At 66.4% G+C, this 228240-nt stretch carries 233 protein-coding genes and 1 tRNA gene (1 of these 234 only partly in view); 89 read left to right on the top strand and 145 right to left on the bottom strand.

The features are described from left to right. Positions 1-2260, bottom strand: the 5' end (the start) of a protein-coding gene (locus tag CEX88_RS03775) for a type I polyketide synthase (protein WP_094292455.1). 6992 nt of this gene lie to the left of the window's left edge; the window shows 2260 of its 9252 coding nt (coding positions 1-2260); it begins with the start codon at positions 2258-2260; its stop codon lies off the left edge, out of view. A 525-nt stretch (positions 2261-2785) separates the two neighbouring features. After that, the gene (locus tag CEX88_RS03770) at positions 2786-3511 is read right to left on the bottom strand and encodes a DUF1906 domain-containing protein (RefSeq protein WP_238381937.1); all 726 of its coding nucleotides are present in this window, start codon (positions 3509-3511) and stop codon (positions 2786-2788) included. A gap of 164 nt (positions 3512-3675) precedes the next feature. On the opposite strand from CEX88_RS03770, the gene CEX88_RS03765 reads away from it, so the two are divergent. Beyond that, on the top strand, positions 3676-4884 hold the full coding sequence (locus tag CEX88_RS03765; protein WP_094292453.1) for an ABC transporter substrate-binding protein: 1209 nt from the start codon (positions 3676-3678) through the stop codon (positions 4882-4884). On the opposite strand, the gene CEX88_RS03760 is transcribed toward CEX88_RS03765, so the two are convergent. After that, positions 4874-5704 (bottom strand): MerR family transcriptional regulator, encoded by an 831-nt coding sequence (locus CEX88_RS03760; protein WP_238381936.1) that lies wholly within the window; start codon positions 5702-5704, stop codon positions 4874-4876. The genes CEX88_RS03765 and CEX88_RS03760 overlap by 11 nt on opposite strands. Positions 5705-5966: 262 nt before the next feature. On the opposite strand from CEX88_RS03760, the gene CEX88_RS03755 reads away from it, so the two are divergent. Beyond that, positions 5967-7253, top strand: coding sequence for an MFS transporter (locus CEX88_RS03755; RefSeq protein ID WP_066840759.1), 1287 nt, complete (start codon positions 5967-5969; stop codon positions 7251-7253). Between the two features lie 13 nt (positions 7254-7266). Here the strand turns inward: CEX88_RS03755 and CEX88_RS03750 are convergent, their stop codons facing one another. Next, positions 7267-7686: a ChaB family protein gene (locus CEX88_RS03750; protein WP_066840761.1), complete on the bottom strand. Its 420-nt coding sequence runs from the start codon at positions 7684-7686 to the stop codon at positions 7267-7269. A 57-nt stretch (positions 7687-7743) separates the two neighbouring features. Here CEX88_RS03750 and CEX88_RS03745 point away from each other — a divergent pair, with 57 nt between their 5' ends. Beyond that, complete coding sequence (locus CEX88_RS03745; RefSeq protein ID WP_231987568.1) at positions 7744-8478, top strand: IspD/TarI family cytidylyltransferase; 735 nt, start codon at positions 7744-7746, stop codon at positions 8476-8478. On the opposite strand, the gene CEX88_RS03740 is transcribed toward CEX88_RS03745, so the two are convergent. From CEX88_RS03740 to CEX88_RS03715, 6 genes are all read right to left on the bottom strand, one after another. Beyond that, the gene (locus CEX88_RS03740; RefSeq protein ID WP_094292451.1) at positions 8453-9145 is read right to left on the bottom strand and encodes an IspD/TarI family cytidylyltransferase; all 693 of its coding nucleotides are present in this window, start codon (positions 9143-9145) and stop codon (positions 8453-8455) included. The two genes, CEX88_RS03745 and CEX88_RS03740, sit on opposite strands and share 26 nt — an antisense overlap. 10 nt (positions 9146-9155) lie before the next feature. Then, positions 9156-9821 carry a hypothetical protein gene (locus tag CEX88_RS03735; protein ID WP_094292450.1) on the bottom strand — a complete coding sequence of 222 codons (666 nt, stop codon included), beginning with the start codon at positions 9819-9821 and terminating at the stop codon, positions 9156-9158. Then, positions 9818-10729 carry a hypothetical protein gene (locus CEX88_RS03730; RefSeq protein WP_094292449.1) on the bottom strand — a complete coding sequence of 304 codons (912 nt, stop codon included), beginning with the start codon at positions 10727-10729 and terminating at the stop codon, positions 9818-9820. The genes CEX88_RS03735 and CEX88_RS03730 overlap by 4 nt, the downstream gene beginning before the upstream one ends. 139 nt (positions 10730-10868) lie before the next feature. Then, positions 10869-12341 carry a FadD3 family acyl-CoA ligase gene (locus CEX88_RS03725; RefSeq protein ID WP_094292448.1) on the bottom strand — a complete coding sequence of 491 codons (1473 nt, stop codon included), beginning with the start codon at positions 12339-12341 and terminating at the stop codon, positions 10869-10871. Positions 12342-12387: 46 nt separating this feature from the next. After that, positions 12388-13578, bottom strand: coding sequence for an amidohydrolase family protein (locus CEX88_RS03720; RefSeq protein ID WP_064396980.1), 1191 nt, complete (start codon positions 13576-13578; stop codon positions 12388-12390). Between the two features lie 81 nt (positions 13579-13659). Next, a complete protein-coding gene (locus tag CEX88_RS03715; RefSeq protein WP_094292447.1) occupies positions 13660-15240 on the bottom strand; it encodes an AMP-binding protein in 1581 nt (526 codons plus the stop codon). 90 nt (positions 15241-15330) lie between these two features. Here CEX88_RS03715 and CEX88_RS03710 point away from each other — a divergent pair, with 90 nt between their 5' ends. After that, positions 15331-16047, top strand: coding sequence for an enoyl-CoA hydratase/isomerase family protein (locus tag CEX88_RS03710; RefSeq protein WP_094292446.1), 717 nt, complete (start codon positions 15331-15333; stop codon positions 16045-16047). 90 nt (positions 16048-16137) lie between these two features. Here CEX88_RS03710 and CEX88_RS03705 read toward each other — a convergent pair whose 3' ends face one another. Genes CEX88_RS03705 through CEX88_RS03690 form a run of 4 tightly spaced genes read right to left on the bottom strand, consistent with a single transcriptional unit; the run spans position 16138 to position 18908 of the window. Beyond that, complete coding sequence (locus tag CEX88_RS03705) at positions 16138-16668, bottom strand: VOC family protein (protein ID WP_094292445.1); 531 nt, start codon at positions 16666-16668, stop codon at positions 16138-16140. Further along, complete coding sequence (locus CEX88_RS03700) at positions 16665-17687, bottom strand: zinc-binding dehydrogenase (protein WP_202931361.1); 1023 nt, start codon at positions 17685-17687, stop codon at positions 16665-16667. Before CEX88_RS03700 ends, CEX88_RS03705 begins: the two co-directional genes overlap by 4 nt. A gap of 1 nt (position 17688) precedes the next feature. Continuing rightward, the gene (locus CEX88_RS03695; RefSeq protein WP_202931360.1) at positions 17689-18492 is read right to left on the bottom strand and encodes an SDR family NAD(P)-dependent oxidoreductase; all 804 of its coding nucleotides are present in this window, start codon (positions 18490-18492) and stop codon (positions 17689-17691) included. Continuing rightward, positions 18489-18908, bottom strand: a complete 420-nt coding sequence (locus tag CEX88_RS03690; RefSeq protein ID WP_094292443.1) for a nuclear transport factor 2 family protein — start codon at positions 18906-18908, stop codon at positions 18489-18491. The genes CEX88_RS03695 and CEX88_RS03690 overlap by 4 nt, the downstream gene beginning before the upstream one ends. Before the next feature lie 84 nt (positions 18909-18992). On the opposite strand from CEX88_RS03690, the gene CEX88_RS03685 reads away from it, so the two are divergent. The 3 genes from CEX88_RS03685 to CEX88_RS03675 are packed head-to-tail and all read left to right on the top strand — an operon-like array spanning position 18993 to position 21088. Further along, the gene (locus CEX88_RS03685; RefSeq protein ID WP_094292442.1) at positions 18993-19415 is read left to right on the top strand and encodes a Zn-ribbon domain-containing OB-fold protein; all 423 of its coding nucleotides are present in this window, start codon (positions 18993-18995) and stop codon (positions 19413-19415) included. A gap of 16 nt (positions 19416-19431) precedes the next feature. Next, on the top strand, positions 19432-20577 hold the full coding sequence (locus CEX88_RS03680; RefSeq protein ID WP_094292441.1) for a thiolase family protein: 1146 nt from the start codon (positions 19432-19434) through the stop codon (positions 20575-20577). Between the two features lie 52 nt (positions 20578-20629). After that, the gene (locus tag CEX88_RS03675) at positions 20630-21088 is read left to right on the top strand and encodes a hypothetical protein (protein WP_094292440.1); all 459 of its coding nucleotides are present in this window, start codon (positions 20630-20632) and stop codon (positions 21086-21088) included. A gap of 37 nt (positions 21089-21125) precedes the next feature. Here CEX88_RS03675 and CEX88_RS03670 read toward each other — a convergent pair whose 3' ends face one another. Continuing rightward, positions 21126-21734, bottom strand: a complete 609-nt coding sequence (locus CEX88_RS03670) for a TetR/AcrR family transcriptional regulator (RefSeq protein ID WP_094292439.1) — start codon at positions 21732-21734, stop codon at positions 21126-21128. Between the two features lie 181 nt (positions 21735-21915). Between CEX88_RS03670 and CEX88_RS03665 the strand changes: the two genes are divergently transcribed. After that, positions 21916-23211 (top strand): cytochrome P450, encoded by a 1296-nt coding sequence (locus tag CEX88_RS03665; protein WP_094292438.1) that lies wholly within the window; start codon positions 21916-21918, stop codon positions 23209-23211. 87 nt (positions 23212-23298) lie between these two features. Here CEX88_RS03665 and CEX88_RS03660 read toward each other — a convergent pair whose 3' ends face one another. After that, the gene (locus tag CEX88_RS03660) at positions 23299-23706 is read right to left on the bottom strand and encodes a hypothetical protein (RefSeq protein ID WP_094292437.1); all 408 of its coding nucleotides are present in this window, start codon (positions 23704-23706) and stop codon (positions 23299-23301) included. 93 nt (positions 23707-23799) lie between these two features. On the opposite strand from CEX88_RS03660, the gene CEX88_RS03655 reads away from it, so the two are divergent. Beyond that, positions 23800-24324, top strand: coding sequence for an Rv2253/PknI dimerization domain-containing protein (locus tag CEX88_RS03655; protein ID WP_476638864.1), 525 nt, complete (start codon positions 23800-23802; stop codon positions 24322-24324). Between the two features lie 15 nt (positions 24325-24339). On the opposite strand, the gene CEX88_RS03650 is transcribed toward CEX88_RS03655, so the two are convergent. The 12 genes from CEX88_RS03650 to CEX88_RS03595 are packed head-to-tail and all read right to left on the bottom strand — an operon-like array spanning position 24340 to position 38885. Then, the gene (locus CEX88_RS03650; RefSeq protein WP_094292435.1) at positions 24340-26034 is read right to left on the bottom strand and encodes an MCE family protein; all 1695 of its coding nucleotides are present in this window, start codon (positions 26032-26034) and stop codon (positions 24340-24342) included. After that, complete coding sequence (locus CEX88_RS03645) at positions 26034-27365, bottom strand: MCE family protein (protein WP_094292434.1); 1332 nt, start codon at positions 27363-27365, stop codon at positions 26034-26036. The genes CEX88_RS03650 and CEX88_RS03645 overlap by 1 nt, the downstream gene beginning before the upstream one ends. After that, positions 27362-28834 carry an MCE family protein gene (locus CEX88_RS03640; protein ID WP_094292433.1) on the bottom strand — a complete coding sequence of 491 codons (1473 nt, stop codon included), beginning with the start codon at positions 28832-28834 and terminating at the stop codon, positions 27362-27364. The genes CEX88_RS03645 and CEX88_RS03640 overlap by 4 nt, the downstream gene beginning before the upstream one ends. Then, positions 28818-29927 carry an MCE family protein gene (locus tag CEX88_RS03635; RefSeq protein WP_094292432.1) on the bottom strand — a complete coding sequence of 370 codons (1110 nt, stop codon included), beginning with the start codon at positions 29925-29927 and terminating at the stop codon, positions 28818-28820. The genes CEX88_RS03640 and CEX88_RS03635 overlap by 17 nt, the downstream gene beginning before the upstream one ends. After that, a complete protein-coding gene (locus CEX88_RS03630) occupies positions 29928-30953 on the bottom strand; it encodes an MCE family protein (RefSeq protein WP_094292431.1) in 1026 nt (341 codons plus the stop codon). After that, on the bottom strand, positions 30950-32146 hold the full coding sequence (locus CEX88_RS03625) for an MCE family protein (protein ID WP_094292430.1): 1197 nt from the start codon (positions 32144-32146) through the stop codon (positions 30950-30952). Before CEX88_RS03625 ends, CEX88_RS03630 begins: the two co-directional genes overlap by 4 nt. A gap of 8 nt (positions 32147-32154) precedes the next feature. Continuing rightward, on the bottom strand, positions 32155-33012 hold the full coding sequence (locus tag CEX88_RS03620) for an MlaE family ABC transporter permease (RefSeq protein WP_064397019.1): 858 nt from the start codon (positions 33010-33012) through the stop codon (positions 32155-32157). A 13-nt stretch (positions 33013-33025) separates the two neighbouring features. Beyond that, a complete protein-coding gene (locus tag CEX88_RS03615) occupies positions 33026-33838 on the bottom strand; it encodes an MlaE family ABC transporter permease (RefSeq protein WP_059101923.1) in 813 nt (270 codons plus the stop codon). Continuing rightward, positions 33825-34994, bottom strand: a complete 1170-nt coding sequence (locus tag CEX88_RS03610) for a thiolase C-terminal domain-containing protein (protein ID WP_094292429.1) — start codon at positions 34992-34994, stop codon at positions 33825-33827. The genes CEX88_RS03615 and CEX88_RS03610 overlap by 14 nt, the downstream gene beginning before the upstream one ends. Then, the gene (locus CEX88_RS03605) at positions 34991-36166 is read right to left on the bottom strand and encodes an OB-fold domain-containing protein (protein ID WP_094292428.1); all 1176 of its coding nucleotides are present in this window, start codon (positions 36164-36166) and stop codon (positions 34991-34993) included. The genes CEX88_RS03610 and CEX88_RS03605 overlap by 4 nt, the downstream gene beginning before the upstream one ends. A gap of 17 nt (positions 36167-36183) precedes the next feature. Beyond that, positions 36184-37392 (bottom strand): CaiB/BaiF CoA transferase family protein, encoded by a 1209-nt coding sequence (locus tag CEX88_RS03600; RefSeq protein ID WP_094292427.1) that lies wholly within the window; start codon positions 37390-37392, stop codon positions 36184-36186. After that, the gene (locus CEX88_RS03595) at positions 37389-38885 is read right to left on the bottom strand and encodes an aldehyde dehydrogenase family protein (protein ID WP_094292556.1); all 1497 of its coding nucleotides are present in this window, start codon (positions 38883-38885) and stop codon (positions 37389-37391) included. Before CEX88_RS03595 ends, CEX88_RS03600 begins: the two co-directional genes overlap by 4 nt. A 289-nt stretch (positions 38886-39174) precedes the next feature. Here CEX88_RS03595 and CEX88_RS03590 point away from each other — a divergent pair, with 289 nt between their 5' ends. The 5 genes from CEX88_RS03590 to CEX88_RS03570 all read left to right on the top strand — a co-directional run bounded on the left by CEX88_RS03590 (position 39175) and on the right by CEX88_RS03570 (position 42910). Further along, positions 39175-39873 (top strand): SDR family NAD(P)-dependent oxidoreductase, encoded by a 699-nt coding sequence (locus CEX88_RS03590; RefSeq protein ID WP_064397027.1) that lies wholly within the window; start codon positions 39175-39177, stop codon positions 39871-39873. Positions 39874-39903: 30 nt separating this feature from the next. Then, positions 39904-40764, top strand: coding sequence for a mycofactocin-coupled SDR family oxidoreductase (locus CEX88_RS03585; protein ID WP_064397029.1), 861 nt, complete (start codon positions 39904-39906; stop codon positions 40762-40764). A gap of 18 nt (positions 40765-40782) precedes the next feature. Further along, complete coding sequence (locus CEX88_RS03580; protein ID WP_064397030.1) at positions 40783-40974, top strand: ferredoxin; 192 nt, start codon at positions 40783-40785, stop codon at positions 40972-40974. A gap of 42 nt (positions 40975-41016) precedes the next feature. Next, on the top strand, positions 41017-42405 hold the full coding sequence (locus CEX88_RS03575; protein ID WP_238381935.1) for a cytochrome P450: 1389 nt from the start codon (positions 41017-41019) through the stop codon (positions 42403-42405). A gap of 103 nt (positions 42406-42508) precedes the next feature. Next, positions 42509-42910, top strand: coding sequence for a hypothetical protein (locus CEX88_RS03570; RefSeq protein ID WP_174522787.1), 402 nt, complete (start codon positions 42509-42511; stop codon positions 42908-42910). 9 nt (positions 42911-42919) lie between these two features. Here CEX88_RS03570 and CEX88_RS03565 read toward each other — a convergent pair whose 3' ends face one another. The 10 genes from CEX88_RS03565 to CEX88_RS03520 form a co-directional block, all read right to left on the bottom strand. Next, the gene (locus CEX88_RS03565) at positions 42920-44128 is read right to left on the bottom strand and encodes a DUF1214 domain-containing protein (protein WP_094292426.1); all 1209 of its coding nucleotides are present in this window, start codon (positions 44126-44128) and stop codon (positions 42920-42922) included. 9 nt (positions 44129-44137) lie between these two features. Further along, complete coding sequence (locus tag CEX88_RS03560; protein WP_094292425.1) at positions 44138-44905, bottom strand: sugar phosphate isomerase/epimerase family protein; 768 nt, start codon at positions 44903-44905, stop codon at positions 44138-44140. A gap of 1 nt (position 44906) precedes the next feature. Continuing rightward, entirely contained in the window at positions 44907-46049 is a 1143-nt protein-coding gene (locus tag CEX88_RS03555; RefSeq protein WP_420799183.1) for a sulfotransferase family protein, read from the bottom strand. Positions 46050-46072: 23 nt separating this feature from the next. After that, positions 46073-47200, bottom strand: a complete 1128-nt coding sequence (locus tag CEX88_RS03550) for an LLM class flavin-dependent oxidoreductase (protein WP_094292423.1) — start codon at positions 47198-47200, stop codon at positions 46073-46075. Between the two features lie 85 nt (positions 47201-47285). Further along, the gene (locus CEX88_RS03545; RefSeq protein ID WP_094292422.1) at positions 47286-48062 is read right to left on the bottom strand and encodes an SDR family NAD(P)-dependent oxidoreductase; all 777 of its coding nucleotides are present in this window, start codon (positions 48060-48062) and stop codon (positions 47286-47288) included. Between the two features lie 18 nt (positions 48063-48080). Next, positions 48081-49379 carry an acyl-CoA dehydrogenase family protein gene (locus CEX88_RS03540; protein WP_094292421.1) on the bottom strand — a complete coding sequence of 433 codons (1299 nt, stop codon included), beginning with the start codon at positions 49377-49379 and terminating at the stop codon, positions 48081-48083. A gap of 22 nt (positions 49380-49401) precedes the next feature. Continuing rightward, positions 49402-50181 (bottom strand): enoyl-CoA hydratase/isomerase family protein, encoded by a 780-nt coding sequence (locus CEX88_RS03535; protein ID WP_094292420.1) that lies wholly within the window; start codon positions 50179-50181, stop codon positions 49402-49404. Between the two features lies 1 nt (position 50182). After that, positions 50183-51409, bottom strand: a complete 1227-nt coding sequence (locus tag CEX88_RS03530) for an acetyl-CoA C-acetyltransferase (RefSeq protein WP_094292419.1) — start codon at positions 51407-51409, stop codon at positions 50183-50185. A gap of 1 nt (position 51410) precedes the next feature. Next, positions 51411-52586: an acyl-CoA dehydrogenase family protein gene (locus CEX88_RS03525; RefSeq protein ID WP_094292418.1), complete on the bottom strand. Its 1176-nt coding sequence runs from the start codon at positions 52584-52586 to the stop codon at positions 51411-51413. Next, complete coding sequence (locus CEX88_RS03520; RefSeq protein WP_066845460.1) at positions 52586-53578, bottom strand: acyl-CoA dehydrogenase family protein; 993 nt, start codon at positions 53576-53578, stop codon at positions 52586-52588. Before CEX88_RS03520 ends, CEX88_RS03525 begins: the two co-directional genes overlap by 1 nt. A gap of 281 nt (positions 53579-53859) precedes the next feature. Between CEX88_RS03520 and CEX88_RS03515 the strand changes: the two genes are divergently transcribed. The 4 genes from CEX88_RS03515 (at position 53860) to CEX88_RS03500 (ending at position 57528) form a co-directional block, all read left to right on the top strand. Then, the gene (locus CEX88_RS03515; protein ID WP_094292417.1) at positions 53860-54954 is read left to right on the top strand and encodes an amidohydrolase family protein; all 1095 of its coding nucleotides are present in this window, start codon (positions 53860-53862) and stop codon (positions 54952-54954) included. A gap of 37 nt (positions 54955-54991) precedes the next feature. Beyond that, entirely contained in the window at positions 54992-56134 is a 1143-nt protein-coding gene (locus CEX88_RS03510; protein WP_064426250.1) for an amidohydrolase family protein, read from the top strand. Position 56135: 1 nt separating this feature from the next. Next, positions 56136-56528: a Rieske (2Fe-2S) protein gene (locus CEX88_RS03505; RefSeq protein WP_066845395.1), complete on the top strand. Its 393-nt coding sequence runs from the start codon at positions 56136-56138 to the stop codon at positions 56526-56528. A gap of 91 nt (positions 56529-56619) precedes the next feature. Beyond that, complete coding sequence (locus CEX88_RS03500) at positions 56620-57528, top strand: alpha/beta fold hydrolase (RefSeq protein ID WP_094292416.1); 909 nt, start codon at positions 56620-56622, stop codon at positions 57526-57528. Between the two features lie 109 nt (positions 57529-57637). Here the strand turns inward: CEX88_RS03500 and CEX88_RS03495 are convergent, their stop codons facing one another. After that, positions 57638-58111, bottom strand: coding sequence for a hypothetical protein (locus CEX88_RS03495; protein ID WP_066845389.1), 474 nt, complete (start codon positions 58109-58111; stop codon positions 57638-57640). A 36-nt stretch (positions 58112-58147) separates the two neighbouring features. Here CEX88_RS03495 and CEX88_RS03490 point away from each other — a divergent pair, with 36 nt between their 5' ends. The 10 genes from CEX88_RS03490 to CEX88_RS03445 all read left to right on the top strand — a co-directional run bounded on the left by CEX88_RS03490 (position 58148) and on the right by CEX88_RS03445 (position 67409). Then, positions 58148-59449, top strand: a complete 1302-nt coding sequence (locus CEX88_RS03490; protein WP_066845386.1) for an NADH-ubiquinone oxidoreductase-F iron-sulfur binding region domain-containing protein — start codon at positions 58148-58150, stop codon at positions 59447-59449. Between the two features lie 8 nt (positions 59450-59457). Continuing rightward, the gene (locus CEX88_RS03485; RefSeq protein ID WP_231987792.1) at positions 59458-59757 is read left to right on the top strand and encodes a ferredoxin; all 300 of its coding nucleotides are present in this window, start codon (positions 59458-59460) and stop codon (positions 59755-59757) included. After that, positions 59754-61409 carry a thiolase C-terminal domain-containing protein gene (locus CEX88_RS03480; RefSeq protein ID WP_094292415.1) on the top strand — a complete coding sequence of 552 codons (1656 nt, stop codon included), beginning with the start codon at positions 59754-59756 and terminating at the stop codon, positions 61407-61409. Before CEX88_RS03485 ends, CEX88_RS03480 begins: the two co-directional genes overlap by 4 nt. A gap of 38 nt (positions 61410-61447) precedes the next feature. Beyond that, a complete protein-coding gene (locus CEX88_RS03475; protein WP_094292554.1) occupies positions 61448-62305 on the top strand; it encodes an alpha/beta hydrolase in 858 nt (285 codons plus the stop codon). Next, on the top strand, positions 62305-63123 hold the full coding sequence (locus CEX88_RS03470; protein WP_066845371.1) for an NAD(P)-dependent oxidoreductase: 819 nt from the start codon (positions 62305-62307) through the stop codon (positions 63121-63123). The genes CEX88_RS03475 and CEX88_RS03470 overlap by 1 nt, the downstream gene beginning before the upstream one ends. Next, positions 63120-63962 (top strand): NAD(P)-dependent oxidoreductase, encoded by an 843-nt coding sequence (locus CEX88_RS03465; RefSeq protein WP_066845369.1) that lies wholly within the window; start codon positions 63120-63122, stop codon positions 63960-63962. The genes CEX88_RS03470 and CEX88_RS03465 overlap by 4 nt, the downstream gene beginning before the upstream one ends. 66 nt (positions 63963-64028) lie before the next feature. Next, positions 64029-65231 (top strand): cytochrome P450, encoded by a 1203-nt coding sequence (locus CEX88_RS03460; RefSeq protein WP_066845367.1) that lies wholly within the window; start codon positions 64029-64031, stop codon positions 65229-65231. Beyond that, a complete protein-coding gene (locus tag CEX88_RS03455; protein ID WP_064397072.1) occupies positions 65228-65428 on the top strand; it encodes a ferredoxin in 201 nt (66 codons plus the stop codon). Before CEX88_RS03460 ends, CEX88_RS03455 begins: the two co-directional genes overlap by 4 nt. Continuing rightward, positions 65425-66630 (top strand): cytochrome P450, encoded by a 1206-nt coding sequence (locus CEX88_RS03450; RefSeq protein WP_094292414.1) that lies wholly within the window; start codon positions 65425-65427, stop codon positions 66628-66630. Before CEX88_RS03455 ends, CEX88_RS03450 begins: the two co-directional genes overlap by 4 nt. Further along, positions 66630-67409, top strand: coding sequence for an alpha/beta fold hydrolase (locus CEX88_RS03445; protein WP_094292413.1), 780 nt, complete (start codon positions 66630-66632; stop codon positions 67407-67409). The genes CEX88_RS03450 and CEX88_RS03445 overlap by 1 nt, the downstream gene beginning before the upstream one ends. A 77-nt stretch (positions 67410-67486) precedes the next feature. Here the strand turns inward: CEX88_RS03445 and CEX88_RS03440 are convergent, their stop codons facing one another. From CEX88_RS03440 to CEX88_RS03405, 8 genes are all read right to left on the bottom strand, one after another. Beyond that, positions 67487-67774 carry a DUF1330 domain-containing protein gene (locus tag CEX88_RS03440; protein WP_068200963.1) on the bottom strand — a complete coding sequence of 96 codons (288 nt, stop codon included), beginning with the start codon at positions 67772-67774 and terminating at the stop codon, positions 67487-67489. Positions 67775-67820: 46 nt separating this feature from the next. After that, entirely contained in the window at positions 67821-68012 is a 192-nt protein-coding gene (locus CEX88_RS03435; protein WP_064397080.1) for a ferredoxin, read from the bottom strand. Then, positions 68009-69298: a cytochrome P450 gene (locus tag CEX88_RS03430; RefSeq protein WP_066845358.1), complete on the bottom strand. Its 1290-nt coding sequence runs from the start codon at positions 69296-69298 to the stop codon at positions 68009-68011. The genes CEX88_RS03435 and CEX88_RS03430 overlap by 4 nt, the downstream gene beginning before the upstream one ends. 137 nt (positions 69299-69435) lie before the next feature. Next, positions 69436-70281, bottom strand: coding sequence for a TauD/TfdA dioxygenase family protein (locus CEX88_RS03425; RefSeq protein WP_064397085.1), 846 nt, complete (start codon positions 70279-70281; stop codon positions 69436-69438). A 13-nt stretch (positions 70282-70294) separates the two neighbouring features. Continuing rightward, positions 70295-70624, bottom strand: a complete 330-nt coding sequence (locus tag CEX88_RS03420; RefSeq protein WP_066845356.1) for a hypothetical protein — start codon at positions 70622-70624, stop codon at positions 70295-70297. A gap of 2 nt (positions 70625-70626) precedes the next feature. Continuing rightward, complete coding sequence (locus CEX88_RS03415; protein WP_094292412.1) at positions 70627-71898, bottom strand: aromatic ring-hydroxylating oxygenase subunit alpha; 1272 nt, start codon at positions 71896-71898, stop codon at positions 70627-70629. A 45-nt stretch (positions 71899-71943) separates the two neighbouring features. After that, entirely contained in the window at positions 71944-72687 is a 744-nt protein-coding gene (locus CEX88_RS03410) for an SDR family NAD(P)-dependent oxidoreductase (protein WP_066845353.1), read from the bottom strand. A gap of 30 nt (positions 72688-72717) precedes the next feature. Further along, a complete protein-coding gene (locus CEX88_RS03405; protein WP_094292553.1) occupies positions 72718-73731 on the bottom strand; it encodes a ferredoxin--NADP reductase in 1014 nt (337 codons plus the stop codon). An 80-nt stretch (positions 73732-73811) separates the two neighbouring features. Here CEX88_RS03405 and CEX88_RS03400 point away from each other — a divergent pair, with 80 nt between their 5' ends. Next, complete coding sequence (locus tag CEX88_RS03400) at positions 73812-74882, top strand: NAD(P)H-dependent amine dehydrogenase family protein (RefSeq protein WP_094292411.1); 1071 nt, start codon at positions 73812-73814, stop codon at positions 74880-74882. A 5-nt stretch (positions 74883-74887) separates the two neighbouring features. Here the strand turns inward: CEX88_RS03400 and CEX88_RS03395 are convergent, their stop codons facing one another. Genes CEX88_RS03395 through CEX88_RS03380 form a run of 4 tightly spaced genes read right to left on the bottom strand, consistent with a single transcriptional unit; the run spans position 74888 to position 78227 of the window. Further along, positions 74888-75340, bottom strand: a complete 453-nt coding sequence (locus CEX88_RS03395; RefSeq protein WP_066845347.1) for a MarR family winged helix-turn-helix transcriptional regulator — start codon at positions 75338-75340, stop codon at positions 74888-74890. A gap of 22 nt (positions 75341-75362) precedes the next feature. Continuing rightward, on the bottom strand, positions 75363-76631 hold the full coding sequence (locus tag CEX88_RS03390) for a metal-dependent hydrolase family protein (protein ID WP_238381934.1): 1269 nt from the start codon (positions 76629-76631) through the stop codon (positions 75363-75365). Next, complete coding sequence (locus tag CEX88_RS03385) at positions 76628-76960, bottom strand: hypothetical protein (protein ID WP_066808221.1); 333 nt, start codon at positions 76958-76960, stop codon at positions 76628-76630. The genes CEX88_RS03390 and CEX88_RS03385 overlap by 4 nt, the downstream gene beginning before the upstream one ends. Position 76961: 1 nt before the next feature. After that, a complete protein-coding gene (locus CEX88_RS03380; protein WP_094292410.1) occupies positions 76962-78227 on the bottom strand; it encodes an aromatic ring-hydroxylating oxygenase subunit alpha in 1266 nt (421 codons plus the stop codon). Between the two features lie 195 nt (positions 78228-78422). Between CEX88_RS03380 and CEX88_RS03375 the strand changes: the two genes are divergently transcribed. After that, the gene (locus tag CEX88_RS03375) at positions 78423-79868 is read left to right on the top strand and encodes an aldehyde dehydrogenase (RefSeq protein ID WP_094292409.1); all 1446 of its coding nucleotides are present in this window, start codon (positions 78423-78425) and stop codon (positions 79866-79868) included. A gap of 26 nt (positions 79869-79894) precedes the next feature. On the opposite strand, the gene CEX88_RS03370 is transcribed toward CEX88_RS03375, so the two are convergent. After that, positions 79895-80497, bottom strand: coding sequence for a TetR/AcrR family transcriptional regulator (locus tag CEX88_RS03370; RefSeq protein ID WP_094292408.1), 603 nt, complete (start codon positions 80495-80497; stop codon positions 79895-79897). A 103-nt stretch (positions 80498-80600) separates the two neighbouring features. On the opposite strand from CEX88_RS03370, the gene CEX88_RS03365 reads away from it, so the two are divergent. Genes CEX88_RS03365 through CEX88_RS03355 form a run of 3 tightly spaced genes read left to right on the top strand, consistent with a single transcriptional unit; the run spans position 80601 to position 84272 of the window. After that, positions 80601-81761 carry a spirocyclase AveC family protein gene (locus tag CEX88_RS03365; RefSeq protein ID WP_068200979.1) on the top strand — a complete coding sequence of 387 codons (1161 nt, stop codon included), beginning with the start codon at positions 80601-80603 and terminating at the stop codon, positions 81759-81761. Position 81762: 1 nt separating this feature from the next. Further along, positions 81763-82584: a CbbQ/NirQ/NorQ/GpvN family protein gene (locus CEX88_RS03360; RefSeq protein WP_094292407.1), complete on the top strand. Its 822-nt coding sequence runs from the start codon at positions 81763-81765 to the stop codon at positions 82582-82584. Next, positions 82581-84272 carry a nitric oxide reductase activation protein NorD gene (locus CEX88_RS03355; RefSeq protein ID WP_094292406.1) on the top strand — a complete coding sequence of 564 codons (1692 nt, stop codon included), beginning with the start codon at positions 82581-82583 and terminating at the stop codon, positions 84270-84272. Before CEX88_RS03360 ends, CEX88_RS03355 begins: the two co-directional genes overlap by 4 nt. Before the next feature lie 24 nt (positions 84273-84296). Here CEX88_RS03355 and CEX88_RS03350 read toward each other — a convergent pair whose 3' ends face one another. Continuing rightward, positions 84297-85472, bottom strand: a complete 1176-nt coding sequence (locus CEX88_RS03350) for an acyl-CoA dehydrogenase family protein (protein WP_094292405.1) — start codon at positions 85470-85472, stop codon at positions 84297-84299. A 56-nt stretch (positions 85473-85528) separates the two neighbouring features. Here CEX88_RS03350 and CEX88_RS03345 point away from each other — a divergent pair, with 56 nt between their 5' ends. The 3 genes from CEX88_RS03345 to CEX88_RS03335 are packed head-to-tail and all read left to right on the top strand — an operon-like array spanning position 85529 to position 88179. Continuing rightward, the gene (locus tag CEX88_RS03345) at positions 85529-86443 is read left to right on the top strand and encodes an NAD-dependent epimerase/dehydratase family protein (RefSeq protein WP_094292404.1); all 915 of its coding nucleotides are present in this window, start codon (positions 85529-85531) and stop codon (positions 86441-86443) included. 11 nt (positions 86444-86454) lie between these two features. Then, positions 86455-87198 carry a hypothetical protein gene (locus CEX88_RS03340; protein WP_094292403.1) on the top strand — a complete coding sequence of 248 codons (744 nt, stop codon included), beginning with the start codon at positions 86455-86457 and terminating at the stop codon, positions 87196-87198. A 12-nt stretch (positions 87199-87210) separates the two neighbouring features. Further along, positions 87211-88179: an LLM class F420-dependent oxidoreductase gene (locus tag CEX88_RS03335; protein WP_094292402.1), complete on the top strand. Its 969-nt coding sequence runs from the start codon at positions 87211-87213 to the stop codon at positions 88177-88179. Here the strand turns inward: CEX88_RS03335 and CEX88_RS03330 are convergent. Both CEX88_RS03330 and CEX88_RS03325 read right to left on the bottom strand, forming a co-directional pair. Further along, complete coding sequence (locus tag CEX88_RS03330; RefSeq protein WP_094292401.1) at positions 88131-88577, bottom strand: VOC family protein; 447 nt, start codon at positions 88575-88577, stop codon at positions 88131-88133. The two genes, CEX88_RS03335 and CEX88_RS03330, sit on opposite strands and share 49 nt — an antisense overlap. An 18-nt stretch (positions 88578-88595) precedes the next feature. Then, the gene (locus tag CEX88_RS03325) at positions 88596-89348 is read right to left on the bottom strand and encodes an SDR family NAD(P)-dependent oxidoreductase (RefSeq protein WP_094292551.1); all 753 of its coding nucleotides are present in this window, start codon (positions 89346-89348) and stop codon (positions 88596-88598) included. A 168-nt stretch (positions 89349-89516) separates the two neighbouring features. Between CEX88_RS03325 and CEX88_RS03320 the strand changes: the two genes are divergently transcribed. From CEX88_RS03320 to CEX88_RS03310, 3 genes are read left to right on the top strand one after another with little or no spacing between them, the layout of a single operon-like run. Beyond that, complete coding sequence (locus CEX88_RS03320) at positions 89517-90089, top strand: TetR/AcrR family transcriptional regulator (RefSeq protein ID WP_094292400.1); 573 nt, start codon at positions 89517-89519, stop codon at positions 90087-90089. Positions 90090-90111: 22 nt separating this feature from the next. Further along, on the top strand, positions 90112-91413 hold the full coding sequence (locus CEX88_RS03315; protein WP_094292399.1) for an acyl-CoA dehydrogenase family protein: 1302 nt from the start codon (positions 90112-90114) through the stop codon (positions 91411-91413). Between the two features lie 38 nt (positions 91414-91451). Further along, on the top strand, positions 91452-92444 hold the full coding sequence (locus CEX88_RS03310; RefSeq protein ID WP_202931369.1) for a phosphotransferase family protein: 993 nt from the start codon (positions 91452-91454) through the stop codon (positions 92442-92444). A gap of 21 nt (positions 92445-92465) precedes the next feature. On the opposite strand, the gene CEX88_RS03305 is transcribed toward CEX88_RS03310, so the two are convergent. From CEX88_RS03305 to CEX88_RS03295, 3 genes are all read right to left on the bottom strand, one after another. Continuing rightward, the gene (locus CEX88_RS03305; protein ID WP_066845303.1) at positions 92466-92969 is read right to left on the bottom strand and encodes a hypothetical protein; all 504 of its coding nucleotides are present in this window, start codon (positions 92967-92969) and stop codon (positions 92466-92468) included. Further along, positions 92966-93583, bottom strand: a complete 618-nt coding sequence (locus CEX88_RS03300) for a TetR/AcrR family transcriptional regulator (protein WP_064397130.1) — start codon at positions 93581-93583, stop codon at positions 92966-92968. The genes CEX88_RS03305 and CEX88_RS03300 overlap by 4 nt, the downstream gene beginning before the upstream one ends. Before the next feature lie 151 nt (positions 93584-93734). Further along, positions 93735-95024: a cytochrome P450 gene (locus CEX88_RS03295; RefSeq protein ID WP_094292397.1), complete on the bottom strand. Its 1290-nt coding sequence runs from the start codon at positions 95022-95024 to the stop codon at positions 93735-93737. A gap of 123 nt (positions 95025-95147) precedes the next feature. On the opposite strand from CEX88_RS03295, the gene CEX88_RS03290 reads away from it, so the two are divergent. The 3 genes from CEX88_RS03290 (at position 95148) to CEX88_RS03280 (ending at position 97724) form a co-directional block, all read left to right on the top strand. Further along, on the top strand, positions 95148-95762 hold the full coding sequence (locus tag CEX88_RS03290; protein WP_094292396.1) for a TetR/AcrR family transcriptional regulator: 615 nt from the start codon (positions 95148-95150) through the stop codon (positions 95760-95762). Between the two features lie 127 nt (positions 95763-95889). Then, on the top strand, positions 95890-96729 hold the full coding sequence (locus tag CEX88_RS03285) for a mycofactocin-coupled SDR family oxidoreductase (RefSeq protein ID WP_068201008.1): 840 nt from the start codon (positions 95890-95892) through the stop codon (positions 96727-96729). A gap of 74 nt (positions 96730-96803) precedes the next feature. After that, positions 96804-97724 (top strand): TIGR03619 family F420-dependent LLM class oxidoreductase, encoded by a 921-nt coding sequence (locus tag CEX88_RS03280; protein ID WP_202931358.1) that lies wholly within the window; start codon positions 96804-96806, stop codon positions 97722-97724. Between the two features lie 51 nt (positions 97725-97775). Here CEX88_RS03280 and CEX88_RS03275 read toward each other — a convergent pair whose 3' ends face one another. The 7 genes from CEX88_RS03275 to CEX88_RS03245 all read right to left on the bottom strand — a co-directional run bounded on the left by CEX88_RS03275 (position 97776) and on the right by CEX88_RS03245 (position 105543). Further along, complete coding sequence (locus tag CEX88_RS03275; protein WP_094292395.1) at positions 97776-98924, bottom strand: acyl-CoA dehydrogenase family protein; 1149 nt, start codon at positions 98922-98924, stop codon at positions 97776-97778. A gap of 82 nt (positions 98925-99006) precedes the next feature. Further along, positions 99007-100152 (bottom strand): thiolase family protein, encoded by a 1146-nt coding sequence (locus CEX88_RS03270; protein WP_068201015.1) that lies wholly within the window; start codon positions 100150-100152, stop codon positions 99007-99009. Continuing rightward, positions 100145-100939, bottom strand: a complete 795-nt coding sequence (locus CEX88_RS03265) for an enoyl-CoA hydratase/isomerase family protein (RefSeq protein WP_094292549.1) — start codon at positions 100937-100939, stop codon at positions 100145-100147. The genes CEX88_RS03270 and CEX88_RS03265 overlap by 8 nt, the downstream gene beginning before the upstream one ends. Before the next feature lie 8 nt (positions 100940-100947). After that, complete coding sequence (locus CEX88_RS03260; RefSeq protein ID WP_094292394.1) at positions 100948-102168, bottom strand: CaiB/BaiF CoA transferase family protein; 1221 nt, start codon at positions 102166-102168, stop codon at positions 100948-100950. Then, on the bottom strand, positions 102165-102923 hold the full coding sequence (locus tag CEX88_RS03255; RefSeq protein WP_094292393.1) for an SDR family NAD(P)-dependent oxidoreductase: 759 nt from the start codon (positions 102921-102923) through the stop codon (positions 102165-102167). Before CEX88_RS03255 ends, CEX88_RS03260 begins: the two co-directional genes overlap by 4 nt. A gap of 17 nt (positions 102924-102940) precedes the next feature. Then, positions 102941-104107 carry an acyl-CoA dehydrogenase family protein gene (locus CEX88_RS03250; protein ID WP_066845275.1) on the bottom strand — a complete coding sequence of 389 codons (1167 nt, stop codon included), beginning with the start codon at positions 104105-104107 and terminating at the stop codon, positions 102941-102943. A 140-nt stretch (positions 104108-104247) separates the two neighbouring features. Further along, positions 104248-105543: an amidohydrolase family protein gene (locus CEX88_RS03245; protein ID WP_094292392.1), complete on the bottom strand. Its 1296-nt coding sequence runs from the start codon at positions 105541-105543 to the stop codon at positions 104248-104250. A gap of 260 nt (positions 105544-105803) precedes the next feature. Between CEX88_RS03245 and CEX88_RS03240 the strand changes: the two genes are divergently transcribed. The 8 genes from CEX88_RS03240 to CEX88_RS03205 all read left to right on the top strand — a co-directional run bounded on the left by CEX88_RS03240 (position 105804) and on the right by CEX88_RS03205 (position 112694). Beyond that, positions 105804-106343 (top strand): carboxymuconolactone decarboxylase family protein, encoded by a 540-nt coding sequence (locus CEX88_RS03240; RefSeq protein ID WP_094292548.1) that lies wholly within the window; start codon positions 105804-105806, stop codon positions 106341-106343. A 5-nt stretch (positions 106344-106348) separates the two neighbouring features. Then, positions 106349-107677 carry an aromatic ring-hydroxylating oxygenase subunit alpha gene (locus tag CEX88_RS03235; protein WP_068201024.1) on the top strand — a complete coding sequence of 443 codons (1329 nt, stop codon included), beginning with the start codon at positions 106349-106351 and terminating at the stop codon, positions 107675-107677. After that, on the top strand, positions 107670-107999 hold the full coding sequence (locus CEX88_RS03230; protein WP_066845268.1) for a hypothetical protein: 330 nt from the start codon (positions 107670-107672) through the stop codon (positions 107997-107999). The genes CEX88_RS03235 and CEX88_RS03230 overlap by 8 nt, the downstream gene beginning before the upstream one ends. Positions 108000-108033: 34 nt before the next feature. Then, complete coding sequence (locus CEX88_RS03225; protein WP_094292391.1) at positions 108034-109305, top strand: metal-dependent hydrolase family protein; 1272 nt, start codon at positions 108034-108036, stop codon at positions 109303-109305. Then, positions 109292-109720, top strand: coding sequence for a nuclear transport factor 2 family protein (locus CEX88_RS03220; protein WP_064417397.1), 429 nt, complete (start codon positions 109292-109294; stop codon positions 109718-109720). Before CEX88_RS03225 ends, CEX88_RS03220 begins: the two co-directional genes overlap by 14 nt. Then, positions 109717-110841: an acyl-CoA dehydrogenase family protein gene (locus CEX88_RS03215; protein WP_094292390.1), complete on the top strand. Its 1125-nt coding sequence runs from the start codon at positions 109717-109719 to the stop codon at positions 110839-110841. The genes CEX88_RS03220 and CEX88_RS03215 overlap by 4 nt, the downstream gene beginning before the upstream one ends. Positions 110842-110877: 36 nt before the next feature. Beyond that, entirely contained in the window at positions 110878-111645 is a 768-nt protein-coding gene (locus tag CEX88_RS03210; RefSeq protein ID WP_202931368.1) for an acyl-CoA dehydrogenase family protein, read from the top strand. A 161-nt stretch (positions 111646-111806) separates the two neighbouring features. After that, positions 111807-112694, top strand: a complete 888-nt coding sequence (locus CEX88_RS03205; protein ID WP_094292389.1) for a hypothetical protein — start codon at positions 111807-111809, stop codon at positions 112692-112694. Between the two features lie 67 nt (positions 112695-112761). Here the strand turns inward: CEX88_RS03205 and CEX88_RS03200 are convergent, their stop codons facing one another. Continuing rightward, positions 112762-113544 (bottom strand): enoyl-CoA hydratase, encoded by a 783-nt coding sequence (locus tag CEX88_RS03200; RefSeq protein ID WP_068201034.1) that lies wholly within the window; start codon positions 113542-113544, stop codon positions 112762-112764. 12 nt (positions 113545-113556) lie between these two features. Further along, positions 113557-114732: an acyl-CoA dehydrogenase family protein gene (locus tag CEX88_RS03195; RefSeq protein ID WP_094292388.1), complete on the bottom strand. Its 1176-nt coding sequence runs from the start codon at positions 114730-114732 to the stop codon at positions 113557-113559. Between the two features lie 122 nt (positions 114733-114854). Here CEX88_RS03195 and CEX88_RS03190 point away from each other — a divergent pair, with 122 nt between their 5' ends. The 4 genes from CEX88_RS03190 (at position 114855) to CEX88_RS03175 (ending at position 118977) form a co-directional block, all read left to right on the top strand. Continuing rightward, positions 114855-115571: a TetR/AcrR family transcriptional regulator gene (locus CEX88_RS03190; RefSeq protein WP_082961723.1), complete on the top strand. Its 717-nt coding sequence runs from the start codon at positions 114855-114857 to the stop codon at positions 115569-115571. A 310-nt stretch (positions 115572-115881) separates the two neighbouring features. Further along, positions 115882-117012 carry a cytochrome P450 gene (locus tag CEX88_RS03185; RefSeq protein ID WP_231984719.1) on the top strand — a complete coding sequence of 377 codons (1131 nt, stop codon included), beginning with the start codon at positions 115882-115884 and terminating at the stop codon, positions 117010-117012. 40 nt (positions 117013-117052) lie between these two features. Next, positions 117053-117889 (top strand): mycofactocin-coupled SDR family oxidoreductase, encoded by an 837-nt coding sequence (locus CEX88_RS03180; protein ID WP_094292387.1) that lies wholly within the window; start codon positions 117053-117055, stop codon positions 117887-117889. An 8-nt stretch (positions 117890-117897) separates the two neighbouring features. Further along, positions 117898-118977: a phosphotransferase gene (locus CEX88_RS03175; protein ID WP_094292386.1), complete on the top strand. Its 1080-nt coding sequence runs from the start codon at positions 117898-117900 to the stop codon at positions 118975-118977. Positions 118978-118986: 9 nt separating this feature from the next. Here CEX88_RS03175 and CEX88_RS03170 read toward each other — a convergent pair whose 3' ends face one another. Then, entirely contained in the window at positions 118987-119958 is a 972-nt protein-coding gene (locus tag CEX88_RS03170; protein ID WP_094292385.1) for an NADPH:quinone oxidoreductase family protein, read from the bottom strand. Between the two features lie 139 nt (positions 119959-120097). Here CEX88_RS03170 and CEX88_RS03165 point away from each other — a divergent pair, with 139 nt between their 5' ends. Then, positions 120098-121531 carry a WS/DGAT/MGAT family O-acyltransferase gene (locus CEX88_RS03165; protein ID WP_094292384.1) on the top strand — a complete coding sequence of 478 codons (1434 nt, stop codon included), beginning with the start codon at positions 120098-120100 and terminating at the stop codon, positions 121529-121531. Here CEX88_RS03165 and fadD12 read toward each other — a convergent pair. Continuing rightward, positions 121528-123135: an acyl-CoA ligase FadD12 gene (fadD12, locus tag CEX88_RS03160; RefSeq protein WP_068201047.1), complete on the bottom strand. Its 1608-nt coding sequence runs from the start codon at positions 123133-123135 to the stop codon at positions 121528-121530. The two genes, CEX88_RS03165 and fadD12, sit on opposite strands and share 4 nt — an antisense overlap. A 3-nt stretch (positions 123136-123138) precedes the next feature. Beyond that, entirely contained in the window at positions 123139-123945 is an 807-nt protein-coding gene (locus CEX88_RS03155) for a lysophospholipid acyltransferase family protein (protein ID WP_094292383.1), read from the bottom strand. Positions 123946-124038: 93 nt separating this feature from the next. Between CEX88_RS03155 and CEX88_RS03150 the strand changes: the two genes are divergently transcribed. Together CEX88_RS03150 and CEX88_RS03145 are read left to right on the top strand one after the other, a co-directional pair. After that, positions 124039-125124 carry an NAD-dependent epimerase/dehydratase family protein gene (locus tag CEX88_RS03150; protein WP_094292382.1) on the top strand — a complete coding sequence of 362 codons (1086 nt, stop codon included), beginning with the start codon at positions 124039-124041 and terminating at the stop codon, positions 125122-125124. 18 nt (positions 125125-125142) lie between these two features. After that, positions 125143-125985 (top strand): SDR family NAD(P)-dependent oxidoreductase, encoded by an 843-nt coding sequence (locus tag CEX88_RS03145; RefSeq protein ID WP_094292381.1) that lies wholly within the window; start codon positions 125143-125145, stop codon positions 125983-125985. A gap of 81 nt (positions 125986-126066) precedes the next feature. Here CEX88_RS03145 and CEX88_RS03140 read toward each other — a convergent pair whose 3' ends face one another. The 19 genes from CEX88_RS03140 to CEX88_RS03050 form a co-directional block, all read right to left on the bottom strand. After that, complete coding sequence (locus CEX88_RS03140; RefSeq protein ID WP_094292380.1) at positions 126067-126873, bottom strand: SDR family NAD(P)-dependent oxidoreductase; 807 nt, start codon at positions 126871-126873, stop codon at positions 126067-126069. A gap of 116 nt (positions 126874-126989) precedes the next feature. Next, positions 126990-129398, bottom strand: coding sequence for a CaiB/BaiF CoA-transferase family protein (locus CEX88_RS03135; RefSeq protein ID WP_094292379.1), 2409 nt, complete (start codon positions 129396-129398; stop codon positions 126990-126992). Then, positions 129398-130348: an enoyl-CoA hydratase/isomerase family protein gene (locus CEX88_RS03130; RefSeq protein WP_094292378.1), complete on the bottom strand. Its 951-nt coding sequence runs from the start codon at positions 130346-130348 to the stop codon at positions 129398-129400. Before CEX88_RS03130 ends, CEX88_RS03135 begins: the two co-directional genes overlap by 1 nt. Before the next feature lie 6 nt (positions 130349-130354). After that, complete coding sequence (locus CEX88_RS03125) at positions 130355-131497, bottom strand: M24 family metallopeptidase (RefSeq protein ID WP_094292377.1); 1143 nt, start codon at positions 131495-131497, stop codon at positions 130355-130357. Next, positions 131498-132673, bottom strand: coding sequence for a M24 family metallopeptidase (locus CEX88_RS03120; RefSeq protein WP_202931367.1), 1176 nt, complete (start codon positions 132671-132673; stop codon positions 131498-131500). Between the two features lie 59 nt (positions 132674-132732). Continuing rightward, positions 132733-133917 (bottom strand): amidohydrolase family protein, encoded by a 1185-nt coding sequence (locus tag CEX88_RS03115; RefSeq protein ID WP_094292375.1) that lies wholly within the window; start codon positions 133915-133917, stop codon positions 132733-132735. Between the two features lie 36 nt (positions 133918-133953). After that, a complete protein-coding gene (locus CEX88_RS03110) occupies positions 133954-135186 on the bottom strand; it encodes a cytochrome P450 (RefSeq protein ID WP_094292374.1) in 1233 nt (410 codons plus the stop codon). Between the two features lie 10 nt (positions 135187-135196). Then, positions 135197-135391 (bottom strand): ferredoxin, encoded by a 195-nt coding sequence (locus CEX88_RS03105; protein ID WP_068201262.1) that lies wholly within the window; start codon positions 135389-135391, stop codon positions 135197-135199. Continuing rightward, positions 135388-136104 carry a TetR/AcrR family transcriptional regulator gene (locus CEX88_RS03100; RefSeq protein WP_094292373.1) on the bottom strand — a complete coding sequence of 239 codons (717 nt, stop codon included), beginning with the start codon at positions 136102-136104 and terminating at the stop codon, positions 135388-135390. Before CEX88_RS03100 ends, CEX88_RS03105 begins: the two co-directional genes overlap by 4 nt. Further along, entirely contained in the window at positions 136101-136910 is an 810-nt protein-coding gene (locus CEX88_RS03095; RefSeq protein WP_094292372.1) for an SDR family NAD(P)-dependent oxidoreductase, read from the bottom strand. The genes CEX88_RS03100 and CEX88_RS03095 overlap by 4 nt, the downstream gene beginning before the upstream one ends. Then, on the bottom strand, positions 136907-137713 hold the full coding sequence (locus CEX88_RS03090) for an alpha/beta fold hydrolase (protein WP_094292546.1): 807 nt from the start codon (positions 137711-137713) through the stop codon (positions 136907-136909). The genes CEX88_RS03095 and CEX88_RS03090 overlap by 4 nt, the downstream gene beginning before the upstream one ends. 35 nt (positions 137714-137748) lie before the next feature. Next, complete coding sequence (locus tag CEX88_RS03085; protein WP_068201070.1) at positions 137749-138339, bottom strand: NADPH-dependent FMN reductase; 591 nt, start codon at positions 138337-138339, stop codon at positions 137749-137751. An 11-nt stretch (positions 138340-138350) separates the two neighbouring features. Continuing rightward, positions 138351-139346, bottom strand: a complete 996-nt coding sequence (locus CEX88_RS03080) for a cyclase family protein (RefSeq protein ID WP_202931357.1) — start codon at positions 139344-139346, stop codon at positions 138351-138353. Positions 139347-139376: 30 nt separating this feature from the next. After that, positions 139377-140195 (bottom strand): coniferyl-alcohol dehydrogenase, encoded by an 819-nt coding sequence (locus CEX88_RS03075; protein ID WP_094292371.1) that lies wholly within the window; start codon positions 140193-140195, stop codon positions 139377-139379. A gap of 23 nt (positions 140196-140218) precedes the next feature. Further along, a complete protein-coding gene (locus CEX88_RS03070; protein WP_066808152.1) occupies positions 140219-141559 on the bottom strand; it encodes an LLM class flavin-dependent oxidoreductase in 1341 nt (446 codons plus the stop codon). Continuing rightward, on the bottom strand, positions 141556-143328 hold the full coding sequence (locus CEX88_RS03065) for an FAD-binding protein (protein WP_094292370.1): 1773 nt from the start codon (positions 143326-143328) through the stop codon (positions 141556-141558). The genes CEX88_RS03070 and CEX88_RS03065 overlap by 4 nt, the downstream gene beginning before the upstream one ends. Further along, positions 143321-144241 (bottom strand): 3-carboxyethylcatechol 2,3-dioxygenase, encoded by a 921-nt coding sequence (locus tag CEX88_RS03060; protein WP_238381933.1) that lies wholly within the window; start codon positions 144239-144241, stop codon positions 143321-143323. The genes CEX88_RS03065 and CEX88_RS03060 overlap by 8 nt, the downstream gene beginning before the upstream one ends. Then, entirely contained in the window at positions 144189-145889 is a 1701-nt protein-coding gene (locus tag CEX88_RS03055; protein WP_094292369.1) for a bifunctional 3-(3-hydroxy-phenyl)propionate/3-hydroxycinnamic acid hydroxylase, read from the bottom strand. Before CEX88_RS03055 ends, CEX88_RS03060 begins: the two co-directional genes overlap by 53 nt. After that, positions 145886-146803, bottom strand: a complete 918-nt coding sequence (locus tag CEX88_RS03050) for an alpha/beta fold hydrolase (RefSeq protein ID WP_238381932.1) — start codon at positions 146801-146803, stop codon at positions 145886-145888. Before CEX88_RS03050 ends, CEX88_RS03055 begins: the two co-directional genes overlap by 4 nt. A gap of 141 nt (positions 146804-146944) precedes the next feature. On the opposite strand from CEX88_RS03050, the gene CEX88_RS03045 reads away from it, so the two are divergent. Both CEX88_RS03045 and CEX88_RS03040 read left to right on the top strand, forming a co-directional pair. Next, complete coding sequence (locus tag CEX88_RS03045) at positions 146945-147775, top strand: IclR family transcriptional regulator (protein WP_094292368.1); 831 nt, start codon at positions 146945-146947, stop codon at positions 147773-147775. 29 nt (positions 147776-147804) lie between these two features. Beyond that, positions 147805-149409 (top strand): FAD-dependent oxidoreductase, encoded by a 1605-nt coding sequence (locus tag CEX88_RS03040; protein ID WP_094292367.1) that lies wholly within the window; start codon positions 147805-147807, stop codon positions 149407-149409. A 98-nt stretch (positions 149410-149507) separates the two neighbouring features. Here the strand turns inward: CEX88_RS03040 and CEX88_RS03035 are convergent, their stop codons facing one another. Genes CEX88_RS03035 through CEX88_RS03020 form a run of 4 tightly spaced genes read right to left on the bottom strand, consistent with a single transcriptional unit; the run spans position 149508 to position 151940 of the window. Then, positions 149508-149789: a cytochrome C oxidase subunit IV family protein gene (locus CEX88_RS03035; protein ID WP_094292542.1), complete on the bottom strand. Its 282-nt coding sequence runs from the start codon at positions 149787-149789 to the stop codon at positions 149508-149510. Positions 149790-149803: 14 nt separating this feature from the next. Beyond that, positions 149804-150400, bottom strand: a complete 597-nt coding sequence (locus CEX88_RS03030) for a cytochrome c oxidase subunit 3 (RefSeq protein WP_094292366.1) — start codon at positions 150398-150400, stop codon at positions 149804-149806. After that, positions 150397-151236 carry a hypothetical protein gene (locus CEX88_RS03025; protein ID WP_238381931.1) on the bottom strand — a complete coding sequence of 280 codons (840 nt, stop codon included), beginning with the start codon at positions 151234-151236 and terminating at the stop codon, positions 150397-150399. Before CEX88_RS03025 ends, CEX88_RS03030 begins: the two co-directional genes overlap by 4 nt. After that, positions 151233-151940, bottom strand: coding sequence for a hypothetical protein (locus tag CEX88_RS03020; RefSeq protein ID WP_094292365.1), 708 nt, complete (start codon positions 151938-151940; stop codon positions 151233-151235). The genes CEX88_RS03025 and CEX88_RS03020 overlap by 4 nt, the downstream gene beginning before the upstream one ends. 88 nt (positions 151941-152028) lie before the next feature. On the opposite strand from CEX88_RS03020, the gene CEX88_RS03015 reads away from it, so the two are divergent. Further along, positions 152029-152655 (top strand): TetR/AcrR family transcriptional regulator, encoded by a 627-nt coding sequence (locus CEX88_RS03015; protein WP_094292364.1) that lies wholly within the window; start codon positions 152029-152031, stop codon positions 152653-152655. Here the strand turns inward: CEX88_RS03015 and CEX88_RS03010 are convergent. Both CEX88_RS03010 and CEX88_RS03005 read right to left on the bottom strand, forming a co-directional pair. Beyond that, a complete protein-coding gene (locus CEX88_RS03010; protein ID WP_066843616.1) occupies positions 152610-153497 on the bottom strand; it encodes an ArgK/MeaB family GTPase in 888 nt (295 codons plus the stop codon). The genes CEX88_RS03015 and CEX88_RS03010 overlap by 46 nt on opposite strands. 47 nt (positions 153498-153544) lie before the next feature. Then, the gene (locus CEX88_RS03005) at positions 153545-154690 is read right to left on the bottom strand and encodes a thiolase family protein (RefSeq protein WP_094292363.1); all 1146 of its coding nucleotides are present in this window, start codon (positions 154688-154690) and stop codon (positions 153545-153547) included. 74 nt (positions 154691-154764) lie between these two features. On the opposite strand from CEX88_RS03005, the gene CEX88_RS03000 reads away from it, so the two are divergent. Beyond that, positions 154765-155529, top strand: a complete 765-nt coding sequence (locus CEX88_RS03000) for an SDR family NAD(P)-dependent oxidoreductase (RefSeq protein ID WP_094292362.1) — start codon at positions 154765-154767, stop codon at positions 155527-155529. A 226-nt stretch (positions 155530-155755) separates the two neighbouring features. Here the strand turns inward: CEX88_RS03000 and CEX88_RS02995 are convergent, their stop codons facing one another. The 4 genes from CEX88_RS02995 to CEX88_RS02980 are packed head-to-tail and all read right to left on the bottom strand — an operon-like array spanning position 155756 to position 159794. Continuing rightward, complete coding sequence (locus tag CEX88_RS02995; RefSeq protein WP_066843610.1) at positions 155756-156523, bottom strand: enoyl-CoA hydratase/isomerase family protein; 768 nt, start codon at positions 156521-156523, stop codon at positions 155756-155758. Between the two features lies 1 nt (position 156524). Beyond that, positions 156525-157613, bottom strand: coding sequence for an acyl-CoA dehydrogenase family protein (locus tag CEX88_RS02990; RefSeq protein ID WP_094292361.1), 1089 nt, complete (start codon positions 157611-157613; stop codon positions 156525-156527). After that, entirely contained in the window at positions 157600-158412 is an 813-nt protein-coding gene (locus CEX88_RS02985; RefSeq protein ID WP_094292360.1) for an acyl-CoA dehydrogenase family protein, read from the bottom strand. The genes CEX88_RS02990 and CEX88_RS02985 overlap by 14 nt, the downstream gene beginning before the upstream one ends. Then, positions 158397-159794, bottom strand: coding sequence for a class I adenylate-forming enzyme family protein (locus tag CEX88_RS02980; RefSeq protein ID WP_094292359.1), 1398 nt, complete (start codon positions 159792-159794; stop codon positions 158397-158399). Before CEX88_RS02980 ends, CEX88_RS02985 begins: the two co-directional genes overlap by 16 nt. A 112-nt stretch (positions 159795-159906) precedes the next feature. Here CEX88_RS02980 and CEX88_RS02975 point away from each other — a divergent pair, with 112 nt between their 5' ends. Beyond that, on the top strand, positions 159907-160209 hold the full coding sequence (locus CEX88_RS02975; protein WP_094292358.1) for a 2Fe-2S iron-sulfur cluster-binding protein: 303 nt from the start codon (positions 159907-159909) through the stop codon (positions 160207-160209). Here CEX88_RS02975 and CEX88_RS02970 read toward each other — a convergent pair. The 4 genes from CEX88_RS02970 to CEX88_RS02955 are packed head-to-tail and all read right to left on the bottom strand — an operon-like array spanning position 160197 to position 164232. Next, positions 160197-161249 (bottom strand): CaiB/BaiF CoA transferase family protein, encoded by a 1053-nt coding sequence (locus tag CEX88_RS02970; protein WP_094292357.1) that lies wholly within the window; start codon positions 161247-161249, stop codon positions 160197-160199. The two genes, CEX88_RS02975 and CEX88_RS02970, sit on opposite strands and share 13 nt — an antisense overlap. Then, entirely contained in the window at positions 161246-162202 is a 957-nt protein-coding gene (locus CEX88_RS02965; protein ID WP_094292356.1) for an LLM class F420-dependent oxidoreductase, read from the bottom strand. The genes CEX88_RS02970 and CEX88_RS02965 overlap by 4 nt, the downstream gene beginning before the upstream one ends. A gap of 36 nt (positions 162203-162238) precedes the next feature. Next, positions 162239-162655 carry a cobalamin B12-binding domain-containing protein gene (locus tag CEX88_RS02960; RefSeq protein WP_066843594.1) on the bottom strand — a complete coding sequence of 139 codons (417 nt, stop codon included), beginning with the start codon at positions 162653-162655 and terminating at the stop codon, positions 162239-162241. Next, complete coding sequence (locus CEX88_RS02955) at positions 162655-164232, bottom strand: methylmalonyl-CoA mutase family protein (RefSeq protein ID WP_068201104.1); 1578 nt, start codon at positions 164230-164232, stop codon at positions 162655-162657. Before CEX88_RS02955 ends, CEX88_RS02960 begins: the two co-directional genes overlap by 1 nt. Before the next feature lie 209 nt (positions 164233-164441). Between CEX88_RS02955 and CEX88_RS02950 the strand changes: the two genes are divergently transcribed. From CEX88_RS02950 to CEX88_RS02925, 6 genes are all read left to right on the top strand, one after another. Next, positions 164442-165305 carry an SDR family oxidoreductase gene (locus CEX88_RS02950; protein ID WP_068201106.1) on the top strand — a complete coding sequence of 288 codons (864 nt, stop codon included), beginning with the start codon at positions 164442-164444 and terminating at the stop codon, positions 165303-165305. Continuing rightward, a complete protein-coding gene (locus tag CEX88_RS02945; protein ID WP_094292355.1) occupies positions 165302-166801 on the top strand; it encodes a class I adenylate-forming enzyme family protein in 1500 nt (499 codons plus the stop codon). The genes CEX88_RS02950 and CEX88_RS02945 overlap by 4 nt, the downstream gene beginning before the upstream one ends. A gap of 13 nt (positions 166802-166814) precedes the next feature. After that, positions 166815-167117: a hypothetical protein gene (locus CEX88_RS02940; protein ID WP_066843583.1), complete on the top strand. Its 303-nt coding sequence runs from the start codon at positions 166815-166817 to the stop codon at positions 167115-167117. A 13-nt stretch (positions 167118-167130) separates the two neighbouring features. Further along, positions 167131-168597 carry an adenylate/guanylate cyclase domain-containing protein gene (locus CEX88_RS02935; RefSeq protein WP_094292354.1) on the top strand — a complete coding sequence of 489 codons (1467 nt, stop codon included), beginning with the start codon at positions 167131-167133 and terminating at the stop codon, positions 168595-168597. A gap of 29 nt (positions 168598-168626) precedes the next feature. Next, on the top strand, positions 168627-169925 hold the full coding sequence (locus tag CEX88_RS02930) for an MFS transporter (protein ID WP_094292353.1): 1299 nt from the start codon (positions 168627-168629) through the stop codon (positions 169923-169925). Positions 169926-170011: 86 nt separating this feature from the next. Then, entirely contained in the window at positions 170012-171346 is a 1335-nt protein-coding gene (locus CEX88_RS02925) for an MFS transporter (protein ID WP_094292352.1), read from the top strand. Here CEX88_RS02925 and CEX88_RS02920 read toward each other — a convergent pair. The 14 genes from CEX88_RS02920 to CEX88_RS02860 all read right to left on the bottom strand — a co-directional run bounded on the left by CEX88_RS02920 (position 171263) and on the right by CEX88_RS02860 (position 182176). After that, on the bottom strand, positions 171263-171838 hold the full coding sequence (locus tag CEX88_RS02920; protein ID WP_094292351.1) for an isomerase: 576 nt from the start codon (positions 171836-171838) through the stop codon (positions 171263-171265). The two genes, CEX88_RS02925 and CEX88_RS02920, sit on opposite strands and share 84 nt — an antisense overlap. Next, entirely contained in the window at positions 171838-173064 is a 1227-nt protein-coding gene (locus CEX88_RS02915; RefSeq protein ID WP_094292350.1) for a cytochrome P450, read from the bottom strand. The genes CEX88_RS02920 and CEX88_RS02915 overlap by 1 nt, the downstream gene beginning before the upstream one ends. Then, a complete protein-coding gene (locus CEX88_RS02910; protein WP_094292349.1) occupies positions 173061-174230 on the bottom strand; it encodes a cytochrome P450 in 1170 nt (389 codons plus the stop codon). The genes CEX88_RS02915 and CEX88_RS02910 overlap by 4 nt, the downstream gene beginning before the upstream one ends. After that, on the bottom strand, positions 174227-174649 hold the full coding sequence (locus tag CEX88_RS02905; RefSeq protein WP_066843569.1) for a hypothetical protein: 423 nt from the start codon (positions 174647-174649) through the stop codon (positions 174227-174229). Before CEX88_RS02905 ends, CEX88_RS02910 begins: the two co-directional genes overlap by 4 nt. Then, the gene (locus CEX88_RS02900) at positions 174646-175701 is read right to left on the bottom strand and encodes an NAD(P)H-dependent amine dehydrogenase family protein (protein WP_094292348.1); all 1056 of its coding nucleotides are present in this window, start codon (positions 175699-175701) and stop codon (positions 174646-174648) included. The genes CEX88_RS02905 and CEX88_RS02900 overlap by 4 nt, the downstream gene beginning before the upstream one ends. Then, positions 175694-176743 (bottom strand): NAD(P)H-dependent amine dehydrogenase family protein, encoded by a 1050-nt coding sequence (locus CEX88_RS02895; protein WP_094292347.1) that lies wholly within the window; start codon positions 176741-176743, stop codon positions 175694-175696. The genes CEX88_RS02900 and CEX88_RS02895 overlap by 8 nt, the downstream gene beginning before the upstream one ends. A 70-nt stretch (positions 176744-176813) precedes the next feature. Beyond that, positions 176814-177254, bottom strand: coding sequence for a hypothetical protein (locus CEX88_RS02890; RefSeq protein ID WP_094292346.1), 441 nt, complete (start codon positions 177252-177254; stop codon positions 176814-176816). Positions 177255-177275: 21 nt separating this feature from the next. After that, the gene (locus CEX88_RS02885; protein ID WP_202931356.1) at positions 177276-177998 is read right to left on the bottom strand and encodes a hypothetical protein; all 723 of its coding nucleotides are present in this window, start codon (positions 177996-177998) and stop codon (positions 177276-177278) included. After that, positions 177995-178123, bottom strand: a complete 129-nt coding sequence (locus CEX88_RS26485) for a hypothetical protein (RefSeq protein WP_256364342.1) — start codon at positions 178121-178123, stop codon at positions 177995-177997. Before CEX88_RS26485 ends, CEX88_RS02885 begins: the two co-directional genes overlap by 4 nt. A 16-nt stretch (positions 178124-178139) precedes the next feature. Then, the gene (locus tag CEX88_RS02880) at positions 178140-178961 is read right to left on the bottom strand and encodes a CbbQ/NirQ/NorQ/GpvN family protein (protein WP_094292345.1); all 822 of its coding nucleotides are present in this window, start codon (positions 178959-178961) and stop codon (positions 178140-178142) included. After that, positions 178958-180487, bottom strand: a complete 1530-nt coding sequence (locus CEX88_RS02875) for a nitric oxide reductase activation protein NorD (protein WP_094292344.1) — start codon at positions 180485-180487, stop codon at positions 178958-178960. The genes CEX88_RS02880 and CEX88_RS02875 overlap by 4 nt, the downstream gene beginning before the upstream one ends. A 15-nt stretch (positions 180488-180502) precedes the next feature. Further along, entirely contained in the window at positions 180503-180685 is a 183-nt protein-coding gene (locus tag CEX88_RS02870; RefSeq protein ID WP_094292343.1) for a hypothetical protein, read from the bottom strand. A gap of 131 nt (positions 180686-180816) precedes the next feature. Beyond that, positions 180817-181497, bottom strand: a complete 681-nt coding sequence (locus CEX88_RS02865) for a hypothetical protein (protein WP_094292539.1) — start codon at positions 181495-181497, stop codon at positions 180817-180819. Positions 181498-181576: 79 nt separating this feature from the next. Beyond that, the gene (locus tag CEX88_RS02860) at positions 181577-182176 is read right to left on the bottom strand and encodes a TetR family transcriptional regulator (RefSeq protein ID WP_094292342.1); all 600 of its coding nucleotides are present in this window, start codon (positions 182174-182176) and stop codon (positions 181577-181579) included. 74 nt (positions 182177-182250) lie between these two features. Here CEX88_RS02860 and CEX88_RS02855 point away from each other — a divergent pair, with 74 nt between their 5' ends. From CEX88_RS02855 to CEX88_RS02845, 3 genes are read left to right on the top strand one after another with little or no spacing between them, the layout of a single operon-like run. Continuing rightward, positions 182251-183039, top strand: coding sequence for an SDR family NAD(P)-dependent oxidoreductase (locus CEX88_RS02855; RefSeq protein WP_094292341.1), 789 nt, complete (start codon positions 182251-182253; stop codon positions 183037-183039). A 12-nt stretch (positions 183040-183051) separates the two neighbouring features. After that, the gene (locus CEX88_RS02850; RefSeq protein WP_066843538.1) at positions 183052-184125 is read left to right on the top strand and encodes an NAD(P)H-dependent amine dehydrogenase family protein; all 1074 of its coding nucleotides are present in this window, start codon (positions 183052-183054) and stop codon (positions 184123-184125) included. Next, on the top strand, positions 184122-184352 hold the full coding sequence (locus CEX88_RS02845; RefSeq protein ID WP_066843535.1) for a hypothetical protein: 231 nt from the start codon (positions 184122-184124) through the stop codon (positions 184350-184352). Before CEX88_RS02850 ends, CEX88_RS02845 begins: the two co-directional genes overlap by 4 nt. 33 nt (positions 184353-184385) lie before the next feature. Here CEX88_RS02845 and CEX88_RS02840 read toward each other — a convergent pair whose 3' ends face one another. Further along, on the bottom strand, positions 184386-185648 hold the full coding sequence (locus tag CEX88_RS02840; protein ID WP_068201135.1) for an amidohydrolase family protein: 1263 nt from the start codon (positions 185646-185648) through the stop codon (positions 184386-184388). A gap of 24 nt (positions 185649-185672) precedes the next feature. Here CEX88_RS02840 and CEX88_RS02835 point away from each other — a divergent pair, with 24 nt between their 5' ends. Then, on the top strand, positions 185673-186536 hold the full coding sequence (locus CEX88_RS02835; RefSeq protein WP_094292340.1) for an AraC family transcriptional regulator: 864 nt from the start codon (positions 185673-185675) through the stop codon (positions 186534-186536). Between the two features lie 7 nt (positions 186537-186543). On the opposite strand, the gene CEX88_RS02830 is transcribed toward CEX88_RS02835, so the two are convergent. Continuing rightward, entirely contained in the window at positions 186544-187173 is a 630-nt protein-coding gene (locus tag CEX88_RS02830) for a TetR/AcrR family transcriptional regulator (RefSeq protein ID WP_094292339.1), read from the bottom strand. Positions 187174-187297: 124 nt separating this feature from the next. Here CEX88_RS02830 and CEX88_RS02825 point away from each other — a divergent pair, with 124 nt between their 5' ends. The 3 genes from CEX88_RS02825 to CEX88_RS02815 all read left to right on the top strand — a co-directional run bounded on the left by CEX88_RS02825 (position 187298) and on the right by CEX88_RS02815 (position 188445). Next, positions 187298-187612: a WhiB family transcriptional regulator gene (locus CEX88_RS02825; protein WP_126315836.1), complete on the top strand. Its 315-nt coding sequence runs from the start codon at positions 187298-187300 to the stop codon at positions 187610-187612. Between the two features lie 87 nt (positions 187613-187699). Continuing rightward, positions 187700-187918, top strand: coding sequence for a hypothetical protein (locus CEX88_RS02820; RefSeq protein WP_068201275.1), 219 nt, complete (start codon positions 187700-187702; stop codon positions 187916-187918). A 35-nt stretch (positions 187919-187953) separates the two neighbouring features. Further along, positions 187954-188445, top strand: coding sequence for an SRPBCC family protein (locus tag CEX88_RS02815; protein ID WP_066843522.1), 492 nt, complete (start codon positions 187954-187956; stop codon positions 188443-188445). Positions 188446-188450: 5 nt separating this feature from the next. Here CEX88_RS02815 and CEX88_RS02810 read toward each other — a convergent pair. Beyond that, positions 188451-188534 (bottom strand) — tRNA-Leu (locus tag CEX88_RS02810). Between the two features lie 83 nt (positions 188535-188617). On the opposite strand from CEX88_RS02810, the gene CEX88_RS02805 reads away from it, so the two are divergent. Together CEX88_RS02805 and CEX88_RS02800 are read left to right on the top strand one after the other, a co-directional pair. After that, a complete protein-coding gene (locus CEX88_RS02805; RefSeq protein ID WP_094292338.1) occupies positions 188618-188995 on the top strand; it encodes a hypothetical protein in 378 nt (125 codons plus the stop codon). Further along, positions 188992-189324 carry a DUF3817 domain-containing protein gene (locus tag CEX88_RS02800; protein ID WP_064397303.1) on the top strand — a complete coding sequence of 111 codons (333 nt, stop codon included), beginning with the start codon at positions 188992-188994 and terminating at the stop codon, positions 189322-189324. The genes CEX88_RS02805 and CEX88_RS02800 overlap by 4 nt, the downstream gene beginning before the upstream one ends. On the opposite strand, the gene CEX88_RS02795 is transcribed toward CEX88_RS02800, so the two are convergent. From CEX88_RS02795 to clpS, 12 genes are all read right to left on the bottom strand, one after another. Further along, complete coding sequence (locus CEX88_RS02795; protein WP_274381072.1) at positions 189302-190762, bottom strand: MFS transporter; 1461 nt, start codon at positions 190760-190762, stop codon at positions 189302-189304. The genes CEX88_RS02800 and CEX88_RS02795 overlap by 23 nt on opposite strands. An 89-nt stretch (positions 190763-190851) precedes the next feature. Then, on the bottom strand, positions 190852-191460 hold the full coding sequence (gene rdgB, locus CEX88_RS02790) for an RdgB/HAM1 family non-canonical purine NTP pyrophosphatase (RefSeq protein ID WP_094292337.1): 609 nt from the start codon (positions 191458-191460) through the stop codon (positions 190852-190854). Beyond that, positions 191457-192239 (bottom strand): ribonuclease PH, encoded by a 783-nt coding sequence (gene rph, locus CEX88_RS02785; protein WP_064397309.1) that lies wholly within the window; start codon positions 192237-192239, stop codon positions 191457-191459. The genes rdgB and rph overlap by 4 nt, the downstream gene beginning before the upstream one ends. 44 nt (positions 192240-192283) lie before the next feature. Beyond that, positions 192284-193063 (bottom strand): cyclic nucleotide-degrading phosphodiesterase, encoded by a 780-nt coding sequence (locus CEX88_RS02780; protein ID WP_066843506.1) that lies wholly within the window; start codon positions 193061-193063, stop codon positions 192284-192286. A 58-nt stretch (positions 193064-193121) separates the two neighbouring features. Beyond that, entirely contained in the window at positions 193122-193943 is an 822-nt protein-coding gene (gene murI, locus CEX88_RS02775) for a glutamate racemase (protein ID WP_094292536.1), read from the bottom strand. 8 nt (positions 193944-193951) lie between these two features. After that, the gene (locus tag CEX88_RS02770) at positions 193952-194635 is read right to left on the bottom strand and encodes a rhomboid family intramembrane serine protease (RefSeq protein WP_068201151.1); all 684 of its coding nucleotides are present in this window, start codon (positions 194633-194635) and stop codon (positions 193952-193954) included. Then, a complete protein-coding gene (locus CEX88_RS02765; protein ID WP_094292336.1) occupies positions 194626-195588 on the bottom strand; it encodes a cysteine synthase in 963 nt (320 codons plus the stop codon). Before CEX88_RS02765 ends, CEX88_RS02770 begins: the two co-directional genes overlap by 10 nt. A gap of 10 nt (positions 195589-195598) precedes the next feature. After that, positions 195599-195880: a MoaD/ThiS family protein gene (locus tag CEX88_RS02760; protein ID WP_094292335.1), complete on the bottom strand. Its 282-nt coding sequence runs from the start codon at positions 195878-195880 to the stop codon at positions 195599-195601. A gap of 13 nt (positions 195881-195893) precedes the next feature. Then, positions 195894-196328 carry a M67 family metallopeptidase gene (locus CEX88_RS02755; protein WP_255361543.1) on the bottom strand — a complete coding sequence of 145 codons (435 nt, stop codon included), beginning with the start codon at positions 196326-196328 and terminating at the stop codon, positions 195894-195896. A gap of 59 nt (positions 196329-196387) precedes the next feature. Continuing rightward, positions 196388-197407, bottom strand: coding sequence for a P1 family peptidase (locus CEX88_RS02750; protein ID WP_094292334.1), 1020 nt, complete (start codon positions 197405-197407; stop codon positions 196388-196390). Further along, positions 197404-197988 carry an oxidative stress transcriptional regulator AosR gene (gene aosR / locus CEX88_RS02745; RefSeq protein ID WP_066843493.1) on the bottom strand — a complete coding sequence of 195 codons (585 nt, stop codon included), beginning with the start codon at positions 197986-197988 and terminating at the stop codon, positions 197404-197406. The genes CEX88_RS02750 and aosR overlap by 4 nt, the downstream gene beginning before the upstream one ends. 7 nt (positions 197989-197995) lie before the next feature. After that, positions 197996-198310 carry an ATP-dependent Clp protease adapter ClpS gene (clpS, locus tag CEX88_RS02740; protein WP_064397324.1) on the bottom strand — a complete coding sequence of 105 codons (315 nt, stop codon included), beginning with the start codon at positions 198308-198310 and terminating at the stop codon, positions 197996-197998. 54 nt (positions 198311-198364) lie between these two features. On the opposite strand from clpS, the gene CEX88_RS02735 reads away from it, so the two are divergent. The 3 genes from CEX88_RS02735 (at position 198365) to CEX88_RS02725 (ending at position 203165) form a co-directional block, all read left to right on the top strand. Next, a complete protein-coding gene (locus CEX88_RS02735) occupies positions 198365-199672 on the top strand; it encodes a nicotinate phosphoribosyltransferase (RefSeq protein WP_094292333.1) in 1308 nt (435 codons plus the stop codon). Positions 199673-199690: 18 nt separating this feature from the next. After that, the gene (locus tag CEX88_RS02730; RefSeq protein WP_094292332.1) at positions 199691-201658 is read left to right on the top strand and encodes an ATP-dependent DNA helicase; all 1968 of its coding nucleotides are present in this window, start codon (positions 199691-199693) and stop codon (positions 201656-201658) included. Positions 201659-201725: 67 nt separating this feature from the next. Beyond that, on the top strand, positions 201726-203165 hold the full coding sequence (locus CEX88_RS02725) for a neutral zinc metallopeptidase (RefSeq protein WP_094292331.1): 1440 nt from the start codon (positions 201726-201728) through the stop codon (positions 203163-203165). Here CEX88_RS02725 and CEX88_RS02720 read toward each other — a convergent pair whose 3' ends face one another. The 3 genes from CEX88_RS02720 to CEX88_RS02710 all read right to left on the bottom strand — a co-directional run bounded on the left by CEX88_RS02720 (position 203166) and on the right by CEX88_RS02710 (position 207474). Then, positions 203166-203900 (bottom strand): MspA family porin, encoded by a 735-nt coding sequence (locus tag CEX88_RS02720; RefSeq protein ID WP_369816255.1) that lies wholly within the window; start codon positions 203898-203900, stop codon positions 203166-203168. 104 nt (positions 203901-204004) lie between these two features. Beyond that, the gene (locus CEX88_RS02715) at positions 204005-204853 is read right to left on the bottom strand and encodes a virginiamycin B lyase family protein (protein WP_094292330.1); all 849 of its coding nucleotides are present in this window, start codon (positions 204851-204853) and stop codon (positions 204005-204007) included. Further along, entirely contained in the window at positions 204850-207474 is a 2625-nt protein-coding gene (locus CEX88_RS02710) for a glycosyltransferase family 1 protein (RefSeq protein WP_066843477.1), read from the bottom strand. Before CEX88_RS02710 ends, CEX88_RS02715 begins: the two co-directional genes overlap by 4 nt. A gap of 220 nt (positions 207475-207694) precedes the next feature. Between CEX88_RS02710 and CEX88_RS02705 the strand changes: the two genes are divergently transcribed. Then, a complete protein-coding gene (locus tag CEX88_RS02705) occupies positions 207695-209779 on the top strand; it encodes an alpha-1,4-glucan--maltose-1-phosphate maltosyltransferase (protein ID WP_094292329.1) in 2085 nt (694 codons plus the stop codon). Between the two features lie 4 nt (positions 209780-209783). After that, positions 209784-211997, top strand: coding sequence for a 1,4-alpha-glucan branching protein GlgB (gene glgB / locus CEX88_RS02700; protein WP_094292328.1), 2214 nt, complete (start codon positions 209784-209786; stop codon positions 211995-211997). Between the two features lie 91 nt (positions 211998-212088). Here glgB and CEX88_RS02695 read toward each other — a convergent pair whose 3' ends face one another. The 3 genes from CEX88_RS02695 to CEX88_RS02685 are packed head-to-tail and all read right to left on the bottom strand — an operon-like array spanning position 212089 to position 214626. Continuing rightward, positions 212089-212982 (bottom strand): tetratricopeptide repeat protein, encoded by an 894-nt coding sequence (locus tag CEX88_RS02695; protein WP_202931355.1) that lies wholly within the window; start codon positions 212980-212982, stop codon positions 212089-212091. A 13-nt stretch (positions 212983-212995) separates the two neighbouring features. Next, positions 212996-213379 (bottom strand): DUF3817 domain-containing protein, encoded by a 384-nt coding sequence (locus CEX88_RS02690; RefSeq protein ID WP_094292326.1) that lies wholly within the window; start codon positions 213377-213379, stop codon positions 212996-212998. A gap of 44 nt (positions 213380-213423) precedes the next feature. Beyond that, positions 213424-214626: an acetyl-CoA C-acetyltransferase gene (locus CEX88_RS02685; RefSeq protein WP_094292325.1), complete on the bottom strand. Its 1203-nt coding sequence runs from the start codon at positions 214624-214626 to the stop codon at positions 213424-213426. Between the two features lie 83 nt (positions 214627-214709). On the opposite strand from CEX88_RS02685, the gene mce reads away from it, so the two are divergent. Further along, complete coding sequence (gene mce / locus CEX88_RS02680) at positions 214710-215186, top strand: methylmalonyl-CoA epimerase (protein ID WP_066843463.1); 477 nt, start codon at positions 214710-214712, stop codon at positions 215184-215186. Here mce and CEX88_RS26250 read toward each other — a convergent pair. Both CEX88_RS26250 and nucS read right to left on the bottom strand, forming a co-directional pair. Next, a complete protein-coding gene (locus tag CEX88_RS26250; protein ID WP_082961674.1) occupies positions 215183-215479 on the bottom strand; it encodes a hypothetical protein in 297 nt (98 codons plus the stop codon). The two genes, mce and CEX88_RS26250, sit on opposite strands and share 4 nt — an antisense overlap. Then, the gene (nucS, locus tag CEX88_RS02670) at positions 215479-216150 is read right to left on the bottom strand and encodes an endonuclease NucS (RefSeq protein WP_066843461.1); all 672 of its coding nucleotides are present in this window, start codon (positions 216148-216150) and stop codon (positions 215479-215481) included. Before nucS ends, CEX88_RS26250 begins: the two co-directional genes overlap by 1 nt. Before the next feature lie 45 nt (positions 216151-216195). Between nucS and CEX88_RS02665 the strand changes: the two genes are divergently transcribed. After that, positions 216196-217800, top strand: a complete 1605-nt coding sequence (locus tag CEX88_RS02665; protein ID WP_094292324.1) for an adenylate/guanylate cyclase domain-containing protein — start codon at positions 216196-216198, stop codon at positions 217798-217800. On the opposite strand, the gene glsA is transcribed toward CEX88_RS02665, so the two are convergent. Together glsA and CEX88_RS02655 are read right to left on the bottom strand one after the other, a co-directional pair. Beyond that, entirely contained in the window at positions 217789-219081 is a 1293-nt protein-coding gene (gene glsA / locus CEX88_RS02660; protein ID WP_094292323.1) for a glutaminase A, read from the bottom strand. The two genes, CEX88_RS02665 and glsA, sit on opposite strands and share 12 nt — an antisense overlap. 9 nt (positions 219082-219090) lie before the next feature. Further along, entirely contained in the window at positions 219091-220524 is a 1434-nt protein-coding gene (locus CEX88_RS02655; RefSeq protein ID WP_094292322.1) for a carotenoid oxygenase family protein, read from the bottom strand. Positions 220525-220589: 65 nt separating this feature from the next. Between CEX88_RS02655 and CEX88_RS02650 the strand changes: the two genes are divergently transcribed. After that, on the top strand, positions 220590-221246 hold the full coding sequence (locus tag CEX88_RS02650) for a TetR/AcrR family transcriptional regulator (RefSeq protein ID WP_231984711.1): 657 nt from the start codon (positions 220590-220592) through the stop codon (positions 221244-221246). Positions 221247-221284: 38 nt separating this feature from the next. On the opposite strand, the gene CEX88_RS02645 is transcribed toward CEX88_RS02650, so the two are convergent. Continuing rightward, the gene (locus tag CEX88_RS02645) at positions 221285-222736 is read right to left on the bottom strand and encodes a cytochrome P450 (protein WP_231984712.1); all 1452 of its coding nucleotides are present in this window, start codon (positions 222734-222736) and stop codon (positions 221285-221287) included. Between the two features lie 82 nt (positions 222737-222818). Here CEX88_RS02645 and CEX88_RS02640 point away from each other — a divergent pair, with 82 nt between their 5' ends. Continuing rightward, positions 222819-223526 (top strand): TetR/AcrR family transcriptional regulator, encoded by a 708-nt coding sequence (locus CEX88_RS02640; protein ID WP_068201185.1) that lies wholly within the window; start codon positions 222819-222821, stop codon positions 223524-223526. A gap of 15 nt (positions 223527-223541) precedes the next feature. On the opposite strand, the gene CEX88_RS02635 is transcribed toward CEX88_RS02640, so the two are convergent. Further along, on the bottom strand, positions 223542-224072 hold the full coding sequence (locus CEX88_RS02635; RefSeq protein ID WP_064397358.1) for a hypothetical protein: 531 nt from the start codon (positions 224070-224072) through the stop codon (positions 223542-223544). Between the two features lie 85 nt (positions 224073-224157). Continuing rightward, the gene (locus CEX88_RS02630; protein ID WP_094292321.1) at positions 224158-225366 is read right to left on the bottom strand and encodes a cytochrome P450; all 1209 of its coding nucleotides are present in this window, start codon (positions 225364-225366) and stop codon (positions 224158-224160) included. A 111-nt stretch (positions 225367-225477) separates the two neighbouring features. Here CEX88_RS02630 and CEX88_RS02625 point away from each other — a divergent pair, with 111 nt between their 5' ends. From CEX88_RS02625 to CEX88_RS02615, 3 genes are all read left to right on the top strand, one after another. Further along, entirely contained in the window at positions 225478-226674 is a 1197-nt protein-coding gene (locus tag CEX88_RS02625) for a thiolase C-terminal domain-containing protein (protein WP_094292320.1), read from the top strand. Between the two features lie 8 nt (positions 226675-226682). Further along, positions 226683-227102: a Zn-ribbon domain-containing OB-fold protein gene (locus CEX88_RS02620; protein ID WP_094292319.1), complete on the top strand. Its 420-nt coding sequence runs from the start codon at positions 226683-226685 to the stop codon at positions 227100-227102. 1 nt (position 227103) lies between these two features. After that, the coding region (locus tag CEX88_RS02615; RefSeq protein WP_094292318.1) for a CaiB/BaiF CoA transferase family protein at positions 227104-228240 on the top strand (1137 nt) is incomplete at its 3' end.

The following is a 228240-nucleotide window of genomic DNA, read 5'->3' as shown; positions in this document are numbered from 1 at the left end:
TGTCGTCGTTGCCGATCGCCAACTCGACGTAGCGCTGCAGCCACTGCAGGTAGGTCATCTCCCCGATGTCGCCGAAGTACGGCTTGCAGGTGGTGGCCATCGCCGCGATGATCTCGTCGCGCCGCTCGGCCACGGCCTCGGCGTCACCGGCGACCTCGTCGAGCAGCCGACCGCACCGCGATGCGGCGTTGTCGATCTCGTGGATGTCCGCACCGAGCTGGCTGCGGCTGGATGCCATGCCGCCCTGGGCTTTTCCGGCGCTGATCCAGTGATCGGTTCCGGTGGTCTCGACCAGCATCTGCTTGACGGCCGGAGACGTGGTGGCCTCCAGCGTCGCCATCGCCGCGGTCCCGACGAGGATGCCGTCGACCGGCATGGCCGGGAAGCCGTACTCGGTGGCCCAGCGTCCGGACAGGTACTCGGCCGCGCGCTCGGGGGTGCCGATGCCGCCACCGACGCAGACGGTGATGTTCGACAGCTTGCGCAGTTCGCCGTAGGTGCTCAGGAGCAGGTCGTCGAGGTCCTCCCACGAGTGGTGCCCCCCGGCGCGGCCACCCTCGATGTGGACGATGACGTCCTTGTTCGGCACCTCGGCGGCGATCTTGATGACCGATTTGATCTGGTCGACCGTGCCGGGCTTGAACACCACGTGCTTGATGCCGACGGTGTTCAGTTCGTCGATCAGCTCGACGGCTTCCTCGAGCTCGGGGATGCCCGCGGAGACGACGACACCGTCGATGGGCGCGCCCGACTGACGGGCCCGCTGCACCAGGCGCTTGCCCCCCAGCTGCAGTTTCCACAGGTAGGGATCGAGGAACAGCGAGTTGAACTGCACGGCGCGGCCGGGCTCGAGCAGCGTGGTCAGCTCGGCGATGCGGTCGGTGAAGATCTCCTCGGTGACCTGCCCGCCGCCGGCGAGCTCGGCCCAGTGCCCGGCATTGGCCGCGGCCGCGACGATCTTGGCGTCGACGGTCGTAGGGGTCATGCCCGCGAGCAGGATCGGCGAGCGACCGGTGAGGCGGGTGAACTTCGTCGAGAGCTTCACCGAACCGTCGGGCAGCTGCACGGTGGACGGCGCATAGCTCGACCACGCCGGCGGAACCTCGGGTTCAGCGCCGACCGTGAACAGGTTGCGCTGCCCCACCCGGGTGGCGGCGGGAACGATGCCCACGCCCAGCCCGCGGATGATCGGGGCGGTCAGCCGGGTCACGGTGTCGCTGGGGCCGAGGTCGACGATCCACTTCGCGCCCGCCTCGTGCAGCCGCTCGACCTCGGCGACCCAGTCGATCGGGCGAACGAAGATCGCCTCGGTCATCTCGTGGGCGAGATCGGGGTCGATGCCGCACTTGGCGGCCCACCCGTCGACCACCTCGACACCGTCTGCCAGCCGCGGCGTGTGGAAGCCGACCTCGACCTGTACGCCGTGGAAGACCGGGCTGAAGATGGCGCCACCGCGAACCTTGTTCTTGCGCTCGGCTTCTTCCTTCTCGGTGATCTTGGAGCAGTAGAGCTCGAAGCGCCCAAGCTGCTCGGGGGTGCCGGTGATGACGACCGAACGCCTGCCGTTGCGGATCGAGAGCACCGGCGGCAGCACCGTGCGCACATCCTGGGAGAACTCTTCGAGCAGTTCGGCGATGCGGTCGGGATCGACGTTGGTCACCGACACCATCGGCGACTTGTCGCCGCGGCCCACCATGCCGCGCCGACGGGACACCAGCGACCCGGCCGCGCCGACCAGCTGCAGCAGCGCCAGGAGTTCGGCGTCTTTGGCGCCGCGCGACCGCAGGGACTCGCAGGCCATGATCCCCTGCGAGTGCCCGGCCATCGCGACCGGCGGGGCGTCGTACAGATCCAGGCCCTGGCGGACGGCGGCGCGGATCGCGGCCATCTGCGCGAGCAGGATGCCCGGTCCGGAGATGGCCGCGGTGATGAGTTGCTTCGTCGCGGGCAGGGGCTCGTCGGCGGCCAGCGCGCGCACCCACTGCAGCGGCTCGAAACCGATTGGGCGCACCACGACCAGTTCGCGTGCGACGGGCTCGAGCAACAGCGCCGCCTCACCGACCACCTCGCTGAGTTCGGACTCGATGCCGGCCGAGCTGACCAACTCCTCGAGGTTCTCCAGCCACGAGCCGCCTTGACCGCCGAAGGCCACGGCATAGGGCTCGCCGGAGTTCAGCCGATCGACGAGGGCCTGATTACCGGAATGGGCCGCTCCCGCAGTGCGGTCGGTGGTCACCCGGTGCTGCTCGTTGATCGTCACGTCTCGTTATCTCCCTCTTGTCCCGCGTCATGCTCGTCGTCGGCTGTCGTCTCAGAAGCTCCGATGGCTCCCGGCTTCCTGCCGCGGCGCCACGCGATTCGGCGTCGAATCCGCTGGTCCGGTCGGGCGGTTCCGAGGCCTTCCGAGGTTGTGTCGTGACCTCGCCGAACCGCCTTCCGTGCACTCCAGCCGTACTAAGAGTGTCATAAGAAGCGCGCTTGATTTCGCACCCGAAATGGTTACTGACGGGTTCTACGCTCGGGTAACCAGCGGTTGGATAACGTGCACTTCGACACCGGCCGAAGGCATTCGGGACAAACGTCCTGCATGAAGGTGGTTACGGTCGAGTAGGCAGAAGTGCCCTGATCACGGCGGTTTCGTTATCAAATCGTTATAAAGAAATTTTCGACGTGTCTCACCAGCGGCGTCGCCGAGCTCAGACGAGACAGACGGGTCCGATCTGTCTTCTCGGAGCCGTCGGCCACCGAGAAAAGTTTGCTGAACGTACTTACCGATCGGTAAGGTTTAGTCCCACTGCCCAAATTGGGGCTTGAGGATGTGGTTGATGTCCACGCCGACGCCCGCGATTGATCGGCTGTCGATCTCGACCTGGTGCAGATGGGCGGCCGCGTGCGCGACCTTCCCCGGCGATCCCCAGTTGTGCTGCCAGTAGTACGTTCCGATGCCGTCCTGGAGCGCCCACTCGATGGTCTTCGAGTTGGCATAGACACCGACGCGCTGCTTGCCCAGCACCGCTTCCCAGCCACGCAGGTACGGGGCCACCTGCTGTTTGTACTGCGCGTAGGTCGGATTGTCGTCGATCGATGCATAGATCGGCGCGCCCTGAGGGCCGCCGGCGGCGACGTGCAGCTCCCAGCCGCGTTTCGCGTGGGCCACCCCGGCGTTCTGGCCGCCGAGCCAGTCGGCGGTGTCCTTCTTGCCGTACTGATAGCAGGACGCGATTTTCAACCCGGCCTGGTACAGGTCGCGCGCCTCGGCCAGTTGGATCGGCTTCCCCAACATCCATGCGCCGCCGGGTCGTCGGTCGGAGACGTAGCGAATCGCCCCCAGGGCGCCCGCTGCTCGGATGTCGCTGGCCTTGAGCACACCCGCGGCGTAGTCGAGGAGAATCCCGTGCGGCGCCGCTGACGCGGGTGCGGCGTGCACACCGGCACCGAAAACGAGCGCCGCAGGCGCAGCCACCGCGCCCCTGAGGACGGTCCGCCGCGATATCGGCCACGATGCTGACACGTGCCACAGAATACGACAGCCGTCACAGCAATCACGCGGATGCCATTGGCAACATCTGCACCAATCTTCGCTCTCTCGGCGCGGCGTTGCCGAGCTAAGCCGAAACGCGAAATCATCGGGTAGCACGGTTCGACGATCCGCTGACCAACCGAGGAGTGACACCCATGGCGCGCAGGCCGCCCACCGCCGCGCGAACCGGCTCGATCGTCATCTCCTGTGCTGTTCTGGTGTTCGCGCTGACGTCCGGATGCTCACCCGGGCAACAGTCCCCCGCAGGGCAGCAGCCACCGAACATCGAACCGCTCAGCTCGGTCGGCGAGGGCGAGGGCCGACTCAACCTGATCGCCTGGGCCGGATATGTCGAAGACGGCTCCAACGACGCGCAAGCCGACTGGGTGACGCCGTTCGAACAGCAGACTGGATGCCAGACCGAGGTGACGCTGGGCAACACATCCGACGAGATGGTCGGATTGATGCGCAGCGGGCGATACGACGGGGTGTCGGCCTCCGGGGACGCGACGCTTCGGCTCATCTACGCGGGCGACGTGGCTCCCGTGAACACCGCACTGGTCCCCCACTACGAATCGATCTCGCCGTTCCTCAAGAACCAACCCTGGAATTCGGTCGACGGTCAGATGTACGGCATCCCGCACGGGTGGGGCGCCAACCTGCTGATGTACAACATCGCGGTCGTGCGGGACGCGCCGAACTCCTGGGCGGCGGTCTTCGACGACGCCGACAGGTACCGCGGCAAGGTCACCGCGTACGACTCACCCATCTACATCGCCGACGCAGCGCTGTACCTGTCCAAGAAGAGGCCCGAACTGGGCATCGAGGACCCGTACTCGCTCGATGACCGGCAACTCGATGCCGCGGTGCAACTGCTCGAAGAGCAGCGCCAGAACATCGGCGTGTACTGGTCGGACTATCTCAAGGAGGTGGAGGCGTTCGAGTCCGGCGCCTCCGTCATCGGCACCACCTGGCAGGTGATCGCCAACACGATCGGGGCGCGCAACAGGGTTCCGGTCAACACGGTGCTGCCCAAAGAGGGGTCCACCGGTTGGTCGGACACGTGGATGATCTCGACGAAGGCCGCCCACCCGAACTGCATGTACAAGTGGCTGAACTGGATCTCCTCACCGGAGGTCAACGCCGAGGCCGCCGAGTTCTTCGGCGAGGCGCCCGCCAACGCCAAGGCCTGCGAGTTCACCACCGAGCGCGACTTCTGCGACATCTACCACGCCACCGACGCGAGCTTCGCCGCCAAGATCCACTACTGGACCACACCGCAGAAGAAATGCGTCGACGGCGGCGGTGACGACTGCACCGACTACGACGAATGGGTCGAACGATGGCGGCAGATCACCGAGTGAGCGGCCCGCGCTGAGGGGGTCCCGCCTGTCCGCCGGGTAAACCGCCCCCGCTGTATCTCGCGTCTGCAATGTGGCGGTGAAGCGCCTCGTCCAGCCGACTGAACACGACGCTGGTCCACAGGTTCCGGTACTCGCCCACCGTCCGCATGAGCTCATCACCGCCTGCCCGGGTCGACGCGTGCTCCGCGCCCAACCGCGCGGTCACGAAGTCTTCGAGGGCGTCGACGAACTGAGCCGCCAACGCGTCGACCGCACCATCGGTGGCCTCGACGATGTGCGACAGCACCTGGACGGATACGAGTGGATCTGCCGACTGCGCCACCGCCCGTCGCACCGCGGTGTCGATCAACACCACGAAGCCGTCGACCACCTCCGCGAATCCGTACTCGACCAACCGCCGCACCTCGTCGCTGTCGGGGCCGATCGCAAGCCCGTCCCCGTTCGCCTCTGCCGCCACGGACGCTTCCCGGGCGTCTGCTTCGGATCCGGGACCCAGCACGGCCCGCTGGATGCCGAGGATGTCGGCAAGGTCGGCGCCCTCACGCAGGCTGGCGAAGAACTCGGCGATGTGGGCGGAGTTGAAGCCGCGGCGGTGCAGCTGGTTGATGGTGCGCAACTGTGACAGGTGGTAGTCGTCGTAGAACGCCGACCGGCCGACGCGGCGCGGCGGATCCAGCAATCCACGCTCGCGATACGCACGAATGTTGCGGGCGCTGACGCCGGAGATCTGGGCCAGCTCGTTGAGGCGATACTCAGCCAACGTCGCGAACCCCGGCGGGAGCGCGTGCCGGCTGAGCCACGCGACGATCCATGCGATCACTGTAATGGCGCCGACGGTTGCGAGCAAACTATCGACCCGCTGACTCCTATCATCCGACGAGCCGATTGCAACGCTTCTATCAGCGTCAATTTAGTAGTCTCATTTCACAGCTTGCGCAACAGCTCCGTTGCTAGCCAACTCGGCGCCGCGGTCCGATCAGGTCGGTGAGCGAACTCACCGACGCGGAATTGGCGCTGCCGCACAGCCGTGCGGAACCATGGAAAAGTCAGACTTATCAACCGCCGGCGAGAAAGGGTTCGGTGTGCGTCCCTGGATCGTCTGGGTCACCGGCCTGTTTGCGTACATCGTCGCCGTTCTCGACCGCACCACATTGGGCGTGTCCGGACTCCATGCCGCCGAACGGTTCCACGCCAGCCCGAGCGTGCTTTCGACGTTCGTCGTGCTGCAGGTCATCGTCTACGCCGCAGCGCAGGTGCCTGCCGGGGTTCTGCTGGACCGCTTCGGCTCCAAGACGCTGATCCTGACGGGCGCCGCGCTGATGTCCGGCGGCCAACTCACGCTCGCGTTCACCGAGTCGCTGCCCACCGCCATCGGGGCACGAGCGGTGGTGGGTCTCGGCGACGCGTTCACGTTCATCTCGGTGCTGCGACTCGTGCCGCACTGGTTCACCCCCCGCCAGGTTCCGCTGGTCACGCAGTTGACCGGTATCTGCGGCCAGCTCGGCCAGGTGTTGTCGGCGGTACCGTTCTTCGCCGTCCTCAACGCATGGGGCTGGACGACGGCCTACGTTTCGGTGGCCGCGGTCGGCGTCTTGTCGATGGCGCTGACTGCTGCGCTGGTGAAGAACACCCCGCACGGCAACGCGGTGGCGATCCACACCGTCTCCGTGCGTGAGACGCTGGCCAGCGTCAAGACGGTCTGGCTGCGACCGGGCACGCGACTCGGGTTCTTCACCCATATGGGCACCCAGTTCTCGGTGACGGTGTTCGCGCTGATGTGGGGCGTTCCCTACCTGACCAACGCGCAGGGCCTTTCGGCCGGCGTAGCCGGGTTGATGCTGACGGTCTCAGTGGTGGCCGCCATATCGGCGGGGGTGCTGATCGGCATCTTCACCGGGCGTCGGCCACACCGCCGCTCTCGTCTGGTTCTGGCGATCATCGCCAGCAACGCGTTGATATGGACCATTGTGTTGGCGTTACCCGGCAGGGCGCCGCTGTGGCTGCTCGTGTTGCTGATCGTCGTGATCTCGGTCGGCGGACCCGGTTCGATGGTCGGCTTCGACTTCGCGCGCACGTTCAACCCGAGCGCCACGCTGGGCACCGCTTCCGGTCTGGTCAACATGGGCGGGTTCATCGCCTCGTTGCTGGTGATGCAGGCGATGGGCGCGATCCTCGACGCGACGGGCGGATTCTCCTCCGACTCGTTCCGGCTGGCCTGGACCGTGCAGTACGCGATCTGGACGTTCGCGGTCGTCGGCATTCTCATCACCCGGGGCAAGGCACGCCGGGTGATGAGGGTCGAACAGGAGCGGATGTTGCTGGAGGGGCTCGACACCCACACCGGCCGAGACACCGGCGCAGGTGACTGAGTGAACCGATCCGTCAGCGGTTGCGGGCGGTCTCGCGGCGGTTGGCCTTCTTGATCGCCGAGACCAGCTCGTCCTTGTTCATCGACGACCGACCCGAAATGTCAAGGCGCCGCGCGATTTCCATGAGGTGCTTCTTGGAGGAGTTGGCGTTCACGCCCTCGGCAGTATCGCCCTTGGCGTTCGGGCCGCCGCTGCGTGCACGCTCATCGGACGGACCCTTCTCGTCCTTCGCCTCCCAGTGGTCGCCGACCTTCTCGTAGCTGTGCTTGAGCGCGCTGTAGGCGACGCGGTGTGCGCGTTCACCCTCGCCGTACTCTTCGGCAGCGGCGTCATGGGCCTTGGCGAAGGTCCGCTGGGCCTTGGCGTCCGACTTCTGCAGTGTGCTGGGCAGTTCGCTCTTCCGGGCGCTGCCGCTCTTGGATGTCTTCGGCATGCAAAATTGCGTACCCGGGCCGTGAGGTGCCGAAACGGTCGGTGCCAAGATACGGGGGTGACCGTCGAGGAGCCCGAAACACCGCCGTGCGCCGTGGCGGTCGTGCTCGCGGCAGGCCTGGGCACCAGGGTCGGCGCCGACGGCAACAAGGCCTACCTCCCTGTCGCGGGTCGACCGATGGCGGCGTGGTCGCTGGAGACCCTCACGACGGTGTCCGACATCGACCGCATCGTGCTGGTGCACCGGAAGGGCGAGCTGGCTCTGGCACGGGACATGGTTGCACGCGAATTGCCCACCGCCGACGTGGAACTCGTTGAGGGCGGCGACACCCGGCACGGTTCCGAACTCAACGTCCTACGCCATCTGCAAACCGACATCGAATCCGGGCGCATCGACGTCGTGCTCATCCACGACGCCGCGCGACCGATGGCCGGCGCGGAGATGTTCACCCGCGCGCTCGCGCTCGCCCGCGAATCCGGTGGCGCGATACCGGCGTTGCCCCTTCGCGACGTGGTGACCACCGCCCTGCGGCGGCCGGCCGACGGGTCCGCGCTGGTTCGGGTGCAGACACCGCAGGCCTTCCGTGCCGCACAACTGCTTGCCGCGTACCGTAGCTCGGAACGTCACCGCTTCGAGGGCACCGATACGTCGTCGTGCGTCGAGGCGTTCACCGACGTTGCGGTGCAGACCTTTCCGGGTGAACCGCACAACATCAAGGTGACGTACGCAGGCGACATCGCGACCGCCGAACGTCTGCTCACGACACTCAGCGGGCGCCGCGGCTCGCGATGATGGCCTCGAGGAGCAGACTGTGGTGCGGGAGGTCGACCGCAACGGCCTCGGCGTCACCGTCGACTGTCACAACCGGCACTACCGATCGGATCGCCTCCACGGCCTCGTCGAACTCCCCGACGGATTCGGCGATCAGCCGGCCGAGGTGGTCGGCGGCGAAACCGCGGGGATATTGCACGGTCTGAAGCGTCGACCGATCCAGTGAGGCGGTGACGACACCACGCTCGTCGACGACCTTCACGCTGTCGGTGACCGGCAGGACAGGTAGCACGACGGAAGCTCCCTGCCTCAAGTGCTCGATGACCCGAGCCTGCAGCTGCGCCGGGGTCAGAGGCTGGTTGACGTTGTAGACGAGTACGTGTGATGCCGAAACGGGCTCGGCCACAACCTTTTCGAGTGCAACAGCCAGGCACTGCGCCCGTGTGGCAGTCCCGGCGACCGCGACGAGCCCGACGGCCGACCCGTCGCGGGCGAGTAGGGCGCCTACGTCGTCTGTGAACTGTTCGGCGACCGCCACCACGACCCTGGCGGGATCGGCGACCGCTTCCAGACAGGCGTGCACGACACGCGACAGGGGCGATCGACCCGCCACCGGTTCGAGCGCAGCGGCTTCGGCGGCAGGCACCGTCACGACCGCCGCGAGGGATTGGCCGGGGAGCGCCGTCACGGCGGCGACGCTACACGGGGTCGAACTTGTTGATCAGCCAGCGGCCGTCGGACTTGGTCAAGCCGACCTTGACCGCGCTTGCCGCGAAGGCCCCGTCCGGGTTCTCCTTGCTGACCGTCGTCTGATTGACGAAGACCAACACCACGGCGGTGTCGGGCTGCATCTCGGCCACGCCGGCCTCCACCACAGCAGCGCTGGTCTTGACCTGCTTCTCCTGAACCGCCGGGGTCACGATCTGCTCGGTGAACTGCGTGTAGTAGTTCAGGAAGTCCCCCGTCAGGTGCGACTTCGCGTTCGTGAAGTCCTGCTCCATCGAATCAGGGGCATACGACAACAGCGCCACGGTGCCCGACTTCGCCGCCTCCAGTGCGACCCGTTGGGCGTCGGGGTTGGTCTCCTGGTCGGCCCGGAACTGGAAGAAGTAAAGCCAGGCCGCGACACCTGCCGAGACCACCAGCAGAATTGTCAGCAGAATCGCGCCGAGATACCTCCGCACGGCACTGCGGGGTTTCGGCCGGCTCTTCTCGGCCGCTTCCGAGTCCTCGGACGCTTGCGTCTCCTCGGCCGCTTGCGTCTCCTCGGCCGCCGTCGACTCCGGTTCGACGGCTGTCGATTCCGGCTCGTCGGAGGCCGCGGTCTTCACGTCGGCCTCGTCGGGTTTGGTTTCGGCGCTCACGGTACGAACTCGACTTTCGACATCTTGATCTGATCACCCTCGCGGACCAGATCCACCTTCAGCCGCCATGAGCGAGGCTCCTGATTGGCACCTGCGGTGTTGGTGACCCTCGAGGTGGCCGAGACCAGCGCGGTGGCGTTGGTGTCGGTCATCGACGTCAGTGCCGCAGTGTTCACGGTGACCTCGGTGACCACCTTGGAATCCTTGGCGACCTGGGTGAAGTCCTCGGCCTGGGCCTCGAAGTCATCCCTGAACTGACCCGTCGAGTTGTCGATGATGCGCTGCACGTCTTCCTGGGCCCTGTTGAAGTCCAACGACATCAGGGTCACCACGCTCTGCCGCGCGGCCGCGGTGAATTCGGCGGTGCGCTGCTGCTCCTCTTGGGCCAGCCGGTGCTGCCACACCATGTACGCGCTCGCGGCCCCGAACGCCAGGATCAGGACGACAGCCACCACCGCAGCGACGATCTTCCACCTGATCCGCGGCATCCGCAGGCGGCGGGACCGCGTCGTCGCCTCGGCCTTGTCGGGCTCCGCTGAGTCCTCGACGTCGGTGTCGGCCGCTTCGTCGGTTTCGGTTGCCTCGCCGGCTTCCGGTTGGGCGGCGTCGTCGGCCACGGTGTCGGTGGTCTTCGCCCCGGGCGCCGTCTCCTCGACCGGCTCGAGAACCTCGTCGACCTCCGGGTCCGGCGCCTTGGTTTCAGCAGCCTGCCTGCGCAACCGGATGGCCTTCGCGCGAGCGCGCGCGGCGGCGGCGAGCGCCTCCGCCTCGGCCGCTTCGGCCTCCGCCTCCTCGGCGAGGCGAAGCGCCTCGTCCGAGTCCGCCGACCGCTGCTCAGGGTCATCCCGCGGCGGTTTGTCGACGCGGTCCGCGTCGATCACCGACTCGCGGCGCCTGAATGACGGCACAGCGCCCTCCTTGTCTGCTTCACCACTAGTGAGAATGCCATTATCGATTTTTGAGTATCGCCGCGACGATACCTGCGCAGGCACCGCCCGGCAAACACCGTCTTCCTGCGGAAATGCTATTTACGCGCTACGCATATGCTCAGCGGCGATTGTCCAGAAGGCGGTCCTTCATCACCTTGCCGGTGGCGTTCAACGGCAGGCTGTCGAGGAACTCTACAGAGCGTGGCACCTTGAAACCCGCCATTCGTTCCCGGCTCCACGAAATGAGGTCCTCACCCGTGACGCGGTCGTGACCCGCACTGCGCACCACGAACGCCTTGCCCACCTGGCCCAACCTCTCGTCGGGAACCCCGATAACGGCTGCCTGAGCCACCGCGGGGTGTTCGAGCAGAAAGCCTTCGATCTCAGCGGGATAGGCGTTGAATCCGCCGACGATGAACATGTCCTTCTTGCGCCCGACGATCCGCAGTCGGCCCGACTCGGTGAACTCGCCGAGATCGCCGGTGTGCAGGAAGCCTTCGGAGTCGATCGCGTCGGCGGTCGCAGCGGGGTCGTCGAGATAGCCCTGCATCACGTTGTAGCCGCGCACCAACACCTCGCCGTCGTCGGCGATGCGAACCTCGACGTCCTCGCACGGCAGACCCGCGGTCGTCGCGACATCCTCGGGGGTGTCCCCCGGCCGCGACAACGTCACGTTGCCGGCTTCGGTTAGGCCGTAGCCGGTCATCAGGCTTTCGAACGGCAACTCGTCGCGGATGCGGCGGATCAACTCCACCGGGATGTCGGCCGCGCCGGTCACGCCGGCCCGCAGGGAGGCGAGCCGGTCTGTGTCGGCCACGGTCAGCAGCGAGTGGTACAGCGTGGGCGGACCGGGCAACATCGTGATGCGCTCGCGCTCGATGAGATCGACCACCGTATCGACGTCGAAAGCGGCCACCGGAAGCATCGTGGCGCCCCGTAGGAACGAGGCGATGAGTCCGGCCTTGAGGCCGAACGTGTGGAAGTACGGGTTGATCATCAGGTAGCGATCACCCTCGCGGAGGTCGGCGAGCGTCGCCCACTCCTCGTATGCACGCAGCGTCTGGAGGTGATTCATCATCGCGCCCTTGGGCCGACCCGTGGTGCCCGAGGTGAAGATGACGTCGGCGACGTCGGTACCCCTCAGGTCGCCGACGCGATCGTCGAACGGAGCGCCGGCGGACAGGAACCCCGAACCGAGGTCGATCACCGGCACGTCGGTGCTCACCGAATAGTCCAGGCCGAGGAAGTCCTTTTGTACCAGCACGGCCTTCGCACCGCTGCGGCCGATGACGTCGGCGGCCTCCTCCGGTTTGAACCGGGTGTTGACCGGAACCAGCACACCACCGGCGACCAGCAGGCCGAACGCGGCGACAATCCAGTCGGCGGAGTTCGGTGCCCAGATCGCCAGCCGATCGCCTTTGACAATCCCGAAGTCGGCGAACGCGCCTGCCGCGCAACGTATCCGCCCGATCAGCTCGCTGAAGGACAAGCGCAACGGACCGTCGACGACCGCTTCCGCGTCGCCGAAACGGTCCGCTGCGCTCAAGACCATCTCGGGGATGGTCTCCCAAGTGACGGCGCTACTCCTCATCGGGCGCGGGACGCCCTTGATCGTCGTAGCGCGGCGTTTCGGTACGTCACACGGTGACGAGGCGACCCAGGTTGCCGCCCATGATCTTCGCCTGATCCTCGACCGAAAGGTGTTCGAGCGCGGTGACGTAGTGCGTCGGTTCGGCCAGGCCCTCAGGGTGCGGCCAGTCCGAGCCGTAGAGCACCTGATCCACGCCGATCAGGTTGATCAGGTCGTCGATGCCCTCCTCGTAGAACGGGCTGACGAAGATGCGGTTCTTGATCTCCTCGATCGGGTTGCCCAGGAAGGCTTCTGGCGCCTTCTTGTACACCTCGGCCATCGAGTCCAGCAGCGGGAACATCCACTTCGAACCGGCTTCGACGATGCCGACCTTGAGCTTCGGGTGCCGGAACAGCGCACCGTGGATGACCCACGACGCCACCGCGTCCTGGATCGGGCGCCACTCGTTGAGGATCGACATCGCATTGGTCTGGAACGGCAGCATCTCCTGCGCGACGCCGTCCCACTCCGAGGTGTAGCGCGAGTAGCCGCTGTCCGAGGAGTGCATGCCGACGAAGATGTCGTGATGGACGACGCGCTCCCAGAACGGGTCGAACTCGGGCAGCGCGAACGACCGCGGGCCGCGGAAACCGGGGACCGGCGCCGGACGGATCAGAATGGCGCGAGCGCCACGCTCGACCGCCCACTCCAGTTCCTCGATCGCCTTCTCGACGATGGGCAGAGTGATCACCGGCGTGACGAAGATGCGGTTCTGGTAGTTGAAGCCCCACACCTCGTCCAGCCACTGGTTCAGCGAATGGATGATCACGTGGATGGCGACCGGATCGTCGCGCAGCCGCTCCTCGATCAGGCTGGCCAGCGTCGGGAACATCAGCGAGCGGTCCACGCCCAGTTCGTTCATCAGCTCCAGCCGCGGAGCGGGTTCGAAGAACGCCGGGATGGAGCGCATCGGCTCACCGAACAGTTCGCGCTTGCTCTTGCCGTCCGGGTTGCCGAACTTGAAGTACTCCTCCCACGCGCCGGGCTTGGCGACGTGCGAGAAGGTCGGGTTCGGGATGTAGTTGCTGATCTGGCCCTTGATCGCGATCTTCGTGCGGCCGTTGACCTCGACGTACTGAACGATGTCCTTGTACTCCTTGGGGAGGTACTTGGTCATCGCCTCGGGGGGCTCGTAGAGATGGTTGTCCGCATCGAACAGCGGAAACGGGATGTCGACCCGGTGTGAAAGTTGTCCCATGGAACACTCCTTTTCTTCTCGGGAGAATCCTATTCTCATTGGTGTCCGGTTCGCAATGTGCTGACGGTCGTACCGCCTGAGTTACCCCCGCGCTTTGGCTCGCACCTGCTCCCGCAGGACGAACTTCTGAACCTTTCCGCTAGCCGTGCGCGGATAGTCCTCGCCCTCGGGCACCTCGTGCAGTTCCTCGGGCCACTTCTGGACCGCGACACCCGCATGCTTGAAGTGGTCGCGTACCTCTTCGAGCGACGGCATGGTGCTGCCCGGCCGGATGCGCAGCACCGCTGCCGTCCGCTCACCGAGCCGGTCGTCGGGCGCGGCGACCACGACGGCTTCGGCCACACCGGGCATACCGAGCAGCACTTCCTCGACTTCGAGCGCGGAAATGTTCTCTCCCCCACGGATGATCACGTCGGCCTTGCGGTCGGTGATGGTGAGGTAGCCGTCCTCGTCGAGCACTCCGACGTCGCCGGTGTGGTACCAACCGTCGTCGTCGAACGCCCGCTCGGTCATCTCGTCGTCGGTGTAGCCCAGGCACAAATCCGGCCCCCGCGAGAGGATTTCACCGTCCTCGGTGAGCTTGATCTCCACGCCGGGGCGCGGGTCGCCGTCGGTGTAGAGCCGTTTGTCCTCCGGCGCACTGGGCCGCGAGCCCGTGATGGACGGATGCTCGGTGCTGCCGTAGGAACGGAATACGAAGAACCCCATGTCGGCGAGCCGGCGCGTCACCGCCGCGGGGACGGTCGACCCGCCGAGGCCGACGGTGGTGAACCGGGAACGGTGCGCGTCGGTGCAGTCCGGATGGTCGAGCAGGCTGGTGACGAAGTACGGCGGCCCGCCGCCGACCGACATCCCCTCGGTCTCCATGAGTTTGAGCACCTTGCCGGGATCCCACACGTCGCACAGATCGATCGGGGCGCCCTCGAGCACCGGGATCAGAAACGCACCGACCATGCCGATGAAGTGACCGATCGGCGTCGCGGTCAACTGGCGGCCGCGGTCCTTGGGATAGTTCTCGAGCAGCTGACGGGTTTCGAAGCCCAGCGTCTGATGGCTGTGGACAACGCCTTTCGGGTTGCTGGTCGTCCCCGAGGTGAATGCGATCAGCGCCGGGCCCGCCGGATCGGTGGCCAGTGTGCCCGCCATCGGGTCGTCGTCGAGGAGCTCGTCCAAACTGCAGACACGCTCCTCGCGCAAGCGCTCCTCGGCGCCCACCAGCGCCACGATCGGGACGTCGGCGGCCAGGTCGGGCGCAAATGTCATCCGGCCGAATTCGCGTGCGGTGATGAAGACCTTCGGCCGCGCGGTGGACAGGATGTGGGCAAGTTCCTTGCGACCGTAGAAGTGCACGATCGGCACCACGACCGCACCCAGGAAGGTGGACGCCCAGAACGCGACCGCGGCCTCCATCCAGTTGGGCAACTGCAGCGCGACCACGTCTCCGGGCCCGACCCCGCGCTTGTGCAGGCCGGCCGCGAGGCGACGGGCCCGCAGTTCCACGTCGGCGAATGTGCCTGTGTACGGGCGCACATCGGAGTGCACGCAGAAGCCGGTGTCCGGGTGGGCGGCCAGGTGGCGGGCCAACAGCTCACCGAGCGTGTCCGGAGTCCACCAGCCTTCCTCTTCGTAGCGTTTGGTCAGCTCGACCGGAATTTTGCGCATGGACTCCCCACACTCAGGCGGCTGCTCCGACTCGACGCGATGCTATTCTCTCAAACCGAGAATGCCAATATCGCAAATGGAGAACGATCGATGGTAGACCTCGAGTTGGAGGACGGCTTGGCGGTCGTCACCATCGACCGGCCGCAGGCGCGCAACGCGATCGCGCCGGAGACCATGGAGCAGCTCGACGCCGCGCTCGACGGAGCCGAAGGCGCGACCGCGCTCGTGGTCAAGGGCGCAGGCGACCGGGCGTTCGTGTCCGGCGGTGACCTCAAACAGCTGGCCGCGCTGCGCACCGAGGCCGACGCGGCGGCCATGGCCAGGCGGATGCGCGCGGTGTGTGATCGCATCGCGTCCTCCCCCGGCGTCACCATCGCCGTGCTCAACGGCCATGCGCTCGGCGGCGGTGCCGAGTTCGCGGTCTCGACCGACATCCGGCTGGCCGCCTCCGACATCAGGATCGGCTTCAACCAGGTGGCGCTGGAGATCATGCCCGCCTGGGGCGGCGCCGAGCGGTTGGTCGACATCGTCGGTTACAGCAAGGCGCTGCTGCTGGCAGGCACCGGCACCATCCTCTCGGCCGAGGAGGCCGAACGCGTGGGCCTGGTCGATCAGGTGCTGGCGCGAGAGTCGTTCGACGACGACTGGCGCGCGATCGCCCGCAAGCTGGCCCACCGGCCGGCCGGCGAGATCAAGCGCGTGATGAAGGGCGCCTCGACCGACGAGGCCGTCGACGCGTTCGCGCGGTTGTGGGTCTCCGACGAGCACTGGGCCGCCGCCGACAAGGCGATGAACCGCACCAAGTAACTTCTGCGCGCCCACCTCCGCGAAATTGCGTTCCAGCAGGCCCGTACTCGACCTTCCGCTGCTGGAATGCAATTTCGCGCCCGACGAGAGCTACCCGCCCAGTACCCGAATCGGGTCGCTGCCGTCCCAGTTCGCGGCGGCGTCGCGGACGAACGCCGCCATACCGCTGGTGATCTCGGTGAGTTCCATGATCTCGATGACCTGTGCGATATGGCCGGGGCCGCCCGGCGGTTCGACGTAGGCGAAGCGGGTGCCGACGTCCCCGCCGCCCGACCACACGACCGGCCAGCCGGCCGCCTCGACGGCCTCCATCGTGGCGTCGAAATCGTCTGCCCAGTAGGCGAACTGGTGAAATCCCTCGCCGTGGGCGTCGAGGAACTCGGTGAAGGCGCTGGGCGCCTCGCTGTGCTGTTGGATCAGCTCCATCTGCATATCGCCGCTGTTGCTCAGCGCCAGCGACTGGGTGACCTCACACGGCTCGCCGCGGTAGCGGGCGCTCAGCGTCAGATTCCGCATGACGAACCAGGGCCCGACCCCGAGCTCCAGCCAGCTCGCGATCGCCCGGTCGATATCGGTGACGACATAGCCGATCTGACGGATCGGCCCCGGCAGGATCGTCACGACGCCCCTGGATGGACGACGATGCGCGGCGGGCCTGCACCCCTGCGCACCTGATCGATCGCGTCGGGTACCTCGTCGAGACCGATCGTCGCCCCGATGCTCGGCGACGGATCGAGGCGACCATCGGCGACCGCGTCGAGCGTGCCGTACCAGTCCTGCGGGTGAGGCCCACCGCCGAACTGGATCGTCATGCCCTTGTGCGTGGCAGCGGTGCAGTCGATGGTGCCCGCGTCGTACCAGCCGCCCGCGGCATGCACTCGCGCCAGAAACTCGCACGAGTCGACGATGGTCTGCATCAAGCCCTTGGCGCCCACGCATTCGAAGATCACCTGCGTGGTCTGGAACCCGTTGGCGCGAAACGTTTCCCGCCACACCTCGTAGGGGTCGCGCTTCGCCGGGTTTACGAGCACGTCGGCGCCGAATTCGGCGGCGTAGCGCAGACGATCGTCGCTGTACTCCGACACCACGATCGGGGCGACGCCGCGCGCCTTCAACGCGGCGACGGTCGACAGGCCGATGGCGCCCGCGCCGATGACCAGCGGAAGGTCGTCCGACCCCACACCCGAGCACCGCACGTAGTACTCCCCCACGGCGAACGCGTCCACCAGCGCGACAGCGTCGTTCGGCGCCGCATCGGGCACGCGTCGCGACATCATCTCCGACACCACCATCAGTTCGCCGAACGCACCGTGGGCATCGGGATGATGGCCGATCACCAGTGGCTCCTGACCCGCGCGGATCAGGATCGGCATGCTCGTGACCCGCGTGCCCATCGGAAAGTCGCCCGAGCAGTCCGGCCCGTGGCCGACCACCTCGCCGACGAACTCGTGGCCCATCACGGTGTCGCGGTCCGGATCCCATCCGAACCGGGGCGAGGAGTTCGGATGGTCCATGTAGTGCACGTCCGAAGCGCAGATCGCCGCCGACAGCGGTCTGATCAGCAGCTCACCGGGGCCGGGTTGCGGATCGGCCGTCTCGCGGACGTCGAGCCTTCCGTCCCGCAGCACCACCGCTCGCATCTCAGCCCTTCCTCTTGGCGGCGAAATCGGTTGAGGCGGCGCTGATCATCTCGACCAGCGTGCGCCGGTCGATTGTCCACACCTGAGATGCCATGGCGCGGTTGTTCTCACCGACGACGTAGGTGGGGCCGTTGCCGATGTTCGCGATGATCTCGGCGGCGACGTCCTCCGAGCGCATCTGCGTCTGCGGGTCGTATTCGACACCCATCCGGGCCAGCGCCGGGGTGTAGGTCATGCCGAGCGGCGTGCAGCAGACGTCCACGCCGTGGGGACCAAGCTCGGCCCACAGTCCCTCGGCGAACGTGTGTTGGAACGCCTTCACCGCGGAATACACCGCGAGCGTGGCCGACCCGGCCAGACAGGCCAGCGACGCGACGATCACGACGCCGCCGCGACCGCGCTCGACCATCGCGGGCCCGAAGTGACGGGCCAGCGCCATCGGCCCGATGCAGTCGAGCGCGACCTGCTTGAGCGAGTAGTCGAGGTCGTTCTCCAGAAACGTCGTCGTGCGATCGGAGGCGCCGGCGTTGTAGACGACCAGCCCCACCTCGAGACCCTCCGTGGCGGTAGCCACCGTGGCGACGATGTCGGGGGCGGTCAAGTCCTGCACAAGTACGTGCACCTGCACGCCGTGCCGATCCCGCGCCGCGGCGGCGACCTGGTCGAGCAGAGCGCCGTTGCGCGCGATCACGACGAGATTGAGCCCGCGTGAGGCCAATTGGTCCGCCATCTCAGCGCCGATGCCCTCCGACGCCCCCGCGATGACGGCCCACGGGCCGTACCGCGTGGCGAACCCGGTGCTCACTGCGCCACGCCGGCCGCGCTCATCACCCGCGCGATGTTGGTGGTGCGCTTGACGATCCGCCATCCGTCCGCAGTTCGGGCGAGCTCGTCGTCGTAGTGGCCGAGCGCGTCGATCCAGCTTCCGTCGTCGTCCGGCACGGCCTTCAGCACGGCATGCACGTAGGACCGCGCCGTGGCCCGGTCGGCGCTCACGTCGACAACGATGTTGGAGATGCGGTGATACGTCTGCCCCATGCCGCCGTGGATCTGCTCCATCAGCGTGGTGAAGGCGTCGGCGTCGGTGAACGTGCCCAGGTCGCCGTAGTCGATGTCGACGTCGTCGGCCCAGCACGTGCGGAACAGCTTCCAGTCTTTGAAGTCGATTCCGGTCGCGTAACGGATCAAGACCTCGGCGATCTGCGCTTTATCGGCGTCCACATCCGGGAGGCTAGCAGCGAGTCGACCGCTTGACGACCCTGGTTCTCTCTAGACGAGAACGTCATTTCCGGTTATCGTCGGCGCGTGCCGACACAGCAAGTGGCGCTCGCGCCCGAAATCTCGACCTGGCCCGATGACAATCCGCAGCTGATTGGCAGCCGCTGCGGCGCATGCGGCGCCACCGCCTTCCCGGTTCAGCAGCGCTGCCCGAAGTGCAGCGCCGGCGACATGTCCGAGCTCAAGCTGCCCCGGCGAGGCACGCTGGTCGCCTGGACGACGCAGGGGTTCCCACCCGGTGCGCCGTACAAGGGCCCCACGGGCAACGACTTCGTGCCGTTCGGCGTCGGGTTGGTCCAACTCGAGGACGTCGTCCGCGTTGAGGGCCGCCTCACCGAGAACGACCCCGCCAAGCTCGAGTTCGGCATGGAGGTCGAGCTGACGATGGTGCCGTTCACCACCGACGACGACGGCAACGAGGTCGTCACCTTCGCCTTCAAGCCCGTCTAGACACAGGAGCACCGAGATGACAAACGACGTGGCGATCATCGGCGTGGGTTTGCACCCGTTCGGCCGATTCCCGAAGACCGCGATGGAGATGGGCGCCGAGGCGATCCAGTCCGCACTCACCGACGCCGGCGTGGACTGGAAGGACATCCAGTTCGGCTTCGGCGGCAGCTACGAGGTGTCCAACCCCGACGCGGTGACCCGGCTCGTCGGGTTGACGGGCATCACGTTCACCAACGTCTTCAACGCGTGTGCCACCGCCGCCAGTGCGATCCAGCAGACCGCTGACACCATCCGGCTCGGCAAGTACGACATCGGGATCGCGATCGGACTGGACAAGCACCCGCGCGGTGCGTTCACCGACGACCCGGCGAAACTGGCGCTACCGCAGTGGTATGCCGAGAACGGTCAGTTCGTCACCACCAAGTTCTTCGGGATGAAGGCCAACCATTACATCCACAAGCACGGCATCTCGCAGGCCACTCTGGCGAAGGTGGCGGCCAAGAACTTCCGCAACGGTGCCCTGAACCCGAACGCGTTCCGGCGCAAGGCGATCCCCGAAGAGGAGATTCTCAACTCGACGGTGCTGAACTACCCGCTGACGCAATACATGTTCTGCGCGCCCGACGAGGGCGCCGCGGCGGTGATCATGTGCCGCGGCGACATCGCGCATCGCTTCACCAAGAAGCCGGTCTACGTGCGCGCCACCGAGATTCGCACCCGCCGCTTCGGCGCCTACGAGGTGCACGCGACGTCGGCGCCGCTCGACGAGGATTCCTCGCCGACCGTATATGCCGCCAAGGCGGCGTATGAGGCGGCGGGATTGGGGCCGGAGGACGTCGACGTCGCGCAGCTTCAGGACACCGACGCCGGCGCCGAGGTCATCCACATGGCGGAGACAGGCCTGTGCGCCGACGGTGAGCAGGAGAAGCTACTGGCCGACGGCGCCACCGAGATCCACGGGTCGATACCGATCAACACCGACGGCGGTCTCATCGCCAACGGCGAACCGATCGGGGCCTCCGGGTTGCGGCAGGTGCACGAACTCGTCCGCCAGCTGCGCGGCGAGGCCGGCGACCGTCAGGTCCCCGGCGAGCCCAAAGTCGGCCTGGCTCAGGTGTACGGCGCTCCCGGCACCGCTTCGGCGACGATCCTGTCGGTCTGATGCGGTTCGCGATTCGCGACCTGGCCCGCGAACATCGTTTTAAGATCCGGAAATGATCTTCGCGCGCAGCGTCCGTCGCCCGGCCCGAACCACTTTGCCGGCTTTCCTCGCGGCAACCGTGGTGACTGCCGGTGGTGTGCTGACGGTCAGTGCGCCCGCGGTGGCGCAGGATCCCCCACCGCCGGTGCTGCACAACGTCAAGTACTCGGTGTTCTCCGAGCAACCGTTCTACGTCGACATCTATTACCGCGACGTCGATCCGCCGAACTGGGCCGCCTACAGCCACAACCCGTACCAGTTCAGCCCGAAGGTCGAGGCGCAGATCGGCCCGGACCAGCAGTGGAACCTGGACGTACAGCTGGCCAACCCCGATGACTGGGCGATGGTCACGGCGACCAGCGGACCTGGCGAGGCGAAACCCAATATTCACTGCGTCCTCGCGGTCGACGGGGTGGTAGTGAAGACGCATCAAGGCCCGAAGGGCGCGCTCTGCTCCATTCGGAGCTGGTGAGCGCCCGCTGGAGCTGGTGAGCGCGCCGCGCCTCGTTCTATCCCGTCGTGAGCGGTTCGCCTTCCAGCCGGCGAATCCAGTTCTCGCAGAACGCGAATGTCTCCGCATGCCCGGTGGTCATGCCGAGCGCCCGCTCAACCACCAGGGCCTGGGACACGCTCGTTGCGAATACCGTCCACACCACCGGCGGAACTTCTTGCGCCTGCGCGCCGTAGCTCTCGAGTACGGCCGCGATGGCCCTGTTCTGCTCCTCACGGAAGCGTTCGGCGTAGTAGATGATCTCGGCCCGTAGCGCCTTGCGGTGATTGGCCAGGCCCATGAACTCCATCGTGAGGCGGGTGGCCTCCGGCTGCGTGCTGAACCGCCACAGCGCCCACAGTGGCTGGGGCGAGGCGAGGGCTTCGGTGAGCGCCTTCAGACCCGCCTCGGCCATGCGCCGGAAGACGGCCAGGAACAGGTCTTCCATGGTCCGGAAGTAGTAATGCACCAGCTGGGGTTTCAGACCCGCCTTATCGGCGACGCGTCGCGATGTGACCGCCGCGTAGCCCTCCTCGAGCAGCAGTTGCTCGGCAGCATCCAGCAGCACGCCACGATTTTTCGCGTCCGGCGCCCCAATCCGTCGCGTCGGCCCAGAAACGCCAGTCATCCGATCACTTCTCTTCCCGCCCTTCCGACACGCCGATCGTAGTGGCGCCCCGCCGTCCGATCTTGACCACGACCTTAACCCCATGCTAAGCAAGTGCTCAGCATATTCAGCCAATTCATGAGCGGCCGCGTCCGCTCACCATCACGCGGGCCAGCGTCGACCCCCTGGAGGGCTCACACATATGACCACTGATTCCGGGACCACTGATTTCGATTCGGTTGACTACTTCACCGATCCCTCCCTCATCCCCGACCCGCACCCGTACTACGACCACATTCGCTCCAAGGATCCCGTCTGTTGTCCGATCAACAACGGCGTGCTCGCCGTCACCGGGTGGGAGGCGGCCAACAGCGTCTACAAGGACAGCGAGAACTACTCGTCCTGTGTCGCGGTCATGGGTCCGTTCACGCCGATACCGTTCACGCCCGAGGGCGACGACATCTGCGAACAACTCGAGAAGCACCGCACCGAGATCCCGTTGTTCGAGCACATGGTCACGATGGACCCGCCGCAGCACACGGATGCGCGTTCGATCCTGGCCCGCCTGCTGACCCCCAAGCGCCTCAAGGAGAACGAGGACTTCATGTGGCGGCTGGCCGATCGTCACATCGACGAGTTCATCGCCGACGGCAAGTGTGAATTCCTCGCCGCGTACGCAAAGCCGTTCTCGCTGTTGGTCGTTGCCGACCTGCTCGGTGTCCCCGAAGAGGACCACGAGGACTTTCGCGAGGCGTTCGGCGCCGAGCGTCCTGGTACGAACATCGGCGGTCTCGACCACGAGGTGATCGCCACCAATCCTCTTGAGTGGGCTGATGAGAAGTTCGCGCGGTACATCGAGGAACGTCGTGAGAACCCACGCGACGATGTGCTGACCTCGATCGCCGTCGCGAAGTACCCGGACGGCTCCACGCCCGAAGTGGTCGACGTGGTGCGCACGGCAACCTTCCTGTTCGCCGCCGGTCAGGAGACCACCGCGAAACTGCTCGGCGCCGCGATGCGGGTGCTCAGCGACCGTCCCGACATCCAACAGCAGTTGCGCGACGACCGCAGCCTGATCCCGGTGTTCATCGAGGAGTGCCTGCGGATGGACAGCCCGGTCAAGAGCGTGTTTCGGATGGCTCGTAAGACAACGATTCTCGGCGATACCCCGGTGCCCGCAGGTACCACGGTGATGGTCAGCCCGGGTGCGGCCAATCGCGACCCGAACCGCTTCGATGACCCGCACGAATTCCAGTTGGACCGCAAGAACGTGCGCGAGCACATCGCATTCAGCCGCGGTATCCATTCCTGTCCGGGCGCACCGCTTGCTCGTGTGGAGGGCCGTGTTTCGATCGAACGGCTGCTGGACCGGCTGGGCGACATCACAGTCAGCGAGGAGAAGCACGGGCCGATCGACGCTCGCCGCTACGTCTACGAGCCGACGTTCATCCTGCGCGGGCTCACCGAGATCAACATCGAGTTCAAGCCGCTCGGCTGAGCGTCACCACGGTCGCCGAAACTGCGGAGAGACCACACAAACCGCAGTTTCGGCGATCTGCGCGCGGTCTCGACGGGGCAACGGCCGCTACAGGTCGCCGCGCTCCCAATACGAGCGGCCGTCCTTGGCTACGCAGGTGAGGAACAGCCCATCTGGCGCTTGGGCCACCTCGCCCACGTACAGCGGACACAGGTCGAATTCGTTTTTCACGCCGTGCATTTCGGGTGAACGGAACCAGCGTGGCTCGTACCGCCGCGGCGATCCGCAGAACACCAATCGGCCCCATGATGTGACGCCGAAGGCATAGTAGGTCGTGTTGTTGCAGTATGACCCGAGGATGACACCCGGCCTGATGCCCGGCGTGCACGTGGGGTTGTCGCACTCGGCACCCGGCGGGGGTAGTGGCGGCAACGGCGGCTGAGCGGCGACTGGCGGGGCTGCGGTGAGCGCCGCGAAGGACAGCAGGGCAGCGAACACTGCGACGGGGGACCGCATTCAGACATTCTCACATAACGACGAAACGAAATTCTCCCTATTGAACAGGAGAACTACTATGCGCGATAGGCTTTCCGCATGCGCAGTGCTGATTTGGCCGCGGGCGTCGCGGCGATCGCCTTCGTGGCGAGCATGGGAACCGCAACGCCGGCGTACGCCGATGATTTCGGCGTCGCGCTGAACGGCACCTTCCTGGTGATGTCGGACGGTGAATGGGCGAAAAAGAGTATCGGCCCCCATGGCGCAGGTGGCGCTGACGTCTTCCGCGACGATGTGACCGTCGTCCAAACCTGGACTGTCAGCACAGATTGCGTGAGCCCGATCGAATGCACCGGAACGGTGAGTAGCGACCGCGGCTGGACCGCCCCCATCCGGCTCGACGACTTCTGGTACGTCGATCGCGACATTCCGAATTGGATGCCCTGCCCCAATGGGACATTCGCCCCCGGACACCAGAAGTTCATGTTGTGGGGAATGGATCCTTCTCGGAACGAACGCCTCACGAAGAATCTCACCTTTTTGGCCGGCCGCGACATGACCAAGACCGCGAGCGGTGCTTGTGGCAGGAACCAGACCACCTCCGTCGAGATGCCGGTGAAGATGCAGAAGCTGTCCTGACCGCCCAGAGCACGGTCAGGACGGCAAGAGGTCCTTCCACGACTTAGAGTTCTTGCCGGGCAGTGTCTCCTGCTGCAGGAAGCCGTCCGGACTCAGATACTTCCCCGTCCTGGGGTCGTATGTCGCCACGGCCACCGATGGACCGCCCGTTGAGGCCTCGGCGACGTGAGCGGCCGGCGCTGCGGGAACGGCTCCCGGCGCCGGCGGAAGCGGCGCCCCGTTGAGCGAGTTGCCCGGCGGCGGCGGGGGTGCGATGGGTCCCGGCGGTGGCGGGGGCGCGAATGGTGGCGGCGGCACAGCCGTCGGCGTCGGCTGCGGTGACAACACCTCCGGTGCGGGGAACGGTGGCGAGTCGGATGCCGATGGGCCGGGTGGCGCTCCCGCGGGAACGGCGCCCGGCGGCAGCGGCGTACCTTGCACCGGCGCGTAGATCCGGTCTTGGAAGTCGACCCTGTCGTCGGGCGATATTCCCTGAGAGATGAGGTTCGGGTCGAACGGTTCCGGCCCCAGCGTGTGCTGGCGCATGGCGAGCGGAACGTAACCCCTTGGGTCGTTGCAGAGCTCGACCGTCGGCGCCCGTTTGCCCGGATGTTCGATACAGGGGTAGTTGCGGGCTCCACGTACGCTGATCGGTGAGTCCTGCGGCAATTTGCAGTACAGCCCGTCAGGCGTGTCGATCGTGGTCTGGTCCTCCGGGGAGCGCCACTGCGTCGACGGAAGGAATCCCACGGTGCACGCCGGCGGGTCGCTGATGGTGAGCGCGAAATCGCCGGTGGGCCACCCGGTGGGGTTGTTACCCGGGAGGCCGAACGATTGCTGGGCGGCGATGATGCCCGGGAAGATGACCAGCAGCTGCTCGAGGGCCGGGTTGTAGGTGAGCAGGACCTGCGTGACGGTGGTGAGGTTGGCCAGCAGGATCGGTAGCGTGGGCTTGACGTCGTTGAGCAGCTGGGACACTTCCTGCGCGAAACCGGGCCCCTGCTGCAATATCGTCCGGATCTCCGGATCGTTTTGTTCAAGCTGGCCGGTGACGCCTGCCAGGCTCCGCGCCCAGGTACGGATCTGCTCGGTGGTCTCGGCCTGCGATTCCAGCAGCGGCCTGCTGTCGTCGATCAAGCCGCGGGTCTGGTCGGAGACGGCGCTGGCCTCATCGGTCACCTTGGAGGCCGAGTCGAGCAGGGACTGGAAGTCCGGACCGGCTCCGTTGAACGCCTTGAACGATTCGTCGAGCAGGTCGGCGATCCGGTCGCCGGGGATGCTGTCCACCAGCGCGCTCAGCCGGTCCAGCATCGGACCCACCTCCTGCGGAAGCGTGGCCCGCGAGGCCGGAATGCGTTGTCCGCTCTCGAGATACGGACCCGAATCGGTGCGGGGACGCAAATCCACGTACTGCTCACCGACAGCGGAAACGCTGCGCACCTCGGCCTGCAGGTCTGCTGGGATCTTCGGTGAGGTGTCGAGTGACAAGTGTGCCTCAGCACCGTTCTCCGTCAACGTCACCGACGTCACCTCGCCGATCTGCACCCCGCGGTAGGTCACGTTGCTGAAGCGATAGAGACCGCCCGCGGCGGGTAGCTCCAGCGTGACCTTCAGGCGGCCGATACCGAGCAGTGTGGGCAGTTGCATGTAGGTGAAGATCATCACGGTGACACCGAGGATCGACGCAATCGTGAAGATGATCAACTGATTTCGGACAAAGCGAGTCAGCATCAGCCACCGCCTCCCGGTATCGGTTCAGCCGGCGGAACAGGTGCCGGTGGCGCCGACGGCCCGTAGGGTCCCGCGAATATCTGCGACGACGTGATCGCCTGGGTCTGAGGGAGCCATGGCGCCGCCGGCGGCGGGGGCGCGACCGGCAGCAGCGGCCCGCTTACCGGTGGCAATGCCGGACCGGGCGGCGCCCCGGGTGCCGGCGGCAGCCCCTGCGGCGGCGGCGCGACGCCGAGCGCCATCGGACTGTAGGAGTAATTCATGTAGTACGGGTCGCCGGGCGCCGGAATGAGTTTGGCATTCTCGTCGCCCCACCGCGTACCGAGCAGCAGCGTCTTCTTCAGACGCGGATAGGTGAGGTCGAAGCTGGCGAACAGGTTGATGTAGTCGCCCCGGGTGATGCGATCGGCGAATGTCGGCCCGTATGGAAACGCGGTGGCCCACAACAGCGCAAGGTTCAGATCCGGCCCGATGTCGGCGAGTGCACCGAACACCGGACCCAGATTCTCGATGTCCTTCACCAGGTCGTCACCGGCGTCGTCGACCAACTGATCGGCGGTGTCGCTGAATTTTCCCAGCTTCTGCAACGCGGTGGTCAGCCGCGGCCGCTCGCGGATCAGCACATCGAGCGCCGGTGGGATCTCCTTGAGCGCCCGGTCGAGCACGTCGCGCTGCGAGGCGAACGTACCCGCGACCCGGTTCAACTGCTGAATCGAGGCGATGATGTTGTCGCGCTGGCGATCGAGCACCCCGACGAAATTGTCGAGCCGAGTGAGCAATTCGCGAATCTGAGGTTCCCGCCCGTTCAACGCGACGTTGAAGTTGGAGATGATGTCACCGATCTGCCCGAGCCCGCCCCCGTTCGCGACGGTGGACAACGCGGACAGCGTCCGCTCGGTGGACGGATACGTCGACGAGTCACCCAACGGGATCGTCGCGCCCGGTTGCAGCCGACCCCTCGGCTCTTCGCCCAGTGGCGGATTGAGCGCCAGGTGCATCGAGCCGAGCAGGCTGGTCTGCCCGACCGTTGCCACGGCGTTGGCGGGCACCTCCACATCGGGTTTGACCGAGATTTGCACATTGGCGTGCCAGTCTTCCACCGTCATCTCGCCGACGCTGCCGACGACAACGTCGTTGATGAGAACCGGTGAATTGGATTCCAGCGTCGCCACATTCGCGACCTCGACTTGGTAGGTCACCGAGTCGGGTCCGCGGCCCACCGCGCCGGGCAGCGGCAGCGAGTTCAGGCCCTGGAATGAACAGCCGGTCAGCGTCAGCGCCGCGCACGCCCCGGCGATCGTCAATCGCTTCACATCGCTCCTGCAAATCATCGCGGGGCCTCCGCGGGCAAGGGCGGCCCCGGGGGGCCGGCGGGCGTGGGCGGCAGCAACATGCCCTCCACCGTCGTCGGGCCCGCAGGGATGTTGCTCAGCACCCGCGGCGGTCCGGGGATCGGCGCGCCGGGGAACAGCGGCGGCGACGGAGTCGCCGGTGCGTCCGCGTCTGGGGTATACAGCCCGGGCGGACCCGGGGGCATGTTCCAGCCCGGCGGCGGCGGGACATCGCCGTTGCCGAGGTAGGCGGACACATCCGGGAAGGGTTCGGGCGGATCCCCCGGCCCCGCACCCCCCGGGGCGAGCTTCGGGTCGGTATAGATCAACCGCTCCGGGCTGATAGCTGGCCGCAGGTAGGCGTTGATCGGCAACGGGACGTTGTTGACGTTGAGCAGGCGCAGCGCCGGACCGAGGTACTGCGCGCACAGCTTTGCGGTCTCGGGGGCGGTGACGTTCGCGACGGCGCCGATCATGCTGCAGATGAACAGAACCGGGTTCGAGAAGTTGTTCAGCGAGAAAGCCCCGGTCACCGAACCGCCGTTGGGATAGTAGATATTTGCGAAGTTGGCGATCGCATTCGGCGTGATGTGCAGCACGTTCTCCAGAGCCAACTTGTTGTCGACCAGAACTTGGGTGACGTTGGCCAGGCGCTGGAACTGCTCGGAGGTCTGATTCCGGATGCCGCCCACGAACCGCTGGACCTCGCCCAGCGCCACCGACAGGTCGGTCAGCGCCGCGTCGAGGTCGGACCTGTTGTCGTTCAGGACGCTGCTGAGGGTGGCCAACCGGTTCTCGAACATCACGATCTGCTGCTTGCTGTCGCGCAGCGCACCGACGAAGACCTGCAGGTTCTTGATGATGTCGACGATGTTGCCGCTGCCTTCGGCGAAGATTCTCGCTGCACCCGACAACTGGGCCAGCGTCTGCCGGAGCTTCTCGCCGTTGCCTCCCATAGCGTTCGCGGCGCTGTCGATGAACCGGGAAACCGACGTGTCCGACACCCCGGTGTCCGGCCCCAGTTCCGTTGCCAGCCGCATCAATTGCGTCTTGACCTCGTCCCACTCGACAGGAACGGCGGTACGGTCCATGGGGATCACCGCACCGTCTTGCATCTTCGGTCCGTCGCCGTTGCGGTAGGCGGGCGTGAGCTGGACATAGCGGGCCGCGATCAGGTTCTGCGCGACGACGACCGCTTTGGCATCGGCCGGAATCGGCACACCGCTGTCGACCTTGAGGACCATCTTGGTCTGGGTGCCCTCAGGTGTGATGGACTCGATCGTGCCCACCTGCACACCGGATACGCGCACCTCGTCACCCGGATAGATGGCTGTCGCGGTCGGGAAGTAGGCCGTGATGGTGCTCGGCCCGAAGAACACCTGACGCACGAGGAACGCTGCGCCGGCCACCAATCCGATGGCCAGCAGGACCGCCGTGGCGGTCACCAAGCGCTTACGGGGTGCCGTCATCGGGAAGATCTCCTGGCTGCGGAATGGCGTTGACGGGGAACGGTAGTTCCGCCCGTGGTCCGGCATTGTCGGGCGGTTGGCCCGCGTCCATGCCGCGGCGGAAGCCGAAGGCGTAGTCCATGAACGGCTGGAGTATTGCGGGCGGCAATGGGATCACGTTCGGAACCAACGCGTTGTAGTACGCACCGTTTGACACGATCTCGCCTTGTGTCAGATAGTATTTCGCCGCTCCTGGCAGCATTTTGGCCAGGTTGTCCCTGTTCTTTTCCAGCACCGCCACCACCTCGTTGAGCTTGTCGAGCGTAGGCGCGAGCTCCTGCTCGTTCTCGGCAACCACGCCGGTGAGCTCCTGCGAAACCGCGGAGGCGGCGTTCAGCAGGCTCACGATCGCATGCCGACGTTCGTTGAGCACCGCCAGCAGGTCATTGGCGTTGAGGATGAGCGAGTTCACCTGATTGCTACGTTCGGCGAAGATCCCGGTGACATCGCCGGCGGTCTTCAGCAACTCGGCGAGGCTCTGGTTGCGGTTGTTGAGCGACTGCGACAGCCGAGACAGTCCGTCGAACGTCGGACCGAGTTGCGGCGCAACCTGATCGAGCGTCGCGGCCAGCGTGTCCAGCGACTGGTTCAGCGTGTCGGTGTTGGTGGCCGCGGCGTTGGCGGTGAGATCGCTGATTGCATCGGTCAGCGAGTACGGCGACGATGTCCGCGACGTCGGGATGGGCTTGCTGCGGTCGAGCGTGCCGCTGCCCGCCGACTCGAGTGCCAACACCCGCTCACCGAGCAACGTCCCGGTGCGGATCTGTGCGGTGGAGTCCGAGCCGAGCGCGTACTTGCTCTGGATAGTGAAATCAACCAGCGCATCGCCGTTGACGAGTTCGATCGACGAGACCGAGCCGACCTTGATCCCGGACAACGTGACGTCGTTACCTCCCGCGAGGCCGCCGGCTTCGGTGAACAGTGCCTGATACCGCAGCCCGGTGGCATACGACATCAGCCGCTCCGGCTGCAACCCGACGGTGATCACAAGGATCACCAGCACGACGCCGATGACGCCGGCCCTGATGAGACGGGAGCCCCTGTACTTGTCCATCTACTCTTCAGCGCACCTTCCCGTTTCTTGCTTGACCCAGGGGAACACCACGGTTCGGCCTTCCAGGTCGCTGGCGCGGAACGTGATGCCGCAGATGTAGTACGGGAAGAACGCCCCATAAGAGCCGACGCGGGCGAGCTTGCGGTAGATCTCGGGAAGACGCTGCAGGGTCGCGTCCAAGCGCGGCAGATCGTTTCCGACCAGAGGCGCGAGCCGGTGCAACTCGTTGACCGTATGGTCCAGCGGCTGACGGGTACGTCCGAGCAGGTCGGCCAGCGACGACGTGCCGTTGTCCAGTTGTTCGATGGCCTCGCCGATTGGGTCGCGGTCCGCGGACAGCCCTTCGACCAGTCGGTGCAACCGGTCGATCGTGCCGGAGAACTCCTCGCCGTCTTTGGACAATGTGTCGAGCACCGTCCGCAGTTCATCGATCAACTGCTCGATCACCTGGTTGTTGTCGGCCAGCGAGTTGGTGAACGAGGACGACTTCGACAGCAGCGACTCCAAGGTGCCGCCCTGGCCCTGCAGGATCTGGATCAGCGACGAGGTCAATCCGTTCACATCTTCCGGATTCAGGCCTTGGATCACCGGCTTCAGCCCGCCGAGCAGCAGGTCCAGGTCGAGCGCCGGCGCTGTCCGGTCGGCGGGAATCGTGGCGCCCTTGGGCAGGATCCGGGTGGAGTCCGGTGTGTCGAGCAGTTCCAGGTAACGATCCCCGGTGAGGTTGAGATACCGGATGGCAGCCCGTGTGCCGGTGGTCAGCTTGGTGCTCTTGTCCGCGTCGAACTCGACGAGGACATTTCGGTCCGGCTGCAGCGACACGCTCTGCACGGTGCCGACCCGGATCCCCGCGATTCGCACGCTGTCGCCCGTCTTGAGACGGGAGGCATCGGTGAACACCGCCTTGTACCCCTCGGTGTCACCGCCTCTCGAATCACTGAAGATCAAGAACAGGAAGGCCGTCAGGACCGTCATGATGACTCCGAAGACGGCGAACTTGATGAGAGTGCCCGTTGATCCCGTCATCCCGGCATTCCGATCTGCGCAGTGTTACGCGGCGGCCCATCGAGCGGCCCGAACAACCAGTTCTTGAGGCCCTCGGAGTTCAGCAGAATTCCCGCGTTTCCGTACTGCGCCGGATTGGAGCCGACGTCCCCGACGAGCGCGGGCGGCACGAACTCTGGCGGCAATTCGGGTAGGCCGAGTTCTTGGCAGTAGTCGCGTCCCCCGCTCTTGGCGGCGACCTTGGGCAGGTCTCCCGGAAAGCGGTATCGCTCGACGCCGAGGGTCAGACCGGCATTCACCAATACGCCCGAGAACTGCGGGGGTGACTTCGCGAAGGGCACCAGCCCGCCGATGCCACACCACAGCGACTTGCGGTAGAGGTTGAGCAACTCAGCGGTGGGGACCAGGTTTTCCAGCACATCGCCGAGCGCCTCACGGTTTCCGCCGATCACGTCGTTGCCGATGTCTGCCAACCCGATTGCGCTGACCAGGAAAGTATCGAGATTTTGCTCCTGGTCGACGATGGAGTTGCTCACCGATGTGGTGCTGCGGATCGTCGACATCAGATCGGGTGCCGCGTCGGCATAGGCGGTGAACGCCGGTACCGCGGCCTCGATGCCGGCTTCCAGATTCGGCAGGCTCGGATCGATCTTGGCCAACAACGCGTTGAAGTCGACCAACGTCTGGCCGAACTGCTCCCCTCGACCGTTGAAGGCGGTGGCGATCGCACCCAGCGTCTGGTTCAGCTTCGCGGGGTCGATCTTGTCGAGCACGTTGACCAGCTGTTGGAACACCGTATTGATCTCGACGGTGACGCTGCCACTTTGAATGACCTGACCCGGACGCAACTTCTCGGCCGACGGATTCTCCGGGGGCTTCATCTGAACGAACTTCGAGCCGAACACTGTCGTCGACGCGATGTCGACGTCGACGTTCGACGGGATGAGGTGCATCTGCGCCGGATCCATCGCCAGGTGCAGCGCTGCCGTGCCGTCCGTGCGGGTCTCGATCGACTCGACCTTGCCGACGTCGACGCCTCGCATCTTCACTTCGGCGTCGTTGTTCATCACCAGGCCGGCCCGCTCCGAGATCACCGTCACGGGAACGGTTTTGGTGAAGCTGCCCTGGAACAGGGCCACCGCCAATGCGACGATCAGAACGATCGTGACGATCAGGGCCAACCCTGTCAGGGGACGTACCACACTGCTTTTCACCGGCGCCTCTATCCCGACAGGTTGAAGTTGCCGTTGGAACCGTAGACGGCCAGGGATACCAGCAGGGTGACCGACACGACGATCACCAGCGAGGTGCGCACCGCGTTACCGACCGCAACGCCCACCCCCGATGGGCCGCCGGAGGCGAAGTAGCCGAAATAGGTGTGTACCAACAGGATCGTGATGGCCATCAGCACCGCCTGCAAAAATGACCACAACAGGTCGATCGGATTCAAAAACGTGTCGAAGTAATGGTCATACAGCCCGCCGGACTGGCCGAACAACACCACGGTGGTGAACTGGCTGGCAACAAACGACAAGATCACCGCGATCGAGTACAGCGGGGTGATCGCCACCATCCCCGCGATCAGCCGGGTCGACACCAGATACTCGATCGGCCGGATCGCCATCGACTCCAACGCATCGATCTCCTCGTTGATGCGCATCGCGCCCAACTGCGCGGTCACCCCCGCCCCAAACGTGGCCGCCAACCCGATCCCGGCCACCGTCGGGGCCGCGATACGCACGTTGATAAATGCCGCCAAAAACCCGGTCAGCGCCTCGATCCCGATGTCGCCCAACGACGAATACCCCTGCACCGCCAAGGTGCCACCGGCCGCCAGCGTCAAGAAGCCGACAATGGCCACCGTGCCGCCGATCATCGCCAACGTCCCCGCACCCATCGAGATCTCAGCGATCAACCGCACGATCTCCTTGCGGAAATGCACCGACGCGTGCGGCACCCCGGCCAGAGCACGCAGATAAAACAACATGTGATCGCCGATGCGACCCAAAAAGTCGACCGGCTTGCGCGCCCCCCGAGTCAGGCGCGGATAGGTGCTGCGCAGAACTTGTACGGTTCCCATCGATAGCTCCCGATCAGCCCGTCGTCATCCGAATACCGATCGCGGTCACCACCACGTTGATCACGAACAACGCCATGAACGCATACACCACCGTCTCGTTGACCGCGTTACCGACCGCCTTGGCGCCACCACCGGTGATCGTCAACCCGCGAAAACACGCCACCAACCCGGCGATCAGACCAAACAACGCCGCCTTCACACACGAAATGATCACCTCAGGCACACCGGTCAACAGCGTGATCCCCGCCGCGAACGCACCCGGGTTCACATCCTGGATGAACACCGAAAACGTGTAACCACCCAGGATCCCGATGATCACCACCAGACTGTTGAGCAACAGCGCCACCAACCCCGAGGCCAACATGCGCGGGGTCACCAAACGCTGGACCGGGTTGATGCCCAGCACCTCCATCGCATCAATCTCCTCGCGGATCGTGCGCGACCCCAGATCAGCACACATCGCCGTCGCACCGGCACCGGCCACGATCAACACCGTCACGATCGGACCCACCTGAGTCACCGCACCAAACGCCGCACCCGCACCCGACAGATCAGCCGCACCCAACTCCCGCAACAAGATGTTCAACGTGAACGACACCAACACCGTGAACGGAATCGCCACCAACAACGTCGGCGCCAACGACACCCGAGCAATAAACCAACACTGCTCCAAAAACTCCCGCCACTGAAACGGCCGACGAAACACAAACCGCACCGCATCAGCCGACATCGCAAACAACGCCCCGACCGCCTGCATCGGCCCAGCCAGATTCCGCAACGGCGGTAGACCGGCAGACCACCGTTCCGGTCCACTACCCTGCGCCATTGCCGTCTCCTTCCAGGATGGTCACCGCCGCCACCGCCGTTGGCCCGCCAATGTTATGGGCAAGGCCGATCCGAGCACCGTCCACCTGGTTCACGGCTTCGCCGCGAAGCTGCGCGAACAGCTCAACGCACTGCGCGACGCCTGTCGCGCCGGGCGGATGCCCCTTGGCCTTCAGCCCTCCGCTCGGGTTCACGGGCAACCCCCCGCCGATAGTCGTCACTTCCGCTTCGACGAGTTTGTGGCCCCCGAACCTCTCGGCGAATCCCAGATCTTCATAGCTGATCAATTCGATGCCCGTGAAGAAATCGTGAACTTCAGCCACATGAACATCGCTAGGAACAAGACTGGCCATCTCAAAAGCCTGTTTGGCGGCGCGCACCGTCGCGGGCATCGTCGTCATATCCGCCTTGTGTTGGTGCATCACGGAGTCGAGGCCCAGGCCCACTCCGCGAATCCATACCGGGCGGTTTGTGAATCGATCGACCACGTCTTCGGAGGCCAGTATCAGAGCCGCCGCGCCGTCACTTTGTGGCGCACAGTCATAAAGCCGGAACGGGGTGACGACGACGGGAGCTTCCATCGCCTGTTCGACGGTGATCTCGAATCGCAGTCGCGCCTTGGGGTTGTTCGCACCGTGTCGGTGATTCTTGACCGCGACCATCGCCAGGTGTTCCTGCGTGGCCGGCGACTCGTGCAGATAGCGTCGAACGTGCAATGCGAATCCTGCGGGCGAGACCACGCCGAGCGGGTAGTCCCAGGCCATGTCGCGGGCCATCGCCTCCCACTCCCACAACATGTCTCGGGATGTGGTGTCGCGCAACTTGTCGGCACCCATCACCAGCGCGACGTCGAACGCCCCAGACGCGACACCGAACAGCGCGTTGCGGATCGCGTCGTTGCCTGTGGCACACGAGTTCTCGACGCGGGTCACAGGGAGGTCTGGGAGGCCGAGCGTATCGGCCAGGATTCCGGCCGGGAACCCGTCGGCGGTGCCCATGGCGCCGAACCACGCCGCCTGCAGGTCCGATTTCTTCAGGCCCTTGTCCACGCTCGCCGCGCACTCGGCGAACGCCATCGGCAGGAGATCTTTGAGGCCGAGCGCGAAATGTTCACCGAACGCGGTCATTCCGGCGCCGACGATCGCGACCCGTTTCACGCCGCCACTGCTTCCGGCTCGAACATGTACCCGTAGTCCGGCACTCCGGAGCGAACGGCGACGCGGCGCAACGCGAGTCGGCCGCGAGTGCCGATGTCCACGGACCCCGGTTCGGCACCGGTCACCTTCACCAAAGCGCGCACGCCGACGCCGTCGAGTTCGACGATCACCAGCGAGTAGGGCGAGCGCAGACCGGGCACCGGGATGTGCACGGTGGTCTCGGTGTAGACGGAACCCGTGCGCGGCAACGGAATCAGCTCGTACCCGGTCGAGAGCGTGGCGTTGTCGGCCAGCCGGTACCGGGGCGGGAAGTCGAGGTCCTCCGAACCCGGGTGACGGCCGGCCTCCCAGCGCACCTTGGCCTCGAACGCCCGTTCGTAAGCGGCAAGGGAGATGGGGATCTGGGCGTCGCCGACGATTGTGCCCTCGGGTTGGGGACGTGCGGCCGGCTCGCGGCGGGTCAGCTCTGCGACGCCGCCCGTGACCGTGATCCCGGACAGGCTGGCCTGTTCGACGGCGACCAGCGGGCCCGTCGAATTCCGTTCGGCCATACCGGCCAACGCGAACAAGCCGGCGCTCGCACCGGTGGTCGGCAGCGGAGGCGGATCGCCGATCGTCAGCTCGGCTGCCCACGAATGGTCGACACCCGCGACAGCGGCCGGAGTGTCCAGCCACGCCGCCTCCAGAGAGGCGATGAGCCCACGCTCGTGCAGGAGCCGAGGGTCGCCGTAGTCGTGCACATCACCAGTTGCCTTGCGGGTTCGGACCGGAAGGCTGCGCGCGACGCGGGCCGCGGTACGCACCTGCAGCCCCCGCTCGGCGGTGAGAATCGCCGCCGCTCCGGCCGGCTCGAGGTCGGTGCCGATGATCAATGTCCGCGGCCGCGCCGAACTGACGGCGTCGAGCGTGGCGGGTGCACCGCCGAGGCGCTCGTCGACCTCGAGTTCCGGGTCCAGCCCGAGCCCGGCCAGCAGCACCGCCGCATTGCTGCTGTCGAGCAGGGGCAGATCGCGGCTGACCAACACCACCCGCTCGACCGCCCCGCTGGCAAGCAGCGCCGCCCGTCCCGCTTCGACGGCGAGGGTTATCGCGTCCTCGTCGTCACCGGGCTCACGGTGTAGCGGCGCACCCCAGCACGGCAGGTATGTGCCGATCGAGGCGACGTAGGGCATGGGCTGTCTTTCGGGTTCTAAGTGACGGCGCCGGCCGTCTTCAGTTCGATGATGCGGTCCCAATCCAAGCCGAGTTCCAGCAATATTTCGTCGGTTTGCTCGGCGAACCCTGGGGCGGGCCCGCTCTGGGGTGCGCTGACATCGAACTGGACCGGGTTGGCAACCAGTTCAAGCTCGCCGGCCTGCACCAGATACTCGTTGGCGCGGATCTGCGAATCCTCGACGGCCTGCAGCGTGTCCTGCACCGGCGCCCACGGCCCCAGCAGCGTCGCGAAGCGCTCGCTCCACTCCGCGAGCGGACGCTTCGACATCGCCTCCTTCAGGATCTCCGCCGCCGCCTCGGTGTTCTCGGCGATGGATTCCACGGTGGCAAAGCGCGGGTCGTCGGCGAGTTCGTCAAGACCCATGTGCGTGCAGACGTCGGCCCAGAACTTCGTGGGCTGCATCATCACGAACGAGATGTAGCGGTCGTCGGCCGTCGGGTACAGCCCGACGAGCGGGTTGATCGGCGACCCGTGCACACCCGGAGGAAAGGCCTCCATGCGCTCACCCAGGTGCTTGGTCAGCGCGACCGTGTGCCCGAGCGACCAGAGGCCGCTTCCCAACAGAGACACGTCGACCACCGACGGCTCCCCGGTGCGCTCGCGCTTGAGCAGAGCCGCGGCGATGCCGCCGGCAAGGTTCGTGCCCGAGATCGTGTCCCCGTATGCGGGTCCCGGCGGGCCGACCATGCCCGGCGTCCCGGGCGGGGTGATGGTGGCCGCGGTGCCCGCACGGCACCAGAACGCCGTCATGTCGTAGCCGCCCTTGACGGACTCCTCGCCGCGCGGACCGAGTGCGCTGCCCCTGGCGTAGATGATGTCGGGGTTCACCGCGCGGATGTCGTCGACGTCGATGCCGAACCGCTGCCGGTGTCCCGGCAGGAAGCTGGTCAAGAAGACGTCGGCCCGTCGGGCCAGCTCCAGCAGTACCTCTTTGCCTTCGGGCACCGACATGTCGAGGCCGATGCTGCGCTTGCCCCGGTTGGCGTGCTCGATGTTCGGATTGGGGTCGCCTTCGACGCGTAGCAGCCCGGTCTGCCGCAGTCCACGCTGCGGATCACCGGTCACCGCGTGTTCGACCTTGACCACGTCGGCGCCCCACTCCCGCAGCACCGCGCCTGCGGATGGGACGAACCCGTACATCGCGACTTCGAGGACGCGGATGCCGTCCAACGGTCCACTCATGGGGCGCTCACCACCGTTGCGAACGTCTTTGATTCAAGGAACTCTTCGAGGCCGGCCCTGCCCATCTCGCGGCCGATGCCGGACTGCTTGTATCCCCCGAAGGGGCTGTCGGGGCTGAAGTAGTTGCCGCCGTTGATGGAGAACGTTCCCGTGCGGATGCGCCGTGCGACCGCGAGCGCGCGATCCTGACTGCCGAACACTGCTCCGGACAAGCCGTAGATGGAGTTGTTGGCGATGCGGACCGCGTCATCGTCGTCGTCGTAGGCGATGACGGCGAGCACGGGCCCGAACACCTCCTCCTGGGCGATCTCGCTGTCGGGGTCGACGTCGGTCAGCAGTGTCGGCGTATAGAAGTAGCCGGGGTCGACCTTCTCCCCGCCGGTCACCAACTTCGCCCCGGCCTCGACAGCGCGCTTGACCATCCCGTCGACCTTGTCGCGCTGCTTCTCGCTGATCAGCGGTCCCATGTAGGTGCCCTGTTCGGCCGGGTTGCCGTAGCGCACCAGCCCGAAGTTGTTCTTGACCAGCTCGACGATCTCGTCGTGACGCGCGCGCGGCACCAACAGCCGTGACGTCAGCGCGCAGCCCTGACCTGCGTGGGTGACCATGCTGAAGGCGCTGAACAATGCGGCCATGTTGAAGTCGGCGTCGTCGAGCACGATCGCCGCCGACTTGCCGCCCAGCTCGAGGAAGACCTTCTTGAGGGTTTCGCTCGCGGCGGCCATGATCCGGCGCCCGGTCGGGGTCGACCCGGTGAACGTCACCATGTCGACGTCCGGGCTGGTGGTCAGCGCGGCGCCCACCTCGGGGTCCGCGCCGCTGAGCACGTTCACCACACCGGCGGGGATGTCGGTGTGATTGGCGATCAGCTCACCAAGAGCGAGCGTGATCAACGGAGTGTCGGGCGCGGATTTCAGAACCACCGTGCATCCGGCGGCCAGCGCCGGTGCCAGCTTCGCCAGCGCGAGCTGATTGGGGTAGTTGTAGGCGATGATCGCGGCCACCACGCCCGCGGCTTCCTTCTCCACCCACCGGTGGTGCTGCATACCGCGGCTTTCGATGTTTCCGAGATCTTCGGTCATCGGATAGGTCTTGAGCAGCTCGGCGTAGTACCGCACGATCTCGATCGGCTGGTCCAGCTGCGCACCCTGGCATAGGGCTTCGGTGGCGCCGACCTCGGCGATGGTCAGCTCAGCGAGCTCGTCACGGTGCTCGACGAGGGCACGGTGGAACTGCTCGAGGCACCGAATGCGCAGATCCACATCGGTCGACCACTCGGTCTCATCGAAGGCGCGGCGCGCGGCGGCGACGGCCGCTTCGGCATCGGCCACGGTGGCGTCCGGCGCGTACCCGAGCACCTCGCCGGTGGCGGGGTTGAGGGAAGGAAACGTCCGGGAGGTCTCGAGGAGCTGCCCGCCGATCAGCAACCGGCGATCGACGCCGACGGTTCCGGCGGCAGGTTCGGAACTCGAGACGAGGGTCGCTTCCTGCATCATCCTCCTCAGACGTGGGTTTTGGTGGTGTGATGGAAACTTCATTCTCATCCCCGGCGAATCATACATTCGCACGAAGAGAACTCAAGAATTTGAGCGGAATCGCCACTGCCTGCGAAGAGCGGTGCGACAATCGTCCGTCGAACGTCTCACCAGTGCGAATCGCCAAGCCCTCGTGTCTTGCGGAGTTGCAAGATGCGAGAGTACGGTTCTCATAATCGAAAGGACGATTCTTGATGGCGTCGCGCACGCATGCGAGGAGCATGATGACCAAGGCCCGGGCGGAGGCATGAAGAACGCCGTCGTGACCGGAGGCGGTTCGGGGATCGGGCTGGCCGTCGCGCAGCGTCTGCGCGCCGACGGCATGCACGTCGCCACCATCGACATCAACCCGTCGGACGCCGACTTCGCCTACACCGCCGACGTCACCGACCGCGCCCAGGTCGACGAAGCGTTCAACGCCGTACGCGCCCAACTCGGCCCGATCACGGTCCTCGTCAACGCCGCGGGGCTGGAGAAGTTCAAGCGGTTCACGGATCTGAAATTCGAGGACTGGCAGCGCGTCATCGACGTCAACCTCAACGGCGTCTTCCACTGCGTCCAGGCCGTCCTTCCCGACATGATCGAAGCCGGGTGGGGGCGGATCGTGAACATCTCGTCGTCAAGCACCCATTCCGGTCAGCCCTACATGGCGCCGTATGTGGCCGCCAAGTCCGCGGTCAACGGACTCACCAAGTCGCTGGCACTGGAGTACGGCCCCAGCGGTATCACCGTCAACGCCGTGCCGCCCGGCTTCATCGACACCCCGATGCTCCGCAAGTCCGAAGAGCGCGGCTACCTGGTGGTGCAGCAGAACATCGACTCGACACCGGTGCGCCGCATCGGCAAGCCCGAGGACATCGCGGCCGCCTGCGCATTCCTGGTCTCCGACGAGGCCGGATACATCACCGGACAGATCTTGGGCGTCAACGGCGGCCGAAACACGTAGCGGCGACAAGTAATAAGGAAAGGATCCTCAGTGGGACGCGTACAGGGAAAGGTCGCATTCGTCACCGGTGCGGCTCGTGGGCAGGGACGCAGCCATGCGGTACGGCTGGCTGAGGAGGGCGCCGACATCATCGCGGTCGACCTCTGCGAGAACATCGACACAATCGGTTATCCGATGGCCACACCGGAGGATCTCGAGGAGACCGCGGCGTTCATCGAGAAGACCGGCCAGCGCGTCTTCACGGCCAAGGCCGACGTGCGCGAGGCCGCACAGCTGAAGGCCGCGCTCGAGGAGGGCATCGCCCAACTCGGCGGGCTCGACATCGTCGTCGCGCAGGCCGGTGTCGCGGGCATGAAAGGTCAACCGCCCCTGCAGGCGTGGATCGATGTCATCAACACCAACCTCATCGGGACCATCAACGCCATCCAGGTGTCGCTGCTGCACCTCAAGGAGGGCGCGTCGATCATCGCGACCGGCTCCACCGCGGCGCTGATGGACACCCATCAGAAGAACGATCCGGGCAACGACCCCGGCGGCATGGCCTACGTGCATTCCAAGCGGGCGCTCTCGGCCTACGTCCACGATCTGGCCACCGAGCTCGCGGCACGGGGCATCCGCGCCAATGTCGTGCATCCCACCAACTGCAACACCAACATGCTGCAGAGCGAGCCGATGTACCGGTCGTTCCGCCCGGATCTCGAGAAGCCGGAACTCAAGGACGCCGAGCCCGTCTTCTACGTGCAGCAGGCCATGAAGGTGCCGTGGGTCGAGCCGGAAGACATCAGCAATGCGGTGCTCTGGCTGGCCTCTGACGAAGCCCGCTTCGTCACCGGTGCGCAACTGCGGGTCGACGCCGGCGGCTACCTGAAGTGGTACGACTACCACAACTGAGCGAAAGGAGTCGCGACAGTGAAGGTTTCGGTTGACGGAACACGCTGCCAGGGGCACACCCTGTGCGCGATGATCGCACCCGACTCGTTCGAGCTCGACGACGTCGACGGCCATGCGTCGGCGGTGAACGAAGTTGTTCCCCCCGACCAGGAGGACCTGGTGCGAGAGGCCGCCCACTCATGCCCGGAACAAGCCATCGTCATCGAATGACGTGGGCCGCCTACGTCGCCCACACGCAATAGGAGACACGCCGTGACTGTCCACAGCGATGAGCCGCTGGCGCGAAGAGCCAACGGAGAAGACGACGGGGACCGCAAGAAGAACCGGTACCACTTCGACCGGCACACCCCCGAATACCGGTTGCAGTTCGAGAAGATCACCGAGGAGATGCAGTCCCGGTGCCCGATGGCATGGACCGACACCTACAACGGGCACTGGGTCGCCGCGGACAGCAAGCACGTGTTCGAGCTGGCCCGGTGCCCCGCGGTGTCCAATCATCACGACATCACCGGTGAGACCCCGTTCCAGGGCATCACGATCCCGAAAGCCAGTCGTGCCACCGTGGTTCGCGGCGGCATCCTGGAGATGGACGAGCCCGAACACAGCGCCTACCGCGGTGCGCTGAATCCGTATCTGTCGCCGGCGGCGATCAAACGCTGGGAGCCGTTCGTCGACGAGATCACCCGCGCCGCACTCGATGAGCACATCGAGTCCGGCCGTATCGATTTCGTCGAGCACCTCGCCAACGTCGTGCCCGCGGTGTTCACGCTGGCGATGATGGGCATCGACCTCAAGAAGTGGAACGTCTACAGCGAGCCGACACACGCCTCGGTGTACACGCCCGAACACGCTCCCGAGCGGGAGAAGATCAACGAACAGCACCGCGAGATGGGGATCGACCTCATCAACAACATGATGGAGATCCGGGAGAACCCGCGGCCCGGCCTGGTGAACGCGTTGCTGCAGTTGCGCATCGACGGTGAACCGGCCCCGGATATGGAGATTCTGGGCAACCTGGGGTTGATCATCGGCGGCGGTTTCGACACCACCACCGCCCTGACCGCGCACGCCCTGGAGTGGCTCGGCGAGCACCCCGATGAGCGGGAGCGCCTCAGCCGCGAGCGCGACACGCTGTTGCACCCGGCCACCGAGGAGTTTCTGCGCTTCTTCACCCCCGCGCCCGGTGACGGCCGGACCTTCTCCGAGGACGTCGAGGTGGAGGGCCAGCAGTTCAAGAAGTACGAGCGGCTGTGGTTGTCGTGGGCGATGGCCAACCGTGATCCCGCCGTCTTCGAGAAGCCGAACGAGGTGATGCTCGATCGGAAGGGCAACCGGCACTTCAGTTTCGGCATCGGTGTACACCGCTGCGTGGGATCCAACGTGGCGCGCACCGTCTTCAAGTCGATGCTGACCGCCGTGTTGGACCGGATGCCCGACTACGTGTGCGATCCGGAGGGCACGGTTCACTACGACACGATCGGGGTGATCCAGGGCATGCGGAATCTGCCCGCCACCTTCACTAAAAGCAAGCCGCTGGGCCCGGGCCTCGACGAGACGTTGAAGAAGCTTCAGCGCATCTGCGACGAACAGGAGCTCGCCCGGCCGATCACCGAGCGTAAGGAAGCCGCCGTCATCACCTAACTGCGCTCGCGATGGGCGCGAAGGTGCTTTGATGGGCAGCGGGCGGGGACATGGGAGGAAACCGGTGACCCGATTCAGGATCTTAGTCGCAGCGGCTGCGCTCATGGCCTCGGTGAGCATCGTCGCTCCACAGCAGGCCCATGCCATGATGCCGCTGGGCAACTACGATCTGCAGACCAACCGTTACACGCAAGCGTCGTGGTTCTGGTTCGTCAGCAACTGCTGGCCGGACAAGCAGCCGGACTGCGTCAAAGTCAGCGCAGCTCCGCGGTTGAAGTTCTACGCCTACTACGGTGGAGAGGCGCAGCTTGTCAACGGCCGGTACACCATGACCGTCGACGTCCCAGACGGTTTGATCTGTCCAGGTCAACGGCTCCCCACTCGCGAGACGTACTCATGGGATGAGATATCTCTGGTCGGCACCATCGAGTCCCATTACAACGTCGGCTGTTTCAACGGTCCACCGGGTATGCAGTTCTGGACGTTCAAGCTGCAGAGGCTCTAGGCACCGCTTCTACCAACCGTAGCGCTGACGAATCCCGTTGAAGCGGACCCACATCTGTGCAACGCGCTCGGCCGGTGTCACCGTCGCGGTGTCGGCCGGCAGCGCGTCGCCGAGGTCGACGCGCTTGACCACTCGGGTGCGCACCGGAACGGGGCGGCCGTCGAGCATGTGCCGGTAGGTGAGGTTTCCTCGCTCGAAACCCTGTGTGTCCAGCCAGTTGTGGTAGCCGGGGTCGTCGTGTGACAACACCAGACGCACCTTGCCGTCCGCATCGACCGTCGTGCGGCTCGGCGTGTAGCTGACCGGGCGGTAGAGGTAATCCATGCTGGTGAAGAACGGCCCCATGTTGGTGAGCATCCACAATCCGTCGTGGGCGTCGAATTCGACGATCAGCGAGTCCTCGGGCGCCAGGCGCCAGTGCATGTTCACCGCCGCGCGACCGCGTCGGGAGTCATCGCCGGTCGCGGTCATGTCGGGGAACCGGTTGGGGTGCTCGGCGTCGACACCGCCATGTGTGAACGGAAATTCGGGCCAGTCCGACATCATCTGAGTGAGGAAGTCACCCGCCCACCCGAGGGCGCTGACCATATCCGCGGGCGTCGGCACCGGCCTGGGCTCGGCCATGTCGACGCGTTCGATGCGCATCCGGGCCGGCCGCTCGTCCCAGCGGTCGAATCCCTGGCGGATGAACAGCTTGCGCGACCCGGGTGTGGTCGGTAGCCAGTTGGGCTCTCGCCGGGATCCGCCAACGTAGATCTCGAAGGTACCGTCGGGGTCGGTCTTCAACTGTGCACCAGTCAGGCTCGTTTCGGGGATGTCGCCGAACGGTTCGTGCAGGACACCGGCGCCTGCGGTGCGCGGGCCCTGAACCGTGATGTTGAAGAACGGCGCGGTGCCGCGCTCCCCGGTGATCCGATACGTCGACGTGCCGTCGATCCACGCCTGTTGATACAGGAAGTCCGCACAGTCCCCGCCGAGCTTTCTGGTCGGGTGGCAGAAGGTGTGGATCTCGGGATACCGGGTGTTTCGGGTCTCCAACGCCAGGTCGAACGCCTGCCCGAGGTTCTGCGTGAGGAAGCGGAAGCCGTCCGCGCGGTGGAGTCCCGAGGTGCCGTTGTGGTCCTTGAAGACCCGCTCCCCCGCCTCCTTCAGCCGATCGCAGAAGGCGTCCCACGCGGACTTCAGCGCGACGTCATCCGGGCCGTCTCCGAACGCCATTCGGTTCCCCTAGCCGTCGAGTTCTTCCAGCATCGTCGATACCACGTCGCAGGCGCGGTGTGCCGCCTCGAAGGGGCCTTCCGCCTCGATGCGCGGCCCGATCAGTTCCAGGTCGAAGCCGTGCGCATAGCCCGAGTCCAGCACCGTCGCGAGAAACGGAGCGATGGGGATAACGCCGTCGCCGGGTACGGCTCGCGCGGGCAGTGCCCGGTCGCCGAGGACGTAGTCGCTCAGCTGGATCATCTCGGTGCGGGGCAGGGCCCGCTGCACCAGTGCGGTCAGGTCCGCCTCCGCCCAGCAGTGGAACAGGTCGATGCAGATGCCGAGTCCGGTCGCTTCGGCGAGGGCGATCGTGTCGCGCAGGGTGTGGGCGATGTGGATGTCGGCGTACAGGCTTGACGCATTCTCGATCGCCAGGGCCACGCCCGCCTGTTCGGCCACCCGCACGCACGGTGTCACCGCCTGGCCGAATCGGTCCGCGGCGTGTTCTGAGGTGAGGTCGCCGCGCCCGCCGGTCAGCATGTAGATCACCCGCGCACCGACGGTATGAGCCGCGTCGATCACCCGCAGCAGCGAATCCGGGGTGGAGAACAGGTGGTACACGGTTTCCACCGAATATCCCTCGCCGGCAATCACCGTCGGCAGTTCGGGTTCGGACAGCTGCGAGTCGATCAGGCTGAGCCGCCGCACCCCGAGCGCACGCCAGTGCGACGTCAGATCGCTCAGCGGCGCTCCGTAGAACGTCACGCTGTGTACCGACAGCCGCTCGTCGGTCACGTCAGCCCCGGTTCTCGATCGCAACGCCGAAACGTTCACGGAATGGCCGGAATTCGTCGTGTAGCCGGTCGAGGTTCTCGCCGATATCGGTGATCAGCGTGGTGGAGTAGCGGAACTTGCCGTGCCGGTCTCCCGGATTGTTGACCAGGTAGGAGCGCATGGCGGTCTCCGCCTCGGCGCTCAACCGCCGACCGCGGAACTCGTAGTAGCGGCGCACGGTGCCGATCTGGTCGGCGATGAAGTCGGTGTAGCGCACGTGCAGGATCCGCGGATCGTCGACCATCGGGTTGGTCATGGTGTTGGCGATGCTCTCGCGGGTCAGCGCCAGGTGCATCTTCGCAGCGGCGTGCACATCTACGGGTCCGATGATGCCGTCGAGGATGTCGGCCATCATCATCGTGCGCGACGCCGCGACCTGAACCGGGTCACGGTGCAGCCACATCAGCGTCGCGTCGGGGTAGGCGTCGAAAAGCTCCCGCAACCGGAACCCGTGAAAGCCCTTGAGTACCCAGTGTTTACGCGGCCGACGGTACTGGAACTGCTGCAGCATCGCCTTGTGGATGCGGTACTGCGCGGCGGGGTCGACGGGTAGGCCTCCGACGACGGTCTGCATCGGCACGCGCCACCACGCCGTCGGGGTCAATACCCGGAAATCGAAGGCCCAGGTCCGTTCGTCCTCCGGCAGCCCATCGCCCAACATGTCGTTGTAGGGGTGGCTGTGCAGCCATTTCGGCAGTTTCGTATTGATCTCGCGCCAGTCGGCGTCGGCGCGCAGGCGACGCGGGTCGTCATCGTCGACGATGCCCGGCGGCGGCGACGGGTACATCACCTCCCAGAACCGCAGGGCGTGGGAGTCCGGGTCCACCGACATCAGTGCGTGCATCAGCGTGGTGCCCGACCGCGGCTCACCGGTGACGAACATCGGCCGCTCGATCACCTCGTCGCCCACTGGGTAGCGCCGGCGGTCCTCGAAGAACTCCAGGCGGGAGGTCAGCAGCCAGTGGCACACCTCGGCGGCGCGTCGAATGCCGTCGGCGTCCATGCCGAGCGTGTTCAGGTGGTCGACCACCAATGAGAACCGTTGCGACAGAGTGGGGTCGCCGTAGTCACGCAAGCCGGTCTCGGCTTCGGCGCGGGCGAGCATGTCCTGGGCCACCAGCCGCGAGGTCACGAGACGTCTCCGCACAGTGTCATCAGCTCGTCCTCGACGTCGCGCACGTTCTGCGCCGATTGGGCGGTGTACCGCAGTCCGGCCATGGCGCCGTAATCCATAATCTTGGGAACGCGCAAGCCGGCGTCGACGTAGTCCGTGACGATGCGGGCGACCTGCTGCGGGGTGCCGTGCGGAACCATCGCCAAGATCATCTCCGGTTCGACCCGATCGAGGAACTCGACGATCCGTTCGCGGGTGAGCACCGCGGGGTCGATGTCCTGGTACCCGCGCCAGTTCTCCCCCATCGGATGCTCGAAACCCGCCTTGCTCAGCACCTCCGCGGACACCTGCAGCAGAAACGACTTCACCAGCGGCGCTTCGAGGATCTCGGCGAGCGCGGCGTCGTCGCGCCCCACCAGGCACACCTGGATGAAGCACGGCGTGATCGCCGAGGGGTCGCGCCCGGCCTTGTCTGCCGAACGGCGGACGGCGGAGAGCTTTTCGGCATAGTCCTCGGGCGACCACGCGCCGGTCGGCCACCACCCGTCGGCGTAGCGGCCCACGATGTCGAGGGTGCGTGGACCGCTGCCGCCGATCCAGATCGGCGGGAAGCGTCCCTCGTAGGGTTCGGTATCGAGGCGGGCGTGGCGCAACCGGTAGAACCGGCCGTCGAAGTCGACGGGTCCGTCGCTGTCCCACAGCAGCCGGATCACTTTGAGCGCCTCTTCGAAGCGGCTGACCGGCGCCGTGAAGTCGAAGCCGTAGGGCACGGTGTTCTCGGTCTCTCCGCTGCCCAGGCCGAGGATGAACCGTCCGGCGGCGAGGTGGTCGATCGTCAGTGCGCCCTGGGCCAGCAGCGACGGGTGGCGACGCACGGTGTCGACGACGCTGGTCACCAGCGGCACGTTCGTGGTCAGGACTGCGGCGGCCGCGGCGACCGCCATACCGTCCAGGTGGCGGTGCGGTGACGGTGAAACCGTTGCCAGATCGGTGAACTCGGGGGTCCAGATGGAGTCGGGCCAGAAGCTGACCATGTGGTCGGGCATCCAGATGGAGTGATAGCGGCCGCTGTCGAGCTCGCCGAGCACGGACAGGTCCAGCGGCAGCGTGGTGCGCAGGTACGCGGCGGGCTGAACCCTCACTGTCCGGTGCCCCCTTCCTGCGCCGAACGTGGGTTACCGTCACACCGAACCGCCACTTCGCGTGACACAACCCCACGCTCGCGGGTCACGGCCGGCCCGTCTCACCCAGGAAGGACTGCGTGTGGGCGATGCGACCGGTCAAGGTCTTCGGATCACCGGTGCACAAGCGAAACGCCGTCTCGGTGATCAGCGAGATGTCCTCGGTGTCGGTCTTGGCCAGGTCGAGGGCACCCGCACCCTCGGTGGCGACCGGGTTGGTGGGAGCGGCGGCGTTGACGGCGATGCCGTCGTCGTACAGTTCGGCCGCAAGGCTTTTCGTCAGCCGGTTCAGCGCGGCCTTGACCGTGCCGTACACGCCGAAGCCGGCGGTACGGTCGAAGTCCGAGAAGGGTGGCCCGTCGGGCAGGTCGCCGCCCACCGAGGTCACGTTGAGCACCCATCCGCGGCCGCGTTCGCGCATCGCGGGGATGGCCATCTGCGTGAGGTGCAGCGGTGCCATGACGTGCATCTCCATCATCAGCCGAACGCGGCGCTCGGGGAATTCGTCGAGCGGCCGCAAGAACGTGACGGCGGCGTTGTTGACCAGGATGTCGGGCGCACCGGCCTTGTCGACCACCTCGGCGAACAACCGGGTGCGCTCCCCGCTGTCGGACAGGTCCGCCGCCACCGCGATCGCCGATCCGCCTGCGGCTTCGATCTCCTCGAGCGTCTGACGTAGTGAACCTTGGTATTTGGGGTTCGGCTCGAGCGTGCGCGCGGTCAGCGCGACCGTGGCACCCTCGCGCGCCAACCGCTGCGCGATGGCCTTACCGAGGCCGCGGCTGCTGCCGGTCACCAAGGCGACCTTGCCCTCACACGACATTGTGTGAACCTCCTGGAATCAGCCCCGCGGAATCCCCGCGAGTTTGTCGGCGAACTTGGCCTCGGCGGCTTCGCGCAGCCGCAACAGGTGTTCGGACGGGAAAACGTCGGGCGCGGGTTCGACGTCCTTGAGCAGCAGCCGCGCCAGCGTGACCTTGTGCACCTCGGTGGGACCGTCGGCCAGGCCCAGCACGAACGACTCGGTCAGGTATTGCACGAACGGCATCTCATGGGAAGTGCCCAGCGAGCCGTGCAGCTGCAGCGCCCGCGCCGAAACGTCGTGCAGCACTTTCTGCATCATCGCTTTGACCGCGGAGATGTCCGCGCGCACCGCCTTGTAGTCGTTGTACTGGTCGATCTTCCATGCCGTCTGCAGGGTCATCAGCCGGAACGCCTCGATCTCCATCCACGAGTCAGCGATCATCTCCTGGACCATCTGCTTGTCGGCCAACGCCGAACCCTGGGTGTAGCGCGACACCGCCCGCTCGGTCAGCATGTCGAAGATCCGCCGCACCAGACCGACGGTGCGCATGGCGTGGTGGATCCGCCCGCCGCCGAGCCGGGTCTGGGCCACCACGAACGCCCCGCCGCGGGGTCCGAGCATGTGATCCTCGGGGACGCGGACGTTCTCGTAGCGGACATATCCCTCGCGTCCACCGCCGCCGAGCGGTTGGTAGCCCAGGCCCACGTCGCGCAGCACGTTGATGCCGGGCGTGTCACCGGGTACGACGAACATCGAATAGCGCTGGTACGGCGGCGCATCCGGGTCGGTCATCGCCATCACGATGATGAACGACGCCATCGACGCGAACGACGAGTACCACTTCTCGCCATTGATCACCCAGTGGTCGCCGTCGCGGGTGGCGGTGGTGGTGAACACCTTCGGATCGGCACCGCCGTGGGGTTCGGTCATCGAGAAACACGACACGATCCGGTTGTCCAGCAGCGGTTCGAGATAGCGCTGTTTGAGCTCAGGCGTGCCGTAGTGGGCGAGGATCTCGCTGTTGCCCGAATCCGGCGCCTGCGAGCCGAAGACGATGGGCGCACACTCGGACCGGCCGAGGATCTCGTTGAGCAGCGCCAGCTTGACCTGGCCGAAGCCGGGCCCGCCGAGATGTGCGCCCAGGTGGGTGGCCCACAGCCCGCGCTCCTTGACGATCTCCTGCAACGGCGGAATCAGCGCCTGGCGCACCGGATCGTTGAGATCGTGCGATTCCTTGACGATCAGATCGATGGGCTCGCATTCGTTGCGGACGAAGTCCTGCACCCACGCCAGCTGTTCGGCCCACTCTGGGTCGGTCGAGAAATCCCAGGCCACTGTCCGTCCTTTCGTCCGCTTCTCAGCTATCCGACCACTTCCGCCGTCGTTGCGCGGCCTCCTCGGAGGCATGGCTGAGCACCTGATTGCGGTTCTCCAGCTCCATCGCGGCGTCGAGACCAGAGGCGTCGGTGTTGGTCTGCAGTGCCCGCTTCGTCAACTGCACACCCAACGGGGACAGGTCGGCGATTGTCGCCGCTATCTCCAACGCGCGCTCGGTCAACCGCTCCGGCGCGACGACCTCGCTGACCAGCCCGCGACGGTCGGCCTCCTCAGCGCTGACCGTGCGGCCGGTCAACATCCAGTCCGCAGCGACGCTGGTGCCGACGATCCTGGGCAAGTGGTAGCTCATGCCCATCTCGGCGCCCGAGAGCCCGAGCAGGATCGCGGCGTTGCCGAAAGTCGCCGCGGTCGAACAGATCCGGATGTCGGATGCCAGGCACAGCGCGAGCCCGGCACCGACGCACGGTCCGTTCACCGCGGCGACGACCGGTTGCGGCATCGCCCGGATCGCCTGCGGCAACGAGGCCATCGCCTCCTGGAAGCGCATCCGCTCGATCGCCGGAGCCGACGCCTTCACCGTCTCGGGCCCGAAGTTGCGCACATCGATGCCGGCGCAGAACCCGCGCCCGGCGCCGGTCAGCACGACGGCGTTGACGGCTGTGTCGGCGGCGATCTCGGCGAAGGTGAGCGACAGCTCGTCGCGCATGACCTCGTTGATCGCGTTGAGCTGCTTGGGCCGGTTCAGTTGCAGGACAACGATGCCCGGGCGCTCGCGGTCGACGACCAACGTCTCGGTCATGTCAGACCCGCTCGATGATGGTGGCGGTGCCCATACCGCCACCGGTGCACATCGTGACCAGTCCGGTGTTGAGGTCGCGGCGTTCGAGTTCGTCGAGCACGGTGCCGATCAGCATGGCGCCCGTCGCCCCGATCGGGTGGCCGAGCGCGATCGCCCCGCCGTTGACGTTGACCCGTTCGGGATCCAACTCGAGGTCGCGGATGGTCCTCAGCGGCACCGCCGCGAACGCCTCGTTGATCTCCCACAGGTCGATGTCGGCGACCCGCATGCCGGCCTTGTCCAGACACCGCTGCGCGGCCGGGCCGGGCGCAGTGAGCATGATGACCGGCTCGCTGCCGATCGCCGCGGTGCAGCGGATCCTGGCCCGCGCAGCAACGCCGTTGACCTCCAACCATCGTCGGGACGCGACCGCCGCCACCGCCGCGCCGTCGACCACACCGGAGCTATTGCCCGCATGGTGGACATGGTCGACGGCGGTCAACTCCGGATACCGGTCGAGGCAGATTTCATCGAATGTGGCGGTCTCGCCTTCGACACGCGCCGCGCCCATCCGCGCGAACGCCGGCGGCAACTTGGCGAGCTTCTCCAGTGTCGTACCGGGCCGGGGATGTTCGTCGCGGTCGAGAACGACCTCACCGGCGGCGTCGGTCACCGCGACGACCGAGCGGCCGAAGCGACCCGCCGCGATCGCTTCTGCGGCGCGCCGCTGGCTTTCGACGGCGTACCCGTCGACATCGTCGCGGCTGAACTTCTCCAGCGAGGCGATCAGATCCGCCGAAATGCCCTGCGGCACCGTCGGGTGGCGTTCACGGAACGCCGGGTTGTCACCGTCGATCGTCGGCACTCCGACGCTGACGGCCCAGCGCGACATCGACTCGACACCACCGGCGATCACCAGGTCCTGCACACCGCTCGCGACACCGGTCGCCGCGACCGTGATGGCCTGTTGCCCCGACCCGCAGAACCGGTTGAGCGTCATGCCGGGGACGGTGTCGGGCCAGCCGGCGAGTAGCACCGAAAGGCGAGCGATGTCGTCGCCGTGCTCACCGGCCAGGATCCCGTTGCCCGCGATCACATCGTCGACGTCGGCTGGGTCGAAACCCGTTCTGGCACAGAGCGCCTGCAGACATTGCGCGAACAGTTCCTGCGGGTGGATCCCGTGTAGCGCGCCGTCCGCTCGGCCACGGCCCCTCGGGGTGCGTACCGCGTCGACGATCCAGGCGTCCATGTCAGCGCCGCGGCAGCCCGAGCACCTGCGTGGCGATGATGTTGCGCTGAATCTCCGACGTGCCACCGGCGATGGTGCCGCCGAAGCTGCGCGCATAGCGCTCGAACCAGCTCGCGAAGTAGTGGTCGAGGTTCATGTGCTCGTAGGGTCCCGAGGTCGACGGGTGGATCAGTCCGTCGGCACCTGCGGCGGCCAGCGCGTTCTCCATGGCCTGACGTTCGGCTTCCGAACCGAACAGTTTGAGCACCGACACCGAGGCGGTGTCCGCCTCCCCGCGCGCGGCTCGCGCCAGCGCCGCCGAGCCCATGGCCCGCAACGCCTGATAATCCATGAGCGTCGTGGCGTACTGGTCGCGTTCGAGTTCGGTACGAGGCCGGAAGTCGGCGATCATGTTGTCGATGCGGTCGGCGAAGCCGAGCCACATCATCGTGCGCTCATGGCCGAGCGAGCCGTTCGCGACACCCCAGCCGCCGTTGAGCGGGCCGACGAGGTTTTCGGCGGGTACGCGCGCGTCAGTGAAGAACACCTCGTTGAAGTCGAGGTTGTCCTCACCGGTCATGTCGGCGAACGGACGACACACCACGCCGGGTGTGTCGGTGGGGATGATCAACGCGCTGATGCCCTTGTGCTTGGGCGCGTCGGGATCGGTGCGCACGAACGTCAACAGGAAGTCGGCGTCGTGGGCGCCCGACGTCCAGACCTTCTGGCCGTTGACGACGAAATGGTCGCCTTCTAGGACCGCGCGAGTGCGCAGCGATGCCAGATCAGACCCGGCGCTTGGTTCACTCATGCCCAGTGACGCGGTCATCTCGGCCTTCAGCACCGGCACCGCCCAGCGGTGCTTCTGCTCCTCGGTGCCGAACGTGATCAGCGACGCGGCAACGATGTTGACGCCCTGGGGGTTGAAGCTGTGGTAGATCCGCCGCCGGCACAGCTCGTCGAGGTGGACGAACTGCTGCACCACGGTGGCATTGCGGCCGCCGAACTCGGGCGGTTGCGCCGGAAGAAGCCAGCCGTTGTCGAACAACAGACGCTGCCAGTCGCGGGCCCATTGCGGCATGTGCGACACCGACTTCGGCCGCTCCAGGGTCTGCGACTCGGGCGGCAGATGCTCGTCGAGGAACGCGGCGAACTCGGCGCGGAACTGTTCGACCTCGGAATCGAAAGTCAGCTGCATCAGAAGGTCCTGTACTCCGCGGCGATCACCGCGCGATGCTCGGCGGCGCCACCGAGCAGCAGCTCACCGGCTTTCGCCCGCTTCAGCGCGAATTGCAGGTCGTTCTCCCACGTGAATCCCATCGCGCCGAACAGTTGCAGGCCGTGCCGGAACACCAACGCCTGCGCCTCCCCCGCCGACGCCTTGGCCATGGCGGCGGCCAGGCGTCGGCGCGGATCGTCCTCGGCGATGGTCAGCGCGGCGAAATAGGCCAGCGCCCTGGCCCGTTCGATGGCGACGTGCATGTCGACGGCTTTGTGCTGCACCGCTTGGAAAGAACCGATTGCGACCCCGAACTGCTGGCGCTGTTTGACGTGCTCGAGCACCAGGTCCAGGATGCGCTGGCAGGCGCCGACAGTGGAGATCGCCATACCGGTCAGCGCGACGTGGCGGGCCCGTTCGGCGTCCGCGGGCACCCGCACCGTGTCCGGCACGCGTACGTCGACGAACGACACCTCCGCCACGTGCAGCACCGGGTCGAAGATGGGACTGCGCCTCGACGTGACCTGATCGGCGTCGACGACGAAGACGCCGGCGTCGGTTACGACGGCGAAGCGCTCGGCACGGTCACCGTCGAGCACGTGGTGAGCGGTGCCGTCGAGTACCCACCCGTCGGCTACCCGGTAGGCGGACACACCGTCGTACACCGCCGTGCCGGCCTGTTGCGCATCGAAACGGTCGCCGGCCAACGGCGCGAACTGGGTCAGCGTCGCCAGAAACGGCGTGGGGTCGGTGGCCCGGCCCAGCTCCTCGAGCACGATCGCGAGTTCGACCGCGTTCTCCGGGTCGGCCAACTCGGTCCAACCGGCGTCGACGTAGGTCTTCCACAGCGGCGTCGGGTCCACCCCGTTCTCGGCGATACCGCGAATCAGCGAGGCCGGGCACTGCTTGGTCACCGCGTCGCGCACGGTCTCCTGCCAGAGCCGCTGATCGGCGTCGAACTCCAGTAACACCAAGCCTCCCGGGGCCTCGAAGATGGGCAACGCGTCGCAGCGAGAATAACATTCTCCAATCGCGGCGTAACCGTTCTCACGATGTGACTACCACGTTTCGCATAACGTGTGTCATGCAGTTGACCAGCAGACACCCTGACCTGCGCAAAAGTAAGCGTTTTGTAGAGAACTAGATTCTTGCGATTGAAGAACAACGCTTTACACTGGGAGGTGTTCGGCGCTCGCGCAGCGCTCTTCTGCGCCTGCCGACGGCCGGATGACATCGGAGGACAGCCTTGGTGATGCATATTCAGGACGGGACCGCGTCTGGTTTCACGACCCCAGTCATCGATGCCAGCGTGCACATCTTCAGCAAGTCGAACAAGGACTTCCGCAGCTTCCTTCGCGAGCCCTTCAAGAGCCGCGGATTCCCCGACTACGAGATGGACTGGTACGGCGCTCCCGGCGGCGAATACGCCCCGGGCACCGAGGGCGACCGCCGCTACCCCGGTTCGGACCCCGAGTTCGTCGGCGGGCAGCTGTTCGACGAGCGCGGCGTCGACATCGCGATACTGCATCCGATGACCCGCGGCATCATGCCGGACCGGCATCTGGGCACCGCGATCGCGGCGGGGCACAACGAGATGCTGGTCAGCCGCTGGCTCGAGGACAACCCGTACGCCGAGAAGTTCCGCGGCACCATCCGGGTCAACCCCGACGACATCACCGGTTCGCTGCGAGAGATCGCCAAATACGCCGACCATCCCCGGGTCGTGCAGATCGGTGTGCCCCTGCAGTCCCGCGAGTTGTACGGCAAGCCGCAGTTCTGGCCGCTGTGGGAGGCCGCCAACGAGGCCAACCTGCCGGTCGCCGTGCACATCGAAGTGGGGGCGGGTGTCCAGTTCGCGCCGACGCCGTCCGGCGTGCCCAGGACGTATGAGAACTACGTCAGCTTCATGGCGCTGAACTACCTGTACCACCTGATGAATCTCATCGTCGAAGGGGTATTCGAAAGAATGCCGACGCTGAAATTCGTCTGGGCCGACGGGGCGGCGGACCTGTTGACGCCGTTCATCTGGCGGATGGACTGTTTCGGGCGCCCACATCTGGAGCAGACCCCGTGGGCGCCGCGGATGCCCAGCGACTACCTGCCCGGCCACACCTACTTCGTGCAGGGCGCGATGGACGGGCCCGGCGATGTGGACTACGCCGGTGAGTGGTTGAGCTTCACCGGCAAGGACGACATGGTGATGTACGGGTCGAGCTATCCGCACTGGCAGCTCAACGAGCTGACGGTGCCCGCCGCGTACTCCGACGAGCAGCGCGACAAACTGTGCTGGCGCAATGCCGCCGAGCTCTACGGCATAGACGTCGGTGCCGCTGTGGGCGCACAGTGATAGGGCGTGAGACGCAGTTGAAAGGCAGGGAGCCACGATGACGGTGACAGTGACAGAGCGCAAGCCCGCAGCGGAGCGCGTCGCGGTGCGCTGCGTCGACTCCGACGTTCACCCGACGCCGAGGGCGGGTGAGCTGACGCCGTACATCCCGGAGCCGTGGCGCAGCAAGTACTTCCTGACGCGGCGGATCGGCGACCAGATCTACTACGACGCACCCGACTACGCCCACGCGTACGCGATGCGGGTCGACACCTTCCCCTCGGACGGCAACTTCGCGGGCAGCGACCCCGAACTGGCGTTCAAGCAGCTGATCATGGAGGCGGGCGCCGACATCGCGATCTTGGAGCCCGCCGCCTACCCGGCGCGTTTCCCCGAGGTCAACCACGCGATGAGCGTCGCGCTCAACGACTGGCAGGCCAATCACTGGCTCGACAGCAAGAACAACTGGCACGAGCGGTGGCGCGGATCGATCTGCGTGGCGATCGAGGCGCCCGAGGATTCGGCCCGCGAGATCGAGCGCTGGGCCGGCCACCCCTACATGGGCCAGATCCTGATCAAGGCCGAACCCCGCCCGGCGTGGGGTGATCCCAAGTACAACCCGATCTGGGAGGCCGCGACCCGCAACGACATCACGGTCAGCTGCCACCTGTCGCGCAGCCATCACGAGGAGCTGCCGATCCCGCCGGTCGGATTCCCCAGCTACAACCACGATTTCATGGTCACCTATTCGCTGCTGGCCGCGAACCAGGTGATGAGCATGGTCTTCGACGGGCTCTTCGACCGGTTCCCGACGCTGCGAATCGTGTTGGTGGAACACGCTTTCACCTGGATTCTGCCGCTGATGTGGCGGATGGACGCCATCTACGAGGCTCGTAAGTCGTGGTTGGACATCAAGCGCAAACCGTCCGAATACGTCAAGGACCACATCAAGTTCACCACCCAGCCGCTGGACTACCCCGAGGACAAGACGGAGCTGTCGCGCGCGTTCGAGTGGATGGAGTGCGAGAAGATCCTGCTCTACTCGTCGGACTACCCGCACTGGACGTTCGACGACCCACGCTGGCTGGTCAAGCACCTGCCCGAGCACGCCCGGGAAGCCGTGATGTTCAAGAACGGCATCGCGACGTATCACCTTCCCGACACGGTTCCGGCCCTCGAGGGCCAGGTGCGGGTGTTCTGAATTGAGCGAACAGGAGAAGACGCCCCGGCTGGCCCAGGGGCGTGAGCACGTCGTCGCCACGGTCGACGAGATCCCGCCGGGCAAGCACAAACTGGTGCCGATCGGACGCCACGGCGTCGGTGTGTACAACGTCAACGGCACGTTCTACGCGATCGCCAACTACTGCCCGCACGAGGGTGGTCCGCTGTGTTCGGGCCGCGCCCGCGGCCGCACCGTCGTCGACGACAGCGTGCCCGGCGATGCGGTGATGGTCCGCGATATGGAGTACATCTACTGCCCGTGGCACCAGTGGGGTTTCGAACTGGCGACCGGCACCACGGCGGTCAAGCCGGAGTGGAGCATCCGGACCTACCCCGTACGGGTGGTCGGCAACGAGGTGTTGGTCCAGGCATGATCACAGGTTCCCTTGTTGGCGTGAGCGTGCGTGTTTGCACACGACACGCCGCGAAAAATCAGCAGTTTGCGCACGTTCGCGGAGGCTCAGCATGACCACCACGGAGGCCGCGGGCCCCACCCTCAAACCGGGCGAAGAGACCGTCGAGATCAACGGCGGCCACGTCGTCTACGAAATCCTCGGCACGGAGGGTGATTTCATCGCGCTGACGCCGGGCGGCCGATTCAGCAAGGACATTCCCGGCCTACGACCACTGGCGGAGGCGCTGGCGTCGGGCGGTTACCGCGTGCTGCTGTGGGATCGGCCGAACTGTGGCAAGTCGGACGTGCAGTTCTACGGTAAGAGCGAATCGCACATGCGCGCCGAAACGCTGCACGCGCTGATCACCGGACTCGGCATCGAGCAGTGCGTCATCGCGGGCGGTTCCGGCGGTGCGCGGGACTCGATGCTGACGACGATGCTTTACCCCGAAATCGTCCGAAAGCTGGTGGTGTGGAACATCGTCGGCGGCGTATACGGGTCCTTCGTACTGGGCGGACACTACGTGGTGCCGAGCATCCTGGCCGCCCGCGGTGCCGGCATCGACGGCCTGCTGCACGTCGCCGAGTGGAAGGAGCGCATCGCCGAGAATCCTCGCAACGAGGAGCGGTTCAGAGCCCTCGACGTCGACGAGTTTCTGAAGGTGATGTTGCGTTGGCTCAACGCCTTCGTGCCCAAGCCCGGTCAGACGATTCCCGGTGTCGAAGACGAGATGTTCGACAACATCGCGGTGCCGACATTGATCATCCGCGGTGGTGAGAACGACTGGGATCATCCGAAGCGCACGTCGCTGGAGGTCAGCTGCCTGATCAAGGGTTCAACGCTGATCGACCCGCCCTGGCCCGAGGATGCCTGGGAGCGTGCCGGTGAGAAGTTCGCGGCCAGCGGCGGAAAGGACTTCTGCCTTTTCGACACGTGGGTGCAGGCGGCGCCGGCAATTCTGAAGTTCCTGGACAGTTGATGAGCGGATCTCCGGCAACCGCGTTTGCCCACACGTCAGTAGGCGACGCATATCGTCGTACGCCCGCTACGGCGCTTCGTGTTCGAGACTGTGCGCTCGCACCGACGCCCTACGTCGTACGGATGTGGACCTCGCAGTTGAGTGAGGCCTCCAGCGCGGTGTGCACCCGGCTCTCCGGAACGCGTTCGAGGTCGGCTCTGCGCAACGTCACATGTATGACGTCCCAGCCTTCGTCGCCGGGTACCCGTTCGATCTCCCCGGAGAGCCCGAGCCCGGCAAGGACACCGTGGGCATCGTCGTCGGTGCCGCGGCTGATGAACGTCACCACGCCGGGCGCCGGTGTGGTGCCGAATGCCTTGTCGCACAGGTCGACCGCGAGCCGACGGAGTTCGTCCTGGTCGTCGCCGGCGATCAACAACTCGACCTCACGGCGTTTCGGCGGCAACCCGGCCAGATCGTTGGCCACCACCTCGATACCGTGCGCAGCCGCCGATTCCCTCAGCCGAGCAAGGCCGTCGTCGAGTTGGGCCGGGCCGAGTTCGCCCGCCGTGTCGACACCGACGCGCACGACCGCAGTCCTCATGTCCGTCAGCCTATCCGCGGGCCGGAAGGACCAGCCATGACCTCTACTGCCACCGATCTCGCCGTCGCCGCCTGGCCGGATTGCGCGCCGCGGCTGTTGCGCCCGTCGGAGGCGGGCACGGAGGACTACGCCGAGTACACCCGGGCGGGCGGATACCGGCCGCTGATCGATGCCGATGCGCTGCTGACGCAGGTCGACCTGTCGGGGCTGCTGGGCCGCGGCGGCGCCGCATTCCCGATCGGCACCAAATTGCGCGCGGTGCACAACGCCCACCAGCGCGGGTCGGAGACCGTCGTCGTGGCCAACGGCGAAGAAGGTGAACCCGCGTCGGTCAAAGACCGCTGGCTCCTGCGCAACCGGCCTCATCTCGTGCTCGACGGTCTGCGCCTCGCGACGGCCGTCGCAGGCGCCCGCCGGGCGTACGTCTACGTCTCCGACTCCCCCGCCGCCAACGCCGTCACCGCCGCGCTCAGCGAAGTGCCACCGGAAACGTTCGGCGCGACCGAGATCGCCGTGGTCACAGTCGAACCCGGATACGTGGCCGGAGAAGAGACCGCCGCGGTCCGGCGCATCAACGGCGGACCCGCCAAGCCGACCGACAAACCGCCACGGCCCTTCGAAGAAGGCGTGGCCGGCGTCCCCACCATGGTCAGCAATATCGAGACGCTGGCCAACCTGCCCTATATCCACGAGCACGGCGCCGAGAAGTTCCGGTCGGTCGGCACGCCGATGTCACCCGGGACGTTTCTCGCGACCATCACCGGCGGCGGGCGACCCGCCGCGCTGTACGAAATCCCGCACGGCGCATCGTTCGCCGATCTGCTACACCTGCACGGGGTCACCAACGACGCGGTCACCGGCGTCTTGATGGGCGGCTACTTCGCCGGCCTGGTGAACACCGACATCCTCGACGCGACGCTCGACCACGAGTCGGTTCGCCGCCTCGGCAGTGGTCTGGGATGCGGGGCCATCTCGATCCTCACCGACGACTGCCCCGTCGCCGTCGCGGCCGCGGTGATGTCGTACTTCGACCGCGAAAACGCCGGCCAGTGCGGATCCTGCTTCAACGGCACCGCCGCGATGGCCGCCGTCACGTCGGCGCTGCGCGACGGCGTAGCAACCCAGGACGACGTCACCCGCTTGGAGCGTTGGTCGGTGGTACTTCGCGGCCGTGGCGCCTGTGGGACTCTCGACGGCGCCACCAACGTCGCCGCGAGCCTGCTGCGACAGTTCCCGCAAGTGGTGGCTCGACATCTCGCGGACGACTGCACGGCCTGTCGGACCGACGCGTTCGCCGCCGTGCGGCCTTACGAAGTGGAGGCGGTGGCTCAATCATGAGTGAGGGCTTGCGAATTCGGCTCGACCGGACGCTGTGCGACGGCTTCGGGATATGCGCTAAGCACGCCCCGGGATACTTCTCCCTAGACGACTGGGGTTACGCCTCCCTCATCGGTGACGGCACGGTACCGGAGGAGGACAGGGACGCGGTGATGCGCGCACTATTGGACTGTCCGGTGCACGCGATCATCTACATGGGCGAACACCGGCCCTCCGGCGACACCGCGGTGCATCAGGAGGCGCACGAGGTGCCCGAGCCCGAACCCAAAACCGATGACAACGAGGCGATCTCGGGATTCGTGCGGTGACAAGACCACTACCCGAGCTGACGGTACTCAACGAGTTTTTCTGGACCGCCGGCGCCGACGGTGTCCTGCGCATCCAGGAGTGTCGTGACTGCACGGCGCTGATCCATCCGCCGCAACCCGTGTGCCGGTACTGCCGGAGCCACAACATGGGCGTTCGCGACGTCTCCGGCAAGGCCACGCTGTCGGCGTTCACCGTCAACCACCGGTTCGGCTTCCCGGACCTGCCGCCGCCCTACGTGGTGGCCCAGGTGGCGATCGTCGAGGATCCGCGAGTTCGACTGACCACCAACATCGTCGACTGCGACCCCGACGACCTGAAACTCGGTCAAGTCGTCGAGGTGACGTTCCAACAGCTCGGTGATGGGGCCGGAGCTGTCTGGCTGCCCGTCTTCACACCCGGCACCGACGAACAGAGTGGCCCGGTTGCCGAGGACGAGATCGCACCACAGGACTTCGCTCGTCACGTGAGCCAGCCGCTGACTCGCCAACGGTTCGAAGAGCATTCGGCGATCACCGGAATCGGCGCGTCGCGGCTCGGTCGGCGATTGATGGTGCCGCCGCTGTCGCTGACGATCGAAGCGTGCGAGGCCGCCGTCGCCGACGCGGGTCTGACGTTCGACGACATCGACGGCCTGTCGACCTATCCCGGGTTGGACATCGCGGGCATGGGCGAAGGCGGCGTCGCCGCGCTCGAGGGCGCTCTCGGTCTACGCCCGGTGTGGATCAACGGCGGCATGGATACCTTCGGACCCGGCGGCTCGGTCATCGCGGCGATGATGGCGGTGGCCACGGGTATGGCCCGGCACGTGCTGTGCTTCCGCACATTGTGGGAGGCGACGTTCCAGCAGTTGATGAAGGAGGGCAAGGCGTCACCGCCGGGTGGCGCTCGAACCTCGAGCTGGCAGATGCCGTTTGGTGCGATGTCGGCCGCGCACACGCTGGCGCTCAACGCCCAGCGCCACTTCGAGCGCTACGGGACCACGCGCGAGACGCTCGGTTGGATCGCGCTCAACCAGCGCGCGAACGCGGGGCTGAACCCGACCGCCATATACCGCGAGCCCATGACGATGGACGACTACCTCAACGCGCGGATGATCACGACCCCGTTCGGGTTGTACGACTGCGATGTTCCCTGTGACGGCGCCGTCGCGGTCATCGTCTCGGCCGTCGAAACCGCAGAAGACATGCCACACACGCCGGTGTTGTTCGAAGCGGTCGGTACGCAGATCGTCGAACGCACCGACTGGGACCAGGGCACGCTGACCCACGAACCTCAGGTGCTCGGTCAGGCCGCCCATCTGTGGACTCGAACCTCGTTGCGGCCCAAGGATGTCGATGTCGCCGAGCTGTACGACGGCTTCTCGTTCAACTGCCTGTCGTGGCTGGAGGCTCTCGGTTTCTGCGGTATCGGCGAGGCCAAGGACTTCCTCGACGGCGGCAAGGCCATCGCTCGCGACGGGGTGATTCCGTTGAACACCCACGGCGGTCAGCTGTCGCACGGCCGGACACACGGAATGGGTCTGATCCACGAAGCGGTCACCCAGCTTCGCGGCGACGCGGGCGAGCGCCAGGTGAAGGACGCCAGGGTCGCGGTGGTCAGCAGCGGCGGGCTCACGCCGAGCGGGGCGATCCTGATGCGGACCGACGGGTGAGCCCGCGCCCCCGCGTCGTCCTCGTCGACGGCGTTCCCATGTCGGGCCTGGTCGCACAGGGCGAGAACCCGACCGCCGTCATCGTCACCCTCCACGGAGGTGCCAGCACCGCAGCGTATTTCGACTGTCCCGGCCATCCTCAGCTGTCGCTGCTGCGCGCCGGTCCGGCCCGAGGAATCACGGTGGTGGCGTTGGACCGTCCCGGCTACGGCAGCTCGGCGCCCTATCCCGAGGCGATGCACGAACCCGACCAGCGGGTCGCGCTCGCCTATGGTGCCGTCGACAAGGTGTTGGGCCAGAACCCGCGCGGCGAAGGCCTGTTCCTGCTCGGCCACTCGGCGGGCTGTGAACTGGCGGTGCGCATGGCCGCCGACGAGCGTGCCGCACAGGCGGGGGTGCTCGGACTCGGCCTGGCCGGCACCGGGTTGCGGTATGCGGACTCCGCGGCCGAGATCCTGAAGACGACGACGGCCACCCGGCGGCCGGTGGGGCTTCGCGACCTGCTGTGGGAACCCGCCGACCTGTATCCGCCCGAGGTGCTCTCGGGTATCACGAACTCGTCGACGGGCGCGCCGTACGAGGCGGACATGACGAAAAACTGGCCGCGGCGGGACTTTCCGGCGATGGCTGCGCGGGTCGAGGTGCCCGTGCAGTTCACCGTCGCCGAACACGAGCGGGTGTGGCGCACCGACCCCGAGTCGCTGGCCGACATCGCCGCGGTGTTCAACGCCGCGCCCCGCTTCGTCCTCAACGAACAGGTCGGCGCAGGTCACAACATTTCGCTGTCCTACGCGGCCGCGGACTACCACGACAGGGTCCTGTCATTCGTCGAGGAATGCGTCGCGGCCCGAAAAGGCGCCGAGGACAAGGTCGAGCAGAAAGTGGAGGCGGATTGATGCGCGTCGGATTCATCGGACTGGGCAGCCAGGGCGGCCCCATGGCCCGCAAGATCGTCGAGGGCGGGTTCGAGACGACGCTGTGGGCGCGTCGGGCGGCCAGCCTCGAACCGTATGCCGGCACGGCAGCCAAGACCGCGAGCACGCCTGCGGAGTTGGCCGCGGCCAGCGATCTGGTCTGCTTATGTGTGGTCGGCGACGACGACGTGCGCGAAGTGCTCAACGGTGAGACCGGTGTGCTCGCCGGCCTGGCCTCCGGCGCAACCATTGCCATCCACAGCACCGTACATCCCGACACCTGTAGGGAGATCGCCGAAGTCGCTGCCAAACAGGGTGTTTCGGTCATCGATGCGCCGGTGAGCGGCGGTGGGCCCGCCGTCGAAGAGGGCAAGCTGCTGGTGATGGTCGGCGGCGAGGAGGACGTCGTCGAACGCTGCCGCCCGGTGTTCGCGACCTATGCCGACCCGATCGTGCATCTCGGCCCGCTGGGCAGTGGACAGGTCACCAAGATCCTGAACAACCTGCTGTTCACCGCCAACCTCGGTAGCGCGCTGAGCACTCTCGATCTCGGTGAGTCCCTGGGTATTCCGCGCGTGCGCCTTGCCGAGGTGCTCAACGGTGGATCGGCAACCAGCAAGGCGTTGGGCAGCATCGCGATGTTCGGCGGCACGGTCGAGGCACTGGCGCCCATCGCAGGCGCGTTGCTGCAGAAGGACGTTCGGCACGCGGCCAGCATCGCGGCCACGGCATCGGCACCGGAGGGATCGGTGTTCACCGTGGCCGACACGGCACTGCAGAACATGGACCACCCGCGGTGACGCGGGTCGGCTTCGTCGGGGCGGGGCGCATGGGCGCGCCGATGGTGCGCCGCCTTATCGAAGCCGGTCACGAGGTCCGCGCACTCGGTAGGACCGACGAGAAATGCGCCGCGCTGCGCGATATCGGCGCGCAGCCCGTGACCCGCGCGGCCGACGTCGCCGACGGGGCCGACGCCGTGGTCATCTGCGTGTTCACCGACGAGCAGGTCGGCCAGGTGTGCCTGGACGACGGCCTGGCCGCGGCCATGCGACCGGGCAGTGCGCTGATCATCCACACGACGGGCAACCCGGCCACCACGCGAAAGCTGGCGGCCGAGTTCACTGACATCGACGTCGTCGACGCGCCGGTCAGCGGCGGCCCGCACAACATCGCGGCCGGCGAGGTGACCCTGTTCGTCGGCGGCGCGCACGCTGCGGTCGACAAGGTCCGACCGGTGCTGGCCAGCTACGGCGACCCGATCCTGCACGTCGGCGAGATCGGCGCGGGCCAGGCCGTCAAGCTCGTCAACAACAGCCTGTTCGCCGCCCAGATCGGTCTGCTGCGCACCGCCGTCGACCTCGGCGCCCGACTCGGCGTCCAGGAGGCCGAGCTGCTCACCTCGCTCACCCACGGCAGCGGGACCAGCCGGGTCGGCGAGTTCATCGCCGCGCGCGGCTCGGTTCAGGGGTTCGTCACCGATGTCGGCGAGTTCATCGGCAAGGACGTCGCGGTGGTTCGCCGGACGGCGGGCGAACTGGGCAGTGACCTTGGCCTGCTCGACGAGGTCATCGACGCCGGGATCCTGGCCATAAACAGCGGCGATTCCCCTTACCAGGAGGCATCCGGTGAGGCATACTAGAGGCGTTACATTATTGCGGCCTCGCGTAACGGAAGCGGTCGACAGCCCGCCGCGAAAGAGGAGACCATGACCAAGCCCAAACTCGTGTTCGACCCGGTGTCGCAGGAGTTCTTCGACAACCCGTACGAGATCTACCAACGGATGCGCGACGAAGCGCCCCTCTACTACGACGAGGAGCAGGACTTCTACGCGCTGACGCGGCACGCCGACGTGGCCGCAGCACTCAAGGACCACGAGTCGTTCTCCTCATCTCGTGGTTGCGACCTGGCGATGGTGCGCTCGGAGGAGGGCCCGCACAAGTCGATCATCTTCATGGACCCGCCCGAGCACCGGCACATGCGCAGCCTGCTCAACAAGGCTTTCACCCCCCGGGCCATCCAATCGCAGCGCGAGAACATCACCGAACTCGTCGAGCAGTACCTCTCGAACGTCGATCCCGACAACTTCGATGTGGTGCAGGATTTCTCGGGTCCGTTCCCGGTGGAAGTGATCACCCGGATGGCGGGGGTGCCTGAGGAGTTTCGTCAACAGGTCCGGCGCTGGATCGACATCAGCCTCCAACGCAAGCCCGGCCAGCTCGAGCTGTCCGAAGAGAACATGCAGGCCAACATTGACTCGGGCATGTACTACTACGGCCTCGTTCAGGAGCGGCGGCAGAACCCACTGGACGACATGATCGGCCGGCTCATCCGCGCGGAGATTCCCGGTGAGAACGGTGAGATGCGTCAGCTCGACGATCTCGAGATCACCGGATTCCTAGCACTTCTCGGTGGCGCCGGCGCGGAGACGGTCACCAAGCTCGTCGGCAGCGCGGTGGTCGAGTTCGCCCGCCATCCCGAACAGTGGCAGATGCTGCTCGACGACCGCAGCCTGGTGCCGGCCGCAGTCGAAGAATTGCTGCGCTACGTCGGGCCGGTGCAGTACAACGTGCGCTACACGCTGAAGGAAGCCGAGGTGCCCAGCGGCACCATTCCCGCGCACAAGCCCGTGTTCCTGATGAAGGCGGCGGCCAACCGCGATTCCCGCGCATTCGACAACGCCGAGACGTTCGACATCACCCGGGATCGCACACAGTCGCCGAACCTCGGACTGGGCTACGGCATTCACAGCTGCCTTGGCGCTGCGCTGGCCCGCCTGGAAACCACGATCGCGCTCGAGCACCTGCTCGATTTCATGCCGCGTTACGAGGTGAACTTCGACGGCCTCGAACGCGTGCACATGCAGAATGTGGCCGGATACCACCACGTCCCGGTGAAGGTGTTGAAGTGACTCAAAAGATCATCGTCGACTTCGGGCTCTGTGAGAGCAACGGAGTGTGCATGGGCATCATCCCGGAGGTGTTCGATCTCGACGAGGAGGACTACCTACACGTGCTTCAGGAAGAAGTGACGCCCGAGAACGAGGAGCAAGTCAGGGAAGCGGTGCGACAGTGCCCGCGCCAGGCGATCTCGATCGAAGACGCATGACCACGTCGAAAATCGTCTTCGACCCGTTCTCGCAGGAGTACTTCGACGGACCGTGGGAGATCTACCGGCGCCTGCGCGAAGAAGCACCGGTCTACTACAACGAGGAACTCGACTTCTACGCCTTGTCGCGGCATGAAGACATATCCGCGGCTTACAAGGACTTCGCCACCTACTCGTCGGCATACGGTCTGGATCTGGCGACCATTCGCTCTGACGAGCCGATGCCGGCCAAGATGATCATCCTGATGGATCCGCCCGAACATCGCCACATGCGCAGCCTGGTGAATAAGGTGTTCACCCCCCGGGCGATCGAGGCGATGCGGCCGATGGTGACCGAGACCATCGACAGGTACATCGCCAAGGCCGATCCCTCCCACTTCGACGTCGTCAGCGACTTCTCCGCATTCTTCCCGGTCGAAGTCATCACCCAGATGCTGGGCGTGCCAGAGGAACACCGGCAGCAGGTCCGCGAATGGGTCGACGCGTCGCTGCATCGCGAGCCCGGCCAGGTCGACATGTCCGAAGAGGGTATGCAGGCCATCGGCGAAGCCATGGGGCTGTACTTCCAACTGATCCAGGAGCGGCGCGCTAACCCGACGGACGACATGTTCAGCCGCCTGGTGGCCGCCGAGATCACCCGCGAGGATGGTGAGAAGGAATCACTCGACGACTTCGAGATCGCCGGATTCGCAACCCTTCTCGGTGGTGCTGGCGCGGAGACCGTCACCAAGCTGGTCGGCAACGCGGCGGTCACGTTCGCCCGTCACCCCGACCAGTGGCAGAAGCTTCTCGATGACCGCAGCAAGATTCCGGCCGCAGTCGAGGAACTGCTGCGCTACGAGCCGCCGGTGCACTACAACGTGCGGCGCTCGATGCGCGATGTGGAACTGCACGGCGTGACGATCCCCGAGGGCAAGCCGGTGTTCCTCCTGCAGGCCTCGGCACACCGCGATCCCGAGGCATTCACCGACGCCGACACTTTCGACATCGACCGCAACCGCACCGAGGCGCAGAACCTGGGCTTCGGCTACGGCATTCACAGCTGCCTTGGTGCGGCGTTGGCCCGGATGGAGACGGCGATCGCACTCGAGCGGCTGCTCGACCTGATCCCCCGATATGAAGTGCTGTGGGATGACTGCCGTCGGGTGGCGATGCAGAACGTCGCGGGCTGGTCGCACGTTCCGGTGCGCGCCCTGAGTTGATGCGATTCGTCTTCGTACACGGGGGCTTTCACGCCGCCTGGTGCTGGGAGCGCGTGATCGACGAGCTGACGGCGATGGGCCACGACGCGGTCGCGGTGGACCTCCCGGGACACGGTGCACGCGTCGACGAGGAGTCGACACTGGCCAACCGGCGCGACGCGATCGTGGAATCGTTGCGGGCAGCAGGTTCGGCTGACAGCGTTCTCGTCGGACACTCGGGCGGCGGCTTCGACGCAACGCTGGCGGCCGACGCTGCGCCCGAATTGGTCGGCCACATCACCTACCTCGCCGCGGCCCTGCCGCGAGAGGGTCGCACCTATCCCGAAGCGATGGCGATGCGCGACGACGGCGACGAACTAGGCGAGGATTTCGACGCCGACGTCGGAGAGATGTTGGGCTACCTGAAGTTCGACGACGACGGCGCGATGTGGTTCGCCGACTTCGAAGGCGCGTGGCGGTACTTTTACCACGATTGCGACGAGGCCACCGCGCGCTGGGCGTTCGAGCGCCTCGGTCCCGAACGCTTCGGCGACACGACGGTGACGCCGGTATCCGTGCCGCGGTTCTGGGAGGCCGATCTCCCCCGCAGCTTCATTCGTTGTCTGCAGGACCGGTCGATGCCGCGCTGGCTGGCCGACACGGTGACCCGTCGCCTCGGCGTCGAACAGTTGACCATCAACGCCTCGCACTCGCCGTTCCTGAGCCGACCGCGCGAACTGGCCGAGTTACTGGTCCACGCCACCACGACGACACCGGCCGGCCCGCTGGTTTCCGTTTGAAGTTGCGCCGAGACCGACGTTTTGGCGGCTTTTGCTCGAATTTTCCCGCCGAAACGTCGGTTTGGGCGACAGCGATATCAGCCCAGCCCGTGCAGGATGACGCCGTTGCAGTCGGCGGCGGCCTGACGCAGCTTCGCGGCGGCTTGGTACTCGTCGGAGTAGTACCACGCCTTGGCCGCTTCCTCGGACTCGAACTCGAGCAGCACGGTCTGCGTGCCGTGCCAGTTGCCCTCGATCACCTCGGCCTTCTGGTCGAACGCCAGCAGCGTCGCGCTGGCCATCGTCTGGCTGGCCACCTTGCCGTACTCCGCCATACCGTCGGGGTCCTTGACGTCCTCGGTGATGAGGATGTACGCCTTCGCCATTCGAGCTCCTTCGTGTTGGATGCCGGCACCGCGCCGACGTCGCTTGTCAGTCGATCTCGCGGATTGCGCGTTCCGGGCAGTTGTCGATCGCTTCGCGTGCCGCGGATTCCAGTTCGGCGGGAACCTCTTCCGGGTTCGCGACCGCCCAACCGTCGTCGTTGAGCTCGAACACCTCGGGGCACAGCGTCAGGCACATGCCGTGTCCTGCGCAGCGATCCTCGTCGACGGTGACCTTCATTCGGCATCACCCGAGACCACGTCGAACTCCAGATGAAGTTCGGTCAGCCCACGCAGGATGTAGGTCGGGATGTAGTTGTAGCGACGCTCCCCCGCGGGTCCGTGATGGGCTTCGCTGATCCGAATGTCGGTGGTGCGGTCCAACAGTCGCTCGAGCCCGACCCGGGTCTCGGCCCGGGCCAGCGGCGCGCCCGGACAGCTGTGGATGCCGCGGCCGAACGCCAGGTGCTGGCGGGCGTTCTTGCGCTCCGGATCGAAGCTGTCCGGATCCTCGAAGCGGCGCGGATCGCGGTTGGCCGCACCGTTGATCACCATTACGGTGCATCCGGCGCCGAGGGCCTGGTCGCCCACCGTCGTCGGCACCCGCGACAACCGGAAGTCACCCTTGACCGGACTCTCGATGCGCAGGCACTCCTCGATGAAGTTCGGCAGCAGGCTGCGATCGTCGCGCAGCTTGCGCTGAATGTCGGGCCGGTCGCCGAGCACCTTCAGCGCGGTCGAGAGCAGCCGCACCGTCGTCTCCTGGCCGGCGGAGAACACGTTGGTGGCGACGCGGACCACGTCGGCCACCTCCGGCACCGTGCCGTCGGGGAACGTCGCGGTCGCCAAACCCGTCAGCACGTCGTCGCGCGGTTCGCGACGACGGTCTTCGATGTACTCGGCGAACACCTCGTAGAGGTACTCCAGCGGTGTCTTCGTCAGGGTCTTGTCGGCGTTGCCCAGCCCGCCGCCGTGCGTGCCGCGGGCCAACCGCTCGAGCAACTCGGGCCGGTCCTCGTCGGGCACCCCGAGCAGATCGGCGATCACCCGCAGGGTGAACGGAGCGGCGAAACCGCTGATGAATTCGCCCTCGCCGGATGCGAGGAAATCGTCGAGGATGTCGTCGGCGAGCTGCCACATCGCGTCCTCGTTCTCCTTGAGGCGCTTCGGCGTGATCAGCCGCATCAGCAGGGCGCGGTGGTTGGTGTGCGTCGGCGGGTCGAGCGTGGGCAGCTGGTCGCTGAACGGGATTTCGTCGCGGTGTTCGACGATCAGGTCGGTGACGTCGTCCCCTTCGAGCGGAACGGGAAAGCCCGGGAACGGACCGGTCACGGAGATGCACGACGAGAACGTCTCGGCGTCGTTGTAGACGTCCACGGCCTCTTGCCAGCCGGTCACCATCGTCACGCCGTAGTGGTCCTCACGGGCGACCGGGCACTTGTTGCGCAGCGCCTCGTAGAACGGGTACGGGTCATCCGTCAGGCGCCCGTCCCGGAAGAAGTCGACCGTGGTGAGGTCCTCGGTCATGCGCCCTCCATTTCGACGATCTCAACGTACGAGAACGTGATTCTCATATCTGGGTATCAGATTTCCATAGCGGCACGCCCTGCGTCAACGCGCGGGCGTGCGAGTCCGGGGCGCCAGCGGCTATGCCCCGACGCCATTCACTGGATGGGCTCGTCACCCAGCACCGTGGTGCGCAGCATCTCGCGGGGCGAGTTCGGGTCGTACGGCGCGGCGCGGTGCAGAACCCCGTTGTTGTCCCAGATCACCGTGTCGCCGACGGACCAGCGGTGGCTGTACACCAGCTGCGGCTGCGTGGCGCGGTCGAGGAGTTCGGCGAGAAGCGCCCGACCCTCGTCGACGTCCATACCGACGACGTAATCCGCCGACGCACCCAGCACCAGCGACTTGCGACCGCTGCGGTGAGTCCACACCAACGGGTGCTCATGGGTGGGTCGCGACCGCCACTTGGCCACCAGCTCGGGCGACGGGTCCGGCGTGACCCGGCGTTGGGAGGCCTCGAGGGAATGCACCACCCGCAACGCCCCGAAACGCTCCTTCTCTTCGTCGGTGAACGCCTCGTAGGCGGCGTACGAGTTCGCGAACTCGGTCTCGCCGCCGGTCTCGGCGACCTGCTTGGCGGAGAGCACGGTGGCCTTCTGCGGGCACTCGTCGTTGGTGGGCGTGCATCCGTCGATGTGCCAGTCGAACGTGGCCCGCAGATAGTCCGCCGAGGCGTTCTTCGACTTGTCGAGCGTCACGGGGTAGATGCCGGCGACCGGATGGTGGCCGTCCGACGAGTGGTCGATCTCGCCGAGGCGCCGGCAGAACGCCACCTGAGCCTCCGGCGTCAGCCCGAGCCCGGGGAACACCAGTACACCGTTGTCCTCCAACGCATCCAGAATCGTGGCGCCCAGCGCGTCGTCGTGGGCCAGCGCGTCGGAGTCGACGTCGGTCACCTCCGCGCCGACCGATGCGGTCAGCTTGTTGATGGTGAGCAGGCTCATGGTGTCTCCTTCGTCATGGCACCGGCGCGCTCACGCGGTTCATCACCGCGTCGGCGGAGTCGGCGGGTTTCTGGGTACCGAACACCTCGACGGCCATCGACACCATGATCATCGAGTAGATGAGATGCAGCAGGTTCAGCACGTCTTCGGGCAGGTCGTCGAGCGGGAACTTGTCGCAGTAGTCGATCGCTTCCTCGAAGCGCGGCGTGAACGCGTCGTAGAACTCCCGGATCTGCGACATCGGGGTGGCCATCCGGGTGGCCCACCTCTCGGCTTCGGTTGGCAGGCACCACGTCTCGGCGAACGATTCGAACTCCGCGAACGCACTGGGCAGACGCGTCATGGTCACACCCCCACCGGTGAGCGTTCGGCCTTGTACTCCTCGACCCACTTGACGGCCTCGTGGTGCAGGTGGCGCACCAGGATCTCCTGATCGCTGAGCGGATAGTCGTCGACGATCGGCTCCCCCAGGCCGTACTCCAGCGCCGCCTGGGTGCCGCCGAGCATTCCGGCGTCCTGCAGCGCGAACTCCTTGAGCACCACCGAAGCGACCTCGTGTTCGATGCGCTCGCGCACGGTGCGGGCGGGATGGAATGCGTTGTACGCCTCGAACTTATGGGTGTTGTGCGACGTCGGCCAGTACCGGTACAGCAGATACCAGCCGTGATAGATGAGAATCTCCAGATTCGGGAAGATCTGGAAATTGGTGATACCCCAGGGTTCGATGCCACCGGGGTTCAGGCCGGCCGACTGATGCGTCTCGGGGGTGCGCCACGGCCCGACAAGCCCAGAGCGCGTGACCCGTTCGACCGGATACATGTACTCCGGGTCGAGCAGCCAGCGCCGGGTGCCCGCCGTCGACACCAGGCGGTGTGGTCCGTCGATCTGGAAATGACCGCATTCGAACGTCGCGTTCGGCTGGCGCACCGCGCTGGGCACCTGCTGCGAGTGCAGCGAGGGCACGTGGTAGTACTCCTGGAACGCGTCGGCGAAGATCTTCCAGTTGCTGTTGTTGCGCGCCTCGAATTCGTAACGCTCGGTCATCAATTCGAACGGATAGTCGTCGAGCGCGGTGATCATCGGGCCGAGGAACTCGCGCAGCGTCCACCGCGGTTCGGGATCGAAGTTGATGAAGATGAACCCGTTCCAGACATCGCACTGCACCGGCTTCAACCCGTGCCGCTGGTGGTCCAGGCCGAAGAACTCGCCCTCCTGCTGCACGAAGGTCAGATCGCCCTTGAGGTCATAGCGCCACCCGTGATACTTGCAGGTGAACTGTCGACAGGTGCCCTTGACCTCTTCGTGGGGAAAGTCGTTCCACACCAACTTGTTTCCGCGGTGACGGCATATGTTGTAGAAGGCGCGGATCTGCTGATCCTTGCCCCGTACCACGATCACCGACGTCTTGGCGGCGTCGATCTCCTTGGTCAGGTAGCTTCCGACGTGCGGCAGCTCCTCGACACGCGCGACGTTGAGCCAGGCGCGTTTGAAGACCGCTTCGCGTTCGAGCTCGTAGAACTCCGGCGAGATCGAGTCGCGGAACGAGATCGGTCCGGTCCCCAGCTGCGGATAATGCTCAGTCCAGCTGCCCTCGGCCGGCTTGGGCCACTTAGCCATGGAAACCTCCGTGTCGTGTTTGGTATGCGGAAAGCGGGGCGGCCATCACAGCACCGACCCGCCGTTGACGCCGAGAATCTGACCGGTGATGAAACCGGCCTCCTCAGAGCACAGGAAGCCCACGGCCGCGGCGATGTCGTCGCCGGTGCCGAGGTGGCCGAGCGGGACCGTCGCGGCCATCTGCTCGTTCGACGGCAGGTGTCCGGACTGCTGACCGGCATGCTGCATCGGTGTCTCGATGGCCGACGGCGGGATATTGTTGACCGTGATCCCGGCCGGGCCGTACTCGCGCGCAAGCGATTTGGTCAGCGAGAGCAGTGCGCCCTTGGACGCGGCATAGTGCGCCATCCGGGGAGAGCCGCGCTGCGCACTGGACGACGAGATCATCACGATGCGACCCCAGCCCGCGTCGAGCATGTCGGGCACGGCCACCTGACAGCAGTGGAACGTTCCGGTGAGGTTGACGTCGATGAGCCGCTGCCACGCCTGGGGCGTGATGTCGGTGAAAGGCGCCCAGTCCACGGCACCGGCGCTGGTGACCAGGATGTGCACCGGCCCCAGCTCGCTCCGCACTTTCGCGAAGGCCTCCTCGACCGCCGAACGATCGCTCACGTCGGCGGCCACCCCCAGAGCCGTCACGCCGTCCGCCCGCAGTTTCTCGGCGACCCGTTGGGCCGCTTCACCGTTGACGTCGAGTACGGCCACCTTGTGCCCACGACGGCCGAGCTCGTGGCACGTCGCCTCCCCCATGCCCGAGGCGCCCCCGGTCACCACCGCGACCCGGGTCATCGCGTCCGTCCCATCAGTCGACCTCGTCTTCTACTCATAGATCATGTGGACCGTTCGGCTCGTCGGCAGCGACTGGCATGTCAGCACCCAACCTTCGGCCACTTCGTCGTCATCGAGCGCATCGTTGTTCAGCATGCGGGCGCTTCCGGACACGATCCGCGCCATACACGTTCCGCATGAACCCGTCTCACATGACGAGGGCGCACGCAACCCCGCCATGCGCGCGGTCTGCAGCAGCGTGTTACCCGACCGGTAGGGCGCGGTGGTGGTCTTGCGATCGAGTTCGATGACCACCTCCTCGGTCTGCTCCGAGGTGGCGGCGACCTCGTCGGAAACCGGTGCCACCGTGAACCGTTCGAGGTGAAGCCGCTCGCGCGGCACGCCCATGCCCAACACCGTGTTCTCCACGGTGTCCATGAACGGCCCAGGACCGCAGATGTAGTAGTCGACGTCACCGCTCGCCGATGCGAATGCCTCGACCGCCGCGGCCTGCACGACGCCGGCTTCGTCGTCGAAGTGGTTGGTCACCGACAGGCGCTCGGTGTTGGCGGCGGCCAGCGCTGTGAGTGGCTCGCCGAAGATCACCGAATCGCGGCTTCTGTTGGCGTAGAACAGCCTGACGCGCCTGCGGGTGCTCACCAACGCCGAGCCGATCAGCGAAAAGATCGGGGTGATACCGCTGCCGCCGGCGAATGCGACGATGTCGCGCTCGGTGTCGCCGAGCAGGAATCGACCGTCGGGTGGCGAAGCGTGGATCTCGACGCCGACCTGCGCGGTGTCGTTGAGCCAGTTCGAGACCAGCCCACCCGGGTCGCGCTTGACGGTGATCTGCAGGTCGTTGCCGTTATGCGGGCACGACGACATCGAGTAGCAGCGCCGGTGGTCGTCTCCGTCCACCCTGACCTGCAGCGTCAGGAACTGACCCGCCTTGTAGACGAAGCGATCGGAGCAGTCCGCCGGAACATCGAGAACCAGCGACACGGCGTCGCTGGTTTCGTGCACCACACGTTTGATGCGCAGTGGGGCGAACTCGGCGTCGGACATCGTCACCACAGTATCAAGTACTTGCGATTGATCTCAAGCACTTGATGCGGCCCCGTGTGCGGGTGACGTAGCGTGACCGGATGCAACGGCATCGCGTCATCGCATGGGGCACCGGCGCCGTGGGCGTCGAGATGATCACCGCGGTGCTGGACAACCGGTCGGCGTTCGATCTGGTCGGGGCGCGTGTGTATTCCGCGGACAAGGACGGTGTCGACGTCGGCACGCTGGCCGGCCGCGACCCGATCGGCGTCGCCGCCACCACCGACGTGGACCGGATACTCGCCCTCGATGCCGATTGCGTGCTGTACGCGCCCCGAAACACCGATGTCGACGAGGTGTGCGCGATCCTGGCCAGCGGCAAGAACGTGGCCACGACCGCATTCCTGTTCCACCCGCGTCGCACCCGGCCTGCGGACCGCGATCGGTTGCTCGACGCGTGCAAGACCGGCAACAGCACCGTGCACGGAAGCGGCCTGAATCCGGGCAACCTGTCCGGCGTGCTGCCGTTGGCGTTGTCGGGGATGAGCCGCACCATCGACAGGATCACCCTGCAGGAGCGCGCCGACTGGTCGGTCTACGACAGCACGGCGATCACGTTCGACAACATGTGCTTCGGAGAACCCGTCGAGACCATCAGCCCCACGGGCACCGACTTCCTCGCGTTCAACAGCGCGATCTTCAGCGAGCAGGTCTGGCTCATCGCCGATGCGCTCCACGCGGGCATCGACGAGGTGACCGCCTCGGTCGACGCCGTCGCGGCCACGTCCGACCATCAGATCTTCGATCGCGTCCTGGCCGCGGGAACGACGGCGGGCCAACGGTGGACCTGGTCGGGCCGACGCGACGGTGAGACGTTGGTCGAGATCGAGACGCTGTGGACGGTCGGCAACGAGTACCCCACGCATTGGCCGAAGCCACAACACGGTTGGACGCTGACCATCGAGGGTGATCCCTCGATGCGCACCCACTTCTTCTCGCTCGCCAGCTTCAGCCGCGATGCGAGCATGGCCGAGCACGTGCAGTCGGCGAATGTGGCGACGGCGATGCAGGTGCTCAACGCGGTGCCGGCGATCGTCGCCGCGCCCGCTGGATTCGCGACGATCTCGGATCTTCCGTTGATTCACAGCCACATCGGTTTCGGCAACGGCTGAGTCGATCAGTCGCCGATGTGGTCATCGGCCATCGTGTGCCCGGTACCCTTCACGACCACCCGGGCCAGCAGGTCACGCAGCGTCTGCTGCTCTTCTTCGGTGAGGACGCCGAAGACGGCTTCGTGGGCGGCGATGGCATCGCTGACGACCGCGCCCGCGACCTTGCGTCCCTCAGAGGTCAGGTACGCCTTCAGGATTCGCGCGTGTTGCGGATCGGGTTTACGTTCGACCAGCCCCCGCTGCTCAAGAGACTTGACGGCCAGTTGCACCCCCTGCGGGGTGATCAGCAGTCGGCGCGCGAGTTCGGCTCCGGACAGTCCGGGCTCATTGGCCAGTTGACGCAGCACACCGATCTGGGCGGTGCTGACGCCGTGCTGGCCGACCGCGTCGTTGACGGCGGTCAGCGCGAAGTACCAGGCCTGCTTCAGATGCCACAGGGTGTTGTCGCCGAGTTCCATGCCCAGCTCTGGGTTTGTCTCCCTAGCCACCGCCGTCACCCCCTTCGTGCTTGTAGACGTGACCGTCCTTCATCACGAAGCACACATCCAGGGTGGCGGCGATGTCGGTCAGATTCCCGGGCACCGCGATGATGTCGGCGAGGTAGCCGGGCGCCAAGCGGCCCAGCTCGTCGTCGGCCTCGATCAGCTCGGCGCTGGTCACGGTGGCGGCGCGGATCGCCTGCATCGGCGTCATGCCCCGTTCGACGAGCGCACACAGTTCCTTGGCGTTCTGTCCGTGCGGGATCGCCGGGGCATCGGTGCCGCAGGCGATGCGCACACCGGCCGCAATGGCCTTGGGCAGCATGGCCTGTGCCCGGGGGAACACCTCCTCGGCCTTCTTGCGCAGCTCGGGCGCGATGCGGTCGATGGCCATCGCCTGGGTCAAGTAGGTGGTCGAGACGAGGAAGGTGCCGGTGTCGGCCATCAGTCGGATCGTGTCGTCGCTGGCGAGGAATCCGTGCTCGATGCAATCGATGCCTGCCTTGATGCACGCACGGATCGCGCTGTCCCCTATCGCATGTGCGGCGACGCGGACGCCGGCACGGTGTGCCTCGTCGGCGATGGCGGCGAGTTCCGCGTCGGAGTACTGCTGCGCGCCGGGAGCGGTGCTGTGCGACATCACCCCGCCGGAGGCCGACACCTTGATCAGCTTGGCGCCGTGGCGGACCTGGTAGCGCACGCACGCGCGCACGTCGTCGACGCCGTTGGCGATGCCCTCGGCCACCGACAATGGCATGATCCCCGGAGCCAGCCGCTGGAACACCGTCGGATCGAGATGGCCGCCGTACGGGGTGACCGCGTGCCCGGCGGGGTAGATCCGGGGGCCGACGTGCCAACCCTGGTCTATCGCCCGCTGCAACGCGACGTCGAGCAGGTAGCCGCCCGTCTTGACCATGAGGCCGAGGTTGCGCACGCTGGTGAAGCCGGCCTCCAGCGTCTTGCGGGCGTTGACCGCCCCGCGCAGCGTGCGATAAACGGGATCGTCCTGCACACCGTGCATCGGGCTGGGCAAGCCCTCGGGACCGCCGGGGCCTCCGATGAGGAGGTTGAGCTCCATGTCCATCAGTCCCGGCAGCAGCGTCACGTCACCGAGGTCGATCTCGGTCGCCGAATCGACTTGAGATTCCGGTGGATTGACCGCGGCGATGCGGTTGTCCTCGACGATCACCACGGCCGGCGAGCGCACCTCACCGGCCTCGACGTCGGCCCAGCGCGCGGCGCGCAGGACGATTCGCTCGTGACCCGTCACGGAACCGGTTCGGAAACGCAGTCGAGCGTCGTGGCACCCGAATCGGGGACCTTCGGTTGCTTCCAGCACTCGACCGGAAAGGAGACCTGAATCATCGAGTACAGCAGATGCATCAGGTTGAGCACGTCCTCGGGCAGGTCGTCCAACGAGAACTTGTCGCAGTAGGCGATGGCCTCCTCGGCGCGCGCGGTGATCGCGTCGTAGAAGGCCTGCATCTCGGTCATTGTCGAGGACAGCCGCTTGGCATAGCGTTCGGCTTCGGAGCCCAGGCACCAGTCCGAAAACTGTTCCAGGTCGGCGAATTCGGGTGGCAACTTGGCGTCCGTCATCTCACACACCCGCCGTGTTGCGCTCGTAGTTCTCCACCCAGGCCGCGGTCTCCTTGTGCAGGTGGCGGATCAGCACCTCCTGGTCACAGAGCAGGAAGTCGTCGAGAACCCGCGACTCGATCATCGACTGGGTGGCCTCCAGCGTGTTGGCGTCCTGCAGCCCGTATTCCTTGAACGACACCGCGGCCAGTTCCTGCGCGATGCGTTCCCGGGGGGTGCGCGGTTGCGGGAAATAGACGGTGCCCTCGAACAGGTGCGTGTTGTAGGACGTCGGCCAGTAGTGGTAGGTCAGGTACCAGCCCTGCCCCCAGAACAAGATCACGAAGTTCGGGAACAACTGGAACGAATCAAGGCCCCACGGATCGCATTTCGCCGGGTTCAAGCCGGGAGGCATCTCCCCCAGATCCGGTTTGTCCCAGGGGCCGAACAGTCCGCTCTGGCAGATGTCCTCGATCGGCTTGCGCATCTCGTCGGCCATCTCCCACGCGCGCACACCCGAGGTGCTGACCAGTCGGTGCGGCCCCTCGATGCGGTAGTGCGGAGCCTCGAAGCCGGCCTCGGCGGCGGCCTTCGAGTAGGCGGTCGGCGACTGGTTCGCGTGCAGCACCGGTGCGTGATAGAACTCCTGGAACGCGTCCATGTAGAGCTTCCAGTTCGCCTTGACCTCGGACCGGTAGTAGAACCGCGACGTCATCTTGTCGAACGGGTAGCCCTCCAAGTTGGTGATCATCGGACCGAGGAACTCGCGCAACGACTGTTCGGGCTCCTTGCCGAAGTTGACGAAGATGAACCCCTCCCAGACCTCACAGTGCACCGGCACCAGCCCGTAGCGGCTCTTGTCGAGGTTGAAGAACTCCCCCTCCTGCTGCACGAAGGTGAGGTTGCCGTCGAGGTCGTAGCGCCAGGCGTGGTACTTGCAGGTGAACTGCCTGCACACCCCGCTGGTCTCTTCGAGCGGCATGTCGTTCCACACCAGTTTGTTGCCGCGGTGCCGACAGATGTTGTGATACGCCTTGACCTCACCGGAGGTGGTCCGCACCACGATGATCGACGTGCCTGCGACCTTCAACTCCTTGGTGAAGTAGCTGCCTTTGCGCGGAACCTGTTCGGTCCGACCGACATTCAGCCACGCGCGCTTGAAGATCGCGTGGCGTTCCTTCTCGTAGAACTCCGGGCTGATGGAGTCCTCGTAGGAGACCGGATCGGTTCCCAGTTCGGGATAGTGCTCCGTCCAACTTCCTTCTGGCGGTTTGGGAAAGCGAGCCATTGCCTACTCCTGTCCGCCCGGCCTGGACCGTGCCGGGAGCTGCAGCGCCGACGGTATATGCTCCATGTCACAATCGCAAGTAGTTGATACAGACCGGCCGGGGCCGGGCAGCGTCACCGATTTCCGCACCGCGGTCGGGCTCCCATTCGGACCACAACCGTGGTGCAGACATCGGCGCGGAAGGGTGAGCAGACAATGCGATCGGACGAGTTGTTCATCGGCGGCCAATGGTCGCCAGCGAGCGCCGGAGACCACATCGAGGTCGTCTCCCCTCACACCGAGGAACCCGTCGCGCGTGTCGCCGCCGCCGGGCCCGCGGACATCGACAGGGCCGTCGCCGCCGCACGCTCCGCGTTCGACTCCGGTCCGTGGCCGCGCCTGACCCCCGCCGAACGCATCGCCGCCGTGCGCCGGCTGGCCGAGCGGTATGGCGAACGGCGCGGCGAGATGGCCGAGACCATCACCGCCGAGATCGGGGCGCCCATCAGCTTCGCCCAGCGCGCGCAGGTAGGACTGCCCACGATGATGATGTCGGCGTTCTGCGATCTGGCCGACACGTACCCGTGGGAGGAATCCCGCCCGGGGATGTATGGAACCGATATTCGTATCCGGCGCGAGCCGGTGGGCGTCGTCGCCGCCGTCGTGCCGTGGAACATGCCGCAGTTCCTGATCGTCACCAAGCTGATCCCGGCGCTGCTCGCCGGCTGCACCGTCGTGCTCAAACCGGCGGCCGAATCGCCGTTGAACGCACTGCTGCTCGCCGACATGATCGGCGAGGCCGGGCTGCCCGACGGCGTTGTCAGTGTGCTGCCCGGTGACCGGTCGGCGGGCGAGTACCTGGTGAAACATCGCGGGGTGGACAAGGTCTCGTTCACCGGGTCGACCGCGGCGGGCAAGGCGGTGGCCGCCGCGTGCGCCGTCGATCTGCGGCGCGTCAGCCTCGAACTCGGCGGCAAGTCGGCGGCCATCGTGCTCGCCGATGCCGATCCCGCGGCCGTCGCCGCAGGCGTCCGCTCGGCAAGCCTGTCCAACAGCGGTCAGATCTGCAACGCGCTCACCAGGATTCTGGTGCCTGCGGCACGTTCGGCTGAGTTCACCGATGCCCTGGCCGCCGAGATGACGTCGCTCATCGTGGGGGATCCGACGGATCCGGCCACACAGGTCGGACCGCTCGTCGCACAACGTCAGCAGGAGCGCGTGCGGGGCTATATCCAGACCGGCCGGTCCGAAGGCGCGCGCCTCGTCGTCGGGGGCGCCGACATGCCCGACGGGCTCGACCGTGGCTGGTATGTGAAGCCGACGCTGTTCGCCGACGCCGACAACGACATGACCATCGCGCGCGAAGAGATCTTCGGGCCCGTCCTGACCGTCATCGCCTATGCCGACGAGGACGAAGCGGTGGCGGTGGCCAACGACTCCGACTACGGCTTGGCAGGATCGGTGTGGACGACCGACACCGAGCGCGGAGTCGCCGTCGCCGAGCGCATCCGCACCGGGACGTTCGGCGTCAACCAGCGTTACACGATGGATCCGTTCGCCCCGTTCGGCGGCGTCAAGGACAGCGGATACGGCCGCGAACTCGGACGCGAGGGCATCGACGGGTACACCGACACCAAATCCATATCGATTGCCACAGCCTAGGTTTCGATCCGTTCCGGCGGCTCACGTCATGGGAATTTGATCGCCGAGACGTACATGTCGATGATCGGCCGGTACAGGTCGACGTCGTCGAGTTCACTGCCGAGCACGATGGCGTCGCTGGTGGCGATCAGCACCTGGGCGAACGTCAACGGCGAGATCACCAGGGTTGCGCCGAGCCGATCGATGCCGTCGACGATGAATTTCGCCAACGCCTCGACCACCTCCGCGCGCTTGCCGACCACGCGTTCTCGCGCATCCGGATTGCGCAGCAGGTACAACGTGAACTCGTGGCCGAGGGCAGCATGCTCGGCACCGCGATCCTGGCTCAGCTGACGCCACCGTTGCGCGATGTCGTCGCGCTCGCGGGCTCCCACCTGCTTCGACGACGACATCACCTCGGCGAAGTTGTCGAAGTAGCGCCGCCAGTAGCGGTCGCTGACGGCCAAGAACAGCTCTTCTTTGGTGGCGAAGTGCTTGTATATGGCGCCCTTCGTATAACCGGCCTCAAAGGCGATGTCGTCGACAGTGGCTGCCGTGAAACCCTTTTCGGCGAACACGTTCTCGGCCGCGTCCAGCAGCAGGGACCGGGTGTGCTCGAGCCGCCGCTCCCGGGTCCACCGCTCCGCCATGCCGGAATTCTGCCACAAGAATCTAAGATCCCATTGAGTTCTCCAGATACCGACCGGTATATTTCTCGAGATCGCGATGACGAGGCGCGATCGAGGAGGCGTCGTGAGCGAACTGTCGAACAAGCCATCCACTGAGTCGCTCAGCACAGTGGGACGACTCGAAGAGGCGTCGCCACGGCCGTCGAACCGGGTCAAGATCTGGGCGACCCTGGGCGGCGTGATCCTGGTCCTCCAGATCTACGTCTGGATCCGGTGGATCACCGGCCCGTACTTCACGCCGGTCGATCCCGGTCCGACGGAGCCGCCGACCTTCATGAAGGTCGCACTGATGATGTGGCAGATCGGTTCACCGGTGCTCTTCCCGGTCGCCATCTGGTGGTTCATCATCCGGCCCTGGCGACGCGAACGTCGCATCACGTTGGACGGCATGATCATGGTGTCCACGGGCCTGTTCTTCTTCCAGGACCCGCTGCTGAACTACATCAACACGTGGTGCACCTACAACGCGTGGGCGTTCAACATGGGGTCGTGGGCTCCGCACGTCCCGGGATGGCTCTCACCCGAGAGGCCGGGCGCCCAGGTGGCAGAACCGTTGGGCATCAACGTTTCCGGATACGCGTACGGCGTATTGCTGTGCACGATCCTGGGCTGCTGGGTCATGCGAAAGGCCCAGCAGCGGTGGCCGAATCTCGGCACCAAGGGTCTGATCGGCGTCGCCTTCGCGTGGGGTTTCGTGTTCGACTTCGTCATGGAGGGCCTGGTCCTGATGCCGCTGGGGATGTACACGTTCCCCGGTGCCATCCAGGCGCTCTCGATCAACGCGGGCACCTACTACCAGTGGCCGATCTATGAGGGTCTGATGTGGGGCGGCGTGCAGGCCGCGCTGTGCTGCCTGCGGTTCTTCACCGACGACCGCGGCCGCACAGTCGTCGAGCGCGGCCTGGACAACGTCCGGGGCGGATTCGCCAAACAGCAGTTCGTGCGTTTCCTCGCGATCTTCGCCGCCATCAGCGCATCGTTCTTCGTCTTCTACATCATCCCCGCGCAATTCATGGCGACCCATGCCGATCCGTGGCCCGAGGATGTGCAGAAGCGTTCGTATTTCACCTCAGGCTTGTGCGGCGAAGGTACCGACCGGCCGTGCCCCGACCCGTCGCTGCCGATCCCGACCAGACACTCGGGTTACATCAACACCGACGGCGAATTCGTGCTGCCGGAGGGCGTGGAGATGCCCGCCGTCATACCGCACGAGCGGAGCGAATGAGGTGTCGGCGAACAACCACGCTCCGACGCTCGAAAACCGGTCGCGGGCACCGTTCTACCGGCCCATCGGCGATGAGGTCGACGTGTTTCGTGCCGCGGCGCGGCGAGGTTCGCCGGTGCTGCTCAAGGGTCCCACCGGATGCGGTAAGACTCGGTTCGTCGAGGCGATGGCGCACGAACTGGGCCGCGAGTTGATCACCGTCGCCGGCCACGAGGACATGACGTCGGCCGATCTGGTGGGCCGGTTCCTGCTCAAGGGCGGCGAGACGGTCTGGGTCGACGGACCGTTGACCAGAGCCGTTCGGACAGGGGCGATCTGCTACCTCGACGAGATCGTCGAGGCACGCCAGGACACCACCGTCGTGATCCACCCACTGGCCGACCACCGCCGCGAACTGCCGGTCGACCGGCTCGGTACCACCCTGTCCGCGGCGCCCGGGTTTCAACTGGTGATCTCGTACAACCCCGGCTACCAGAGCGTGCTGAAGAACATCAAGGAGTCGACGCGCCAACGGTTCATCGCGATCGAACTCGACTTCCCTCCGCCCGAGGTGGAAGCCGAGATCGTCGCGCACGAGGCCGGAATCGACGCCGACACGGCACAGACCCTGGTGGCGATCGGCAACGCGATCCGCGGCATCGACGGCTCACCGCTACGCGAGGCGTCCTCGACGCGGATGCTCATCCTGGCCGGCGGCCTGGCTGCCGAGGGGCTCGGTCTGCGGCGCGCCGTGCAGGCCGCGATCGTGGAGGCGCTGTCCGACGACAGAGACGTCGTGCGCGCGCTCGGCGAACTCGTCGATGCGCTGCTACCGAGCCCGTGAGTGCCTCGGGCGCAGCCGGACTCGATCGGTTCCGGTTTCTGGCGACGTTCATCGCCGGTCGGTCGATCGACATCGCGGCTGCGCCGGAGGCCCAACCCGCCCACACCAACGGCACGGCCATCTTCGTCACCGGCAGCGGTTCGGACGAGCAGATTCGGCGGGAAGTGCTGTTGCACAGCGCGCTCATCGGGGCGGGCAGCCTGCAGGAGCCGTTGGTCCGTCCGTTGCGTGCGCGTCCGGCCCTCGCGCGTCGCTACCTGGCGGTCGAGGGACGCCGGGTGCTCGTCGACCTGGCCCGGCGGCTGCCGCTGGCCGCGGCCCTGGAACCCGAGGATCCGCATGGCTCCACATCGGCCGCCGAGTCCCTCGAAATCGCGCGTAGCCGAACACGAGTCAGCGAAGCGCCCGACTGGTTCGGCCTCCTCAAACCGTCGGCACTGCTGAGCACGGCCGCCGAACCGGGCGCCCGTGCCTCCGACGCCGACCTGCGGTTCACACCCGATCCGGCCGCCATACCGGTGGACGACGGAGACGATGACGACGACGAGGGACCGTCTGAGGAAAGCAAGATCCTCAAGATGTTCGACAACCCGCTGTTCAACTCGAAAACGGTCGGGGATTTCCTGCGCAAACTGCTCGGCACATCGGGATCGTCCGGCAACAGTGCCGGCGGGGATCCGCAGGCCGAAGCCGTGCGGCGGGTCCGCGCGGGCGGCCCGCACGCCAGGCCGCTGCCCCACCGGATCCACTTCACCGACGACGAACGCCCAGGTGCCGCCGTCGGGGTGGGCGGAGCGCTGCATCCCGAGTGGGACGTCTTCCGCCGCCGGTACCGGCCGGACTGGTGCCGGGTGATCGACTACCCCCTGACCACGCCCGCCGACGTCACCGCTGCCGCCGTCGCCCGCGACGACGTCCTGCGCCGCCGGCTTTCCCGGATCGGGTTGGGCCCCAGGGTGTTGCGGCGCCGACCCGACGGCGACGAACTCGACATCGAAGCCCTCGTCGACCTGTCCGTCGACCTGCGTTCCGGATTCTCCCCGCCTGAGCACATCTTCACCGAGCACCGCAAGGTCGCCAGGAACCTCGGGGTACTGATCCTGCTCGACGCGTCCGGTTCGGTAACCGACGCCGACCCGGACGGCCTGGCCGTACACGAGCACCAGCGGCGAGCGGCCGCCACACTGGCGGCCACGCTCGAGGACCTCGGCGATCGGGTCGCGGTCTACGCGTTCCGGTCCCGGGGCCGCCATGCGGTCCACCTTCCGACGATCAAGAAGTTCGATCAGCGCTTCGGGGCGGTCGGACGCGCTCGTCTCAACCAACTGCAACCGTCGAGCTACACCCGCCTCGGCGCGGCGATCCGCGGCGCGGCCGAGATCCTCAAGGAAGAGGCGGGCACCCCCAACAAGCTGTTGCTCGTCTTGTCCGACGGACACCCCTACGACGACGGTTACGAAGGTCGCTATGCGGAGGCCGACGCGCACAAGGCCCTCGAGGAACTGCGCGCCGACGGCGTTGCATGCCTGTGCCTTTCAATCGGTTCCTCAGCTAGTGCCGATGCGCTGGACCGCGTCTTCGGTTCCGTCGGCCATGCCGGTGCCGCCTCGTTGGCGGAGCTCAGCCCGCGGATGGACGAGTTGTTCATGGCGTCACTGCGGGACCTGGCGGCCCCCGCACCGCGCTGAGCGCCGGTTTTCTTCCGGGAAACGTCAGCGGGCAGGCAACCCCAGCACCCGCTGCGCGATGATGTTGCGCTGGATTTCCGACGCCCCGCCCGAAATGGTCCCGGCATAGGTGCTGATGTAACGGGTGAACCAGTCGGCCGTGAAAAGGCCTGGGCTGTAGGGGTTGTACGGCGCGGTGAGCCCCGGACTGCGTAAGCCTTCTGCGCCGGCGGCGTCGAGCGCATACCCGAGCGCCTTCTGCTCGGCCTCCGATCCGAACAGTTTCAACACCGAGACGCCGGGGATGTCGCGTTCACCCCGCGCCGCCTGCCCCAGTGCGACGGATCCGAGCAGGCGCAGCGCCTGATAGTCCATCGCAATGGTCGCGTAGCGGTCCTGGTTCACCGCTCCCGCCGGGCGGAAGTCCTGCAGTAGTTGATCCAGCCGGTTGGCGAACGCCATCCACATCATGGTGCGTTCGTGGCCCAGCGATCCGTTGGCCACGCGCCAACCCTCATGCAGAGGACCGACGAGATTCTCGGCGGGCACCCGAACGCCGGAGAAGAACACCTCGTTGAAGTCCAGGTCCTCACGGCTGTACACCGAAGCGAACGGCCTGCGCTCGACTCCGGGTAGGTCGGTGGGGATCAACAGCGCGCTGATCCCCTTGTGCTTGGGGGCATCCGGGTCGGTGCGCACGAACGCGAGGATGACATCGGCGTCGTGTGCGCCCGAAGTCCAGACCTTCTGCCCGTCGACGATGAAAACCTCACCGTCGCGCACCGCTCGCGTCGCCAGGCCCGCCAGGTCCGAACCGGCCCCGGGTTCGCTCATGCCCAGCGATGCGGTCATCTCGGCACGCAGAATCGGCACCGCCCACCGCTGCTTCTGCTCCTCGGTGCCGAAGGACAGCAGCGACGCGGCGATGATCCCGACGCCCTGCGGATTGAACGCGTGGTAGATCCGACGCCGCGCCAGCTCCTCGCGGTGGACGAACTGTTCGAGCACGCCCGCGTTGCGGCCACCGAACTGCGGCGGGTTTCCCGGCAGCAACCATCCGTGATCGAACAGCAGCCGCTGCCAACGGCGTGCCCACTGCGGCACATGGGCCGTCGATCGGGACCGCTCCGCCGCCTCGGCCTGCGGCGGCAGATGCTCGTCGAGGAAGGCGACGAACTCCGCGCGGAACGCCTCCACCTCGGCATCGAAGGTGAGCTGCATCCCGCCAACATATCAAGTACTTAACATTTGACGCGCGGTGCGCTAAGACTTAAGGGATGCTCGACGGCGAGAAGATCCTGATCACCGGCGCCACCGGCAAGATCGCGTTCCCCTTGGCGCGGAAGCTGGCACGCAACAACGAGGTGTGGGGTGCAGCCCGGCTGCGCGAGCCGGCCGGCCGCGACAGGCTGAGCGCCGCCGGTGTCATTCCGGTCGCCCTCGACATCGGCGACGGCGACTTCTCCGCGCTGCCCGAGGATTTCACCTATGTCTTCCACGCCGCGGTCGATCCCGGAGCCGAGGACTGGACGCGCTGCCTGGAGACGAACGCTCAGCGTTCGGGCGACCTGCTGCACCGGTACCGCGCCGCGAAAGGCTTCGTACTGTGTTCGACCGGCTCGATCTACGCGTACCAGGGTCAGCGGCCGCTGATCGAATCCGATCCGCCCGGGGTGCCGTTGCGGGCGAACTACAGCTTCTCCAAGGTCGCCGCCGAGGCGGTCTGCACGTGGGTCGCCCGACAGTACGAGATTCCGTTGACCATCATCAGGATCTGTTCCACCTACGGGCCCGAAGGCGGCGCCCCCGCCGACCGTCTCGACGCGATGCTGGCTCGGCGACCGATAAGGCTGCACCCGGACCGGCCGAACAACTACAACCCGATCTACGAGGACGACTACGTCGCGCTGGGGATCAGGGCGATGGAGGCAGCCGACACGCCACCGGTCGTGGTGAACTGGGCCGGCAGCGAGACGGTCAGCGTCGAGGAGTACTGCGCGTACATGGGAGAACTGGTCGGCGTCGATCCGATCTTCGAGTACACGCCAGAGGCCCACACGCCGTTGTGGCCCGACGTCAACCGCATGCACGAGGTACTGGGGCGCACGACGGTCGGCTGGCGCGACGGTTTCCGCCGGATGATCGAGGCCCGCCACCCCGAAATCCCGCTGCCACAGCCGGATTCAGTGTAGAGGAGACGTCGATGCAACTGCCGGGCAGACCGTCGGACGAGGTGCCCGAGGTGCTCGCCAACGGAGACGGGGACATCACCACCGTGTTCGTCTCGATGGCGCGACGCCATCCCGACGGCGCGGACGCGGACTATCTGCGCTGGCACACCCTGGACCATCGGCCCGAACAGCACCGGATGCCGGCGGTGCGCGCATCCCTGCGCCTGGTGTCCACGCCGCAGTGCCGCGTCGCACGCGCAACTGGTGAAACTCCCTACGACGAGATCGATCACGTGATGACGTACTTCTTCACCGGGGTCGAGGGCATGGAACCGTTCCTCGCGCTGTCCAAGGCGCTCGGTGATGCGGGCCGCAAACTGCCGCTGCTGCCGCCCGTCGAACGCGGTGTGTACGACGTCCGGCGGCGCGCCGCAGCGCCACGGATCAAGGCCGGCGCCGACGTGCTGCCGTGGTGGCCGAATCGAGGCGTGTATCTACTGCTGGAACGCGGCGCAGCTTCTCCGGACGAACTGGTGGACGTCGACGGGGTGGCGGGCGCGTGGGCGGCGACGTCGCTGCCCGTCGAGGGCCGTCTGGCCAGTGCCCCTGCCGGGCAGACGATTACGTACTGCTTCCTCGACGACGACCCCGTGGCGGTCGCGGAGCGGCTCCGACCGGTGCTGCAGGTCCGATGGGACGGCGATGGCGTCGAACCGCTTTTCGCCGCACCGTTTCACACCGTCGTCCCCTACGAATGGGACCGCTATGTGCCGTGACCGGAGGTATGAATGCGCATCGGATTGATGGTCGGCTCCGACAAGGAGCGCCCACGCAGCGATCGGCTCAGTGGACTGATCGACGACGGAAGAGCCGCCGAGAAGCAGGGTTTCGCGACCTTCTGGATGCCGCAGGTGCCCGGTTATCTCGACGCGATGACGGCCGTGGCGTTACTCGGAAACGCTACCGACCGCATCGAGATCGGAACCGCCGTGGTGCCGATCCAGACCCGCCATCCGCTCATCATGGCCCAACAGGCACTGACCACTCAGATCGCCTGCGAGGGACGGTTCACGCTGGGGATCGGTCCCTCGCACCACTGGATCATCGCCGACCAGCTCGGCCTGCCGTACGACAAACCCGCGCGGCTGGTGCGCGACTACCTCGAGGTGCTCGACGCCGCGTTCAGCGGACCTGGCGCGATCGCCGTCGACAACGACACCTACCACATACACAGCCCCGTCGACGTCACCGATGCCTTCACCGTGCCGGTGTTGGTGGCGGCGCTCGGCCCGACGATGCTCCGGATCGCCGGCGAACGCACCGGTGGAACCATCCTGTGGATGGCCGACGAACGCGCGATCGGCGACTACGTGGCGCCGCGCATCACCGCAGCGGCGAAAGAGGCGGGCCGAGAAGGTGTCCGCATCGTGGCCGGTGTCCCCGTCGCGCTGTGCGCCGACGGTGAAGTCGACGATGCCCGGGCGTACGCGAGCGAGGTGCTGGGGCACGCCGACTTCTCCCCCAACTACGTACGCCTGCTCGAACAGGGTGACGCAGAGGACGTCGGCGACACCATGGCGGCGGGCGACGAGGCGACCGTTGAGGCGCGGCTGCGCAGCTACCGCGACGCCGGCGTCACCGATCTGGCAGCGCGCGTGGTTCCGCTCGGACAGGATGCCGCCCAGCGTCAGGCGTCGCGCAGGCGCACTCAGGAGTTCGTCGCGTCGCTGGCTTCGGAGTTCGCCTCAGGGACATAGCTTCCCATGAACTCGATGGGCACCCCGCCCATCGTGCAGAAGAACAGGTCCACGCCAGGCACACCGGTGTCCAGCATCGTGACGTCGTCAACGAAGGCGCCGGCCTTCGCGCGTGTTTCGGCGAAGTCGGGTGCCATGAACGACAGTGCTGCCAACCCCTCGGGCACGAGTTCACGAAGGTGCTCGGGAACGTCGAGCACCTCGATGAGCCCCGTGTCGCCGGTGCCGAGCATGGTGACCTCCGCACCGTCCGACGCCGGCCATCCAAGCGTCTTCTGCAGCACCTCACCGGGGACGTGCATCCGAAACTGCACCGCCATCCCCATCACCTCGGTCAGGAACGCGGTGAAGGTGTTCGCGGAATGGCTGCGCATGACGACGTGGTGCAGGTTGGGCATGTCTCGCCTTTCGTGGGTCTACGACCCCAGCATGATCAGGCCGCCGTCGACGGCGACGAGTTGTCCTGTCACGAAATGTGACCCCTCGCTGCAGAAGAACACCAGCGCGGGGCCGAGATCACGAACGGGGTCACCAAGTGCTCTGCCGAGCGGGATCGAGGTCTTCAGCTGCTCATCCATGAATTCGGCTGCCGGTCCGAGGAATTCGCGCAGCCGGTCGGCGCCCGGTGTCTGTACCGCGGGCGCCAGCGCGATCACCGACACCTTCTCGGCGGCCCATGCCCTGGCCGCCGAGCGTGTCCACGCGGCCACCGCCCCCTTCGTCGCCGCATATACCGCCGAGAGCGGACTGCCCATCACCGCCTCGGCGGATCCGAAGTTGATGATGCGCCCGCCGCCGTTCTCCCGCATCACCGCATACGCCGACTGATTGGTCAGGATCGTGGCCTTGACGTTGGTGTCGAAGAGGATCTCGATGTCGTCGGTGGTGATCTGACCGGGGATGCCCGGTTGCCACAGTCCGGCCGCGTTGAGCAGTACGTCGAGTCCACCCATCTCGTCGGCGACGGCCTGCACGGTCCGGTCGACCGCTTCGGCGTCACGCACGTCGCAGTGCACCCAGGACACGCCGGGCACGTCGGGTGGCGCCGTGGTGTGGCGGGTGGCCACTACGCGTGCGCCGGCCTCGGTCAGCACGCGCACCGCGGCCGCGCCGATGCCCGTGGCACCGGGGGCCACCAAGATGCGCCTGCCGTCCAGTGTCGCGACCATCATTAGATAGTTGGACAAACGTCAACTATTTGCAAGCCTCAATTGCCCTGTTACAGTGCCGGAGTGTCCAAGGCCAGCGGCGAAGTCATAGCTGGCGCTGGTCAACGGCGCGCGTCATTTCAGCGGGCTCGTTCGCATGAGACGAAGCGCGCGCTCGTACAAGCGGCCATGGCGTTGTGGCGCACGAACGGGTATGCCAAGACGACCGTCGCCGACATCTGCCGGGCCGCGGGCGTGTCAAGGGGCCTGTTCTACTTCTACTTTCCGGGCAAAGAGGACATCCTCTTCGAGGTCGGTCTGCTGTCGACCCGGTCGGCGCAGAACAAGGTGCGCATGCTGTTGCGCGCCGACTACGACGTCGAGGCGGTCATCGGTGAGGCGTTACGCAGCCTCGAACGGTCGATGGCGCGCAATCCGCGCGAACTGATCATCCAGACGATCCTCGAGGGTTACCGGCATGAACACCGGATCCTCGCGGGTGAGGCCGTCGGCGAGACCGCCGACGCCGACATGTTCGGCGAATTGTTCTCCCGGGCGCAGCGGGACCGGAAAATCGGTGCGCATGTCGACGTCGAGCACCTCTCCCGTTTGGCGGGAATGCACGTCAGCGAAGGCGTCCGGCACTGGGCGAGCGGCACTTTCGGCGACCGGTCGTTCGCCGACGTCGTCACCGACGACATCGCGGCGCTGATCGCCGGGTTCAACACCAGAACACCGACGCCGCACACAGCTCAAGATTGATACAGCGCGAAAGGAGACCACGATGGCGTGGGATTTCGAGACCGACCCCGAGTACCAGAAGGTTCTCGACTGGGCCGACGAATTCGTCAGGGAGGAGGTCGAACCGCTCGACCTGGCGTTTCCCGACCAGCAGTTCGTGCCCCTGGACGCCAACCGCCGCAAGGTGATCGACCCACTCAAGGACGAAGTGCGTCGACGAGGGCTGTGGGCCACCCACCTCGGCCGCGAACTCGGCGGACAGGGTCACGGCCAGCTCAAGCTCGCGCTGCTCAACGAAATCCTCGGCCGTTCCCAGTGGGCACCGATCGTGTTCGGCTGTCAGGCACCCGACACCGGCAACGCCGAGATCATCGCCCACTACGGCACCGACGCCCAGAAGGAGCGCTATCTGCATCCGCTGCTGGAGGGTGAGATCTTCTCCTGTTACTCGATGACCGAACCACACGCCGGTGCCGATCCGACGCTGTTCAACACCACCGCCGTCCGTGACGGCGACGATTGGGTGATCAACGGTCAGAAGTTCTTCTCCTCCAACGCCAGGACCGCCTCGTTCCTGATCGTCATGGTCGTCACCAACCCCGACGTGAGCGCCTACCAGGGCATGTCGATGTTCCTGGTGCCCACCGACACCCCGGGCGTGAACATCGTCCGCAACGTCGGACTGCACGGCGAGCGTGACGACGAAGGTTCGCACGCGCTGATCCACTACGACAACGTGCGGGTGCCCGCGGATGCGCTGCTGGGCGGCGAAGGCCAGGCTTTCGTCATCGCCCAGACCCGCCTCGGCGGCGGCCGTATCCACCACGCGATGCGCACGATCGGACTGTCCCGCAAAGCGCTGGACATGATGTGCGAACGCGCGCTGAGCCGGGAGACGCAGGGCAGCAGGCTGTCTGAGAAGCAGTTCGTGCAGGGCTACATCGCGGACTCGTACGCACAGTTACTGCAGTTCCGGCTGATGGTGCTCTACACCGCATGGGAGATCGACAAGTACAACGACTACAAGAAGGTCCGCAAGGACATCGCCGCTGTCAAGGTTGTGATGCCGACGGTGCTGCACGATATCGCTTGGCGCGCAATGCAGGTCCACGGAGCGCTGGGCGTCACCAACGAGATGCCGTTCCTGGGCATGGTCACCGGCGCCGCGGTGATGGGACTGGCCGACGGGCCGACCGAGGTGCACAAGACGACGGTGGCCAAGCAGGTGCTGCGCGACTATGCGCCGAGCAATGACACATGGCCCAGCGAATGGATCCCGGCCAAGCGGGAGAAGGCCAGGGCGAAGTTCGCCGAGTATCTGGACCGTGAAGTGGGGAACCTGTGAGCGACACCACGATCGACGTTGCGCGGCTGACCGATTGGATGGACGCGGCGGAACTGCCCGGCAAGGGTGAGCCGCTGCAGACCCGGTTCTTGTCGGGCGGCACCCAGAACGTCATCTACGAGTTGCGCCGCGGGGAACACAGCTGTGTGCTGAGGATGCCGCCGCCGGGTGCCCCGCCCGACCGCGACAAGGGAATCCTGCGGGAGTGGCGCATCATCGAGGCGCTCGACGGCACCGACGTTCCCCATACCGAGGCCGTCGCGGTGTGTGAGGATGCCGCGGTGCTCGGCCGCCCGTTCTATTTGATGGGTTTCGTTGACGGGTGGTCGCCGATGGATCTCGACGATCGGAAGTGGCCCGAACCGTTCGACTCCGACTTGTCTGCGCGCGGGGACCTGGCGTATGAACTCGCCGAGGGCATCGCGCTGTTGTCCCAAGTTGACTGGAAGGCAAAGGGTCTGCACGATCTGGGTCGGCCCGACGGCTTTCACGAACGCCAGGTCGACCGCTGGACCGCGTTCTTCGAGCGCATCAAGGGCCGTGAGATCGACGGCCTCGACGTCGCCACCGACTGGCTGCGCACGCACCGCCCGCTGGACTACGTCCCCGGGCTCATGCACGGCGACTACCAGTTCGCCAACGTGATGTATCGGCACGAGGCTCCCGCGCGGCTCGCGGCGATCGTCGACTGGGAGATGGGCACCGTCGGGGACCCGAAGCTGGATCTGGGCTGGATGGTGCAGAGCTGGCCCGAGAACACCGCGGCACCGACGGATTCGGAAATGGGTTATGTCGACATGCGCGGGATGCCTTCGCGCGCAGCCGTAGTCGATCACTATGCGAAGGTGTCCGGGCGCCAGGTCGACGACCTCGACTACTACCTGGTGCTGGCGAAGTGGAAGCTCGCCATCGTGCTCGAACAGGGTTTCCAGCGCGCGGGCGACAACCCGAAGCTGCTCGCGTACGGCCCAGTCATCGTCGAGTTGATGCGCTCGGCCGCCGAGTTGGCCGAATCCAGCGACTATCAGTGACGCGGCCGGCGCCCGCCGAAATCAGCTGGCGGGCACCAGATCCGCGGCGACGGAGACCATCATCCCGCAGCGGAACATCTCGCAGCCGCTGACCTCGGCGGCTCCGGGATCGCCGGCTGCCGCCAGCGCCTTGGCCTTGAACGCTCTGGCCGCCGCGCTCAGGCGGTGCTCGACGGAATCGACGCTGCTGTCGAGCTCGGCGGGCACCCGCTCACCCCACAGGGTCACCTCGGTCGCACCCTGATCGAGCGCGTTGCGCACATGCTGGAGAACCCGCGCGTCGCGGTCGATCATGTTGGCCGCGACGGCGACGGTGGCCGGATGCGGCCGTTCCTCCCACTCCGCGAGAACCGTTTCCAGGTCGAGGGTCTCGGCTCCGAGGATCGTCAACGGGCGAACGTCTTCGTCACCACCGACGAGCACGGTGACGTCCCACCCGGCCATCACCCGGTCGTAGATCCAGCCGCCGGCATACTTCACCGCGTCCGTCACCGTCGGGGCAACGATGTCGAGCCGGTACCTCATGTCGAGCTCCGCGGCGCCAATTCGCGTCCCAGCGACTCGGCGTACCCCTTGAACACCTCGGCCAATTGAATCGATGGGTCGAGTAACCATAGGGTCTCCATTCCATAGGTGAAGGCGAGGATTTCCACGGCCTTGGTGGCCGCGTCGAGGTCTTGGCGGTACTTGCCGCTGCGCTGACCGCGCTCGATGATCGCGGTGATGATGTCGACCGCGTCGCGGTAACGCTTGACAAGGCGGTCGTGCAGCGGCGCGTCGGGCGCGATGTTCTCCACCAGCAGCACGGTGAAGGTCCCGACGAGTTCGGGCGCGCGGTCGAAGCGTTCGGGGACCCGGCCGAGCTCGGTGACAAGGTCGCCGGAGCGGTAGTCGGCGTGGATGGCGTCGTCGGCGTCACGGGCGTCGAGCACCGCGTTGAGGAGCTGCTCCTTGGACTCGAAGTGGTGCAGCAGACCAGCGGGCGTGACCCCGGCTTCCTTGGCGATCTGGGCCAGCGACGTGTTGCGCCACCCGTTGCGCGCGAGCAGGCGTTCGGCCACCGCGAGGATGCGCTGACGACGATCCTCGCCCTTGGCGAGGAGCGTGGCATACGGCCGCGCGGACTCCGTGGCGGACACCGAACTCCTTCGTTCAACCAACCTAGTGAACACACAGTAGGTAGGTTTGGGCGCTGTGACAAGCGTCTCAGCCAAAATCGGTTTAGACGGCCATCACATCAGCAGGTCAAGGGCTATTTCGACCGTCGGCCATCACCGCCGCGCCCGATTCCTACCGGCGCGTGAACTCGATGTGCAACTCCGTCAGCCCGCGCAGCAAAAAAGTCGGCTCGTAGGCGTAGCGGCGCTCACCGGCCGGACCGTGGGCAGACTCGCTGATCCGGATGTCGCGCATGCGTTCGAGCAACCTCTGCACGGTGATGCGGCCCTCCACTCGAGCCAGCGGCGCGCCCGCGCAGGAGTGGATCCCGCGACCGAACGCGATGTGCTCGCGCACGTTCTTGCGGTCCGGTCGGAACTCGTGCGGATCGTCGAACTTGCGTGGGTCTCGATTGGCGGCGCCGAGGCACAGCATCACGATCGTGCCTGCCTTCAGCGCCACCCCGCCCAGCGTGGTGCTCTTGCGGACGAGCCGGAAGTCGACCTTGGTCGGTGAGTGCATACGCAGCGCCTCTTCGATGAACGCCGGTATCCGCTCGGGGTGCTCGCGCAGCATCTGCTGGAAGTCCGGCCGGTCCCCGAGGGTCTGCACCGCCGCGCTGAGCAGCTTGGTGACGGTCTCCTGCCCCGCGGCGAACAGGAACGTCGCCGGCTTGACCACCTCGATCAGCTCCGGTGTCGAGCCGTCGGGGTACACCGCCGTGGCCATCCCCGACAGCACGTCGCCGCGCGGTTCGCGGCGACGCTCGGCGAGATAGCCGGCGAACTTGTCGTCGAGATACTGCAGCGGGTCGCGCCCCACCGGGGCGCCGTCGAGCGCGCCGACGCGCGTGCCGTAGCGCTCCTCGACGCCGAGCGCGGCCAGAAACTCCGGACGGTCCTCCTCGGGCACGCCGAGCAGGTCGATGATCGCCGACGTGGCGAAGGGCTTGGCGTATTCGGAGAGGAACTCGCAGCTCCCCTCTTCGGACTCCGGGCCGATGATCTGGTCGATCTGACTGTCGACCAGTTGCCACATGTAGTCCTCGTTCTCCTTGAGCCTGCGTGGTGTCAGGAGTTTGGTCAGCAGCGACCGGGCCCGCTCGTGGGCCGGCGGGTCCATCACGACCATGTGTTCGTGGATCGGAAACAGATGGCGGTGCGCCTCGATCTGTTCGGTGATGTCGTCGCCGTCGGGGACGAACGGCAGCGGCGGGAACGGCCCGCCGATCGCGTTGACCGCCGAGAAGGAGTCGTGATCCTTGAAGGCCGCCACCACTTCGGCGTAGCCGGTGACGGCGACGACGCCGTAGTTGGGTTCCCGAAACACCGCGCCCTGCCCGCGAAGGCGGTCCCAGTAGTCGTAGGGATCCTGACTGATCGCATGGTCGGAGAAGTAGTCCACCGAGGCGAGATCGGTCATCAACGGCCGTCCTTCCGGTCCTGGCGCCCGCAATCAATCTGATCGATCGATCAAACTGTTAGGATGCGCCATGCCTATCACGGGCCGTGACAGAGGGTCAAGCATTCGGGCGGAGGGTCCTTGATGCCGCGCGCCGAAAAGGTGAAACCAGCCGAAGCGGGAGCACGGCAACGCCTCATCGAGGCCACCGCGAAGGTCATGCGCGACGAGGGTTATGCCGCAGCGACGTCGCGACGCGTGGCCGCCGAAGCCGGGGTCAAACAGGCGCTGGTCTACTACTACTTCCCGACGATGGACGACCTGTTCGTCGAGGTGCTGCGGGCCGGCGCGGAGGCGTCCCTGGAGAACATGCGCGCGGCGCTCACCGACGACGACCCGTTGCGCACGCTGTGGCTGATCAACAGCGATCTGCGTCGGACCGGCCTGAACACCGAGTTCATGGCGTTGGCGAACCACCGCAAGGTGATTCGTGCCGAACTGAAGACGTATGCGGAGCGCGTACGCGACATCGAGACGGCCGCGGTCACCGTGGCCCTGCGTGCTCACGGCGTCGATCTCGACGACTACCCGCCGGTCGCCGTTTCGATGCTGATCGTGCAGATCGCGCGCAGCCTGTGCAACGAGGAGGCGGTCGGCGTCACGCTCGGACACGACGAGATGCGCGACTTCATGCAGCGCTGGATGCAATCGCTGACGGAATCGTTGACGACCGGCGGCTCGCGGCCTCCGCCTGGCTGACGCGGCATCCACAGAGCACATCACCGCGATGCGCTATCTCATGAGCCCCGACTGTTGACACGTGGGCCGATCGGTGCCACGCTCCTGATCGATCGACCAATATTTCGAGCGGCCAGAAGGTGGACACATGGGTGGACGAGTCGAGGGCAAAGTCGCGTTCGTGACCGGCGCGGCACGGGGTCAGGGCCGCAGCCACGCGGTGCGCCTCGCCGCAGAAGGCGCCGACATCATTGCCGTGGACGTCTGCAAGCAGATCTCCAGCAACGACGACATCCCCTGGGCGACACCGGATGACCTCGCCGAGACGGCCGACCTCGTCAAGAACCTGAACCGCCGCATCGTCACCGCCGAGGTCGACGTGCGTGACTACGACGCACTCAAGGCGGTCGTGGACGGCGGCGTCGAACAGTTGGGCCGACTCGACGTCGTCGTCGCCAACGCCGGCATCGGCAACGGCGGCGCAACGCTGGACAAGACCAGCGAAGACGACTGGCGCGACATGATCGACGTCAACCTCTCCGGCGTGTGGAAGACCGTGAAAGCCGCGGTCCCCCACATTCTTTCCGGCGGGCGTGGCGGTTCGATCATCCTGACCAGCTCGGTCGGCGGCCTCAAGCCCTACCCCCATACCGGCCACTACATCGCCGCCAAGCACGGCGTGATCGGCTTGATGCGCACGTTCGCCGTCGAACTGGGTCAGCACTCGATCCGGGTCAACGCCGTCTGTCCCACGAACGTGAACACGCCGCTGTTCATGAACGAGGGGACCATGAAGCTGTTCCGTCCCGATCTGGAGAATCCCGGACCCGACGATCTCGCCGTCGCAGCCCAGTTCATGCACGTGTTACCGGTTGGCTGGGTGGAGCCCGAGGATGTCAGCAACGCCGTCCTGTTCCTCGCATCGGACGAGTCGCGCTACGTCACGGGCCTTCCCGTGACGATCGACGCCGGCAGCATGCTCAAGTAGCCCGGGCGATTTCGGTGCAGTACGTATCGCTCAGCGACTCGAAGTGCACCCAAATCCCGTGATAGGAGTCCGTCGTGAAGCTTGTGTTCAACCTTCCGCACATGCTGCGGCTCAAGGCCATGATGCAGCCGTGGGAAGCATCGGTGACGGGTGCCGACCAGACGCGGATGGCCAGGTGCGCCGACGAGTGGGGCTACGACATGATCGCGGTGCCCGAGCATTTCGCGATCCCCAACGACCACGTCGAACTGTCCGGTCCGCACTATCTGCAGTCGACTGTCGCGCAGGCGTATCTCGCCGGTGCCACGCAGCGCATCATGCTTAATTCGTGCATCACGGTGCTGCCGCTGCAACATCCGATCGTATTGGCGAAGTCGCTGGCCACCGCCGACTGGATGAGCAGCGGCCGCATGATGGTGACGTTCGGAGTGGGCTGGCTGGAACGCGAATTCGACCTGCTCGGTGTGCCGTTCCGCGAACGCGGCCGCATCGCCGACGAATATCTGGCTGCGATCGTCGAACTGTGGACCAGTGACTCGCCCAGCTTCGACGGCACGTATGTGTCCTTCGATGACATCGCCTTCGAGCCCAAGCCGATTCAGAAGCCGCATCTGCCGATCTGGATCGGTGGCGATGCCGACGCGGCCCTGCGCAGGGCGGCGAAGTACGCGTCGGGTTGGTGGTCGTTTCTCACCCCGCCCGACAAGATCGCCGAGCGCCTCGGCTTCATCAAGTCCCAGCCGGGCTACGACGGACGCCCGTTCGACGTGGTGCACGGGCTGGGAACGAACCGGGTGGGCGAAGGCCACACCGTGCAGGACGACCCCGATGGCCGGCCGGGCATGAGCGCCGCCGAGATCGTCGACCGGTTGGGCTGGCTCGCGCAACAAGGCGTCACCGTCAGTGCGGTTCCCCTGCCACCCGTGAGCGGCGTCGACGAGTACCTCGACTACGCGCAGTGGGTCATCGAAGAAATCAACCCGCAGCTTCCCTAGTGATTTCGGTGCACTACGTATCGCTCAGCGACCCGAAGTGCACCGAAATCGCTAGAGGCCGAGCGACTTGGCGATGATCACCTTCATCACCTCACTGGTGCCGGCGTAGATGCGCGCAACGCGGGCGTCGGTGTACAACCGCGCGATCGGATACTCCATCATGTAGCCGTAGCCGCCGAACAACTGCAGACAGCGGTCCACGACACGCTGCTGCATCTCGGTGCAGAACAGCTTCACGCGGGCCGCATCCGCGCCCGACAACTCGCCGTCCACGTGCAGGGCCACCGCGCGATCCAGCATCGCCTGTGCGGCCTCGACCTCCGCCGAGCAGGCCGCCAACTCGAACTTCGTATTCTGGAATGACGCCACCGGAGTCCCGAATGCCTTGCGGCTCTTGGTGTACTCGATCGCAGCCGCGATCGCCGAGCGCGCCTGCGCGACCGATCCGACCGCGACGGTGAGCCGCTCCTGGGGCAGATTGTGGCCGAGGTAGCTGAAGGCCTCGCCTTCTGCGCCCAGCATGTTGGCTGCCGGCACGCGGACGTCGACGAACGAGAGTTCGGCGGTGTCCTGGACCTTGCAGCCCATTTTCTCCAGCTCGCGGCCTCGGGTGAACCCGGGCATTCCGTCCTCGACGACGAACAGTGTGAGCCCCTTGCGCCGGTTGTCGGGATCGGTCGAGGTCCGCGCCACCACGATCACCAGGTCAGCCTGCATACCGCCGGTGTTGAACGTCTTGGCGCCGTTGAGAATCCAGTCGTCACCGTCGCGGACCGCGGTGGTGCGCACACCGGCGAGATCGGATCCGGTGCCCGGTTCCGTCATCGCGACGGCGGTCAGCAGCTCACCGACGGCGAGTCCGGGAAACCACCGCTTCCGTTGCTCCTCGTTGGCATAGTGCAGGAAGTACGGGAGGATCACCTCGAGCTGGGTGCGCACGGTCGACAGCGTGACCAGTGCGCGCGCCGCCTCCTCTTGCAGCACAACGTTGTAGCGGTAGTCGGAGGTACCACCTCCGCCGTACTCCTCAGGGATGGCCATGCCGAGCATGCCCAGCGACCCCATCTGTTTGAAAACCTCGCGGGGCATGCGGCCGCCCTTCTCCCACTCGGGATAGTGCGGGACCACTTCCTTTTCGACGAAGTCACGGGCCAGTTCGCGGAACGCCTCATGGTCGTCGGTGAACAGGCTTCTCTGCACGCGGGTCCTCCCGTGAAGTCAGGCGACGTGTTGGGGCACCATCGCCAGCGATGGGTTCTATCAAGCCGCTAGGCGATGGTCGCTACGCGATGAGTTCGACCAACGTGGCGTTGGCGGTTCCGCCGCCCTCACACATGGTCTGCAGGCCGAACCGAATCCCGTTGTCGCGCATATGGTTGAGCATCCGCGTCATCAGCACCGCGCCCGAAGCCCCGAGTGGATGTCCCAATGCGATTGCCCCGCCGAGCGGGTTGAGTTTGTTCTCGTCGGCGCCGGTCTCGGCCAGCCATGCCAGCGGCACCGGCGCAAACGCCTCATTCACTTCGAACACACCGACCTCGTCGAGGGCCACTCCGGCCTTGTGCAGAACCTTCTCCGTCGCCGGGATCGGACCGGTCAGCATCAGCACCGGGTCGGCGCCGGTGACCGCACCAGCGCGGTAGCGCGCGATCGGGTTCAGGCCCAGCGCCACGGCGTTGTCGGCGGCCATCACCAGCAGTGCTGCGGCACCGTCGGAGATCTGTGACGAGTTACCCGCGTGGATGACGCCGTCGTCCTTGAACGCCGGCTTGAGCCCCGCGAGCTTCTCGACCGTGCTCCCCCGCCGCACGCCTTCGTCGGCGACGACGGGCTCACCGTCGGTGAACACCGGCATGATCTGCGATTCGAACGCACCCTTGTCCTGCGCGGCGGCAGCCAATTCGTGTGAGCGCACCGAGTACTCGTCAAGCCGGGTGCGCGAGAAGCCCCACTTCTGGGCGATCAACTCCGCCGAGATGCCCTGGTTGAAGGAGAAATCGGCGTAGCGCTCCAGGACTTTGGGGCCGTACGGCATACCGGTGGCGCGCGCCGAGCCGAGCGGCACCCGGCTCATCACCTCGACCCCTCCGGCGACCACGACGTCCTGCTGACCCGACATCACCGCGTGGACAGCGAAATCGAGCGCCTGCTGGCTGGATCCGCAGGCGCGATTGACCGTGGTGCCGGGGATGGTTTCGGGCCAGCCCGCCGCGAGCGCCGCATAGCGGCCGATGTTGCTGGACTGGTCGCCGACCTGAGAGACGCAACCCCACACCACGTCGTCGACGATGTCGGGATCGATACCCGCACGCTCCACCAGCGCGTTGAGCACGATCGCGGACAGGTCGGCGGCATGCATCTCCGACAGTCCGCCGTTGCGCTTGCCGACCGGCGTGCGCACGGCCTCCACGATTACGGTTTCACGCATTGTTCTTCTCCGATCCGGGCCCGAGCGCCCATCGACCAGTAAATACGGCCTCGCGTTTCCCGGCGAACGCGGCATAGGCCTCCGTCGAATCCGCGGTGGCGAAGTTGCCCGGTTGGGCGCGGGCCTCGTTGGCCAGCGCCTCCCGCAGCGTGGCGTTGGCCCCGTCGTTGAGCAGCGCCTTGCTCTGCGCCAGCGCGACCGGTGGGCCCGCTGCGAGCCGTGCCGCCAGATCCGCGACGAAGCCGTCGATCTCGTCCGTGGGCTTCACCCAGGTGACCAAGCCCAGCGTGTGGGCCTCCTCGGCGTCGATCATGTCGGCCAGCAGCACCAGGCGCTTCGCTTGCTGCAGACCCACCATCTTGGGCAGCAGCCATGAACCGCCGAGGTCGACCGACAGGCCGCGCTTCGAAAAGATCTGGCAGAACCGGGCTTCCGGTGTCGCCACCACGAAGTCACAGCCCAACGCCAGGTTCCAGCCCGCCCCGACGGCAACCCCGGTCACCTTGGCGATGGTGGGCACGGATAGTTCGTGCAGCGCCAGCGCGACGTCGGTGAGCCGGCGCAGCTTGTGCCGCGGGTGGATGTCCTCGGGTACGCCGATGTCGGCGCCCGAGCAGAACGCCCCACCCGCCCCGGTGATGACCAATGCGCGCAGCGCGGTGTCGCGCGCGGCCGCCCGCAGCGCATCGGCCAGCTCCTCCCACAGCTGCGCGTTGATCGCGTTCTTGCGGTCCGGCCGGTTCAGCGTCAGGGTCCGCACCCCGTCGCTGTCGGAGGTCAACAGCACGTCACCGCTCACGAGTACGCGGGTCCGATCACTCCGTCCGCGCGCAACCGCGCGAGATCTTCTGCCGTGAGGCCTAATTCGCCGAGGACGGTGTCGGTGTGCTCGCCCAGACCGGGCACCGCCCCCATCGGCTGTTCGAAGCCGGTGATCACCGGCGGCGGGCGCAGCGCGCGGATGTCTCCCTTGGGCGTGGCGACGGTGCGCCACCGGTCCCGAGCGGTGAGGTGGGGGTGCACGACGACCTCGCTGGGCACGTTGTATCGCGAGTTGCCGATTCCGGCGTCGTCGGCGATCTTCTGAATTTCGGCGAGATCACGTTGAGCACACCAGGATCCGATGGCCTCCTCGAGGATCTCGCGGTGGGCGCACCGGTCGGGGTTGGTGGCGAAGCGGGGATCCTCGGCGAGGTCGGGACGGTCGATGATCTCGCGGGCCACCCGCTGCCATTCCCGGTCGTTAGTGGTGCCCAGCACCACCGTCTGACCGTCGCGCGTCGGGAACGCCCCATAGGGCGCGACCGCCGGCGAGCCGACGCCGAGCGGTTCCTGGTCGATGCCCGAATGCTGGGTGTAGGTCAACTGATAACCCATCACGTCGGTCATCACGTCGAACAGGCTCAGCGCGACAGACGGACTCGCGGCCCCGGCATCGCCCCTGGCTCGTCCGACCAGCAGCGCCAGGATGGAGATCGCCGCATACAGGCCCGTCGAGAAGTCGGCCATCGCGGGTCCCGGTTTGGCCGGCATCCCCGGATAGCCGGTGACCGCGCACGATCCCGACTCCGCCTGCACGAGAAGGTCGTAGGCCCGTTTGTGCGAGATGGGACCACCAGGGCCGTACCCGTCGATCTCGACGGGGATCACGTTGGGGTGACGGGCCGCAAGGTCGGCCGGGGCCAGGCCCATCCGCGCGGTGGCTCCCGGCGCGAGGTTGGACACGAACGCGTCCGCCCGATCCAGCAGGCGGTGCAGAAGGTCCATACCCTCGGGCGCCTTGGTGTTCAGCGTCACCGACTCCTTACCGCGGTTGCACCAGACGAAGTGTGCGGCCAACCCACCGGGGCCGTTGACCACGTCGTCGTAGTCACGGGCGAAATCACCCCCCTTGGGGTTCTCCACCTTGATCACGCGGGCGCCGAAGTCAGCGAGCACCCGGGTGCACATCGGCGCGGCGACGGCCTGTTCCATCGCGACGACCGTGACGCCGCTCAGTGGCGCTGCGGCGCTCACATCACCATTCCGCCGTCGACCGGCAGCACCTGTCCGGTGATGTAGGACGCGGCGTCGGACGCCATGAACACGAACGCGCCGGCGACCTCCTCCGGGTCCGCCCACCGCTTCATCGGAATGCGGTTCATCATGTTCGCCGAGAACTTCTCATTGGTGCGAATGGTCTCGGTCATCGGGGTCGCTGCCAGCGGCGCCAGCGCGTTGACCATGATCTTCTTGGTGGCCAGTTCGCGCGCAAGGGATTTGGTGAACCCGATGATGCCCGCCTTGGCCGCCGAGTAGTTGACCTGGCCGAGCGTGCCCGTCAGGCCGGCCGCCGAGGTGACGTTGACGATGCGGCCGGTGCCGTCGGTCGGGATGTGCGGCAGCGCGGCCTGGGTGACGTTGAACGCGCCCATCACGTGGATGTCGAACAACAGGCGGAACGACTCCTGCGTCGTCTTCTCGAACATCGCCAGCTTGGTCACGCCCGCGTTGTTGATCAGGATGTGCAGGGCACCGTCGGCCAGAGCGGCCGCCTGTGCGGCAGCGGCATCGGCGGAGTCCCGATCGGCGACGTCGAGCGCGGTGGCCTCGGCGCGCCCACCGTCGGCTGAAATGCGTTGCGCCACCGCGGCTGCGGCGTCCTTGTCGATGTCGGTGACGAGCACCGCGGCGCCCGCGTGGGCCAGGGCCTGCGCGACCGCCGAGCCGATACCGCCGGCGGCACCGGTCACCAGCGCCGAACGGCCCGACAAGTCGAAATAGTTGACCATCAGTCAGGGCTCCATCGTCAGTAGCTGCGCGGCAGCCCGAGAACGTGCTCGCCGAGGAAGTTGAGGATCATCTCCTGGCTCACGGGTGCGATCTTCATCAGCCGCGACTCGCGGAAGTAGCGGGAGACGTGGTACTCCTCCGAGTAACCCATGCCGCCGTGCAATTGCAGGGCCCGGTCGGCCGCGCCGAAACCGGCGTCAGCACACAGGTACTTGGCCGTATTGGCTTCGCGCCCACACGCTTTGCCGTTGTCGTAGAGCCAGGTGGCCTTGCGCAGCACCAACTCGGCCGCATCGAGGCGGGCCAGGGAGTCGGCCAGCGGGAACTGCAGGCCCTGGTTCATCCCGATCGGCCGGTTGAACACATGCCGCTCGTTGCCGTACTTCACGGCCTTCTCCAGCGCGACCCGACCGATGCCCAGCGCCTCGGCCGCGATCAGCATCCGCTCGGGGTTGAGGCCGTCCAGGATGTACTTGAAGCCCTTGCCTTCTTCGCCGACCCGGTGCGCGACGGGCACCATCAGGTCGTCGATGAACACCTCGTTGGAGCTGACGGCGTTGCGCCCCATCTTCTTGATGGGCCGGATGTCGACGCGGTCGGGGTCGAGGTCGGTGAGGAACAGCGTCATACCGTCGGTCTTCTTGGTGACCTCGTCGAACGGGGTGGTCCGAGTCAGCAGCAGGATCTTCTCGGACTCCAGCGCTTTGGAGATCCACACCTTGCGCCCGTTGACCCGGTACTTGTCGCCTTCGCGCTTGGCGAAGGTGGTGATGCGCGAGGTGTCCAGGCCCGCACCGGGTTCGGTGACGCCGAAGCAGACGTGCAGATCGCCGTTGACGATCCGCGGCAGCGTCTCGGCTTTGAGCTCGTCGGAGCCGTGCTTGACGACGGGCTGCATCCCGAAGATCGACAGATGGATGGCGCTGGCGCCGTTCATCGCGGCGCCGGAGCGCGACACCTCCTCGAGCAACAACGTTGCCTCGGTGATGCCCAGGCCGTGCCCGCCGTACTCCTCGGGGATGGTCATCCCGAGCCAGCCGCCCTTGGCGATCGCGTCGTAGAACTCCCGCGGGAACTCGTGGGCGAGGTCCTTTTCCATCCAGTAGTGGTCGTCGAACTTGCTCGCCAACTCACGGACGGACTTGCGGATCAGCTCCTGGTCCTCGGTCAGCTCGAAACTCATCCCGCCGGGCACGGTGGTTCTCCTCTTGTCATCGTCTCGCAGAGCAGTGCGCCGGCGCGTGAAGGCAGCTTCCGCACCGGCGCACTGGAAGACGCTCCTTCCGGCCCAGCGGCCGGAACTTCCGATACTTGCAGACCTCTTTAGTCCTTGTTGCCCGTCACCTGCTTGGCGCTGGCCGCGAAGTCGGCGAACGACGCGCCGGTCTTTTCCTTCTTCGACAGGGCCTGGATCGAGACGTCGTGGCCCTCGGCGGCTTTGCGCAGGGCACCCACGGTGGCTTGTTCGCGGGTGATGTGGGTGAACGGATCCCAGTGATACCAGCGCATCGCGTTCTCGAACGTCATCTTGTTGATCTCGTCGTCGGGCACGTTGTTGGCGGTGAGCACCTCGTTGAGCTGCTCGGGCGCGCCGGGCCACATCGAATCGCTGTGCGGGTAGTCGGCCTCCCAGCAGATGTTGTCGATCCCGATCGCGTTGCGGGTGGCCACCCCGACCGGATCGGCGATGAAACAGGTCAGGAAGTGCTCGCGGAACACCTCACTGGGCAACTTGCCCCCGAAGTCCTGACCCGTCCACGTCGAGTGCATCTCATAGGTGCGATCCACCCGCTCCAGGAAGTACGGAATCCACCCCGTGCCGCCCTCACTCAACGCGATCCGCAGCGTCGGGTACTCCTTGATCGGACGCGACCACAACAGATCGGCCGCGGCTTGCACGATGTTCATCGGCTGCAGCGTGATCATCACATCCATCGGCGCATCCGGAGCGGTGATCGCCAACCGCCCCGACGAACCGATGTGCACGTTGAGCACCGTCTCGGTGTCGACCAACGCGTCCCACATCGGCTTCCAATGATCGAAATCGTGGAAACTCGGATATCCCATCGCCGCCGGGTTCTCGGTGAACGTCAACGAATGCACACCGCGCTCGGCGTTGCGCCGGATCTCGTTGGCACACTCGGTCGGATCCCAGATCACCGGCAGCGTCATCGGGATGAACCGCGCCGGATAAGCCCCGCACCACTCCTCGACATGCCAGTCGTTGTAGGCCTTCACCAAAGCCAGCGAGAACTCCTGATCCTCAGTGGCGAACAACCGACCCGCAAAACCCGGAAACGACGGAAAACACATCGACCCCAAGATGCCGCCGGCGTTCATGTCCTTGACCCGCTCATCGACCTGCCAGCAACCCGGCCGGATCTCGTCGAGCCCCTGCGGCTCCAGGCCGTACTCCTCCTTCGGCCGGCCCGCCACCGCATTGAGCGCCACATTCGGAATCACCGTGTCACGAAACTGCCAGGTGTCCGAACCATCGGGGTTGTGCACCAACCGCGGCGCCTCATCGATGTACTTCTTGGGCAGGTGGTTTTTGAACATATCGGGCGGTTCGACGATGTGATCATCAACGCTGATCAAGATCATGTCGTCCTTGTTCATGCCCGTTCCTTTCGTCGCGTCCCCCGAGGCTAACTATCCGGACTGTGCTCAGTGTGAGGAAACTATCTTCTCACCCTACGAGAATCAATGTCCGAAAGCCACCCTATGGCCTCCTGTCAGGGCAGTTAGACCCTGCGGGGCACCCGTGTGACCACCACCGATGGCCTCGAACGTTGACCATCGGCAAGAAAGGTGGAAATCTATTGGCGAAATATGAGAACCTGATTCTCATCACCGAGAGCACACAGGAAGGAGACGCCTTGCGCGTGCCGCCGCTGCCCGCAGCAGAGTGGGACGAATCCGTCGAGCAGGCCCTGTCGAGCATGTCTCCCGAACGGCGCAATCCCGAGCGGGCGGGCAACCTGCTGGCGACGATGGTCCGCCATCCGAAGTTGACCCGCGCCTTCCTGCGGTTCAACTTCCACCTGCTGTACGGGTCGACGCTGCCGCCGCGGCTGCGCGAGTTGGCGGTCCTACGCGTCGCGCATCTGACCACGTGCGAGTACGAGTGGCGCCACCACGTCGAGATGGGCCGCGACGAGGGCCTGACGGACGAGGTCATCGACGCCGTCCAACGCGGTGAGGCGTCAGATGAGCTCGACCGGGCCGTACTGCGTGCGGTCGACGAACTTCAGGACAGCGCCAATGTCTCCGACGCGACGTGGGCCGCCCTGTCCGAACACCTCGAGGATCGTCAGCTGATGGACCTCGTCTTCACCATCGGCTGCTATGGCGCACTGGCCATGGCCATCAACACTTTCGGCGTAGAACCAGACTCCGAAAATCTCGCAGAGAGGTAGACACCGTGGCATTTTTCCCAAAACCAGAAGAGGGTAGCTGGACCGAGCACTGGCCCGAGTTGGGCACCGCGCCGGTCGACTACACCGATTCGATCGACCCGGAACAGTGGAAGCTCGAGCAGCAGGCCATCTTCCGCAAATGCTGGCTCAACGTGGGACGAGTGGAGCGGCTTCCCAAGAAGGGCAGCTACTTCACGCGCGAGATGCCGTCGGCCGGTGCGGGCACCTCGGTGATCATCGTCAAGGACGGCGACGAGGTGCGCGCATTCCACAACATGTGCCGCCATCGCGGAAACAAGCTGGTGTGGAACGACTACCCCGGCGAGGAGGTCTCGGGCACGTGCCGCCAGTTCACCTGCAAGTACCACGCCTGGCGCTACAACCTCAAGGGTGATCTGACCTTCATCCAGCAGGAGGGCGAGTTCTTCGACGTCGACAAGGCCGACTACGGGTTGGTGCCGGTGCGCTGCGAAGTGTGGGAAGGTTTCATCTTCATCAACTTCGACGACGACGCCGAACCGCTCACCGAATACCTGGGCGACTTTGCCAAGGGGCTGGAGGGTTATCCCTTCCACGAGATGACCGAGACGTATTCCTATCGGGCCGAGGTCAACTCGAACTGGAAGCTGTTCATCGACGCGTTCGTCGAGTTCTATCACGCGCCGATCCTGCACATGAAGCAGGCGGTCAAGGAGGAGGCCGAGAAGCTGGCCAGCTACGGCTTCGAGGCACTGGCCTACGACATCAAGGGCAGGCACTCCATGGTGTCCTCGTGGGGCGGGATGAGCCCGCCGAAGGACATAAACATGGTCAAGCCCATCGAACGGATCCTGCACAGCGGCCTGTTCGGTCCGTGGGACCGGCCGAAGATCAAGGGCATTCTGCCCGAAGAACTTCCGCCCGCGGTCAACCCGTCGCGGCACCACGCCTGGGGTCAGGACTCCTTCGAGTTCTTCCCGAACTTCACGCTGCTGCTGTGGGCGCCGGGCTGGTACCTGACCTACCACTACTGGCCCACCGACGTGGACAAGCACATCTTCGAGTGCACCCTGTACTTCGTGCCCGCGACGAACACGCGCGAGCGACTCGCCCACGAGCTTGCGGCCGTGACGTTCAAGGAGTACGCGTTCCAGGACGCCAACACCCTCGAAGCCACCCAGACGATGATCAACACCCGTGTCGTCAAGGACTTCCCGTTGTGCGACCAGGAGGTGCTGCTGCGTCACCTGCACAAGACCGCGTGGGACCACGTGAACGCCTACAAGAAGGAAAAGGGCCTCACCAACGGACAGGCCGCCGCAACCGCGAGCGAGAAGGACGCGATCAATGCCTAAGCTGCCGGAAGAATTCGCCGACCTGGAGCGGTTCACCGACTGGTGCCTGCCCAACGAAGAGGAGCGCTACCAGAAGCGCCTGTCCTCGACGATGGAGGAGATGCAGGAGTTTTACGACGCCGGCATGGAGCGCCTCGAGGCCGTCATGGAGTACTGCGACGCCCGCTTCCCGCTGGACGGAATGCCCGAGGACGCAAAGGCTCTCATCCACATGATGCAGTCGCTGGTCAACGTGTCGTTCCCGATCGAGGTGTGGAAGCAGCCGCGCGTGCTCGACAGCGGAGCCACCTACATCACCTGCATCAGGGAGCCGGTGGTCTGACGGTGCAGATGCCCTTCACGCAACCGGCTCATCGATGCTGACCCTCAAAGCCGCGGGTCTGCTCGACGTCGACGCCGGTGAGATCGTCCGGCCGGGAATCGTCCGGATCGACGACGACCGGATTGTCGCCGTCGGCGGTGCCGACAATTCAGCAGCCGTCGGCGGTGCCGACAATCCAACAGGAGTCGGCGGCGCGGCCGAGGGCGATGTCATCGATCTCGGTGACGCCATCCTGCTGCCCGGCCTGATGGACATGGAGGTCAATCTCCTGATGGGCGGCCGGGGCGAGAACCCGGGCCTGTCCCAGGTCCAGGACGACCCCGCGACCCGGGTGCTGCGGGCCGTCGGCAATGCCCGGCGCACCTTGCGGGCGGGTTTTACCACGGTTCGCAACCTCGGGTTGTTCGTCAAGACCGGCGGGTACCTGCTCGACGTCGCGCTGGGCAAGGCGATCGACGCAGGCTGGATCGATGGTCCGCGGGTGGTCCCGGCGGGCCACGCGATCACCCCGACCGGAGGCCACCTCGATCCGACGATGTTCGCCGCGTTCATGCCCGGCGCGCTGGAACTGACGGTCGAGGAGGGCATCGCCAACGGTGTCGACGAGATTCGCAAGGCGGTGCGCTACCAGATCAAGCACGGCGCGCAGCTGATCAAGGTCTGCGTGTCCGGCGGTGTGATGTCGCTGACCGGAGAGGCTGGCGCACAACACTATTCGGACGAGGAACTACGGGCCATCGTCGACGAGGCACACCGACGTGGGCTGAAGGTGGCCGCGCACACCCACGGAGCCGAGGCGGTCAAGCACGCCGTCGCATGCGGTATCGACTGTATCGAGCACGGCTTCCTGATGGACGACGAAGCCATCCAGATGCTCGTCGACAACGACCGATTTCTGGTGACCACGCGTCGCCTCGCCGAGGCCATGGATGTATCCCGGGCCCCGAAAGCGCTGCAGGACAAGGCCGCCGAGATGTTCCCCAAGGCGCGTACGTCGATCAAAGCCGCATACGAAGCGGGTGTGAAGATCGCGGTCGGCACCGATGCTCCGGCCATTCCGCACGGCAAGAACGCCGACGAGCTCGTCACGTTGGTGGACTGGGGCATGCCACCCGCCGCCGTGCTGCGCGCGGCCACCGTCGTCGCCGCCGATCTGATCGACAGAACCGACCTGGGCCGCATCGCCGAGGGGTACCTCGCGGACATCATCGCGGTCCCCGGTGATCCCCTCGCCGACATCGGGGTTACACGGGATGTCAAGTTTGTAATGAAGGGCGGTAAGGTCTTCCGACATGACTCGAACTGACGATCTCGTCGAGATCCAGCAGCTGCTGGCCAAGTACGCCGTCACCATCACCCAGGGCGACATCGAGGGTCTGACATCGGTGTTCACCCCCGACGGGACGTACAGCGCGTTCGGCTCCACCTACACGCTCAACCGGTTCCCCGAGCTCGTCGAGGCCGCACCCAAGGGCCTGTTCATGACCGGCACGTCGCTGGTGCATCTCGACCCCGACGACGCCGACAAGGCGTCGGGCACTCAGCCGCTGTGTTTCATCGAGCATTCCAAGCACGACATGCGCATCGGCTACTACAACGACACCTACGTACGCACCGATGAGGGCTGGCGGTTGAAAACCCGTGCCATGACGTTCATTCGGCGCAGCGGTGACCACGACTCCGGCCGCCCACATGCGATCGGAAGGCCGGAAGCAGGATGACAGAGCTCTTCGAGCCCGCGGCATTCCGCACGGCGCTGCGGGAATGGCTCGACGCCAACGACCTGACCCCGCCCGCCGACGACGACTCGCTCGACGCGCATCAAGCCCAGCACCTGCGAGTGCTCAAGGCGCTGTACGACGCCGACTGGATGCGCTACGGCTGGCCGGAATCGGCCGGCGGGCTGGGCGGCCCCGACATCCTTCGCGCCATCGTCGGCGAGGAGGTTGTCGGACGCGGTCTCGACCATCCGGGCCCGTACTCGATGCTCGACGTGCTGACACCGACCATGATCGACTACGCGCGGCCCGAACTGGCCGCCGAGATGGTGCCGCGGTTGCTGTCGGGTCAAGAGTCATGGTGCCAAGGCTTTTCCGAACCCGGTTCGGGCAGTGATCTGGCGTCGTTGACGACCCGCGCTGTGCCCCAGGGTGACAACTGGGTGATCAACGGCCAGAAGGTGTGGACCAGCTTCGCGCAGTACGCGACGCGGTGCATCCTGCTCACCCGCACCGGCGACGCGAACACAGCCAATCACGAGGCGATCACCGCGTTCTTCGTCGACCTCGATTCCCCGGGTGTCTCGGTGCGCCCGTTGCGCACGATGCACGACGTCGACGAGTTCTGCGAGGTGTACTTCGACGACGTCGTGGTGCCTGCGGATCGCATGCTGGGCAATCCCGGGGACGGTTGGAAGCTGGCGATGGACCTGCTCCCCTACGAGCGTTCCACCTGCTTCTGGCAGCGCATCGCCTACCTGTACTCGCGCTTCGACGATCTCGTCAACGAAGTCAAAGGCCTTGGCACCGCGTCGGATTCCGACCTCGGCGAGGTGTACCTCGCGCTGCACACAGTGCGTTGCCGTTCGCGCGCCACCCAGCACCGGCTGGGCGAGGGACAGAAGCTCGGTGCGGACACGTCGATCGACAAGGTGCTGCTTGCCGGCGCCGAACAGCGGCTCTACGACACCGTGCGCGATCTGCTGCCCGGGCGCATCGAACTCGAAGACAACACGTGGCGGACCGAATACCTGTATTCGCGGGCGGCAAGCATCTATGGCGGAACCGCCGAGGTGCAACGCAACATCATCGCCCGTCGCCTGCTCGATCTCGGTAAGGAGTGAGGAGTGGAATCCGGTTTGGACGCCGAATCACTGGCGATGCTCGAGGACACCCTGCGCAAGACGATGCTGTCGGTCTCCGGGGCGGAGTTGGACGCGGCACTCGCGGAACTCGGCTGGGCCGAGATGCTGGCCGACACGCCCGACCAGGCGATTCCGCTGGTATTCCGGCTGCTGGGTGAAACCGGTTCGCACGCTTCTGTTCTCAACGATGTGCTGCTGGAGACCATCGGCGGACTGCCCGGCGGCACACCGCCGATGCCGTACACCGGCGGTGGCTGGGTGGTGTGGGAGCGCACTGCCAACACCGAGCCGACGCTGGGTGACCTGCCGCTTCGCCGCGTGCCCGACGGCGAGTTGATGCGGATGGGCGAGGCCCGTCGCGCGGTGGGCTGGTGGCTGGTCGGTTCGGCTAGGGGCATGCTGGCGCTGGCCCGTCAGCACGCACTGGATCGCGTCCAGTTCGGTAAGCCGATCGCGTCGTTCCAGGCGATCCGGCACCGGCTGGCCGAGACGCTCGTGGCGATCGAAGGCGCCGAGGCGACGCTGGGCCTACCCGGTACGGAAAGTGCGGACCTCACCGCGATGTTGGCCAAGGCGGCGGCGGGCAAGGCGGCGATGACGGCGGCCAAGCACTGCCAGCAGGTGCTCGGCGGCATCGGCTTCACCGCCGAACACGATCTGCACCGGCACGTCAAACGAGTCCTCGTGCTCGACGGATTGCTCGGTAGCTCACGCGAACTCACCAAGAGAGCCGGAGCCGGCCTGCGGGCCAGAGGCTCCGTCCCGAGGCTGGCCCACCTCTAGCTCCCTTTGCCGCGAGCGTGCGCGTCTGCACACGACACGCCGCGGAATTTCGACACTTTGCGCACGCTCGTGCAGCCTCGACGGTGCACAACATCAGATTCATCCACAGACGGCATTCTTCGCGTCCGAGGTGTTGCCGCGTCGGCGCGACGATTGCCGTCATGGATACCGCCCTGGGGCAGTTGTTCGACGAGCAAGGTGGAGTGGCGACCAGCGGCCAGATCCTGGCGATCATTCCTCGATACACGTTCGAATCGGTACTGAAAGCCAGGTATCTCGAGCGACTCTGGCACGGGATCTACTGTCTGGGCGAGCCGAGCGACGACATGCGGTTGCGGGGCCTGGACCTCTCGTGTGGCACAACGGTCCCGGTATGCCTGTCGACCGCGGCCGCTCTGTTCGGCTTCGACACCGAAGAACCCGACGAACTTCACGTCCTCAATCCGCCCGGTCACCAGTTGCGCAAGGCAGACGGTCTGGTCGTGCACCGCCGCGACGGCGCGCCGCTGGTGCAGGCCGCCGGGCGGCTCGCCACGTCCCCGGCGTGGACCGCGATCGAAGTGGCCTGCACCTTGCGTCGGCCGCGTGCGCTAGCAACGCTCGACGCCGCGCTCCGCTCAGGCACCTGCAACCGGGCGGAGTTGTGGCGCGCGGCAATTCGACAGGCCGGTCGGCGCGGCATCGTCGCGGTGCGCGACCTTCTGCCTCTCGCCGACGCGCGCGCCGAGTCGCCGATGGAAAGTGAAGCGCGACTTGCGATGATCGACGGTGGCTTGCCGATGCCCGAACTGCAGTACGAGGTCGTCGACGGCAACGGACAGCTACGACGTCTCGACTTCGCCTGGCCCGATTTCGGCGTCGCGGTCGAGTATGACGGCATCGATTGGCACACCGAACCCGACGTGTTACGCAACGACCGTCGGCGTCAACTCGCCTTGCAGGACGTCGGATGGACCGTCATCGCCATCGTCTTCGACGATGTGCGACACCGGCCAGCGGATCTCGTAGCGAGGGTCGATCGACAACTTCGTCACGCTCGCGCCGCGTGAGCGCGCGCAAAGTGACGAAAATTGGCGGCATGTTGTGTGCAAACACGCACGCTCGCGGCACAAAGGATTACTGAATGCTGGCTTTCATCTCGTCGAGGTTCACCAGCACCGGCCATCCGCCGACACTGAGCGCGTTGCCATGGCCGGTCTGGTGGATGTCGAACACCGACTGGATGGCGGCGTAGAACCCCTGCACGTCGAGCGTCTGGTTCACGGCACGCTTGGCTTGGCGCAGCGCGAACGGTGACATCTTCGCGATCTGCTCGGCCATCGCCCTGGTCTCCGAGTCGAGCTGGTCGCGAGGCACCACCTTGTTCACCATGCCGGTGGCCGCGACCTCCTCGGCCGTCATCGCGCGGCCGGTGAATAGGATCTCCTTGGCCTTCCGCGGTCCGAGTTCCCAAGTGTGGCCGTGGTATTCGACACCGCCGATGCCCATCAGCACCACCGGGTCCGAGAACTGGGCGTCGTCGGCGGCGATGATCAGATCGCACGGCCAGCACAGCAGCAGCCCTCCGGAGATACACCGGCCCTGCACCGCGGCGATCGACGGCTTGGGCACGTTGCGCCAGCGCAGCGTGTACTCCAGATAGCGCTTCGCCTCGTGCTCGATGATGAACTCCAGCGTGATCTTGTCCGGTACCGGTCCGCCGCCGCGCAGGTCGTGTCCGGCCGAGAAGTGCTTCCCGTTGGCACGCAACACGATCACCGACACCTCGGGGTCCTCGGCCGCGCGGGTCCATGCCCCGTCGAGTTCGTCGAGCAGCTCCGGGTTCTGCGCGTTGGCGGCCTCGGGCCGGTTCAGGGTGATGGTCGCGATGCGATCGGCGACCTCGTACTCGATGTACATGTTGCAGTCCTTCTAGTTTCGAGGCAGTCCCAGCAACCGCTGGGCGATGATGTTGCGTTGGATCTCGGAGGTGCCACCGGCGATGGTGCCGCCGAATGTGCGGACGTAACGCTCGAACCACCCGCACCGGTACAGCTCGAGATGCTGCGCGCTGTACGGCCCAGAGAACGTCGGGTGATCCAGCGCGTCGGCGCCCGCGGCGCCCAGCGCGTACTCGGTCGCCGCCTGCGACGCCTCCGAACCGAACAGTTTGAGCACCGACAGCGCGGCCGCGTCCTCGTCGCCACGCGCGGCGCGGGCCAGTGCCACCGAACCGAGAAGGCGCAGCGCCTGGTTGTCCATCACCAGCCCGGCGTACCGGTCACGATCAAGGACCGAGGTGGGACGGTAGTCCTCGACCAGCTCTTGCAGGCGGTCCGCATAGCTGAGCCACAGCATGTTTCGCTCGTGCCCGAGCGAGCCGTTGGCGACCCGCCAACCCTCGTTCAACGGTCCCACCAGGTTCTCGGCGGGCACCCGGACGTCGTTGAAGAAGACCTCGTTGAAATCCAGGTCGTCGGTGCCGCACAGCGACGCGAACGGCCGTCGCACCACCCCGGGCAGGTCCGTCGGGATCATCAGCACGCTGATGCCCTTGTGCTTGGCCGCTTTCGGATCGCTACGAACGAAAGTCAGCAGGACGTCGGCGTCGTGCGCCCCCGAGGTCCACACCTTCTGCCCGTTGACGACGAAATGGTCCCCGTCGCGCACCGCGGTGGTGCGCAGAGACGCCAGGTCCGATCCGGCGCCCGGTTCACTCATCCCGAGCGACGCGGTGATCTCCGCGCGGAGGATCGGCACCGCCCAGCGCTGCTGCTGTTCGGGTGTCCCGAACGAGATCAGCGATGCCGAGATGATCCCGACGCCCTGCACGTTGTAGGTCAGATACACCCGCCGGCGCGCCAGCTCCTCCTGATGGACATACTGCTGCAGGATCGTCGCGTTGCGCCCGCCGAACTCCGGCGGGTAGCCCGGCAGCAGCCATCCGTTGTCGAACATCAGCCGTTGCCAGTCGCGGGCCCAGCCCGGCACGTCGCTGCTGGACCGCGACCGCTCCAGGGCGACGGCATCGGGGGGAAGATGTTCGTCGAGGAAGGCGTTGAATTCGGCGCGGAACGCCTCGACATCAGCATCGAAGGTGAGCTGCACGGGACTCCCGCCGGATCAAATCTTTGGTAGGACTATTGTTATCTCCAAAATGAGAATACTATTCTCATCGTGAGAAAGTTACAATCTCTGACACGTTGGCCGCGAGGGGGTCGAGGACCGCAATGGCGAGACGTTCTCCGGTACAGTCAGTTCATGTTCTCCCCACCCGGCCGGCGTCTGAGCCGCCGGTGACGAGCCCCAGCGAGGAGCCTGCCTGGAAGCAGCGCGCGGTCGAACGGTCGATCAAAACCGCGAAGTTACGGGCCGCGCAACGCGTGCAGCGCTTCCTGGACGCCGCGCAGGCGATCATCATCGAAAAGGGCAGCACCGACTTCACCGTCCAAGAGGTCGTCGACCGCTCGCGGCAGTCGCTCCGCAGCTTCTACCTGCAGTTCGACGGTAAGCACGAGCTGCTGTTGGCCCTCTTCGAGGACGCACTGAGTCGGTCTGCAGACCAGATCCGCGCCGCCACCACCACCGAGGACGAGCCAATCGAGCGACTCAAGGTCGCCGTGCAGTTGCTCTTCGAATCCTCGCGTCCGGACCCGACGGCTAAGCGCCCGCTGTTCACCGACTTCGCCCCTCGGCTCCTGCTCTCGCACCCCGCCGAGGTCAAGATCGCACACGCGCCGCTGCTCGCGCTGCTGACCGAGCTGATGGAAGAGGCCGGTGAGGCGGGCCAGCTGCGGGAGGGTATCAACCCGAAGCGGATGGCGGCCATGACCATGCAGACGGTCATGTTCGTGGCACAGTCCAACGGTGCCGAGGACGGCACCACGCATCCGATCACCGCCGACGAGGTCTGGGACTTCGTCTCGCACGGATTTGCCGCCCAGTAGGCGGAGAACTCCGTTCTCACCTCTGGCGCGAGAATCGCGTTCTCGCTCCCACCGCGCCCCGGAACGGTGCCTGACAGGCGGTGCGGAGAATCGTATTCTTCTGAGCGAAGAGCTTAAATATTCCGATTTGAATCCCTTGTTGACACTCCTTCATGACGAATGCCAGAGTTGTGAGACAAATGCCAGCCCACTGTCTTACGCGACCTGACCGGCGAGAGGCGATCCGGTGACGATCAGCGCTGAAAATCCCGACGTGCACGATGCGGAACAGGACGAGTTGTACTACGACCCGTACAGCATCGAACTCAACATGAACCCGTACGCGGTCTTCGCGCGCCTGCGCGAAGAGGCCCCGCTGTACTACAACGCCAAACACGACTTCTACGCGTTGAGCCGGTTCGAGGATGTCAACAAGGCCGTCATCGACCATCAGACCTTCATCTCGGGTCGCGGCGCGTTGCTCGAGATCATCAAGTCGGGGATGGAGATCCCCCCGGGCACACTGATTTTCGAGGATCCGCCGATCCACAACATCCACCGCAACCTGCTGTCCCGGGTGTTCACCCCGCGCAAGGTGCAGGCGCTGGAACCCCAGATCCGCGAGTTCACCGCCGGATGCCTGGACCCGTTGACCGGCACGGACAAATTCGACTTCGTCAACGATCTCGGCGCGCAGATGCCGATGCGGGTCATCGGAATGCTCTTGGGCATACCGGAAGCCGACCAGCGCCGCGTCACCGAGCACGGTGAGGCGACGTTGCAGAGCGACTCAGTCGACCTGATGGCCAGCGGTGAGGTGTTCGCCGAATTCATCGACTACCGCACCGAGCATCCCTCCGACGACATCATGACCGACCTGCTCAACGCCGAGTTCGAAGACGAGACCGGCACCCGTCGCCGACTTCGCCGCGAGGAACTGCTGATGTACCTGACGGTCATCGCCACCGCGGGCAGCGAAACCACGACACGCCTGATCGGTTGGGCCGGAAAGACACTCGCCGACTATCCGGACCAGCGCGCCGAGTTGGTCGCCGACCCGGCCCTCATCCCGCAAGCGATCGAGGAGATCCTGCGCTGGGAACCGCCGGCGCTGCAGATCGCCCGGTACGTGACACGCGACGTCGAGTACTACGGCCAGACGGTGCCCGAGGGATCGGCGATGCTGATGCTGGTCGGCGCGGCCAATCGCGACCATCGCCGCTTCCCGCCGGACGGCGACGTCTTCGATATCCACCGAGAGCTGCACTCGCACATGACGTTCGGCGCCGGAACCCACTTCTGCATGGGTAACGCGCTGGCACGCCTGGAGGGCCGGATCGCGCTCGAGGAAATCCTCAAGAGATTCCCGACCTGGGAGGTCGACTGGCCCAACGCGCGCCCATCGCCGACCACCGCGGTCCGCGGCTGGGAAACCATGCCCACCTTTGTCAACTCGAAATAGAACCCAAACCCCCTGTTACGACAACGAATTGAGGTAACCGATGACCGGACGCGTTGAAGGCAAGGTCGCTTTCATCACCGGCGCCGCCCGCGGCCAGGGCCGCGCCCATGCCGTACGGCTGGCGCAGGAAGGCGCCGATATCATCGCCGTCGACATCTGCAAGCAGATCGACAGCGTGCAGATTCCACTGTCGACGCCCGAAGACCTTGCCGAGACCGCCGATCTGGTGAAGGGCCTCAACCGACGCATCTACACCGCCGAGGTCGACACCCGCGACTTCGAAGCACTCAAGGCCGCCGTCGACACAGGTGTCGAGCAACTCGGCCGGCTGGACATCATCGTTGCCAATGCCGGCATCGGCAACGGCGGTGCCACGCTGGACAAGACCAGCGAAGAAGACTGGACCGACATGATCGACGTCAACCTCGCCGGCGTCTGGAAGACCGTCAAGGCGGGCGTGCCGCACATCCTGGCCGGTGGACGCGGCGGTTCGATCATCCTCACCAGCTCGGTCGGCGGCCTGAAGGCCTACCCGCACACCGGCCACTACGTTGCCGCGAAACACGGTGTGGTGGGCCTGATGCGAACCTTCGCCGTCGAGCTCGGCGCCCAGAACATCCGCGTCAACTCCGTGCACCCGACCAACGTGAACACCCCGTTGTTCATGAACGAGGGCACCATGAAACTGTTCCGTCCCGACCTGGAGAATCCGGGTCCCGACGATATGAAGGTCGTCGGCCAGATGATGCACACGCTGCCGATCGGCTGGGTCGAGCCCGAGGACATCGCCAACGCCGTGCTGTTCCTGGCCTCCGACGAGAGCCGCTACATCACCGGGGTGACGCTGCCGGTCGACGGCGGCAGCTGCCTCAAGTAGGCACCCAGATGACCGCTGCCGAGCTGTCGCTTCCGCGCAGCTGGGGGGAGATCACACCGGGGTGGATGACGGCGGCGCTCGGGAAGCACTTCCCGGGCGCCACCGTCGAGGACGTCAGCGTCGCGCTGCGCGACGACGGCACCAATCGCCGGGCGCGGCTGGCGCTGAAGTATTCGACGGGGTCGGGTCCGAAGACGGTGTTCGCCAAGGCCGTCGACCCCGACCACGCCGAACTCGTCGCTCTCACCAGCGGCCTGTTCCACGAGCCGAGGCTGTTCAGTTCGGGTGTGTCGCTGCCGCTTGACCATCCGACCGTCTACGCCGCGTTGATCGACGAGCCCGGTTCGAACTTTGTGATGATCATGGAGGACGTCGTCGCGCGCGGCGCCGACCCCCGCGACTCCACCCGGCCGATGTCGGTCGAGCAGGTCGCCAACGGCGTCCGCGGACTGGCGCGCATGCACAGCCAGTTCTGGGGTGAGCGGCTGACCGCGAACCCGGCGCTGGACTGGCTCGAGCCGTTCGTCGCCTTCGAAGGACTCGAGCATGCGCCACTCGACATCGCCCGAGATCGACTGGGCGACACCGTCTCCTCTCAGATACTCGGCCTCAGCGGCACCGACCTGTTCGTCGACATCTGGGCCCGCTACATCGGCACCCTGACTGGATCCTCGACGTCCGCCCCGACCCTGCTGCACGGCGATCCGCACATCGGCAACACCTATGTGCTGCCCGATGACGAGGTGGGGTTCCTGGACTGGCAGATGGCTCGACGCGGTAACTGGTCCCTGGATCTCGGCTACTTCCTGCAGGGGGCGCTGACGATCGAGGACCGCAGGCGGGCCGAACGCGACCTGCTCGATGAGTACCGCGCATCGCTCACTCTGCCCGCCGCCGAACTCCCGTCGGCCGAGGAAGTGTGGCTGCGGTACCGCGCGTCGGTCGCACACGGGCTGGCCATCTGGATGGCGACGCTCTCCGGCGGCGACGGGTGGCAAGGCGCCGACATCTGTCTGGCGCTGGCGCAACGGTATTCGGCCGCGTTCATCGACCTCGACACCTGCGCCGCGCTGGCGGCTCTGGACTAGGCGCACGACCTAGATGTCGATGACGACCTTGCCCAACGCCTTGCGCTCGGCGACGTGACGCAAGGCGGCCGCGGCGTCGTCGAGTGCAAACCGGGCGCCGATGTAGGGACGGAGCTTGCCTTCGGCGTACAGGGCGTGTAGTTCCTCGTCGTCGCGTACCACCTCTTCCGGGTAGTCTGACGCAAAGGTGCGGATCTCCATGCCACGGACTGTAATACCCTTCAGCAGAACCAGATTGAGGGGAACAGATGGAATCTCGCCGGCCGCATAGCCGAGTGTGACGAAGGTTCCGCCCCGCCCGAGGCCGCGCAGCGCGGGCAGGGAGTACGGTCCGCCGACGGGGTCGACGACGATCTGTGCGCCGGCCTTGCCGGTGATCTCCTTGATCCGATCGCGCAGGTTTTCGCGGTCGTAGTCCACACATGCTTCGGCGCCGCGCTCGCGGCACAGATCGAGCTTCTCTCGACCCGAAGCCGCCGCCAGCACCCTGCCGCCGAGCAGTCGCGCGACATCGACCGCGGCGAGTCCGACGCCCCCGGCCGCACCGAGCACGACGACCCAGTCACCCGGTTGTACCGGCGCGACGGTACGCAAGGTGTAGAACGCGGTCCGATACGTGACACCAAACGCTGCGGCTACGTCGTAGTCGACGCCGTCCGGTATCGGCGACACCGCGCGTGCGTCCACCACCGCCTGCTCGGCGAAGGCGCCGACGAATGTCGTCGCCGTCACTCGGGAACCGACGCGGCAGTCGACGCCGTCACCGACGGCGATCACCTCTCCGGCCATCTCGCTGCCGGGGCTGAACGGTGGCGGCACCTTGACCTGATAGTTGCCGCCGATCAACAACACGTCGGGATAGTTGACCGCGGCCGCGCGCACCCTGATCACAACCTCACCGGGTTTCGGTGTCGGATCGGGAAGTTCGTCGAGCACCAGATCTTCGGGTTGGCAGTACTCCCGGCACACGATCGCCCTCATCGGCCCACTCCAATCGTTCGACCAACTAACAATAGCCAGGGACACGCGCTTGGCTCCCGCCGACCGAAACCCCCCGATCATGGCCGTCGGAGTGGTTCGATGGACCCTTGGGCTCCGACGGTCCGCAGGGGGTGGGGATGTGAAGCGACTCAACGGCATGGACGCCATGCTGCTCTACAGCGAGACGCCCAACCTCCACACGCACACGTTGAAGGTCGCCATCATCAACGCCGCCGATTTCGACGGTGAATTCACCTTCGACCTGTTCCGTCGGACCATCGCCCGGCGGCTGCACCTGCTCGACCCGCTGCGCTACCGGCTCGTCGACATCCCGTGGAAGCTGCATCACCCGATGTGGCTGGAGGACTGCCCGGTGGACCTCGACTACCACCTGCGCCGCGTCCACGTGCCGAGCCCGGGTGGTCGCCGCGAGCTCGACGAGGTCATCGGCCGGATCGCCAGCACGCCGCTCGACCGCAGCCGCCCGCTGTGGGAGTTCCACTTCGCAGAGGGGATGGCCGACAATCGCTTCGCGCTCATCGGGAAGGTGCACCACACCCTGGCCGACGGTATCGCGTCGGCGAATCTGCTTGCGCGGCTGATGGATCTCGCGGACGGCACGCAGAACGAGCGCGAGGAGTACGCCGTGTGCGACGCCCCGGGTCGATCCGATCTGGTGAAGGTCGCGGTGCGGGACCACGCCACGAACGTCGCCGCGCTGCCCACGCTCGCTCGCGACGCGGTGCGCGGGTTCACCAAGTTGCGGCGCCGTGCCAAGGAGCGCACCGATCAACCGGACCTGGCGAAAATGTTCCGCACACCGCCGACGTTCCTCAACCACGTGGTCTCGCCGGGGCGCACGTTCGCCACGGCGTCGCTGTCGCTGGCCGAGGTCAAGGAGACGGCCAAACAACTGAAGGTGACGTTCAACGACATCGTGCTGGCCACCGCTGCAGGTGGGCTGCGCGAACTGCTGTTGCGATACGACGGGCGCGCTGACCGGCCCCTGATGGCGTCGGTCCCGGTGAGCACCGATCTGTCCCCGGACCGGGTCACCGGCAACGAGATCGGTGGCCTGTCGGTATCGCTGCCCGTTCATATCGACGATCCGCACGAACGAGTCCGGCTGACGTCCGTGGCGACGGCGCGAGCCAAGGAGAACTACGAACTGCTCGGCCCCAAGTTGCAGGGACAGTTGATGGAGTACCTCCCTCCCCCGCTGACACCGACGCTCCTCCGCTGGCAGAGCCAACGAGCCAAGCACAACCCCCTGATGAATGTCGCGGTGTCGAGCGTGCCCGGACCACGCCGCCGCGGTCACATCGGCGGCGCCCCCGTGAGCGAGATCTACTCGATCGGCGTGCTGTCGGCCGGCAGCGCGTTCAACATGACGGTGTGGAGTTACGTCGACCAGGTGGACATCTCGATCCTGTCCGACGACGTGACCTTCGACGACATCCACGAAGCCACCGACGCCATGGTGCACGGCCTCGACGAGATTCGCTCCGCGGCAGGGCTTCCCGCGTTGTCCTTGGTGGGCACGGCGATGGCACCGGCCCCCGCGGCCCGTTAGTCGACCAGGTCGAGCAGGTCCTTCCGAGCCACCTTGCCGGTGTTGCCGCGTGGGAGTTCGTCGAGGACGGTGATCTGCCGCGGCACCTTGTAGTTGGCGAGGTTGTCACGGACGTGCTGTTTGAGGTCGTCGGGGCCTGCGCTTTTGCCCTCGTTGAGCACGACGAAGGCCACGAGGCGCTGACCGTACTGCTCGTCGTCGACGCCCAGCACCACCGCCTCCTTGACATCGGAGTGCTGGGCCAGCGTTTTCTCGACCTCGATCGGGTACACGTTCTCTCCCCCGGAGACGATCATCTCGTCGTCACGGCCGACCACGAACAACCGCCCGGCCTCGTCGAGGTAACCGACGTCTCCCGACGCCATGAAACCGTCGCGGAAGTCCTTGGTCTGGCCGGAGGTGTACCCGTCGAACAACGTGCCGCTGCGGACGAAGATCTGACCCGTCTCCCCGGCGGGAAGTTCGTTGAATTCAGCGTCGTAGATGCGGATCTCGGTGCCGTCGGCGGGGGTCCCGGCCGTGTCGGGAGCCGCTCGCAGGTCGGACGGCGTCGCGGTGGCGATCATGCCCGCTTCGGTGGCGTTGTAGTTGTTGTAGATCACGTCGCCGAACCGGTCCATGAACTTGATCACGACATCGGGCCGCATCCGCGAACCTGACGCCGTCGCGAAGCGAAGTGACTTGCCGCTGTAGCGGTTCAACACCTCGTCGGGGAGGTCCATGATCCGGTCGAACATCACCGGCACCACCGCCAGACCGGTCGCCTTGTACCGGTCGACCAGTTCCAGCGTGGCCTCGGGGTCGAACTTGCGGCGGGTGACGATGGTGCAGGCGAGCAGCGCGGCGAACAGCAGCTGCGAGAAGCCCCACGCGTGGAACATCGGCGCGACGATGACGGTGGCCTCCTCGGCGCGCCACGGCGTCCGGTCCAGCACCGCCTTGAGATCGCCTGCGCCGCCACTGCCTTGACCGCGTTTGGCGCCTTTCGGGGTTCCCGTGGTGCCCGACGTCAGCAGGATGATGTCGCTGTTGCGTTCGGTGGCGGCGGGCCGCTTGCCGAGATTGGACTCGATGAGCTGATCGAGGGTCAGCCCGTCGGTAGCTTCGTCGGTCCAGGCGAGGATCCGCGTCGCGTCGGGTTTGTCGGCCATGGCCCGGTCGACGATCTCGGCGAACTCCTCGTCGAAGATGACGACGTCGGCGCCTTCCCGATCGACCACCTCGGCCATGGCCGGACCCGCGAACGAGGTGTTGAGCAGCAGCACGTCGGCGCCGATTCGGTTCGAGGCCACCAGGGACTCGATGAAGCCGCGATGGTTGCGGCACATCACGGCAACGGTTTTCGGCGTGCCGCCGGGTAGCGCTTGCAGCCCGGTGGCCACCGCGTCGCAGCGGTCGTCGATCTGCTTCCAGGTCAGGGTGCCGCGCTCGTCGACGAGTCCTGGGCGGTCCGGGCAGCGCTGCGCGGCCGCGGCGAAGCCGACCGTCGCGGTCATGCCCACGCGCCGCATCGCCGCGCCCATCCGCAGGTACTTATCGGGCCGCAGCGGCGCGATCAAGCCGGCCCGCCACAGCGTCTGCACGAGTCCGAGAACGTCAGCCATCGGTCAGCCCAGTACCGGGAAACGGCGTTCGGCGGCCAGTTCGTCGAGCGCGGTCTGCATCACGGAGCGCACGTGCGCATCGACCTCCTTCACGTCGGGGTCCTCTCCGAACTGCTCGACCACATTAATCGGCGGCAACACCCGCGTGGTGATCTTGGCGGGCAGTGGGAGGTTCGGCGGGAAGAACACCGACACCCCGAACGGGAATCCGACACTGATGGGCAGGATCTCGGCGCGTAAACGCTTGAGCCCGATGCGCCGGGCGATCGAGTCGCCACGTGCGAGGAACAGTTGTGTCTCCTGGGCGCCGATCGACACCATGGGCACGATCGGTACGCCGGACTCGACAGCGGTCCGGACGTATCCCGTGCGGCCGGCGAAGTCGATGACGTTCTCGCTGAACGTCGGCCGGTAGGAGTCGTAGTCGCCTCCGGGGAAGACCAGCACCACCGCGCCCTCGCGCAACGCCTTCGCCGCGTTCTCCCGGTTGGCACCGATGACGCCGGCGCGACGCAGCAGGGTGCCGACGGGCCCGACGAAGATGGCGTCGTGCCCGAGCGTGTACACGGGACGGTCGAAGCCGAACTTTGTGTAGAAGGCCGGGGCGAAGACGAGCACATCGGGGGTGAGCATGCCGCCCGAGTGGTTGGACACCAGTAACGCTCCCCCGGCCGCGGGCATGGCGTCCAGGTCGCGCACCTCGGCGCGGAAGTATCGCTTGATGAGCGGGCCGACCGTGTTGATGATGCCCCGGGTGAACGTGGGGTCCCACTTCGCGACTTCCGGCTTTTGCGCCCCATTGCTACTCATGTCGCACCTGTCATACCCGCGCCCGCCCTCCCCGCCACGTGAATATGCTACTTTCGCAAAAAGAGAATGTCATATTCGCAGGTGGGAGGCGTAATGGCGGGGGTGATATTGGTGACCGGCGGCTTCGGCCTGGTCGGTTCGGCGACCGCACGCAGGCTGGCCGAACTCGGACGCTCCGTGGTGGTGGCCGACCTGGACACGCCGGCGAACAGGAAAGCACAGGCGAAGCTGCCGCGGGGCGTCACCGTGCGATGGACCGACCTGACCGATGAGGCTGCGGTGCAGCGGTTGGTCAGCGACGTCGCACCCGAGGCGATCATTCATCTGGCCGCCGTGATCCCGCCACCGATCTACAAGAACCCGGGCCTGGCGCGGCGCGTCAACGTCGAGGCCACTGCGACGCTGGTGCGCATCGCCGAACAGCAGTCGGCGCCGCCGCGCTTCGTCCAGGCATCGAGCAACGCGGTCTACGGTGCCCGCAACCCGCACACGGCCGCGGCGCCCGTGCGCGCAGACGACCCGATGCGGCCCTGCGACCTCTACAGCGGCACCAAGGCGGAGGCCGAGGCGATCGTGCGGGCCTCGAAACTGCCGTGGGTGGTGCTGCGCCTGGGTGGTGTGCTGAGCACCGATCCCAACGCGATGCCGATGAGCGCCGACGCCTTGTACTTCGAGAGCCTGCTACCGACCGACGGCCGGCTGCACACCGTCGACGTCCGCGATGTCGCGTGGGCCTTCGCCGCGGCGACCACCGCCGACGTCGTCGGGGAGATCCTGCTGATCGCCGGCGACGACTCGCACCGCATCCGCCAGGGCGACGTGGGCGCGGCGCTGGCGGCGGCCCGCGGCCTGCCCGGGGTGCTACCCCCCGGCAGGCCCGGTGACCCCGACCGCGACGACACCTGGTTCGTCACCGATTGGATGGACACCACCCGCGCGCAGGAAGCGCTTCAGTTCCAGCACTATTCGTGGCCCGACATGCAAGCCGAGGCCGCCGCCAATGCCGGTTGGACGCGTTATGTGATGCGTCTGCTGACCCCGCTCGCGCCGCTACTGCGCGCGCTCCTCGAACGCCGCGGCGCTTACCGGAACACCCCCGGAACCTACGCCGATCCGTGGGGCGCGATCCGCGCCCGGCTGGGCGAGCCGGCGTGGGATCGACCCCGCGATCTGTCCTGACGGCCTAGTCTTCGGCGGGTGGAGACGTTCAACGGACGCGCAGCGGTCATCACCGGCGGCGCGAGCGGTATCGGGTTCGCCGCCGCTCAGGAGTTCGCCCGACGCGGGGCGCGCATCATGCTCAGCGACATCGATTCGACGGCGCTCGACCGCGCGGTAGCCGATCTGCGCGGCGATGGCGTCGACGCGCACGGCGTGGTGTGCGACGTGCGGAAGTTCGACGACGTCAACCGGTTGGCCGACGAGGCGTTCGGCGTGTTCGGTGACGTGCACCTGGTGTTCAACAACGCCGGGATCGCCTACGCCGGCCCGATCGCGCAGACCAGCCACGACGACTGGCGATTCGTCATCGACGTCGACCTGTGGGGACCGATCCACGGCGTCGAGGCGTTCCTGCCCCGGCTGATCGCCCAGGAAGCTGACAGCCACATCGCGTTCACGTCGTCGTTCGCCGGGCTGATTCCCAACGTCGGCCTGGGCCCCTACTGCGTCGCCAAATACGGCGTCGTCGCGCTCGCGGAGACGTTGTCGCGCGAGGTGCGCGCCAACGGCATCGGTGTGACGGTGTTGTGCCCGATGATCGTCGACACCAACCTGCTGGCCAACACCGAACGCGTGCGCAGCGAGGACTACGGCCCGGCCACCGCGTCCGGTGCGGACTCGGTGCAGCAATTGGCGTCCGACCCGACGGACGACTCCGTCCTCAACGTCGACGAGGTGGCCCGCCTGACCGCCGACGCGATCGAAGCCAACCGGCTCTACGTGCTACCGCACAGCGCGGCCCGCGGCTCGATTCGACGCCGCTTCGAGCGCATCGACCGCACCTTCGACGACCAGTCCGCCGCCGGCTGGACCCACTGACGGGAACTCCGCCGAGACGGCGGTTTCTGACGAAAAGCGTGCGAATTTCGTCAGAAACCGTAGTCTCGCGACGCGACCGGGCTAGACCGGCCCCAGTGTCGGGCGGCCCGTGTCCGGGTGGTGATACCAGCCGCCCGCCGCGTGGGTCCCGCCGTCGACGTGGATCGTCTGACCGGTGATGTAGCTCGACATGTCGGAGGCCAGAAACACTGCCGCCGAAGCGATTTCGTCGACGTGCCCCGGTCTGCCCATCGGTATGCCGTGGGCGACGTCGGGGTTCAACGTGCCGCTGGAGATCTGCATCAGCCCCTCGGTCATGGTGAGGTCCGGTGCGAGGGCGTTGACGCGGATGGCGTGTGGCGACAACTCGAACGCCGCGGTCTGGGTGTAGTTGATGACCCCGGCCTTGGCGGCGGCGTATGCGGCGTATCCCGGTGCGGCGCGCACACCCTCGATCGACGTCACGTTGATGACGCTGCCGGGCCTGTCGGCCTCCACCAGACGGCGCGCCACCCGCTGGGTGCACAGCAGCACGTGACGAAGGTTCGCCTTGTGCAGCGCATCCCAGCCGTTCTCTGTGGTCTCGAGCATCGGCGAGAAGAAGGTGCCACCGGCGTTGTTGACCAGAATCGACACCTCGCCGAGCGCATCGGCGGTCTGCTGCAGCGCCGCGTCGACCTGAGTACCGTCACGCACGTCGGTGACGATGCCCAGCGCGCCGATCGTCGAGGCCGTCCCCGCACAGGTTTCCGGGTCGCGCTCCCAGATCGCGACGGACGCCCCGAAGGCGGTGAGCCCTTCGGCGATTCCCTTGCCGATGCCCGCGCCACCGCCGGTGACGACCGCCACGCGGCCGGTGAGCAGGATGTTCGACGGATCGATGGCCATCGGTCGAGGCTAGCGACTCGCTACGCGCCTAGCACCGACATTGCGGTGAGGGTCGTTCACAGGCCCACAGCCCTGGCTGCAATCTTAGGCGCCCGTTGCGGTCATTCCTGCGCCCGTCAACCGGTCTTCGTTGTGCGAATGGTGAGACCCGCAGGCGCGTTTCCGATGACCCCTTCCTCCTCGAGCGCCGTGATCTCGTCATCGCTGAGCCCGAGCGCGGCCAGTACCTCGCGGTTGTGCTGTCCCAGCAGCGGTGCGGGGCTGCGATGAAAGCTCCGGACGGACGCGATACGCATGGGCAGCGTGCTGTGTCGGGCCGGAGGGTTGACGGGATGGTCGACCTTCTCGTAGAAGTCGCGGTGCACCAGCTGCTCGAGGTCGCCGACGCGGTGCGGTTGCATCACCTTGGCCACCGGAACCCCGGCCGCCCAGAGCGTTTCGACGATATCGTCACCGATGCGGTCGGCGCACCATGCGCCCAGATGCTCATCGATGGTGTCCTGGTTGCGCCGACGGCCGTCGGCCGTGGCGAGCTCGTCGGTCACCCACGCCGGTCGCCCGAGGGCATCGACCAAGCCCGCCCACTGCTCGTCGGTGGCCACCGCGATCGCGACCCAGTCGTCGGGGCGGCCGAACTCGTCGAGCTCGCTGGTGCGATACAGGTTCTGCGGCGCGGCGGTCGGCCCGCGGTTGCCCTGCCGCTGCAGGAGATTTCCGTAGGCCGAGTATTCGATGACCTGCTCGGCGGCGACATTGAGCGCGGCGTCGACCATCGCGGCCTCGATCCGCACCCCCTGTCCCGTCCGTCGCCGGTGCGCCAGCGCGAGCAACAGCGCGTTGAGACCGTGCACCCCGGCGTTGGGATCGCCGACCGAATACGGCTCGACCGGGTTCTGATCCGGATGCCCCGTCAGCCAGGTGATTCCGGAGCAGTCCTCGATCACGTAAGCGAACGCGGGCTTGTCGCGCCACGGCCCGTCGAGCCCGAATCCCGGCATGCGCATCATGATCGCGTCGGGGCGCAGCCGGTGTACGGCATCGAAGTCCAGACCGATCTGGTCGAGCACCCGCGGGGTGTAGTTCTCGACAATGACGTCGCAGGTCGTGATGAGCCGGCGCAGCAGCTCCACGCCGCGCTCGGAACGGATGTCGAGCGTGACGCTCTTCTTGTTGATGTTCAAGCCGGAGAAGATCGGCGAGCGCTCCCACCACTGCTCCTCGGTGATCGGCACCCCGGCGATGAGCCGCGTGCCGTCGGGTCGCGCGGTGGACTCGATGTGGATCACCTCGGCGCCCAGCAACGCCAGCATGTGGGTGCACGACGGGCCGGCCCAGAAGCTCGTCATGTCGAGCACCCGTAGCCCCTCGAACGATGTTCGCGAAACCCCACCCAGGGTCGTGATCCCGGCAGAATCGCGACCCTGTTGTACCGTTCGCGAACGATACAGGGCGGTGTGCTCGCCGAGCCGGGGCGCGGGCAGCGGCGCGCGCAGCAGCGACGGCGTGGTGCGGTACGGCGGCCCGGGCTGGGTGAAGCCGTCGCGCGGATTGGTCACGAACGTGCCGCGTTCCACGAACTGGTCGAAATCCGTGACAGTGGCGCCGTTTCCGACCGGTGCGTTCGGAATACGAAAGGCGCTGGACAGCTCGAGGATGTCCTCGACGCGGTTTTCTTTCACCCACGCGTAGATCTGCTCGGCGTGGATATTGGCCTGTTCGGTGATCGACAGGTCGCCGCCCTCGTCGATCCACTCGTCGTGGCCGACCATCGCGCACAGGTCGAACCACTGTTGCGCGGTGCCGCACCCCAACGCCACCAGCCCGTCGGCCGCGGACGCGACACCTGGCACGGTCAACCGGCGGCGGTCCCGGAACGGGCGTCCGAGCGCATCGTTAAACGACACCGAATAGTAAGTCAGGCACAGAATCTGGGCCTCGAGGATCGAGACGTCGACCAGACCCGCCGCCGCCGTCGTGCCCGCTGCCGCGTACGCGCCCGCCAGCCACTCCCCGATCTGGCCCGCGACGAACAGCGGCGCGCGATCCTGTGCGCCCCGGCCCAGCCCGATCACGCCACCCGACCACGCCTGCAGGGTGAACTCGGTGGCGGGCTTGTCCGCCCACGGTCCCTCGAGTCCGAACGGGGTGATCGCGGTGACGGTCAGATGACCGTACGCATCGGCGAGTGCGGCGGGGGTGAACTCGTCGAGTTCGGCGACCGCCGAACCGCGTGACCACACCACCGCATCGGCGGCTGTCAGCAACCCGCGCAGCATGTCCAGGTCGGCGGTGACGGCCGGGTCGACGACGACGCTGTGCTTCGAGCAGGCCAGGAAGCCGAACAGCGCCCCGTCGCTTCCCGGCTCGATACGGGCACCCGACGCGGACCAGCTTCGCAGCGGGTCACCCTGCGGCGACTCGACTTTGATCACGGTGGCGCCACCGTCGGCGAGCAGTTTGGTGGCGTAGCCTCCCGCGATGCCGCTCGACAGGTCAACGATGGTGTACTCGTCCAGCGCCGGCACTAATCCTTCTTTCTGCGGTTGGCCTTGCTCAACCGGAACTCGGGCGGGTACTTGTCGTCGTTGTCGTTGACGGCGTCCGCGAGGCCCACATCGATCGCATCGGCGAGCATGAAGTCGTCGCCGTCGGGCCGCGCCGCGCCGCCCATCGACTCGAACATCGCCGACAGCAGGCTCCCGAGGTATTCGCCCTGGAACTGCTTGACCACCTCGAAGAACATCTTCTGCTGAAAGACGCTGTCCACCGGTCGGTTCCGCGCACACGCGTGGGCGTACTTGGCGACCTCGGCCTCGAGCTGGTCGCGCGGCACCACCTTGTTGAGGAAGTTGCACTCCTTCATCTCATCGGCGGTGAACGGGCGACCGGTGTACACCATCTCCTGGAACGGCCGAAGCCCCATGGTCATCACCCAGGTCCACATCCGCGGGCCCCAGCCGAAGTACCGGAATGACGGATGGCCGAACAGCGCGTCGTCGCTGGAGATCACCAGGTCCGCGTCGGCGCACTGGTAGAAGTGCCAGCCGTAGCAGTACCCCTTGGCCTCAACGATGCTGATCTTCTTGAGTTCTTGCAACGCCCGGTTGCCCGCCGCGACGTTGGCGTACCACTGCCCCATCGTCGCGCCGTGCCGGAACGATCCCTTCGGCGGATAGATGACGTTCGGATCGTCCACCCGCAGCTCGGCCAGCCGCGCGTCGTCGTCGCCGGCCATGAACTCCGGCAGGTCCGCGCCACTGCCGAGGTTCTCGCCGACACCGCGGATCACGACGACCTTCACCTCGTCGTCGACGGTGGCGCCACGCAGAAGGTCGGCGTACCGCAACCGCGCAGCCGACGTGGGCGCGTTCAGGTACTCCGGCCGGTTGAACGTGATGGTCGCGATCTTGGTCGCCGGGTCCTTCTCGTAGAGCACGATCTCCTCAGGGGTGGGCCGACTCCCGGGGTCCGACATGGTCCGTCAACCGATTCCGACGCCCGCACCACTCCAGAGTGGACTGGAGGTCAGCACCTCGGCCCCGTCGGCGGTGACGTGCACAGCGTCGCGGCTGAAGATCGCGCCCACGCCCTGCTGCCAGACATAGCCGCTGACCGCGAGCACCATGCCGGGTTCGAGCACTTCGTCGGCGATGGTAGCTCCCAGGGCCGGGGTGACGACGGGCGAGTCGTAGCCCAGCCCGAGGCCGTGAGCGACGGGCATCACGGGCAGCGGCTCACCGGCCGCCTCGTAGGCGGCGAGCAGGCCACTTGCGGGATGACCCGGCTGACAAGCGTCTAAAAGCTTGTCCCACAGACGGTTCCAGCGATCATAGAGCTGTGGGACTGCAGACCCATCGACTTCACCGACCGGCCATGTGCGGCCGACCTCGCCGACGTAGCCGTCGGCCAGCGCACCGGCCGAGAACGCCACCAGGTCACCGTCCTTGATGTGGCCGTTGCTGCGGGCGCGTCGCCACGGATGTTCCTTGCTCGTCACCCATGCGCCGTCCTGGGTGGCGGGTGTGCAGACACCGCCAGCCGCCATCGCCTCCATCAGCGCGCCCGTCAACGACTTCTCGGTGGCTCCGGCCGCCAACTCGGCGCGGGCCGCGTTGAGCGCCGCTTCGGCCACGCCCAGCGCACCGCGCAACACGGCGATCTCATCCGGTGTCTTGATGCGGCGAGCGGCCCTCAGCGCCGGTTCGGCGTCGACGATCTCTGCGGCGGGAAACGCCATCGGCAGTAGTTGCGCGAACGTCGGTGTCAGCGAATCGGTTCCGACCCGTTTGGCGGTGGCGGCCCCGGGCAGCGCCTTGAGCACCTCGACCAGCGTCATCGGATTCCACGCCAGCCCGTACAGGTGGTCGTGGGGGATCTCGTCGGGGATGCCCTCGTCCCAGGTGCTGTTGAGGTGGATCTCTCCGGTCGAGCGGATCACCTCGCAAATCGGTCCGAACGGGCGGGTGCCCGCCACCCACAGCTGCGGGGCGCCGGTCACGTAGCGCACGTTGGCCTGCCGGCCCAGCACCAGGATGTCGATGTCGCGTTCCTCCATCTGGGCCAGCGCGCGCTCGCGGCGGCCCCGCCGCAGATCGGCTGCGTCAGGGAGAATCTGGAGTGCCATTCAGTTCCGTCCGTAAGGGGCGTAGGAGTAATCGGTGATGGACTGGTAACCGTCGTCGGTGATGACGACGATCTCCTCGCTTCGGTAGCCACCGGTGCCGTCCTCCCACACCACGGGTTCGAGCACCAGCAGCATGCCGGCGGGGAACACGAAGTTGTCGTCGAACTCCTGGCCCAGATCGGTTCCGATCATCGGCATTTCGGCGGCGTTGGTGCCGATGCCGTGGCCGAGGTAGAAGTGCGGCAGCCACGGTTTGGTTCCACCGTTGGCGGCGATCGCCGCGCGGGCCAGATCACCGCTCGTGGCACCGGCTTTGGTGACCGACAGCACGGCAGACAGGATCTCGCGCCACTTCTCGAACTGCGCGTGTTGGCGGTCGTTCGGCTCGTCGCCGACCAGCCACGTGCGCCCGAAGTCGGAGCAGTAGCCCTTGTAGGTGATGCTCATGTCGGTCCACAGCACGTCGCCGCGTTCGAGTTCACGTTCGGTGGTCAGCAGGGGCAGCGCCAGATCTCCAGTGGTGGTCCAGACCGAACCGCTGGTCTTCGTCGTGGGCATCACCTGCCAGATGGCCTCGAGCATGTTGGCGGTCGCGCCGAGTTCGAAGGCGCGCCGGACGAACGCCGCCGAGAGGTCGACCTGCCGCACACCGGGGGCGAGCGCCTTCTGCACGTCGACCATCGCCTCTTCGGTGATACGGCAGGCATGGCGGACGCACGAGATCTGGTCGGGCGTCTTGACCAGCTTGGCCGGCCCGACGACCTGCGCGGCGTCCGACGGCGGACCCGAAGGGAACAGAGCTGCGGATGCGCGGCGCATGGCGCCGGTCAGCTCGTCGACCGCGATCTTGCCGCCCGCGGGAACCAGGTCGGCCAGCACCTTCGCGAATTGTTCGACACCCTCGTCGAATTCGAGGTAGAGCGGGCCGTGCACATGATCGTCGGGAACCTCGCACTGCGATGACGACCCCTCGCGCAGCGGCATGAACAAGTGCGGATGCGGGTCGTCGGCGAGCACGATCGCCACCGGGCGTTCCACGTGTGAGAGCCCGGCGTCGAGCAGCGGCCAGCTGATTCCGGTCGCATACACGACGTTGCCGTTGCCGATCAGCACCAGTGCGTCGACACCCTTGTCCTTCATCGAATCACGCAGCCGGGCACCGCATTCCCGGTACATCCGCGCGAGGTCGGGAAGGTCCGGAATGTCGATCGACGCCGACTGTGGTGCGAATGTGGTCACGAGATCCCCAGGAAGTTCTTGATGTTGGTGCTGACGATCTTCACGGCGTTCTCGGGTCCGACCGCGTCGACGACCGTCTTCAGCGACTTCTCCGAGTATCCGAACGTGGATTCGTTGTGCGGGTAGTCCGACGACCACATCACGTTGTCGACGCCGATCTTGTCGATGAGCTCCAGGCCGAGCGGGTCGACCATGAACGACGCGCACATGTGGTTGTCCCAGTAGTGCCGCACGGGATGCTCGAGCTGGTGGTTGAACATGTGTCGGTACGACGCGAGCATGTGCTCGGCGTCCTGCAGAGCCGTTGGCACCCAGGCGATACCGCCCTCGAACCACCCGATCTTCAGCGTCGGGTGGCGGTCGAGGATGCCGGAGAACACATACTTGGCGAACTGCTCGCGGAACGAGTCGACATTGACCATCATGCCCACCACGACGCTGTTGTGCTGGCACGGCGTCTTGGGTGGCGTCTCGCCGATGTGGTGACTGACCGGCACGCCTGCGGCCTCGATCTCGTCCCACACCGCGTCCATGTCGGTGCTGCCGTAGTCGTAGATGTTGCCGTCGTCATCTTTCCCGGGGTTGAGCGGCAGCAGGAACGTTTTGAGCCCCAGCGACTTCAGCTCCTCCAGCGTGCTCCTGGTGCCCTTGGGGTCCCACCAGTTGATCAGGCCGACACCATAGAAGTGGCCGTTGCTGCGCTCCTGCAGATCGGCGATGTGCTCGTTGTAGATCCGGAAGACCCGCTCGCGCAGGGCCTTGTCCGGATAGTGGAACAACGCCAGCACCGCGTTGGGGAAGGCCAGTTCCTTGTCGATGCCGTCCTCTTTGAGCTCACGGACGCGGGCCTCGATGTTGTTCGACGCCGCTCCGGCGAGGTCGTCGTACTGCATCAGCACCCGGCCGAAGTCGCCGCCGGTCCAGGCCTTGCCCTTCATGCCGACCATGTAGGCGCCGTCCTCGTACCAGATGCGCGGCGCGGCGCCCTTGAGCTCCTCGGGGAAACGGTCGTAGAAGATGTCGTCGGCCACCGAGATGTGGTTGTCCGCGGAGAAGATCTCGGTGCCGGCGGGCAGCCCGAAATCGCCTGTAGCGTGGCCCTTGCGGTGCTTGGGGGCGCCGAAGCCCTCGGGTGGATAGAGGGTGGCCGGGGGGTGGGCGGGAGTTGTTGGTGCTGACATCGTTGACACTCCAATCGGGCTGAGGGATGGACCTGACTACCAGGTCACCGGAAGTTCGTAGACGCCGTAGGCGAGGCGGTCGTGTTTGAACGGCACCTCCTCGATCGGCACGGCCAGCTTCAGCGTCGGTATGCGCCGCAACAAGGTGTGGAACACGATCTGCAGTTCGGCACGGGCGAGCTGCTGGCCGACGCACTGATGCCTGCCGTATCCGAATCCGAGCTGCTGGCCCGCGTCGCGGCTGAGGTCGAGCCTGTCGGGGTCGGGATAGGCGCGCGCGTCCCAGTTCGCCGGTGCCAGGTCCAAAATGACGCCGTCGCCGGCCTTGATGGTCTCGCCACCGATCTCGATGTCCTCTAGCGCCACCCGGCGCTGGCCAGTCTGGATGATCGACAGGTAACGCATCAGCTCCTCGACCGCGTTGGCGATCGCCTTCGGATCCTCGGCATTGCGCAGGAAGTCGGCCTGTTCCGGGTTCTCGAGGAGCGCCAGGATCCCGATGCCGATCATGTTGGCCGTGGTCTCATGTCCTGCGATCAGCAGGCCGGTGCCGAGCTGCGCGGCCTCCTTGACGCTGATCTCGCCGGCGTTCACCCGCTCAGCGAGGTCGGACACGGCGTCCTCGGACGGGTTGGCCTGCTTCTGCTCGACGAGATTCACCAGATACTGGTGCAGGCTCATCGCGCCCTTCTGCATGGCGTCCGCGGCGGCGTAGCGAGCCAGCCCGGCGTTCGCATGCTCCTGGAAGAACTCATGGTCTTCATAAGGGACGCCGAGCATTTCGCTGATCACCACGGTGGGAACGGGTAACGCCAGCTTCGAGACCAGTTCGGCGGGCTGGGGACCGGCAAGGATCGCTTCGATGCACTCATCGGTGATCTTCTGGATCGCAGGGCGCAGGCCCTCGACGCGGCGGAACGTGAACGGCTTGGACAGCATCCGGCGGAAGCGGGTGTGTTCCTCGGCGTCGGAGGTGAACACCGAGCGTGGCCGCTTGTGGACGGTGGCGAGCATGTGCTCGTTCCAATGCGGGAAGCCGTCGATCCGATCGTCGACGCTGATTCGGGAGTCGGTGAACAGCGCGCGGGCCTCCTCGTAGCCGGTGATCAGCCACGGTGTGCTGCCATTCCAGATCTTCACGCGGAACAGACCTTTGGGATGGTCGAGCATCTGCGGCGGCGGGGCGAACGGGCAGCGCGGGTCGCGTTCCATCGGGTATTCGGGGATATCCGCGGACACGTCGGGGGTTCCGGTCAAGGTTTCAGACATACGGTCGTTCTCATTCCTCGATGTGGATGGCGAGTGCGGGGCAGGCCGCCGCCGCCTTGCGGGCGTCGTCGGCCTGGTCACCCGCCGGGCTGTCGTTCAGCAGGACCACGACACCGTCGTCGTCGCGCTGGTCGAAGATGTCGCTCGCGTTGAGCACGCACTGACCCGATGACACACACTTGTCTTGGTCGACAGTCAGTTTCATGATGCCGGGCGCTCCGTGATCGGGGCCTGCCACAGCCCGACGATCGCGTCGATGAGCCCGGACGCCGCGGAACTCCAGGTCGTCCGCGGCATGTCGGCCCCCTCGGCGAAGGCACGTTCGAAATCGGCGCAGGTGTGCATCATCAGGTTGCGAGCCATGATGTTTCGCTCGGTGACCACCGCAGGCGGCAGGTCCGGCAGGCAGCGGGTGATCCCGTCGACGACGCGTTGCACCGACGGCGACTCGAGAGCACCCTTGACCACGATCTTGTGGTACTCGGGGTCGGCCAGCGCCTGCGCGGCGAAGCGCGCGTACCACGTCGGGGTCCCGATCTGGGCCAGGTGTTCGGTGAGTGAGCGAACCAGGCAGGCGACCCAGTCGCGAAGATCGGTCGAATCGCCGATCTCGGCGACCATCCGCGACAGCAGACGCTCGGTGGAGACGCGGTGCTTCTGCTCGATGGCCCGCACCAGGTCGGCCTTCGTGCCGAAGTGGTAGCCGACCGCGGCGTTGTTGCCCTGACCCGCGGCCTCACTGACCTGACGATTCGATACCGCGTAGACACCGTGCTCGGCGAACAGCCGCTCGGCGGCGGCCAGGATCGCTTCGCGCGTGGTGCTGGCCCGTTCGGTGCGCACGCTTCTGGCAGTGGTCACCGTCACAGTCAACCGCTCCCGAGCGCTTAAGTCAAGCGACTGATTTAAAGTTCTCATGGCTTCGATTTGCGGACAATCACCTTCCCCGCACTGGTGCCGCCGTCGATGGGAAGGATGGTTCCGGTGACATACCGGGAACGGTCGCCGGCGAGGTACAGCGCAGCCTCGGCGACGTCCTCGACGGTGCCCTCCCGCTTCAACGGGCGGTCGTTGCGCATCTGTTCGCGGATCTTGGCCTCGAACGCCTCGAGGCGCTCGAGGTCCTCTCCCGTCGCCGACTTGCGCACGATCGCGGTCCGGATGTTGCCTGGGGCGAGCGCGTTGACGCGAACCTCGTAGTGGGCCAGATCGATGGCCGCAGACTTGGTGAACTGGATGACGGCGGCTTTCGACGCCCGGTACGTCATCACGCCACCGCCGGCCTGGATGCCGCCGATCGAGGTCAAGTTGATGATCGATCCGCCGCCGTGTTTCGACATGTGCCGAGCCGCGTCGCGCGTACCGGCCATGACCGCAAGGACGTTGATGGCCATCACCTGGTGGAAGTCGGCGAGGTCGTCGTCGAGGAACTTCGGGAACATCTTGCCCGACACGCCCGCGTTGTTGACCATCACGTGCAGGCCGCCGAACTCCTCGACCGCCGTGGAAACCAGTCGGGTGACCTGCTCGACCTCGGCCACATCGGTCTCGATGAAGCGGACGGAGTCACCGAGGTCGGCGACGAGTTGGGCGCCGCCCTCGCGGTCGACGTCACCGACGACCACCTTGGCGCCCTCGGCGCAGAATCGCCGCACCAACCCTTCACCGAGACCGGAAGAGCCTCCCGTGACGACCGCGACCTTGCCCTCGAGTTCGCCGGTCATGCCGCCCCTTCGTGTGAGTCGGCCAGGAAGCCGAGCAGTAGTTCATTGACCGCGTCCGGTTGTTCGATCTGCGGGCAGTGCCCGGCCGCGTCGATCACCGCGGACCGGCCGCCGCGGATCTGGCCCGCGATCTCGCCCGCCCACCCGCGGGGTAACAGTTTGTCACCGCCGCCCTCGACCACCAGTGTCGGCACGGTGATGCGCTCGTAGGCGCGGGCACTCGACGGCAGCGGTGGGGCCTCCAGGCCGGGGCGTCGAAACCGCGCCGCCGCCAGCGCTTCCCACGCACCCGGGGCGATGCTGGCTTCGTAGCGGCGCTGGACGTATTCCTCGTCGGCGGGGTAGGAGGCGTCGTAGAAGAGCGCCGTGACGATCCGGCGCATCCCCGCGAACGTGGCGTCATAGTCGTACAGCGCGGCCGAATGCTCGTTGCGCTGGATCTCGCCGCCTCCGCAGATGGTCACCAGGCTGCGGGCGGGCAGCACCGGCGCTTCGGAGGTGGCGTCGACGAAAAGGTTCACGGCCCCCATCGAGTTGCCCACGAAATGCGCGGATTCCACCCCGACGACTTCGCAGAACCGCGCGATGTGCCGGATCCGCATACCGCGGCCGTCGTTGAAGTCGATGACCTTCGCCGATTCGCCGAACCCGAGCATGTCGAGCGCGAGCACGCGGTAACGCGTGGCGAGCGCGGCGATGTTGTGCTCCCAGCCGATCTCGGCGCCGGCGCCGAACTCCCCACCGTGCAGCAGGACGACCGGATCCGGATCGCCTTGTCCGGCTTCGAGGTAACCGGTCACCATCCCGTCGACCAGCACCGACTTGCGTTGGAGCTCGGTCACGCGGTCTCCCGGGCGGCCTTGGCGAAGAACAGCACTTGGGTGGCGAGCATGTCCAGCTGATTCTGGGTAGCGTCGTGGATCAATTCCCCTGTCTCGTCCCAGATCTGGTCGGCGGAGTTTATCGCCACGCCCAGCGGAGTCGGCCACGCGCGCAGCGCGTGCCCGATGGAGCGCAACTGTCCGAGCGTGTTGACCGCCGCCTGCCAGCCGTAGGCGCAACTGATGCAACCCCACGGCGTGTTGTCCAGATAGACGCGCGGGTCCTCCCGCAGATCCTCGATGTAGTCGAGCGCGTTCTTGACCAATCCCGAGATCGCTCCGTGGTAACCGGGTGAGCCGACGACCACGGCGTCCGCATCGCGCAGCGCGCTGACCAGTTCGAGAGCCTGGGGTGTGCGTTCCAGCGAGTGCGGCGCATACATCGGCAAATCCAGGTCGGGTCCCGCGAACAGCCGCGTCCGCCCGCCCTGCTGCTCGACCGCCGCCAGGCAATAACGCAGGGCGCGTTCGGTCGACGAATTCGCCCGAAGGGTGCCGCCGAGTCCCACGACGAACGGTGCACCGCCGGTTCTGGTGCTTGCAGTCATATCCTCACCCACTACTTGATTGCGATCGGGCTGACGGGCGCGCCCACCGCGCCAACGACCTTCAAAGGCGGTGCGATCAACTGGAACTCGTAGACACCGTCGGCGGCGCAATCGGCCGCCAGGCCGGTGAGGTCCCAGTATTCGCCGAACATGAGGCCCATGTCGCGCAGGCAGACCATGTGCATGGGCAGAAACGTGCCCTCGACTCCGTTGGCCGGGTCGGGGTCCTCGACCATGAGGTTGTCCGCAGCGACCGCGGCGACGTCATGGTCGTGCAGCCACGATGCGCAGGTCCAGTCCAGTCCGGATCCTGGTTCGGAGCCGTCACCGGTCGACAGGAACCTCGTCCACCACCCGGTGTGTACGACCACGATGTCCCCCTGCGTGATCCTCACACCCTGGGCCTTGGCGATATCGTCGAGTTCTGCTGGTGTGACCGGGTTCCCGGGTTCGAGGAAGACGTCGGCGCCGCGGTGCCGGACCGCGTCGAGCAGCACTCCTCGGGAGGTGATGCCCTTGACGTCGACCTTCTCGATTCCCAGATGGATGGCCCCGAAGCTGGTCACCGAGTCCGCGGGAAAGCCGTTGTAGAGCTTGTCCTCGTAGTAGACGTGGGAGATGGCGTCCCACTGCGTGGCCGCCTGCAGCGGCATCACGATCATGTCGTCGTTGAAGCGAAACGGGTTGTCCACGAAGAACTCGCTGACCTGGTGAGCCACCGAGTTCCGCAGCCACTGGGGCCCGTACTGCGCCAGCGTGTTCGCGTCGCCGCCGTCCACCGTCATCACGTGGGTGGGGTTCGGGCGGAACTGGAACGCCCCCTGCGGGCCGTTCGAGCCGAAGTCGCCTCCGAGGGGGATCACCGTTCCCTTCTTCACGAGCGCGGCCGCTTCGGCCACCTTGTCGGGCGTGATGAGGTTCAGCGTGCCCAGCTCGTCGTCGTCGCCCCAGCGGCCCCAATTGCGCACGTCGTCGGCGACGCGGCGGAACTCGCTCATGCTGGCCATGGATTGCCTTTCACTGTACTGACTTTCACGTCAACGCCGCCGTACCGCTCCCGCGAGGTCCGTCTCCCCCGTGGTGCCTCCGTCCACCCAGATCACCTGACCGGTGAGATAACTGGCCGCCCTGCTGTTGAGGAAGGTCAGCACGCTGGCCTGCTCCTGCGGTTCGGCGGCCCGGCCCAGCGGCGTCCGGAAGGAATCGAGAAACTCCTGCCCGTACGCGCTGCGCAACTGGTCGAGGATCGGCGTGTCGGTCACCCCGGGTGCGGTGCAGTTGATGCGAATCCCCCTGGCGCCCAACGCGCTCACCTGTGCCATGCCGTAGAGGATGATGGCCTCCTTGGACAACCGGTAACCGCCGCCGTCGGCCAGCGCCTCGGGATTGCGTCGACACCACTCGATGCCCGCCTCGACCGTGTCCGTGTCGACCAGCCCGGCGGTGACCGGTGCGTTGTCCCGGTAGGCCGACGCCGCCAGCGACGACACGTTCGCGATCGCCGATCCGGCGCGCATCCGGGGCACCAGCGCCTCGGTGAACCGCCGGGTACCCAGGAAGTTGATCGTCACGACCCGGAGCGGGTCCTTGATCCCCGACGACACCCCGGCGACGTTGAACAGCGCGTCGACCGAGTCGCCGACGGCGTCGGCCGCCCGGTCGATCGACTGTTGATCCGACAGATCGAGTTCGACGAACTCGCCGACACGCTCGGTCGGCGGTTTGATGTCGAGTCCGATCACCTCGGCGCCGAGGTCGGCGACCTGACGGGCGACGTGGGCACCGATGCCCGAGGCGCATCCGGTGACGACCACATGGCGCCCGTCGTAGCGCCACAGTTCCTCAAATCGGCCCATGGCTCATCTGCAGCCGGCGCCCGTCACTGCGCGCTCTTGGCGTCCGCTTCGGGGTTGCGGCTCGCCCACCCTTCTCCTGACTTGAGTTTGGCGGCCGCCGCCTCGATGCCGGCGTTCATCTCGTCCATCGCCAGCGACACCTCGTTGGCCGTGTAGTTCTGGCGGCCCGTGGGCAGTCCGCCGAACGCATAGCTCTCGTCGAAGACGGGCGCCTGCGACGGTTGCCGGCGCGCTTCGACCTTCTCGATGATCGGCTCGAGTCGTTTGGCCTTCTCCGCCTGCGCCTTCTCGTCGCGTTCGATGAACTCGGGCAGCACCTCCTTGCCCATCAACTCGATGGACTCCATCGTCTCTTCGTGCCTGCGCGGGGTCAGCAACAGGATCAGTTCGTCGACACCGCTTTCCTCGTAGCCGCGCAGGAAGTTACGCACCGTGTCCGGGCTTCCGATCGGACCGCGGTCGGGGCCATAAACGATGCTGGGGTCCTTCTCGATCTCCTCGAGGTGCCGCTTCCACACCCCGGTCCGGCCCGGTGTGTGCATACCGGTCATGTAGTAGTGCATGATGCCGAACGCGAAGAAGCCGCCGCCCTTGCCGAGCCGTTCGATCGCCTGTTCGTCGGTGGGCGCCACCATCATCGACAAGTCACCGCCGATGGCGAGGATGTTCGGGTTCATCTGCGGAGTGACCGGCGCGCCGTTCTCCTCGAACTCCTTGTAGTAGCCGTTCACCCGCTCGGTCAGCGGCCCCGGGCCCGTGTAGGCGAAACTCAGTGCGCCCAGGCCCTTCTGGGCTGCCATGGCGACCGATGCGGGCCTGGTGCACGCCACCCAGACGGGCGGATGCGGCTTCTGCAGCGGTTTGGGCACGACGTTGCGCGGGGGCATCTCGATGTGCTCTCCCTTGAAACCGGTGAACGGCTCCTCGGTCATACAGCGGATCGAAACCTCCAGCGCCTCTTCCCACATCGCGCGCTTGTCGGCGGGATCGACACCGAAACCGCCCAGTTCGCCGACCGACGACGACTCGCCGGTGCCGAACTCCACGCGCCCGTTGGAGATCAGGTCCAGTGTCGCAACCCGTTCGGCGACACGTGCGGGGTGGTTGACGACCGGCGGCAGATGCATGATGCCGAAGCCCAGGCGGATGTTCTGGGTCCGCTGGCTCGCGGCGGACAGGAAGATCTCGGGCGCGGTGGAGTGGCAGTACTCCTCCAGGAAGTGGTGCTCGGTCAGCCACACCGTCGAGAAACCGGCCTTGTCGGCAAGCTCCACCTCGTCGAGGCCGTCCTGGAAAAGCTTGTGCTCGTCGTCTTCGCTCCACGGCCGCGGCAGTGGGAATTCGTAGAACAGCGAGATCTTCATTTCGTTACCTTCCGATGTGTATCGAGTGTCGAATCGGTACTAGAGCCGGTCTGAATTCCAGAGCCGGACAGTTGCTCGGCGATGTGCTTGGCCGCGACATAGCCGAAGGTCATCGCGGGGCCGATGGTGGCGCCGGCGCCCGCGTAACTGCGGCCCATCACCGCGGCCGACGTGTTGCCGACGGCGTAGAGGCCCCCGATGACGCGGTCGTCGGCGCGCAGCACCCGGGCGTACTCGTCGGTGCGCAGACCTCCGGAGGTGCCCAGGTCGCCCAGGATGATCTGGAACGCGTAGTAGGGCGGCTTACCCAGCGGGTGCAGGTTCGGGTTCGGCAGCGTGGGGTCGCCGTAGTAGTTGTCGTAGGCCGAGTCGCCGCGGTTGAAGTCGTCGTCGTGACCGTTGCGCGCCAGTTCGTTGAACCGCTGGGCGGTCTGGCGCAGTTGTGCCGGCGGAACGCTTATCTTGCCCGCGAGTTCCTCGAAGCTGCTTCCCTCATGTACGACACCGGATTCCAGCCACGCCTTGGGCACCTTCCAGCCGGTCGGCACCGGCGCGAACGGAATCTTGGGGATCGGCAGGTGCCCGGCGACCACGTACCGGTGGAACGACCGGATGTCGGTGATCAGCCAGCACGGAATGTGCGTGACCCCGCTGTTGTGACCCTCGATCATCGCGTGCGCGAAGTCCATGTAGGGGGCGGCCTCGTTGATGAACCGCTTGCCCTCGCCGTTCACCACGAACTGCGACGGCATCATGCGTTCGTTGAGCATGAACTGCAACCGCCCGTCGGGCCAGCAGATCGCGGGAAACCACCAGGCCTCGTCGAGCAGATCGGTCGAGCCGCCCACCTTCTCCCCCGCCCGGATGGCGTCCCCCATGGACGCCGGATTGCCGAAGCTCCAATCCTTTTCGAGTAGCGGCAGGTGCTGGCGGCGCCACTCCATGTCGTGGTCGAATCCACCCGCGGCCAGGATCACGCCGTGCCGGGCTTCGATGCGCTGCTGACGACCGTCACGCTCCACCACCGCCCCGATCACCGCTCCGTCGACGTCGGTGATCAGTTCGCTCATCGGCGCATTGAGCCACAGCGGGACGTCGTGTTGTTTGAGCGCCAGCCGCATGCGGGCGGCCAGCGACTGGCCGATGGCCGCCATCCGGTCACCGAGAACCCGGGCTCGGAACATCCGCCAGATCAACTTGACGAGAACGGCCTTGCCGCGCCAGTTCTGGCGAACCTGGTAGAACAACCGAAGGTCCTTGGGCGCGAACCAGATTCCCTTCGGGGCCAGCGCGAGCGGCTGCAGCAGGTGCTGCTCCTCGTCGCCTAGCTTGCGCAGGTCGATGGCGGGCACGTTGATCGTGCTGCCCTGTGCCGACCCGCCCGGCAGCTCCGGGTAGTAGTCCGCGTAGCCCGGTTTCCACACGAATTCGAACCACGGGCTGCGCTTTTCGAGGAACTCCATCATCTCCGGAGCGGCATCGACGTACTGGCGCAGACGCGCGTCGCTGACCAGGCCTCCGGTGATCTGGCGTAGGTACTCAACGACACCGTCGGGATCCGGCACGTAACCCGCCTTGCGCTGCGAGGGGGCACCGGGCACCCAGATGCCGCCGCCGGACAACGCGGTGGACCCGCCGAAGTGCGCCGACTTCTCGACGATGAGGGTGTCCAGACCGAACGCGTCGGCGGCCAGCGCCGCGGTCATTCCGCCGCCACCTGACCCGACGACAAGCACGTCGACGGTGTGGTCGAACTTGTTGTCAGACATCCAGAACCGCCGTCCTGATCGCGAACCCTGCGATCAATTCCGGTGCCGCCCGGTAGAACCGCTGATCGGTGCGGTACGGGCCGTGCGCGGCAAGCGCGGCGAAAGCCGCGATCCACGTGCGTACTTCGTGTGCCGAATGGCCGGCCTCGCGCTCGATCGACTCGTTGGACCAGCCGTCCACCTCGGCGAGCCGGTTGTTGTCGATCAGCTCGAGGAAAGCCGCGTCCCACTCCGGGTTCAGCGGCTGCAACGGGCTCTCGCCGTGCGCGAACGCCTGCGCGGCCTCCATCACCGCGACCTGGCGGGCCTGCCGCTGTTCCGCTGTCATGGGCGCACCGTGCACGATCCGTTCCAGCGCGGCGGGCGGCGCGGTCGCCAACGTGGGCACCGGCGGATCGTGCGACAGCCCACCGGACCCCACGACGAGGACACGTTTGTCGAGCGTCGCGAGGAAGGTGCCGAGTGCCGCTCCGAGCGCCCGCACCCGGCGCACCGGCCCGAGCGGGGTGGCCACCGAGTTGATGAACACGGGGATCGTCGGCACCGACGTCGCATCCCCGAACAGGTTCTGCAACGGTTGGACCGTTCCGTGATCGACGTCCATGCTCGCCGAGATGGCGACGTCGATTCCCGACTCCAGAACCGCTCGGGCACAGTCGGTCGCGACGTCTTCGGGCACGTTCAACGGGCCGGCGTGCGAGCCGTAGTCACCGACGCCCTGGGCGGCCGTGCCGATGCAGAACGGCGGCATCGTCCGGTAGAAGAACCCGTTGTAGTGGTCCGGGGAGAAGATGACGACGAGCTCGGGGTCGTAGTCGGCGACGAACCGGCGTGCACCCGATATCGCCGTCTCGATGTCGTCAAGGAGATCCCGTGACGGTCCCGGAAGGTTCAGTAGCGGGCTGTGCGACATGCAGCACAGGGCCAGTGTGCCCATGAGAACCGGTGCCTCCTCCCTGGGTCAGACGCAGAACGTCGAATAGAGATTCGCTCAGTTCGGCGGCGCGCTGAGCGATGCAGGCGCCGGCGATGCAGCGGTCGGGCCGCAGGAACAACACCGAGTCGGTGTAGGTGTCGAACCACGCCTTGAGCGCACCGGTCCTGTCACCGATCACCACCACATCGTCGTCGTCGTGACCCGGCCAGCGCAGCTGAGTCATCGGACGTGCCTCGATGAACTCCGCACCCAACGCCTTCCATCGGTTGAACGCGTTGTCGCCCAGTATCGCTCGCAGGTTGTTGCTCCAGCACAGCACCGCGAAACCCGGCCCGAGCACGTCGTCAAGCAACACGTTCTGCTCAGTGCGGGTGTCGACGCGCGGCTGGATGAACAACGTGCCCGTCGGCGAGACCGCCCCTGCCGCACCGGCACCCGGTGCGGAATGGAACACGGCGCCCTGTTGATAGCGCGGCATCGGCTTGAAACGCATCTCGAGGATGTAGCGCTTCAGCGAGGGAACCACGGAAGCGGCGTGAATGACCCGGTCCCGCAACGCGGCTACCCTGCGGTTGGTCGGCGATATCACGCGGCCGACCATGGTGGACAGGTCGATCATCGCGCGGGCGTGTTTGCGACGCTCGACGTCGTAGGTGTCCAGCAGGGCGTCGTCGGCCTGCCCGGTCACCACCGCGGCGAGTTTCCAGCCGAGGTTGGCCGCGTCGCGGATACCGCTGTTGTATCCCTGCCCCTGCCAGACCGGCATCAGGTGCGCGGCATCACCGGCGAGCAGCATCCGGCCCTTGCGGAATGAACCGGCGATGCGGGAGTGGTGCGTGTAGACCCGGTGCCGGATCATGTCGACCTGCTCGGGATACGGGACCCGTTGCGCCAGCATTCTTCTGACGAACGCCGGATCGTCGGCTTCTGCGTCGGTCTCGTGAGGATGGATCAGGAATTCGAAGCGGCGGATGCCGTGGGCGATTGAGATCGACACATAGGGGCGCGCCGGGTCGGCGCCCACCTCACTGTTGGGATGGCCGAGCGGGTCGTTGGCGACGTCGACCACCAACCAGCGGGTCGACGACGTGGTGCCGTCGAACGACACGCCCATCAGCCGGCGAGTGGCGCTGCGGCCGCCGTCGCAGCCGACCACGTAACGAGCCGTGACCGACGGCTTGTCACCGGCGAACTGCACCGTCACCGCGTCGTCGGTCTCGACGCAGGACTCCATCCGACACCCGAACCGGACGTCCACATTGTCGAATCGGTCCAGCCCGCCGAACAATTCGGCATCGACCATCGGTTGCACGAAGCCGTTGCGTTTGGGCCAGCCGAACCGGGCGTCGGGCGGCGCCATCTCGGCGAGCAGCCGTCGGTTGGCGTCGAAGAACCGCAGGATCTGGTTCGGCACAGTGTGCGGCAGCACCCGGTCGACCAGGCCGATCGACTGGAACGTCCGCAGCGCCTCGTCGTCGAGACCGACACCGCGGGGGTAGTCGATGAGCGTGTCGCGTTCCTCGACCACCAGCGTCCGGACCCGGTGCAGCCCAAGGATGTTGGCCAGCGTCAGGCCCGACGGGCCTGCCCCGACGATGACGACGTCGACGTCGGTCGTCGTCATAGCCGCCCCAACAGGAAGTCCAGGTGCAGCCGGTTGAACGTCTTGGGATCCTCGTACTGGGGCCAGTGACCGCATCCGGGCATCACCTCGAAGCGGGCGCCCGGGATCATCGAGGCGATGCGTCGCCCCTCGGTCACGTCGGCCGTGGGGTCGTCACTGGTCCACACCACCAGGGTCGGCGCGGTGATCGATCCGTACTCGTCGGGCCCGAGGAGGTTGCGTGCGCGGATCTCCGGGTCCTGCAGCGCCATGATGTCGCGCATCGCCGTGACGAACCCCGGCTGCCGGTACACCCGCTGCCTGCTCGCGACGATGTCGTCGTAATCCTTGGTCTTGTCGGCCATCAGCCACTTGATGCGGGCCTGCACCGTCTCCCACGTCGGGTTCTCGGCGGCGGCCATGGACAGCGTGATGATCCGCTTCATCACCTCGGGATCGGCCTGCGAGCCGCCCGCGGTGTTGAGCACCAGCCGGTCCAATCGGTCGGGGTGGTCGACCGCGAATCGCGCCGCGACCCAACCACCGAGCGACTCACCACTGATGTGGGCGCGGTCGGCCCCTGCGGCGTCGAGGAACGCCATCAGATGGTCGACGTAGTGGCCGACTTCCAGCGGATGACCGGGTTTGTCGGTGTAGCCGTGGCCGAGCATGTCGATCGACCAGACCGAGAAGTGCTCGGCGTGCGCCTCCAGGTTGCGCACGTAGGCTTCCGCATGCCCACCGGAGCCGTGCAGGAAGACGAGCACCGGGTTGTCGGTGTCACCGGCATGCAGATAGCGAGTACGGGTCCCGCCGGCGTCGAGGTAGCCCTGAGCGAACGAGACGCCCTGCAGATCGCTCCAGACGCTTTCGAACTCCGCTGACGCAGAACGCTTGTCGGCCGCGGAAGCCGCCAGCGAATCCGGCTCAGACACGCTCACCCTCTCTTGACCGCGAGAATCGAATTCTCGTAATTTGTAAGCACTCTGCTCATTTATCGCACACCCACGTGCACTATAGTCAGAGCATCACTCTCGCGGCAGCTAGATGTCAAGGGAAGTCGAGGAAGGGACGCCATGCCTTCGGAGGGCGGAGCCCGACATCGGGTGGAGCAGGGCGGAGCCCGACATCGGGTGGAGCAGGGCGGAGCCCGACAGCGGGTGGAGCAGGGCGGAGCCCGACAGCGCGTCGAGCACGGCCGGGCCCGGCAGACGGAGTCGATCAGTGCCGCGCCCAACGGGGCACCCGGCTCGCAGACGCTGGCCAGAGGGTTGGCCGCCTTGCAACTGGTGGCCAGCTCCCGCACCGGTTTGACCGCCCAGCAGGTCGCCGACGACATCGGTGTGCACCGGACCATCGCCTACCGGTTGCTGTCGACGCTGTCGCAGTTCCGTTTGGTGGCCAAGGGCGAGGACGGCCGGTACCGCTCGGCCGCGGCGCTGGCGGTGCTCGGGGCGTCGTTCGACAACAACGTGCGCCAGCTGAGCCTGCCGACCCTGCGGAGTCTCGCCGACGAACTCTCGAGCACGGTGTCGCTTCTCGTCGCCGAGGGCGATCAGCAGGTCGCGATCGCCGTCGTCGTGCCGACCAACGTCTTCTATCAACTCTCCTTCCATGAGGGCAGCCGCTATCCGCTGGACCGGGGCGCCGCGGGAATCGCGTTGCTGTCGAGCATGCCGCCCCGCCCCGACGAGCGTGACCTGGTGCCGTTGACCCGCGAGCAGGGGTGGGTGATCACCCACGGCGAGATCGAGCCGAACACCTACGGCCTCGCGGTCCCGGTGCGCCGACGACCACCGGCGCCGCCGACATGTATCAACCTCATCTCGCATCGCGAGGACGTCCTGACACGCGGCAGAGACGCGGTCATCAGGGCGGCCGACGAGTTGTCCGCGATCCTCAACTAGAGGGTCACTCCGGCCGGAAGGAGCAGCACGTGACGGATTGGGATCATGACGTCGACGTGGTCGTACTGGGCAGCGGCGGGGCCGGTCTGACCTCGGCCCTGACCGCGGCGGCCAATGGCGCTTCGGTGGAGATCTACGAGAAGGCCGCGACCGTGGGCGGTACGACGGCGGTCTCCGGCGGCATCATCTGGATCCCGGCACACAAGCGCGCCGCGGACGGTGAGCTTTCCGTCGAGGACGCGATGGCCTACCTGCGGGCCCAATCGCTGGGATACATGGACGACGACCTCGTCGAGACATTCGTGCGCACCGGACCTGAGATGCTCGATTTCGTTGAGGCACACAGTGATCTGCGTTTCGAGGTCGCCGAGGGGTTCCCTGACTACAAGCCCGAGCTGCCCGGTGGGCGGCCCTCCGGTGGGCGTTCGCTCAACGCCAAGCCTTTCGACTTGAGCCTGCTCGGTGAGTGGCGCGACCGCATCACCTCGTTTCCGGCGGATTTCAGCAACGTCGGCATCGACGCCGAGACCCGCGCGCGCATCCACGCCTCGGTCGACGACGAATCCGGCGACTACTGCGTCGCGGGCACGGCGCTGGTCGCCGGGCTGTTGAAGGGGCTGCTGAACCTCGGTGTGGCGCCGCGAACCAACGCGCGCGCGGTCGAACTGCTCGCCGACCCGCTCGGCATAACCGGCGTGCGAATCTCGCAGGACGGCAACGAGTTCACTGTGCGGGCCCGCCGAGGCGTGATCCTGGGAACCGGCGGGTTCGAGTGGGACCGCAAGCTGGTCGAGGCGTACCTGCGGGGGCCGATGCGCGGACCTGTCTCGCCGCCCAACAACACCGGCGACGGCCTGCGGATGGCGATGGCGCACGGCGCCGATCTGGCCAACATGGGCGAGGCGTGGTGGGTGCCGATCGTGCAACTTCCCGGCGACACGTTCGGAGGTCAGCCGCGCAGCCGCAGCGTCCGGCTGGAAAGAACCCGGCCGCGCAGCATCATCGTCAACCGGGCGGGTAAGCGGTTTCTCAACGAGGCCGGCGAGTACAACTCGATGGCGGGGCCGTTTCACTATCTCGATCCCAAGCTCGGCTATGCCAACGATCCTGCCTGGATCGTCTTCGACTCGCTGCATCTGAAGAAGTACGGATTCCTCGGCATAGAACCGGATGGCCCTGCCCCCGACTGGTTCTCACCGTCGAAGGACCTGGTGGAGCTCGGCGAGAAGACCGGCATCGACCCCGACGGCTTGGCACGCACACTGCAATCGTGGAACGACGGCGTCGCCCACGATCGCGACCCGGATTTCGCGCGGGGCTCGAGCGCCTACGACGGGTACTGGGGCGACGACAAGGCGCCGACGCCCGCCGGCCGCACCCTCGGCCCGATCGACACGCCGCCCTACTATGCCGTGCCGGTGTCGATCGGCGCGATGGGCACCAAGGGCGGCCCCCGCACCGACTGCGACGGCCGGGTGCTGCACGTCAACGGGTCGGCGATCCCGGGTTTGTTCGCCGCGGGCAATGCGATGGCCGGAGCAACCGGCAAGGCGTACGGCGGCGCCGGTGGAACGATCGGCCCGGCAATGGTGTTCGGCTACCGCGCGGGCCTTGCCGCCTCGGCGCGCGTGTAACTCGCGGTTCGCACGCCCGCCGGTGCTCGACTGTGCGACCCGATACGCTCGTCGCGGCGTGCTGCGTATGAAACCGCACACTCAGCGTCGAGTGCCGCTCAGGCTACGGCCATTCCGATGAAGTAGCTGCTCAACAGGCAAGTGGCGACGAGAACCACCCAGCCGTCGGTGAGGCGGCGCAGCCAGTCCGGGGCGTGGCGTACCTCCATGAACTCGCGAAAGATGATGCGCACCTTGATGAGTGAGATGACGATTGCGCTGACTGTGACCACGGTGCTGGCCTTCAAGGTGCCGTTCTGGTCGACCGCCCCATCCAGCCAGACGTAGACCAACGTCAACAACGTCAGGATCGCCCAGGCGATGACGAGTCTCTTGTTCATGGTTTGCTCACCGATCACCTCACGATGTAGAGCATTGCAAAGATCAGCACCCACAGGAAATCGACCGTGTGCCAGTACGTTGCCCCCGTTTCGACGAGTTCCTGCGAGCGTCGCGCCGGGCTGCGCAACTGGTAGAGGACCACACCCAACACGATGAAGCCGATCAACACGTGGATGCAGTGCAGTGACGTGAGGAAGAAGTAGTGCTGGAAGAACTCGGCGCTGGTGAACGTGTTCCCCATGCGGATCTCCAGAATCCACTCGAACACCTTCGACACCACGAACGTCACCCCGAGCCCTACGGTCACATAGGCGTACGTCGTCGCCGAACGGTACGAACCGCCGCGCGCGGCCTGCACGCACCGGGCGATCGCCCACGAACTCGTCAGCAGGACAATGGTGTTGAAGACCCCGATCCGCAGATCCAGATCGGCTTGGGACTGCAGGAAGAGATCCTCGTTCTGCGTGCGCAGGGCCAGGTAGACCGAGAAGTAGCCGGTGAACAGCAGCGCCTCGAACAACACGAACAGCCACATGTCGGGCTGGCCGGGCACTCGCGGTGGCGGCTGATCCTCGAGCGGTTTCGGCGCGGCGCCAACGACGTCAGTCATCGAGCCGCCTCCACCGCTTCGGTGGCTTCGGTCACGCCTTTCGGTGGCAGATCGGGCAGCGGTCCGGTGCCGAAATCCTCCCGCTCGATCATATTGCGCAGCAGCATGATGAACGCCGCGGTGTAGGTGACGAACACGACCATGTTGATCCACCACGCGATCGCACCGTTCCACGCGAAAGCACCCCGTTGGAAGATCCAGGCCGGTGCGACGACGACTTCGGTCAGCGCATTGCACAACCCCAGATACGCGAACCACTTCGGGAACACGTTGTTCTTGTCGAGCAGGATCGCCACCAGCCAGACCACCGAGCCGACCAGGAAGACACCCATCGTGCCGCTGAACGACAGGAACGCGAAGTCATACATCCACACGATCAGTTCGGGGTCACGGTCCGGCCGGAGCGCGCCGACGGTCATCGCGATGGCCATCACGAGCATGCCGGGCAGCGCTGCGAGCGAGTACATGATCAGGTACGAGTAGGCGAAGACACGACTTACCGACATCCGCCACATCGAATATGCGAGAAGAGCATTCATCGGCGCACACATGCCCGAGATCAGGAACACGACGCCGAACCCGGTCAGCAGACCGAGATGACGATCGGCGAACCACTGCACGATCAACGGCGCGTCCCAGTCGGGGCTCGGCGGCGGTTGCACCCGCGTGACGAGGAAGAACAGCACGCCGTACAGCTGGTAGAAGATCACCATCACCCACCACGCGAACCACAGCTCACGCTTGGGGTGGTAGCGGAAGTTCCAGACCAGCCGGCCCCACCGTGAATCGTTGGGCGGATCGGGCGCCGTCACCGGTTCTGCGCTCAACGCGCTCATGCGGCGACCGCGACTTCGGCACGTTGGCGGCGGATGTTCTGGGCGAGAACGACTCCCATCACCACGATCCAGACGGCGATCGCGATGTTCTTGACCCAGAACGACAGCACGCCGTCCCAGGCAAACGGGCCCTCGAACGTCACCGCCCCGAACGCCGCGGGCAGCAATGCGACGGCGATGAGCAGGTTGAAGTGCGCCACCCATGGCCGAAAGACCGGTTGGTCTCGACGATCCCAGTAGATCGCCAAGGCGAGCACCAGGCACTGGGCGATGAGATAGGGGACCAGCACGGTGAAGGTGACCCAGGCGAGGTCGTTGAGCAGTTGAGTCAGCTCCGGGGTACGCTCGGGCCGGAAGGAACCCAACAACCAGAACATGTTGGCGATCAGGAACAGCGTCGGCGGACCACCTGCGCATGCGATCAGGCAGTAGGACAGGATCGGCGTGCGGTGCGCCATCTTGCGTACCTGCATCGCCAACAGGATCACCGTCGGAATCAGACCCACACCGAACCAGTTGAACAGGATCATGCTGTAGCGGATCCGGGCCGTCTCGTCGCGGTATAAGCCTGCGACCTCCTCCGCGGACATGGTGGGCGACATCGGGGGCAGAAACCCGGGAAACAGGAGGAACGCGGACACCCAGATGACCACCATCGCGGGCAGCGCCCACAGCATGAGCAACTCGCCATCAGTTCGCTTCATCGTCCGCCTCATAGTTGGTTGCCGATCGGCTACTCGAACGGTAGCCGATCGGCAACCAAGCGGTCAATGCTGGGCTACCCTCGACGACATGGCCGTGGCAGAGCAGAAATTCAGTGCGATCACCCGCACCGCTGCGCAGACCAGGGTCTTGGACGCCGCGGTGGCCTTGATCGCCGAACACGGGGTCAGCGGCACCTCGCTGCAGATGATCGCCGATGAAATCGGGGTGACCAAGGCGGCGGTGTATCGCCAGTTCAAGACGAAGGAAGAGATCGTCATCGCGATCACCGAACGCGAGATGGGCTATCTTGAGGACGCGCTCGAAGCTGCCGAGTCGGCCGACCACGGGCTCAAGTCACGCGAGATCCTGCTCGACCGGATGATCGACCAGGCCGTCGAACGACGCGGAGTCGTCAGCGTGCTGCAGTTCGATCCGGTGATCATCCGGCTTCAGGCCGAACATGAGCCGTTCCAACGGTTCATCGAGCGTCTGTATGCCGCGCTGCTGGGCACCCAGGCCGGACCGGAGGCCCGGCTGCACGCGGCGGTGCTGTCGAGTGCGATCAGCGTGGCGGTGATGCATCCGCTGGTTTCCGATCTCGACGCCGAAATGCTTCGCGCTCAGTTGATTCGGATGTCCCGCCGGTTGCTCGACCTACCGGAGCAGGCTCAGGGCCGCTCCCGGTCGACGAAGAGGCGCTCGGCGGCGGTGTAGGGGTCGTCGGTGCCGTCGGCGACGGCCGCGGCCAGCCGGTCCAGTTCCGGATGCGTGCGCAGCAGCGTCTGCGCCAGCGACAAGATCTGCGTCCTGGCGCGCGCGGCGCGCCGTTCCGGGCTGTCGGAGCGGTGATGCGCCTCGATCGCGTCGACGAGTTCAGGAAGACCGTCGCCTTGTGCGGCAATCAGTTTCAGGACGGGGGCGCTGCTCTCGGCGCGAAGGTCGCGCACGGTCTGGTCGGCCCCCTCGCGATCGGCCTTGTTCACCACCACGATGTCGGCGACTTCGAGCAGGCCGGCCTTGGCCGCTTGCACGGCGTCACCGGCGCCGGGATTGAGGATGACGACGGTGGGATCGGCGACCGCGGCGATCTCGATCTCGGACTGTCCGACCCCGACGGTCTCCAGCACCACCAGCCCGTAGGACAGCGCCGCGAGAACGCGGATGGCTGCGGGCACCGCGGCGGCCAGCCCACCGAGATGCCCACGGGCGGCGACGGATCGGATCAGCACATCGGGATCGTTGATGTGGGCGGCCATGCGGATCCGGTCGCCGAGCAGCGCTCCCCCGCTGTATGGCGACGACGGGTCGACCGCGAGCACCGCGACGCGCACGCCTCGTTCACGGTACGCGCCGACGAGCGCACCCACCGTCGTCGATTTCCCCGCACCCGGCGGCCCGGTCACTCCCACCACTCGCGGCACCTCGACGGGCCCGAGCGCGTCGAGAAGCTCGCTGCGCCGGGGGCTTTCGACAATGCTGAGCAATCGGCCGGTCGCGCGGGCCGATCCGTTGCGTGCCGCCTCGATGAGCTCCGCAATATCGTCTGAGCTGGTCATCGTCTGGCAGTCTACGGAGCGCCTGCTTGATGCCGCCGCCGGGCGGCTCAGGCCACCTCGATGACCGTTGCCGATCCCATGCCGCCGCCCGCGCACATCGCGGCGACCCCGATCCCCCCGCCGCGCCTGCGCAATTCGTGGACGAGCGTGACGAGCATCCGCGCGCCGGTGGCTGCCACGGGGTGGCCGAGCGAGCAACCGCTTCCGCTGACGTTGACGCGGTCGGGGTTGATGTCGAGCAGTTTGACGGTGGCCACGCACATCGCCGCGAACGCCTCGTTGATCTCGAACAGATCGACGTCGGCGAGCGAAATACCCGCACGCTTGAGCGCTTTCGGGATCGCCTCGACGGGCGCCAGTCCGGTGAAAGCAGGATCGACGCCGACCGATGCCCACGCCTTGACGGTGCCCAACGAGGGCAGCCCGAGCCGGTCGCTGGCCAACGTCAGCACGGCGGCGCCGTCGTTGGCGCCGCAGGCGTTGCCTGCGGTGATGGAGAAGCCCTCGATCTCAGGATGCAGCGGCTTGAGCGCGGCCAGCTTCTCGATGCTGGTGTCGCGACGCGGATGCTCGTCGGTGTCGAACTGTCCGTGGGGCGTCTCGATCGGAACGATCTCGTCCTTGAAGCGGCCCTCGTCGATCGCCTGGATCGCCTTGCGGTGCGAGCCGAGCGCCCACTCGTCCATCTCTTCGCGGCTGACGCCCGCGCGCACGGCAGCGTTCCAGCCGACGGTGATCGACATGTCCATGTTCGGCGCGTCGGCGCGGTCAGGGTGCGTCGGGGGAAACCAGTCGAGCATCGCGGCGTCTTTCGCGCTGCTGGCGCGGCGGGTGAAGCGCGGCGTGGTGGAGGCGGAGTTCACCCCACCGGCGATCACCACCTGGTCCATGCCGGCGCGGATGCTGGCGGCGGCGCTTTGGACCGCGGCCTGGCCCGCGGCGCAATGCCGGTTGTTCGACAGCCCGGGCACCGAGGTCAGGCCCGCGGTGATTGCGGCGTGGCGGGCGATCACACCGCCGCCGTAGAGCCCCTCGCCGAGGATGACGTCGTCGATCGGCAGCCCGTTCACCTCGCCGGCTGCCGCACCGACCACGTGCTCGGCCAGCTCGTAGGCGTCGGTGTCTCGCAACGTGCCCTTCATCGCGGTGCCGATGGGGGTGCGCAGGGCAGAAACGATCACGGCTTCAGGCATGTGTATCTCCGTCTCGACGTATGAGAATGTTATTCTCTCAAGCCGAGAGTGCCAGTTGCAAGAAGGGGAACCGTATGCAGATCGCGGGTAGCTCGGCAATCGTGGTTGGTGGCGCCGGCGGTCTCGGCGAGGCGACGGTGCGGCGTCTGCACGGCGCGGGCGCCAAGGTCGTGGTCGCGGACATGGCCGACGACAAGGGCAAGAAGCTCGAGAGCGAACTCGGCGTGCGCTATGTCCGCACCGACGCGACGTCCGAGGAGTCCGTCAACGCGGCGATCGCCGAGGCCGCGGCGCTGGCCCCCCTGCGGATCTCGGTGGACACCCACGGCGGCCCGGCCAGCGGTGGCCGGCTGATCGGCAAGGACGGCTCCCCGCTGGCCCTCGACGGCTTCAAGACGACGATCGAGTTCTATCTGACCGCGGTCTTCAACGTGATGCGGCTCGCGGCCGCCGAGATCGCAAAGTCAGAACCGCTCGACGAGGGCGCCCGCGGCGTGATCGTCAACACCGCGTCGATCGCCGGATACGAGGGTCAGATCGGTCAACTGCCGTATGCCGCGGCCAAGGGCGGCGTGATCGGCATGACGCTGAATGCGGCCCGCGATCTTTCACCGCTCGGTATCCGCGTGGTCACCATCGCGCCGGGCACCATCAACACCCCCGCGTACGGGCAGGCCGCCGACCAGCTCGAGCAGTACTGGGGTCCGCAGGTGCCGTTCCCCAAGCGGATGGGCCGGTCGACGGAATACGCGCAACTGGCGCAGAACATCATCGAGAACGACTATCTCAACGGCGAAATCATCCGCCTCGACGGAGCACTGCGCTTCCCCCCCAAGTAGTTTCTTCTTTTACTCCGTGTTCCGCGAGCGTGCGTGTCTGCACACGACACGCCGCGGCTTTACAGCAGTTTGCGCACCGTCGCGCCAGCGTGACGGTGCGCGTTTGCACATGACGAACCGTGCCGCGCGCTTTGAGGCCGCTTTGTGCGCACGCTCGCCATGCCTTGAGCGTGCCCAAAATGCCGACAAAGAGCGGCGTGTCGTGTGCAGACACGCACGCTCGCGCCTATTTCTTCTTGGCGTTCAGGCGGGTGACGATCTCGCGGAAGTCGTCGGTCTTGAACGACTGCTCCTCCGCGGTGTTGGCGTAGTCGAGCACGGCCAGCACCGACCGCTCGAGGTGAATGTTCAACAGCCGCTTGGTGCTTTCGACCGCCTGGCGCGGCAGTTCCATGATCTTCTTCGCACAGGCGATCGCCTCGCTCAGCGGGTCTTCGACGACGTGATTGGCCAGGCCCAGTTCGGCGGCGCGCTGCGCCGAGATCCGCGCGCCGGTCAGCGCGTACTCCTTGGCGTGCAGCAGGCTCATCTCCAGCGGCCACACCAGCGGTCCACCGTCGGCGGCGACCAACCCGACCTGGACGTGTGGATCGGCGAGGTAGGCATCGTCTTTGATGTAGACGATGTCGGACAACGCCACCAGGCTGCAGCCCAGCCCCATCGCGGGACCGTTGACGGCCGCCACCACCGGAATCCGGCAGCGCGCCATGCCCAGCACGATCTCGCGCCCGTGCAGGATCGTCTTGGCGCGCAGGTCCGCGTCCTGACGCAGCTCCTCGAGATAACCGAAGTCGCCGCCGGCCGAAAATGCCCTTCCCGCACCGGTGATCACCGCCGCGCGAGCCTCCCGGTCCTCGGCCAGCCGCGGCCACAGCCAGGCGAGTCCGCTGTGCAGGTCGTCGTTGACCGAATTCAGGGAGTCCGGCCGGTTCAGGGTGATGATGCGCAACGGGCCGTCGGCCTGAACGTCGATCTCCGGTGGTAGGTCGTACAACTTAGACTCCTAATCCGAGAATGCGCGAAGCGATGATGTTCTTCTGAATCTGGGAGGTACCGCCCATCACGCTCTGCGCGCGGCTGTACATGTAAGCCCCGAACAACTCGGGATCATCGGTGCCGACGGTGGCCAGCGCGGCGTGCCCGACCGACTGCTCGGTCCAGGTCATCAGCAGCTTGTCCAGCGAGCCCTGCGGCCCGTGCGTCAGCCCGTCGAGCTGTTCGGACAGCCGCCTGCGCACGTGCAGCCGCAGCATCTCGGTCTGCACCCACGCCCACGCCAGCTCGTCGGGAGCCGGACCTTCCACGCGGGCGGCCAACTGCCGCACCAGCTTTCCATAGCGGGCCGAGAACCCCAGCGTCGACGGCTCGCGCTCGTGGCTGACGACGGTCATAGCCAACTTCCAGCCCTCACCGGGCGCACCGACCATGTTCTCCGCCGGCACCCGGGCCCCATCGAACAGCACCTGGCCGAACTCCTTGGTGACGCCGCTGATCATCTTCAACGGCCGCTGTTCTATCCCCGGCTGGTGCATCGACACGATGAACGCCGAAATGCCCTTGTGCTTGGGCACATCTTTCTCGGTGCGGGCCAGCAGCAGACACCAGTCGGCCACGTCGGAATAGCTGGTCCAGATCTTGTGGCCGTGGACGACGTACTCGTCGCCCTCGCGAGTCGCGGTCGTCGTCAGCGATGCCAGATCGGAACCCGCACCCGGCTCGGAGAAGCCCTGGCACCACCGCTCCGTGCCGTTGATCATGCCGGGCAGGAAGCGCTGGCGAAGCTCCTCGCTGCCGTGGTGCGACATTCCGACCACCAGATAGCCGAGGCTCGGCCGCGCCGGCGCCCCCGCCTTGGCGATCTCCTCGTCGACGATCACGTCGTAGACCGGCGGGAGATCTTGTCCGCCATACTCTTTCGGCCACGACGTGCCGAAGAAGCCGGCTTCGTAGAGTGCCTGGTGCCAGGCGCCTTGGGCGGCCCAGTACTCGTCGCCCGACGTCGGGTACTTGCCCTTCTGTTCGGTCAGCCAGCCGCGTAGCCGCTCGCGGAACGCGGCTTCCTCCGGTGAGTCACGAAAGTCCAATGGACAGCTCCTCCAACTTCACGGGCCACGTCTCGGTGGCGGCCAGCACCCGGCGCAGGTAGACGTGGGCCAGGCACTCCCAGGTGTTACCGATGCCGCCGTGCACCTGTATCGAGGTCTCGCAGACGGTCAAAGCCGAGCGCGCACAGTAGATCTTGGCAACCCGCGCCGCCTCGATCGCTTCGGTGAGCGGCAATTCGTCGACCGCCCACGCGGCGTGCCGCAGCACGCTGACCGAGCCCTCGATCAGCGCGAGGCTCTCGGCCAGGAGATGACCGACCGCCTGATAGGAGCCGATCGTCGCACCGTACTGTTCGCGCACCTTGGCGTATTCGACGGCCAAAGCCTGCGCTCCTCTGGCCGCGCCGACCAGGTCGGCGCACGTCACCGTCAACGCCAGCGCGCGCCACCGGCCTGCGTCCTCCTCGGACAGACCGTCGAGCTCGGCGGGCGACTCAACCACGCCGTCAAGGCTTTTCGTCAGGTCCACCGACTCCGCCGCCTCCGCGCCAACCGGCTCACGACCGCTGCGCATCTTGAGGTCGTCGGCGAGCACGGGCCCGATGAAGGGCACGTCGACAAGCTTTCGGGCGAACTCCTCGGCCACGATCGCGACTTCGACCCCCGATGCGCCGTCCGAGCGAAGCGTGCGAAATCCCGTGGCGTCCACGGCCTTCTCCAGCCTGGCGACCCGATTCGCATCGTCGAGGTCGGCCACCGATCCGGGACCGAGGTCGTCGGCCAGGCTCGCGGCGGCGGCCCTCAACTGTTGTTGTTCACTGGTCAGACGGACGTCCACAGACGCTCCTTCAGCACTCGACGCAAGACCTTGCCCGACGGCAGGCGCGGGACCTCGGGCACGACGAAGACCCGGCTGGGTCGCTTGTACGACGCCAACCGCTCCCCGACCCACGACACCAGATCATCTTCCAACACTGATGTATTCGTCTTCACGGCGGCGATGATCGCTTCGCCGTTGACGGTGTCGGGCACACCGAACACCGCGCAGTCCTCGACGGCGGCGTGCCCGTGCAGAATCGCCTCCACCTCCGCGGGTGCGACCTGAAAGCCACGCACCTTGATCATTTCCTTCGACCGGTCGGTGATGCGCAACCGTCCGTCGTCGTCGAGGAAACCCACGTCACCCGTGCGATACCAGCCGTCGTGGAATGCTCCCGCGGTCGCAGACTCGGGAAGGTAACCCGCCATCACCGAATCCGATTGCACCTCGATCTCGCCGGCCTCACCGCCCCCGAGGACCGCACCGGTGTCCAGTGACACCACCCGCACGCGCACGCCCGGTACGGGCCGGCCCACGGTGTCCAGGTGTTTGCCGTCGATGTCGTTGCACGAGATCACCGGCAACTCGCTTGCGCCGTATGCGGTCACCCACTTCACCCCGGTCCTGGCGGTGACGGCTTCGGCGACGCTGGCCGTGACAGGGGTCGCGCACCACATGATGTAACGCAGTGACGAAAGGTCGTAGGACTCCAGATCGGGATGTGCAGCAAGCGCCAAAGCGATTGGGGCGACCGCCATCTCGATGGTGATCCGGTCGCTCTCGATATGTCGCAGCATGAGCGCGATGTCGAAGCGCCGATGCAGTCGGATCCACGTGCCGGTCTCGAGCGCCATGACGATGTTGAGCAGGCCCAGAATGTGCGACGGCGGCGTCATGATCTGCATGCGGTCCGACGCAGACAGCTGCAGCGCGTCGCGCCAGTGCCGCACCGCGACATCGAACGCCGCATGGGTATGACGTACCGCCTTCGGCATGCCGGTGGTGCCCGAGCTGAACACGAACAGCGCGTCGCTCTGCGGATCGGGCGGGTGGAACTCGCGCCGCCCCGGCTCGATCGGGTCGTCGAGCGAGAGCATCGGCATGAGTTCGGCGAGCACCGGGTGATCGCCGACCGCGTGCGTCGGTCGGGTCAGTGCGAGGGCGTGCTCGATCTCCGCGCGCCGCCACGCCGGGCTGAGCAGTACTGCCGAGGCGCCCAGCTGCCAGACGGCGCGCAGCGCGACGACGAACTCCGGGCGATTGGACGACATGAGCGCCACTCGGTCTCCGGCGTGCACACCGCGCCGCTCCAGGGTGGCCGCCATGCCTGCGGCCAGCGCATCCAGCTGCGACAGCGTGTATTCACGCTGCTCGAAGGCGAGCGCGATCGCCTCACTCACACTCTGTCCTCACTAGTGTCAACCGAGCCGGATTTCGCTCTGAGAATAGCGTATCATTTAACGAGAATGATATTCTCGCCCAGTTAGAACCGATATGCCAGGAGAGCTATAGATGACGGCGGATCCGATGCCTGACCAGCCAGGACAGGTGACGATCGTCCTCGACCGCAAGAAGGTATCGGTGTCGCGCGTCGCCAACGAGACGCTGCTGGAAAGCGCCAGGCGAGCCGGATTGTCGCCGCGCTTCTCGTGTGAAGCCGGCAACTGCGGCACCTGCATGGGCAAGCTGACCGAGGGCCGCGCGACGATGCGCATCAACGACGCCCTCGACGAGGACGAGGTCGAAGAGGGATACATCCTGACCTGCCAAGCGATCCCGGAAACCGACACGATCAGCGTGACCTATGACGACTGAGCCGCGATATCGCCGTGTTCGTCGACGCGGGGTGCCGGCCGGTATTCGGGGTCATAGCCGACGATCTGAATCGGGCTGCGCACCAACCGGAAATCCCCCGCGGTGACGACCACCTCGGGCGTCTGCTCCAACGCTTCGGGCAGTGTGCGCACCGCGGCGACGGGAATTCCCAGCGGACGCAACCGCGACTCCCAACTCGCGGCGGTGTCGGTGGCCAACGCCGCGGCCACCACCGCCAGCACCTCGTCGCGCTGGGCTGCCCGTTCGGCCATGGTCGGAAAACCCTCGATACCCGCTTCGGCCGAGAACGCCCGCCAGAACCCGTCATGGGTGATGAACAGCGCCAGATAACCGTCCGCCGTCGCGAACAGTTGCGCCGGAACGTAATACGAGTGCGCCCCGAACGGATAGCGCAACGGCTCCGCACCGTCGTTGAGGTACGCCGACGCGCGGTAGTTCAACTGGGAGAACATCACATCCCGCAGCGACACGTCGACCTGACCACCACGGCCCGAAACGATCTGCGCCAGCAGACCCAGCGCCGCGGCCAGCCCGGTCGAGTTGTCTGCCGACGAGTACCCCGGCAAGGTCGGCGGTTCGTCCGGATGGCCGGTCATCGCCGCGACGCCGGTCGCCGCCTGAATGACGTAGTCGAACGCCGGATCGTCGCCGCCCTCCAGTCCGAAGCCCGTCATCGCCACACAGACGATGCGTTCGTTGAACCGCTTGAGCGAGTCGTACGTCAGGCCGAGCTTCTTGATCGCCGACGGTTTCATATTCACCAGCAGCGCATGGGACTCCGCGACGAGTTCGCCCAGTCGCTGCCGCCCGGCGTCCGACCGCAGGTCAAGCACGACGCTCTTCTTGTTGCGGTTGAGACTGGCGAAGTAGCTGTCGCCGACCTGCCGCGAGATCTCGCCACCCGGCGGCTCGACCTTGATGACCTCGGCGCCCAGGTCCGCCAACAGCATGGTGGCGTACGGCCCGGCCAGCATGACGCCGACCTCGATGATGCGGATACCGGCCAGCGGGCCGTTCACCGCACAGCCTTGGCCAGTTCGCCGATCACCTCGCGCGTCCTGTACTTCGACGCGATGAGTTCGTCGCGGTTCTCGCCGATCGGCAGCAGCCGCACCGACAGGTCGGTGACTCCCGCATCGGCGAACCGCTTGAACCGCGCCAGGATGGCTTCCTCGTCACCGGCCGCACACAAGTCACCCACGTCACGCGCGTCGCCACGGTCCAACAGTCGCTGGTAGTTCGGCGACGTCTCGGCCTCGGCGAGAATACGGTTCGCCCGCGCTTTGGCCGTCTCGATCTCCGAATTCGCGCACAGGCACACCGGAATTCCCGCGACGATGCGCGGAGAGGGCCTGCCCGCCTCGGCGGCAGCCTTGTTGATCTTGGGCGCGATGTGCTCGCCGATCGCCTTCTCATCGGCCATCCACAGCACGGTGCCGTCGGCGCGCTCCCCGGCGATCTGCAGCATCACCGGGCCCAACGCCGCCACCAGCACCGGCAGCGGGCGCTCCGCGCCGAGGACGGTGGGGTTGTGCACCGTGAAGGTGTCGTTCTCGACGTCGACGTCTCCGGGGCCTGCGAGCGCGGTGTTGAGCACCTCGAGGTAATCGCGGGTGTAGGCGGCGGGCTTCTCATAGGGAATCCCGAGCATGTCGCGCACGATCCAGTGGTGTGACGGTCCCACGCCGAGCGCGAGGCGCCCGCCCGCCATCGCATGCACCGACAGGGCCTGACGCGCAAGTGCGATCGGGTGCTGCGCCTGCAGCGGAACCACCGCGGTACCCAGCTCGATCTTCGAGGTGTGGGCGGCCATCAGCGCCACCATGGTCAGACAGTCGAAGTCGTTGGGCACCTGCGGCATCCACGCGGTGTCCATTCCCGCCGATTCGGCCCACTCGATATCGGAGACCAGCTTGTTCACCTTGCGCGCCATATCGCCGCGTTCGGCCCCGATCATCACGCCAAGGCGCATGTCAGTTCGTCCTCCGGAAATTCAGTGCCGAACAGGTCACTGGTGGCTCATCGTCAGCTTGCGCACCTCGTCGACCAGGGTGTCGAGCGAGGTCCCCGTCGGGAACACCGCAGCCGCGCCCGCGGACAGGAGCTTGGGCACGTCGCCCTGCGGGATGGTGCCGCCGACGACGACCGCGATGTCGCCGGCGTCGGCCGCGCGCAGGGCCTCCACCGTGCGCGTGGTCAGCGCCACGTGCGCACCGGAGAGGATCGAAAGTCCCACCAGCGCAACGTCTTCCTGCAAAGCGATCGACACGATGTCTTCGATGCGCTGACGGATTCCGGTGTAGATCACCTCGAAACCCGCATCGCGCAGCGTCCGTGCGACGATCTTGGCGCCGCGGTCGTGTCCGTCCAGCCCGGGTTTGGCGACCAGAACCCGCACCGGGCCGGCCGTCGAAGAGTCTGCCATCAGAACACCACCGGCTGCTGGAACTCGCCCCACACCGACTTGAGCGTCGAAACCATCTCTCCCACAGTGCAGTAGGCGTTGGCGCAGTCGACCAGCTTGTGCATCAGGTTGTCGTCGCCTTCCGCCGAACGCGCCAGCGCCGCCAACGCCTCCTTGACCGCGGTGGCGTCGCGCTCGGCCTTGACTTTCGCCAGCCGCTTGAGTTGCAGGTCGCGGCCCTCGGCGTCGAGTTCGTAGGTCGCGATCTCGGGCGGCGGCTCATCGGAGACGAACTTGTTGACCCCCACCACCGGTCGCGTACCGGACTCGATCTCCTGGTGGATCTTGAACGCCTCGTCGGCGATCAGCCCCTGCAGGTAGCCGTCCTCGATCGCACGGACCATGCCGCCGTGGGTCTCGAGATCGTGCATGATCTCGATGATCTTCTCCTCCGTCGCGTCGGTGAGCGCCTCGACGAAGTACGACCCGCCGAGCGGATCGGCGACCTTGGTCACGCCGGTCTCATACGCGAGGATCTGCTGCGTACGCAATGCCAGCGTGGCCGACTCCTCACTGGGCAGGGCGAACGGTTCGTCCCACGCCGCGGTGAACATCGACTGCACGCCACCCAGTACCGCGGCCATCGCCTCATACGCGACGCGAACGAGGTTGTTCTGGGCCTGCGGTGCGAACAGCGATGCGCCGCCGGCCACACAACCGAACCGGAACATCGACGCCTTGTCCGACGACGCCCCGTAGCGCTCGCGCACGATCGTCGCCCAGCGCCGCCGGCCGGCGCGGTACTTGGCGATCTCCTCGAAGAAGTCCCCGTGGGTGTAGAAGAAGAACGAGATCTGCGGCGCGAACTGGTCGATGGTCATGCGCCCGCGCTCGACGACGGTGTCGCAGTACGTGACGCCGTCGGCGAGGGTGAACGCCATCTCCTGCACCGCGTTGGCGCCCGCGTCGCGGAAGTGCGCCCCGGCCACCGAGATCGCGTTGAACTTGGGCACCTCGGCCGCGCAGAACTCGATGGTGTCGGCGATCAGGCGTAGCGACGGCTCGGGCGGCCAGATCCAGGTCCCGCGCGACGCGTACTCCTTGAGGATGTCGTTCTGGATGGTGCCGGTGAGCTTGGCCCGCGGCACCCCCTTCTTCTCCGCGGCGGCGACGTAGAACGCCAGCAGGATGGCCGCCGTGCCGTTGATCGTGAAGCTGGTGCTGATCTTGTCCAGCGGAATGCCGTCGAAGAGGATCTCCGCGTCGGCGAGGGTGTCGACCGCGACACCGACGCGGCCCACCTCCTCGCCGTATTCGGGGTCGTCGGAGTCGTAGCCGCACTGCGTGGGCAGATCCAGCGCCACCGACAGCCCGGTGCCGCCCTGGTCCAGCAGGTAGCGGTAGCGCCGATTGGACTCCTCAGGCGTACCGAACCCCGAGTACTGGCGAAACGTCCACGTCTTGCCGCGGTAGCCCGTCGCGAAGTTTCCGCGCGTGAATGGATAGGTGCCGGGCGGAGGCGGCTCCGTCACCCTGTCCGCTGGCCCATAGACCGGCTCGAGCGGGAGCCCCGACGGGGTCTGTACTGGCTCGCTCATCACGGATAACGTACTTGCAAAAAATGAGAATGCCAATACCGCGCGCCGGAAACGTGCACCGAGGACAGGGCGTGACCCGGCGGTAAAAGGTGCCGAAGGCGCGGTACACAGCGAATATGGCACTTGCGTAAAATGAGAACGCTAATACCGGCCACGTCCGGTGTCGGCTAGCATCGTGGGGCGACGCTGGTCGCAGACAAAGGAGGTCCATGTCCGCCTTCACTGACCGCACACTCGTCGTCTCCGGCGGCAGTCGCGGCATCGGTCTCGCGATCGGCCTCGCCGCGGCCAGGCGCGGGGCCAACGTCGTGCTGCTGGCCAAGACCGCCGAACCGCATCCGAAGCTGCCGGGCACCGTGCACACCGCAGTCGCCGAGGTGGAGGCCGCCGGCGGCAAGGGCGTGGCGGTGGTCGGCGACGTCCGCAAAGAAGAGGATGTGCAGCGCGCGGTCGACGCGGCCGTCGAGCATTTCGGCGGCGTGGACGTCGTGGTCAACAACGCCAGCGCCATCGCCACCGAACCCACCGAGCAATTGGCCGCCAAGAAGTTCGACCTGATGATGGACATCAACGTCCGCGGCACGTTCCTGCTCACCAAGGCAGCGCTGCCGTATCTGCGCAAGTCGGCGGCGCGCGCCGAAGGAGCCGAGCAGCCGGGAGCGCATGTGATCACGCTGGCGCCGCCGCTGAACATGAACCCGCACTGGCTGGGCGCCCACCCCTCCTACACCCTGTCGAAGTACGGAATGACCCTGCTCTCGCTGGGATGGGCTGAAGAGTTCCGCCAGGAACGGGGTGGGGCCGGCATCGGGTTCAGCTGCCTGTGGCCCGAGACTTACATCGCGACCTCCGCGGTCGCCAATGCTCCCGGCTTCCAAGAAATGCTGGAGCGGTCGCGCGACCCTCAGATCATGGGCGACGCGGCCGCGCTGATCCTGTCCCGACCCGCGGCCGATGTGAACGGCAAATGCTTCATCGACTCCGAACTACTCGCTGAATCCGGCGTGACGGACCTGTCGCGCTACGGCGGTGGGGACGACCCCATCCTTGATATCTTCGTCGACAAGTCATGAGCATCTCACTGCTGCTCGAGATGGCCTCGAGCAATCCGGACCGCACCGCCGTGGTGTCGGGCGAATTGCGGCTGACCACAGGTGAGTTGAGCGCCCTGGCCGACGGCGGGGCCGGCGTCATCGCGGCGTCCGGCGCGTCGCACGTCGCGTACGTCGGCATGGGCGGGGCGATGCTGCCCCTGCTGCTGTTCTCGTCCGCGCGCGCCGCGGTGCCGGTGACGCCGCTGAACTACCGGCTGTCCGCCGACGGGCTTCGTGAGCTCATCGATCGCCTCCCCCAGCCCCTCGTCGTCGCCGACGCCGAATACCGCGAGATGGTGGCCGGCGCGGGCAAGCAGGTGATCGGGTCCGACGAGTTCCTCGACGCCGCGCGTACCGCCGCGCCGGCCGCGGAGTTCCCCGACCCCGAGGACGTGGGGGTCGTGCTGTTCACGTCGGGAACCACGTCGCGGCCGAAAGCCGTTGAGCTGACGCACAGCAACCTCACCAGCTATATCACCGGCACGGTGGAGTTCGACTCCGCCGAAGCCGGCGACGCCGCGTTGATCTGTGTTCCGCCGTACCACATCGCCGGTGTCAGCGCGGCGCTGTCCAACCTGTACGCCGGCCGAAAGATGGTGTACCTGCCGCAGTTCGACGCCCACGAATGGATCCGGTTGGTGCGCGATGAGGGCGTGACGTCGGCGACGGTCGTGCCGACGATGCTGGACCGCATCGTGGCTGCCCTGGAGTCGGACAACGTGTCGCTGCCGACCCTGCGCAGCCTGGCCTACGGCGGCTCGAAGGTGCCGCTTCCATTGGTGCGCAAGGCGCTTTCGCTGCTGCCGGACGTCGGCTTCGTCAACGCCTACGGCTTGACCGAGACCAGCTCGACCATCGCCGTGCTCGGGCCCGATGACCACCGCGAGGCGCTCGCCTCATCCGTCGAGTCCGTGCTGCGCAGGCTGGGCTCGGTCGGCCAGCCGGTGCCGGGGATCGAGGTTCAGATCCGCGACGCCGACGGCGAAGTGCTCGGCCCCGGGCAGACCGGGGAACTCTTCGTCCGCGGCGACCAGGTGTCCGGCCGCTACACCGAGATCGGATCGGTGCTCGACGCCGACGGGTGGTTCCCGACCAAGGACATCGCGATGCTCGACGAGGACGGCTACCTGTTCATCGGTGGGCGCTCCGACGACACGATCATCCGCGGTGGCGAGAACATCGCACCGGCCGAGATCGAGGACGTCCTGGTCGAGCATCCGGCGGTGCGCGATTGTGCCGTGGTGGGGCCCGAGGACCCGCAGTGGGGACAGATCATCGTCGCGGTCGTGGTCCCGGCCGACACTCCGGACGGCCCGGCCACCCCGGACGCCGACGAACTGCGTGAGCATGTGCGCCGCCAGTTGCGTGGATCGCGAACGCCCGACCGCGTCGTGTTCCGCGACGAGTTGCCGACCAACGCGACCGGCAAGGTGCTGCGCCGAGAACTGATCGCCGAGTTGACAGCCACCAAATAGCAAGGAGCCCAGCATGATCAAGAACGGCACGCGACTGCAGAGCCAGGTGTGTGACACCCAGGTCATCGTCGTGCGCAGCTCGGACAGCCTCGACGACCTGCGTGCGGGCGGCGTTCCGATGGTGCCCCTGGACGCCGAGAAGTCCGCCGACGCCCAGATGGACCCGGAACTGTCCGGCGGCAACGCGATGGGTAAGCGCTACGTCGACGAGAACGGCGCCGAGGTCCTGGTGACCAAAGCCGGGACCGGAACACTGAGCGTGGGCACCACGCCGCTGTCTCTCAAGGAAGCCAAGCCGCTACCTGCGAGCGACTGATACCTTCCACTGGGTGAGGCCACGCCGCCTGCTCACCCGGTACGTGGCCGGCCTTGCGTCTGCCTACCTACTGACGGCGATCGAGGTCATCGTGATCGTCGGGCTGCTGGCCGGGCGCAGCGTGGTCACCCTCGGCAATGCGATCACCGCGGCAGCGCTGCTCACTGTCGGTACCGCCACGGTCGGCTTCAGCGCCGCCTACATCTTGCGCCCGGCGCTGCGGTATCTGCGCGAGGGGCGCCCTCCCACCGCCGACGAACGGCACTCGACGCTGAGGATGATGCGTCGCCAGGCCGCGGCCACGGTGGCACCGTGGATCCTCACCGCCGCGGTCCTGGTACCGCTGAACCTCAACGCCGGATCCGAGGCGCTGGCGGTGATCGGATCGGCGATGCTCTTCGGAACGATCGCCACGGTGTGCACCGGTTTCCTGTTCACGCTGCGGACGTTACGACCCGTATTGGCCAGCGTGGCACCGGATTCCAGCACATCGCGGTTGACAGCTCCCGGCGTTCGGGCACGGCTGCTGCTGATGTGGACCGTGTGCACCGCGCTTCCGGGTGTGGCGATCGCCGTGCTGTTGGTGATGCGGAACAACGGATGGCTGATCGAAGAGACGGCCCCGATCGAGTTGGCGCTGATCGTGCTCGCGTTGGTGGCGGTCGTGCTCGGTCTGCGCTCGCTGATCCTGACCTCGATGTCGATTTCGGACCCCGTTCAAGAAGTCGTCGCCGCGATGGGAGAGGTCCAGCGCGGCCATATCGAGCGATCCGTCGAGGTCTATGAGTGGTCCGAGATCGGCCGCCTCCAACGCGGTTTCAACAGCATGGTGGCCGGGCTGCGCGAGCGTGACAGGCTGCGCGACCTGTTCGGCCGCCACGTCGGCGAGGACGTGGTCCGGCGAGCCGTCGAGGAGAACGAATCGCTGTCAGGCGACGAACGCGACGTCGCGGTCCTGTTCATCGATCTGGTCGGGTCGACCCGGTTGGCGGTCACCCACGAGCCGGCCGAGGTCGCCAAACTGCTCAACGAGTTCTTCCGCGTCGTCGTCGCGGCCGTGGACCAGCGGCACGGCTTGATCAACAAGTTCCAAGGCGACGCGGCGCTGGCCGTGTTCGGCGCTCCCCTGCGCGTCGATGATCCGGCGGCGGCGGCGCTGACGACCGCACGCGTGCTGGTCACCGACCTGCAGCGCCTGCAGCTCGACTTCGGGATCGGAGTGTCGGCCGGCCCGGTGTTCGCAGGCAACATCGGCGCCGAGAACCGGTACGAATACACCGTCGTCGGGGACGCGGTCAACGAAGCGGCACGGCTGGCCGACCGCGCCAAGGAGTTTCCCGCGCGAGCGCTGTGCTCGGGCCGCGCGCTCGAGCGCGCCGGCGGACCGGAACGACGGTGCTGGGAGGCGCACGGGTCGGAAACGCTGCGCGGTCGATCCGCGCCCACCGACCTGTGGACACCCATCGCCGACCCTGGTTAAAGAGGTGGACCGGTGGGGAATACAGCGGCATGGCTGTGCGCACCGCGGAACCCCGAGCCGTTCGCAAAGCGGTTACCGGCGCGTCGATCGGCAACGCCGTGGAGTGGTTCGACTTCGCCATCTACGGGTTGTTGGCGACCTATATCGCCGAGAAGTTCTTCCCCCCGGGTGACGAGACCGCCGCGCTGCTGAGTACTTTCGCCGTCTTCGCCGCCGCGTTCTTCATGCGGCCGTTGGGCGGCTTCTTCTTCGGTCCACTCGGCGACCGGATCGGCCGCCAACGCGTTCTCGCGCTGGTCATTCTGTTGATGTCGGCCTCGACTCTGGTCATCGGCCTGGTCCCGAGCTACGAGTCGATCGGCGTGGCGGCACCGCTGATCTTGCTGTTTCTGCGGTGTTTGCAGGGCTTCTCGGCGGGCGGCGAGTACGGCAGCGGGGCCTGCTTCCTCGCCGAGTACGCCACCGACAGACACCGCGGCTTCATCGTGTCGTTCCTGGTGTGGTCGGTGGTCGTCGGTTTCCTCCTGGGGGCGCTGACGGTCACCGGTCTCGAAACCGTCCTGTCCGAATCGGCGATGGATTCCTACGGTTGGCGGATCCCCTTCCTGATCGCCGGTGCGCTCGGCGTCGTCGGCCTCTACATCCGGCTGCAGTTGAGCGACACGCCGGAGTTCGAAAACCTGCGCGAGAAGGGCGAGGTAGCCACGTCGCCCCTGCGCGAGGCGCTGCGCACCTCGTGGCGCCCCATCCTGCAGATCGCCGGCCTGGTCGTCATTCACAACGTCGGCTTTTACATCGTGTTCACCTACCTGCCAACGTATTTCACCGAGACTCTCGAGTTCACCAAGGTCGACGCCTTCGTCTCGATCGCCGTCGCGAGCATCGTGGCGATCATCTTGATCCCGCCGCTCGGCGCGCTGTCCGACCGGATCGGACGCAAGCCGCTGCTGTACTCGGGCGCAATCGGTTTCGCCGTCTTCGCGTATCCGCTGTTCCTGCTGTTGAATTCGGGCTCGCTGGCCGCTGCCGTCGCCGCCCACGCCGCCCTGGCAGCGCTGGAGTCGGTGTTTGTGTCCGCATCTCTGGCCGCCGGCGCCGAGTTGTTCGCCACCAGAGTCCGCTCCAGCGGCTACTCCATCGGATACAACATGTCGGTGGCCGTCTTCGGCGGTACCGCGCCGTACGTGGCGACATGGCTCGTCGACCGCACGGGCAACCAGATCGCCCCGGCTTACTACGTGATCGCCGCGGCCGTGATCAGTATTGCGACACTTTTGACGATGCGGGAAACCGCGCGGCAGCCGTTGCGGGCAACGGTGCACACATAACGCACACAAGTGGGGCGATTTCGGCGTATTTGGTCGCGCTCATCGCAACCGGGTGCACCGAATCGGGGATGGCACACAATCGATGCATGTCGACGGTGTCTTCACCGGTCTCGCCGATGCGCGTCGGGCTGGCCAGCTTCATCGGAACAACTGTCGAGTTCTACGACTTCCTCATCTACGGCACCGCCGCCGCGCTGGTGTTCCCGAAACTGTTCTTTCCCGCCGTGTCACCTGCCACGGGATTGCTGTTGTCGTTCGCCACCTTTGGCGTCGGGTTCGTCGCGCGCCCCCTCGGTGGCGTGGTGTTCGGTCACTTCGGGGACCGCGTCGGGCGCAAGAAGATGCTCGTCTACTCGCTGCTCGTGATGGGGACCGCGACGGTGCTCATGGGGCTACTGCCGACCTACGCCCAGATCGGCCTCGCCGCCCCGATTCTGTTGACCGTGTTGCGGCTCGCGCAGGGTTTCGCGGTCGGAGGCGAGTGGGGCGGTGCGACGCTGATGGCCGTGGAGCACGCCTCGGACCGCCACAAAGGGCTCTACGGGGCGTTCCCTCAGATGGGTGCGCCCGCCGGGACGGCATGCGCGACGCTGGCCTTCTGGGCGGTGTCACGACTCCCCGACGACCAGTTCCTGGCGTGGGGGTGGCGCATCCCGTTCGTGGCCAGCGCGCTGCTCATCGTCATCGGCCTGGTGATCCGGCTTTCCATATCGGAAAGCCCGGACTTCGCGGCTCTGCGGCGGCGCGAACAAGTGGTGCGCATGCCGATCGCCGACGCGTTCCGCAGGCACTGGAAGCAGATACTGCTGGTCGCCGGGGCGTACCTGTCTCAAGGAGTGTTCGCATACATCTGCGTGGCCTACCTGGTGTCGTACGGCACGACCGTCGCCGGGATCGACCGCACGCAAGCGCTTTTCGGGGTGGCCGTGGCGGCGGTGGTAGCGGTCGCGACCTACCCGATGTTCGGGACGCTTTCTGACCGGCTGGGCCGAAAACCCGTCTTCCTGGCAGGCGTGATCCTGATGGGCATCTCGATCGGCCCGGCGTTCGCGCTGATCAACACGGGCAGCGCGGTGCTCTTCGGTGCCGCGCTCCTGCTGGTCTTCGGCCTCGCGATGGCGCCGGCCGCGGGCGTGACCGGCTCGCTGTTCAGCCTCGCGTTCGATCCCGACGTCCGCTACAGCGGCGTGTCGATCGGTTACACCCTGTCCCAGGTGGTGGGTTCGGCGTTCGCTCCGACGATCGCCACTGCCCTGTACACGGCGACCAGAACGAGCAACTCGATTGTGGCCTATCTCGTTGCCGTTTCGGTGATCTCGGCGATATCGGCCTGCTTCCTACCGGGCGCGTGGACGCGGCCGGCGACGGATCAACCGCGAGAACTCGACCGTCGAACGGCGGACCGAGTCCAATTCGAGTGACACCAGCAACGTGTCGACCATCGCGAACGGCAGAGTCGTCGCCACTGCACCGCGCCCGTATTCGATGTGCCACGACCCGGGATGGATGGTCAGGCCCCGCGCCTGCCCCTTCTCCAAGCATGTCCGCTCACCCGGAAGCAACACCATTGCGGTGTTGTCGTCGGATTCGAGGTCGTAGGAGTCGATCCGGCCCGCCATCAGGAACTTGTGGATCTGCACCCGCTTGTAGCGACCGGAGAAACCCTGCGTGCCCGTCGGTGAACCGAAGATCACGATGTACTCACGCGGGCTGAAGTACACGAACCGCACCTTGCCGAGGATGCCGCCCGCTTTGCTCGCCACCCATCGTCCCGGTGTCGCATCGATCAGGTCGGGGTACGCGTCGGCGAGCAGTTCGACGGCGCGCGTGGTGAGTTCGCCGCTGTCCACGGGCAATCCGACGACCTGCTGGGCGACGCCGTGCAGCACGTCGGGATCGATCCTGTACCGCATCAACCGAACTCTATCGGCAGGCTCGTCGGTCCGCTCATACCCAGCAGCGGCTTCCACGGTGCCGGTCCGGCAACGCGCGGATTCGGCATTCGCCGCGCGATGATGACCAGGGCCTCGCAGAGCTCGCGCCGGGCGAGATTGGCCCCCAGGCAGTAGTGCGCGCCGCCACCGAAGGTGAGGATGGGCGGCGGATCGCTACGGGTGACGTCGAAGCGGGCCGGGTCGTCGTAGACGGTCGGATCGCGGTTGGCGGCGTAGGTGTTGACGATGATGAACGTTCCGGCGGGAAACGTGACTCCGCCGACCGTGACGTCGTCGAGCGCACTTCGGACGGTGCTGCACATCGACGGGGAGTGGCGCATGGTCTCCTCAACGGCGCGCAACGCGAGGCCGGGCTGGTCCCGCAACAGCTCCCACTGCTCGGGGTGCTCGCACAACACCTGCATGGACGCCGCGAGCTGGCTTCGGGTGGTGTCGGTTCCGGCGATCAACACGCTGAAGGCCAGCATGCGCAGCTCGCCGGCGTCGAGCCGGTCGCCGCCGTCCTCGGTGCGGATGAGCTCGGAAAGCAGATCATCGGTGAGGTCGTCGCGCCGATCGGCGATCATCTGGTCGATGTAGCCGTCGAACTCGTCCCAGGCCCGCAGGATCGTCGGTTCCTCTTCGACGAGATCGCAGTCGAAGCTGACGATTTTGAAGATGTCCTCGGCCCAGCGCGAAAACCGTTGCCAGTCCTGCCTGGGCGCACCCAGCAGGGCGCAGATGACCGGGATCGGGTAGGGCCTCGCGATGTCGTCGACGAACTCGCACCGGCCGAGGTCCGCGACGCGGTCGATGAGCTCGTTGACGACGGTGTGGATCGTCGGGTCCATGCGAGCGGTCGCCCGTGGTGTGAAGGCCTTAGAAACCAGACCACGCAACCGGCGGTGCTCATCGCCGTCCATGTTCAGGATGCTGCGAGTCACCCTGTCCCACAGCTCCCCTGAGGTGATGCCGTGCGCCGACAGGTGAATACCCCGCGGAATCCCGAAACGCGGGTCGCGCAAAACGGTCCTGGCCAGTTCGTAGGACAGCACCTCCGGTCCGATCGGGCCGAGCGCGACCGGCGCTTGCTTCTGCGCTGCCTGGAACTGCGGGTAGATCTCCTGAGGCGTCGCGGTGATGTCGTAGGACAGCGTCGGCAACCCGGCGTCGAAGACGCTGGGCCGCCCGGCCTCGACGGTCACGGCGTCTTCCCGATCATGAGCGGCAGTTCGCGAAGCGCGCACGTCGCCGAGGGCCAGGCGATCTCGGGAACATAGCCCGGGCGGAGGTCGAACTGCGTTATGCGCGTCAGCCACTCGGTCACGACGAGTCGCAGCTCCATCCGGGCCAGGTGAGCGCCCAGGCACCGGTGCGGGCCGCCGCCGAAACCCCAGTGCTTGTGCAGTTTGCCGTCCATCACCAGATCGTCGCCGGAAAGCGGATCGCTACCGTCGCGGTTGATGGCGCCGACACAGAGCCGCACCTGCGCCCCTGCGGGCAACGTGACCCCCGCGACCGTCACCGGCCGGGTGGTCACACGCCCGAGCACCGGCGCGGCGGGTTCCAACCGGATCACCTCTTCGACGAAGGCGCCGACGTCGTCGGGGTTGTCCCGAAGGTGCCGACTCAGCTCCGGGCGCCGGGCCAGCTCCAGCATCGCGGCACCGATCGAGGCGGTGACGGTGTCGAGGCCCGCGAGGACGAACACCAGCGACATCCCCGTCGCTTCGGCATCCGACAGCGCATCCTCGCCGTGTAGAACGTCGGACAGTATGCCGTTGCGTGGCGACTCCCGCTGTGTCTGAACGGCTTCGGTGAGATAGCCGAAGAGCTCGGCCGCCGGGGTCAGATCCACACTGGTCGGATCCGTGGCCAGGCTGACCGCGATGATCGCATCCTTCCAGGCGATCAGGCGTTCGCGGTCCTCGAGCGGAAGGCCGAACAACGTGAGGAACACCTGCGACGGGTACGGGACTGCGAGATCGGCCATCACTTCACACTCGGTGCGCCCGGCGATCTCGTCGATGATGTCGATCACCTGCGCCTGCAGCGACGGCAGCAGCGCGCTCAGTGTCTGCGGGCTGAGATACGGATGCAGGAGCCGGCGGTAACGGGTGTGCTCGGGGGGATCGAACCCGAGGGGTACCAGGGGCACCGGGCTGATCATGTCGTCGTAGTCGGTCCTCGACGAGAACGTCTCCGGATCGCGCAGTGCCGCGAGCACATCGTCGCGCCGCGTGAAGTAATACCAGCCCTCGCCGTAGAGCACCGGCCCGAGGCCCCGCAGCTTGGCCCAACCCTCGCCGCGGTCGCGCGCCATCGGCAGATCCTCGTAGAGGACCTGCGTCAAGCCCGGTACCTCGGTCATGACACGTTGGTGGCCAGAAGCGTCACTGGGAGCCCGAGAACCGACAGATCGATCTCGTCGAGATATGAACCCTCTCCCGAGAATCCCTGTCGGAAACGGATACTCGATCCGTAGCGCTGCGCGACGGACTCGGCCTCCGCGGCATCCGGCACCCGCAGCACGACGGTGTACACCCCGTCGCCGTGACGCTCGAGGAATTCGTTGACGTGCGCTGCCACCGAAGCGGTCGATCCGGGTACCGGGCTGATCAATTCGATGCCGCGATCCCAGTCCAGATGTACGCGCACACCGAGTTCGGTCAGTTCGGCCTCCTGAAGGGCGAACCCGAGCTCGGTGAACAACGCGGCCGCCTCGGCGCGACGTTCCGGCGCCACCGCGAACACGACGTGGTGCAAGCGCGGCTCCGCACTGGCCGTCATCTGCGCACCAGCCCGCGCGGTTGGATCAGGCCCAGGTCCACATGGGTCAGCCAACCCGGCGCCGCGTCGCAGACATCGGGGATGGCGTTGATCGCGCCCATCGCCGTCCAGGTGTATCCGGGGTGGGTCATGGTGCCGTCCGCGGCCACCCGCCCGTGCATCGTCAGCTCGGTCGGCGGATCCCCCTCGATGACGATGCGGTACCGCGTCCGGCCCCAGTCCCACGGCGGATCGAGTTCGGCGGGTCCGCCGGTCAGGTAGATGGCGTGGAACACGATCAGCGGCGCGCCCTCAACCATCGCGGTCCACGTATGGTGTTGTGCGGCCACGGTTCCGCGCAGGATGGCGCCCTCGTCGTGCGGGATATCGCGGGTGGCTGTCGCGGCGTTGACGTCAGCGGTCACGTCGTCGATGGTCACGCCGAGACCGTCGGCGATCATGTGCATCGACTGGGCGAAGAACGGTACGCCGAGCCCGAGGATCGTCGGCTCCGAGAGGAACTTGTCCCTGTCCTTACCGAATCCCATCCAGTCGATGTGGTCCATCGGCGCATCGGTGAGCACGTTGACGACCTCCCACACCTCGACCCTGTCGACGCGGGAGGCGACCCGAGCGAGCGTGAGTGGCAGGATGTCACCGGCGTAGCCGGGGTGGATGCCGCCAGCGTGAAACGACGTGCCGCCGTCCACGCACGCGGAGCGGATCTTGTCGCCAGCTTCGCGGAAATGCTCTGTGGGATGGAAGAATCCGCTTGTGGTGACGACGTTCTTGCCCGACCGCAGCAGCCGGCACACGGTGTCGACATCCATGATCACCGGGGTGTAGAAGACGCAGTCCGCATCGAGAGCCATGACCGCCTCGACGTCGTCGGTGGTGATGACCCCGGTCTCCCCGATGCCGGCGATCTCCCCCGCGTCCTTGCCAACCTTGTCCTTGCTGTGCACCAGCACACCGACAAGTTCGAACACCGGGCACTGGGCGAAGTGTCGAACTCCGACCTGGCCGACGTCGCCGGTCATCCACTGGATCACGCGATACTTCCGGTCAGACATTGAGGACTCCTCTCGGGAGCAGCAGCGGCAGATCGGTGTAGGTCGCGATGCCCGGTGGCGCGGCCACGACGGCCGGGATCGCGGTGATCGCGGGCATCGCGACGATCGACAGGCCCAGCATGATGTAGTCGTCGATGGTCTCACCGACGAAGCCTTCCGGAGGAAGGAAACTCAGGGTGGTCTTGATCGTGGGTGTGCCTTGAACCTCCACGGTGTAGCCCATGTCGAGTTCCCAATCCGGTTCGAGTGTCTGGCCTTTGCGCCACCGGCCGCGGATTTCGATGACCTCCTTGCCGCCGACGATTCCTTTCCAGCCGACATCGACTCCGGCGACACAGCCTTTGGCGATCAACCAGTCGCCGGGCAGTTGGAGGTCAGCGGTGGTCTGGGCGTATGCGACGTCGCAGCGGACCTCGTCGAGTTGGACGCCGAGTGCGTCAGCGACGAGCAGGACACCGTCGCGGAAGATGGCCGAACCCTTCTCGGTGATCGACTTGAGGTCCGGATGGCCGATCGGATACCCGAAGCCCATCGGCTTCTCGGTGTCGGGCGAGTTGTAGATGGTGGTGTCGATGGCCTCCACGACCGAAACCTTGTCCACGCGTTCGGACAGCCCGGCCGAAACGACGGCGAAGAGTTGGATGAACCCGGGGTTGATTCCGCTGCCGAAGATGGTCGAGCCGCCGTCCCGACAGGCTTCGACGATGCGGTCGCGGTCGTCGCCGAAGAAGTGTCCGGTGATGAACTCGGACGTGGAGACGATGTTGACGCCCGCGCGCAGAATCCGGACCATCTCGTCCACATCGGCGAACATCGGGTTGTAGACAACGCAATCCGGCTCCAGCGCCAGCAGGACGTCAATGTCATCGGTCGCGGACACGCCGAGCGCGTCGATGCCGCACAGCTCCCCCACATCGCGACCGACTTTGTCCTTCGACCACGCATAGCAGCCGACCAGCTCCAGCTGCGGATTGATCGCGACGGCGCGGACGGATCGCTTGCCAACGTTTCCCGTCGTCCATTGGACGATCCGATACGTCATGCCGCCGACCGTTGGGCAGGGCTGAACACGACTGGGCACGAACGGAACCCGCGCGCGGCCGGTTTTCGGTTCACGGAGCCGGATTGCCTTGGGATTGGGCGGCTTGCCGCGCTTCCCGCTCTTCGTGGATGCGGACCAGTTCACGCCAGCCGATCCTGTTGTACTTCGGTACCGGTTGGATGCCCCACTCGTCTTGAGCGGTGTCCTTGCCCTCGGCGCCCTCAGGGGGACCCAGCGGCGGGTACGGCACCTTGCACTCCAGCGCGTCATCGGAGTAGCGCACCTTGAGTAGCTCGCTACAGATCTCGGTGAGGCTGAGAGTCGGATAGCCGTAGTAGACGGCCATGAACGGCAGCGTGAACGCTCCCTCGATCACCAGCGCAACCAGGCAGACGAGCACGGCACGCTTGATGTAGAGGTGCATCCGCGCGTAATACGGCGTGGTGCCCGGCGGTAGATCGTCGGTCTTGTCTTTTTCGCTGCTGTCGGGTGTAAGCGAAGACGATGTCATGGCTCGGCTCCTTGAACCTGTTCAGTCTGTGAAGATTTCGCGATTGACCGTGTGGAGATACGGAATGGCCAAGAAGGGCGTGATGTAGAAGATGTCGTACAGCCACCATCCGATGACCGGGAAGACCACCCCGGCATAGCGCACGTCGGCGTACATCGTCATGTTGAAGACGTACAGGCACCAGATGAGCACACCCATCCAGCAGGTGATGATCATCCACTGATGGCCCCAGCGCTTCATCTGCAGGAAACCGATCGCCGCGGCGCATCGCATCGCGAAGACCGTCAGGATCATCCCGAACACCATCGACTTCTCGCCCGGTCCGGCCGCACCCCCTACCCACAGTTCGTTGTAGTGCCAGAAGTAGCCGGCGTCGAACATCGCGCCCCAGCCGACCATCAGCACGCGGTTGATCAGCGTGTGGTTGGCGACCAGGTCCAGCGCCCAGCCGAGGCTGTTCAGCATCCCGTCGATCAGCACGAGATAACCGATCAGGGTGACGATCATCGGCCGCATCGACAGTCCGGCGCGCGCGGCCTGACGTTGTAGCCATACGCCACGCATGAAGATGGGAAACCCGATGAGCCCGGGCACCCACATCCCCATCAACGCGGCACCGACGATCATCCACTTGTCGGCACGACGCTGGGCGAGCCGCGATTCCTCGTGGTGCTCCTCGAGGCTCACGGAATCGTCTCGTGCGGCCAGCGTCTTCGAACGGCGGCTCAGCAGCGGCAGATTCACAGCTCCCACCAGCCGCGCGCGAATGACATGTAGAGCTGAATCGCGAACATCGTGAACAGGTAGCCGTAGATGACTATCTGCAGGATGATCAGCGCCTTCTTACGCTTTCTTTCCTTCTGATCCATTGGGGTCAACTCCTTCCTAGCTGGGGGTGCTTGGCGCGTCAGCGGCCAGGCTGGCCACGGCGACCTCACGCAAGCCGTCGGTGATGGCACCGTCGGTGGACAGCGGCGCGAGGATGCAGGCCTCGGCAGCCTCCAGTTCGGTTGCGCCCGCGACGATCAATTGCGCGGCGGTGATTAACACGCGGGTCGATGGCGGTTCGAAGTGAAACGCCTCATCGGCCGTGCGGATCGCGGTGGCGCAGTGCACGAGTCGTGTCGCGGTCGCGGCGCCCACCCCCGTCTCGGCGACGATGACCTCGGCTTCGCGGTCCGGCGTCAGGTACTTCATGGGGATCGTCACGAAGCGTTGGCGAAAGGACGGTTTGAGTTCCTTCAGCGAGCTGCGGTAGGCGGGGTTGTACGAGCAGACCAGCATGAAGGTGTCCGGTGCCTTGACGACCTCCCCTGCCCTGTCCAGGTACAGCGCGCGGCGGTGATCGGTCAGCGAGTGCAAGATGGCCAACGAATCGTGGCGGGCCTCCACCACCTCGTCGAGGTAGCAGATCGCACCGCCCTTCACAGCCCTGGTGAGCGGCCCGTCGGTCCAGACGACGTCACCGCCGGTGACCATGAACCGCCCGACAAGATCGGAACTGGTCAGGTCGTCGTGGCAGCTGATCGTCACCACGGGCCGTTGCAGCAGCACCCCCATGTGCTCGACGAGGCGGGTTTTACCGCAGCCCGTCGGGCCGGTCAGCATCACGGGCAGCCGCTGTTGATAAGCCTGCTCGAACAGCTGGACTTCGTTGGCGATCGCGTAGTAATCGCTGGTGGCTATTCGCTGGCTGGCGTCGCTCATGCGGCCACCAGTTCGCGATGGACGTGGGCAAGCACTCGGGGCAGCTCCTCGATTCGTCGGATGCGTTGTGAGCGAAGGGGTCCGAAGACCTCCGGCAACGGGTCGACGCGGGTGGGTCCCACTCCGACGTAGTAGATGCTCACACCCGCGTCGTTGGCCTCCTCGACGGCGTGCGCGGCGTCGGCCCAGGCATAACGGCCCTCGTATCCCTCGTCGGAGATGAGCCCGTCACCGATCACGATGAGCAGTCGGCGCTCGGACGGTTGTGCGAGCAGTCGGCTGGTCAGGTGGCGCAGCGGGGCTCCGAGACGGGTGTAACCGCCGGTGGCCAGTCCGAGGCGACCGGGTGGCACGAACCGGCGGTCCTCGAAGTCTTTGAGACAACTGACTTCGACGCGGTGACGGGTGTTTCCGGTGAACACGAAGATGCCGTGCCGCTCACGGGCCAGCGTCATCGCGCGCGAAAGAGCGTCGGCGCACGCCAACTCGAGTTTGAAGATCCGGCCGCCGTGCACACCGAGCGACGAACTGCCGTCCAGCAGAAGGGCCGTGGTGACGTCCCGGTTGCTGGGCAGCAGTTCGCGGAAGATGCGCGGTTCGATCGCCTCACCGGTGGTCAGGTCGATGTAGTGGTTGACGTACTGTTCGACGTCCAGGTCGGAACCGTCCTCCAGCCGGTTCTTCATCGCGCGGTGGGTGTGCTCCTCGAACCACCTTCGCAGTTCGGCGGATACGGATTCCGGCTCGCGCGTGTGCGACGCGTGTGCCTTTTCGAGTACCGCGACATGATCGCGCATGAAGCTCTTGGTCCAGGCGTTCCATTCGGGGTAAGGGATCCCGGGCCGGTGCTCGGGTGTGATGTCGAGATCGTTGTCCTGCGGCCGACTCGGCGGCGGCAGGTTGGGATTGCGGATTCCGCCGTCTCCGCCAACGGGTATGGAATACGGCCGCGGCAGTCGCTTTTCCGATGTGGTCCAGGGCATCCGGCCCAGCGTGCGACGTAGTTTGTCCGACATGCTCTGCGGAGCGGTGTAGGCCAACGGGAGCCGGCCGAACAGCGGATCGACACCTAGTGATTCCCCGGTGCGCGCCAACGCGATCGCCCGGTTGAGCATCGAGGTCGCATCGACGTCGCCGCCGAGAATCTCGATGTCACCAAGCACGCGTCGAAACTCCGGCAGCAGGCCGGGCCAGCGCGCGGAGACCCAGCCCAGGGCTACACCGGCCTCGACCACGGTCAACGCACGCAGCTCACGTGTCGACAGCTCGTTCAGCCGGAACCCGACCACCTTGTCCTTCGACGGCGCACATTGCAGCGCGATCCCGCAGGTGAGGGTCCTGCGAGTCCAGCCGGGGTTGATCGGATAGGGCACGTGGACGAAATCCAGTGCAGCGTTGAGGCCGAAGGCGCGGTGCTCGCCGGTCACGAGGCGAACGCCCTGGCGCCGTTGCCCGCTCAGGGCCACGGCCGTGACCGCGCAACTGCGCTCGACCGCCATCGCGTGTGAGTCGGAGAGTTCAGCCATCGAGTTCAGAGCCGCTCAGAAGGTCCCGATGTTGGAGAACATCCAATACCAGAACCAGATGATCAGGCCGGTGCCGCCCCAGGCGGCGACGTAGCGAAGCATTTCCCAGATCCAGTCCACGTATGCGCCTCCTCGGAGCGGGTTGAAGTCAGCGGGATGTGTCAGCCGCGCGGCCGCGGCGGCCGGTTCTGCCGGCATCGAATGGCGACCTCGGCGTCGGCCGCGGCGTCAGTCCCTGCCGGCCTTCTCCGCACGCCAACAACTTGGCCTGAGCCGTCATGGTAAGCCCCCTTTTTAGTCCATATGCTGACTCACGTCAATGAGTAGAGTCAGTCAGAGAAAATCTCCCTGTTGACCGTGTGCAGGTACGGAATCGCAAGGAACGGCGTGATGTAGAAGATGTCGTACAGCCACCACCCGACGACGGGGAAGATCGTGCCCGCGTACCGCACATCGGCGTACATCGTCATGTTGAACACGTAAAGACACCAGATGAGCACACCCATCCAGCAGGTGACAATCATCCACTGGTGGCCCCACCGCTTCATCTGAAGGAATCCGATTCCGGCGGCGATCCGCATGGTGAAGACGGTGAGGATCATCCCGACCTCCATCGCCTTCTCGCCCGGCCCTGCGGCACCCCCGAGCCATAGCTCGTTGTAGTGCCAGAAGTAGCCGGCGTCGAACATCGCACCCCAACCGTTCAACAGGATTCGCGCCAGGATGGTGTGGCTTGCCACCAGGTCGAGGGCCCAGCCGAACACGTTGATCGCGGCGTCGACGATCACGCAGTATCCCAGCAGCGTCACCAACATCGGCCGCACCGACAGCCCGTTACGGTGCGCCCTGCGCAGCAGCCACACTCCGCGCAGGAACAGGGGCAGCCCGAAGATCCCCAGCGCTGCGGTGCCGATGAGCACACTGCCCGAGATGAGCCACTTGTCGGCCTGGCGCTGCGCCAGCCGCGAGGCCTCCGCATGCTCGTCCAGCCCGCTTGCGGTTGCGGTCATTGCGGGCGAATTCACAGGCACCTCCTGAAACCGGTAAGTGCCCATGAGCTTGTCAGTGGGGCTGACTCAAGTCAACCAATCAGCGCACCTCGATACCGCGCAATGTCCTGGCGATGTAGTCGTCGAGCATCGCGCTCTGGGTCGGCCACTGGGTCGTGGTGGTCAGCAGTGCGTACAGGCCCAGCAGGAAGAACACCGCACTGTTCATCGGATTGACGTCGGGGGCCACTCGGCCGGCCTTCTGGGCGCGTTCGATCTCGCAGGCCACCCTGACGATGACAGGGTGTTCCTGGCTCTCGTCGGCCGGTCGGCTCTGCGAGAAGTGCAGTGCGATGAAGTCTTTGAACAACTCAGCGCCGAGACGGCGTTCCAGCCCGAGTACCAACCGGACGGCCTCTTTGAGAATCGCGGGCAGGGTGCGTTTGGAATCCGCGTACCGGCCGAGTTGTTTGGCGATGCGTTCTTCCTCGCGGCGCTCCAACTCGAGCAGCACATGTTGTTTGGTCGGAAAGTGGAAGAAGAAGGTGCCGTGGGCAACTCCGGCAGCAGCGACGATCGCCCCCACGTCGGCATCGGCCATTCCCGCCCGCTTGAACTCGGCGATGGCCGCGCCCATCAGTCGCTCTCGCGTCTGTAGTCGCTTGGCCTCGCGCGCCGATGGCTTGTCTACCACTGCCATACGTCGACGATATCAATACTTTCGTTGGCTTCGCATTTGTGATTGACTGCGGTCAGTTTGACGGAGGAGGCTCAATGGCGTTGGAGCAGTTCAATCTCGATGGGCAGGTGGCGATCGTCACCGGAGCCGGCAAGGGCGTGGGCCAAGGTATCGCCAGGGTGCTGGCCGAAGCGGGTGCGACAGTGGTCGGCACCGCACGCACCGAATCCGACATCGTCGCGACGATCAAAAGCATCGAGGAAAGCGGCGGTAAAGGACTCGCCCTGGTGGCCGACGCGATCAACCGTCCAGACGGCGAACGTGTGGTGAACACGGCGATGAATGAGTTCGGGCGCATCGACATCCTCATCAACAATGTGGGTGGTTCGACGTTCGGCTCGTTTCTCGATATCACCGACGAGGACTTCCGGCACACCTTCGACTGGTGTGTCACGTCAGCGTTCATCATGAGTCAACTCGCCGCCCGTCACATGATCGAGGCCGGACATGGCAACATTGTCAACATCTCCTCGGGATCAGCACGTTTCGGCATCCGCGCGCTTACCGCGTACTGCGTCGCGAAGGGTGGGCTCGAAGCGCTCACCCGGGCGATGGCCCAGGAGTTGGCACCGAAGATCCGCGTCAATGCCATCGCACTCGGCTCATTCGCAACCGAGGGACTGCAAAGCGGCCTCGATATGATGCCAGGGGCACTGGACACGATGCTCTCGCTCACTCCGCTGCATCGGCTCGGCGACGTCGAGGATCTCGGTCGCCTCTGCGTCTACCTCTCGACCAAGGACTGCTATGCGACCAACGCCATCTTCCACGTCGACGGCGGAATAGACTCGAACAATCTGCCGCTGCCCATACCCGACTACTGATCGAGGCTTGAAATGCGAAGAGTGGTCCAGTTTTCAACCGGTAATGTTGGACAGCATTCGCTGAAAGCCATCATCGGGCGACCCGACCTGGAACTAGTCGGGGTGCACGCCGCCAATCCCGAGAAGGTGGGGCGCGACGCCGCCGAACTGTGCGGCCTGCCCGAACCGACCGGGGTCATCGCCACCGACGACATCGACGCGCTGATCGCCCTGAAGCCGGATTGCGTGGTTTACACCGCGCTGGGCGAGACCCGGCCGATGGAAGCGATCGAGCAGATGTCGCGCTTCCTGGCCGCCGGAATCAACGTCGTCGGCACGTCGATGGTGTGGCTGGTGACACCGCACCAGATCGACGACTGGCTGCGCACGCCGTTGGAACAGGCTTGCACTGAAGGTAATTCCTCGCTGTACGTCAACGGAATCGACCCGGGGTACTCGGGTGACACCGCGGTCCTGTCAGCATTGAGCCTGGTCACCCGTGCGGAGTCGGTCACCGTCCAGGAAGTCTTCGACTACGGGAACTACGACGATTACGAGTACACCGGCACCGCAATGGGATTCGGCAGCAAACCGGGCGACGAGCCGGCGATGGCCTTCCTGCCGGGCGTCGTCACCACGATGTTCGGCGGACTGGTGCGCAACATCGCCGATCATCTCCGCGTCGAACTCGATGACGTCACCGAGCGTTTCGAGCCCTGGTACACCGATCAGCGCATCGAGTGCAAGATGATGACCGTCGAACCCGGTGGGCTGGCAGGTGTGCGCTTCGCCGCCGAAGGTTTCCGCAACGGTGCGCCCCTCATCACCGTGGAACACACCACGCGACTCACCCCCGCGGCCGCACCCGACTGGGAGTACCCGCCTGAAGGACACAGCGGCGTGCACAAGGTGATCATCGAGGGTGAGCCGCGCGTGGAGGTCAACACGCTGCTGTCGCACCCGGTGCTCGACGTCACCGAAGCGGGTTGCGTTTCCACCGCTGCTCGCGTCGTCAACGTCATCGACTGGGTGTGCCGGGCCCCCGCGGGTCTGATCTCGATGGAGGAGATCCCGCCGGCCGAGATGGTCCGCGGCCTGATCTGGTGAACAGCCTCGTACCGCCCACTGTCCGTCAGGCGCGGTGGCTGATCCTCGGCGGGATATTTGCCCTCGTGCTCGGTGTGCTGCGCGGATACGCGTTCTTCGCGCACGGTGGCCTGATATTTCTCATGCTGAGCGTACTTTTCGTCGGCATCGGGGCGGCGTCGATAATCGCCTCGGTGCTGAGGCTGCGGTTGGGCGACCCGCCGCGTGACGGTGACGCACGCCGCTGACCAAACGCCAGCGGTGTGCGTGCACGCCCGGTCTCACGCCTTGGCGAGTTGTTTCTGCTCGTAGAGCCGAGCCCACTCCTTGCGCGGCCGGATCGACACGTCGACATCGATTGCCTTGGCGCGCAACGCACCCGCGGTCGCCTGCTCCTTCGGTGTGAGCTTGAACGGATCCCAGCTGAAGAACCGGCAGGAGTTCTCCCACGTGATCTTGTTGATGTCGGAGTCCGATGCGCCTGCCCCGTTGAGTTCGGCGAGCACCTGCTCGGGCGCGTCGGGCCAGAAGCAGTCGGAATGCGGGTAGTCGCATTCCCACGCGATGATGTCGATGCCGATCTCGTGACGCAGCTTCAGTGACGTCTTGTCGGTCACGTAGCAGGCCAGCGAGTGCTCGCGGAACACGTCGGACGGCAGCTTGTCGCCGAAGTCGCGCCGCAACCACTTCTGGTTCGTGTAGTGCCGATCAGAGCGGTCCAAGTAGAACGGTATCCAGCCGATACCGCCTTCGGAGAAGGCGAATTTCAGGTCCGGGTAGTTGCGCATCGCCGGCCCCCAGAGCAGGTCCTGCGCGCACATCGCCGACACCTGGGTGGCCAGGATGATCAGGTTGTCGATCGGGGCGTTGGGCGCCATGCTGATCGCACCGAAGCCGGTCCCGATGTGCAGGCACATCACCACGTTCTCTTCGGAGAGCGTGCGGAACACCGGACCCCAGTACTCCTCGTCGTGATAGCTCGGAAGACCCTCGAGGTGCGGCAGTTCCGGCATTGTCACCGCACGGCAGCCCTTGGCCGCGACACGGCGAATCTCGTCGCACATGGCCTCCGGGCTCCACGTCGGCATGATCGCGATCGGGATGAACCGGTCCGGATACGAACCCGCCCACTCGTCGATGTGCCAGTCGTTGTAGGCCGAGACCATCACCAGCGTGGTCTCTTCGCGGTGCATGTTGAGATGGCGCGCTGAGAAGCCGGTGAACGTCGGGAAGCACATCGACGCGAGGATGCCGTTGCGGTTCATGTCGCGCACGCGCTCGTGCACGTCGTACACACCGGGACGCATCTCGGCGAAGCCCGCGGGATCGCGTCCCCACTCCTCGGCCGGCCAGGACACCACGGCGTTCAGACCGCTGACGCCCTGGGGCCGACCTTGATACATCCACTGGTCGACACCCTTGTCGTCGGTGACCACGATCGGCGCCTCGTCCTTGTACTTGGCCGGCACGTGCCGAAGGAACATGTCGGGCGGTTCCACAACGTGGTCGTCGATGCTCACCAGGATCAAGTCGTCAACGTTCATACCCCAGTAGTACCGTCTAGCCCTGTGACCGTCTCTGCGCTATCGGACAGAGGTTTTGCCCAACCGGCCAACCTGGCGGTCGGCGCGAAGCGGCGCATCATCGACCTTCGGCGCGGTGGGCGAGCGCTGGGGGGCAGCTACTTGTACGAGGGCGATGCGCTGATCACCGGTTGGCACTCACACGATGTGCACCAGATCGAGTACGCGCTCGGCGGGGTCGTCGAGGTGGAGACCGACTCAGCGCACTACCTGCTGCCACCCCAGCAGGCCGCCTGGATTCCGGTCGGTCTCGAACATCAGGCGACCATGAATCCAGACGTCCGGACCGTCGCGGTGATGTTCGATCCACAGTTGATCGCGCACGCGGGCGACCGCGCGCGCATCCTCGCGGTGTCCCCGCTGATCCGCGAGATGATGATCTACGCGTTGCGTTGGCCGATCGACCGGCGGCCGGGGCCCGCCGAGGACGAGGAGGTCTCCGAGGCGTTCTTCCGCACGTTGGCCAATCTCGTGGCCGAGGCGCTCGACCACGAGGCGCCGTTGAGCCTGCCCACGTCCGAGCATCCCATCGTCGCCGCCGCCATGGCCTACACCAAGGAGCATCTCGACGGTGTGAACGCCGAAGAGGTGAGCAGGGCGGTTTCGGTTTCGGAGCGCACGCTGCGGCGGCTGTTTCAGGATTCGGTCGGGTTGTCGTGGCGCACATACCTTCTGCACGCCCGCATGCTGAAAGCCATGGCGTTGCTGGCCGCACCGGGTCAGTCGGTGCAGGAGACCTCGTCGGCGGTCGGTTTCGACAGCCTCAGCTCCTTCACGCGGGCGTTCGCCCAGTTCTGCGGGGAGACGCCGACGAGCTACCGAAAGCGGATCGGTGGTACCTCGCTGTAACGACGCGTCACGAATCGTGGCGCATCTGCCCGTCACGCAGTAGCGAATCAGTCGCGTTCTGCCACCGTTGCAGTTGCTCGGGCGTCTCGAGCGGTTCTGGGAGATGGCGTTCGATATGGGCGCGCAGTACCCACGCCCCGAGAGCCAGCACCAACGGGTTCAGCGTGCCCCATATCGGGTCAAGGTCCGGTCGCGTCAAACCCTGCTCTGCGCGCACCCGCCACCGTTCGGCACCGATGGCCGCCAACGAGTCGAACAGCTGCGCGCCGAGTGAGCTCCCGTCGGTCAGCGCCCGGCCGACGTACGCCACTACGTCGGGTTCACCGGCGACCAGCGATGTCACCCGGCTACCGACGTCAGCGATGGTGTCGGCCGGCGGTTCCGGAATCGGTTGCGTCAACGCCTCGGCCATCACACCGAGCACGTGGTCGTCAACCGCCTTGATCAGGTTCGCCTTGGTTGCGAAGTGATGCTGTACCAGTCCCGGTGAGACGCCGGCTTCCGCGGCGACCGCGCGCAACGACGTAGCAGAACTGCCGCGCGCTGCAAAGCACTTGAGGGCAGCGTTGCGAATCCGGTCGACGCTCGAACGCGTCCCGGCGCCGGGGACCTGTTCATCTGACTGTAAGGCCGTCATCAGAACCCGAAGCCTAGAGTGCCCACCCCCTCACAGTAGCCAATACGCGTGTACCGTAAAAACCGATACATGCGTATTGTCGGTCTCACCGACGAGAACTTGCCCCGACCGAAAGGAAACGCAGATGCCCGTCGACGCGCGGCCGAACGGCCGGACGGCGCACCCCGTTCCGGTCAACACACCCCAGAACACGGCACTCGGCGCCTGCATTCAGGACCCCGACCGGTGGGCCCTCGGGGCTGACGAGGGCGCCAAGGAGTTGTGCCGGACATGCCCCCGTCGTTGGCTTTGCGCCCAGGAGGCGTGCCGGACGCCCGGCGCGGTCGGGGTTTGGGCCGGCATCTACATTCCCGACACCGGCCGAGCACGCCAGTTCGCACTGCGGCAACTGCAGTCGCTGGCCGAACGCAATGAGTTCACCGTCCAAAAGGCGGGCTGAGCCGCATCTTCGAAGCCGCGGGTTTCACCGGCGTTGTCAGTGGGCAACCTCTGCGCAACCGATTCCGCGAGCCACCAGGAGACCTCGATGCGCGAGCACGCTCTCGCCCCCGCCGACGACCCGTCCGCCGAGGCGATCGCCACGACAGGCCTCTTTCTCATCTTCACCGCGATCATCGCGGTCGCGGTGAGCCTGTCGAGCTGGGGCGCCTCCGACGCACCGCTGGCCGCCGTCGCGGGAGCGGTCGCCGCAATCAGCTTCACCGCCAGCCTGGTCTGCTTCGGCAAGCAGAGCGCAGACGACTGACGCGCGCCGGTACAAGCCTGCGATGATGGCCACTTATGGCCCGCTGGTATCCGCTGCTGTCCGCCGACGCTGACTTTCTGGTCTCGGCGCCTCATGTCTTCCGCTACGAGAAGCGCTACGCCGCGACGCCGGAGCAGGTATGGCAGTCGCTGACGTCGGACGAGTCGCTGGCGGCGTGGGGCCCTGCGGTCAAAAACGTCACCTGGACCTCACCGCGCCCGTTCGGAGTCGGGACCACCCGCGAAGTGACCGCTCCCGGCGGCGCCATCCTGCGCGAGCGCTTCTTCCGTTGGGATGAGGGCCATCAAAAGTCCTTCTACGTCTACGAGTCGACGCTGCCGCTGTTCAAACGCTTCGCCGAGGACTACATCGTCGACGCCGACGGCGGCCAGACGAGTTTCACCTGGGTGGTCGCCATCGAACCGAAGAGGGCCATGAGCCTGCCGGTCGCGATCCTCGCGCCGCTGCTGAAAGCCGGATTCGGGCGCATACCGAGCGGCGGACAGAAGTACTTCGCCACGACGTGAGTCGGTGCGGGCGGTGGGACTCGAACCCACACGTTCTCTCGAACACCGGCACCTAAAGCCGGCGCGTCAGCCAATTGCGCCACGCCCGCGACGCGTGTCGATGCTACCCGCCGCCGGTCGGCCCGCCTCGATGAGTTCGTCGGGCCGAAGGACGTCGCGGTACCGTTGGAAGGTGTCCACTACGCAACGTAGGAGGCCGGCGCTCATCGCCTTGGTGATCGTCGGCGCCGTCGGCTGCCTTGCGCTGGCGTGGTGGCAGTGGACCCGTTTCGAGTCGGCCTCGGGCAACTTCCAGAATCTCGGCTACGCGATGCAGTGGCCGCTGTTCGCCGGCTTCGTCGTGTACGCCTACTACAAGTTCGTGCGCTACGAGGAAGCACCACCCGAGCCGGCCAGAAGCGACATCACCGAGATCCCCGAGGACCTGCTTCCGCGAAAGCCCTCAGCCACAACCCCATCCGACGATGACGTCGACGACCCCGCACTGCGCGAGTACAACGCCTACCTGGCCGAGCTCGCCGAGAAGGACAAGGAACACCCGGCCACATGACCGAACCGCCGATCACCTCCGCCGACAACGTCCGCAAGGCACTTCTGGGCTACCGGGTGCTGGCCTGGACGACGGGCATCTGGCTCATCGCGCTCTGCTACGAGATGGTGATGAAGTACGTCTACCACGTCGAGGGTCTGAACTGGATCGCGGTCGTCCACGGCTGGGTGTATTTCGTGTACCTGCTCTTCACCGCCAACCTCGCGGTCAAGGTGCGCTGGCCGATCGGAAAGACGATCGGCGTACTGCTCGCAGGGACCATCCCGCTCGTCGGCATCATCGTCGAGCAGGTCCAGACCAGGGAGATCAAGGACCGCTACGGTCTGTAGCCAGCACCAGATCGGGTGCTGACTCGTTCACCGCACCGGCCTTCGGAATGGCCAGCGCGGTGAGCGCGGCGACGACGGCCGCACCTGCCGCAATCAACAGCGCGACCCGCAAACCGGCCAACGACGGCACGTCGTGTCCAGCCACCGTCGTCGTCATCACCGTGAGCACCGCACCGATCACCGCGCTGGAAATCGATGTGCCCAGCGAGCGCGCGAGCGCGTTGATCCCGTTGGCAGCGGCCGTTTCCGAGACCGGGACGGCCGCGTTGATCAACGCGGGTAACGACGAGAACGCGAAACCGACGCCGACGCTGACCATCACGTTGAACGCACACAACTGCCACGCGCTGTTCATCAGGACCAGTCCCGACAGATAGCCGGCGGCCACCACCGTCGACCCGACGAACAGGGTGAACCGTGGACCGCGCACATCGGCGATCCGAGCCGCCACCGGGGACGTCAGCATCATCGCCAGTCCGCCGGGCGCCATCCACAGACCCGTCTGCAACAGCGACTGGCCGAGGCCGTAACCCGAGCCGGCGGGCAGCTCGAGGATCTGCGGCGCGATCAACGACATCGCGAACAGCGAGAAGCCAACCGCGATCGATGCCAGATTCGTCGTGAGCACCGGCCGTTTCAGCGTCGTGCGCAGATCGACGATCGGGGCGACGGTCCTGAACTGCCACAGCGCGAACAACCCGAAGATCACCAGCGACGAGGTAAACATCGTCACGGTGATCGCACTGGTCCAGCCCCAGCTACCGCCCTTGGAGATGCCCAGCAAAAGCGTGACGAGCCCGCCCGCGAGACCGATCGCGCCCAGCGCATCGAAGCGGTCGGCGGAAACCGAGGGCAACCGCGGTACCAGCGCCGCGAACGACACCGCCGACATCACCCCGAGTGCGGCGCCGAACCAGAACAACGCATGCCAGTCGAAGCGATCGGCGATGATCGCCGACAGTGGAAGCCCAAGCGCCCCACCGACACCCAGCGATGCGCTCATCAAACCCATCGCGGTGCCGACCCGATGAGCCGGCACCGATGCGCGCATCACGGTGATGCCCAGCGGGATGATCGGCATTCCGAAGCCCTGCAGCCCGCGGCCCACGATCACCGGGACCAGCGATGTCGTCGTCGCCGCGATCAACGATCCCACCGTGAGCAGTACGGCGCAGATGATCAGGATGGGCTTGGGCCCGTACATGTCGCCGAGCCTGCCGAACATCGGGGTCGCGACGGCCGCGGTGAGCAACGTCGCGGTGATCACCCACGATGCGTTGGACGCGCTGGTGTCCAGCAGTGTGGGAAGTTCGGGGATGAGCGGGATGACGAGCGTCTGCATCAGCGACACGCTGATGCCCGCGGCCGCGAGCACCGCCACGACGATCGCCGGGTGCCGCGTCCTACCGACGTCGGCTTGGGCGGAGGGGCGGCGCACCCCGGGGATGCTACCGCTTAGTTGAGCTATACAAAATTTCCTTGCGCAGCCTGAGCTTGTGATCGCAGGGCCGAATCTCGCGCACAAGATCAGGTTCGGGCGGCCAACTCCCGCAGCGCAGGCAGCAGTGCCCTCAGGGCACGGCCCCGGTGCGAGGCCGCATCCTTCTCGGCAGCGTCGAGTTCGGCCGCGGTCCGCGTCGACCCGGCGGGCAGGAAAACCGGGTCGTAGCCGAACCCGCCTTCCCCGCGCGGTGAGCGCACGATGCTGCCCGGCCACTCCCCGCGCACCACGACCTCACCGGCCGAGTGCACCAGCGCGCAGGCCGACACGAACGCCGCGCTGCGCCGTTCGTCGGGTACTTCCGAAAGCTGCGCCAACAGCAGCGCCGTGTTCGCGGCGTCGTCCCCATGCCGGCCCGCCCACCGCGCCGAGAGCACCCCGGGCATTGCGTTCAGCGCCGCGACTTCCAGCCCGGAATCGTCGGCGACCGCCGCAAGACCTGTCGCGCGGTGAGCATCGCGTGCTTTGGCCAACGCGTTCTCTTCGAATGTCGCCCCGGTTTCGGGCGCCTCGTCGAAGGCGGGCACGTCGTCGAGTGAGAGCAGCGTCAGCCTCGACACCCCCGCCGTCGCGAGCACCCGGTGCAACTCGGCCAGCTTCTTCGGGTTGCGGCTGGCCACCAGCAGCTCGGTCAGCTTCCGAACGCCTTCTTGGGCGGGTCCTTCGGTTCGGGCAGCACCCCGGGATAGGGCAACTCCAACGCCTCCCGCTGGATCTCGAAGATCTGCTCACACGCCGTCATCGCCGCATCGAGCATCTTGTCCAGCGTCGAGCGCGGGAACGTCGCGCCCTCACCGGTGCCCTGGATCTCGACGAGAGTGCCGGTGTCGGTGGCCACGACGTTCATGTCGACCTCGGCGCGCGAGTCCTCGGTGTACGGCAGGTCGACGCGGATGCGCCCGTCGACAACGCCGACGCTGACCGCGGCGATCGCGCACGACAGCGGTCGCGGATCGGAGAGCTTGCCCGCCGCCGACAGATAGGTCACCGCGTCGGCGAGCGCGACGTAGGCCCCAGTGATCGCGGCGGTTCGCGTACCCCCATCGGCCTGCAGCACGTCGCAGTCGATTGCGATCGTGTTCTCGCCCAGCGCGGCGAGGTCGATGCACGCCCGCAGCGACCGGCCGACCAGCCTGCTGATCTCCTGGGTGCGGCCACCGACACGGCCCTTGACCGACTCGCGATCGGACCGATCGTGGGTTGCGGCGGGCAGCATCGCGTATTCGGCTGTCAGCCAGCCCTTTCCAGAGCCCTTGCGCCAGCGCGGCACGCCCTCGGTGACGCTTGCCGTGCACATGACGCGCGTCTCGCCGAATTCCACCAGCACAGAACCGGCGGGATGGGTGGTGAAACCGCGGGTGATGCGGACCGGCCTCAGCTCGTCGTCAAGCCGGCCGTCTTCTCTTCGGGACACGAGCCAACCCTATCGGCTGACTCCGACCCCATCGCTTGAGACCATCAGGCCGTCGCGCGCACGATGTCGAACGTCTCGTTGCAGACGACCGCGTGCACCGGACCGTCGAACTCGGCCTTGGCCTCGCTGATGACGTCCTCGCGCGACGTCCACGGCGGAATGTGGGTCAGCAGCAACTCGCCGACGCCGGCCTCGGCGGCGGCGCGGCCCGCCTCCGTGCCCGACAGATGCAGTCTCGGCGGCCGGTCCGGCGAGTGCGTCCAGGACGCCTCGCACAGGAACACGTCGGCGCCGCGGGCGAGGTCGATGAGTTGCTCGCAGTAGCCGGTGTCGCCGCTGTAGACGAGCGTGGCACCGTCCTGATTGGTGATGCGCATGCCGTAGGACTCGGTCGGGTGGCAAACCAATTTCGGTGTCACGTTCAGCGAGCCGATGGTAACCGTTTCGTTGTCGACCCAGTGGCGGATCTCGAAGACATCGGAGAAATCGTCGATCTCCCCACCCTCGGGCGACGACGCCGCACCGAGCCGGGCCCAGGTGTTGGCCGGGCCGTACATGATTCCGCGTTCCTGCGCCGGCGACGGGTGGTAGCGCCGCCACACGAACAGGCCCGGCAGATCGAGGCAGTGGTCGGCATGCAGATGCGACAGCAGCACGTGAACGTCGTTGGGATCGGCGTGGCGTTGCAGCGCACCGAGCACGCCACCGCCGAAGTCGAGCACCAACGGCGGGGTGTCGGGTGCTGTGACGAGATATCCGGACGCCGGCGAATCAGGCCCGACAACACTGCCGGAGCAACCGAGTACGGTGATTCGCACAGTCACTAGCTTGCCATGCCCGGTCCATAGTTGACGAAAACATGGCCGGTTTGAGCGACCGAAGTCATCTCTGCGCGCTGACGTGACGTTGAACAGGTCGAACGCCGTCGAGCGTCGGGCCGAGAAACCGTGCGGCAAGGGTGGTGAAGTCATCCGGGTCGCCCGTCGCCTCGAAGATCCGCTGCGGCGGCGCGGAGTCGTGCGGCCGCAGCAAATCGAGTTCGGTGAGCACCCTCAGCAAGTCCTTGGCGGTCTCCTCGGCGCTCGACACCAACGTGACGTTCTCACCCATCGCCAACTGGATCAGACCCGACAGCATCGGGTAGTGGGTGCAGCCCAGCACGAGCGTGTCGATGTGGGCGCGTTGAAGCGGTTCGAGGTATCCCTCGGCGAGCCCGAGCACTTGGCGCCCACTGGTCACCCCCCGCTCGACGAAGTCGACGAACCGCGGGCAGGCCACACCGATCACCTCGGTGTCGCGGGCCGCCGCGAACGCGTCCTGGTATGCACCGGACGCGATCGTCGCCGCGGTGCCGATGACACCGATGCGACCGTTGCGGGTGGTCGCGACCGCGCGGCGCACCGCGGGCAGGATCACCTCGATCACGGGCACCGGTGCATAGCGTTCGCGGGCGTCGCGCAGGCAGGCCGACGACGCCGTGTTGCAGGCGATGACGAGTGCCTTGATCCCGCGCGAGACGAGATCGTCGCCGATCGCCAGGGCGTGTGCGCGGACCTGCGGGATGGACAGCGGCCCATACGGCCCGTTGGCGGTGTCGCCGACGTAGACGATGTTCTCGGCGGGCAACTGGTCGATGATCGCGCGAGCGACCGTGAGCCCGCCGACACCCGAGTCGAAGATGCCGACGGGTGCCTCGGCCGACACGGCCGGGTTCACGACGGCAGGTACGGGTTCGATGTCACGCTTTTGCGCTTCTCGCGAGCCTTGCGCTCCGGACCGGACAGCAGATACGCCGCGATGACGCCCGCGACCGCCCCACTCAGGTGGCCCTGCCACGACACCCCCGGCGTGCCGGGCAGTACGCCGAGCAGAACGCTGCCGTAGACCAGCATCACGATGACGCCGACGATGATCTCCCAGGCCTTGCGGGTGAAGAACCCGAACACGATGAGGAATGCCAGCCAACCGAAGATCAGCCCCGAAGCGCCGATGTGGTTGGCCTCGCACCGCACCCCCACGTACGGGCAGTGCATGCCGACATTGCCGATCAGCCACGTGCCCAGACCGCCGAGGATCCACACGATCGCGGTCGCGAAGATGAATCGCGACATCCCCGCCAGCGTCATCAGGAAGCCCAGCACCAGGGCCGGAACGGTGTTGGCGATGAGGTGGTCCCAGTTCGAGTGCAGCAGCGGGGCGAACAGGATGCCTACGAGCCCGTCGGACTCCAGCGGCCGGATGCCGTTGTCGTCGAGGCGATGGTTCGACAACGAGTCGAACAGTTCGATGACCCACAGCAGCACGACGAAGCTGAAGACGGTGACGGCGCCGATCACCCACGCGGGCCGCTTGCGGGGTTGCGACGGTGTGGTCCCCGGATATCCGGTCATGCCCATAGCTGCCCTTCGAGCGCGTCTTCGGCGTCATCAAGGCTACCGGCGTACGCACCGGTCGACAGATACTTCCAACCCGCGTCGGCGACGACGAACGCGATGTCGGCCTGCTCGCCGGTCTTGACCGCCTTGGCCGCCATGCCCAACGCCGCGTGCAGCACCGCGCCGGTCGAGATGCCCGCGAAGATCCCCTCCACCTGAACCAGATCGCGGGTGCGCCTGATCGCGTCGTAGGAGCCGACGGAGTACCGCGTGGTGAGCACGTCCGGGTCGTACAACTCGGGGATGAACCCCTCGTCGATGTTGCGCAGTGCGTAGACGCCCTCGCCGTAGCGCGGTTCGGCGGCGACGATCTTGACGTCGGGTTTGCGCTCGCGCAGGAACCGCCCGGTCCCCATCAGGGTGCCGGTGGTGCCGAGGCCCGCGACGAAATGGGTGATCTCCGGCAGGTCCGCGAGCAACTCGGGGCCGGTGCCCTCGTAGTGCGACTGCGAGTTGGCCTCGTTGCCGTACTGGTAGAGCATCACCCACGAAGGATTCTGCAGCGCAAGCTCTTTCGCGTGGGCGACGGCGGTGTTCGAGCCGCCCTCGGCGGGCGAGTAGATGATCCGCGCACCGTACAACTCGAGCAGCTGGCGGCGTTCGATCGAGGTGTTCTCCGGCATCACACAGATCATCTGGTAGCCCTTGAGCAGGGCCGCCATCGCCAGCGAGATGCCGGTGTTCCCACTCGTCGGCTCCAGGATCGTCGCACCGGGTTGCAGCAGGCCCTGCCGTTCGGCCTCCTCGATCATCCGCAGCGCCGGCCGATCCTTGATGGAGCCGGTGGGGTTGCGGTCCTCGAGCTTGGCCCACAGCCGCACATGGGGCGCCTCGTCCCAGCGCGGTGAGAGCCGGCGCAGGCCCACCAACGGGGTACCGCCCAGCGCGTCGAGCAGCGAGTCGTATCGCGCCATCAGACGCCCGTTACCCTCCAGCCACTGCGGGCAGGATCGTCACCGAGTCGCCGTCGGCGACCCTGGTGTCGAGCCCGCCCGAGAACCGCACGTCTTCGTCGTTGACGTAGATGTTGACGAACCGGTTCAGCTTTCCGGGATTGTCCTTGTCCATCAGGCGCTCGGAGATGCCGGAGTAGTTGGCCTCCAGGTCGCTGATCACGGCCGCGACGGTGTCGCCCGAGGCGGTGACGCGCTTCTCCCCTCCGGTGTGGGTGCGCAGGATGGTCGGGATGGAAACGTTGACTGCCATCGGTGAAGCCTTTCTAGTACTGCTCGACGATCTTGACGGGTTCCTCGGTGACGACGCCGTCGACGATGCGGTAGCTCCGCAGTTCGTGCTCCTCGGGGTCGCGGGTCGACACCAGCACGTAGTGGGCGTCGGGCTCCTGGGCCAGTGAGATGTCGGTGCGGCTGGGATAGGCCTCGGTCCCGGTGTGCGAGTGGTAGATCACGACAGGGACCTCGTCGGCGTCGTCCATCTCCCGCCACACCCGCAGCTGCTCCATCGAATCGAACCGGTAGAACGTCGGCGAGCGCTCGGCGTTGGTCATCGCGATGAAGCGCTCCGGACGGTCCGAGTTCTCTGGTCCCGCGATCACGCCGCAGGCCTCGTCGGGATGGTCGGCGCGGGCATGGGCGACCATGGCGTCGACCAGATCCGCTCGGATCACCAACACAGCAGCCACCCCTTTCTGCACGAAACTGTATTCCAGCAGCGAAAAATCGAGTAAACGGCTGCTGGAATGCAATTTCGCGATTACTCGAACGCTCCAGGCAACATGTCCCGGTACGCCGGTATTCCGGCCACCGACTCGGCGGCCAGTACCCCGATCATCACCGCGCGGGCCAGACAGTCCGCCGCGGCGGCGCCCACCTGCGTGATCAGCGGCATCTCAGGGGTCATCGACGCCGGGGTCGTGGGATCCAGCGGCACCTCGACGGCACCGGTGGCCAGCGCGAACACCGTGTCCCCGTCGTGCGGCGTATGGCACGGCCGGATGGTGCGCGCCAAGCCGTCGTGTGCGGCGACGGCGACCCGTCGGCAGGCCGCGGGGCTCATCGCCGCGTCGGTGGCCACCACGGCGATCGTCGTGTTGAGCGGGCTGAACTCCTGGTGTCGGTCGGCGTAGGCGGCGATCTGGTCGGCGGGCGGCGGGACCAACCCGAACTCCTTGATCTGGTACGCCAGCCAGGGCAGGCCCGTCGCCGTGTCGAAGACCTCGCCCGCGGAGTTGACGATCACCAGCGCGCCGACAGTGACGCCGCAATCCAGTTGCATCGAAGCCGTGCCCACACCGCCCTTGAGCACACCGGCGCGCGCTCCCGTGCCCGCGCCCACGGTGCCGGTCGCCACCTCGGTCCCCGCGCTTGCGGCCGCTTGGTAGCCGAACTCCGCGGTCGGCCTGCACTGCCAACCGCCGACCGGGAGGTCGAACACGACCGCGGCGGGCACGATCGGGACCACGCCGCCGTCCAGTGCGACGCCGCGACCCTGCTCCTCGAGGTATTGCATCACCCCGTCGGCGGCCGCCAGCCCGTAGGCGCTGCCGCCGCTCAGTACCACGGCGTCGACGTGCTGAACGGAATTGATCGGGTCGAGCAGGTCGGTCTCTCGGGTGCCGGGCGCCCCTCCCCTGCCGTCGACGCCTCCCACGGTGCCTGGCGGCGTCAGCACGACGGTTGTGCCGCTGGCCCAACCCGAACCCAACATCACGTCCGGATCGAGGCGATGGTGTTGACCCACCCGGATACCGGCCACGTCGGTGATCGAGTTCATCTCGACTTCCCCATCAGTCCCAGCACCAGATACTCCTGCAGCACGGTCAGCCACTGGTAGACGTCGAGGTGCCCGGCCATCGGATGGTCGGGCGGCAGTTCGTCGGGCCCCTCCGGTGAGATCGCGAGCATGGTGCCCAGCGCCAAGCGCATGTCGTTTACCGCGGCGGCCCACGCGTGCGCGTCGTCCTCGCTCAGCTCGAACTTGCCGCCCTGCGCCGGCATGGTGTCCAAAAGTGTCTGCGCCGCTTCGCGTTTGGCATCGATGATGTCGGGCTCATGCAAGCCGCGCAGTGCACTGTTGAGGCTCTCGGCGGCACTGGAGCCGGCGGGGTGCTCGGTCTGCGGCCGGTAGAAATCCGGCAGCAACCGTTTCATCGTGTCGTCTTCGGGTGGCGTCGAATTGCCGGTACGCATGCCGGTGATCGCTTCGAGTTCGTCTGCGGGCGCTGATGATTCGCGCTCCTCCAGCATTCCCACCACCGAGGTGGCAAGGCTTCGCAACAGGGCGGCCTCGTGCGGTGCGATGGCCGACCGGAAACGCGCTCCATCGGCAGTGTCCACCCGCTTCCACTTACGCACGTGTCTGTCAGCGGTCCTGCTGCATGGTGGCCCACAGCCCGGCGGCGTGGAGCTTGGTCACGTCGATCTCCATCGCCTCGCGACTGCCCGCCGAGACCACGGCCTTGCCTTCGTTGTGCACCTGCAGCATCAACTTGGTCGCGTGCGCCTCGGGGTAGCCGAACAGCTTCTGCAAGACGTAGGTCACGTAGGTCATCAGGTTCACCGGGTCGTCCCACACGATGGTCACCCAGGGCGTGTCGACGGCGGCGTCTTCAGTCGCGACGGACTTGACGTTCCGCTCTTCGCGAGTCCCCGGTCGAGCCTTCGCCGGCGTAACCATGTCGTTCAGGATAGCCAACGCATATCCGGCACTTCGAGCTACTACGGTGACGGTGTGACCGCCGCATCCCCGGCCCTGCTCACCGACAAGTACGAGCTGACGATGCTCGCGGCCGCGTTGCGCGACGGCACCGCGCACCGACGCACCACCTTCGAGATCTTCGCGCGCCGACTGCCCGAAGGCCGCCGCTACGGCGTGGTGGCAGGCACCGCACGGTTCGTGGATGCTTTGGCGCAGTTCGAATTCGACGATGCGGCGCTGGCTTCGCTCGCGGACTTTCTCGACGCCGAGACGCTCGCGTACCTGGCCGAGTACCGATTCGGAGGCGATGTCGACGGATACGCCGAAGGCGAGCTCTACTTCCCGGGTTCACCGGTGGTCTCGGTGCACGGCACGTTCGGCGAATGTGTCGTCCTGGAGACATTGGCGTTGTCGATCTTCAACCACGACACCGCGATCGCATCCGCCGCCGCCCGCATGGTCAGCGCCGCCGAGGGCCGCCACCTGATCGAGATGGGCTCGCGGCGCACCCACGAGCACGCCGCCGTCGCCGCCGCTCGTGGGGCGTACCTGGCCGGCTTCTCCGGATCGTCCAATCTGCAGGCCCAGCGCGACTACGGGGTCCCGGCGCTCGGCACCAGCGCGCACGCGTTCACACTGCTGTACACCACCGGTGACGGCCCCGACGAGCGTGCGGCGTTCCAAGCGCAGGTCGAGGCGCTCGGTGTGGACACGACGCTGCTGGTGGACACCTACGACATCACCGCGGGGGTGGCGACGGCCGTCGAGGTCGCCGGTCCGGAACTCGGTGCGGTGCGCATCGATTCCGGAGACCTCGGCGTGCTCGCGCGCCAGGTGCGCGCTCAGCTCGACGACCTCGGCGCCACCGAGACGAAGATCGTCGTCTCCGGCGATCTCGACGAATTCGCGATCGCGGCGTTGCGCGCCGAACCGGTCGACACCTACGGCGTCGGCACGTCGCTGGTCACCGGTTCCGGCGCCCCGACGGCCGGAATGGTCTACAAGCTGACCGAGGTGGACGGCCTTCCGGTGGAGAAGCGCAGCAGCCACAAGCAGTCTCACGGCGGACGTAAACAGGCGATGCGGATGGCCAAGGCGACCGGCACGATCGTCGAAGAGGTCGTCTTCCCCTACGAGCGCCCGCCGGCTGACCCCGACGGCCTCACCGCGCGAGTTCTGACCGTTCCACTGATACGGCATGGCGAACCGGTCGCCGATCTGGGCCTCGCCGCGGCCCGCGCCCGGGTCAGAGACGGCCTGACGAGCCTGCCGTGGGACGGGTTGAAACTGTCCCGCGGCGAACCCGCCGTGCCGACGCGGCTGATCCCTCCCGGCGCGTAGGAGGTCACCACGTCGGACATCACCCAGTTGCTGGCCACCGCCGTCGCGGCCCTCGGTGGACGCGAACGCGCGGGCCAGGTCGAGATGGCGAAGGCCGTCACCAATGCCTTCGACACCGGTGAGCACCTTGCCGTCCAGGCCGGGACGGGCACCGGGAAGTCGCTGGCCTACCTCGTGCCCGCACTAGCCCGTGCCGTCGACGCCGACGACCCCGTCGTGGTGTCCACGGCGACCATCGCGCTGCAACGCCAACTCGTCGACCGCGACCTTCCGCGGCTGGCGGAATCGCTGGCCGACATGCTGCCGCGCGCCCCCGAGTTCGCCCTGCTCAAGGGCCGCGGTAATTACCTGTGCCTGAACAAGATTCACAACGGAAGCTCGGCCGGCGGTGTCACCGAGCCCGACGACCGGTCCCAGGAAGATCTTTTCGAACCGGTGGCGACCAGTGCCCTGGGTCGAGATGTGAAGCGGCTCATCGCCTGGTCGTCGGACACCGACACCGGCGACCGCGACGAGCTGACCCCGGGCGTTCCGGACCGGTCCTGGTCACAGGTCAGCGTGTCGGCGCGCGAATGCATCGGAGTCGCCCGGTGCCCGTTCGGCACCGACTGTTTCGCAGAAAAGGCACGGGAGAAAGCCGGCCGTGCCGATGTCGTCGTCACCAACCACGCTCTACTGGCCATCGACGCGATCTCCGATGCCGCCGTACTCCCCGAACACCACCTGCTCGTCGTCGACGAGGCGCACGAGTTGGTCGACCGCGTGACGTCGGTGGCCACCGGTGAGCTGTCCGCGACCTCGCTCGGCATCGCCCACCGCCGGGCCGCGCGCCTGGTCGACCAGGAACTGGCACAACGGCTGGAGGCGTCGACGGCGACGCTGTCGTCGGCCATCCACGACACCGAGCCGGGCCGCATCGACGTCCTCGACGACGAATTGGCGACCTACCTGACCGCGGTGCGCGACGCCGCGTACCGGGCCCGGTCGACGATCGACACCGCGCCGAGCGACCCGGCGGCCGCGTCCGCGCGCACCGAAGCCGTCACGGCGTTGACCGATATCGGCGACACCGCCTCCCGCGTCCTCGACTCCTTCCTGCCCGCCATCCCCGACCGCACGGACGTGGTGTGGATCGAACGCGAGGACACGCGCGCAACGGTGCGGACCATACTGCGCGTCGCCCCGCTTTCGGTGTCGGGGCTGTTGCGCACCAGGCTCTTTGAGAACACCACGACCGTTCTGACATCGGCGACGCTGACGATCGGCGGCACGTTCGACGCGATGGCATCGGCGTGGGGGCTGACGGGCGGGGAGACCGAGTGGAAGGGCATCGACGTCGGATCCCCGTTCGAGCACGCGAAGTCCGGCATCCTCTACGTTGCAGCACATCTGCCGCCGCCGGGACGTGACGGCACTGGGTCCGCCGAACAACTCGACGAAATCGCCGCGCTGGTCACCGCGGCGGGTGGCCGCACCCTCGGTCTGTTCTCCTCGATGCGTGCGGCCAAGGCGGCAGCCGAGATCATGCGGGAGCGGCTGGACACTCCGGTGCTGTGCCAGGGCGAGGACACCACGTCGGCGTTGGTCAAGCGGTTCGCCGACGATCCCGAGACGTCGCTGTTCGGCACGCTGTCGCTGTGGCAGGGCGTCGACGTGCCCGGCCCGTCACTGTCGCTGGTGCTCATCGACCGGATTCCGTTCCCGCGCCCCGACGATCCGCTACTGACCGCGCGGCAACGGGCGGTGGCTGCGCGAGGGGGCAACGGTTTCATGGCCGTTGCCGCCAGCCACGCCGCGCTGCTGCTGGCCCAAGGTGCGGGTCGGCTGTTGCGCACCGTCGACGACCGCGGCGTGGTCGCCGTGCTGGACTCGCGGATGGCCACCGCCCGCTACGGCGGATTCCTGCGAGCCTCTCTGCCACCGTTCTGGGCGACGACCGACTCGAACCGCGTGCGTCAGGCGCTCGAACGTCTCCGCGCGCGGTGATTGTTTTCTATTCTGACAACGGTTCAGTGCGCGCCCTGCGGCCGCCTCGACGTGAAAGGCGGCGTCCATGAATCGACGACACGTGCGGGGCGCCGTGACCGCGATGTCGGCGGTGCTCGTCATCACCGGATGCACCACAACGCTTCGCGGCGAACCCGTGTCGGTGTTCAACGATCCGTTCCGTGTCGCAGGCATGCCTGCGACCGACGGCCCCACCGGTTTACGGCCGGACGCGCGCGATCCGACGCGAGTGGTGGTGGGCACCAACGGGAGTGACTCCGACGAGCTGGCCCGCCAGGCGATCAGCGACATCGAAGAGTTCTGGGAAGGCGCCTACGGCGCCGCGTTCGACGGCCGGTTCGAGCCGGTCGACCGCGTCTATTCCTGGGACGCCAACGGATTCGACAGCACCGGGTTCTGCGACACCGACACCTACGCCTTGGTCAACGCCGGCTACTGCACCACCGACAACACCATCGGATGGGATCGCGGCGAGCTCCTGCCCAGTCTGCGGCAGGAGTTCGGCGACATGGGAGTGACGATGGTGCTCGCCCACGAATACGGCCACGCCGTGCAGAGGCAGGCGGGCCTGGTCGACGACGACACCCCGACGCTGGTGTCCGAACAGCAGGCCGACTGTCTGGCGGGCGCCTACATGCGCTGGGTCGCAGAAGACAACTCGCCGCGATTCACGCTGTCGACCGGCGAAGGGCTCAACAACGTGTTGGCGTCCGTCATCGCGTTCCGGGATCCGTTGTTGAGCGAGTACGACCCCGAAGTCGGGGTCGACGAACACGGTTCGGCGTTCGAACGCCTGTCGGCCTTCCAGTTCGGCTTCACCGACGGCCCGTCGGCCTGCGCGGCCATCGACATGCGCGAGATCGGCCAACGCCGGGGCGATCTGCCGGTGCTCCTGCAAGAGGACGAGACCGGCGAATGGCCCGTCTCCGAAGAGTCGGTAGGGGCCGTCATGGACGCGATGGACATCCTCTTCACACCCGCCAACCCGCCGCAGCGCAGCTTCGACCCCCCGGCCTGCACGAACGCGCGACCGAGTCCGCCGGTGTCCTACTGCCCGGCGACCAACACCATCGCCGTCGACCTCGACGAGCTGGCGGTGATGGGCGCCCAGCCCGACATCGAGGACCCGGTCAGCTTGGCCACCGGTGACAACACCGCCTACTCGGTACTGGTGTCGCGGTACATGCAGGCGATCCAGAACGAGCACGGCGGCGTCGCACTGGACAACGCCGAGGCCGCGCTGCGCACGGCGTGCCTGACCGGTGTCGCCACCACCAAACTCTCGAAGAGCGTTACCACCCCCGACGGCAACACCGTCGCGCTGACCGCAGGCGACGTCGACGAGGCCGTGTCGGGCATCCTGATGAACGGCCTGGTGGCCAGCGACGTCAACGGCGAATCGGTGCCCTCGGGCTTCTCCCGCATCGACGCCTTCCGCGTCGGCGTCCTCGGGGACACCGAACGCTGCTTCAAGCGCTTCGACTGATCAGATCTTTTTCGTGACGCCGTACCAGGCGACGATCGCCTCGGACTGGTCGGTGGAATGGCTGAGGTACGCATACGAGCGGATGAAGGACTCGCCGACGCAGCCGTCGATCTTGACCCGGAAATTGCTCACCATCACCCACGGCTCCGCGCCGGTGAACTTCTTCTTCGTCACCGGCACCACGTTGACCAGACCCGGTTTGAGGCCCACGGTGATACCGCCGCCGACATTGCCGCCGAGGCTCGGCAGGATTCCGAAGTCCTCTCCACCACCGACCACGGTGAGCCCCAGCAGCCCGATGGACGGGTTGATGCCTGCGGTGCCGGTCAGGGAGACGCCGTTCGAGGTGCTCATGTCGATGCCGCAGCCGATCTCGTAACCGACTTCAAGGCTGCCCTCCGGCGCTTCGCCTCCCCCCGGGCCGATCAGCCGACCCTTATAGGTGCCGCCGACGACGTATTCGCGCGACGACAGTGCGGTCGTCAGCGGAGGTGTCGGTGCCTGGGTCTCTTTCTCGGCGCTCATTTCCAGGCGCCAACCGTCGGGAGTCTCGGTCACCGCGGGCGGGGTGGATTCGACGGCGCCGTCCGGAGGCGGCGGCGGAGGGGGCGCCCCCTCGGCGGGCACTTCGGCCACGACCGGCTCGGCCTCCGGATCGGCCGACGCGGATGCGGCGCCCAAACTGCCGAGCACCCCCGCGACCGTGATCACGGTGAGGCCTCGCCGCAGCACAATCCCAATCGTCACTGGCCACCCTCCGTCGTTCGCAACGCTTGGGAACCTACCGCGCCCGATGTGCGACGCGTGCGGATGCTCCCAGAATCGTTCCGATTGCCCGGTCAGGTCGGCATTCGCAGGATGTGACCGGCTTCCAGTGCGACCCAGACGGCGCCATCGGGGTCCACCGCGAGCCCGTGCGGTTCACTGCCCGGCGGCAGGTCGATCGTGACGATGTCACCGTCACCGCCGACGCGGGCGAGCTGGCTGGACCCCCACAGCGTCACCCACACGCCGTCGCTGGGATCGGCGACCACCGCATGCGGCTTGCCGGGCAGGTCGATTTCCTGGATGGCATCGTCGATCGGTATCCGGCCGAGGCGTTCGGCGACGATCTCGGTGAACCACAGCGCGTCGTCGTGGGTTGCCGTGATGCCGACGGGACCCGAGGCGGCAGTGGGTGTTTCGCGGATGGAAAGGTCACCGCCGAGGGTGAGGCGGCCGACGGCGCTGGCTTGATTCAGCGTGAACCACAGCGCCCCGTCGGGACCGGTGACGATCATCGCCGGCGCTCCGCCGACCGGGTGGGCCTCCGAAACCTCACCGTCCGTCGACATCCGAGCGACCATTCCGGAGCCCATCGCCGTGAACCACAGCGCCCCGTCGGGGGCCGTCGTGATGCCGTATGGAGCGCTTCCCGCCGGGAGTTCGAACGCGCTCACTTCGCCGGCGGTGGTGATGCGGCCGATGTGGTCGTCGCCGTTGCGGGTGAACCACAGCGCTCCGTCGGGGCCCGCGGTGATGATCGACGGCCGACAGCCCGGTGCCACGGGAGACGTCGCGACCTCGCCGCTGTCGGTGACCCGCGCGATCGCGCCGTCGTGCACCAGCGTCACCCAGAGCGCGCCGTCCGGACCTGCCGCGATCCCGTAGGGCCCGCCGTCGAGCGCGACCTTGATCGCGTGTGTCACGCGAGCGTGACGAGGCCGAGCTCGTTGTCGCCCGCCAGCAGCGGGTGGTGCGGCAGGACGCGCACGGTGTAACCCACCGGCCCGGCTACGGGCAACGGAGCGGTCGCGGAGAACACTTCCCTGCCGGCGTCGGCGCTCCCTGTGTGCGCCATCGGCACCGTCACCGGTTCGACGAGTTGGTCGCTCGCGTCGACGCGACCCAGCACCGCTTGCACGGCAACCTCTTCGGGGCGCAGGCCCGCCAGGTACACGGTGGCGGTCAACGTGAGCTCCGAACCCAGCAGCGGGGTGTCGGGCAGACCGTAGCTGTCGACGTCGGTGATCTGGATCTTGGGCCACGATTCCTGGGCACGCAGCCGGTAGCCGGCCAGATCCCTTGCGGCGCCGAATGGTTCACCATCATTGCCGGGTTCGACGGTCCGTCGCAGCGACTGCGCCGCCGGCGCGTAGTACTTCTCGGTGTAGTCGCGCACCATCCGCGACGCCAGCACCTTGGGACCCAACACGATCAGCGTGTGCCGCACCATCTCGACCCACCGCGCCGGGACGCCACGCTCGTCGCGGTCGTAGAACTTCGGCGCCACCGTCGTCTCCAGCAGGTCATACAGAGCGGCCGCTTCGAGGTCGTCACGCCGGTTCTCGTCGGCCAGACCGTCGGCGGTGGGGATTTCCCACCCGTTCTCGCCGTCGTACCACTCGTCCCACCACCCGTCGCGGATGGACAGGTTCAGCCCGCCGTTGAGCGCGCTCTTCATGCCCGACGTGCCGCACGCCTCCAACGGCCGCAGCGGATTGTTGAGCCACACGTCGCATCCCCAGTACAGCTGGCGGGCCATCGACATGTCGTAGTCGGGCAAAAAGGCGATCCGGTGCCGGACCTCGGGCCGGTCGGCGAACTTCACCACCTGCTGGATCAGGGCCTTGCCGCCGTCGTCGGCGGGGTGGGATTTCCCCGCGACGATGAGCTGGATCGGCCGCTCGTCGTTGAGCAGCAGTCGCTCCAGCCGTTCGGGGTCGCGCAGCATCAACGTCAGACGCTTGTAGGTCGGCACCCGCCGCGCGAACCCGATCGTCAGGACGTTGGGATCGAAAGCCGTTGCGATCCAGCCCAGTTCGGCTTCCGCCGCGCCGCGTTCCAGATAGGAACGGCGCAGCCTCGCGCGCACGTCCTCGACGAGCTGCTCACGCAGCTGCGAGCGGATCCACCACAGGTGGCCGGTGTCGACCTGCTGCAGGCGGCCCCACACCGCGGGTTCGCGCGCACTGGTGAGGTCCTCGCTGCCGAGCAGCTCGCGGCCGAGTTCCATCCACTGCGGCGCCGCCCAGGTCGGCGCGTGCACACCGTTGGTGATCGACCCGATCGGCACCTCGCCGGGATCGAAACCCGGCCACAGCTCGTTGAACATGTGCCTGCTGACGTTGCCGTGCAGCATCGAGACACCGTTGGCGCGCTGGGCCAGCCGCAGACCCATGTGGGCCATGTTGAACTTGGTCGGGTCGTCCTCCTCGCCGAACGCGATGATGCGATCGAGCGGAAGGCCCGGCAGCAGCCGCGACATCGCACCCGAGGGGCCGTCGGTCGAACCGCCGAAGTACCGCCGCACCATCTCCACCGGGAACCGGTCGATCCCCGCGGGCACCGGGGTGTGCGTGGTGAACACCGTCGAGGACCGCACCACCGTCAGCGCGGTGTCGAAGTCGAGCCCGGCGTCGATGAGTTCCCGGATGCGCTCGACACCGAGGAAGCCGGCATGTCCCTCGTTCATGTGGAACACCTCGGGCGAGGGCCGGCCTTCCAACTCGATGAACGCGCGGATCGCCCGCACCCCGCCCACACCGGCGAGGATCTCCTGTTTGATCCGGTGCTCCTGATCGCCGCCGTAGAGCCGATCGGTCACGCCACGCAGGTCGTGGTCATTCTCCGGGACGTCGGAATCCAGCAGCAGCAACGGAATTCGGCCCACCTGGGCGATCCACACCCGCGCCTGCAGCTGACCGTCGTACCCGTTCTCGCTGGGCATCGCCACGGCGACGAGGACCCGTTGCCCGTCGCGGTCGGTGAGCAGCCGAAGCGGCAGCCCCTGCGGGTCCAGCGCCGGATAGCTCTCGTGCTGCCAGCCATCGGCGGTCAGTGACTGGCGAAAGTAACCCGAACGGTAGAGCAGCCCGACCGCGATCAGCGGCAGGCCCAGATCCGACGCGGCTTTGAGGTGGTCGCCGGCGAGGATGCCCAGGCCCCCCGAGTAGTTCGGGAGGGACTCGGCCACCCCGAACTCCATCGAGAAGTACGCGATGCCGTTGGGCAGTTGGGCACCGTGTTCGAGCTCCTGCTGGTACCACAGCGGCCGGTTGAGGTAGTCGTCGAGATCGGCGGCCAGCCCGTCGAGACGGCGCAAGAACTCCTCGTCGCCGGCGAGCGTGTCCAGGCGCTGCGGGCTGACCTGCCCCAACAGGCCGACCGGATCGCAGCCGACCCGCTTCCACAGCTCGGGGTCGATCGTCTCGAACAGATCCTGCGTCGGTCGGTCCCAGGACCAGCGCAGGTTGATCGACAGCCGTTCGAGCGCAGCCAGCCGGTCGGGCAGATGCGTTCGGACGGTGAACCTTCTCAGCGCTTTCATCGGGCTATCACGCGGAACAACATTACTGACAATCCGGCGGCTCGCAGGGCGCCCGGTCGGACTGCTTGGCCCGCTTCGGGTTGGGCTGCGCACTAACGTGGGTATAGGGCGCGACGAGGCTTATTCATCTTGACTGTGAACGCGACCAAGACGACACAGCGGCCACGCCGGCGATGCCGGCAGAGCACTTCGGCGGCCGCGCCAGAAGGAGGAGTGATAGGTGGCCGGTCGAATCGAGATCGATGACGTCGCGCCTGTCGTCTCCGAGGGGCGGTACCCCGCGAAGGCGGTCGTCGGCGAAATCGTTCCGGTCGCGGCCACAGTCTGGCGCGAGGGCCACGACGCCGTCGCGGCCACCCTGGTGGTGCGCTACCACGGCACGGCATATCCCCAGCTCGCCGACGATCCGCCGGGGCTGGTGACCGCCGAAGCGGTGCCCATCGAGACTGTGCTCGGCGCTACGCCGCGCAAGAAGCCGCAGCATCTGCCGATGACGACGGGGCGGACTCCCGACGTCTTTCATGGTGCGTTCACCCCCGACTGCCCCGGTCTGTGGACGTTTCGGGTGGACGGCTGGGGTGATCCGGTCGCGACCTGGCGCAAGAACGTCACGGCCAAGCTCGACGCGGGCCAGAGCGAATCGGAGCTGTCGAACGACCTACTGGTCGGCGCCCGGCTGCTGGAACGCGCCTCAACCGGTGTGCCGCGTCAGCATCGCTATCCGCTGATCGAGGCTGCGGCACGGCTGCGCCAGCCAGGCGATCCGTTCACCCGTGCCGGCGCCGCGCTGGCACCGGAGGTCACCCGTCTGCTCGACGAATATCCGCTGCGCGAGTTGGTGACCCGCGGCGAGCAGTACGGCGTCTGGGTCGACCGCGCCGAGGCGCGGTTCACCGCGTGGTACGAGTTCTTCCCCCGCTCGACCGGCGGCTGGGACGCCAAGGGCAACCCGGTGCACGGCACCTTCGCCACCGCCACCAAGGCGCTGCCCCGGATCGCCCGGATGGGCTTCGACGTGGTCTACCTCCCGCCGATCCACCCGATCGGCAAGGTGCACCGCAAAGGCCGCAACAACAGCGTCACCGCCGCGCCCAACGACGTCGGCTCGCCGTGGGCCATCGGAAGCGACGAGGGCGGCCACGACGCGGTCCATCCGGACCTGGGCACGATCGACGACTTCGACGACTTCGTCGCCGCGGCTCGCGACGACGGCATGGAGGTGGCGCTCGACCTCGCGCTGCAGTGCGCCCCCGACCATCCCTGGGCCAAGAAACACCCCGAGTGGTTCACCGTGCTGCCCGACGGCACCATCGCCTACGCGGAGAACCCCCCGAAGAAGTACCAGGACATCTATCCGCTGAACTTCGACAACGACCCCGCCGGGCTCTACGAAGAGGTGCTGCGGGTGGTAAGGCACTGGATCTCGCACGGCGTCAAGATCTTCCGGGTCGACAACCCGCACACCAAGCCGCCGAACTTCTGGGCCTGGCTGATCGGCCAGGTGAAAAACGAGCACCCCGATGTGCTGTTCCTCTCCGAGGCATTCACCCGTCCCGCACGGCTGTACGGATTGGCCAAACTGGGGTTCACACAGTCGTATTCGTACTTCACCTGGCGCACCGCTAAGTGGGAGCTCACCGAGTTCGGCCAACAGATCGCCGAGCACGCCGACTACGCGTGCCCGAACCTGTTCGTCAACACGCCCGACATCCTGCACGAAAGCCTGCAGCACGGAGGCCCCGGGATGTTCGCTATCCGCGCGGTGCTCGCGTCGACGATGAGTTCGGCGTGGGGGATGTACTCGGGATTCGAACTGTACGAACACCGTGCGGTCCGGGAAGGCAGCGAGGAGTACCTCAACTCCGAGAAGTACGAGCTGCGACCCCGCGACTTCGACGCAGCGCTCGCCGACGGTGAATCGCTGGAGCCGTTCATCACCCGGCTCAACGAGATCCGTCGACTGCATCCCGCCCTACATCAGTTGCGCACCATCACGTTCCACCACGCCGACAACGACGCGCTGCTGGCCTACAGCAAGTTCGATCCGGCCACCGGAGACCAGGTGCTGGTGGTGGTCACGCTCAACCCGTTCGGACCCGAGGAGGCCACCCTGTGGCTGGACATGCCCGCCCTCGGGATGGAGCCCTACGACCGGTTCTGGGTCCGCGACGAGATCACCGGCGACGAATACCAATGGGGGCAGTCCAATTACGTGCGCCTCGACCCGGTGCGCGCGGTGGCACACGTGTTGAACATGCCGCAGGTGCCCGCCGACCAACGACTCAATCTGCTGCGTAGGGAGTGACGACATGACGCAGACCAAACAAGCGAGCAGCCCACATCTGCGGCCGCACACCGCCGACCTCAACCGGCTGCTGGCCGGCGAGCACCACGACCCGCATTCGGTGCTCGGCGCCCACGAGTACGACGACCACACCGTGATCCGCGCCTATCGACCCCATGCCGTCGAGGTGGTCGCGGTCATCGGCGGTGAGCGATATGTGTTCCAGCACATCGAAGCCGGGTTGTTCGCGGTCGCACTGCCGTTCACCGGGCTGGCCGACTATCGGCTCGAGGTGCACTACCCCGGTAGCGACGCCTCGACCCAGGTACACACGGTGGCCGACGCGTACCGGTTCCTGCCCACGCTCGGCGAGGTCGACTTGCACCTTTTCTCCGAGGGCCGCCACGAGCGGTTATGGGAGATCCTCGGCGCACACCCCCGCAGCTACACCACCCCCGACGGCGTCGTCGACGGTGTCTCGTTCGCGGTGTGGGCTCCGAACGCCAAGGGCGTCAGTCTGATCGGCGAGTTCAACCACTGGGACGGCAACGAAGCCCAGTTGCGTGTGCTCGGGTCGACCGGCGTGTGGGAGGTGTTCTGGCCGGGCTTCGAGATCGGCGGGTTGTACAAGTTCCGCATCCACGGCGCCGACGGTTCGGTCAGCGAGCGCGCCGATCCGATGGCGTTCGCGACCGAGGTACCGCCCAAGACCGCCTCGAAGGTGACCCGCAGCGACTACACGTGGGCGGACGACGAGTGGATGACGCGCCGCGCGGCCCAGAACCCGGTGTTCGAGCCGATGAGCACCCTCGAGGTGCACCTGATGTCGTGGCGTCCTGGTCTGAGCTATCGCGAACTGGCCTCCCAGCTCACCCAATACGTTGTCGAGAACGGGTTCACCCATGTCGAGCTGATGCCCGTGGCCGAGCATCCGTTCGGCGGCTCGTGGGGTTATCAAGTCACCTCGTATTACGCGCCGACGTCGCGGCTGGGCACCCCCGACGAGTTCCGCCACCTCGTCGACACGCTGCACCAGGCCGGCATCGGCGTGATCATGGACTGGGTGCCCGCCCACTTCCCGAAGGACGCCTGGGCGCTCGGCCGTTTCGACGGCACCGCGCTCTACGAGCACTCCGATCCTCGCCGCGGCGAGCAATTGGATTGGGGCACTTACGTCTTCGATTTCGGCCGTGCCGAGGTGCGCAACTTCCTGGTGGCCAACGCGTTGTACTGGCTGCAGGAGTACCACATCGACGGCCTGCGGGTGGATGCGGTCGCCTCGATGCTCTACCTCGACTACTCGCGCCCCGAAGGCGGATGGACCCCGAACATCTACGGCGGTCGCGAGAACCTCGAAGCCGTGCAGTTTCTTCAGGAGATGAACGCGACCGTGCACAAGGCCGCCCCCGGCATCGTGACGGTCGCCGAAGAGTCCACCTCGTGGCCCGGAGTGACCAGGCCGACGAACCTTGGCGGCCTTGGCTTCTCGATGAAGTGGAACATGGGCTGGATGAACGACACGCTGGAGTTCATCAAACGCGATCCGATCCACCGCAGCTACCACCACCACGAGATCACCTTCTCGATGCTCTACGCGTTCAGCGAGAACTATGTGCTGCCGATCAGCCATGACGAGGTCGTGCACGGCAAGGGCACGCTGTGGGGCAGGATGCCGGGCAACGACCACAACAAGGCCGCCGGGCTGCGCAGCCTGCTGGCGTATCAGTGGGCGCATCCAGGCAAGCAGCTGCTGTTCATGGGCCAGGAGTTCGGTCAGCGCGCCGAGTGGTCCGAGGAGCGTGGCGTGGACTGGTATCAGCTCGACGAGAACAGCTTCTCGACCGGCATCCAGCGCATGGTGCACGACATGAACACCGTCTACCGAACCCGGCGGGCGCTGTGGTCCCAAGACACCCGACCCGAGGGCTACAGCTGGATCGACGCCAACGATTCGGCCAACAACGTGCTGAGCTTCCTGCGCTACGGCGACGATGGCTCCGTGCTGGCGTGCGTGTTCAACTTCTCCGGCGCCGAGCACTCCCGCTATCGCCTGGGGTTACCGCACGCAGGCACCTGGCGCGAGGTGCTCAACACCGACGCCGACATCTACAACGGGTCGGGCATCGGTAACTACGGTGCGGTGGAGGCGACCGACGAGCCGTGGCACGGGCGTCCGGCGTCGGCGGTCATGGTGCTGCCCCCGCTGTCCGCGCTTTGGTTCGAATACGTCGCCGAGTAGGGGACGCCAGGTTGCGCCGCAACCGACGCAATGGCGGAAAAACACAACGAGAAACCGCCAATTCGTCGGCTTCGACGAAAGGTATTGAAGGTCAGTACAGCGCGTTGGCCAGCTTGCGCCGACCGGCGATGACCTCGGGATCGGCCGGATCGAACAGGTCGAACAGCTCGATCAGTCGCGTACGCACGGTGGTGCGGTCGTCGCCGGACGTCCGCTTGACGAGGTCGATGAGCCGGTCGAAGGCCGCCGCGATGTTCTGCTGGAGGACCTCGACGTCGGCGGCGGCGAACGCCAACTCGATGTCGCCGCGGTCCGCGTCGGCGGCGGCGATCGCGTCGGGCGTCCGGGTGGTGGCCCGCTGCAGGAAATCGATCTGGCGGACGGCGCCCTTGGCTTCGGCGTGACCGGGGTTGGCGTCGAGAATCACCTGGTACGCGGAGCGCGCGGCATCGAAGTCACCGGCGTCCAGATGCGAACGCGCCTGCGCGAGTTCGGGATCGACCTCTTCGGACTCCCCCTCCTCAGCTCCGCCGGGCAACTTACCCGCGACCGCGTTCAGCAGCGAGTCGATCCACCGGCGCAACTGCTCGGGAGGCTGCATGCCCTGGAAACTCGACAGGGGTTGTCCGGCGGCCAGCGCGACCACGGTCGGGATCGCCTGCACACCGAACATCTGCGCCACGCGGGGGACGACGTCGACGTTGACCGTCGCCAACGCCCATTTCCCGCCGTCGGCTGTGGCCAGTTGACCGAGGGCATCACCCAATTGGACGCTCGCATCGCTGCGCGGTGACCACAGCAGCACCACGACGGGAACTTGATTGGACCGGACCAGCACCTCGGCTTCGAGGTTCGCCTCGGTGACTTCCACTCCACCGGCGGGCGAAGACGATTCGCTATCACCCGTCGAGGGCCGCTGCTTGAGGGCGGACAGATCAACCGCACCGGCCATCGAGGCCGCGATAGAGGGGCGTGGACGACTCACGCCCATAAGTTTGTCACGTCGTTTCACCGACCGGCTGCCCCGGTTGCGCGATCGGCGCGACGACGGACTCCGCTCCCAGCCGGCCGGTGCGCTCCACCCACATGAGGAAGACCACACTGGCGAGCGGCACGATGCTCGCGACGATCCCCAGCAACCACGTACCAGTCGCCCATTTGAACATCACGGCCGCGAGCAACCCGAGCGCGACGAACGCCACGAAGACCGCTCCGTGGGCGGGGCCGAACACCTTGACGCCGATCTCGGTGCGCGGGGTGCCGAGGTACTTGAAGTACATGCCGATCAGCAGTCCGACCCAGCTCACCGCCTCGAGCAGGGCGACGAAACGGAACCATCCCGCGACGGTGCGCTGATTCAGCAGGCGAGTCATGGCCGCCATTGTGCCCGAAACACGTGTCGATTACTACACGCCGTCGTAGGACCTCAGCCCCCGCGGAGGATCAGCGCATCACCCTGACCGCCGGCCCCGCACAGCGCGGCCACGGCGTAACCAGAACCTTGCTTCTTCCCGTCGCCCCGGCGCCGGGCGAGCTCGAGCGCCGCATGCAACGTGATGCGGGCGCCCGACATCCCGATCGGATGTCCGATGGCGATCGCACCGCCGTTGACGTTGACCTTGCCGGGATCGACTCCGAGCTTCTTTGTCGAGGCCAGCGCGACCGCGGAGAACGCCTCGTTGATCTCGATGACGTCGAGCTGATCGACCGAGATGCCCTCACGCGCAACCGCCTTCTTGATGGCGTTGGCCGGCTGCGACTGCAGCGTGGAGTCCGGGCCTGCGACGACACCGTGCGCACCGATCTCACACAGCCACGACAGCCCCAGTTCCTCGGCCTTGGCCTTGTTCATCACGACGACGGCACACGCGCCGTCGGAGATCTGCGAGGCCGACCCGGCGGTGATGGTGCCGTCCTTGCGGAATGCCGGCTTCAGACCGGCCAGCGACTCGACGGTGGTGTTGGCGCGGATGCCTTCGTCCTCGGCGAACTCCAGCGGGTCGCCCTTGCGCTGCGGGATCTGCACCGGCACTACCTCGTCGGCGTAGACACCGTCTTTCCAAGCGGCTGCGGCCTTCTGGTGGGACCGGGCGGCGAACTCGTCTTGTTCGGCGCGGGTGAACTGGTCGACATCGTTGCGCTGCTCGGTGAGCGCGCCCATCGGCTGATCGGTGAACACGTCGTGCAGACCGTCGTAGGCCATGTGGTCGAGCACTGTGACGTCGCCGTACTTGTAGCCCGACCGGCTGTTCATCAGCAGGTGCGGCGCCTGGGTCATCGATTCCTGGCCGCCGGCCACGACGACGTCGAACTCGCCGGCACGGATCAACTGGTCGGCCAGCGCGATCGAGTCGATACCCGACAGGCACATCTTGTTGATGGTCAGCGAGGGAACGTCCCAGCCGATACCCGCCCCGACGGCGGCCTGCCGGGCCGGCATCTGCCCGGCGCCCGCGGTGAGGACCTGGCCCATGATCACGTACTCGACGGCAGCCGCGTCGACGTTGCCGTTCTCGAGCGCCGCCTTGATCGCGATCCCGCCGAGGTCGCTGCCGGAGAAGTCCTTCAGCGAGCCCATCAGCTTGCCGACCGGTGTGCGTGCCCCGGAAACGATCACCGACGTGGTCATTTACTACCTCCGAAAAGTGGGTATAGCGATCTGTGTTCCATGACACATTCCACAAACATCTGTCTCAAGGTTACCGTTACGCTATGACCACCGAACACGTAGGCGCACGTCCAGCGCTCGCCAGCGCACTGGTGACGGCGATCGATCACGTGGGGATCGCCGTTCCGGACCTCGACGCCGCGATCAAGTGGTACCACGATCATCTCGGCATGATCGTTCTCCATGAGGAGATCAACGAGGACCAGGGCGTGCGCGAGGCGATGCTCTCGGTGCGTGGCGCCCCTGTGGGCAGCGCGCAGATCCAGTTGATGGCGCCGCTGGACGAGACCTCGACGATCGCCAAATTCATCGACAAACGCGGCCCCGGTCTTCAGCAACTGGCCTACCGCGTCAGCGATATCGACGCGCTCAGCGAGCGCCTGCGCGCCGACGGCGTGCAGTTGCTCTACGACGCCCCGCGCCGCGGCACCGCGAACTCACGGATCAACTTCATCCACCCGAAGGACGCCGGCGGCGTCCTCATCGAGCTCGTCGAGCCCGCTGCGGACGGCGACCACTAAGACCACCTGCGGGTCGGGCCACGCGTCGCGCGGTGCGTCCAGCACGGCGTGTGCCAGTGCCGACGGTCGTCGGCCGCCCGCTCCCCCACATCGGCCGGAAGTACCACGACATGTGCTGTGCCAGGCCGGATTTCGTGATCACAGCCCGGACACCGGTATGTCTTGGTGGCCCGCGCGGCGGCGATCGGACGCACCTCGTACTCGTAGCCGTCCGGCCCGGTCTCGACGCGTCGGGATGCAGGCAGCGGCGGTGGCGGCCGCTCGGACCGCCGACGAGACCGCTTGCGGGCCATCAGAACAGCCGGAACTCGTCGCTGTCCATGCCGCGCATCTTGTCGTAGTCCAACGTGACGCAGCGGATGCCGCGGTCGGTGGCCAGCGTGCGGGCCTGCGGCTTGATCTGCTGGGCGGCGAAGACTCCGGCGACCGGGGCCAGCAGGGTGTCGCGGTTGAGTAGCTCGAGATAACGGGTGAGCTGCTCCACTCCGTCGATCTCGCCGCGGCGCTTGATCTCGACCGCAACCGACCCGCCGTTGGCGTCGCGACACAACAGGTCGACCGGTCCGATCGCAGTCATGTACTCGCGCCGCACCAGCGTGTAACCCGCCCCGAGCAATTCGACGTGCTCGGCCAACAACTCCTGCAGATGCGCCTCGACGCCGTCCTTGACCAGGCCGGGATCGACGCCGAGTTCGTGGCTGGAGTCGTGTTCGATGGCTTCGACGGTGATCCGCAGCTGCTCACCGGCCCTGTTCTCGACCACCCACACGGGGGTCGGGCCGGAGGTGTCCTCGGTCAGGCGACACGGCGGGGTCATCCAGTTCAACGGTTTGTAGGCACGGTCGTCGGCGTGCACGCTCACCGAACCATCCGCCTTGATCAGCAGCAGCCGCCGCGCCGAAGGCAGGTGAGCGGTCAGGCGCCCGACGTAGTCGACAGTGCACTGGGCGATCACGAGACGCACCCGACCACCTTAGGTGGCCGCCCGGCAATTTAGGCTGAGGGGACGATGACCGCCAACAGGAGCGTCGCACATCGGCTGGGTCGCGTCCTGGAGACGGTGACCCGCCAGAGTGCGCGGCTGACCGGCACCCCGGAATACGGGTCGTGGTTACTCGGCAGGCCGGAGGAAAGTCAGGGGCGCCGACGCGTCCGTATCCAGGTGATCCTGACGTTCTTCATCCTGTTCATCAACATCCTCGGCATCGCGGTTTCGCTGCTGCTCAACGGGGTCGCAATCCCGGTTCCCAGTGTCTTCACCGACGCGCCTGCCTGGCTGACCTGGGGCGTCGTGCCTACCTACATGGTTGTCGCGCTGATCTTCGGCACGACATGGATCACTTCGCGCACCGTCGGCTCGCTGCGGTGGGCCATCGAGGAGCGGCCACCCACCCGAGAAGACCAGCGCAATGTGTTCCTCGCTCCGTGGCGAGTGGCCAAGAAGCTCCTGCTGTTGTGGGGCATCGGCACGGTGCTGCTGACCGTGCTGTACGGGATGCAGGACCCCGCGTTCATTCCCCGGTTCCTGCTCGCGGTGGGCTTTCCCGGCATCGTGGTGGCGACCGCCTGCTACATGGTCACCGAGTTCGCTCTGCGCCCGATCGCCGCTCAGGCGCTCGAGGCCGGTCGCCCCCCGCGACGATTGGCGCACGGCGTCATGGGCCGCACCATGACGGTCTGGCTGCTCAGTTCCGGGGTGCCGGTGCTCGGCATCCTTCTGCTCGCGGTGTTCACACTGGCGCTGCGGAACCTCACCGCTACCCAGTTCGCGGTAGCCGTGATGATCATCGCGGTGATCGCCCTCGCCTTCGGGCTGACTCTGATGTGGCTGCTGTCGTGGCTCATCGCCACCCCGGTCCGAGTTGTGCGCTCGGCTCTCAAGCACGTCGAGGAGGGCGATCTGGACTGCAGTCTCGTCGTTTTCGACGGCACCGAACTCGGTGAGCTACAGCGGGGGTTCAACAAGATGGTGCACGGGCTCAAGGAACGTGAACGCCTGCGCGACATCTTCGGGCGCCACGTCGGCCGGGAGGTCGCCGCCGAGGCCGAGAAGCAACGGCCCAAGCTCGGCGGCGAGGAGCGTCATGTCGCGGTCATCTTCGTCGACATCATCGGGTCGACGAAGCTGGTCACGTCCAAGCGCGCGACCGACGTCGTCGGCCTTCTCAACCGGTTCTTTGCGGTGGTCGTCGAGGAAGTGGATCGTCATCACGGCTTCGTCAACAAGTTCGAGGGTGACGGTGCGCTCGCGGTGTTCGGGGCTCCGGTGCGTCTGGAGAACCCGGAGGATTCGGCGCTGGCCGCCGCGCGGGCGATCGCGCGGCGCATCCACGAAGAGGTGCCCGAGTTCGATGCCGGCATCGGGGTCGCCGCCGGCGAAGCGGTGGCGGGCAACGTCGGCGCCCGAGAACGTTTCGAGTACACCGTCATCGGCGAGCCCGTCAACGAGGCGGCACGGCTGTGTGAACTGGCCAAGGAAACTCCCGGCCATGTACTGGCCAGCTCTGATGCGGTGTCGGGCGCGAGCGAAACCGAGTGCGCCCACTGGCGTTTGGGCGACGAGGTGACGTTGCGGGGCCACGACGAGCCGACGAGGTTGGCCCTACCCGCCTGAGTCACCGGTCCGCAGGTTCGCCGTGGCGCTCACCGCCTCCTCGAGCGTGCCGTACACCCTGGCGTCGAAACCCTTGGTGTGGCTCGCGGTCAGCAACCGGTCGGGGTCGACCACGTAGCCCTCCTTGCCCGCGGCCACGAGCGATTCGCGCATGCCCGCGAACATGCGGCGCGCCGCGTCGTCGACGTCGTCGACCCGGGACAACTCGAGGACCGCGACGTCGAATGCCTCGCGCTCGGAGTACACCCTGCGCAGCACCTGCTCGGCGCCGGCGAACAGCAGGTCGCCGTGCAGTTCGAATACCCGCACACCCGGTCTGACGTCGTACGTGTTGCGGATCGTCGACCGCGACTCGCGGGTGTGCGCGAGGAAGTGCAGACCGAGATCCGCCGACAGGCTGCGACACACCTCGGTCCCACGCACGCTGTTGCCCTTGGCGTCCAACAGCGGTGAGTAGACGCCGATGCCGAGCTGACCGGGCAGCACCGCCGCGATCCCGCCGCCGACGCCGCTCTTGGCGGGCATGCCGACCGCACTGGCCCAATCCCCCGCCGCGTCGTACATCCCGCACGTGACCATGACGCTCAGCGTGCGCTGCACGACCGCCGCGCTTGCCACGCGCCGTCCCGCCACGGGCTCGACGCCCCCGCGCGCGAGCGTTGCGGCCATTCTCGCCAGATCGGTGGTGGTCACCTTGATCGAGCACTGCCGGAAGTAGACGTCGAGCGTCTCGTCGGGATCGCCGTCAAGCACGCCGAAACTCTGCAGCATGTAGGCGATCGCGCGGTTGCGGCTACCGGTCGCCTGCTCTGAGCCGTAGACGTCGTGATCGATTGCGAGTTCGCGGCCCGCGAATGCCGAATAGAACTCGTGGATCTGGTTGAACCGCTCGTCGGCGGTGGCACCGGGTATCAACGAGGCCGCGGCGATCGCGCCCGCGTTGATCATCGGGTTCTTCGGCGTTTTGGTGGTTTCGTCGACGCTGATCTCGTTGAACGCCTCGCCGGAGGGTTCGACGCCGATGTTGGCGTCGACGGCTTCCATGCCGATGCGTTCGAGCGCGAGCGCGTAGGTGAACGGCTTCGATATCGATTGGATGGTGAATTCGATTGCCGTGTCGCCGGATTCGTAGACGTGGTCATCGGCCATGGACAACGACAGGCCGAAGCCGTTGGGGTCGACCGATCTCAGTTCGGGGATGTAGTCGGCCAGCGCACCTTCGTCGTTGTCGGCGTGCTGTTCCCGAATCTGGTCCAGGAACCTCTGCACCAGTTCGGCCATGAGTGAATCCTAGGCCGGTACCCAGTTTCCGTGGAACCCCGCGGGCACGCGGTGCGGCAGCCCGATGGTCGCGACGTCCTCCAGTGTCTGCGCATCGAGCAGCGCCAGCTCGCTGCGGTTGGTCCGGCGGTCGTAGACGTAGCCCATCAACACGCCGTCGTCCTCGGCCGCCTCCGGCGAGGACGGCTCGAATACGAACTCCCCGAGCACTTTCCCTTCGCCGAACGACCTCGACTGGGTTGCACCGCCGATGAAGTCGTGCTTGAGCAGGACGTCGGCGGCTTCACCACCGCGGACACTCGGGGCATATCCGTAGCGGTGGCGTCTACCGGCGCGGCGTTCGTCGACACGGGGAAACTCCTGACCGCGATCGTCGATGCGCGATTCGCGGACCTTGCCGTCGGCGAGATCGACCGTCCAGCGGTCGAGCGTCGGGGGTCCCTCGTCGGGGCCAAGCCGGTTGGTGTCGAACATCTTCGGGTGACGAACGACGTCGAGCACGATGGTGTCGCCGTCGTCGTAGGCGTTCATCGGATGGAACACGTAGCAGGGTTCGACGTCGAACCAGCGCACATCGGCGTTGCCGCCCTCGCGTGGCATCACGCCCACGCGCGCCGGATACCGCGGGTTCCACGAGTACGGGAAGCGGCGATCGGTGGTCTCGCCCCGCGGTTGCCGTGCGCTGATCGGGTCGGGGATGCGGACCCGGCCGATGAGGGCCGACAACACCAGCCGGGAGACGAACCGAAGACCGTGCGGAACCGTCATCTCCACTGCCATACCGGCGTCAAAGGTCACCGGCAGGTCGTAGAACACGACGTGGTTCTCGGTCAGCGAGAAGTCGTGCATCATCGGGCTTCCCGCGACCTCTACGTCGACCGTGCGTCGCGCGCGTCCGCCGGTGTCGATTACCGAGTACTGCACCGTATTGCCGCGGTACATGCTGTACGAGACGGCGTGCAGCTCACCGGTGTCCGGGTCACGCTTCGGATGCGCGGTGTAACCGCCGGTCAGCGTCCCGTCGAAATCGCATGCGCCGACGGTGTCGAGCTCGTCGGTGAGTTCGACGTTCGTCACGCCGGACTCGATCAGCGCGATCGTCTTGCCGGCATGCCCGATGACGTTGGTGTTGGCGCCGATTCCCGAGATCGGGAAGGACCCTTTCGGCGGCCGCTCTCCCAGGGCCCGCGCGGTCTGCGGGCCACGGACCCACCGGTTGCGATACCACTCCGCCCTGCCGTCGCGGATCCGGATGCCGTGCACCATCCCGTCTCCGATGAACCAGTGGTACAGCTCGGGATCGAGCTCCCCGATCGGGTTCGGGCCGTTGCGCAGATAGCGACCGTCGAGATGGTCGGGAATCGTCCCGGTGACCTCGAGGTCGGTCAGCGTGTGCTCGTCGTGAATCGGCGCGAAGGCGCCATCGAGGTAACGGTTCGTCATCGGGACATCCCTATAACAGTGTTATGGCCCCCTCTGTATAACACCGTTATGGCACCATGGCAAGGGTGAGCGGCGCTCGAGAGCACCTGGTCGAAACCGGCATCCGCATCCTCGAACGCGACGGCCTGGCCGCCCTCAGCGCGCGCAAGTTGGCAGCCGAAACCGGTACCTCCACGATGGCGGTGTACACCCACTTCGGGGGCATGTCGGGTTTGATCGACGCGATCGCCGGCGAGTCGTTCGCCCGCTTCACGCGGGCCCTGACCGAAGTGGCACCGACCGAGGACCCGGTCGCGGACTTCTTCGTGATGGGCGCTCGCTACCGGGAATTCGCGCTGCAGAACCCCCAGCGCTACCAGATGATGTTCGGCACCGCGGCCGAGTCGTTGAACCGGTACCACGCCGACCTCACGGTCACCGGCAGCGCCAGCGCCCGAAGTGAGTGGGCGGTGTCGTTCGATGCACTACTCACCGGCGTGCGCCGGATGATCGAGGCCGGGCGCATCCGCGATGACGGGGAGGCGGCCGTCGCGGGGCGGCTGTGGAGCATCAGCCACGGTGCGGTGCTGCTGGAGATCGCCGGGTTCTTCGGGCACGAGGGGCACGGCCTGACTCAGATCCTCGGTCCGTTGACCGTCGACGCGCTGGTCGGACTGGGTGACGAGCGCGACCGCACGATGGCTTCTCTGACGACCGCGATGACGACCCTGTTCGGGTCGTAGCCATCACGCGCCATGGGCTGCCGCGCAGGACCGAAATCTCAAGTGAGAGTTTCGAGCTCGATCGGCAGTGAGTCGGCCGGTGTGGGTCCGGTCCCCCACGTGAGCGGCACGCGGTAACCGTCGGGCACGCTCCAGCGGAAGCGGCGCAACAGCTTGTGCATCACCGTCTTGACCGTCATATCGGCGAACTGCTGGCCGATGCACTTGTGGGCGCCGCCCCCGAACGGCGCGAACGCATATCGGTTGACCGCCGCGCGGTTGGTCGCGTCGGTGAACCGCGAAGGGTCGAACGTGTCGGGCGCGGGCCACCAGTCGGCCAGCCGCATCGAGGCGTGCACGCTGATCGCGATCTGGGCCTTGCGCGGTATGTAGTGCCCGCAGATCTCAGTGTCGCGAATCGCCTGGCGGAACAGGGATCCCGCCGGGGCATACATGCGCAGCACTTCCTTGAACGCAGCGTCCAGCAAGGCGCACTGTTCCAGGTCGTCGAGGGTGGGCGAATCGATCGGATGGGCGACAGCCTCGTCACGAAGCATGTTCTGCCAGTGACTGTTTCGCCCCAGCTCATAGACGAGCATGGCCAGGGCGATGGCCGTGGTGTCGTGAGCGGCCATCAACAGGAAGATCATGTGGTTGACGATGTCGGCGTCGGTGAAACGTTGACCGTCGTCGGATTCGCTGCGACACAGCATCGAGAACAGATCGGCGCCCTCGCCGCGACGGCGGTCCGCGATCTGCCTGCCGAAGTAGCGCTCGAGGCGTTCTCGCGCCCGCAGTCCTCGCGCCCACGTCCCGCCGGGCACATCGGCGCGGACGATGGCCTGCCCGCCGTGCACGGTGTCGTGGAAGTCGCGGATGAGTTGGTCGGACTCCGCGCCGATTTCGGTGCCGATGAACACCTCGGCCGCCTGTTGCAACAACATCTGTTTGATCGACGGATACATCGGAAAGCGGGTCGCCGGCCGCCAGGTGGCCAGCGCGCGGTCGATGCCGTCAGCAGTCTCGGTGAGATATGTGTTGAGTGCAGTGCGCGTGAACGCCCCCTGCATGATGCGCCGGTGGTCGCGGTGTTCCTCGAAATCCAGCAGCATGATGCCGCGATGGAAGAAGGGTCCGATCACCGGTTGCCATCCCCGGGTGCTCGACAGCGCCTTGTCCCGGTTGACCCACGCCGCCTCGAGCGCTTCGGGTCCCAGCAGCACGACGACCCGGAAACCGACCCCGCCGGCCCATGACACGGGGCCGTACTTCGCGTACCGACGGCGGGCGAACTCCAACGGATCGACGAGTGTCGGCAGCACGTGGCCGAGGAACGGCACGCCGTAATTGCCCATCACCGGCGCGAGCCCGGACCCGGCAGGCGGTGTCGCCAACGGGCAGTCGCGACTGGGCCACCGGTCGCTGACCGTCGCGCCGACCTCCTGAAGCCGCCCCTGGAGCCGTTGTCGCGCATCGAGCAGTGAGGCCGGCGGGTCCATGAGGTTGATCATCGACCGATCCCTTCGACGACTATCTGGTACGTAACCGTGCCAGTTTTGTTGAAGCGTTGTCAACGGTGCGACGATCTGAACCATGGCCTCGTCGTCACCGCGCAGCTATGGAGGTGTCTCCGGCGCGCAACGTCAGCAGCAGCGCCGGTCGCGACTGCTCGAGGCTGCCCTGGAGGCGATGAGCCGCGACGAGTGGCGCGAGGTGACCGTCGAGCGCCTGTGCGCCGACGCAGGCCTCAACAAGCGCTACTTCTACGAGAGCTTCACCGAGGTCGATGCGGTGGCTGGTGCCGTGATCGATGACATCGCCGCCGCCGTCCGCGACGCAACCGTAGGCGCTGCCGTCCAAACGCAGACGAAACCCGTTGAGCAGCAGGCATTTGCGTGCGTCACGGCGTTGGTGCACAGCCTGGTCGACGATCCGCGCCGCGCGCGGGTCCTGCTGGGTGGGGTCGCTGCGACCCCGGGTCTGCGCACGCACCGCGTTGCGGTGATGCGCAGCCTGACCGACGTGCTCATCGAGCACGCGCGCACGGTGCACGGCGTCGAACTCGCCCGCGACCCGCTGGCGAAGGTCGCGCCGGCATTTCTGGTCGGAGGCACCGCCGATGCTGTTCTGGCCTTCGTCGACGGCACCGCGGCGATCACCGTCGACGAGCTGATCTCTCAGTTGACCACGCTGTGGCTGATCACCGGCGACGGCGCCGCCTCAGTCGCGCGAGGACGTTTGATGGGCGATCACGAAGCCGGAGCCGCTCCGTCGAGCCGGGTGTCCGACGTCGCCGACTGAGAGGCTGCGGTCCGCTCAGCTCTCGTCGTGCCCCACTTCGGCGGGCAGCGGTGGTGGCAGCGGCTTCTGCGATGTCGTGGGGGCCGAACTCGCCGCGGGCGGCGACGCCCCCGGGTTCGATGCGGGCGGCGACGTCCCTGGGCTCGACGCGGAGACCTCGTGGAAATCCAGCATCGCCTCGTCGCGGATGACGCGCGAACCCGCCGCGAGGATCAGCGATTCCTCGGACACGGTATACGTGATTCCGTCGTTGTCGACCGTGAACGTGTTGCCCGACTTCTCGGCGGTTTTGATCAGTTTGGCGCCGTCGCGCAACCGCACTCCGCGGTATTCATAGCTGCCGTTGGGTGTCTCGCAGATCGCCACGCGCGACGTGGCGGTACTGCCGAACACCACCGCCGAGTAGGGCGCCGCACAACGCGCGGTCGAGTCGACGTAGCCGCGGGTGTCGGATGCCGGCGCGGCGACGGCCGACGGCACGGTGAACGCAGCCGCGGCCGAGCATGCGGCCACGGCACCGACAAGAACCCACCCTCGATTCGACATTGCTTCCACGACACCACGGCATCGGCATCCGCGCACCCGACAATGACAGACGGGTTCGAATCGTTAGCACGCCGAAACCAGCCCGTTAGCAGGGCCTCGGCGTGAAGCGCACGGGAAGGGAGGACAGACCCGACGTCAGACTGGTCGCCGCCCACGTCTCGGGTCCGGCCTGCTTGATGTCGGGGAGCCGCGTGAGCAACTCACGGATCATCACCGCGCCTTCCGCGCGGCCCAGATGCGAGCCGACGCAGAAGTGCGGACCGCCGCCACCGAACGCGATGTGTTCGCTGCGTTTACGGTCGATGTCGAACGCTTCGGGATCGTCGTAGACCCGCTCGTCGCGATTGCCCGAGCCGTAGTACATGACCACGCGGTCCCTCTTGGCGATGGGCTGACCGGCCAACTCGGTGTCCTCGGTGGCCAGGCGGCGGATGTAGACCACCGGCGAGAGCAAGCGCAGCATCTCCTCGATCGCCCCGGGCAGGAGCGCGTCGAGATCCTCGACGAGGCGTCGGCGCACCTCCGGATGGTCGAACAACAGCTTCATCCCACCCGAGATGAGGTTGCGCGACGTGTCGAGACTGCCGTCGGTGAGAAGTATGAAGTTGCCGATGAACTCCATGTCGGTGATCGGGCGGCCGTCGACGTCCATGTTCGCGTAGGCGCTCAACACGTCATCGCCCGGATTCTCCCGTTTGGCGGCGAACGCCTCGAAGCCCATCCCGGCCATCTCGATGAACGCCGCGTGAAACGCCTCCTCCCCCACGATGTCTGGAGAACTGTGCGTGATCATGAACAGCTCGTGCAGGCGGTGGCCGTGTTCGCGGGGTATGCCCAGAAACGCCGCCGCCGTGTAACCGGCCATCTGACCTGCCAACTCGACCACGTCGCACTCGCCGAGACCGGCCACGTCGTCGACGATGCCGGAGGCCAACTGCTGCAGATCCGGAAGCATGTGCTTCACCCGCGCCGGGATCAACCGTGGGGCAATCACTTTCCGAAAGAGCGCGTGCCGTGGTGCGTCCATCGACAGGAAGCCGACCTCGATCTCGGCGTCGACGATGCCGACCGACGGCGAAGACTGGAACAGCTCGGGATGGTGCTCGATGTGACGGATGTCGGCATTACGCGTCACCGCCCAGAAGAAGCCGCCGTCAGGTGCCGGATGCCTGTAGACGGGCGCATTGGCCCGCAGCCAGCGGTACTGCTCGAAGGGGTGGCCGTTGCTGAACGACTTCGCCGAGTACAGATCGATGGGGATCTCCGGCGCGACGGCGTCGAGGGTGTCGGTCATCTGCAACCTCCGAGCTTCCGGTGCCGCCGGTGGGCGTCGCGGTGTCAGCCGACTCCAGCGGCCAGCCCGAATACTGTCATATTTGAGGTGTTTGACGCTAGGGTGCTTTTCATGTCCGCTCCGCCGGCACCGCATCCGCTGCGTGACCGCTGCGCGATCGTCGGCATCGGTGCCACCGACTTCAGCAGGAAGTCCGGGCGGACCGAACTGGCCCTGGCCGCCCAGGCATGCACCGCAGCGATCGCCGACACCGGACTCGCACCGGCCGACATCGACGGCATCGTGCGCTGCGAACAGGACACCGTGCGTCACAACGACCTCGCCGATGTCCTGGGTCTGCCGTCGTTGACCTACTGGGGATCGACCGGCACCGGAGGCTCGGCCCCGGCGGGAATGGTGGCCCAGGCGTGTGCGGCCATCGCGGGCGGTCTGGCCCGCTCCGTGTTGGTCTTCCGATCACTCAACGGACGTTCGGGGGCCCGATTCGGTCGTGGACGGCGCCAGAACCTGCCGGTCGGTGGGAACGGCTCGTACGACGAGTTCTTCCTCCCCTACGGCCTGATGGCGCCTGGCCAGATGTTCGCGTTGATCGCCCGACGTCACATGGTCGAATTCGGCACCGAGCCCGAACATCTGGGCGAGATCGCGCTGGCTTGCCGCGAACATGCCAACGCCAATCCCGCTGCCCAGATGCACGGCAGACCGATGACCCTGACCGACTACCTCGACTCCCGGCCCGTGACCGAGCCGCTGCGCCTCTACGACTACTGCCTGGAAACCGACGGCGCGTGCGCCGTCGTGGTGACCTCCAGCGAACGGGCGCACGATGCCGCCTCGACACCGGTATCGATCCGCGCGGTGGCCCAGGGCGCCGACGCATACCAACAACCGGGCCTCGTCTTCCCGGCACTGATGCGAGAGAGCCTGGTCGAACAACCGTCGAAGCGCACCGCCGAAACGCTCTATCACAGAGCCGGTTTGGGACCCGAGGACGTCGACGTCGCCCAGTTCTATGACTGCTTCACCATCACCGTGCTGCTTCAGTTGGAAGACTACGGCTTCGCCGCCAAGGGCGAGGGTGGTCACTTCGCCGCGAGCGGAGCACTGCGCATGGGAGGCAGCCTCCCCATCAACACGGCGGGCGGCAACTTGTCGGAGGGCTACATCCACGGCCTCAACCACGTGGTCGAAGGAGTGCGGCAGATCCGTGGGCAATCGACCAGTCAGGTGCCCGGCGCCGAGGTGTGTCTCGTGACATCGGGTCTACCGACGGCCACCAGCGCCCTGATGCTCACCGCCACCCCATAGGACTTTCCATGACCGATGCGCCCTCCCCCGTCGTCGACGACCCGGACACCGGCGGTTTCTGGCAAGCGGCACAACGCGACATGCTCGCTATCCAGTGGTGTGAGGCATGCGATCTACCGGTCCACCTGCCCCGGCCACAGTGTCCGCGGTGCGCTTCCGACGGGCTGGCTTGGCGCGAGGTTGACGGTACGGCGACCGTGTATTCCTGGGCGGTGGTTCATCATCCGGTCCACCGTGCATTCCCGGTTCCATACACCGTCGCGCTGGTCGCGCTCGCCGCACATCCCACCATTCGACTGGTCGCGCACCTCGACGGGGCTCCGCCCCTGCGCGAAGGGCAGCGCATGCGGTTCTTCACGCGTTCCGACGCGGCCGGGGTGCTGCTGCCGCAGTGGGCGCCCATCACCGACAGTGCGGAAGGAGTGTGACGTGACCAAAGTGCTGCAGGGTGTGCGGGTGCTGGAGGTGGCCCTCTACGGCTTCGTACCGGCCGCGGCCAGCGCACTGGCCGACTGGGGAGCCGACGTCGTCAAGGTCGAGCACCCCGAGACCGGTGACCCGATCCGCGGCCTGGCCGCGTTCGGGGTCAAACCCGGCGACGGCGGGGTGACCATGTTGTGGGAGGTACTCAATCGCGGAAAGCGTTGCGCGGGGATAGACATCGCCCATCCCGACGGATACGAGGCGTTGATGACGCTCGTCGACCAGGCCGACGTCTTCCTGACGAACTTCCTGGGCCCGGCCCGACAGCGCCTGTGTATCGACGCCGAACACATCCGCGCACGAAACCCGCGCATCATCTACGCCAGAGGAACCGGTCACGGCGTCCGCGGCCCCGACGCCGACCGCGGCGGCTTCGACGGCATTTCCTACTGGGCGCGAGCAGGTTTGGCGGCGGCCGCGATGCCGGCGGACTACGACTACCCGATCAATCTCCCGGGCCCCGCGGTCGGCGACATCCAGGCTGGACTCAACCTCGCGGGTGGCATCTGTGCTGCGTTGTATCACCGCGAGCGCACCGGCGAAGGTGCGGTCGTCGATGCCTCGCTGTTGTCTGCGGGGCTGTGGGCGATGCAGTCGAGCATCGCGGGCACCTATGTCACAGACCGCGACCAACTGGCCAAGGGCGATCGCCGCCGCCCGGGCAATCCCCTGGCCAACGTCTACCGGACCAGCGACGACCGCTTCGTCTTCCTCGCCATGCTCGAAGCCGACCGGTACTGGCCGGGATTCTGCAGCGCCGTCGGACGACCCGAGTGGATCGAGGATCCGGATTTCGCGACCGCCTCCTGCCGGCGCAAGAACGTGGAGCGCTGCGTCTTACTCCTCGACGAGTTGTTCGCCGAACAACCGCTGCAGCATTGGAAGACCGTGCTCGCCAGCCAGGAAGGCCAGTGGAGCATCGTGCAGTCCCCCCGCGAGACGCTCACCGACCAGCAGGCCTGGGACAACGGATTCTTCACGATGGTGGACTACGACAACGGCGCCCAGTTGCCGTTGGTGCCCGCCCCCGTCCAATTCGACGAGACCCCCGGAGATCCTGTCCCGTATACACCTCTCCGAGCC

Source organism: Mycobacterium neumannii (assembly GCF_002245615.1).
Taxonomy (GTDB): Bacteria; Actinomycetota; Actinomycetes; order Mycobacteriales; family Mycobacteriaceae; genus Mycobacterium; species Mycobacterium neumannii_A.
Note: the sequence above shows the minus strand (reverse complement) of the source record. Positions and strands in the feature narration are given on the sequence as shown.

Coding starts and splice junctions, on each gene's coding strand:
- CEX88_RS03765 (WP_094292453.1), top strand. CDS start 3,676: ATGGCGCGCAGGCCGCCCACCGCCGCGCGAACCGGCTCGATCGTCATC.
- CEX88_RS03750 (WP_066840761.1), bottom strand. CDS start 7,686: ATGCCGAAGACATCCAAGAGCGGCAGCGCCCGGAAGAGCGAACTGCCC.
- CEX88_RS03725 (WP_094292448.1), bottom strand. CDS start 12,341: ATGAGGAGTAGCGCCGTCACTTGGGAGACCATCCCCGAGATGGTCTTG.
- CEX88_RS03720 (WP_064396980.1), bottom strand. CDS start 13,578: ATGGGACAACTTTCACACCGGGTCGACATCCCGTTTCCGCTGTTCGAT.
- CEX88_RS03715 (WP_094292447.1), bottom strand. CDS start 15,240: ATGCGCAAAATTCCGGTCGAGCTGACCAAACGCTACGAAGAGGAAGGC.
- CEX88_RS03710 (WP_094292446.1), top strand. CDS start 15,331: ATGGTAGACCTCGAGTTGGAGGACGGCTTGGCGGTCGTCACCATCGAC.
- CEX88_RS03700 (WP_202931361.1), bottom strand. CDS start 17,687: ATGCGAGCGGTGGTGCTGCGGGACGGAAGGCTCGACGTCCGCGAGACG.
- CEX88_RS03680 (WP_094292441.1), top strand. CDS start 19,432: ATGACAAACGACGTGGCGATCATCGGCGTGGGTTTGCACCCGTTCGGC.
- CEX88_RS03675 (WP_094292440.1), top strand. CDS start 20,630: ATGATCTTCGCGCGCAGCGTCCGTCGCCCGGCCCGAACCACTTTGCCG.
- CEX88_RS03670 (WP_094292439.1), bottom strand. CDS start 21,734: ATGACTGGCGTTTCTGGGCCGACGCGACGGATTGGGGCGCCGGACGCG.
- CEX88_RS03665 (WP_094292438.1), top strand. CDS start 21,916: ATGACCACTGATTCCGGGACCACTGATTTCGATTCGGTTGACTACTTC.
- CEX88_RS03660 (WP_094292437.1), bottom strand. CDS start 23,706: ATGCGGTCCCCCGTCGCAGTGTTCGCTGCCCTGCTGTCCTTCGCGGCG.
- CEX88_RS03650 (WP_094292435.1), bottom strand. CDS start 26,034: ATGCTGACTCGCTTTGTCCGAAATCAGTTGATCATCTTCACGATTGCG.
- CEX88_RS03645 (WP_094292434.1), bottom strand. CDS start 27,365: ATGATTTGCAGGAGCGATGTGAAGCGATTGACGATCGCCGGGGCGTGC.
- CEX88_RS03640 (WP_094292433.1), bottom strand. CDS start 28,834: ATGACGGCACCCCGTAAGCGCTTGGTGACCGCCACGGCGGTCCTGCTG.
- CEX88_RS03635 (WP_094292432.1), bottom strand. CDS start 29,927: ATGGACAAGTACAGGGGCTCCCGTCTCATCAGGGCCGGCGTCATCGGC.
- CEX88_RS03630 (WP_094292431.1), bottom strand. CDS start 30,953: ATGACGGGATCAACGGGCACTCTCATCAAGTTCGCCGTCTTCGGAGTC.
- CEX88_RS03620 (WP_064397019.1), bottom strand. CDS start 33,012: ATGGGAACCGTACAAGTTCTGCGCAGCACCTATCCGCGCCTGACTCGG.
- CEX88_RS03615 (WP_059101923.1), bottom strand. CDS start 33,838: ATGGCGCAGGGTAGTGGACCGGAACGGTGGTCTGCCGGTCTACCGCCG.
- CEX88_RS03605 (WP_094292428.1), bottom strand. CDS start 36,166: ATGCCCTACGTCGCCTCGATCGGCACATACCTGCCGTGCTGGGGTGCG.
- CEX88_RS03600 (WP_094292427.1), bottom strand. CDS start 37,392: ATGAGTGGACCGTTGGACGGCATCCGCGTCCTCGAAGTCGCGATGTAC.
- CEX88_RS03595 (WP_094292556.1), bottom strand. CDS start 38,885: ATGCAGGAAGCGACCCTCGTCTCGAGTTCCGAACCTGCCGCCGGAACC.
- CEX88_RS03590 (WP_064397027.1), top strand. CDS start 39,175: ATGAAGAACGCCGTCGTGACCGGAGGCGGTTCGGGGATCGGGCTGGCC.
- CEX88_RS03570 (WP_174522787.1), top strand. CDS start 42,509: ATGGCCTCGGTGAGCATCGTCGCTCCACAGCAGGCCCATGCCATGATG.
- CEX88_RS03565 (WP_094292426.1), bottom strand. CDS start 44,128: ATGGCGTTCGGAGACGGCCCGGATGACGTCGCGCTGAAGTCCGCGTGG.
- CEX88_RS03555 (WP_420799183.1), bottom strand. CDS start 46,049: ATGCTCGCCCGCGCCGAAGCCGAGACCGGCTTGCGTGACTACGGCGAC.
- CEX88_RS03545 (WP_094292422.1), bottom strand. CDS start 48,062: ATGTCGTGTGAGGGCAAGGTCGCCTTGGTGACCGGCAGCAGCCGCGGC.
- CEX88_RS03535 (WP_094292420.1), bottom strand. CDS start 50,181: ATGACCGAGACGTTGGTCGTCGACCGCGAGCGCCCGGGCATCGTTGTC.
- CEX88_RS03530 (WP_094292419.1), bottom strand. CDS start 51,409: ATGGACGCCTGGATCGTCGACGCGGTACGCACCCCGAGGGGCCGTGGC.
- CEX88_RS03525 (WP_094292418.1), bottom strand. CDS start 52,586: ATGCAGCTGACTTTCGATTCCGAGGTCGAACAGTTCCGCGCCGAGTTC.
- CEX88_RS03515 (WP_094292417.1), top strand. CDS start 53,860: ATGCATATTCAGGACGGGACCGCGTCTGGTTTCACGACCCCAGTCATC.
- CEX88_RS03510 (WP_064426250.1), top strand. CDS start 54,992: ATGACGGTGACAGTGACAGAGCGCAAGCCCGCAGCGGAGCGCGTCGCG.
- CEX88_RS03500 (WP_094292416.1), top strand. CDS start 56,620: ATGACCACCACGGAGGCCGCGGGCCCCACCCTCAAACCGGGCGAAGAG.
- CEX88_RS03495 (WP_066845389.1), bottom strand. CDS start 58,111: ATGAGGACTGCGGTCGTGCGCGTCGGTGTCGACACGGCGGGCGAACTC.
- CEX88_RS03490 (WP_066845386.1), top strand. CDS start 58,148: ATGACCTCTACTGCCACCGATCTCGCCGTCGCCGCCTGGCCGGATTGC.
- CEX88_RS03475 (WP_094292554.1), top strand. CDS start 61,448: ATGTCGGGCCTGGTCGCACAGGGCGAGAACCCGACCGCCGTCATCGTC.
- CEX88_RS03470 (WP_066845371.1), top strand. CDS start 62,305: ATGCGCGTCGGATTCATCGGACTGGGCAGCCAGGGCGGCCCCATGGCC.
- CEX88_RS03460 (WP_066845367.1), top strand. CDS start 64,029: ATGACCAAGCCCAAACTCGTGTTCGACCCGGTGTCGCAGGAGTTCTTC.
- CEX88_RS03450 (WP_094292414.1), top strand. CDS start 65,425: ATGACCACGTCGAAAATCGTCTTCGACCCGTTCTCGCAGGAGTACTTC.
- CEX88_RS03445 (WP_094292413.1), top strand. CDS start 66,630: ATGCGATTCGTCTTCGTACACGGGGGCTTTCACGCCGCCTGGTGCTGG.
- CEX88_RS03440 (WP_068200963.1), bottom strand. CDS start 67,774: ATGGCGAAGGCGTACATCCTCATCACCGAGGACGTCAAGGACCCCGAC.
- CEX88_RS03435 (WP_064397080.1), bottom strand. CDS start 68,012: ATGAAGGTCACCGTCGACGAGGATCGCTGCGCAGGACACGGCATGTGC.
- CEX88_RS03430 (WP_066845358.1), bottom strand. CDS start 69,298: ATGACCGAGGACCTCACCACGGTCGACTTCTTCCGGGACGGGCGCCTG.
- CEX88_RS03425 (WP_064397085.1), bottom strand. CDS start 70,281: ATGAGCCTGCTCACCATCAACAAGCTGACCGCATCGGTCGGCGCGGAG.
- CEX88_RS03420 (WP_066845356.1), bottom strand. CDS start 70,624: ATGACGCGTCTGCCCAGTGCGTTCGCGGAGTTCGAATCGTTCGCCGAG.
- CEX88_RS03415 (WP_094292412.1), bottom strand. CDS start 71,898: ATGGCTAAGTGGCCCAAGCCGGCCGAGGGCAGCTGGACTGAGCATTAT.
- CEX88_RS03410 (WP_066845353.1), bottom strand. CDS start 72,687: ATGACCCGGGTCGCGGTGGTGACCGGGGGCGCCTCGGGCATGGGGGAG.
- CEX88_RS03405 (WP_094292553.1), bottom strand. CDS start 73,731: ATGTCCGACGCCGAGTTCGCCCCACTGCGCATCAAACGTGTGGTGCAC.
- CEX88_RS03400 (WP_094292411.1), top strand. CDS start 73,812: ATGCAACGGCATCGCGTCATCGCATGGGGCACCGGCGCCGTGGGCGTC.
- CEX88_RS03395 (WP_066845347.1), bottom strand. CDS start 75,340: ATGGAACTCGGCGACAACACCCTGTGGCATCTGAAGCAGGCCTGGTAC.
- CEX88_RS03385 (WP_066808221.1), bottom strand. CDS start 76,960: ATGACGGACGCCAAGTTGCCACCCGAATTCGCCGACCTGGAACAGTTT.
- CEX88_RS03380 (WP_094292410.1), bottom strand. CDS start 78,227: ATGGCTCGCTTTCCCAAACCGCCAGAAGGAAGTTGGACGGAGCACTAT.
- CEX88_RS03375 (WP_094292409.1), top strand. CDS start 78,423: ATGCGATCGGACGAGTTGTTCATCGGCGGCCAATGGTCGCCAGCGAGC.
- CEX88_RS03370 (WP_094292408.1), bottom strand. CDS start 80,497: ATGGCGGAGCGGTGGACCCGGGAGCGGCGGCTCGAGCACACCCGGTCC.
- CEX88_RS03350 (WP_094292405.1), bottom strand. CDS start 85,472: ATGCAGCTCACCTTCGATGCCGAGGTGGAGGCGTTCCGCGCGGAGTTC.
- CEX88_RS03345 (WP_094292404.1), top strand. CDS start 85,529: ATGCTCGACGGCGAGAAGATCCTGATCACCGGCGCCACCGGCAAGATC.
- CEX88_RS03340 (WP_094292403.1), top strand. CDS start 86,455: ATGCAACTGCCGGGCAGACCGTCGGACGAGGTGCCCGAGGTGCTCGCC.
- CEX88_RS03335 (WP_094292402.1), top strand. CDS start 87,211: ATGCGCATCGGATTGATGGTCGGCTCCGACAAGGAGCGCCCACGCAGC.
- CEX88_RS03330 (WP_094292401.1), bottom strand. CDS start 88,577: ATGCCCAACCTGCACCACGTCGTCATGCGCAGCCATTCCGCGAACACC.
- CEX88_RS03325 (WP_094292551.1), bottom strand. CDS start 89,348: ATGGTCGCGACACTGGACGGCAGGCGCATCTTGGTGGCCCCCGGTGCC.
- CEX88_RS03320 (WP_094292400.1), top strand. CDS start 89,517: ATGGCGTTGTGGCGCACGAACGGGTATGCCAAGACGACCGTCGCCGAC.
- CEX88_RS03315 (WP_094292399.1), top strand. CDS start 90,112: ATGGCGTGGGATTTCGAGACCGACCCCGAGTACCAGAAGGTTCTCGAC.
- CEX88_RS03310 (WP_202931369.1), top strand. CDS start 91,452: ATGGACGCGGCGGAACTGCCCGGCAAGGGTGAGCCGCTGCAGACCCGG.
- CEX88_RS03305 (WP_066845303.1), bottom strand. CDS start 92,969: ATGAGGTACCGGCTCGACATCGTTGCCCCGACGGTGACGGACGCGGTG.
- CEX88_RS03295 (WP_094292397.1), bottom strand. CDS start 95,024: ATGACCGATCTCGCCTCGGTGGACTACTTCTCCGACCATGCGATCAGT.
- CEX88_RS03290 (WP_094292396.1), top strand. CDS start 95,148: ATGCCGCGCGCCGAAAAGGTGAAACCAGCCGAAGCGGGAGCACGGCAA.
- CEX88_RS03285 (WP_068201008.1), top strand. CDS start 95,890: ATGGGTGGACGAGTCGAGGGCAAAGTCGCGTTCGTGACCGGCGCGGCA.
- CEX88_RS03270 (WP_068201015.1), bottom strand. CDS start 100,152: ATGCGTGAAACCGTAATCGTGGAGGCCGTGCGCACGCCGGTCGGCAAG.
- CEX88_RS03255 (WP_094292393.1), bottom strand. CDS start 102,923: ATGGTCAACTATTTCGACTTGTCGGGCCGTTCGGCGCTGGTGACCGGT.
- CEX88_RS03250 (WP_066845275.1), bottom strand. CDS start 104,107: ATGAGTTTCGAGCTGACCGAGGACCAGGAGCTGATCCGCAAGTCCGTC.
- CEX88_RS03245 (WP_094292392.1), bottom strand. CDS start 105,543: ATGAACAAGGACGACATGATCTTGATCAGCGTTGATGATCACATCGTC.
- CEX88_RS03230 (WP_066845268.1), top strand. CDS start 107,670: ATGCCTAAGCTGCCGGAAGAATTCGCCGACCTGGAGCGGTTCACCGAC.
- CEX88_RS03225 (WP_094292391.1), top strand. CDS start 108,034: ATGCTGACCCTCAAAGCCGCGGGTCTGCTCGACGTCGACGCCGGTGAG.
- CEX88_RS03220 (WP_064417397.1), top strand. CDS start 109,292: ATGACTCGAACTGACGATCTCGTCGAGATCCAGCAGCTGCTGGCCAAG.
- CEX88_RS03215 (WP_094292390.1), top strand. CDS start 109,717: ATGACAGAGCTCTTCGAGCCCGCGGCATTCCGCACGGCGCTGCGGGAA.
- CEX88_RS03210 (WP_202931368.1), top strand. CDS start 110,878: ATGCTCGAGGACACCCTGCGCAAGACGATGCTGTCGGTCTCCGGGGCG.
- CEX88_RS03205 (WP_094292389.1), top strand. CDS start 111,807: ATGGATACCGCCCTGGGGCAGTTGTTCGACGAGCAAGGTGGAGTGGCG.
- CEX88_RS03200 (WP_068201034.1), bottom strand. CDS start 113,544: ATGTACATCGAGTACGAGGTCGCCGATCGCATCGCGACCATCACCCTG.
- CEX88_RS03190 (WP_082961723.1), top strand. CDS start 114,855: ATGGCGAGACGTTCTCCGGTACAGTCAGTTCATGTTCTCCCCACCCGG.
- CEX88_RS03185 (WP_231984719.1), top strand. CDS start 115,882: ATGAACCCGTACGCGGTCTTCGCGCGCCTGCGCGAAGAGGCCCCGCTG.
- CEX88_RS03180 (WP_094292387.1), top strand. CDS start 117,053: ATGACCGGACGCGTTGAAGGCAAGGTCGCTTTCATCACCGGCGCCGCC.
- CEX88_RS03175 (WP_094292386.1), top strand. CDS start 117,898: ATGACCGCTGCCGAGCTGTCGCTTCCGCGCAGCTGGGGGGAGATCACA.
- CEX88_RS03170 (WP_094292385.1), bottom strand. CDS start 119,958: ATGAGGGCGATCGTGTGCCGGGAGTACTGCCAACCCGAAGATCTGGTG.
- fadD12 (WP_068201047.1), bottom strand. CDS start 123,135: ATGGCTGACGTTCTCGGACTCGTGCAGACGCTGTGGCGGGCCGGCTTG.
- CEX88_RS03155 (WP_094292383.1), bottom strand. CDS start 123,945: ATGAGTAGCAATGGGGCGCAAAAGCCGGAAGTCGCGAAGTGGGACCCC.
- CEX88_RS03150 (WP_094292382.1), top strand. CDS start 124,039: ATGGCGGGGGTGATATTGGTGACCGGCGGCTTCGGCCTGGTCGGTTCG.
- CEX88_RS03140 (WP_094292380.1), bottom strand. CDS start 126,873: ATGGCCATCGATCCGTCGAACATCCTGCTCACCGGCCGCGTGGCGGTC.
- CEX88_RS03130 (WP_094292378.1), bottom strand. CDS start 130,348: ATGTCGGACCCCGGGAGTCGGCCCACCCCTGAGGAGATCGTGCTCTAC.
- CEX88_RS03125 (WP_094292377.1), bottom strand. CDS start 131,497: ATGGCACTCCAGATTCTCCCTGACGCAGCCGATCTGCGGCGGGGCCGC.
- CEX88_RS03120 (WP_202931367.1), bottom strand. CDS start 132,673: ATGTACCGGGAATGCGGTGCCCGGCTGCGTGATTCGATGAAGGACAAG.
- CEX88_RS03115 (WP_094292375.1), bottom strand. CDS start 133,917: ATGTCAGCACCAACAACTCCCGCCCACCCCCCGGCCACCCTCTATCCA.
- CEX88_RS03110 (WP_094292374.1), bottom strand. CDS start 135,186: ATGTCTGAAACCTTGACCGGAACCCCCGACGTGTCCGCGGATATCCCC.
- CEX88_RS03105 (WP_068201262.1), bottom strand. CDS start 135,391: ATGAAACTGACTGTCGACCAAGACAAGTGTGTGTCATCGGGTCAGTGC.
- CEX88_RS03100 (WP_094292373.1), bottom strand. CDS start 136,104: ATGAGAACTTTAAATCAGTCGCTTGACTTAAGCGCTCGGGAGCGGTTG.
- CEX88_RS03095 (WP_094292372.1), bottom strand. CDS start 136,910: ATGACCGGCGAACTCGAGGGCAAGGTCGCGGTCGTCACGGGAGGCTCT.
- CEX88_RS03090 (WP_094292546.1), bottom strand. CDS start 137,713: ATGGTGACCGGTTACCTCGAAGCCGGACAAGGCGATCCGGATCCGGTC.
- CEX88_RS03085 (WP_068201070.1), bottom strand. CDS start 138,339: ATGACTGCAAGCACCAGAACCGGCGGTGCACCGTTCGTCGTGGGACTC.
- CEX88_RS03080 (WP_202931357.1), bottom strand. CDS start 139,346: ATGGCCAGCATGAGCGAGTTCCGCCGCGTCGCCGACGACGTGCGCAAT.
- CEX88_RS03075 (WP_094292371.1), bottom strand. CDS start 140,195: ATGGGCCGATTTGAGGAACTGTGGCGCTACGACGGGCGCCATGTGGTC.
- CEX88_RS03070 (WP_066808152.1), bottom strand. CDS start 141,559: ATGAAGATCTCGCTGTTCTACGAATTCCCACTGCCGCGGCCGTGGAGC.
- CEX88_RS03065 (WP_094292370.1), bottom strand. CDS start 143,328: ATGTCTGACAACAAGTTCGACCACACCGTCGACGTGCTTGTCGTCGGG.
- CEX88_RS03060 (WP_238381933.1), bottom strand. CDS start 144,241: ATGTCGCACAGCCCGCTACTGAACCTTCCGGGACCGTCACGGGATCTC.
- CEX88_RS03055 (WP_094292369.1), bottom strand. CDS start 145,889: ATGACGACGACCGACGTCGACGTCGTCATCGTCGGGGCAGGCCCGTCG.
- CEX88_RS03045 (WP_094292368.1), top strand. CDS start 146,945: ATGCCTTCGGAGGGCGGAGCCCGACATCGGGTGGAGCAGGGCGGAGCC.
- CEX88_RS03035 (WP_094292542.1), bottom strand. CDS start 149,789: ATGAACAAGAGACTCGTCATCGCCTGGGCGATCCTGACGTTGTTGACG.
- CEX88_RS03030 (WP_094292366.1), bottom strand. CDS start 150,400: ATGACTGACGTCGTTGGCGCCGCGCCGAAACCGCTCGAGGATCAGCCG.
- CEX88_RS03025 (WP_238381931.1), bottom strand. CDS start 151,236: ATGAGCGCGTTGAGCGCAGAACCGGTGACGGCGCCCGATCCGCCCAAC.
- CEX88_RS03020 (WP_094292365.1), bottom strand. CDS start 151,940: ATGAAGCGAACTGATGGCGAGTTGCTCATGCTGTGGGCGCTGCCCGCG.
- CEX88_RS03015 (WP_094292364.1), top strand. CDS start 152,029: ATGGCCGTGGCAGAGCAGAAATTCAGTGCGATCACCCGCACCGCTGCG.
- CEX88_RS03010 (WP_066843616.1), bottom strand. CDS start 153,497: ATGACCAGCTCAGACGATATTGCGGAGCTCATCGAGGCGGCACGCAAC.
- CEX88_RS03005 (WP_094292363.1), bottom strand. CDS start 154,690: ATGCCTGAAGCCGTGATCGTTTCTGCCCTGCGCACCCCCATCGGCACC.
- CEX88_RS03000 (WP_094292362.1), top strand. CDS start 154,765: ATGCAGATCGCGGGTAGCTCGGCAATCGTGGTTGGTGGCGCCGGCGGT.
- CEX88_RS02975 (WP_094292358.1), top strand. CDS start 159,907: ATGACGGCGGATCCGATGCCTGACCAGCCAGGACAGGTGACGATCGTC.
- CEX88_RS02965 (WP_094292356.1), bottom strand. CDS start 162,202: ATGCGCCTTGGCGTGATGATCGGGGCCGAACGCGGCGATATGGCGCGC.
- CEX88_RS02960 (WP_066843594.1), bottom strand. CDS start 162,655: ATGGCAGACTCTTCGACGGCCGGCCCGGTGCGGGTTCTGGTCGCCAAA.
- CEX88_RS02955 (WP_068201104.1), bottom strand. CDS start 164,232: ATGAGCGAGCCAGTACAGACCCCGTCGGGGCTCCCGCTCGAGCCGGTC.
- CEX88_RS02950 (WP_068201106.1), top strand. CDS start 164,442: ATGTCCGCCTTCACTGACCGCACACTCGTCGTCTCCGGCGGCAGTCGC.
- CEX88_RS02945 (WP_094292355.1), top strand. CDS start 165,302: ATGAGCATCTCACTGCTGCTCGAGATGGCCTCGAGCAATCCGGACCGC.
- CEX88_RS02940 (WP_066843583.1), top strand. CDS start 166,815: ATGATCAAGAACGGCACGCGACTGCAGAGCCAGGTGTGTGACACCCAG.
- CEX88_RS02930 (WP_094292353.1), top strand. CDS start 168,627: ATGGCTGTGCGCACCGCGGAACCCCGAGCCGTTCGCAAAGCGGTTACC.
- CEX88_RS02925 (WP_094292352.1), top strand. CDS start 170,012: ATGTCGACGGTGTCTTCACCGGTCTCGCCGATGCGCGTCGGGCTGGCC.
- CEX88_RS02920 (WP_094292351.1), bottom strand. CDS start 171,838: ATGCGGTACAGGATCGATCCCGACGTGCTGCACGGCGTCGCCCAGCAG.
- CEX88_RS02910 (WP_094292349.1), bottom strand. CDS start 174,230: ATGACCGAGGTACCGGGCTTGACGCAGGTCCTCTACGAGGATCTGCCG.
- CEX88_RS02905 (WP_066843569.1), bottom strand. CDS start 174,649: ATGACGGCCAGTGCGGAGCCGCGCTTGCACCACGTCGTGTTCGCGGTG.
- CEX88_RS02900 (WP_094292348.1), bottom strand. CDS start 175,701: ATGTCTGACCGGAAGTATCGCGTGATCCAGTGGATGACCGGCGACGTC.
- CEX88_RS02895 (WP_094292347.1), bottom strand. CDS start 176,743: ATGACGTATCGGATCGTCCAATGGACGACGGGAAACGTTGGCAAGCGA.
- CEX88_RS02890 (WP_094292346.1), bottom strand. CDS start 177,254: ATGACATCGTCTTCGCTTACACCCGACAGCAGCGAAAAAGACAAGACC.
- CEX88_RS26485 (WP_256364342.1), bottom strand. CDS start 178,123: ATGGATCAGAAGGAAAGAAAGCGTAAGAAGGCGCTGATCATCCTGCAG.
- CEX88_RS02880 (WP_094292345.1), bottom strand. CDS start 178,961: ATGAGCGACGCCAGCCAGCGAATAGCCACCAGCGATTACTACGCGATC.
- CEX88_RS02875 (WP_094292344.1), bottom strand. CDS start 180,487: ATGGCTGAACTCTCCGACTCACACGCGATGGCGGTCGAGCGCAGTTGC.
- CEX88_RS02870 (WP_094292343.1), bottom strand. CDS start 180,685: ATGCCGGCAGAACCGGCCGCCGCGGCCGCGCGGCTGACACATCCCGCT.
- CEX88_RS02865 (WP_094292539.1), bottom strand. CDS start 181,497: ATGACCGCAACCGCAAGCGGGCTGGACGAGCATGCGGAGGCCTCGCGG.
- CEX88_RS02860 (WP_094292342.1), bottom strand. CDS start 182,176: ATGGCAGTGGTAGACAAGCCATCGGCGCGCGAGGCCAAGCGACTACAG.
- CEX88_RS02855 (WP_094292341.1), top strand. CDS start 182,251: ATGGCGTTGGAGCAGTTCAATCTCGATGGGCAGGTGGCGATCGTCACC.
- CEX88_RS02850 (WP_066843538.1), top strand. CDS start 183,052: ATGCGAAGAGTGGTCCAGTTTTCAACCGGTAATGTTGGACAGCATTCG.
- CEX88_RS02840 (WP_068201135.1), bottom strand. CDS start 185,648: ATGAACGTTGACGACTTGATCCTGGTGAGCATCGACGACCACGTTGTG.
- CEX88_RS02830 (WP_094292339.1), bottom strand. CDS start 187,173: ATGACGGCCTTACAGTCAGATGAACAGGTCCCCGGCGCCGGGACGCGT.
- CEX88_RS02825 (WP_126315836.1), top strand. CDS start 187,298: ATGCCCGTCGACGCGCGGCCGAACGGCCGGACGGCGCACCCCGTTCCG.
- CEX88_RS02820 (WP_068201275.1), top strand. CDS start 187,700: ATGCGCGAGCACGCTCTCGCCCCCGCCGACGACCCGTCCGCCGAGGCG.
- CEX88_RS02815 (WP_066843522.1), top strand. CDS start 187,954: ATGGCCCGCTGGTATCCGCTGCTGTCCGCCGACGCTGACTTTCTGGTC.
- CEX88_RS02800 (WP_064397303.1), top strand. CDS start 188,992: ATGACCGAACCGCCGATCACCTCCGCCGACAACGTCCGCAAGGCACTT.
- CEX88_RS02770 (WP_068201151.1), bottom strand. CDS start 194,635: ATGGGCATGACCGGATATCCGGGGACCACACCGTCGCAACCCCGCAAG.
- CEX88_RS02765 (WP_094292336.1), bottom strand. CDS start 195,588: ATGGCGCGATACGACTCGCTGCTCGACGCGCTGGGCGGTACCCCGTTG.
- CEX88_RS02760 (WP_094292335.1), bottom strand. CDS start 195,880: ATGGCAGTCAACGTTTCCATCCCGACCATCCTGCGCACCCACACCGGA.
- CEX88_RS02750 (WP_094292334.1), bottom strand. CDS start 197,407: ATGAACTCGATCACCGACGTGGCCGGTATCCGGGTGGGTCAACACCAT.
- clpS (WP_064397324.1), bottom strand. CDS start 198,310: ATGGTTACGCCGGCGAAGGCTCGACCGGGGACTCGCGAAGAGCGGAAC.
- CEX88_RS02725 (WP_094292331.1), top strand. CDS start 201,726: ATGAATCGACGACACGTGCGGGGCGCCGTGACCGCGATGTCGGCGGTG.
- CEX88_RS02710 (WP_066843477.1), bottom strand. CDS start 207,474: ATGAAAGCGCTGAGAAGGTTCACCGTCCGAACGCATCTGCCCGACCGG.
- glgB (WP_094292328.1), top strand. CDS start 209,784: ATGACGCAGACCAAACAAGCGAGCAGCCCACATCTGCGGCCGCACACC.
- CEX88_RS02690 (WP_094292326.1), bottom strand. CDS start 213,379: ATGGCGGCCATGACTCGCCTGCTGAATCAGCGCACCGTCGCGGGATGG.
- CEX88_RS02685 (WP_094292325.1), bottom strand. CDS start 214,626: ATGACCACGTCGGTGATCGTTTCCGGGGCACGCACACCGGTCGGCAAG.
- mce (WP_066843463.1), top strand. CDS start 214,710: ATGACCACCGAACACGTAGGCGCACGTCCAGCGCTCGCCAGCGCACTG.
- CEX88_RS26250 (WP_082961674.1), bottom strand. CDS start 215,479: ATGGCCCGCAAGCGGTCTCGTCGGCGGTCCGAGCGGCCGCCACCGCCG.
- CEX88_RS02665 (WP_094292324.1), top strand. CDS start 216,196: ATGACCGCCAACAGGAGCGTCGCACATCGGCTGGGTCGCGTCCTGGAG.
- glsA (WP_094292323.1), bottom strand. CDS start 219,081: ATGGCCGAACTGGTGCAGAGGTTCCTGGACCAGATTCGGGAACAGCAC.
- CEX88_RS02655 (WP_094292322.1), bottom strand. CDS start 220,524: ATGACGAACCGTTACCTCGATGGCGCCTTCGCGCCGATTCACGACGAG.
- CEX88_RS02645 (WP_231984712.1), bottom strand. CDS start 222,736: ATGATCAACCTCATGGACCCGCCGGCCTCACTGCTCGATGCGCGACAA.
- CEX88_RS02640 (WP_068201185.1), top strand. CDS start 222,819: ATGGCCTCGTCGTCACCGCGCAGCTATGGAGGTGTCTCCGGCGCGCAA.
- CEX88_RS02635 (WP_064397358.1), bottom strand. CDS start 224,072: ATGTCGAATCGAGGGTGGGTTCTTGTCGGTGCCGTGGCCGCATGCTCG.
- CEX88_RS02630 (WP_094292321.1), bottom strand. CDS start 225,366: ATGACCGACACCCTCGACGCCGTCGCGCCGGAGATCCCCATCGATCTG.
- CEX88_RS02625 (WP_094292320.1), top strand. CDS start 225,478: ATGTCCGCTCCGCCGGCACCGCATCCGCTGCGTGACCGCTGCGCGATC.
- CEX88_RS02620 (WP_094292319.1), top strand. CDS start 226,683: ATGACCGATGCGCCCTCCCCCGTCGTCGACGACCCGGACACCGGCGGT.